This is a genomic window from Flavobacterium taihuense, from assembly GCF_019351435.1.
Classification (GTDB): Bacteria; Bacteroidota; Bacteroidia; order Flavobacteriales; family Flavobacteriaceae; genus Flavobacterium; species Flavobacterium taihuense.
Window position 1 is genome coordinate 173,015 of record NZ_JAHWYN010000002.1, and the last position, 230,686, is coordinate 403,700.

Annotated in this window: 196 protein-coding genes and 1 riboswitch (2 of these 197 cut by a window edge); of the genes, 113 read left to right on the forward strand and 83 right to left on the reverse strand. The window is 34.1% G+C overall.

Annotation, left to right across the window (positions count from 1 at the left end; genetic code table 11):
* The 6 genes from KZH69_RS02390 to KZH69_RS02415 all read right to left on the reverse strand — a co-directional run.
* Nucleotides 1-2,399 carry the 5' portion of a lantibiotic dehydratase gene (locus tag KZH69_RS02390; protein ID WP_219315862.1) on the reverse strand. The gene continues 481 nt to the left of window position 1, outside the view, so only the first 2,399 of its 2,880 coding nucleotides appear in the window; it begins with the start codon at nt 2,397-2,399; the stop codon falls past the left edge of the window.
* 49 nt (nt 2,400-2,448) lie between these two features.
* Nucleotides 2,449-3,606 (reverse strand): lanthionine synthetase LanC family protein, encoded by a 1,158-nt coding sequence (locus KZH69_RS02395; RefSeq protein ID WP_219315863.1) that lies wholly within the window; start codon nt 3,604-3,606, stop codon nt 2,449-2,451.
* Nucleotides 3,607-3,651: 45 nt separating this feature from the next.
* Nucleotides 3,652-5,307 carry a S41 family peptidase gene (locus KZH69_RS02400; RefSeq protein WP_219315864.1) on the reverse strand — a complete coding sequence of 552 codons (1,656 nt, stop codon included), beginning with the start codon at nt 5,305-5,307 and terminating at the stop codon, nt 3,652-3,654.
* 47 nt (nt 5,308-5,354) lie between these two features.
* Nucleotides 5,355-7,001 carry a S41 family peptidase gene (locus KZH69_RS02405; protein ID WP_219315865.1) on the reverse strand — a complete coding sequence of 549 codons (1,647 nt, stop codon included), beginning with the start codon at nt 6,999-7,001 and terminating at the stop codon, nt 5,355-5,357.
* A gap of 474 nt (nt 7,002-7,475) precedes the next feature.
* Nucleotides 7,476-7,625 carry a hypothetical protein gene (locus tag KZH69_RS02410; RefSeq protein WP_219315866.1) on the reverse strand — a complete coding sequence of 50 codons (150 nt, stop codon included), beginning with the start codon at nt 7,623-7,625 and terminating at the stop codon, nt 7,476-7,478.
* A 226-nt stretch (nt 7,626-7,851) separates the two neighbouring features.
* Entirely contained in the window at nt 7,852-8,508 is a 657-nt protein-coding gene (locus KZH69_RS02415; RefSeq protein ID WP_219315867.1) for a response regulator, read from the reverse strand.
* A 97-nt stretch (nt 8,509-8,605) separates the two neighbouring features.
* Between KZH69_RS02415 and KZH69_RS02420 the strand changes: the two genes are divergently transcribed.
* From KZH69_RS02420 to KZH69_RS02455, 8 genes are all read left to right on the forward strand, one after another.
* Nucleotides 8,606-9,319: a LytR/AlgR family response regulator transcription factor gene (locus KZH69_RS02420; protein WP_219315868.1), complete on the forward strand. Its 714-nt coding sequence runs from the start codon at nt 8,606-8,608 to the stop codon at nt 9,317-9,319.
* A gap of 338 nt (nt 9,320-9,657) precedes the next feature.
* Nucleotides 9,658-9,828, forward strand: coding sequence for a hypothetical protein (locus tag KZH69_RS02425; protein WP_219315869.1), 171 nt, complete (start codon nt 9,658-9,660; stop codon nt 9,826-9,828).
* Between the two features lie 85 nt (nt 9,829-9,913).
* Nucleotides 9,914-11,923: an ATP-binding protein gene (locus tag KZH69_RS02430; protein ID WP_219315870.1), complete on the forward strand. Its 2,010-nt coding sequence runs from the start codon at nt 9,914-9,916 to the stop codon at nt 11,921-11,923.
* 741 nt (nt 11,924-12,664) lie between these two features.
* Entirely contained in the window at nt 12,665-13,567 is a 903-nt protein-coding gene (locus tag KZH69_RS02435) for a BRCT domain-containing protein (RefSeq protein WP_219315871.1), read from the forward strand.
* Nucleotides 13,568-13,665: 98 nt separating this feature from the next.
* Entirely contained in the window at nt 13,666-18,078 is a 4,413-nt protein-coding gene (locus KZH69_RS02440; protein ID WP_219315872.1) for a PDDEXK-like endonuclease domain-containing protein, read from the forward strand.
* 431 nt (nt 18,079-18,509) lie between these two features.
* Nucleotides 18,510-19,505 carry a nucleoid-associated protein gene (locus KZH69_RS02445; RefSeq protein ID WP_219315873.1) on the forward strand — a complete coding sequence of 332 codons (996 nt, stop codon included), beginning with the start codon at nt 18,510-18,512 and terminating at the stop codon, nt 19,503-19,505.
* Complete coding sequence (locus tag KZH69_RS02450) at nt 19,505-20,677, forward strand: hypothetical protein (RefSeq protein WP_219315874.1); 1,173 nt, start codon at nt 19,505-19,507, stop codon at nt 20,675-20,677. Before KZH69_RS02445 ends, KZH69_RS02450 begins: the two co-directional genes overlap by 1 nt.
* A gap of 221 nt (nt 20,678-20,898) precedes the next feature.
* Entirely contained in the window at nt 20,899-21,669 is a 771-nt protein-coding gene (locus tag KZH69_RS02455; RefSeq protein WP_219315875.1) for a hypothetical protein, read from the forward strand.
* A gap of 351 nt (nt 21,670-22,020) precedes the next feature.
* On the opposite strand, the gene KZH69_RS02460 is transcribed toward KZH69_RS02455, so the two are convergent.
* On the reverse strand, nt 22,021-22,386 hold the full coding sequence (locus tag KZH69_RS02460) for a helix-turn-helix domain-containing protein (protein ID WP_219315876.1): 366 nt from the start codon (nt 22,384-22,386) through the stop codon (nt 22,021-22,023).
* 589 nt (nt 22,387-22,975) lie between these two features.
* Between KZH69_RS02460 and KZH69_RS02465 the strand changes: the two genes are divergently transcribed.
* The 3 genes from KZH69_RS02465 to KZH69_RS02475 are packed head-to-tail and all read left to right on the forward strand — an operon-like array spanning nt 22,976 to nt 30,021.
* Entirely contained in the window at nt 22,976-26,005 is a 3,030-nt protein-coding gene (locus KZH69_RS02465; protein WP_219315877.1) for a SusC/RagA family TonB-linked outer membrane protein, read from the forward strand.
* A gap of 16 nt (nt 26,006-26,021) precedes the next feature.
* Entirely contained in the window at nt 26,022-27,404 is a 1,383-nt protein-coding gene (locus tag KZH69_RS02470; RefSeq protein ID WP_219315878.1) for a RagB/SusD family nutrient uptake outer membrane protein, read from the forward strand.
* On the forward strand, nt 27,391-30,021 hold the full coding sequence (locus tag KZH69_RS02475) for an alpha/beta hydrolase family protein (protein WP_219315879.1): 2,631 nt from the start codon (nt 27,391-27,393) through the stop codon (nt 30,019-30,021). Before KZH69_RS02470 ends, KZH69_RS02475 begins: the two co-directional genes overlap by 14 nt.
* 78 nt (nt 30,022-30,099) lie before the next feature.
* Here KZH69_RS02475 and KZH69_RS02480 read toward each other — a convergent pair whose 3' ends face one another.
* The 4 genes from KZH69_RS02480 to KZH69_RS02495 all read right to left on the reverse strand — a co-directional run bounded on the left by KZH69_RS02480 (nt 30,100) and on the right by KZH69_RS02495 (nt 33,843).
* Nucleotides 30,100-30,369 carry a DUF6520 family protein gene (locus KZH69_RS02480; RefSeq protein ID WP_219315880.1) on the reverse strand — a complete coding sequence of 90 codons (270 nt, stop codon included), beginning with the start codon at nt 30,367-30,369 and terminating at the stop codon, nt 30,100-30,102.
* A gap of 216 nt (nt 30,370-30,585) precedes the next feature.
* The gene (locus tag KZH69_RS02485; protein ID WP_219315881.1) at nt 30,586-32,100 is read right to left on the reverse strand and encodes a MauE/DoxX family redox-associated membrane protein; all 1,515 of its coding nucleotides are present in this window, start codon (nt 32,098-32,100) and stop codon (nt 30,586-30,588) included.
* A 385-nt stretch (nt 32,101-32,485) separates the two neighbouring features.
* A complete protein-coding gene (locus KZH69_RS02490; RefSeq protein WP_219315882.1) occupies nt 32,486-33,406 on the reverse strand; it encodes a helix-turn-helix domain-containing protein in 921 nt (306 codons plus the stop codon).
* A gap of 53 nt (nt 33,407-33,459) precedes the next feature.
* Nucleotides 33,460-33,843 carry a DUF7793 family protein gene (locus KZH69_RS02495; RefSeq protein ID WP_219315883.1) on the reverse strand — a complete coding sequence of 128 codons (384 nt, stop codon included), beginning with the start codon at nt 33,841-33,843 and terminating at the stop codon, nt 33,460-33,462.
* A gap of 203 nt (nt 33,844-34,046) precedes the next feature.
* On the opposite strand from KZH69_RS02495, the gene KZH69_RS02500 reads away from it, so the two are divergent.
* The 23 genes from KZH69_RS02500 (at nt 34,047) to KZH69_RS02610 (ending at nt 62,066) form a co-directional block, all read left to right on the forward strand.
* A complete protein-coding gene (locus KZH69_RS02500; RefSeq protein ID WP_219315884.1) occupies nt 34,047-36,479 on the forward strand; it encodes an aminotransferase class I/II-fold pyridoxal phosphate-dependent enzyme in 2,433 nt (810 codons plus the stop codon).
* An 85-nt stretch (nt 36,480-36,564) separates the two neighbouring features.
* Nucleotides 36,565-37,398 (forward strand): RteC domain-containing protein, encoded by an 834-nt coding sequence (locus KZH69_RS02505; RefSeq protein ID WP_219315885.1) that lies wholly within the window; start codon nt 36,565-36,567, stop codon nt 37,396-37,398.
* A 615-nt stretch (nt 37,399-38,013) separates the two neighbouring features.
* Nucleotides 38,014-38,304: a helix-turn-helix domain-containing protein gene (locus tag KZH69_RS02510; protein ID WP_219315886.1), complete on the forward strand. Its 291-nt coding sequence runs from the start codon at nt 38,014-38,016 to the stop codon at nt 38,302-38,304.
* 74 nt (nt 38,305-38,378) lie between these two features.
* On the forward strand, nt 38,379-39,257 hold the full coding sequence (locus tag KZH69_RS02515) for a transcriptional regulator (RefSeq protein WP_219315887.1): 879 nt from the start codon (nt 38,379-38,381) through the stop codon (nt 39,255-39,257).
* Between the two features lie 167 nt (nt 39,258-39,424).
* Nucleotides 39,425-40,048 carry an AAA family ATPase gene (locus KZH69_RS02520; protein ID WP_219315888.1) on the forward strand — a complete coding sequence of 208 codons (624 nt, stop codon included), beginning with the start codon at nt 39,425-39,427 and terminating at the stop codon, nt 40,046-40,048.
* Nucleotides 40,049-40,349: 301 nt separating this feature from the next.
* On the forward strand, nt 40,350-40,490 hold the full coding sequence (locus tag KZH69_RS02525) for a hypothetical protein (RefSeq protein WP_219315889.1): 141 nt from the start codon (nt 40,350-40,352) through the stop codon (nt 40,488-40,490).
* Between the two features lie 101 nt (nt 40,491-40,591).
* Nucleotides 40,592-40,873, forward strand: a complete 282-nt coding sequence (locus tag KZH69_RS02530; RefSeq protein WP_219315890.1) for a hypothetical protein — start codon at nt 40,592-40,594, stop codon at nt 40,871-40,873.
* A 44-nt stretch (nt 40,874-40,917) separates the two neighbouring features.
* Nucleotides 40,918-41,472: a toll/interleukin-1 receptor domain-containing protein gene (locus KZH69_RS02535; RefSeq protein ID WP_219315891.1), complete on the forward strand. Its 555-nt coding sequence runs from the start codon at nt 40,918-40,920 to the stop codon at nt 41,470-41,472.
* 3 nt (nt 41,473-41,475) lie between these two features.
* Complete coding sequence (locus KZH69_RS02540) at nt 41,476-42,900, forward strand: SIR2 family protein (RefSeq protein ID WP_219315892.1); 1,425 nt, start codon at nt 41,476-41,478, stop codon at nt 42,898-42,900.
* 3 nt (nt 42,901-42,903) lie between these two features.
* Nucleotides 42,904-43,395, forward strand: a complete 492-nt coding sequence (locus KZH69_RS02545) for a TIR domain-containing protein (protein WP_219315893.1) — start codon at nt 42,904-42,906, stop codon at nt 43,393-43,395.
* Between the two features lie 859 nt (nt 43,396-44,254).
* Nucleotides 44,255-44,584, forward strand: a complete 330-nt coding sequence (locus KZH69_RS02550) for a DUF8810 domain-containing protein (RefSeq protein WP_219315894.1) — start codon at nt 44,255-44,257, stop codon at nt 44,582-44,584.
* 3 nt (nt 44,585-44,587) lie between these two features.
* Entirely contained in the window at nt 44,588-45,160 is a 573-nt protein-coding gene (locus tag KZH69_RS02555) for a hypothetical protein (RefSeq protein ID WP_219315895.1), read from the forward strand.
* A 5-nt stretch (nt 45,161-45,165) separates the two neighbouring features.
* Nucleotides 45,166-45,345, forward strand: a complete 180-nt coding sequence (locus tag KZH69_RS02560; RefSeq protein WP_219315896.1) for a hypothetical protein — start codon at nt 45,166-45,168, stop codon at nt 45,343-45,345.
* Nucleotides 45,346-45,414: 69 nt separating this feature from the next.
* Nucleotides 45,415-46,491 (forward strand): ComEC/Rec2 family competence protein, encoded by a 1,077-nt coding sequence (locus KZH69_RS02565; protein WP_219315897.1) that lies wholly within the window; start codon nt 45,415-45,417, stop codon nt 46,489-46,491.
* Entirely contained in the window at nt 46,473-47,864 is a 1,392-nt protein-coding gene (locus KZH69_RS02570) for an ABC-three component system protein (protein ID WP_219315898.1), read from the forward strand. Before KZH69_RS02565 ends, KZH69_RS02570 begins: the two co-directional genes overlap by 19 nt.
* Nucleotides 47,842-48,387 (forward strand): ABC-three component system middle component 1, encoded by a 546-nt coding sequence (locus KZH69_RS02575; protein ID WP_219315899.1) that lies wholly within the window; start codon nt 47,842-47,844, stop codon nt 48,385-48,387. The genes KZH69_RS02570 and KZH69_RS02575 overlap by 23 nt, the downstream gene beginning before the upstream one ends.
* Entirely contained in the window at nt 48,384-51,524 is a 3,141-nt protein-coding gene (locus tag KZH69_RS02580; RefSeq protein WP_219315900.1) for an AAA family ATPase, read from the forward strand. The genes KZH69_RS02575 and KZH69_RS02580 overlap by 4 nt, the downstream gene beginning before the upstream one ends.
* 96 nt (nt 51,525-51,620) lie before the next feature.
* Nucleotides 51,621-53,228, forward strand: a complete 1,608-nt coding sequence (locus tag KZH69_RS02585) for a hypothetical protein (RefSeq protein WP_219315901.1) — start codon at nt 51,621-51,623, stop codon at nt 53,226-53,228.
* 191 nt (nt 53,229-53,419) lie between these two features.
* The gene (locus KZH69_RS02590; RefSeq protein WP_219315902.1) at nt 53,420-55,285 is read left to right on the forward strand and encodes a DUF8451 domain-containing protein; all 1,866 of its coding nucleotides are present in this window, start codon (nt 53,420-53,422) and stop codon (nt 55,283-55,285) included.
* A gap of 244 nt (nt 55,286-55,529) precedes the next feature.
* The gene (locus KZH69_RS02595; RefSeq protein WP_219315903.1) at nt 55,530-59,204 is read left to right on the forward strand and encodes a YobI family P-loop NTPase; all 3,675 of its coding nucleotides are present in this window, start codon (nt 55,530-55,532) and stop codon (nt 59,202-59,204) included.
* Between the two features lie 225 nt (nt 59,205-59,429).
* Nucleotides 59,430-60,329 carry an Abi family protein gene (locus KZH69_RS02600; RefSeq protein WP_219315904.1) on the forward strand — a complete coding sequence of 300 codons (900 nt, stop codon included), beginning with the start codon at nt 59,430-59,432 and terminating at the stop codon, nt 60,327-60,329.
* A 1,109-nt stretch (nt 60,330-61,438) separates the two neighbouring features.
* Nucleotides 61,439-61,861, forward strand: coding sequence for a DUF6943 family protein (locus tag KZH69_RS02605; RefSeq protein ID WP_219315905.1), 423 nt, complete (start codon nt 61,439-61,441; stop codon nt 61,859-61,861).
* A 25-nt stretch (nt 61,862-61,886) separates the two neighbouring features.
* A complete protein-coding gene (locus tag KZH69_RS02610; RefSeq protein WP_219315906.1) occupies nt 61,887-62,066 on the forward strand; it encodes a hypothetical protein in 180 nt (59 codons plus the stop codon).
* 242 nt (nt 62,067-62,308) lie between these two features.
* Here the strand turns inward: KZH69_RS02610 and KZH69_RS02615 are convergent, their stop codons facing one another.
* The 3 genes from KZH69_RS02615 to KZH69_RS02625 are packed head-to-tail and all read right to left on the reverse strand — an operon-like array spanning nt 62,309 to nt 63,692.
* Nucleotides 62,309-62,527 (reverse strand): hypothetical protein, encoded by a 219-nt coding sequence (locus tag KZH69_RS02615; RefSeq protein ID WP_219315907.1) that lies wholly within the window; start codon nt 62,525-62,527, stop codon nt 62,309-62,311.
* 13 nt (nt 62,528-62,540) lie between these two features.
* Nucleotides 62,541-62,936 carry a DUF5675 family protein gene (locus tag KZH69_RS02620; protein WP_219315908.1) on the reverse strand — a complete coding sequence of 132 codons (396 nt, stop codon included), beginning with the start codon at nt 62,934-62,936 and terminating at the stop codon, nt 62,541-62,543.
* Nucleotides 62,937-63,692: a hypothetical protein gene (locus KZH69_RS02625; RefSeq protein WP_219315909.1), complete on the reverse strand. Its 756-nt coding sequence runs from the start codon at nt 63,690-63,692 to the stop codon at nt 62,937-62,939. It abuts the gene before it with no gap.
* Nucleotides 63,693-64,671: 979 nt separating this feature from the next.
* Here KZH69_RS02625 and KZH69_RS02630 point away from each other — a divergent pair.
* From KZH69_RS02630 to KZH69_RS02675, 10 genes are all read left to right on the forward strand, one after another.
* Nucleotides 64,672-65,916, forward strand: coding sequence for a site-specific integrase (locus KZH69_RS02630; RefSeq protein WP_219315910.1), 1,245 nt, complete (start codon nt 64,672-64,674; stop codon nt 65,914-65,916).
* Between the two features lie 118 nt (nt 65,917-66,034).
* Nucleotides 66,035-66,874 carry an RteC domain-containing protein gene (locus KZH69_RS02635; RefSeq protein ID WP_219315911.1) on the forward strand — a complete coding sequence of 280 codons (840 nt, stop codon included), beginning with the start codon at nt 66,035-66,037 and terminating at the stop codon, nt 66,872-66,874.
* Nucleotides 66,875-67,165: 291 nt separating this feature from the next.
* Nucleotides 67,166-67,468, forward strand: coding sequence for a helix-turn-helix domain-containing protein (locus tag KZH69_RS02640; protein ID WP_219315912.1), 303 nt, complete (start codon nt 67,166-67,168; stop codon nt 67,466-67,468).
* Nucleotides 67,469-67,532: 64 nt separating this feature from the next.
* On the forward strand, nt 67,533-68,444 hold the full coding sequence (locus KZH69_RS02645; RefSeq protein WP_219315913.1) for a transcriptional regulator: 912 nt from the start codon (nt 67,533-67,535) through the stop codon (nt 68,442-68,444).
* Nucleotides 68,428-69,084, forward strand: a complete 657-nt coding sequence (locus KZH69_RS02650) for a P-loop NTPase family protein (RefSeq protein ID WP_219315914.1) — start codon at nt 68,428-68,430, stop codon at nt 69,082-69,084. The genes KZH69_RS02645 and KZH69_RS02650 overlap by 17 nt, the downstream gene beginning before the upstream one ends.
* A 163-nt stretch (nt 69,085-69,247) precedes the next feature.
* Nucleotides 69,248-69,652 (forward strand): DUF3293 domain-containing protein, encoded by a 405-nt coding sequence (locus tag KZH69_RS02655; protein ID WP_219315915.1) that lies wholly within the window; start codon nt 69,248-69,250, stop codon nt 69,650-69,652.
* An 11-nt stretch (nt 69,653-69,663) separates the two neighbouring features.
* The gene (locus KZH69_RS02660) at nt 69,664-70,095 is read left to right on the forward strand and encodes a hypothetical protein (RefSeq protein ID WP_219315916.1); all 432 of its coding nucleotides are present in this window, start codon (nt 69,664-69,666) and stop codon (nt 70,093-70,095) included.
* 26 nt (nt 70,096-70,121) lie between these two features.
* Nucleotides 70,122-70,862, forward strand: a complete 741-nt coding sequence (locus KZH69_RS02665; RefSeq protein WP_219315917.1) for an N-formylglutamate amidohydrolase — start codon at nt 70,122-70,124, stop codon at nt 70,860-70,862.
* Nucleotides 70,863-70,946: 84 nt separating this feature from the next.
* Entirely contained in the window at nt 70,947-71,399 is a 453-nt protein-coding gene (locus tag KZH69_RS02670; RefSeq protein ID WP_219315918.1) for a hypothetical protein, read from the forward strand.
* A gap of 208 nt (nt 71,400-71,607) precedes the next feature.
* Nucleotides 71,608-73,173 (forward strand): phospholipase D-like domain-containing protein, encoded by a 1,566-nt coding sequence (locus tag KZH69_RS02675; RefSeq protein ID WP_219315919.1) that lies wholly within the window; start codon nt 71,608-71,610, stop codon nt 73,171-73,173.
* A 63-nt stretch (nt 73,174-73,236) separates the two neighbouring features.
* Here KZH69_RS02675 and KZH69_RS02680 read toward each other — a convergent pair whose 3' ends face one another.
* From KZH69_RS02680 to KZH69_RS02705, 6 genes are all read right to left on the reverse strand, one after another.
* Nucleotides 73,237-76,260, reverse strand: a complete 3,024-nt coding sequence (locus tag KZH69_RS02680) for a CHAT domain-containing protein (protein ID WP_219315920.1) — start codon at nt 76,258-76,260, stop codon at nt 73,237-73,239.
* Complete coding sequence (locus tag KZH69_RS02685) at nt 76,251-77,390, reverse strand: outer membrane protein assembly factor BamD (protein ID WP_219315921.1); 1,140 nt, start codon at nt 77,388-77,390, stop codon at nt 76,251-76,253. Before KZH69_RS02685 ends, KZH69_RS02680 begins: the two co-directional genes overlap by 10 nt.
* A gap of 2 nt (nt 77,391-77,392) precedes the next feature.
* Nucleotides 77,393-78,019 (reverse strand): sigma-70 family RNA polymerase sigma factor, encoded by a 627-nt coding sequence (locus KZH69_RS02690; protein WP_219315922.1) that lies wholly within the window; start codon nt 78,017-78,019, stop codon nt 77,393-77,395.
* Nucleotides 78,020-78,173: 154 nt separating this feature from the next.
* Nucleotides 78,174-78,581: a hypothetical protein gene (locus KZH69_RS02695; protein ID WP_219315923.1), complete on the reverse strand. Its 408-nt coding sequence runs from the start codon at nt 78,579-78,581 to the stop codon at nt 78,174-78,176.
* 93 nt (nt 78,582-78,674) lie between these two features.
* Nucleotides 78,675-79,097, reverse strand: coding sequence for a hypothetical protein (locus KZH69_RS02700; protein WP_219315924.1), 423 nt, complete (start codon nt 79,095-79,097; stop codon nt 78,675-78,677).
* A 146-nt stretch (nt 79,098-79,243) separates the two neighbouring features.
* The gene (locus KZH69_RS02705) at nt 79,244-79,753 is read right to left on the reverse strand and encodes a hypothetical protein (RefSeq protein ID WP_219315925.1); all 510 of its coding nucleotides are present in this window, start codon (nt 79,751-79,753) and stop codon (nt 79,244-79,246) included.
* A gap of 471 nt (nt 79,754-80,224) precedes the next feature.
* Between KZH69_RS02705 and KZH69_RS02710 the strand changes: the two genes are divergently transcribed.
* The 3 genes from KZH69_RS02710 to KZH69_RS02720 all read left to right on the forward strand — a co-directional run bounded on the left by KZH69_RS02710 (nt 80,225) and on the right by KZH69_RS02720 (nt 84,738).
* Nucleotides 80,225-81,685 carry an ATP-binding protein gene (locus KZH69_RS02710; RefSeq protein ID WP_219315926.1) on the forward strand — a complete coding sequence of 487 codons (1,461 nt, stop codon included), beginning with the start codon at nt 80,225-80,227 and terminating at the stop codon, nt 81,683-81,685.
* Between the two features lie 1,268 nt (nt 81,686-82,953).
* Complete coding sequence (locus KZH69_RS02715) at nt 82,954-83,373, forward strand: DUF6943 family protein (RefSeq protein WP_219315927.1); 420 nt, start codon at nt 82,954-82,956, stop codon at nt 83,371-83,373.
* Nucleotides 83,374-83,973: 600 nt separating this feature from the next.
* Entirely contained in the window at nt 83,974-84,738 is a 765-nt protein-coding gene (locus KZH69_RS02720) for a hypothetical protein (protein ID WP_219315928.1), read from the forward strand.
* A 119-nt stretch (nt 84,739-84,857) separates the two neighbouring features.
* On the opposite strand, the gene KZH69_RS02725 is transcribed toward KZH69_RS02720, so the two are convergent.
* Genes KZH69_RS02725 through KZH69_RS02740 form a run of 5 tightly spaced genes read right to left on the reverse strand, consistent with a single transcriptional unit; the run spans nt 84,858 to nt 86,487 of the window.
* On the reverse strand, nt 84,858-85,034 hold the full coding sequence (locus tag KZH69_RS02725) for a hypothetical protein (protein WP_219315929.1): 177 nt from the start codon (nt 85,032-85,034) through the stop codon (nt 84,858-84,860).
* On the reverse strand, nt 85,024-85,284 hold the full coding sequence (locus KZH69_RS02730; RefSeq protein ID WP_219315930.1) for a hypothetical protein: 261 nt from the start codon (nt 85,282-85,284) through the stop codon (nt 85,024-85,026). Before KZH69_RS02730 ends, KZH69_RS02725 begins: the two co-directional genes overlap by 11 nt.
* Before the next feature lie 7 nt (nt 85,285-85,291).
* A complete protein-coding gene (locus KZH69_RS02735) occupies nt 85,292-85,588 on the reverse strand; it encodes a DUF5675 family protein (RefSeq protein WP_439649415.1) in 297 nt (98 codons plus the stop codon).
* Nucleotides 85,491-85,730 carry a DUF5675 family protein gene (locus KZH69_RS20740; protein ID WP_439649416.1) on the reverse strand — a complete coding sequence of 80 codons (240 nt, stop codon included), beginning with the start codon at nt 85,728-85,730 and terminating at the stop codon, nt 85,491-85,493. Before KZH69_RS20740 ends, KZH69_RS02735 begins: the two co-directional genes overlap by 98 nt.
* Before the next feature lies 1 nt (nt 85,731).
* Nucleotides 85,732-86,487 (reverse strand): hypothetical protein, encoded by a 756-nt coding sequence (locus KZH69_RS02740; protein WP_219315931.1) that lies wholly within the window; start codon nt 86,485-86,487, stop codon nt 85,732-85,734.
* A 926-nt stretch (nt 86,488-87,413) separates the two neighbouring features.
* On the opposite strand from KZH69_RS02740, the gene KZH69_RS02745 reads away from it, so the two are divergent.
* A complete protein-coding gene (locus KZH69_RS02745) occupies nt 87,414-87,761 on the forward strand; it encodes a hypothetical protein (RefSeq protein ID WP_219315932.1) in 348 nt (115 codons plus the stop codon).
* Between the two features lie 201 nt (nt 87,762-87,962).
* A complete protein-coding gene (locus KZH69_RS02750; protein WP_255557626.1) occupies nt 87,963-88,670 on the forward strand; it encodes a porin family protein in 708 nt (235 codons plus the stop codon).
* Here KZH69_RS02750 and KZH69_RS02755 read toward each other — a convergent pair.
* From KZH69_RS02755 to asnS, 3 genes are all read right to left on the reverse strand, one after another.
* Nucleotides 88,665-89,270: a hypothetical protein gene (locus KZH69_RS02755; protein ID WP_219315933.1), complete on the reverse strand. Its 606-nt coding sequence runs from the start codon at nt 89,268-89,270 to the stop codon at nt 88,665-88,667. The genes KZH69_RS02750 and KZH69_RS02755 overlap by 6 nt on opposite strands.
* Nucleotides 89,271-89,328: 58 nt before the next feature.
* Nucleotides 89,329-90,795: an RNA polymerase factor sigma-54 gene (gene rpoN, locus KZH69_RS02760; RefSeq protein ID WP_219315934.1), complete on the reverse strand. Its 1,467-nt coding sequence runs from the start codon at nt 90,793-90,795 to the stop codon at nt 89,329-89,331.
* A 71-nt stretch (nt 90,796-90,866) separates the two neighbouring features.
* On the reverse strand, nt 90,867-92,300 hold the full coding sequence (gene asnS / locus KZH69_RS02765; protein ID WP_219315935.1) for an asparagine--tRNA ligase: 1,434 nt from the start codon (nt 92,298-92,300) through the stop codon (nt 90,867-90,869).
* A 503-nt stretch (nt 92,301-92,803) separates the two neighbouring features.
* Here asnS and KZH69_RS02770 point away from each other — a divergent pair.
* Complete coding sequence (locus KZH69_RS02770) at nt 92,804-93,256, forward strand: Hsp20/alpha crystallin family protein (RefSeq protein WP_219315936.1); 453 nt, start codon at nt 92,804-92,806, stop codon at nt 93,254-93,256.
* Between the two features lie 69 nt (nt 93,257-93,325).
* On the forward strand, nt 93,326-94,501 hold the full coding sequence (locus KZH69_RS02775; protein WP_219315937.1) for a cation:proton antiporter domain-containing protein: 1,176 nt from the start codon (nt 93,326-93,328) through the stop codon (nt 94,499-94,501).
* 108 nt (nt 94,502-94,609) lie between these two features.
* Here the strand turns inward: KZH69_RS02775 and KZH69_RS02780 are convergent, their stop codons facing one another.
* A complete protein-coding gene (locus KZH69_RS02780) occupies nt 94,610-96,973 on the reverse strand; it encodes an efflux RND transporter permease subunit (protein ID WP_219315938.1) in 2,364 nt (787 codons plus the stop codon).
* 197 nt (nt 96,974-97,170) lie between these two features.
* Here KZH69_RS02780 and KZH69_RS02785 point away from each other — a divergent pair, with 197 nt between their 5' ends.
* The 5 genes from KZH69_RS02785 to KZH69_RS02805 all read left to right on the forward strand — a co-directional run bounded on the left by KZH69_RS02785 (nt 97,171) and on the right by KZH69_RS02805 (nt 103,656).
* A complete protein-coding gene (locus KZH69_RS02785) occupies nt 97,171-99,441 on the forward strand; it encodes a cation:proton antiporter (protein ID WP_219315939.1) in 2,271 nt (756 codons plus the stop codon).
* 2 nt (nt 99,442-99,443) lie between these two features.
* Nucleotides 99,444-99,773, forward strand: coding sequence for a DMT family transporter (locus tag KZH69_RS02790; RefSeq protein ID WP_219315940.1), 330 nt, complete (start codon nt 99,444-99,446; stop codon nt 99,771-99,773).
* 39 nt (nt 99,774-99,812) lie between these two features.
* Nucleotides 99,813-100,577, forward strand: a complete 765-nt coding sequence (locus KZH69_RS02795) for a sensor histidine kinase (RefSeq protein ID WP_219315941.1) — start codon at nt 99,813-99,815, stop codon at nt 100,575-100,577.
* Nucleotides 100,546-101,265 (forward strand): LytR/AlgR family response regulator transcription factor, encoded by a 720-nt coding sequence (locus tag KZH69_RS02800; protein WP_219315942.1) that lies wholly within the window; start codon nt 100,546-100,548, stop codon nt 101,263-101,265. The genes KZH69_RS02795 and KZH69_RS02800 overlap by 32 nt, the downstream gene beginning before the upstream one ends.
* Nucleotides 101,266-101,385: 120 nt before the next feature.
* Nucleotides 101,386-103,656, forward strand: a complete 2,271-nt coding sequence (locus KZH69_RS02805; RefSeq protein WP_219315943.1) for a cation:proton antiporter — start codon at nt 101,386-101,388, stop codon at nt 103,654-103,656.
* Between the two features lie 59 nt (nt 103,657-103,715).
* Here the strand turns inward: KZH69_RS02805 and KZH69_RS02810 are convergent, their stop codons facing one another.
* The 4 genes from KZH69_RS02810 to KZH69_RS02825 all read right to left on the reverse strand — a co-directional run bounded on the left by KZH69_RS02810 (nt 103,716) and on the right by KZH69_RS02825 (nt 108,592).
* On the reverse strand, nt 103,716-106,214 hold the full coding sequence (locus tag KZH69_RS02810) for a DUF5686 family protein (protein ID WP_219315944.1): 2,499 nt from the start codon (nt 106,212-106,214) through the stop codon (nt 103,716-103,718).
* A 118-nt stretch (nt 106,215-106,332) separates the two neighbouring features.
* Nucleotides 106,333-106,896 carry a ribosome recycling factor gene (gene frr / locus KZH69_RS02815; RefSeq protein WP_219315945.1) on the reverse strand — a complete coding sequence of 188 codons (564 nt, stop codon included), beginning with the start codon at nt 106,894-106,896 and terminating at the stop codon, nt 106,333-106,335.
* A gap of 75 nt (nt 106,897-106,971) precedes the next feature.
* The gene (gene pyrH, locus KZH69_RS02820) at nt 106,972-107,679 is read right to left on the reverse strand and encodes a UMP kinase (protein ID WP_219315946.1); all 708 of its coding nucleotides are present in this window, start codon (nt 107,677-107,679) and stop codon (nt 106,972-106,974) included.
* 127 nt (nt 107,680-107,806) lie between these two features.
* Nucleotides 107,807-108,592, reverse strand: coding sequence for a patatin-like phospholipase family protein (locus tag KZH69_RS02825; protein WP_219315947.1), 786 nt, complete (start codon nt 108,590-108,592; stop codon nt 107,807-107,809).
* 174 nt (nt 108,593-108,766) lie between these two features.
* On the opposite strand from KZH69_RS02825, the gene KZH69_RS02830 reads away from it, so the two are divergent.
* Nucleotides 108,767-109,384, forward strand: coding sequence for a thioredoxin family protein (locus KZH69_RS02830; protein WP_219315948.1), 618 nt, complete (start codon nt 108,767-108,769; stop codon nt 109,382-109,384).
* Nucleotides 109,385-109,716: 332 nt separating this feature from the next.
* Here the strand turns inward: KZH69_RS02830 and truB are convergent, their stop codons facing one another.
* From truB to KZH69_RS02850, 4 genes are all read right to left on the reverse strand, one after another.
* A complete protein-coding gene (gene truB / locus KZH69_RS02835; protein WP_219315949.1) occupies nt 109,717-110,415 on the reverse strand; it encodes a tRNA pseudouridine(55) synthase TruB in 699 nt (232 codons plus the stop codon).
* Nucleotides 110,415-111,212, reverse strand: coding sequence for an undecaprenyl-diphosphate phosphatase (locus tag KZH69_RS02840; RefSeq protein ID WP_219315950.1), 798 nt, complete (start codon nt 111,210-111,212; stop codon nt 110,415-110,417). Before KZH69_RS02840 ends, truB begins: the two co-directional genes overlap by 1 nt.
* Before the next feature lie 75 nt (nt 111,213-111,287).
* Complete coding sequence (locus KZH69_RS02845; RefSeq protein ID WP_219315951.1) at nt 111,288-111,530, reverse strand: DUF3098 domain-containing protein; 243 nt, start codon at nt 111,528-111,530, stop codon at nt 111,288-111,290.
* A 107-nt stretch (nt 111,531-111,637) separates the two neighbouring features.
* Nucleotides 111,638-112,513, reverse strand: coding sequence for a cell division protein FtsX (locus KZH69_RS02850; protein WP_219315952.1), 876 nt, complete (start codon nt 112,511-112,513; stop codon nt 111,638-111,640).
* A gap of 226 nt (nt 112,514-112,739) precedes the next feature.
* Here KZH69_RS02850 and KZH69_RS02855 point away from each other — a divergent pair, with 226 nt between their 5' ends.
* Nucleotides 112,740-115,769, forward strand: a complete 3,030-nt coding sequence (locus KZH69_RS02855; RefSeq protein WP_219315953.1) for a leucine--tRNA ligase — start codon at nt 112,740-112,742, stop codon at nt 115,767-115,769.
* A gap of 208 nt (nt 115,770-115,977) precedes the next feature.
* On the forward strand, nt 115,978-116,664 hold the full coding sequence (locus KZH69_RS02860; protein ID WP_219315954.1) for a zinc metallopeptidase: 687 nt from the start codon (nt 115,978-115,980) through the stop codon (nt 116,662-116,664).
* A gap of 106 nt (nt 116,665-116,770) precedes the next feature.
* Here the strand turns inward: KZH69_RS02860 and KZH69_RS02865 are convergent, their stop codons facing one another.
* Nucleotides 116,771-117,520 carry a uroporphyrinogen-III synthase gene (locus KZH69_RS02865; protein ID WP_219315955.1) on the reverse strand — a complete coding sequence of 250 codons (750 nt, stop codon included), beginning with the start codon at nt 117,518-117,520 and terminating at the stop codon, nt 116,771-116,773.
* A 13-nt stretch (nt 117,521-117,533) separates the two neighbouring features.
* Nucleotides 117,534-118,205 carry a DUF4271 domain-containing protein gene (locus KZH69_RS02870; RefSeq protein ID WP_219315956.1) on the reverse strand — a complete coding sequence of 224 codons (672 nt, stop codon included), beginning with the start codon at nt 118,203-118,205 and terminating at the stop codon, nt 117,534-117,536.
* A gap of 101 nt (nt 118,206-118,306) precedes the next feature.
* Here KZH69_RS02870 and KZH69_RS02875 point away from each other — a divergent pair, with 101 nt between their 5' ends.
* The 3 genes from KZH69_RS02875 (at nt 118,307) to KZH69_RS02885 (ending at nt 120,999) form a co-directional block, all read left to right on the forward strand.
* On the forward strand, nt 118,307-119,032 hold the full coding sequence (locus tag KZH69_RS02875; RefSeq protein WP_219315957.1) for a polyprenol monophosphomannose synthase: 726 nt from the start codon (nt 118,307-118,309) through the stop codon (nt 119,030-119,032).
* Between the two features lie 108 nt (nt 119,033-119,140).
* Entirely contained in the window at nt 119,141-120,481 is a 1,341-nt protein-coding gene (locus KZH69_RS02880; RefSeq protein ID WP_219315958.1) for a dihydroorotase, read from the forward strand.
* A gap of 11 nt (nt 120,482-120,492) precedes the next feature.
* Nucleotides 120,493-120,999 carry a DUF4296 domain-containing protein gene (locus tag KZH69_RS02885; protein ID WP_219315959.1) on the forward strand — a complete coding sequence of 169 codons (507 nt, stop codon included), beginning with the start codon at nt 120,493-120,495 and terminating at the stop codon, nt 120,997-120,999.
* Here KZH69_RS02885 and KZH69_RS02890 read toward each other — a convergent pair whose 3' ends face one another.
* Complete coding sequence (locus KZH69_RS02890) at nt 121,000-121,989, reverse strand: NAD-dependent epimerase/dehydratase family protein (RefSeq protein WP_219315960.1); 990 nt, start codon at nt 121,987-121,989, stop codon at nt 121,000-121,002.
* Nucleotides 121,990-122,127: 138 nt separating this feature from the next.
* Between KZH69_RS02890 and tyrS the strand changes: the two genes are divergently transcribed.
* A complete protein-coding gene (tyrS, locus tag KZH69_RS02895; protein WP_219315961.1) occupies nt 122,128-123,426 on the forward strand; it encodes a tyrosine--tRNA ligase in 1,299 nt (432 codons plus the stop codon).
* A 55-nt stretch (nt 123,427-123,481) separates the two neighbouring features.
* Here the strand turns inward: tyrS and KZH69_RS02900 are convergent, their stop codons facing one another.
* The 4 genes from KZH69_RS02900 to KZH69_RS02915 form a co-directional block, all read right to left on the reverse strand.
* A complete protein-coding gene (locus tag KZH69_RS02900; RefSeq protein ID WP_219315962.1) occupies nt 123,482-124,462 on the reverse strand; it encodes a LuxE/PaaK family acyltransferase in 981 nt (326 codons plus the stop codon).
* A gap of 285 nt (nt 124,463-124,747) precedes the next feature.
* Nucleotides 124,748-125,086 (reverse strand): T9SS type A sorting domain-containing protein, encoded by a 339-nt coding sequence (locus KZH69_RS02905; RefSeq protein WP_219315963.1) that lies wholly within the window; start codon nt 125,084-125,086, stop codon nt 124,748-124,750.
* Nucleotides 125,087-125,194: 108 nt separating this feature from the next.
* Nucleotides 125,195-126,376, reverse strand: coding sequence for a beta-helix domain-containing protein (locus tag KZH69_RS02910; protein ID WP_219315964.1), 1,182 nt, complete (start codon nt 126,374-126,376; stop codon nt 125,195-125,197).
* A gap of 178 nt (nt 126,377-126,554) precedes the next feature.
* Nucleotides 126,555-129,305, reverse strand: a complete 2,751-nt coding sequence (locus KZH69_RS02915) for a TonB-dependent receptor (RefSeq protein WP_219315965.1) — start codon at nt 129,303-129,305, stop codon at nt 126,555-126,557.
* A gap of 239 nt (nt 129,306-129,544) precedes the next feature.
* On the opposite strand from KZH69_RS02915, the gene KZH69_RS02920 reads away from it, so the two are divergent.
* The 8 genes from KZH69_RS02920 to phoU all read left to right on the forward strand — a co-directional run bounded on the left by KZH69_RS02920 (nt 129,545) and on the right by phoU (nt 137,767).
* Nucleotides 129,545-130,228, forward strand: a complete 684-nt coding sequence (locus KZH69_RS02920; RefSeq protein ID WP_219315966.1) for a response regulator transcription factor — start codon at nt 129,545-129,547, stop codon at nt 130,226-130,228.
* 69 nt (nt 130,229-130,297) lie between these two features.
* Complete coding sequence (locus tag KZH69_RS02925) at nt 130,298-131,389, forward strand: sensor histidine kinase (RefSeq protein ID WP_219316066.1); 1,092 nt, start codon at nt 130,298-130,300, stop codon at nt 131,387-131,389.
* 199 nt (nt 131,390-131,588) lie between these two features.
* Nucleotides 131,589-132,962 (forward strand): porin, encoded by a 1,374-nt coding sequence (locus KZH69_RS02930; protein WP_219315967.1) that lies wholly within the window; start codon nt 131,589-131,591, stop codon nt 132,960-132,962.
* A gap of 30 nt (nt 132,963-132,992) precedes the next feature.
* On the forward strand, nt 132,993-133,826 hold the full coding sequence (locus tag KZH69_RS02935) for a PstS family phosphate ABC transporter substrate-binding protein (RefSeq protein ID WP_219315968.1): 834 nt from the start codon (nt 132,993-132,995) through the stop codon (nt 133,824-133,826).
* A gap of 76 nt (nt 133,827-133,902) precedes the next feature.
* On the forward strand, nt 133,903-135,141 hold the full coding sequence (gene pstC / locus KZH69_RS02940) for a phosphate ABC transporter permease subunit PstC (RefSeq protein ID WP_219315969.1): 1,239 nt from the start codon (nt 133,903-133,905) through the stop codon (nt 135,139-135,141).
* A gap of 2 nt (nt 135,142-135,143) precedes the next feature.
* Nucleotides 135,144-136,088 carry a phosphate ABC transporter permease PstA gene (pstA, locus tag KZH69_RS02945; RefSeq protein ID WP_219315970.1) on the forward strand — a complete coding sequence of 315 codons (945 nt, stop codon included), beginning with the start codon at nt 135,144-135,146 and terminating at the stop codon, nt 136,086-136,088.
* Nucleotides 136,089-136,229: 141 nt separating this feature from the next.
* A complete protein-coding gene (pstB, locus tag KZH69_RS02950) occupies nt 136,230-136,988 on the forward strand; it encodes a phosphate ABC transporter ATP-binding protein PstB (protein WP_219315971.1) in 759 nt (252 codons plus the stop codon).
* Between the two features lie 98 nt (nt 136,989-137,086).
* A complete protein-coding gene (gene phoU, locus KZH69_RS02955) occupies nt 137,087-137,767 on the forward strand; it encodes a phosphate signaling complex protein PhoU (protein ID WP_219315972.1) in 681 nt (226 codons plus the stop codon).
* A 73-nt stretch (nt 137,768-137,840) separates the two neighbouring features.
* On the opposite strand, the gene KZH69_RS02960 is transcribed toward phoU, so the two are convergent.
* From KZH69_RS02960 to KZH69_RS02980, 5 genes are all read right to left on the reverse strand, one after another.
* On the reverse strand, nt 137,841-138,902 hold the full coding sequence (locus KZH69_RS02960) for a glycosyltransferase family protein (protein WP_219315973.1): 1,062 nt from the start codon (nt 138,900-138,902) through the stop codon (nt 137,841-137,843).
* Nucleotides 138,903-139,097: 195 nt separating this feature from the next.
* Nucleotides 139,098-139,631, reverse strand: a complete 534-nt coding sequence (locus KZH69_RS02965) for a hypothetical protein (RefSeq protein WP_219315974.1) — start codon at nt 139,629-139,631, stop codon at nt 139,098-139,100.
* A gap of 66 nt (nt 139,632-139,697) precedes the next feature.
* Complete coding sequence (locus KZH69_RS02970; protein ID WP_219315975.1) at nt 139,698-143,129, reverse strand: DUF8818 domain-containing protein; 3,432 nt, start codon at nt 143,127-143,129, stop codon at nt 139,698-139,700.
* Between the two features lie 173 nt (nt 143,130-143,302).
* On the reverse strand, nt 143,303-144,559 hold the full coding sequence (locus KZH69_RS02975; RefSeq protein WP_219315976.1) for an aspartate kinase: 1,257 nt from the start codon (nt 144,557-144,559) through the stop codon (nt 143,303-143,305).
* A 58-nt stretch (nt 144,560-144,617) separates the two neighbouring features.
* Nucleotides 144,618-145,100, reverse strand: coding sequence for a GNAT family N-acetyltransferase (locus KZH69_RS02980; protein WP_219315977.1), 483 nt, complete (start codon nt 145,098-145,100; stop codon nt 144,618-144,620).
* 170 nt (nt 145,101-145,270) lie between these two features.
* Between KZH69_RS02980 and fbp the strand changes: the two genes are divergently transcribed.
* A complete protein-coding gene (gene fbp, locus KZH69_RS02985; protein WP_219315978.1) occupies nt 145,271-146,290 on the forward strand; it encodes a class 1 fructose-bisphosphatase in 1,020 nt (339 codons plus the stop codon).
* A 47-nt stretch (nt 146,291-146,337) separates the two neighbouring features.
* On the opposite strand, the gene KZH69_RS02990 is transcribed toward fbp, so the two are convergent.
* Nucleotides 146,338-146,769 (reverse strand): tellurite resistance TerB family protein, encoded by a 432-nt coding sequence (locus KZH69_RS02990; protein WP_219315979.1) that lies wholly within the window; start codon nt 146,767-146,769, stop codon nt 146,338-146,340.
* Between the two features lie 187 nt (nt 146,770-146,956).
* Here KZH69_RS02990 and KZH69_RS02995 point away from each other — a divergent pair, with 187 nt between their 5' ends.
* The 3 genes from KZH69_RS02995 (at nt 146,957) to KZH69_RS03005 (ending at nt 149,676) form a co-directional block, all read left to right on the forward strand.
* The gene (locus tag KZH69_RS02995) at nt 146,957-147,550 is read left to right on the forward strand and encodes a HupE/UreJ family protein (protein ID WP_219315980.1); all 594 of its coding nucleotides are present in this window, start codon (nt 146,957-146,959) and stop codon (nt 147,548-147,550) included.
* 8 nt (nt 147,551-147,558) lie between these two features.
* Nucleotides 147,559-147,993: a deoxycytidylate deaminase gene (locus KZH69_RS03000; protein WP_219315981.1), complete on the forward strand. Its 435-nt coding sequence runs from the start codon at nt 147,559-147,561 to the stop codon at nt 147,991-147,993.
* Between the two features lie 87 nt (nt 147,994-148,080).
* The gene (locus KZH69_RS03005) at nt 148,081-149,676 is read left to right on the forward strand and encodes a S41 family peptidase (RefSeq protein ID WP_219315982.1); all 1,596 of its coding nucleotides are present in this window, start codon (nt 148,081-148,083) and stop codon (nt 149,674-149,676) included.
* Between the two features lie 38 nt (nt 149,677-149,714).
* Here the strand turns inward: KZH69_RS03005 and KZH69_RS03010 are convergent, their stop codons facing one another.
* The 3 genes from KZH69_RS03010 to KZH69_RS03020 form a co-directional block, all read right to left on the reverse strand.
* Nucleotides 149,715-150,320: an FAD-dependent oxidoreductase gene (locus KZH69_RS03010; protein ID WP_219315983.1), complete on the reverse strand. Its 606-nt coding sequence runs from the start codon at nt 150,318-150,320 to the stop codon at nt 149,715-149,717.
* A gap of 2 nt (nt 150,321-150,322) precedes the next feature.
* Entirely contained in the window at nt 150,323-150,526 is a 204-nt protein-coding gene (locus KZH69_RS03015) for a hypothetical protein (RefSeq protein WP_077378243.1), read from the reverse strand.
* A 125-nt stretch (nt 150,527-150,651) separates the two neighbouring features.
* Nucleotides 150,652-151,227, reverse strand: a complete 576-nt coding sequence (locus tag KZH69_RS03020) for a MarC family protein (RefSeq protein ID WP_439649419.1) — start codon at nt 151,225-151,227, stop codon at nt 150,652-150,654.
* A 226-nt stretch (nt 151,228-151,453) separates the two neighbouring features.
* Between KZH69_RS03020 and KZH69_RS03025 the strand changes: the two genes are divergently transcribed.
* The 5 genes from KZH69_RS03025 to KZH69_RS03045 all read left to right on the forward strand — a co-directional run bounded on the left by KZH69_RS03025 (nt 151,454) and on the right by KZH69_RS03045 (nt 157,524).
* On the forward strand, nt 151,454-152,026 hold the full coding sequence (locus KZH69_RS03025; protein WP_219315985.1) for a DUF3109 family protein: 573 nt from the start codon (nt 151,454-151,456) through the stop codon (nt 152,024-152,026).
* Nucleotides 152,027-152,288: 262 nt separating this feature from the next.
* On the forward strand, nt 152,289-153,266 hold the full coding sequence (locus tag KZH69_RS03030; protein WP_219315986.1) for a ribonucleotide-diphosphate reductase subunit beta: 978 nt from the start codon (nt 152,289-152,291) through the stop codon (nt 153,264-153,266).
* A gap of 279 nt (nt 153,267-153,545) precedes the next feature.
* Nucleotides 153,546-155,969: a ribonucleoside-diphosphate reductase subunit alpha gene (locus KZH69_RS03035; RefSeq protein ID WP_219315987.1), complete on the forward strand. Its 2,424-nt coding sequence runs from the start codon at nt 153,546-153,548 to the stop codon at nt 155,967-155,969.
* 223 nt (nt 155,970-156,192) lie between these two features.
* Nucleotides 156,193-156,918, forward strand: a complete 726-nt coding sequence (locus tag KZH69_RS03040) for an AAA family ATPase (protein ID WP_219315988.1) — start codon at nt 156,193-156,195, stop codon at nt 156,916-156,918.
* A 126-nt stretch (nt 156,919-157,044) separates the two neighbouring features.
* Nucleotides 157,045-157,524: an RDD family protein gene (locus KZH69_RS03045; protein ID WP_219315989.1), complete on the forward strand. Its 480-nt coding sequence runs from the start codon at nt 157,045-157,047 to the stop codon at nt 157,522-157,524.
* An 88-nt stretch (nt 157,525-157,612) separates the two neighbouring features.
* Here the strand turns inward: KZH69_RS03045 and metE are convergent, their stop codons facing one another.
* Complete coding sequence (gene metE, locus KZH69_RS03050; RefSeq protein ID WP_219315990.1) at nt 157,613-159,937, reverse strand: 5-methyltetrahydropteroyltriglutamate--homocysteine S-methyltransferase; 2,325 nt, start codon at nt 159,935-159,937, stop codon at nt 157,613-157,615.
* A gap of 156 nt (nt 159,938-160,093) precedes the next feature.
* On the opposite strand from metE, the gene KZH69_RS03055 reads away from it, so the two are divergent.
* Together KZH69_RS03055 and dgt are read left to right on the forward strand one after the other, a co-directional pair.
* Nucleotides 160,094-160,555 carry an Lrp/AsnC family transcriptional regulator gene (locus KZH69_RS03055; RefSeq protein ID WP_219315991.1) on the forward strand — a complete coding sequence of 154 codons (462 nt, stop codon included), beginning with the start codon at nt 160,094-160,096 and terminating at the stop codon, nt 160,553-160,555.
* 254 nt (nt 160,556-160,809) lie between these two features.
* Complete coding sequence (gene dgt / locus KZH69_RS03060) at nt 160,810-162,147, forward strand: dGTP triphosphohydrolase (RefSeq protein WP_219315992.1); 1,338 nt, start codon at nt 160,810-160,812, stop codon at nt 162,145-162,147.
* Nucleotides 162,148-162,220: 73 nt separating this feature from the next.
* Here dgt and KZH69_RS03065 read toward each other — a convergent pair whose 3' ends face one another.
* Together KZH69_RS03065 and KZH69_RS03070 are read right to left on the reverse strand one after the other, a co-directional pair.
* A complete protein-coding gene (locus tag KZH69_RS03065; protein ID WP_219315993.1) occupies nt 162,221-163,228 on the reverse strand; it encodes a DUF3078 domain-containing protein in 1,008 nt (335 codons plus the stop codon).
* Nucleotides 163,229-163,268: 40 nt separating this feature from the next.
* Complete coding sequence (locus KZH69_RS03070; RefSeq protein ID WP_219315994.1) at nt 163,269-165,050, reverse strand: 1-deoxy-D-xylulose-5-phosphate synthase; 1,782 nt, start codon at nt 165,048-165,050, stop codon at nt 163,269-163,271.
* Between the two features lie 84 nt (nt 165,051-165,134).
* Between KZH69_RS03070 and KZH69_RS03075 the strand changes: the two genes are divergently transcribed.
* From KZH69_RS03075 to pbpC, 3 genes are all read left to right on the forward strand, one after another.
* Nucleotides 165,135-165,578, forward strand: coding sequence for a nucleoside deaminase (locus KZH69_RS03075; protein ID WP_219315995.1), 444 nt, complete (start codon nt 165,135-165,137; stop codon nt 165,576-165,578).
* A 266-nt stretch (nt 165,579-165,844) separates the two neighbouring features.
* Nucleotides 165,845-171,511 carry an alpha-2-macroglobulin family protein gene (locus KZH69_RS03080; RefSeq protein ID WP_219315996.1) on the forward strand — a complete coding sequence of 1,889 codons (5,667 nt, stop codon included), beginning with the start codon at nt 165,845-165,847 and terminating at the stop codon, nt 171,509-171,511.
* 236 nt (nt 171,512-171,747) lie between these two features.
* Nucleotides 171,748-174,078 carry a penicillin-binding protein 1C gene (gene pbpC, locus KZH69_RS03085; RefSeq protein WP_439649420.1) on the forward strand — a complete coding sequence of 777 codons (2,331 nt, stop codon included), beginning with the start codon at nt 171,748-171,750 and terminating at the stop codon, nt 174,076-174,078.
* A gap of 165 nt (nt 174,079-174,243) precedes the next feature.
* Here the strand turns inward: pbpC and KZH69_RS03090 are convergent, their stop codons facing one another.
* On the reverse strand, nt 174,244-175,788 hold the full coding sequence (locus tag KZH69_RS03090) for an Rne/Rng family ribonuclease (RefSeq protein ID WP_219315998.1): 1,545 nt from the start codon (nt 175,786-175,788) through the stop codon (nt 174,244-174,246).
* A 401-nt stretch (nt 175,789-176,189) separates the two neighbouring features.
* The gene (locus KZH69_RS03095) at nt 176,190-176,480 is read right to left on the reverse strand and encodes an HU family DNA-binding protein (RefSeq protein WP_035634379.1); all 291 of its coding nucleotides are present in this window, start codon (nt 176,478-176,480) and stop codon (nt 176,190-176,192) included.
* Between the two features lie 133 nt (nt 176,481-176,613).
* Here KZH69_RS03095 and mutY point away from each other — a divergent pair, with 133 nt between their 5' ends.
* The 6 genes from mutY to gldD all read left to right on the forward strand — a co-directional run bounded on the left by mutY (nt 176,614) and on the right by gldD (nt 182,366).
* Nucleotides 176,614-177,651 carry an A/G-specific adenine glycosylase gene (gene mutY, locus KZH69_RS03100; RefSeq protein ID WP_219315999.1) on the forward strand — a complete coding sequence of 346 codons (1,038 nt, stop codon included), beginning with the start codon at nt 176,614-176,616 and terminating at the stop codon, nt 177,649-177,651.
* 239 nt (nt 177,652-177,890) lie between these two features.
* Complete coding sequence (locus tag KZH69_RS03105; protein WP_219316000.1) at nt 177,891-178,712, forward strand: tetratricopeptide repeat protein; 822 nt, start codon at nt 177,891-177,893, stop codon at nt 178,710-178,712.
* 37 nt (nt 178,713-178,749) lie between these two features.
* On the forward strand, nt 178,750-179,925 hold the full coding sequence (locus KZH69_RS03110; protein ID WP_219316001.1) for a hypothetical protein: 1,176 nt from the start codon (nt 178,750-178,752) through the stop codon (nt 179,923-179,925).
* Nucleotides 179,926-180,034: 109 nt separating this feature from the next.
* Nucleotides 180,035-180,475: a single-stranded DNA-binding protein gene (locus KZH69_RS03115; protein WP_219316002.1), complete on the forward strand. Its 441-nt coding sequence runs from the start codon at nt 180,035-180,037 to the stop codon at nt 180,473-180,475.
* A 23-nt stretch (nt 180,476-180,498) separates the two neighbouring features.
* Nucleotides 180,499-181,794, forward strand: coding sequence for a gliding motility-associated protein GldE (locus KZH69_RS03120; protein WP_219316003.1), 1,296 nt, complete (start codon nt 180,499-180,501; stop codon nt 181,792-181,794).
* An 8-nt stretch (nt 181,795-181,802) separates the two neighbouring features.
* Entirely contained in the window at nt 181,803-182,366 is a 564-nt protein-coding gene (gene gldD, locus KZH69_RS03125) for a gliding motility lipoprotein GldD (RefSeq protein WP_219316004.1), read from the forward strand.
* 156 nt (nt 182,367-182,522) lie between these two features.
* Here the strand turns inward: gldD and KZH69_RS03130 are convergent, their stop codons facing one another.
* Nucleotides 182,523-182,900, reverse strand: a complete 378-nt coding sequence (locus KZH69_RS03130; protein WP_219316005.1) for a heavy-metal-associated domain-containing protein — start codon at nt 182,898-182,900, stop codon at nt 182,523-182,525.
* 108 nt (nt 182,901-183,008) lie between these two features.
* Between KZH69_RS03130 and KZH69_RS03135 the strand changes: the two genes are divergently transcribed.
* On the forward strand, nt 183,009-183,875 hold the full coding sequence (locus tag KZH69_RS03135) for a DMT family transporter (RefSeq protein ID WP_219316006.1): 867 nt from the start codon (nt 183,009-183,011) through the stop codon (nt 183,873-183,875).
* A 176-nt stretch (nt 183,876-184,051) separates the two neighbouring features.
* Here the strand turns inward: KZH69_RS03135 and KZH69_RS03140 are convergent, their stop codons facing one another.
* Together KZH69_RS03140 and KZH69_RS03145 are read right to left on the reverse strand one after the other, a co-directional pair.
* Nucleotides 184,052-185,422 carry a M16 family metallopeptidase gene (locus tag KZH69_RS03140; protein ID WP_219316007.1) on the reverse strand — a complete coding sequence of 457 codons (1,371 nt, stop codon included), beginning with the start codon at nt 185,420-185,422 and terminating at the stop codon, nt 184,052-184,054.
* A 61-nt stretch (nt 185,423-185,483) separates the two neighbouring features.
* Nucleotides 185,484-186,782 carry a M16 family metallopeptidase gene (locus KZH69_RS03145; RefSeq protein ID WP_439649421.1) on the reverse strand — a complete coding sequence of 433 codons (1,299 nt, stop codon included), beginning with the start codon at nt 186,780-186,782 and terminating at the stop codon, nt 185,484-185,486.
* A gap of 251 nt (nt 186,783-187,033) precedes the next feature.
* Here KZH69_RS03145 and rplU point away from each other — a divergent pair, with 251 nt between their 5' ends.
* Both rplU and rpmA read left to right on the forward strand, forming a co-directional pair.
* Complete coding sequence (rplU, locus tag KZH69_RS03150) at nt 187,034-187,468, forward strand: 50S ribosomal protein L21 (RefSeq protein WP_219316008.1); 435 nt, start codon at nt 187,034-187,036, stop codon at nt 187,466-187,468.
* Between the two features lie 22 nt (nt 187,469-187,490).
* Entirely contained in the window at nt 187,491-187,751 is a 261-nt protein-coding gene (gene rpmA / locus KZH69_RS03155) for a 50S ribosomal protein L27 (RefSeq protein ID WP_111409679.1), read from the forward strand.
* 81 nt (nt 187,752-187,832) lie between these two features.
* On the opposite strand, the gene KZH69_RS03160 is transcribed toward rpmA, so the two are convergent.
* The 4 genes from KZH69_RS03160 to ahcY all read right to left on the reverse strand — a co-directional run bounded on the left by KZH69_RS03160 (nt 187,833) and on the right by ahcY (nt 193,310).
* A complete protein-coding gene (locus KZH69_RS03160) occupies nt 187,833-188,765 on the reverse strand; it encodes an alpha/beta hydrolase (RefSeq protein ID WP_219316009.1) in 933 nt (310 codons plus the stop codon).
* Nucleotides 188,758-189,297 carry a hypothetical protein gene (locus tag KZH69_RS03165; RefSeq protein ID WP_219316010.1) on the reverse strand — a complete coding sequence of 180 codons (540 nt, stop codon included), beginning with the start codon at nt 189,295-189,297 and terminating at the stop codon, nt 188,758-188,760. The genes KZH69_RS03160 and KZH69_RS03165 overlap by 8 nt, the downstream gene beginning before the upstream one ends.
* A gap of 152 nt (nt 189,298-189,449) precedes the next feature.
* The gene (locus KZH69_RS03170; RefSeq protein ID WP_255557627.1) at nt 189,450-191,777 is read right to left on the reverse strand and encodes a patatin-like phospholipase family protein; all 2,328 of its coding nucleotides are present in this window, start codon (nt 191,775-191,777) and stop codon (nt 189,450-189,452) included.
* Nucleotides 191,778-191,993: 216 nt separating this feature from the next.
* Entirely contained in the window at nt 191,994-193,310 is a 1,317-nt protein-coding gene (gene ahcY / locus KZH69_RS03175; protein ID WP_116796265.1) for an adenosylhomocysteinase, read from the reverse strand.
* Nucleotides 193,311-193,538: 228 nt separating this feature from the next.
* Here ahcY and KZH69_RS03180 point away from each other — a divergent pair, with 228 nt between their 5' ends.
* The 6 genes from KZH69_RS03180 (at nt 193,539) to KZH69_RS03205 (ending at nt 200,741) form a co-directional block, all read left to right on the forward strand.
* Nucleotides 193,539-194,195 carry a 4'-phosphopantetheinyl transferase family protein gene (locus tag KZH69_RS03180; RefSeq protein WP_219316011.1) on the forward strand — a complete coding sequence of 219 codons (657 nt, stop codon included), beginning with the start codon at nt 193,539-193,541 and terminating at the stop codon, nt 194,193-194,195.
* Between the two features lie 65 nt (nt 194,196-194,260).
* A complete protein-coding gene (locus KZH69_RS03185; protein WP_219316012.1) occupies nt 194,261-195,004 on the forward strand; it encodes a phosphoglycerol geranylgeranyltransferase in 744 nt (247 codons plus the stop codon).
* 29 nt (nt 195,005-195,033) lie between these two features.
* A complete protein-coding gene (pnuC, locus tag KZH69_RS03190; RefSeq protein WP_219316013.1) occupies nt 195,034-195,669 on the forward strand; it encodes a nicotinamide riboside transporter PnuC in 636 nt (211 codons plus the stop codon).
* Nucleotides 195,618-197,744: a DUF4301 family protein gene (locus KZH69_RS03195; RefSeq protein WP_219316014.1), complete on the forward strand. Its 2,127-nt coding sequence runs from the start codon at nt 195,618-195,620 to the stop codon at nt 197,742-197,744. The genes pnuC and KZH69_RS03195 overlap by 52 nt, the downstream gene beginning before the upstream one ends.
* Before the next feature lies 1 nt (nt 197,745).
* On the forward strand, nt 197,746-198,147 hold the full coding sequence (gene arfB, locus KZH69_RS03200; RefSeq protein ID WP_219316015.1) for an alternative ribosome rescue aminoacyl-tRNA hydrolase ArfB: 402 nt from the start codon (nt 197,746-197,748) through the stop codon (nt 198,145-198,147).
* 377 nt (nt 198,148-198,524) lie between these two features.
* Complete coding sequence (locus KZH69_RS03205) at nt 198,525-200,741, forward strand: TonB-dependent receptor (protein WP_219316016.1); 2,217 nt, start codon at nt 198,525-198,527, stop codon at nt 200,739-200,741.
* Nucleotides 200,742-200,883: 142 nt separating this feature from the next.
* Here the strand turns inward: KZH69_RS03205 and KZH69_RS03210 are convergent, their stop codons facing one another.
* Complete coding sequence (locus KZH69_RS03210) at nt 200,884-201,300, reverse strand: Rieske (2Fe-2S) protein (protein ID WP_219316017.1); 417 nt, start codon at nt 201,298-201,300, stop codon at nt 200,884-200,886.
* A 167-nt stretch (nt 201,301-201,467) separates the two neighbouring features.
* On the opposite strand from KZH69_RS03210, the gene greA reads away from it, so the two are divergent.
* The 3 genes from greA to KZH69_RS03225 all read left to right on the forward strand — a co-directional run bounded on the left by greA (nt 201,468) and on the right by KZH69_RS03225 (nt 203,662).
* On the forward strand, nt 201,468-201,944 hold the full coding sequence (greA, locus tag KZH69_RS03215) for a transcription elongation factor GreA (protein WP_219316018.1): 477 nt from the start codon (nt 201,468-201,470) through the stop codon (nt 201,942-201,944).
* Between the two features lie 79 nt (nt 201,945-202,023).
* Nucleotides 202,024-202,413, forward strand: a complete 390-nt coding sequence (locus KZH69_RS03220) for an HIT family protein (protein ID WP_219316019.1) — start codon at nt 202,024-202,026, stop codon at nt 202,411-202,413.
* Nucleotides 202,414-202,495: 82 nt separating this feature from the next.
* On the forward strand, nt 202,496-203,662 hold the full coding sequence (locus KZH69_RS03225) for a transglutaminase domain-containing protein (protein WP_219316020.1): 1,167 nt from the start codon (nt 202,496-202,498) through the stop codon (nt 203,660-203,662).
* Between the two features lie 3 nt (nt 203,663-203,665).
* Here the strand turns inward: KZH69_RS03225 and KZH69_RS03230 are convergent, their stop codons facing one another.
* Nucleotides 203,666-204,811 carry a sensor histidine kinase gene (locus tag KZH69_RS03230; RefSeq protein ID WP_219316021.1) on the reverse strand — a complete coding sequence of 382 codons (1,146 nt, stop codon included), beginning with the start codon at nt 204,809-204,811 and terminating at the stop codon, nt 203,666-203,668.
* A 269-nt stretch (nt 204,812-205,080) separates the two neighbouring features.
* On the opposite strand from KZH69_RS03230, the gene KZH69_RS03235 reads away from it, so the two are divergent.
* The 3 genes from KZH69_RS03235 to aat all read left to right on the forward strand — a co-directional run bounded on the left by KZH69_RS03235 (nt 205,081) and on the right by aat (nt 207,110).
* Nucleotides 205,081-205,968: a flavin reductase family protein gene (locus tag KZH69_RS03235; RefSeq protein WP_219316022.1), complete on the forward strand. Its 888-nt coding sequence runs from the start codon at nt 205,081-205,083 to the stop codon at nt 205,966-205,968.
* 21 nt (nt 205,969-205,989) lie between these two features.
* On the forward strand, nt 205,990-206,364 hold the full coding sequence (locus KZH69_RS03240) for a DUF3127 domain-containing protein (protein ID WP_219316023.1): 375 nt from the start codon (nt 205,990-205,992) through the stop codon (nt 206,362-206,364).
* A gap of 104 nt (nt 206,365-206,468) precedes the next feature.
* Nucleotides 206,469-207,110: a leucyl/phenylalanyl-tRNA--protein transferase gene (gene aat, locus KZH69_RS03245; RefSeq protein ID WP_219316024.1), complete on the forward strand. Its 642-nt coding sequence runs from the start codon at nt 206,469-206,471 to the stop codon at nt 207,108-207,110.
* Nucleotides 207,111-207,134: 24 nt separating this feature from the next.
* On the opposite strand, the gene KZH69_RS03250 is transcribed toward aat, so the two are convergent.
* From KZH69_RS03250 to KZH69_RS03300, 11 genes are all read right to left on the reverse strand, one after another.
* A complete protein-coding gene (locus tag KZH69_RS03250; RefSeq protein ID WP_219316025.1) occupies nt 207,135-207,845 on the reverse strand; it encodes a HesA/MoeB/ThiF family protein in 711 nt (236 codons plus the stop codon).
* 50 nt (nt 207,846-207,895) lie between these two features.
* Nucleotides 207,896-209,044, reverse strand: a complete 1,149-nt coding sequence (thiH, locus tag KZH69_RS03255; protein WP_219316026.1) for a 2-iminoacetate synthase ThiH — start codon at nt 209,042-209,044, stop codon at nt 207,896-207,898.
* Between the two features lie 119 nt (nt 209,045-209,163).
* Nucleotides 209,164-209,940 (reverse strand): thiazole synthase, encoded by a 777-nt coding sequence (locus tag KZH69_RS03260; protein ID WP_305038890.1) that lies wholly within the window; start codon nt 209,938-209,940, stop codon nt 209,164-209,166.
* Nucleotides 209,921-210,559 (reverse strand): thiamine phosphate synthase, encoded by a 639-nt coding sequence (locus KZH69_RS03265; RefSeq protein WP_219316027.1) that lies wholly within the window; start codon nt 210,557-210,559, stop codon nt 209,921-209,923. Before KZH69_RS03265 ends, KZH69_RS03260 begins: the two co-directional genes overlap by 20 nt.
* A complete protein-coding gene (locus KZH69_RS03270) occupies nt 210,552-211,334 on the reverse strand; it encodes a hydroxymethylpyrimidine/phosphomethylpyrimidine kinase (RefSeq protein WP_219316028.1) in 783 nt (260 codons plus the stop codon). Before KZH69_RS03270 ends, KZH69_RS03265 begins: the two co-directional genes overlap by 8 nt.
* Entirely contained in the window at nt 211,307-211,918 is a 612-nt protein-coding gene (locus KZH69_RS03275; protein WP_219316029.1) for a thiamine phosphate synthase, read from the reverse strand. Before KZH69_RS03275 ends, KZH69_RS03270 begins: the two co-directional genes overlap by 28 nt.
* A gap of 32 nt (nt 211,919-211,950) precedes the next feature.
* Entirely contained in the window at nt 211,951-213,774 is a 1,824-nt protein-coding gene (gene thiC, locus KZH69_RS03280) for a phosphomethylpyrimidine synthase ThiC (RefSeq protein ID WP_219316030.1), read from the reverse strand.
* Between the two features lie 182 nt (nt 213,775-213,956).
* Nucleotides 213,957-214,163, reverse strand: coding sequence for a sulfur carrier protein ThiS (gene thiS, locus KZH69_RS03285; RefSeq protein ID WP_219316031.1), 207 nt, complete (start codon nt 214,161-214,163; stop codon nt 213,957-213,959).
* A gap of 62 nt (nt 214,164-214,225) precedes the next feature.
* A riboswitch (TPP riboswitch) is annotated at nt 214,226-214,322 on the reverse strand.
* An 888-nt stretch (nt 214,323-215,210) separates the two neighbouring features.
* Nucleotides 215,211-215,777, reverse strand: a complete 567-nt coding sequence (locus KZH69_RS03290; RefSeq protein WP_219316032.1) for a DNA-3-methyladenine glycosylase I — start codon at nt 215,775-215,777, stop codon at nt 215,211-215,213.
* Nucleotides 215,777-216,436: a hypothetical protein gene (locus KZH69_RS03295; protein WP_219316033.1), complete on the reverse strand. Its 660-nt coding sequence runs from the start codon at nt 216,434-216,436 to the stop codon at nt 215,777-215,779. Before KZH69_RS03295 ends, KZH69_RS03290 begins: the two co-directional genes overlap by 1 nt.
* A gap of 149 nt (nt 216,437-216,585) precedes the next feature.
* On the reverse strand, nt 216,586-217,644 hold the full coding sequence (locus KZH69_RS03300) for a Ppx/GppA phosphatase family protein (RefSeq protein WP_219316034.1): 1,059 nt from the start codon (nt 217,642-217,644) through the stop codon (nt 216,586-216,588).
* 210 nt (nt 217,645-217,854) lie between these two features.
* Between KZH69_RS03300 and KZH69_RS03305 the strand changes: the two genes are divergently transcribed.
* On the forward strand, nt 217,855-219,093 hold the full coding sequence (locus KZH69_RS03305) for an MFS transporter (protein WP_219316035.1): 1,239 nt from the start codon (nt 217,855-217,857) through the stop codon (nt 219,091-219,093).
* Between the two features lie 429 nt (nt 219,094-219,522).
* On the opposite strand, the gene tsf is transcribed toward KZH69_RS03305, so the two are convergent.
* From tsf to rplM, 4 genes are all read right to left on the reverse strand, one after another.
* Nucleotides 219,523-220,347 (reverse strand): translation elongation factor Ts, encoded by an 825-nt coding sequence (gene tsf, locus KZH69_RS03310; protein WP_219316036.1) that lies wholly within the window; start codon nt 220,345-220,347, stop codon nt 219,523-219,525.
* A gap of 136 nt (nt 220,348-220,483) precedes the next feature.
* On the reverse strand, nt 220,484-221,278 hold the full coding sequence (gene rpsB, locus KZH69_RS03315) for a 30S ribosomal protein S2 (protein ID WP_219316037.1): 795 nt from the start codon (nt 221,276-221,278) through the stop codon (nt 220,484-220,486).
* Nucleotides 221,279-221,451: 173 nt separating this feature from the next.
* Complete coding sequence (gene rpsI, locus KZH69_RS03320; protein WP_077371473.1) at nt 221,452-221,838, reverse strand: 30S ribosomal protein S9; 387 nt, start codon at nt 221,836-221,838, stop codon at nt 221,452-221,454.
* The gene (rplM, locus tag KZH69_RS03325) at nt 221,838-222,293 is read right to left on the reverse strand and encodes a 50S ribosomal protein L13 (RefSeq protein WP_077371476.1); all 456 of its coding nucleotides are present in this window, start codon (nt 222,291-222,293) and stop codon (nt 221,838-221,840) included. The genes rpsI and rplM overlap by 1 nt, the downstream gene beginning before the upstream one ends.
* A 351-nt stretch (nt 222,294-222,644) precedes the next feature.
* On the opposite strand from rplM, the gene KZH69_RS03330 reads away from it, so the two are divergent.
* The gene (locus tag KZH69_RS03330; RefSeq protein ID WP_219316038.1) at nt 222,645-223,670 is read left to right on the forward strand and encodes a LacI family DNA-binding transcriptional regulator; all 1,026 of its coding nucleotides are present in this window, start codon (nt 222,645-222,647) and stop codon (nt 223,668-223,670) included.
* A gap of 110 nt (nt 223,671-223,780) precedes the next feature.
* On the opposite strand, the gene polA is transcribed toward KZH69_RS03330, so the two are convergent.
* Nucleotides 223,781-226,642 carry a DNA polymerase I gene (gene polA, locus KZH69_RS03335; RefSeq protein ID WP_219316039.1) on the reverse strand — a complete coding sequence of 954 codons (2,862 nt, stop codon included), beginning with the start codon at nt 226,640-226,642 and terminating at the stop codon, nt 223,781-223,783.
* A gap of 231 nt (nt 226,643-226,873) precedes the next feature.
* Between polA and KZH69_RS03340 the strand changes: the two genes are divergently transcribed.
* The 5 genes from KZH69_RS03340 to KZH69_RS03360 form a co-directional block, all read left to right on the forward strand.
* Entirely contained in the window at nt 226,874-227,065 is a 192-nt protein-coding gene (locus KZH69_RS03340; protein WP_219316040.1) for a hypothetical protein, read from the forward strand.
* Between the two features lie 187 nt (nt 227,066-227,252).
* A complete protein-coding gene (locus KZH69_RS03345; RefSeq protein WP_219316041.1) occupies nt 227,253-227,927 on the forward strand; it encodes a response regulator transcription factor in 675 nt (224 codons plus the stop codon).
* A gap of 24 nt (nt 227,928-227,951) precedes the next feature.
* Complete coding sequence (locus KZH69_RS03350; RefSeq protein ID WP_255557628.1) at nt 227,952-229,286, forward strand: sensor histidine kinase; 1,335 nt, start codon at nt 227,952-227,954, stop codon at nt 229,284-229,286.
* Between the two features lie 109 nt (nt 229,287-229,395).
* The gene (locus KZH69_RS03355) at nt 229,396-229,635 is read left to right on the forward strand and encodes a hypothetical protein (protein ID WP_219316072.1); all 240 of its coding nucleotides are present in this window, start codon (nt 229,396-229,398) and stop codon (nt 229,633-229,635) included.
* A 176-nt stretch (nt 229,636-229,811) separates the two neighbouring features.
* Nucleotides 229,812-230,686: the 5' portion of a metallophosphoesterase gene (locus KZH69_RS03360; protein WP_219316042.1), read on the forward strand. The gene runs 361 nt beyond the window's last position; the window shows 875 of its 1,236 coding nt (coding positions 1-875); the start codon lies at nt 229,812-229,814; its stop codon lies off the right edge, out of view.

Sequence of the window (230,686 nt, forward strand, 5' to 3'; positions counted from 1 at the left end):
TCAAAAATAGTTTCAGACAATTCCATCATCTTAGCACCTCCATAGCGATGTATTTCTTGTTCATATGGAAGAATATGATAGTTACTTATAATACTTCTCAATTTCAGTTCCTGCACAACTGTTATAATATATTGCTTATTCTCAATCGAATCGGTTTTAAAACGCAATCGCAAATGCCTGTCAGGATTAGCATAATTAACAAAGAAAAACTGATAAGCTTTATTTTCTAAAATAATCTTATTATAAACTACATTAAATATTTCAGAGTCTGCATACGTGTTGCAAAATAATTCCAAGTAAAGCCAATCGGAAACAACGGCTGTATTTTGAGATTCGATAACCGATATATTCATTTTTGTATAATCCACACTTTGCCTAGTAAAATGTGAATTTTTAACACTCACAATTAATTCATGGGCAAAATTTTCAGTACCACTTGTAATTTCGGGATCGAAAAAATCGTATAAACATTCTGAAACATAAATGTGCTTACTACTTTTTACTTTGTCATAAAGTAAAGCTAAGCAATTAGCATTTTCGGTATCCAATAAGACTTCCCGATGACTTTCAGATATAATAATTTTTTTTGAAAACGAATGTTCCTTGATTTTCTCATTCAAATGATTAATGAATTCTTTGAGACTAAAATTATTATACACTAATAATATTTGAGCAGGAAAGAGAAGAACTCCTTTTTCAAGATAAATTCTTGGAACGTAGGGTAAGCGTAACCCATAAGCATTAAAATTAAAGTTTACTGCATAAATTTCTTGATTGTAATATTCATAATCACACAAAAAATTATATATATCTGATTCTAAAAGTCTGGAATTGATTGCAGATACTTTCTTAGGTAAGACTTCTTTTTGATGTTTTTTTGAAACCAATGAAAAGTTGTTATTATGTAGATGAACATAAATATCATCTAACAAAACAGGATTATTCTTCTCATTATAAGCAGTATTTATGGGCAAGCAATAATCATAAAGTTGTTGTGTAGGTGCTATGTTAATACTTCTATAATTACCTACACAATTAATATCTGCAATAATCTTATTCTTGTTTGCTTCTTTTTCGTAATTTACAATATCTTGACAAGCATCACTGGTAATATCACTAAATCGGGATATAATATTTAGAGCAGATGGATCTCCCAAACTATGTACATATATAATAGACTCTCCTGATATCTTGCAAATCAAAGTTTCTAAAACCACATTAAAAGTAGCAGGTAGTTTACTGGCTTTAATTTCTATATTTTCTTCAGTAGGCAGATCTAGAAAAAGGCTGTTTCCGGTTGATGCTAAGATTTTCATCTCAATATCTTTGTGCAGTTTTAATTCATTCTCAGTTTTAATAGAACTGTAACTTATACCACAATATGGATTAAATAAAGTATTTATTGGAACAAAACTTTCATTAAATTTAGCTTGCACTTTTTTGATAAACTTCCCTAGATTATCATTAATAGCGGTGGATTGAGCATTATAATGCACGGCAAAATCAATGTATTTTTTTACTTTATCTTGAATATTAATATTCAAGATACCCGCTTCTAAGTCGAAAGAATTAATGGCATAAAAATCTTTAGGACTTTTATTCTTTTCAAATAAAATATTTTGCTCTTTGATGTAAGCTTGACTAAAAGTAACAATATCTTTTTTTGTTTTTAACAAATGCTGCTTTTGTGCGATTAATCCTGAAAAATAAGGGCTGTATGGATTATATAACTTATTGGCGTACGAATTGAATAAAAAAATTTCTATAATTAGACCCGTGTCAATTGTTTGCAACAAAAAGGACTCTACTTCAACTCTCTCGAAACCTTGCAAAATCAAATCCTCTAAAACTACATCGATTCTCTTTCCATTCTTAAATTGGCTTATTAACCATAATAAATCTTCATCAACATCAATTTCAGTATAACTGATTTCAATTCTATTGTTGACTTGATTTTTGGAATTATAAAAACCAATTTTTTTATTATTCAAAAAATAAATAGAAGGGTTAGAACAATAGCTTAAATGACTCCAATTGTCATCAATAGATTCATTTATTCTGGAAGAAACAAACAAATTATCGTGTTTGACCATTAAACTTAGACTATCCGCTTTAGTAATTGCAGTCTCATTACCCCATTTCAAAACTCCCACACTATTAAAAACTCCAAAAGGTGTAGGATTAAAATGTGCCCTAACAAAATAATTATATAACGAGCCGTCTGTTTTCTCAGATTTATTTTTATTTACGTCATTATACAAACTACCTGAGGACGTTAAAATGCAAAGATTAAATAACTCGTTGTTTTCAAAAAAAATCGATAAATTATCTTTATGTTCTTCGTAGGATTGAACTGAAAAATTAGTAACTCGTTTAACAATAGTATTAAAAAAAATCATTTTTATATTGGGTTTATTTTATAAAATTTTTACAATTAAGCAACTTAAATCAATGTAAATTAAAAATCTCTAACCATGTCAGATCGATTTTATTTTCAATCGTTAATACTGTAAGTCCAAGTCCCACAGTACCTACTAGAAGGTTTGTTTCAGGAATGTACTTATTACTGCTATTTTCATACCAAAGGAATTCTTCAAAATTATTGGTTTGCTTTTTTAGTGTCTCAAACCAGCGGTCAATTTCACGGCTATAATCAATCTTGAATTTTTTAGATGCCAAATAAAATTGAATTAAAATACCCGCCGAACCATGGCAAACACCAAAATCATTAACAGCGGAATCTTCAAAACTTATAGTTGCGCAGTGATTCATTAATGCTATAGCTTCCTTTATTATTAGGGTATCATCAAGAAAAACACCCGTATTATATAATGCGTTCGATACCCCTAGATCACCTTGACACCATGAAAGCCTTGAAGGAATAAAATCATTTGTCTTTAATGAAAATAAATTAGGGTAATACTGTTTGGTTTGACTGTCATATTGCTTATATGAAACTAGAAAATCAGCACAAACTCTTAAAGCGTCACTAATGTCTGTATTTAGCGGTGCAAGATGTTTTTTCAAGTAAATTAAAAAATTCATATAACCTGCAACACCATGCGCCATTCCCAAGGAATAATACTCCCCTCTACTTTCATCTGATTTAACAAGTACCTGTTTAAAATCAATCTCAATTTTATGGATTAAATTTTCAGCAAATGCACACAAAACGTTAGATAGAGTTTCATTTTTATTTAACTTAAATCGTTCTATATAATACATGGCTATACCCATAGACTCGTGCATAAAATCAAAACAATTTGATTCATAGAATAATTTAAAATCATCTAATAAAAAGGCATCAATGTTATTAAAATAATCTTCACTTATATCAATACTACTACTTTTTATGCGTAACAAAGTAAGACCATATCCCGCTATCCCTGAACATAATGTAATTGAACTTTGTTTTTCTTCAATCAATTCATTTGTTTTTTCAATTACAGCCAACAACTTGTTTTCAAACTCCTCAACTGGGTATGCTTTGTACATACAATCGTAAAACAAGATAAATCCGGATAATCCATTATATAAACCTATTTCATTCTCTTTGCTAAAAGCGTCCCAAATATTTTTCTCGATTTTAATAATTTTTTCTTGCATATTCTAATGGTATTCTTTTTAATTAAGAATTATTCTACCTCAGTCTTATTTTTCCCCTTTAGCAAAAAGTACAGCTCTGTCCAGTACTTCATCTTTCCCTTGCTGAATACCACCAATCGTAGGTTTAATTTCAATGTCTGGAATGATTCCTATTCTTTGTGTTTCTTTTTTATTGGGATAAAAAATACCGCCAGAAGTAAAAGAGGAATCGTAACCTTTAATAATTGAAAAATAATAATTAGGTCCATCGGCGCCAGCTGTTTGGCTGCCAATTATGGTAGTATTAGGTGCCGTTTGAAAAGCCATTGCCGTATGTTCTCCATGACTAAATGTTCCTGCACCAACAAGAACAATAACTTTGCCTTTATAATAGTCGGAATTGATTTTACCACAGGTTTGCATATCTTTTCTCCAAATGTAGCGTCCGGGAAAGCTTAAATCTTGAAAAAGATTTCTTGCAATTTCTTTAGGTTCTGGATTCAAATAGTCATTGATCAAAAAATTAGTGTACATTGGTCTTCTTCTATCATCAAAAATAATGGCCTGGGTGTTTTTTAATTCCTCCATCATACTTTTTACATCTTCAGTTTCAACTTTACTCATATCAACATAACCTATATTGTTTTCTAAAAGTTTCCATTTTGGGGTGATTTTTGGTGGACTTCTTTTAATATCTTTATTCGAATAGCGATGTATCTTTTTAACAGCAATGGTATTGTCTCTAATAAATTCAATTTCTAAATCATCAGTATTTCCGTTAAACATGACCCAGCCACTGGCTGGCAAAGCTGCTGATTTATTAGAACCTTCCATATATTTTCCTAAATATTCTAATGTTTCAGCTACAGTTTTACCATTAATTTTGGTTACAATATCGCCAATTTTTATATCATCAATTTTAGCAAGAGAATCATTAGCTAAAGAAGTTATTATTGCTTTTTTGTCTATTATTTTAGCTCCAGCTGCGATATATTTTTCGCCTCCTAAATACTCGAGCATTTTCATATTAAAGGTAGCAGCATGGGTGTCATTCAGCTTTATGGACAATTCACGCATTGCCAAAAGAAAATCCTTTTCGGAATCCGGAGCATAAATAGGCGATAGTATTTCCACCAATGCTTCATCCCAATTTTGGTCCATAACATATTTATAAGGGAAAAAATATTCTACATAATTCCAGAAACGGAATAATGCCAAAATACGCAAATTTTTATCCGTCCATGGAAAATCTGGATATACTACTTCGTTAGTAAATTGAAGAGGTACTGAACCTCCATCAAGATTTACATAATAGTTTTTACCCTGAAACCTGTTTTCGGTTATGAATTCCAGTTTTTGTGAAAGATTTTTGGAGAACAGTTTATTCTTTTTAGTCCAATCCAAGTTCAGATTTTTGACAAAAAAATCGGTAGTTGGGTCTAATGCCAGAGGCTTGTTGACTGGCACTTCACCAAGACCATCAATCCACTTTTCTAATACCAATGAAAATTCTTCTTTGGTATTAGCTCGTTCAATTTTCGGTAAAACTTCAAAAAGTTGTTTATCCCAGTCCATTTTGCCACTGGCAACTTGAGGGTGATAATATTTAAGAAACCCCCAAACTTTGCAGGTGCTGGCCAATTTTTGGTTTTCGGTAAGTTTGACTTCGGCAAATAAGGTTTGAGAAAGTACTAGGAAAAGCAGTAATGTAATTTTTTTCATTTTGAAAGTTTTCTGTTTTATAGTTTTGGGTTGATTTTACAAATTATTTATTTTCCGGTTTCGATAAATTGTATAGCACGGTCTAAAACCTCGTCTTTACCTTGCTGAATACCAAGAATCGTAGGTTTAATTTCAATGTCTGGAATTATTCCGATTCTTTGTGTTTCTCGTTTATCAGGATAATAAACTCCAATTCCGGTAAATCTTGTAAAAACACCTTTTATTACTTCAAAATTACTTACATTCCCATCTGCACCAGCGGTTTGACTCCCGATAATGGTTGTGTTATCACCAGTTTGAAAACACATTGCCGTCTGTTCTGATTGGCTTAAAGATTCCTCGTTAAGCAATACAACAACCTTTCCTTTATAATTATTTTTATTTTCTGAACCGCAAAAACGTGGTTTACTCCATTTATATCTTCCGGGATAACTTAAATCAGGCTTGGTGTAGATGATATATTCTTTTTCTTTAGAATTCAAAAACTTTGATATTTCATCATAAGTTCCGTTTGGATAATTTCTCATATCAAAAATAATTGCATTAGTTGATTTTAGATTTTCAATCATTTCAGGAATATTTTTAACATAAAGAATCCCCATATCAACATAACCAATATTGTTCTCCAGAATTTTAATTTTTTCTTTTTTTATTCTTCCTTTTACATATTTATTTTTATGAGAATCATGATAATTATGCAAATTTATAGTTCTTGTTGTATTCTTACTATCTTTTAAAAACTCTATTTTAACAGTGTCTGAATCCCCGGATAGAATTGGTTCTACTATATTACGTAAATAGACAGACTCATTTGAACCCCCAATTAAATCCCTGTTTTCTAAAATAATTTCTTTAATTGTTTTGTTGTTTATCTTGGTAATTACATCTCCAATTTTTATGTCATCTGTTTCTGCCAGACTATCCGCTAAAATTTCTGTGACAACTAATTTTTCATCAATTATTTTACAGTTTGTGGGAAAGTAATATAGGTTCTCACTATTGTATTTATAAAAAACTGCATGGGTGTCGTTGAGTTTAACAGTTAGTTTTTGCATCGCTATATAAAAATCGCCTTCGTTTTTGGCTTGAATAAAAACTGGCAACATTTCTTCTAAAGTTGTGTCCCATTTCTGATCCATTAAATATTTATAAGGGAAAAAATATTCCATTACATTCCAGTACATAAATAATACTAAAATTCTTGAATTTTTGTCAATATAATTTAAGTTATCAAAATTTTCGTTCTTCAAAAAAATATTTTCAGCATAATCTGATTCTACATAATGTTGCTGACCCTGAAATCTATTGTTCTCTATAAATTTTAACTTTGCAAAGAGTTTTTTCGAAAACAATTCATTATTGCTAATCCAAGATAAATCAAAGTTTTTATCAAAATATTCAATCTCTTTTGATGGAATAATTGGAATAATTTCTTTCACTTCGCCAAGTGCATCTATCCATTTTTCGAGAACTAATGAAAACTCTTCTTTAGTTTGCGCTTTCTCTACTTGCGGTAACACTTCAAATAGCTTATTGTCCCAATTAAAATCACCGTTGGCTACTTTAGGGTGATAGTATTTTAAATAGCCCCAAACTTTGCAGGTGGCTGCAAGTTTTTGATTTTCAAAAAGCTTTACTTGTCCAGATATAGTTTGAGAAAATACTATGAGAAGATATAAAATGATTTTTTTCATTTAATAGCGAGGTTTTATAAAAAACAGAGTTTAGTATAATACAACAACAACTTTCGATTAAACAAAAGTTGCTGTTGTTTTTAATTTTTAATTGCCGAGTTTACATTTTTTACTTGTAAATTGAATTTGGTAATTAAAATGCAATCCCATTTTTTTTGAAATGAATGATGCTTAACTCAATTCAACAAACTAATTTGTACAACTATGACACCAAGACACATAAGGCGCTGACATACAGTCTTCTGACATAGCTCCAGACCCACCTGTAATTGTGGTTTTTTCCTTGTCAGAGATCTTAACTACTTTCAAATTTCTTAAACTTAATTTTTTCATCATTTTATTTTTTTGATGATTAATAAATATTTTAGATACCCAAAAAAACAGCATCTTAATCATGCCTCGAGAATCTAATTAACTAATATTTTCAATTAATGGTTGCCCTAAAACGTAAACTTATTGACAATTATAAATTAATTAACACTTATTACACCATGACACATATGGTCCTGACCAAGTATTGCATGGTCCTGAAGTTTCCCAAGTACCTGATCCGCCTGTAATTGTTGCTTTTTCTTGATCAGAAATTTTAACCACTTTCAAATTTTTTAAACTTAATTTTTTCATCTTTACTTTTTTTAGATGATTAATAAATATTTTAAATACTCTAATTAAAGTTTTCTCAAATCTTTGTAATCAATCCCACGTGCACTTGGTTTCTTTCACACTGCAGAATTTGAGATAACTTATCGCCAAACATATAAATAAGAAATGGAATGCGCGCACAGCGAAAACAACCTTTAACAAAGAAGGTTGTTTTTAAGTAAAATATGTTAAAATCTAGAAAGTGGTTCTAAATAAATCCTTGCTTAATGGCTTCTTTCACTAGACCCGAGTCGTCTGTAACCTCAAAGATTTTTTTCATTCGGATGATGCGCTTTTGGATAGCGCTTGTTGTCAGACAGATAACTCCTTCTAACTCTTTTATTTTAAATCCTTTGGATAAATAGAATAAAATTTGACGATTGTGATCTTCAACCATCAACTCTTTTTTCCATATTTCATTAATGCAGTTCTTTACCGTAATGCTTTGGTATGAGTTGCCATTCATGACCTCCATCACAGCTTGCTGTAATTTTTCTGGTGTAATATCATTTTTTATGATAAGTGCATCTGGTCTTACATTCTTGTAGATTTCATATACAATGATAATTTCAGTATGAGCAGTAATCATAATAATTTTGCAATTAGGCATCACTTCTCTAATAAAAAGAGCCAAATCACTCCCTGATAGAATAGACTTCTCTTCATAACCTGGTAAGCCTTTATCAATGAAAGCAATATCAAATGATTCTTTAGCTGCATAACTTTTCATTAGACTGCAGTAGGCCTCCTCACAATTATGGGCTTTTGAGAAAATAGGTGAATTTAATCCAAAAGGAGCCGTTGCAAGAGCACTAATATAACCTTCTACAGTCATCGGATGATCATCTACTACAAGTACATTCATTATTAGATATTTTAACTTTAACAAAATAGGCAGTTTTTCTACAACAATAGAAATTGAATCCTCTCTACATTGCAGCTCCTTATTTTAGTATAATTATATGCGGTTTTCTTTTCTTATTATTGACGACAATGCCAGCAATGTCAAGGAAACTTTAGAACTCTTTGAAAATTTTCCTAATTATTTTTGCGCTGGAGTCGTCAAAGATAGTCAAACGGCAATAAACCAAATTATAAAAGTAAAACCACAACTGATAATTGCCCAAATTCCTATCAAATCAAATGATAATGCCTCATTTTTCAAAACTATAACAGAGTCATTTCAATATTTGGAGTGCATCCCTTATTTTGTCGCCTTAGCTTCATCTCCCAATTATGCGCTTGAGGCAATACAGTCTGGATTTTCAGATTATATAGTAGAACCTTTGCATATTCATGAATTGGGAAAAATGCTCTTTAAGTTTGAAAAAAGAAATCCTCCAAACATTGCCACAACTATTTGCATTAAGTCCTATAGCGATTATCAATTCGTTACTTTACAAGATGTCGCCTATTTAAAAGCGGATAACAATACTACTGACATTCAGATGGACAATGGCAAAACGGTTAATGCTTATAAAACATTAAAACATTTTGAAAGCACATTGCCATTCTATTTTTTAAGGATTCACAAAAGTTATATTGTGAACATTAACCATGTTTCTCGTATACATTTCAGTAAATCAAAATGTTATCTCAATTACAATGAAATTCTACCATTTTCCCTTACGTACAGAGATAATATTGATGCCATAATCCGGAAATTAAACATTTAAGCTCGGCAAATAAAATCCATTTAATTGTTTTTACAATAATCTCATTATTGCAAACACACACTTTCGCCCCTTAGATTATACTAAAAACTACTATACTGGATCAGCTCACTATAAGCTGCCTAAATTTAAAAAAACACTCCTCTTTTGACCGTTAATTTGCTCTAGTAATAAACAACAGAAGCTTCTAAATAATTATTGAAAATGGGGAAACAACTGCTTTTAAGCTGTGTCATTTTCAATAATTCTGAACAGTCAATTCCCGGCTTTTCTTAAAAAAAGATACTCCATTCTGGACAGTATCGTGATAAACTATTTTTTAATTTTTTAAACATTTTTTAATGAAAAAGCTAATAATTGCTATCGGCTGCTTTACGGCTATTGTTTTAATGTCATCTTGTACTGCAGATCCTGTTGAGAGTTCTAATAATGAAACTCTAAAAACCAAAAACCAAGTTATTTTACCGGCAAATCAATCTGCTATAGATGGGGTAGACCCTCCGAGACCTTAATTCTGTTACTTTAAAACCGGATAATTCTTTAAGTTATCTGGTTTTAAATATATATTTTTGGTAGTAATTTAAAAAATATCAAAAGTTGAAAATAAAACTCATCATATTTTCGTTCACAACCTTCTTATCAGTTGTAACAGCTTGTCAAAAAAAAGAAGGTACTGGATATAAAAAAAGAGTTATTAGTATTCTAAATAACATAGACACAGTTAATTTAAAAAATTCTCAAAAGGTAAGTACATTAGATACTCTGAATCATTATTTATTAAATCACGAAAATGATTCTATCAACAGAAACTTGCTCTTCAAAGTTGTCAATCAGTATTATTATTTAGGTGAACTCGAAAAGTATAAAATAACAACAAAAGAAATTTTTGAGTTGGCAAGCTTAAAAAAAGACAAAGCACACATTGCAAAATCATTATATTACATCGGAAATTATCATTATGATAAATCACAATATGATAGCGCTTATAGCTATTATAATAAATCAGAAAAATTATATGCCGCTCTAAATGATTCATTAATGTTGGGCACAACATCGCTTTTGAAAGGGAGTGTACTTTTAGAAACAGGAAATTATGCCGAAAGCGAAAGCGAAACAGTAAGAGCATTGCGGTTACTATCCAAAGTCAAGAGAACTGATTTAATATATAATTGCTACAATCAAATTGCTATTTCCCTAAAAGGATTAAATAACTACAACAAATCATTAGATTATTTTAATTTGACTTTAAACCAATTGGATATTTTGGAAAAAGAAAAATATTCAACGCATAAAATATTAAAAAGTAGAATAAATTGCTATAACAATATAGGGAGGGTATATGAAAAAATGGGAAAATATACCGAAGCAATGCACTATTATGACAAAGGTTTACAAACAAACAAAATTAAAAAAGAATTCCCAAGATATTATGCAATGTTATTGGATAACCTAGGTTATTCAAAAATGAAAACGGGTAATTATAATGGTGTACATGAAATATTGATCGAATCATTACGATTAAGTGACAGTCTTGATATAAAACCGATTGTAATATCCAATAAAATTAATATAGGTCAATATTTTCTCTATAAAAAAGACACTATAAAAGCTTTGACTTATATAAAAGAGGGATTTTCTTTATCTCGAAAAATAAAATACAGCGAATTAACACTTCAATCGTTGAAATTATTAATGGAGAATGATACCAAAAATAAAACCTACTATACTAATGAATATCTAAGAATTGACGATAGCTTACAAGAAGTCGAAAGAATAACAAGAAATAAATTCGCTCGCATTGCATATGAAACGGATTTAGTTGAAGAAAAAAATCAAGTATTATTAAAACGAAATACGTATATTATTGGTATAACATCACTAGCAATACTGTTTTTCGCAGTTCTTTTTATAATATACCGTTTGAAATCACGAAATAAAGAACTATTTTTTATTAAGGAGCAGCAAGAAGCCAACGAAAAAATATATCAATTGATGCTAAAACATCAATCGGAGACAGAACAAGCCCGCAAGGAGGAAAGGAATCGTATAGCAATGGAATTACACGATGGCATAGTAAATAGTGTTTTCACAACTCGGTTTAATCTAATCCAATTGGATTCAACCCAAATAGATAAAAAAGAGCAATTGGTAAAAGAGCTCGAAAAAACGGAGAATGAAATCAGAAGAGTTTCACATGATTTAACACAAAATCTACTTTTTGAGGATAAAAGCTTCCCTGAAATAGTAGCAAATCTGGTAGAATCTCAACAAAACCAATACAATACAAAATTTGATGTATCAGTAGATAAATATATAGATTGGTCTTCCGTTTCAAGTGCTAGTAAAATACATATTTATCGTATAATCCAGGAAGCGCTACAAAATAGTAATAAATATTCCAAAGCAGAAAGATGCTATATAATGCTATTAAAAACTGCCGACAAAATAACCATTCGTATTTGGGACAACGGAATTGGATTCAATACAGAGAAGGTGAAACGAGGTATCGGATTGAAAAATATCAAGGACAGAACCAAAACATTAAACGGTCAATTGAAAATAACATCCGAAATAGGGAAAGGAACTACAATTGAAGTTGTCTTTTAATGGTGCTATTTTTAATTCTATATTGCTTTTTTTAAGTTTATTTTTAAAAATATAGTTATTGCAACTCATTTTCCATCTAAAATGGTAATATGACTGTATAGTGATTTGATATTGGCACAATCTGAATTTTAACATAGTTTACCCAAAAAACACATATTTTGTTAAACATTATTGATGAAGTTTCTTTATTGTTGTTCCAGTTCTTAATTTCGGATGATTAATCTCTAAAATTAATTATTGATGCAGAAAATACTTCTAATGGTAGCTATAATTATTGCGCTCCTTTTTAATGAATTTGTTAAAAAACACACCACACAAAATCCGATCCTTACTGAAACTCTTGAAAAAATTCATAAAGGAAAAATAGCTTGTCGAACTATGAATAGGTTCGTATTTCTTTCCCAACTATCATTATAATACCTATCCCTCAAATACTCAGAAGCCTCTTCTGTCAAGTAAAGACCCACAAACCACATAATGATTACTCCTATTTATTATACCATTCTATCTGTCAAATATAGAACGTCTAATTATATAAAGTATAAAGGAAATCAAATACAACCGATTTGGCAAGTTATAATCATTAAGTAGTTAACTTTTGTAACAATTTAATAAACTTTCTCATGTTTTTTCGTAAAAACCACCTTTTTTAACTTAAATTGGCTAAGAAAAACAAATGCCACTCCCAGTTTTTTAAAGTTAGCTGCCAAGCTTAAATCTATAATTACTAATAACATATTTATGAAGAATATCGATCAAGAGATATTGAAGATTTATACTGCAAAATCGCAAGCAGATAAAGCAATTAGTTCCCTAAAAGGAATATTACTAGGTATTAGTTTAGATAAAGTTATAAATGAAAAAGAACTAAATGAACTCATGAAATGGGTTATTGCTCATGATAGTTTAATAAACCGAAATCCTTTTAATGAATTTATGACAGTCATTAAAGAGACAATCTCAAATAAGATACCTCCATCAGAAACGATCGAAGATTTATATTGGTTGTGTCAAAAATATGAAAGTGATAATTATTATTATAATGCAGTAACTACTGACCTCCAAACCCTACAAGGGCTTTGTTATGGCATTTTAGCCGATGGAATTATTAGCAACAAAGAAATATTTGATTTAAACAGTTGGTTGGAAGAAAATGAACATTTAAACACCTATTATCCGTACGATGAAATAAGAAGTTTAATAGTCTCAATACTTTCAGACAATAGAATTGATGAAGATGAAAGAATCGTTTTGAAAGCATACTTCAATCAATTCGTAAAATTGCAAGATATAGAAATACAAAAGCAAATAGACTCAGAAACCTCAGATGTAAACATTTCAGGACTTTGTACAAGTGAACCAAATGTCATTTTCACTGGAAAGACATTTTGCATCACAGGAGTACTAAAAAGAGGAAACAGAGAGACATTACAAAATGATATTCGCAAACTCGGTGGTATACCAACAGAAAGTATTAGTAAAAAGACCGATTATTTGATAGTAGGCGATAATGGAAATCCAGCATGGGCTTTTTCTTGCTATGGGCGAAAAGTTGAAAAAGCTTTAAACTTGAGAAAAGATGGCCATACAATCACATTAATCCACGAATTTGATTTTGCGGATATTGTGGATGACTTAATTTAATAAATACAATTGAGACATAATTACCTTGACGATTCAGTGAATGAGTCTCAACAGATATCAAAGAAAACACTATTTTTAAGGATAAAAACATTCATGATATGGCCGATTTAATATTTCTCAAAGCACTAAGAGACAAACTAAAAGGAGGAAATACAAAATCAATTCACCTCAATGTACTACCTGGACGGTTTGCTACAAGACTTGATTTCGCAAATTTGAATTATATAAAACCAGATTATGCGGAGTCTTTTTTAGAAGCTTTGTTAAAAAAGTCCTGCTTTGAATTTAAAATCACTTTTGATGATGTAAACTTGAATAGTATTTCTAGTGAGGAACAAAAGAAGTTTAGTCTACTTTCCAAAAGGCTTAATTCCCTGAATGTTGAAAACGATGACAACTACAAAGAACACGGAATAAAGACTTTCGGATTTGGATATCCTATTTTGATTAAACCTTCTAAGCAAGATCCAAAAAAAATCATAAAAGCACCTCTTTTTATCTGGCAGTTAGAGATGGTAAAAGCGACCGATAAAATAAATACATGGTCAATCCTTCGTAATAAAGTAAAAACGGAGACTGGTAAGATTGTCGATGAAGAAATCCACTCTGTAGGATTAAATGAAGTTCTACTTTCTTTTTTGAAAAATGATGAAGGAATTATTATTCCCCAAATCAATGAAGATTTACTTGAAGATGCCATTATTGATAAAAATGAACTTCTTGACGAGTGTTACAAAATATTAAAATCACTAAACTCAAATTCGCCGTCTAACTTAATTGAAGATCTGAAGCAAAAATTCAAAGAACCATTAGCCAATATACCAGAAGCTTTAACTATTGATTCTCGATCTAATAATCTGCCTTGGATTCATTTTGGAGGTGTTTTCGGTTTGTTTAGAACGCAAAAAGAAAGCATCATAACGGATATTGACAAGCTTATTGAGAAAGCTGATAATTTTCAATTTGATAATTTAAAAGTTCAACCTTTTAATGGCACTGCATATAGCGCAGTAGATACTGATCCTAGTCAACAAGAAATATTAAGCACTTTAGGATTTGAACCAAAAAAAATCATTCAAGGACCACCAGGAACAGGAAAAAGTCAGTCGTTAACAGCATTAATCACAAATGCATTAGCCAATAATTTAAAGTGCCTTGTTGTATGCGAAAAGAAAACAGCTCACGATGTTATTAAAAATAATCTACATCGAGAAAATGATCAATTAGGTGCGTTAGCTGCTGTAATTGAAGATATAAATAAAGACAGAGATATTATCGTTAATTCGGTTAGAGACAGAATAAGTAATCCACCTATTTTTTATGGTAACAGTCAGATCAACTATAATACAGTTAAAAAGGATATCGATACTGCCGTTGGGGAGCTTAATAATAGCCATAAAAAATTAGGTCAGAGCATCTATAAAGGAAAATCATGGACAGAAATTGTTGGAGAATTTTTGAAAAGAGAAAATAAAACAAATTATGAAGCCTTAACAAAGAAATTAGACTATAAGCAATTTGAGTTTACGGATAATGAGCTTAGTTCATATTTAGCAAAAATTAAAACTGCCAAAAAATTATTTTTTGACATTAAGGTATTTTCTCATCCTCTAGATATTTTAAATGATGAGCTTTTCGCAGAAGAGAATCCTAGAGGTATAAAAGTCAGGTTAGAAGATTTTACAGAATCAACATCGTTGCAATTAATTGATATTGAGTCAAATTTAAAAAGTGACACGAAAGAATACCTTTTATGGCTTGATAAATATTATTCGGATATTGAAAATCAATCGTCAGCTAATTTAGAAGCTTTAGAAAATGATCTGAATAATTATTCGATTTGGTTAGATACGCACTATTCAGAATATTATAATGAGTTATTAAATCTTATATCAGATTTCAAAACATTCACTATTGTAAATCATCAGAAATTTGGGGAGTTTTTTTTTAAGAATGATGGTTTAACTAAATTTACAATTAATGCATTGAGTTTGTTTTCTGATAAATATAAAGAATTAAAAGTTCAAAGAGAATTAATTTTCCACGGTATCACAAAAATCAGAATACATCATGAAAAATATGATTATATAAATCATACTTATATTTCAGTTGATGAACCACACACTACATTAAGAGTTTTATTAGATAATGTAGAGGAATTGAACTTAGCATTTGAAAAATGGAAAAAAAAGTTAGAGAATATCAAAACCAAACTTATTCAGCAATTTAATTCGAAAAATACACATCCATTATATTCTAATATTTCTGTGATAGCGGAAATCGAAAGAATACATGAAAGATTTGTTTCAGATTTGGCTGATGATAAATATTTAGATATTTCTAAAGAAGATTTAAAAACTCATCATCTAAAAATTTCTACTTTAAAAAAACTTCAGAAGCGATTTTCTGAAATTGATAAATTTAAGGATAATCATATCGAGAACTTTTCTCTCGTATCAAAGCATCAAAGTTATAATCCGGAAATGTTAACTAAAAATGAAAATTCATTTACGGACATTATTAATAAGGTTAAAAATGAGAAAATCATTGTAGAAGAGTTTAACAATGCTAAAAATCATAGCAAGAAATTATCAGAGATAAAAAAGATTATTTCTACAATCAATAAAATATCAGAAAATCTAGATGCGTTCAGAGAATATTACGATTGGAAAAATTTCATTTTACCTTTAACTCCTGTAGAAAAAAGAACTATTGAGTTGCTTATTGAAATTGATTCCGACGATTGGGAAGTAACCTTTGAAGCATGGTACTATTTTTGGCTTTTATCAATCAATGAGCATAGGGATTTACCAAAGAATGACGATAAAATTTTAGAGTTATTTGAACTAAAGAAAGATTTAAAAAAAAATCAAATTCAAAATATAGTCGAAAGTTGGTCGACAAAACAATTAGCTTCTACAAAGAGACTACAACAATTTTCAGGAATAAATCCAATCAGTCTATTTAACAAAAGAGGAGCCGCAGGACATAAGAGAAATTCCTTGCGTAAAATAATCAATACTGATTTTGCCTTATTTACAGATTTTTTTCCAGTTGTAATGGTTTCGCCTACTGTTTGCAGTTCGATTATACCATTGAATGAAGCTTTATTTGACATTGTAATTTTCGATGAAGCCAGCCAGTTACGAATTGAAGATACCTATCCAGCTTTGATAAGAGGTAAGATTAAAATCATTTCTGGTGACAGTCAACAGATGCCACCAACGAATTTCTTTCAAGGAGGAAATGCACTTCTCAATCCAAATGAAGATGATTATGAAGAAGAATCTACTCCGCAAGACACTGATAACAATATTAGGAAGGTTAACAATTCATACGAACTGGCAGATAGCGAATCACTTTTAGTATATGCCGAAAACAGTAACTACAAGCAATCGTATTTGAAAATTCATTATAGATCGCAACACCCAAGCTTAATTGATTTTTCAAATCATGCTTTTTATGGCAAAAGATTGATTCCCATGCCTGCAAAAAAAGAGTATAAGCCAATAGAATTCATTGAAGTGAATGGAATTTATGAAGATTCTGTAAATCGAGAGGAAGCAAAAAGCGTTGTAGATATTCTTTTGCATAAAATTGAGAAATCAGAAAACGGCAAATATCCGTCAATAGGTGTAGCTACTTTTAATTTGTATCAAAGAAATTTAATATTAGAAGAAATTTCTATAGCAAGACAATCCAAACCTGAATATGATAGAAAAATTGCTGATTTAGGTTCAGATTTTTTTGTGAAAAATTTAGAAAACATTCAAGGGGATGAAAGAGATATAATTATAATATCAACTACTTTCGGAAAGAAAAGTGATGGAAATTTTAGACAAAATTTTGGACCTATAGTTCAAGGAAAAGGATATAAACTCTTAAATGTAATTGTTACTAGGGCTAAGCAAAAAGTATATGTATGCTGTTCTATACCATTAGATAATATAAACCAATATCCGTCTTTATTACAACAATTTAAAAATACAGGTCGTGGCGTTTTGTATTCTTATTTGGCTTATGCCAAAGCCGTAAGTGATGGAAATAATGAAATCAAAGATTCCATATTGAACCAGCTTTATGAGAATTGTGAATCGAAATCTTATGATGTCGAAGATACTTATGGTTCTGAATCACCTTTTGAAGAGGAGGTATATTATCGTTTAGCTCAAAGAATTGGTGAAGATAGAATTCAGCAACAATATCCGATTGGAGGTTTTAGAATAGATATGATCATAAAATCCAAGTTAACTGGAAAACCGGTCATTGCTCTGGAATGTGATGGCGCAAAATACCATAGCAGTAACGAAGCCTATGCGTGGGATATGTTTAGACAATCACAGCTGGAAAACCAAGGTTTTATCTTTTATCGAATCTGGTCTACAAACTGGTGGAATTCGATTGAGAGAGAGTTGGATAAAGTGGTTAGTTTTATTAGCCAGTTTGATATCATTGAAAACAAAATACCAGAAGATTTATTTGCTTCAAACTATATAGATGAAAAGGACTAAATAATAATAATAATAATAATAATAATAATAATAAAGCATTTTACTTCTCAGTGCTTGACATGGTTACGACTAATTTAGACATAAGATACCGAGAACTCTCATAGTTTAAATACATACTAAAACCACTATCTCGCTAAGCCAGCTTTTAAAAATAGTTTTATTTGTATTTCTCACTATTTTCTTCTCAATATTTGTTAAATTCTTTTAGTATTTCAAAATAATTAGAAATAGAATTTGTGAAATTTAAAACAGTATATTTTATTAATTTAAAACAGACTATGCTTTTTTTAAATCTTAGAAAATACAATTAAAATAAAACGTATAACTTGGAAAAAACACTCCATAAGTTTGAAATAGAAACTATACTTTCAGGGAAATAAACCATTATTAATAAAAAGATATTCCAAACAATAATTATAAGAGACCTTAAAATGGAAATAAAAAAAATTGTATTACATCATATCGATAAAGAATTAAAAGGGAAAGCTTCTCTAACTTGTTCTAAGAAACTAATTACTGTAAATGATACAGTAACAGAGTTTGTAGAGAAACTTATTAAAATCTACGGATCCAAAAACCCATCACAAGGAACTTTTGAAGATGATATTGCAAATTTCCCATTTCAGACCAAAGCTGAAAATTATTTAAAGGATCAAGATTTTTTAAAATTAACCATTGAATCAATGGATATTTTAAAATCGAAAATTGATATAAATACAACAACTGGTGGCTATGTAGTTTTTGTTCATTACGAGCATAATCAAGTTGATTTTTTAATTACTGCTATGATGGATAGATCCGTTCATTACACTAATACCGATGATCTTGGAATAAAGAAATTAATGGCTCTTGATATTGAAAAAATGGCTAGAGCAAATAGATTAAATTTTGATAAATGGAAAAAAAAGGAAGGAAGGTATTTGACTTTTATAAAAGGAACTAGAGATGTTTCGCAATATTTCATCAAGTTCATTGGTGCAAGTGATATTTCATCTGCAAAAGAGAATTTTGATAAACTAAAAGATGCGGTCAAGAAATACTCGGTTGCCAACAAATTGCCTTTAGCAAAACAAAGCAAAATAAGAGAAAGCATCTCTGAATATGTAGAAAAGTGCTTTACACAGAAAAGAGATGTGGAAATCGAATCAATTGCTGCAATCATTGACAGTGAAGAACCAACAGCCTTTCTAGGTTTTATAGAAGATAATGATATCGAAATTAGTGGAAAAATTGGTGTTCATGCTAAATCGGATTACTATTCTTTTACTAGAAGTAGTGTGAAAGAAGATGGTTATCATCTAGTTTTTGAAAAGGAACTTATCAAAAAAGGGAAGATAACTAGGGAAGGCACAAACATCATAATTCACAATGTTCCAACGGAAAAATTGAATACTATGTTTGATGGAACACTTGAAAACAAAATCTAATGAATATGCTATTAGATTGCACTATTATTTTAATACAAAAACTGCAAAACAAAACTTACGAAACTGGCTATATCTGTGGTAATTTTATTTTGAGTCTAGAAGAAATCCCACTAATTTTAGAACTAAATAATTATAATCTGATTGAAGTACTTACAACTTGCAATAATATCATTGATCTTGAAAATCTACATAACTATTCAGAAAAAGAACTAAAATTCGAAATTAAAACTGGGGACATTCCTAATTACTTTGAAACTGCAAATGATTTTGTTGATGGTAATAAATTTGAATGTGTTCTTGATGATTTTTATATTGCAGATATCAATTATAGAGAGAATGTTAGTCAGAATATCAGCATAGAGAATTACAAACAAAACCTTAAGTTAATAGCTTTTTTGAAAACTTTGTCTGATAATGAAAAGAAAAAAGATAATGCTTTAGAATTATTATTTTACAAATCAGGAAAAGGAACAGATTTAAAAATTGAATATAACTTCGACGAACTATTTGAATTTAATACTAGTAGTATTGAATCCCTTAAAAAACAATTACAGGAAGTAATAGCTGGAGAAGATAAAAAACAACTTTTTATAAATGAATTGATCAACTTCATTGGAACGAGTGGTAAATCTTATCTTGTTTTAGTAAAAAAATGGGATCTTCTAATCTTAAACTATGATAAAAGTTATTCACTTTTTATTGCGGGTTTCTCGTTTGAAAAAATAAAGACATCTTCAAACGAGCACTTTCAAAAACTAGTTGATAAAATTTCTGAATCAATTGGCAAAGCTTCTACTTATATTTTTGGAGTGCCCGTTGGTTACATTTTACTGCTTAATGGATTCGATTTCACTGGACTTCAAATAGGAAAAAATTTTACATTATTTATTCTTGGAACCATTTTCTTTATATTAATATGGAATGTTTTATTTAAAAACATAGATGAATCTATTGAAAATATTGAATTGGAAATAAACGATTTTTTTGAAAAAATTGACAATGTAACTGTATTAACTGATATTAAAAATAAATTACAATCTTTAAAGACAACTGACCTGTTAAAACAAAGAAATAAACTTAGACTTGTTAAAATTTTATCAGCTATTATTTATCTAATTCTCATAGTGATAACTTTTTTTACTTTTTTAAATATAAGTGTATTTTATATTTAATATCGTTCTAATTAAAACAACGCATATCGATCGAAACAATGAAGAGGCAAATAATGTAGAAATTATTATTTGTTAATTTCACACAGAACACAAATTAAATCAAATGAATGAACTTATAGAAATATATAAAAACTTTAAAAAATCACCTCTAAAGAGTTTAAAAAACAATCTGAATTTAATAATCATTCTACCTGCTTTATTGGGAGGTATGTGGCAATTAGTTGAACTTTCAAGAATTTCGTTTTTCATTTATAAGATTTTTTTCAGTAAGTCAAATTGTACCTGATGGATTACTAATATTATTATTTTTAATAATATTTACAATTTCTGTTTTTATTCTATTTTATTTTTGGAGGAAACTTGATTCCGATGAAGAAGTTGAAAATAATGTTGCTTTAAAAAAAGGGAATGCTTTTCTTGCCATTTTATTTTTTTTATTGTTTTTTGGCTGTATTTTTTTAGTTATTTATTCTAATAATTATTTCATAAAAAACATAGAAAGTATCGTAAGTTTATTTTTGTACTTGCCTTCAAACATAGTAATTACACTCTTTTCTTTTGCCTTTTTAGGTTATTCCTCATTATATTGTAAAGATATTGAAATACTATATCATTTAAAAAAGGTTGCTTCAACTATAAGTATTGTCTTTCTAATAGTTCAGGGTACAATGCTAATCTCATTTATGATTCAATTCCACAATGTTTTCTTATTACCAGCTGAATTAAAAAACGTAGATAATTTAATTTGCAAAGCTGAAAAAGTAGAACACTCAACAAATTTTGAAATACTTTATTCAAATGATAAATATATATTTGTTAAATGTCATAAATTCGTAAAGGACAGAAATGGTAAACCTAAACAAAGTGAAATAAGAATTTTTAGATTTGAAGATTTACTAGATAATACTGCATGTATCGGAAACAGAAGAATAAGAGAACAGTTTGTAAAGGATTCAATAAGAGACTCTAAAATTCCTATGATAGAAGATTAAAGAAATGGATTTGTGTCTAATTTTTTTGACAAAAAAAGTATAAGGCTAATAATCATACTGCACCTACTCAACATCTTTCATTATTTCTTGTGTCTACTCTTCCAACTATCATTATAATGATATTTTTTCCTAAATTTATAAATCTTCTCTCTTAGGTAAAGTCCAACAAACCACATAACAACGACTCCTATTATTTCATACCATTCCATATCTCAAATATAGAACGCATTAAGACTTACTTTTTTATCATAAAGTCAGTTGCTCCCGAATTGACAACTTTTAATCCCGAATTGACAAGTATTTCGTTATAAAACAAGAAAAAAGATGCCTAAGCATCTTTTTTCTTCTAAATTATTTAGCTAGTAAATTATATTTTGTTACAATGGTTTTCTTCAGAAAACTGTAGTAATCCTTCTTTTCTTGAGTCAGTTTGACTTCAAACTTAAAAGATTCTTCAACAATTGACAACAATTCGTCCTTATTCCTTAAAACAAATAGATTGCAAAAATCAATATTTAATTGTTTACTTATGGAAAACACTTTATCCCATGCACTTATATTTTCAAATCGTTCCACTCTTCCAATCATTGTTGAATTATAATCCAATAGTACAGCAAGATCAGTCTGAGATAGCCCCTCTTTTAATCTAGCCAATCTAAGTATACATCCTATTTGAATGTTTAATAATTCTATCTCTAATTCATTATCCTTTTCCATAAAGTAAAATTTGAGAAAAAAGCTTAATTTATTCGATACAAATTTGTATCGAATAAATTATTTACTATATTTGTCAAAATAATTATATCTAAAAATGTAATTTTGCGACTCTTCAAATAAAACATTGAAGCATTCGCTTTGAATCTCGTATCAGAAAACTGGTAATTTTATAGGAACGAGAAGATAAGTACGATGCTCACGTCCCATGGCGTGGGCTCACTTATTGTTCCCCGGTATACCAGTACCTCTGATATGATAAGCTGAGTTCCATGCCATTTTTTATGCCTATTATTTAGGTATAACTCAACTTCAATTCTTAGCACTGTTTCTTTTTTAAGTATCGCAATTCCATAATTTATAATGAATTAATTGGGAATAGCACTGCCACCGTCTGGCTGCAACAGGCAACGGCAGTATGCTTTCCTATTTAAAAACCTTTTAAATAATTGCCGATGAATTAAAAAAACACAAGAACGGTTGTGCCTTAGCGTTTTCGCAGCACTACAAAAAAGGCCCTCTAAACGCCGGCAAGCTATACTAGAGGACCAAAGCCAATAAAACTATTAATTAAATTAACTAACCCAATATTATGAAAATTATTTCATTATACAAAGGCTTGGGAGTACTTTGGTACACTCTTATTTTAAGTCTCTGTCTCAGCTGCACTGCATCCTTTGCCAATACTACCTTAAAGTACAAGCGATCCATATCCCATCAATTTCAAATAAGCGGCAAAGTCACCAATGGTACAATCCCACTTTCAGGGGTCAGCATCACCTCAAGAAAACAGCGTGGTACGGCTGTCACAGACTTCGATGGGAGATTTACCATCACTGCATCACCAGATGACATTCTTGTATTTACGTATATGGGGTATAAAACCGTTACCATTGATGTTGCGGGTCGTTCAACAATCAACATCAGTCTGCAGGAAAACGCAACCAAACTCCAAGAAGTCAAAATCAATGCGGGCTATTATTCCGTAAAAAATAGCGAACGCACGGGAAGTATTTCTAAAATTACTGCCAAAGACTTAGAGAAACAACCCGTTACCAATGTATTGGCTACTATGCAGGGCAGAATGGCGGGAGTCAATATTACCCAAACCACGGGTATGCCAGGAGGAGGTTTCAACATTGAAATCCGGGGACAAAACAGCCTGCGGCTCGATGGCAATAATCCCTTATACATCATAGACGGAGTTCCGTATTCTTCCCAGGATATCGGCAGCACCTATACTTCGGGCAACATACCCGGTCAAAACAGTCCATTAAACAGCATCAATCCCAATGATGTTGCCAGCATCGAGGTTTTAAAGGATGCAGATGCCACAGCAATCTACGGTTCCCGCGGTGCCAATGGCGTGGTACTGATCACCACCAAAAAAGGAAAAGAAGGCAAAACCGCATTTACCACCAACTACTCCAGCGGACTCGGACAGGTAGCCCACTTTATGAACGTGATGAAGACTCCTGAATATTTGACCATGCGTCGAGAAGCCTTTGCCAATGATGGAGTTACCGAGTATCCCGCCGATGCCTATGATGTAAACGGAACTTGGGATCAAAACCGCTCCACCAATTGGCAAAAAGAACTCATAGGGGGAACGGCAAGCTACACCAATATACAGTCCTCGCTTTCGGGGGGATCCCCACTCACACAATTTCTGTTAAGCGGAAATTACAGCAAAGAAACAACCGTATTCCCGGGTGATTTTGATTATATCAAAGGCAACGGTCACTTCAATCTAAATCACGAATCGGACAATAAGAAATTTAAGATCAATTTTACAGCTGGCTACACTATCCAACGCAACAACTTACCCTCGATAGACTTTACCCGTGACGCGATTACTCTTGTGCCCAATGCACCCACTCTTTATGATGAAATGGGTAACCTCAATTGGGAAAACAACACCTTTGATAATCCTCTTGCCCAATTGGAAGGAACAATTAAGGGACAGACACAGGATCTGATTGCCAACCTACTGCTTGCTTACGACTTGGGTGCGGGATTTACGGCTAAGACCAGCTTTGGCTATACCGACTTGCGTCAAAGCCAAAATAATGTACAGCCTTCCACAATCTATAACCCAGCCTATGGATTGGGCAGCGAAGTATCGGCACTATTCTCCAATACCATCCATCGGGATTCATGGATTGTAGAACCACAACTCAATTGGAACCATACTTATGGAAAAGGAAAAATAGAGGCTTTGGCAGGAACCACTTTTCAGCAACAAAACAGTGACCAACTGGTAAGCGCTGGCGAAGGCTTCGCCAGTAACAGTCTGATTGAAAATCCAGCTTCTGCCGCCCACTACCTTATTCTGAACAGTGATGAATCAGTGTACAAATACCAAGCCTTTTTTGGGCGGATCAATTACAACTGGGACTCAAAATATATAGTAAACATCACCGGACGTAGGGACGGATCGAGCCGATTCGGACCGGGCAGACAGTATGCCAACTTTGGAGCGGTTGGAGCTGCATGGTTATTTTCAAAGGAAACATTCATACAGGACAATCTTGGTTTCTTAAGCTTTGGAAAAATACGCGGCAGTTACGGCAGCAGTGGTAACGACCAGATAGGGGATTACCAATACTTGGATACCTACGGCACTTCGGGAAATACCTATCAAGGGATAGGCGGACTGCAGCCCACAAGGCTTTTTAATCCCAATTTTGGTTGGGAAACCAATAAAAAACTAGAAATCGCTTTGGAAACCGGATTTTGGAGCGACCGTATATTTACAACCGTGGCTTGGTACCGCAATCGCTCTTCGAGCCAACTGGTGGGGATACCATTGCCCGGAACAACCGGTTTTTCGGAACTGCAAGCCAATTTAGATGCCGAGGTGCAGAACAGCGGTTTCGAATTTAGCCTACGAACCACAAATTTCCAATCAAAAGACTTCAGCTGGACCACTAATTTCAATCTGACTTGTGCACAAAATGAGTTACTTTCCTTTCCCGGACTTGAAGGGTCAACCTATAAAAACCAATATGTAATTGGTCAACCCATCAATATCGTAAAGGTCTATCACTATACAGGACTCAATCCCACTACAGGAGTTTATCAATTTGAGGATTTTAACGGTGACGGTAAACTTTCGGCGGCAGACGACAAAAAAACAATAAAGAGCCTTAGTCCCAAATATTACGGCGGTTTTCAAAACCAACTCCGCTACGGTCAAGTCCAACTGGATTTCTTGTTTCAGTTTGTAAAACAGGAGAATTTCAATGAAAATTACAGGATGGGAATGCCTGGAACGATGATCAACCAACCGGAGGGAGTTATAGATCACTGGCAAAACGTTGGCGATTTGGGACCATACCAATCGTACAGCAATAGCAATTCCCAAAAAAGAGCCGGAAACATTCGCTATAGCCAAAGTGATGCCGCCATAGGCGATGCCTCCTATATCCGTTTAAAAAATGTTTCTCTTTCTTTTGACCTCCCGCAAAACTGGACGAAGAAATTCTTGTGCAAGCTTAGCCTGCAAGGCCAAAACCTGCTGACGATAAGCCACTATAAAGGAATGGATCCTGAGTTTATATCGACGGGATACCTGCCTCCGCTTCGGGTAGTCACCAGCAGTTTACAAGTTACTTTTTAACCTTAAAAATAACCTTATGAAAAATAGTAAATTGATATTTATAGCATGGAATATGCTGTTATTCTTAACAGTCGGATGCGATAGTTTTACCGAGGTGGACTTACCCTCCTCCCAATTAACAGCCAAAGACGTATTTGAAGACAAAACCACGGCCAATGCCGCTATGGTCGACATTTATACCAAAATCCGCGATCACGGACTACTTACCGGTTATCCTTCGGGGATTTCGAGTGAACTGGGGCTTTATGCCGATGAACTGATGTTTTATGGAATCTCTGGTAGCGGTCAATCCAATTTTTATACCAATTCACTATTGGCTTCCGACACCGAAATAGCCGAATTATGGAACAGCAGCTACAACCAGATTTACGCTGCCAATGCCGTTATTGAAGGGGTCGCTATATCGAAGGCATTGGCGACAGACGATAAAAACCAATTAACGGGAGAAGCATTGTTTACACGGGCACTAATCCATTTTTATCTCGTGAATGCTTTCGGCGACATTCCCTATATGTTAACGACCGATTATCAGCAAAACAAAGTGGCGCATCGTCTGCCCGAGAATGAAGTATACTCACAAATCAAGGCAGATCTGGAGCAGGCAAGCGCATTGTTGCCCGAAGAATATATAGGACAGGAACGAGTACGTCCAAACAAATGGGCTGCACAGGCGCTATTGGCAAGAGTGTATCTCTATAAACAGCAATGGGATGAAGCTTCGAATGCGGCCTCGAGGGTCTTGAACCAAACTGGGCTGTATGTTTGGCCTTCGGATATTGGAACCGTATTTGGTAAAGGAAGCCAGTCTACAATATGGCAATTGATGCCTGCTATAGAAGGAGCCAACACCTATGAAGCAGGAACATTTATTTTTGTCGAAGGCCCACCTCCCTCAGTGGCGATTAGCGATCAGCTCATTGCTGCCTTTAGTGATGTAGACCTTCGCAAAACGAACTGGATCAAAGCCGTGACCAACAACACCGATATATGGTATCATGCCTACAAATACAAAGAAGCATCCAATACGGGAACTTCGATGGAATACTCCATTGTCTTGAGAATGGCAGAGCAATATCTCATCAGAGCGGAAGCCCGTGCCCATCAGGGCGATCTTATTGGCGCAAAAGAAGATTTGAATAAAACCCGAAATCTGGCGGGTCTGCCTGATTCGGGAGCTGCTACCGCAGCTGATATTATTACCGAAGTATTGCAGGAACGCCGTCTGGAATTCTTCACGGAATTTGGAAACCGCTTTTTCGACTTGAAAAGAACGGGTGGACTCGATGCGGCATTATCGCCTATTAAACCACAATGGGAGTCAACAGACCGGCTGTTACCCCTTCCCGAATCGGAACTCTTACTTAACCCTAATCTCGCTCCACAAAATGCAAATTATTAAAAAAAATAGATATTGGAGGTCTCAACGGTTTGTTATCGGTTTTGCCGGTTTCATGTTTTGGTTAGTTACTTGCCCCTCCTGGGGGCAGGGTAACCAAAAACGACCGCTTACCAAAGACGACTATGCGCTCTGGGGCAAATTCGTGGCAAGAAAAATATCCAATGAGGGCAATTGGGCCAGTTATTTAGTGTGGTACGAATCCAAAAAGGACACTTTGTTTGTAAAAAACACCAAAAACAAAACGGCTTATCCTTTCCCTTATGCCAAAGACGGCATCTTTAATGGTGAATCACACTTTGGTTGTATCGCTAGAGATACATTACTATTGCAAAACTTAACGACAGGCACGTTTACAAAAACAGCTGGTGTTACTGATTTTGCCTTTTCAGGTAATGAAAAATACCTGTTACTGCTGAAAAAGCAGGCCAACCAAAAACAAAGTCTCGTTGTTCAGGATAGGGATGGAAAGGCAGTGGTAGAAATTCCAAACGTAAGCAAGTGGCGTTTGGAACCCAATCGCAACGGTCTGCTGTATTGTGTGGATTCAGCAGACCAAAATGCAATCGGCTTTTTAAAACTGGGATTAAAAATCAAAAAAAATACTATTATATCAGGAAGTAATGGGGCATTTCAAAATTTGAACTGGAAAGGCAATACCATTGTCTTTATCCAAAATTTATCTGATGATCCGCAGCTTTTCAGTTATAGTATTGACACCAAAAAGCTGAATCATTTTGATGCCAATACTCAGCCAAGCTTTCCCGCAGATATGAAAATCTCTGATGCAATCGGCAACACGTTGACGGTATCGGATGATGGTGACCGCATCTTTTTCTGGCTTAAGGAAAACCAGGATAGACTTCGCCCTATTGACCCCGCCACTGTACAGGTGTGGAATGCTGCCGACAAACTGGTCTTTGCCCATAAGAAGAATTTTGGGCAGTATACCCTGATGGATAAAATGGCCGTATGGTCTGTGAAAAGCAACCGTTTTATCCAGATTTCTGACAGGGAAATTCCAAAGGGGTTCCTGAGTGGGGATTACAAACATGCCTTTATTTATGATCCTATTGCCTATGAGCCCCAGAACAGTTTCGATGGTGAATATGATCTGTATCTAGTTGATTTGACAACCGTTATAAGAAAACGGATACTCGAAAAATATTCTGGTGACAACTCAACGGTTCCATCCTCCGACGGAAAATTCCTGCTCTACGCCAAAGAAGGAAACTGGTGGATGTATGACATCGAAAAAGACACACATACCAATATCACCAAAACAATACCGGTATCTTTTTTTCGACAGGATCAAGATATGCCCATACAACCGGCTCCCTACGGAGTGGCGGGATGGACAGAGAAAGACAAAAGTGTAATTCTGTACGACCAATATGATCTGTGGCAAATCACTGCCGATGCCACCATCAAAAAACGACTGACAAATGGCAGGGAAATACAAAGAACGTATCGCATTAAGGATCTGATCCCGGAATCTCTTTATCAAAGTGATGAAATTGATACTAAAAAGCCACCGTTACAGCTCAATAACGAATTTGTTTTGAGTGCTATAGACCAGAACTCACGGGCATCGGGATTCTGCAAATGGAATCTGAAAAATGGGGTAACTTCGATGGTTTGGGAACAAAAGAAAGTGAATCAGATTATCAAGGCATCCAACAATGACAGGTATCTGTACGTGGAGCAAAGTTATGAAGTAGCGCCAAGACTTATGCTTTACGACACAGCACCACAGGAAATCGTACAATCCAATCCCCAACAGTCTCATTTTTATTGGGGCAAGGCGGAGCCGATACGGTATAACGTGAACGGCAAGGAATTGTCGGGCATACTTTATTATCCGGCGGAATATCAAAGTGGAGTAAAATATCCTATGATAGTGCATGTCTATCAACGACAGTTCCAGCACTTAAATGATTACGAGAACCCCAGTTCTTATGTGGGTGATGGTTTTAATATCACCAATTTTACCACCCAGGGCTATTTCGTTTTATATCCGGACTTAGTCTTAGAGACGGCCAATGTGGGCAAGTCCGCAACTGTCTGTGTTTTGTCTGCCGTGGATGCTGTCATTGCTAAAGGTTTTGTCGATCCTCAAAAAGTGGGACTCATTGGACATTCCTTTGGCGGCTATGAAACGGATTTAATCATTACGCAGACCGACCGCTTTGCCACTGCTGTTGCAGGTGCCGCATGGACAGATCTTACAAGTGCTTATCTTTATGTGGGTACCACTTTTTACAGACCCGATTTTTACCGTGCGGAGCATGACCAGTTGCGCATCGGCAAATCACTTTTTGAAGATAGGGAAAGTTATTTGAAAAACTCTCCTGTTTTACAGGCACCAAATGTAAAGACCCCCTTGCTGGGATGGACAGGCGAAGAGGACCGCCACATCCATTATCTTCAAAGCATGGAATTTTATATGGCTTTGAGACGGCTTAACAAAACACATACCTTACTGGTGTATCCCGAAGAAGAACACACTCTGTGGAAGCGGAAAAATCAAAAAGACCTTACTTCGAAGGTAGAGCAATGGTTTAATTATTATCTTAAAAATGATCAACCTCAAAGTTGGATGAAATCCGAATTCTACTAAAAAATATCGTAGATTATTCTAAATAAAAGATGCCGCCCAATTACTTGTGGCGGCATCCCGATTTATGCGAAACTTTAATTACTGTTGATTCCTTTGTAGAGGAATTAAACAAGTTGAAATCGGTTTAGCATAAAGCTGGGCTCCGTCGGGAGCCGTACAGGAAAAATTTCCGGAATTGGAACATTCCTGTACCGCTTGACAAGGATTGGCACCAGAAACATGTTTCCAGCCCATGACAGGAGCCACATCCTTAGCACCTTCATTCATTGCATTGGTACTCATAGCACCAGCCAATCCCAGTGCAACCACTGCCATTGGCATTACGAAATTAAAAAATTTAGTTTTCATAATAATAAAATTAAAAGTTATGATCTACTCTTTTTTACAGGTTTTCGATCTGATCCCTGCTATTTGGCCAATAGATTGTTAATACTGTCATTATAATACAGTAGAATTTATATTCCCCTCCTCTGGAGGGGCACCCGTAGGGTGGGGTGGTTTTTTACTCAAAATCATAGCGAAGCAAAATCAGTAAAAACTTGGTGTGTTTTGCTGGCAGCCATATTATCTTTTATAATTGGAGGTAACCCTTTCATCCAAACTGTAACTGATGATATGATTCCCAATCAGTGCATATAACTTATTATTGTTTACTGTAAAACCCCTTACTTTTTTGCCATCAACATCGTAGATGCAAAAACTAAATAAATAACTGTTGCCGATAACATCATAAACATCGATGATACTCGACTTTTTCCACAGAGCATCCTGTTCATATTTCCCCGGAATTGCAGAATTCACAAACAACAAGTTGGAATAGATCGCACTACTCTTATTAACGAATAAAGGAGGTTTTGAAAACTTTCTCTCATGATGGTTTTTAACTTTTACGATGCTTAGTTTGGCACGGGTTATAGTATCGATTGTATTGCCCCTGTCATCAATTTTCAAATGCCTATCTACAACAGTGAATTGATTCCGATACGCATAGAGATAAATAATCCTTTTCAAACCCACGCTATAAAGTAGTTGGCCATCGGTGTCGAATACACCGTCAAATTGCTTTTGCAAAATTTCTGGGTTTAATTCTGTTTTTGCAGTATCCGTTAGATTAATAATCCCCATAATGCTCTCCCCATTTAGGGAACTATGGGTGCGCACCGCAATTGCAGCTGAATCTATTGCTTGGGCAGTTGAAAAATACTCTCCTCCTTTCTTTAGTAGTTGCGCTTTCCAGTCTTTAATATCACCTCTATAGACACATGGTATCCGACCATCCAACACGAAAAAATAAGGAGTTTGCACTATAACTTTTACTGCCTGAAAAGGAAGGTCTTTGCGGTCAAGGTGAATAAGCCGTTTTTCCATTTGGCGTAATTTAGTATCCAATACTGTAATCAATAAAGGAGCGGTAGCATTGCCAAGGTATATTTTATCATTGCCAACACCAGCTATGTAATATGAATTCAGTTTAAGATCAACGTCAGAGATTGTGTGAAGAGGCGTATGCGGAAAGCGTCTTGTTAATTTATTATGATAATGTACAATATTCTCAGACATTAGAAATAATCCAATCACTAGAGTAATACTGAAAAATGGGATACTGAAAAACAAAGTCAAAATTCTTTTTGATTGCGTCTTACCTGTTGTAAATACAGTATTGGAAAAATGGAACACTAAAGCTAGTATAGCCAGTACAACAAAAACAGCATTAAAAATTAGATGTTGCGTCCAGTTTAGTTTTTCAAGAACACCTCCACAGGAACACGGCACAAAGGAGGTATAATGAAGCACTGTAAAAATGTAAGCCGTAAACAGCACCATTAAACCATACGATGCGAATAAGCCAATAATCCGCAACCTTGGAATGATCAGGAACACACAAATTACAAGTTCAACAACTGGGACCAGAAAAGAAACCCAGCCTGCAAAAGCACTTAATAATGGTGATTGTCCAAGTTGTATACGGAAATTCTCAAAGTCAAGTAATTTACTGACCCCTGCATAAACAAAAAGTAAAAGATAGAGCAAACAAATAAACTCTAAAATCATGGTTTGTATTTTGATATTCAATCTCATAGCTTCATAGATTTTAATTCCACAAAGCAAAATTCCGAAACTCAAAACCAAAACACTTGTCATTTTGGGAGTAAAACTTGTCCAAAACGGATTATAATTAGAGTAGTCATTTCTCTCGCCCTTAAAGTTGCACACCAAAAAACCACGGTAAGGTGAACGCAGACCATAGGGAGCAATCCTAAACGAGTGCTCTTCATCCCTCTTCTATTCCCCCTTTAGGGGGTTAGGGGGCTCCGATGATTTTTGGTTTAAAATATGGTAGGCTTGATTTTTGTTTCTTTTGCATCAAGGCAAATCGAAGATTCAGCGAACACCACTTATAATAAAAATTAAGTGAGCTACAAGAAAAAGCCTCTTCAAATAAAATTACTAGCCATTCGAATATTTAATCTTCCGGTAGTGTAGTAAAATCAGCTTCATTGCTCTTCAGTTCATAGGGTGAGAGTCCAAAGCGCCTTTTAAAGGATTTTGAAAAATTGGGATAATTGTTAAAACCATTCATGACCAAAATATTTTTTAAAGGAATCCCAGTATGTTGAATCATGAAATAAGCTCTTTTCAAGCGTTCGTCATTGTAAAATTGATAAATACTACTCTTAAAAAAATGACGAAACCCATCTTTCAATTTATGTTCATTAGTCCCAAATTGCCGTGAAAGTAATTTTAGTGAAGGAAGTGGCTCTTCAAGATGGGCCAAGATATAATCATAGAGTTTCTGAATCAAAAACGCATCTTCTTTTCGATTTTTGACTTGTTTATTGCATTCGTTCTCATACGCCATAGGATTATAAGACTCCTGAGGAGCAGGGATGGCAAGGCTTACTATAATTTCCGTGCAATTAATTAATTTCCCAACACTACAGGAAACAGAAATAGGTAAATGCTCCTTAGTGGTAAAATCCAATCGAACGATTGCTGGCAAGCTAACACCGCCATGGAGCACCTCCTGCAGTTGCTCCACAGAAGCAGCAGTAAGAATATTGGCCATGGGCTGATCTATTAAATCTGATTCTGAATAACCTAAAAAGGAAACAATCTCAGGACTAAAACTATTGATGAAAAAATCGGCATCCAAAACAAAATTGGTTTGGGTGTTGAGTTGCTGCGTATTGTGGGTATTGATATAACCAACATGAAAAATCGATTCTTTTATCTCTTCGGCAACCATATTAATCAAAATTGCGAGTGTTTCCAATTCGTCATCATAAGGACTTAAAGGAATATGGCTGTTAAAATTTCCCCTTGCCATCTCAAACAGCATTTGATGTACGGTAACAATACGTTCTTGATTATTCGGTTTTTCCATGGCAACTCCAATGTTATCTTTTTTCTATATTCTATTTTCTTTATTTCTTTCTTCTAAATAAACTGTCTCAAATAAACCAACGCATCTTCTTCTTTGGTGAAAATTTGCGTTGGCACGGTGGGTTTATTAATCTCTAAATAAAAAGCGCTAATCGTTATGGATGCTTTCTCTTGAACGATAAGCCCCACGGCTTTGGTCAATATGGATCCGGATTGAGCCAAATAATCTCTTCCGGCTTTCTCAGTTGAAATAACACCTCGAATATCGCACAAAACAGGAAAAGCCACCTTGTTCTGAAAATGAATTCTATCGGTTACAACACACTGGGCGAGCTTCAGGTCAATAATAGTATTGGGTTTATATTTAAAAAAGAGAATACCGTCGGCAATCCAAAAATGGGCGTAGCTATTCTCATAAAAATCATGGGCTGCAATCATGTTTTATGTAATTAAAGGATTATAATTTAACAAAATTAGAAACATTTATAAATAAAGCAGTTGTCAATTTGGGATTATTTGTTGCAATTTGACGTATTTGTTGTCTATTCGGGAGTTTGACTTGTCAATTCGGGAATATTAGTAATTAGATGAAATAACTTTCATTTTTTATAATGACTTTTAAACCCTAAAACAACTAATAAATGGCAAAAATCAAGCACAATAATTTTATCGATACTGTGGATGAAGTTTTTTCGAATGCAAAGAAAGAAGGCATATTACACTTATATGCGGAAGATAAAATTTTAACGGGTAGGACAATCCAAATCAAGGGAAAAGAAATGTTTCATTTCGGAACAACTGGTTATCTGGGTCTCGAACAAGACATTCGGTTAAAAGAGGCAGCAATAGCGGCCATATATAATTATGGTACGCAATTCCCACTTTCAAAATCATACATTTCACATCCATTATACAGTGAACTGGAAATTAAAATCGAAAAAATGTACGGTATCCCACCCATTATAACCAAGAACAGTACGCTGGGACATTTAGCCATTATCCCAACATTAATCAGAGATGAAGATGCCGTAATAATGGATCATCAGGTACATTGGAGCGTTCAAAATGCTTGTCAACTTTTAAAACTGAGAGGAATTCCGGTAGAAATGATCAGACACAGTAATTTGGAAATGTTAGAAGATAAAATCAGACAGCTAACGACCAAATGCGACAAAATTTGGTATATGGCTGATGGGGTATATTCCATGTTTGGGGATTATGCACCCATCCCGGAATTATTGGCCTTAACTCAAAAATATACACAATTAAACCTTTATTTTGATGATGTTCATGGTATGAGTTGGAAAGGCAAAAACGGAACTGGTTTTGTTTTTGACGCTATCAAAGAACTACCCGAAAATTGCATTGTGTTGAGCACCCTAAGCAAAACCTTTGGAGCCAGTGGTGCAACAATATTTTGCAAGAATCAAAAATTGAGGGATAAAATTAAAACTTTTGGTGGTCCATTAACTTTTTCCGCTCAGTTAGAACCTGCATCTGTAGCGGCTGCGATTGCATCTGCAAACATCCATTTATCTCCTGAAATAGAGTTGAAACAAAAAGACTTGGCTGATAAAATTGCCTACTTCAACCATTTGCTGTCGCAAGGAAACCTTCCAATAATTTCAAAAAACGATTCGCCAGTTTTCTTTTTGGGAATGGGTACCCCTTTAACTGCTTATAACTTTATGAAACGTTTATTCAAGGAAGGTTTTTTTCTGAATTTGGGGATTTATCCTGCAGTACCAATCAAGAATACGGGCATTAGAATAACGCTATCCAGTCACAATCAACAACAGGACATTACAGCCTTGGCCGAAGCGATGGAATACCATTTTCCTAAAGCTTTGGAAGAAACAAATAATAGCGAAAACAAAATCAGACAAGCTTTTGGAATAGAAAGCGGAAAAGCAGAAAAGATTTCAGAATCAAAAGAGCAAGAACTTTATATCGAAGAAAAAAATACCATTCACGATATCGAAAAATCAGAATGGAATCGATATATGGGGAAACAAAATGTTTTCGATTGGGATGGACTGGTTTATTTAGAAAAAACATTCAGCCAGCATCCTGACCCGACAAACCATTGGGATTTTTACTATTACACTATAAAAGATAATGAAGGCAGCATAATACTAATGACCTTTTTTACCTATGGACTTTGGAAAGACGACATGCTGGCAACTGAGTCTGTCTCTATTCATTTGGAAGAAATAAGAAAAGCCAACCCTTTATACCTCACTTCAAAAGTATTGAGTATGGGTTCTCTATTTTCAGAAGGAAAACACTGCTTTATCAATCAAAAACATCCTTTGGCAGAAAAAGCAATGAAACTATTACTGGACAAACTAGAAGAAAAATACAATGCCTTAAATGCTGATATGCTAGTGTTAAGGGATTTTGAAAAAGACAATAGTTACAACAAAACAATACTGGATCAGGGGTATTTCAAAATAGATATGCCGGAATCCTGTGTAATTCAAAATCAAAGTTGGGACACCTACGAAGAGTTTACAAAAACATTGTCACTCCGTTCCGCTAAACATTTCAATAAAGAGATAGAACCTTATGAGAAATGCTATGATATTGCAATAAAAGATAAATTAAGCAAATCAGAAATAGCAAGAGCTTACCAACTCTACAACAATGTAAAAGAGAATAATTACGCTATTAATACCTTCCGATATTCCCACGAAGTTTTCGAAAATATGAATGAAAGTCCCAACTGGGAATTCATAGTATTAGCATTGAAAGCAGATGTCGAAAATCCATTTGTTGGCATTATGTTTTGTTACAAAAACAACAATCATACTTATGTTCCAGAATTAATAGGGATGGATTATAAATGGGCAAAAGAATACGAACTCTACAGGCAATTGTTGTTTCAAACCATAAAAAGAGCTAATGCGCTGCAGTTTCAAAAAATAGATTTTGGGATGTCTGCCTCCTTTGAAAAAAGAAAATTAGGAGCTCAAATAATTCCAAAAGTGGCCTACATCCAGGCAAGAGACAATTTTTCAATGGAATTAATGGGTACCCTTCAAAACGAACATAAAACACGGACTGGAAATTAATCCCAACCAAAATATTAATCAATCCACTCTTAACTCCCCTCTCCCTTTTGGAGAGGGGTTGGGGGTGAGATTAAACCAAAAAACTATGTTTAAAAAAACGATTGAATCATTTAATGTTGCCTGCGACGAAATTTTAGTAGCAAACGAAACGATGCAAAATAAGGCTAGTAATGGAATTATATTATGTAATAAAACATTAACAAACTTAAAAGAGATAGTGGATAAAAAAGATTTCAACACCGTTCCGGAAGAGATTGATTTTTTCAAAAATATCAAACCCGTCCCGATGAGTTTATTGATTTATTTTACGGAAGTACGTTCTTGTGAGCTAAGAATGCCCAAAGCAGGTAACTCCTACAAAGTCCAATTCTTTCAAAAAGAATTGCGAAAAATCAATAAGTTCTTTTACAAAAACACCGATTTTGTGCATTATATGGAGCAAGGAAACTGTTACCTAGATCATCAATTCTTTACCCGAAACCATCGCGATAATTTTCCATTTACACCCATGACCGATTACTATCAGTTTCCGGAATTTTCAACATCACAAGACATGCTTTGGGCAAAAGTAAAAGCGATGTACCGATTCATTCATTACATCCGACAAGCACTAAAAAGACTAAAAGTGGATGATTCCGAAATCTTTGAAGAAAAAAGACATAAAATATTGGTCTGGACGGGGCCAAAAACCGCCTTGGCAGAGTTAATCTATGCCTTATATTCAAATGGTGCAATCAATCATGGAGCAGCAGACATTAATATGATAACGGCATCCTTTGAAGATTTTTTCAACATCAAATTAGATAATATCTATAAAGCCTATACCGAACTCAAAGCCCGTAAAAGTAGCAAGACAAAATTTCTGGAAGAATTAACCCTAAATCTACAGCAAAAAATGTCCAGAGAAGACCAAAGTTAAAATCATAAATACGAAACGAGACAAGCAGTAAATCCTCATTAAAAATGGATATACTGCTTTTTTTTATATGATTTATCATTACCGTTCAGTTTATAAAATCAATAAACTCATGAAAACGTTCTCTCGTCGCCCTTATATTTTTAAGTCTAAAATCACGGTAAGGATTTGCGCGCTGGCCGATGGGAGTGACCTTCGAGCGAAGCGGCTGGGGTCAGGATAGGGAAATCCGTCCGATGATTTTAGACTTAAAAATATTGAGGCTTGATTTTTTGTTTCTTTTGTATCAAGACAAAAGAAAAAATACTTTTAAGATATAATTATCAATTTAGTTAATCGTAACTACGAAACCTCACCACCAGTAAATCCTGATTTAAAACAGAGTTACAATTTGTTTTTATTACAAAATCATCTAATGAATAGAGTTGAAAAAGTAAATGTTTTTGATAGGGGTAAAGAGTTATTTTTTTTAGAAAATAATTTCCCAGTAAAACCAAGGCTTTTAGGCTTCTAAATGTTAAATTTTTTCGTACTACGAAAGCCATTGGGATAAAATCCAACAAAAGCTACTGAATTTTGTAAAAACAAACTAAACAGTACTAATCTAAAACAGAAATCATGGCAGCATCCATTATTACAACCGAAGATCTTTATGAATTCAAAATTGAGCTATTGCAAGAAATCAAAAAAATGCTACAATCAACCGAGCCAAACAATAACAAGAAATGGCTCAAATCCAAAGAAGTCACAAAACTCCTAAACATTTCTCCAGGAACACTCCAAAATCTCCGCATCAATGGAACATTAACGTATACAAAAATAGGAGGTACCCTCTACTACGATAATGCCGACATCGAAAAATGTTTAAACACAAACAAAGTATCAGCACAACCAACACTATTCAAATAACCATCCCCTTCCTTTGGAGGGGTGCCCGTAGGGCGGGGTGGTAAACCCATAAACTAATAACTGAAAACTATCTCATGAACTACATAAAACATCTAACCGGCTTTTTCGATAAAGTGGCAAAAGACAAAATACTCAATCCAACACACGTTAGTTTATATATTGCATTATTCCAATTCTGGAATTGCAATCGCTTCAAAAATCCAATTAGTATTTCTCGCGATGAGGTAATGCGTATTAGTAAAATTAGTTCTAAAGCAACCTATCACAAATGTTTAAAAAACTTGCATGCTTTGGGGTATATAAATTACGAACCGTCTTATAATCCATTCAAAGGAAGCCAAGTATACTTATTTAACCTATCTGACGAACTTAAACCACTGTCCAAAAATGAAAAAAACACCAGTTCAAATACAGAACCTGTTTTTAAACTGGTTGATGAACAAGCTCTAAACAAGTCTTGTACTACTAGTGAAACAAGCACTGAACAAGCGCTGGTATCTTATACAAACAATACAAACATACCAAACTATTTAAAGAGTGTAAACTTGGGCGAGCAAGCAAAAAAAAATGAAATTGATGATGAATTTTTAAAAAATGTTGTTACTGAAATGCCTTTTGCATTCGCCGACACCGATAAAAATCAAACTGAAAGCGGTCGGCAAAAAAAAGAAAAAAGTTCCGCCAAAAAAGAAAAAGAGTTAACACCGACAATCGAAAATGTCAAAGCTTATTTTCTCAATCAGAACTTTCCGGAACTGGAAGCCATTAAATTTTTCAATTACTTCTCTAGCAACGGTTGGCTAGTCGGTGGCAAAACCCCGATGGTCGATTGGCAAGCCGCAGCACAAAACTGGATATTAAATGCCCCTAAATTCATTTCAAATGAACCACAATCCAACAGAGCAAAACACCTCAATACAGGAACAGACAAAGACTATTCAGAGCCGCTATAATTCCCCTCCTCCGGAGAGCCTGTCCCGTTCTCAAAACGGGAGGTGCCCGTAGGGTGGGGTGGAAAAATCTATGTTAATCCTTTTAATCGGTGGCTATAAAATATTTTTTTAATTCTTTGCGAACCTTGCGTTCAACCTTTGCGCTCTTTGCGGTAAAATCCTAAATTATGCAAACAGAAATAAAATCCCATTACAACTATCAAGAAATAATCCTTTGGCTAGAAAAAAAAGGCATTGAATTATACGGCAATCATTTCAAAATCCATGAAAGCGATTATCCAATAATCTACAAACTCATTGCCTACTTCCTCAAAGACGAAGCAACTTGTTTTCAATACAACATCGACCTCAACAAAGGGATTCTGCTTTCTGGCCCGGTAGGTTGTGGCAAAACATCACTAATGAATGTAATGAAACACCTAACACCAACAGAGCATAAATTTTCCGTAAAACCGTGCCGAGACATCAGTTATGAATTTATCCAAGACGGTTACCAAATCATTCACAAATATAGTAAGGGCAAACTATATGAATCAGAACCCAAAACAATCTGCTTCGACGATCTAGGAACAGAAAACAATCTAAAATATTACGGAAACGAATGCAATGTAATGGCAGAAATTCTATTAAGCCGATATGATTTATTCACAGCCAAAAAAATCCAAACTCACATCACCACAAACCTTTCGGCTTCCGAAATTGAAAATGTTTACGGAAACCGTGTTCGATCTCGTTTGCGGGAAATGATTAATTTGATTGCCTACGACAAAACCGTAAAAGACAAACGATAAAATCCCTCTCCAAAATCTTTGTGAACACATAACCCACATTCGGTAATCAAAATTTTAACATAGTTTGTAGTTTAACTGTATATTTTATTAAAGTTCATTTCCTTAAAGTGCCATTTGTATTTTATCAGCTTATTTTTATGACCTATGGCAGATTTCTAGAAACAAATAGGTTTTTCATTGGAAAGCTAAATAATTCCGGAAATCTGGTTAATAAAATTTTGATAGTCAATATCCTTGTATTGATAATAGCAATGTGTTAACAAACTAAAGCAAACCAAATTAAATTTAAAAATTAAACATTATGATAACAATTCAAGCAATTAAACCAGGTCCAAAACCAAAAAAAGAAGATGGGACAGACGATAGAAGAAGGCGAGTTGACCCACCAACAAAGCCAAAACATCCGACTTTAAAACCTCACATACATAAGCCTAAAGATTAGACTGGAATGTTGCAAAGTTAACGTTTAAAAGAGTGAGGACGATCAGCGAAATCGAAAACTCTAGCAAAGAGTACATAAAGGAATAAATAAATATAGAAACTATGGCACTATTCAACAAATCAGATATGCAGTACGACGATTATCAATGGACAGCTTATCCAAATGACAACCCAAGAGTAACGGGAAAACCCGATAGTACAAGATTTAATAGACATGAGGGATATGAAGTTTTATATTTAATAAATGCGTTGGCGGAAGAATGGGAATTTAAAAATGTAGCTAGTTGTTTGAAAATGGAAACAATGATAAGGGAAAAATTGCCTTCAGATACAATAATGCAAACTAAGGTAAAAGAATGGATAATAAAATATTGGAATAGTTAAGAAAACATAAACCTATAGAAAGTAGAAAAAAATATATAATATTTATGAGCTTTTTTACAGAACAAGAATTTAGAAATATTGCGAACCAAAAAGCTGGTTTTAGAGGATTAAGCGGGACCGTCAATGAAACAAGAATGTTTTCGGCATCTTCTTCGTCAACAAGTGTGTTTTTATCGCATGCACATCAGGATAAAGAAAAAATAGAACAGGCAAAATTGTTTTTTGAGAACTTAGGAATTCAAATCTATGTGGATTGGGCAGATCAAACAATGCCGGAAAGGACAAGTGGCGTAACTGCCCAAAACATAAAAAAACAAATCATAACTAAAAATGACAAGTTTATATTATTAGCTACCAATAATGCTGTAGTCTCTAAATGGTGTAATTGGGAAATCGGTATAGCTGACCCTTTTAAATTACCTAATAAAAAGATGGCTTTATTACCGCTTGCGGATAATAGAGGTAATTGGCAAGGCAATGAGTATTTACAAATTTATCCTCGAATTGAAAAGAATCCAACAAAATCAGGTGGAGAAGGTTATTTTGTTTGGTATCCTGATGGGAGTTATGATAACCTTGCAACATGGTTAAACAGATAGAAAATGAAAAGAAAAATAGAAAGTTTTATTAATAGCTATTTAAAAGAAATAGAAGAAAACAATGCCGGAATTTTTGCAGGAGCAGGCCTTTCGGTCGCTTCCGGCCATGTGGATTGGAAAGGTCTTTTAGAAGAGTTTGCGGATGATTTAGGTTTAAATATTGAGAAGGAACATGATTTGATTTCATTGGCACAATATCATCTTAATAAAAACGCCAATAACAGGCATTCTCTAAATCAAAAAATTGCAAATGAATTTCACCATGGTAAAAACCCTAATCAAAATCATGAAATACTGGTTAGACTTCCAATTTTCACATACTGGACAACTAATTATGATCGATTAATTGAAACGTCTCTAAAAAATATTGGAAAAATAGTCGACGTTAAATACGCAACTAAACATCTTGCAAACACAATACATGGAAGAAATGCTATTTTATATAAAATGCATGGCGATGTTGAAAATCCTGATGAAGCAATTATTTCTAAGGATCAATATGAAAAATACTATCAATCTCATGGTGCTTTCATCAATACCTTGAGCGGTGATTTAGTCTCAAAAACATTCCTATTCATTGGATTCAGTTTTACTGACCCAAATTTAGATTATATTCTGAGCAGAGTCAGGGTAACATATGAAACAAATCAGAGAAAACATTATTCCCTGATGAGAGAGGTCAAAAAAGAAGTTAACGATTCTGATGTAGAATTTGAATTAAAAAAATTAAAGCAAGAGTTAATTATTAATGACTTGTTACGATTTAATATTCATGTTCTTTTAGTTAAAGAGTATACTGAAATAACGGAAATTCTTCAAGAAATAGAAAATAGATTCAAACGTAAAACTATTTATATTTCAGGAAGTGCAAATGAATATGGCAAATGGAGCCCTGCTATAGCAGAGGAGTTTATCTCTTCACTAAGTCAGGAGTTAATTAAAAATAACTTTAAAATCGTTTCAGGCTTCGGATTAGGGGTCGGTAGTTCAGTAATTAGTGGTGTTTTAAAAGAGATTTATATCAATCGTAGAGAAAATATTAATAACCAATTATTATTGAGACCATTCCCTCAAGGAAATGCCGAAATACAAAAACAATGGAATGATTATAGAAAGGATATGATTTCTTACTCTGGAATTTCCATTTTCATCTTCGGTAATAAATTAGAAAAGGGCGAACTTGTAACAGCTAATGGTGTTGAAAGTGAGTTTGATATTTCAAAAGCTCATAATTCTATGGTAATTCCAATCGGTGCTACTGGCTATAAGTCCAGAGAACTTTGGGAAAAGGTTCTTAACGATTATGAATCTTATTTTGGAACAAATAATAATTTTGAATTGTTCTCAGAATTAGGAAATGATGAATTAGAACCAAAAAAGTTAATAGAACTTACAATTAATTTTATCTCAAAAATCATTAAAAATTAAATTATGACAAGAAAAATTTTTACAAGTTTTCATTATGTACCTGATAATTGGAGAGCATCCCAAATTAGAAGCATGGGAAAATTAGAGGGCAGTAGTGTTGCTACTGCTAATAAATGGGAAGAGGTTACCAATGGAGGGAATAAAGCTATTGAGAAGTGGATAGATGATAACATGAGTGGAAAATCCTGTATTATTGTATTTGTTGGAGAAAATACAGCAAATAGAAAGTGGATAAATTACGAAATCAAAAAGGCTTGGGATGCCGGTAGAGGGGTGTTCGGAATTTATGTTCATAATCTAAAAGACAGTAACGGAGAACAGTCAGAGAAAGGAGACAATCCATTTGAAGAGTTCACAGTAGATGATAAAAGTTTGTCATCAATAGTAAAATGTTATAATCCACCCTATTCTACAAGCACGTATGTTTATGATCATATTAAGGAAAATATTGAAGACTGGATAGAAAAAGCTATAGAAATACGAAATCAACATTAGTTAACATCCAATCGATGATTAAGTAAGTACACTGGATAAAGAAAAAAAATGGTTATAAAAAAGTAAAATTAAAAAATAAAAACGTCTGCGAAAACATCATGTCTTAAGTGTAGTCAATGTATTATACAATTAAAATATACCTTGTTCTTGGAAAGTATTTAGGATAATATTTTTACCAATCGAAATAATAGCATCTATTTTTCATGATGATAATGAGTTAGACATCGTTACTTTAGACGAAATTAAATCAAGTGCATCAAACGATTTTGAAAACATAAATGAGATGATAGAATGTAAACTCCAATGATATTATACCACAGTCATAATGATAGGCTAAAACCTGTATAATAAACCAACCAAATTTATTATACAGGTTTGAGTTTACTATACAAGGGTAAAAAATAACCCTTTATAGACAAACAAAGGTAAAATCGTTTAAATTTTACCCTCATTAAATTGATATCTCATTTTACGCTTAATAACACATTGTTTAGCAAATCGTAAAAAAAATAGAATGGAATTTTGGTCCTATTATTTACGAAATTTAAATCAAATAAGCAACCGAATCATACAGTAAACTTTCGGTATTAAAATTATTTCCCTGTCAAAGTTTAATAGCTTTGATAGGGAAACAAAAGACAAAAGATAGCCACACGAAACTTAGTCTCGATAATTATTGAGATACGAACTTAGAGACTTTAAACTTTAAACAATAATAAACCCTTAAACAACTCGCAATCGCAACCTCATAGTCCACGACTCATGCAGGATTTTTCAACTAAAGTTGTTAATAACAATATCCTTTATATCCTTATAAATTGCGTATTTTTAAAAATCCTATAAAAAAAAGTATTGCCAAATGTCATTATTTCAAAAACCCGTTGTTCTACAAGCCCTAAATAGAATCCACAGAACTCTGGAAAGAGACTATGAATTGTCATTTTTACCCAAAAAACTCCAAGATTGGTATTTGTTATCATATGCTGAATTTATCAAAGAACTAGTCAAAAAGAAAATAAAATTTTCCCTTTCCGAAGAAGCCGAATGGGAGGACTATTTCAATCAGGAAAGTAAAAAAGCACTTAACCTGAAAAATCAAATAGATAAGACAGATAAGGAAATTGATAAGATGGTGTATGAGTTGTATGGGTTGACGGAGGAGGAAATTGAAATTGTTGAAAATTCTTAAAATATGGGAAAAAAGAAAGAGCAAAAACAACAAGAAAGATTTAACCAAGATTGGTCGGAATATAGAAATTCTGTTTCAGAAAATAAAAATAAAAGTCAGGATGATTTTGAAAAGTATATAAATCTTTTAGCTTCTGGAGGAATAATTGTATCGTTAACTTTTCTAGAAAAAATAACGGCTGTTGTAAAAATTGAATATATAATTTTTTATCTGATAGGATTGTTTTTGTTAGTTGTAACACTAATTTCAAATCTTTACTCTCATCATAAATCAATTCAAGATTCTGATTCAATTATTAAAGAAATTGATGAAGAAAAATATGAAGACATTTTTAAAAATATAGACAAAAGAAATAAGCCAATCAATTTACTAAATATAACTTCCATTTGGAGTTTAATTATCGGAACAATATTAATACTAACATTTGTATCTATAAATCTTTTCGCAATGAATGATAATCAAAAACCACGGCCTAGTGACAGCCCTAGACAACACCCTAAACCGCAAACAGAAGAAAAAGGAAGAACTAATCCAGCACCTCCACGAACTAATCCAGCTTCAACGCCTAAAAAATAAAATTTATGAATAACGAAACTAACAAAAAAACTAAGGTTTTATTGGATGCAGTGGAAAAATTAAGTAACCTAGACACCAATCGTAATTTTGAACAAAATATAATCGCAGGTCGTGTTAATCCGACACCTTCATTTTCATTAAATCCAAAAATTACTGTAAAACCTAAAAAAGACGAAGAGAAATAGATCTAATAGTTTGTCATTTGTACGGGTTGATTGAGGGGGGCATTGTTGAGGGATAATTTAAAAAGACATATGAATATAAAATTTTTAAAAGCATTCAATGGTGATGCAATTTGGATTTCATTTTTAGAAAATGGGGCACCATGTAATATATTAATTGATGGAGGTGTGGGAAATACATACAGGAGTCGATCGAACGTTAAAGGTGATTTACATAAAGTAATTGAAAAAATCCGAGAAGATAAGCAGTTCATAGATCTTCTGATTCTAACTCATTTTGATGATGATCACATTGGAGGTATTTTGAGGTGGCTGAATAAAGACAAAGTGGCATCTACACTTATTAAAAAGGTTTGGTTTAACTCAGGAAAGGAAATTGCTAAGAAGTTTAATATTGATGAAAACAAAGATTTAGATGTTGAAATAATTGATGGAGCGGAAGATTTCTACTCAAGTCCCAAGCAAGGGATTAAATTTGAAAAATATCTCAGAGATAATAATATATGGGAAGGTAAAATAATTGAACAAGGTTCAGAATTTGATTTATTAGGTGTGAAATTTAAAATATTGTCTCCTAACAGCAAGACGTTGGATAAACTTTTAAAATTGTACGAAAAGCAGAAGAATTATTTTACTGCAGGTGGTGAAAATGACTTCGATACTTTGCTACAAGATTTTATAAATGATGAAAATCAATCTGATTTTAAATTTAAGGAAGATAATGATGTTGCCAATGGTAGTTCTATTGCTTTTATAATGGAGTATGACAGCAAAAGTTTTTTATTCTTAGGGGATGCACACCCATCTGTTGTGATAGAAGGTTTAAAAATGTTTGGCTTCGATAAAGATAATACTTTGAATACGGAATTAATGAAGGTTTCTCATCACGGAAGCATGTATAATACAAATAAAGAACTTTTAGAAATTGTAAAAACGGACAATTATTTAATAAGTACAGATGCATCAAAGCATGGACTACCAAATAAAAGAACAATAGCTAGAATTATCAATAATAATCCTAATGCTATAATCCGCTTTAATTATGATTTAAAAGATAGAATTTTTTTAAAAGAAGATTGGAATGGCTTTTCATTTTTTAAAGCTATGGAAACAAATGAATTTATTTATCAATGGAAGAAAACGATTTAAAAAGATATACTGTCATTCTAGGTTCTGGTAGTGGAATTTTGTTTCAACCTTTAGATGAATCAAAAACTTATGTGCTTTCTGCAAAACACGTATTTTATGATAAAGATAATACAGGACATGAAACAAAATATACTCTTAAACATAAGATTAATTTGTGCTTTTTTAATACACAAAATGAATTAAAAGAAATTGAAATTACAAACGGAGTAAATTATTTTGAACATTCTGATGCAGACAATGATTCAGCGATTCTAATTCTAAATGAGAATTTGGGTTATAATCAAATTTTCGTTGATGAAGATTGTATTGCATTTAATGAATGTTTATTATGTGGTTATCCTAGTAAAATAGATGATAATAAAAATGACAGATATAGTAATCATCAAATTAATCGTAAAATCGATACAACAAATAATGGGTATTTTAGATTAGAGACAAACTTCGGAAATCTAAATCACGAAGATATTATAGGCTTCTCTGGTGGTGGAATTTTGAGATTAAGCAATGGAATGATACACATTGTTGGCATTCAATCATCTACAACTACGGATTATGCAAATGGGCAAATAGATGTTGTTCCAATCAGCAAGTTTTTAGAAATAGTTGAGGAGAATAAAGATAAATTATCGGAAATGATTCCACCATATCTTTCGAGCTTTGAATTTTTAAAAAGTAAAATATTTGATTTCAGTGCTGGTTCTGATGAAGAAGACATTACACTAACTAAATCACTTTTAAAACGCAAAGCTATAGAAGTCATTAATAGTGATATTACTCCTAGTTTTATAAAAAATCATTTTAAAGACAAATTGTTAATAAATGAAAATGATTTGTCCAATCTCAAAGATGAACTAATATATATAACCTGGTTAGAATTTTTGACTTTTTTAAATATTGTAAAAACTAAAACTTGTACTACTGATGAATTAATAGAAGTGCAGTCAATTATTAGACTTCTTTGTAAAATGGATGAAACAGAATGGCTAGGAGATAATTTTATAAAAGATTGCTTGTCTTTTAATTATGACGATCTTGGTGATAATGGTACCGTTTTTATTAAGACAAAAAGTAAGCCTAGTAAAATTAAAGATTATAGTATTCCTAAAGGAGCTATGATATCTAGTATTGCTTCAATTAAAAATAGTTATTTAAAAGGTGTTCCTGTCTATGATGGAGCAGGAGCTGATATCTTTAATGCTGAATCAGAAACTAAAGAGTTCATTTTTGATAAATATAATTTTATTCATTTTGAGTATCTTAAATATGTAATGCTTGTAGAAAACAGTGGTGATTATCGGCACTTTACCAGATTAACTGAAAATGAATTATTAATAAAACTTAAAGAAGAATATGGAAAAGTATTTGGAATATAGTACTGCAGTTATAAATCAATTGAAGGAAAAATATAAGACTTGTGATTTTCATTTTCATTTAGATGATGTAAATGTTAAAATATCTGTCTTTTTTGTATTAACAAATAGTTCAAGTCTTCGAGAATCAGAATCTTGGAAAAAAATATCAGAAGAAATTGCTTTAAAATATCAGACTAAATTAGATACGGTATATGAAAAATGGAATCTGTACATCATATATATCACAAACGATATAGCTCCCAAAGAACTCAAAAACCAAATTGAAAATGACAAATTTTCAAGTAGAAAAATTGTTGAAGATTGTTATGGCAAAGAATTTAATGATGATGAGGCGAATCGTTTAATTATTAAGCACATTACAAATTCAGATTTAAAAGAAATTGTAGATGCAACACAAGAAGTTACTATTTTGGAATATATTCCTAAAAATGAAAAACTTTGGAAACTTCTTATTAGAGAAGAAAAAGTCATTGGTGACAGAAAAGCTCAGGAAGAATTCATAAAAAAAATAATTGCATTATGAAAATCAAAAGTGTAAAAATTACTGGTTTCAGAGCATTTGAAAAAGAGGAAGATTCAACTTTTGATTTTACGAAAGATGGCGAAATAATGAATTTTGCTTCAATATATGCTCCAAATGGATTCGGTAAAACCTCATTCTATGATGCTGTCGAATGGGGTGTGACCCATAAAATCCAACGATTCGATAGAATGGTGGATTTTGAAAAAGTAAGAAAAGATAATGATGCACCTTTATTGTTGAATAAGGCTTCAACAGAAGGAAAAGTTATAGTTGAAACAAATAATGAACTTTTTGAAAATATAATAAATATTCGAAAAAAATACGATTATAAAGCAAAGGCGAGTAATGAATATTTTAAAGACCAAATATTAACTCAAGATTTGATTGATGCTTTTCTTAAAGAAGAGAAAGCCGATAAGCGATATGAAAATTTTTTGGATATTGATGATAATTTAAAAAAATATGATTCGATATACAAAAAGATAAACCGCTTGTTGGAATATATCAAAGATGAAAAGAAAGGCCTAGTTAATAAAAAAGGGGAAGAAGAAAAAAAACTTCAAGGCGAAATTGATTTTGAACAAGAGTTTAAAAAATTTGATGAAATTAATCAAATAATCAGTTCACTTAACAATGAAAATGAAAACTTCAATTTGATTGATCAAAGTACATTCAATCAAACTTCTTATGATAATTTATCTAGGAATGTTGAGATTCGATTGTTTTCATTGGAAGAAGAATTAATAAAAGCTAAACAACGAATCGATACCATAATATTAGCAAGAGATGGAGAGGAATCTGAAGATAAAAAATTAAATAGGGGGATTTTATCTCATCTAGATAGTAGGAGTAAAATTCTGAAATTAGATGAACAACAAAATGAATTTAATCAGATAGTTAAATGGTTTGAAGCTCAAGAAAAGATTAATAATGAATCCAATGTTAACGATGAAAATTTACAAATTCAACAAAATAGATTGGAGCACGCTCTAAATATTGAGAAGCAGTTTGAAACATTTCTTGGTATACAAAAAGAGATTGATAGTTTACACAAGAATATTGCAGAGTTTAAAGACAAATTACTTAATACCGAACGTGACAAGTTTGATTTTGAACAGAAGAAAAACGATATAATTATAAGATTTAATGAATTAAAGAATTCTCTTGAAAACAATCGGTCTAAATTAAACAATTTACCTGGTCAGCAAAAACAGATGGAATTAATCAATCAGAGTATTGTTGATTCACAAAAGAATATTGATGATTTATCAAAATCAATTGGTACAGAAGAAAAGAAGCAGAATGACCTAAAAACAATTTTAGATGAATTTGGATATTATGAAGATAAGATCAGAAATGATATTGCACTTTTGCTAGAATTTAAATTATTTGACCAACATAAAGAATTGATTACTAATTACATATCTGAGGAAAAAAAATTAGAAAATTTTAAAAGAAACATTCAGGAAATCCAATTTAAAATAGATAATCAAAATCAGTTCAATAAAGAACTTAATGATTTTATCAATTTAGGATTGGAATTGGTAAATAATTCAAAAAGTTCCGATTGTCCCTTATGTAATTATAGCTATGATTCGTTTGAAAAACTTTCTGAAAACATTTTATCTAACAAATTGTTGGATAGTAAGTTGAAAATATATTTAGAAGAAAAGATTGAGATTGAATCAAATGCAAATAAACTAGTATTACAGCTATCTGTTAATAAAGAAAAAATTGAGAAAGCTTTTACTTTAATCAAACAGCCCTATTTGTCAAATTATAAGAATAGACAGAATGTATTAGATAAATTAGACTCCGAGAGAAAGGCCAACTTAGAAAAATTAAATAGTAATCAAGCGATCTTAAACAACATTAATTTATCATTAGGAGATTCGAAGACATTTGAAGAATTATCAACAAAAACACAAAAAGATTTATCAAAAATAGATAGCCAGATATTAGAGCTCTCTAATCAAATGAAAAAAAATGATGAAACATTATTAGAGAAAGAAACATTAATTAAATCAACTCAAGAAAAATTAGAAATTTCAGAACGTAACCTGTTAAAATATCAGTCTTCAAATGAGTATAAGGAAATCAGAGAGTATTTTATTAAAGAATTAAATGTTAATAATATTGAAAAATCTATACTATCAGAAGGCATATCTAATATTCAGATAAAGATAAATGATTTAACAAGTAAAAAAGAAAGCGCAATCAAATCTTTGCATGAGTTAAAGATAAAATTATCAAATTACACTTTATCTAAGAATGAATATATTAAGAGTATTGAAGAAGTAAATGATATTAAAAATATAATGTTGAGAATTTATGAAAGCTATGAAAATTATATTCAATCAGAATTTGGTATAATAATAAGCGATAAAGATAAATTTCAAATTGAAAATGCTTTTATAGATTTGATTGAAAGACAAAAGGAAATAGAAAGGCAAGCTGAATCTAAAATTGAAAAATTTAAGATTGTTAAAATTTTAAATGACGCTTGCATAAAAGCTACTGAATCAAAAAAAGTACAAGATCAAATTAAAATGATTACCAATAATCTTAAAGAGTTAGGTAATTCTGAGGAAGTGTTGAATATCGAAAAAGAGCACCTTCGATCGTACCTGAAAGATACGATCGAAGCATATTTCTATACGCCATTAATTAATGCCATTTATAGAAAAATTGATCCACATCCCGATTATACCTTGATTAAATTTGAGTGTGATTTTGCAGAGAATAAACCTCGTTTACAAATTTATACTGGAACTGAGGAAGAAGACTGGTCAGTACCTTCGTTATATTTTAGTACCGCTCAAGTAAATATTTTAAGTTTAAGCATATTCTTAGCACGTGCTCTAAAAACAAAAGATGATGATAAAAAACCGGTAGATTGCATCTTTATAGATGATCCAATTCAATCAATGGACAGTATTAATATTCTATCGTTTATAGATTTATTTAGAGGTATAACATTGTTTTTAGATAAACAATTAATTGTATCAACTCATGAAGAAAACTTTCATCTTTTATTAAAAAAGAAAATTCCTTCGGAGTTATTTAAATCAAAATTCTTAGAGTTTGAGACTTTTGGAAAGTTGAAAGCTGAAGATAATGAGCTACTGAAGACCTAAAGCCATAATTGGATTATTCAAAACTGCCAATCAAACAACTATAAATAACTGATATCAACTTTAGATTTCCAAAGAAGCTAAAAAATGAACTAATCGATGGATAATAGCTCGATTCAAAAAGAACAAAACGAATACGCCAAAAACGTAAAAGGAGAACCTATATACATCCTTGAAGCCGAAAGCGGTCGTAAAGGCTATTGGTGTATGGGCTGTGATACAGAAATGGAAGCTGTCAAGAGAATCAAGAATATTCACCATAAGTCCTATTTTAGGCATATTGCTAAAGATAAAGATATTGAGAGGAAGTGTACATTCAGTAATCAAGATTACAGACATAGACTTGCAATAGATATTTTGCAAAGAACGAAAAGAATTAAAGTGCCTAATCTCTATAAATATGCACCGGATGGTTCAGAAGCAATATTGCTCGAAGAAACAAAATTCGTGGAAGCCCACTCAGTTAGAGCGGAACTTACATTTTATGAAGATGATAATGGAAAGGTTCAGTGGGGTAAAAATCCGGAAATAGAAAATAAAAATTTATTGATCAGACCCGATGTGACATTTTTTGATATTCATGGAAAACCAATTCTCCTTATTGAAATTGTTGTCACACATAAGTTGGATGATGATAAAAAAGCAAAAATTAATCGACTGGGAATTAATACTATTCAAATAACCATACCAAAAGATTCTCCGGAAAATATTGCAAAGAACTTATTAATAACAAAAAACACTAAATGGGTTTTCAACAATGTCGAACAAAACACAAACTACTTTCAACTTCCCAATAGAGCTTCAGAGAGAATATTACCGATTGACACAATCGAAATGGGATTTTTCAGAGAATCTTTCGTCTGTCGAGAGAACCAAATTAGGAATCTTATACGAGGACTTAAAAAGTGTGTGGGATCGCAACACTACAGAAGTGTTGAACGAAAACTTGAATCTGAGATATCAAGAATTGAGGAAGCTACAAGAAAGCATCAATCAAGATTGGACGAAATACAAGCAGGAATTGAAAGAGAAATACATTCAGAACTTGAATCAAGAAGAGAAGAACTTGAATCAAGAAGAGGAAAGCTTGAAGAAAACGGTCTTGACCTGGAAAAACGATATTTTAAGCGCAGACAAGAAATTACAGATGAACAAGCTGATACTGACAGGGAGATTGAGCTTAGACACCGAATTGGAAAATCTGAAGAAGACATTAGAAGAGAATTTGAATCAGAAGAAGCAAGAATTGACAGTGAGCTCAGCAGAATTAAGCGAGAACAAGGGCATATTGTCGATGAAATCCAATCAGAATCAAGATTCGAAGAGAATTTTGATGGAGAAAAATTACGAATTGAAGATGAAGAAAGAGACCTTGAACAAGAATTTGCAGACCTTGAAAGACAAGAACGTGAAGGATTTGAAAGCCTTAGAAAAAAGTTTCAACCTGATGAAGGAACAAATGGAGAATTCACAAAATTCACAATTGAGGAGAGAATACGAAGCGAATTTGAAAGGAAACACGAACAAGTTGTTGAAAGAGTTAACAATAGAGATGTACAGCCAAATGACGAACTGTCCGAAAGAATTAAAACCATACTTGAATTACGGGGAGTACTTGATGATTATAACGATGTACAAGCAACTCTCGAAAGATGCCGAACAGGAAAAGAAATTGTTAAAATCGGATCTTATAAAGAATGGGATTAATGAGGAATGGTTTATGAATAATTTATCATAGCTCGTTCAATAAAAATTGAGGATTCTATCTGTACTATAGGCAAAATTGAGTTACTGAGAAATGCTCGAAAACTACCAACAATCATATAAAAGCAATGCAAAGTATAGTATTTTTGTTAACAGGAAATTTAAAATTAAGAAATAAGCATACAGCATAGAGAATGGAAAACTTAAAAGAATTAGTAGAACGATTAAACTTATCGGATGAATGCACCGATTTGGAAGCCAAACGCGCTTCCGAAATAGGTAAATCAATACTGGAAACCGTTTGTGCTTTTAGCAACGAACCAGGTCTTGGCGGTGGTTATTTACTATTAGGCGTTGAAAGAGAAGATGAGGTGACAAGTTTGTTTCCAAGCTATATTGTTTCCGGAATCCCTCAAGAAAACCTTGATAAAATACAGGCCGATTTGGCCAATCAGTGTGCCGAGAACTTTAATATTCCTATTCGACCTCAAATCACAGTTGAAAAAACGACTGCAGATAAATATGCGATCGTAGTTTTTGTTCCCGAACTAAGTCCTGAACAAAAACCACTGTTTCTTAAACACAAAGGCTTGCCACAAGGAGCCTATCGCCGTATTGGTTCTGCAGACCATAAATGCACAGAAGATGATTTGGTGATTTTTTACCAAGGAAATGAAACCTTGGACAAGTCCATCATTAAAGACGCCGATTTGGATGATTTGTCGGAGGAAGCGATTTCCCTTTACAGACGATTCAGAAAAAATGTCAATCCTTCTGCGGAGGAACTTACCTATGATGATAATGATTTGTTGAAAGCGTTAAACGCAATCCGAAAAAGCAACGGAATCTTTCAGGTTACTTACACCGGATTATTATGCTTTGGATCCAGAATGGCGCTCCGTAGATTGTTGCCTATGGTAAGAGTCGATTACATTCGTGTAAGCACCAACAAATGGATTGAAGACGCAGACAAACGTTTTGATGCAACACTCGATATGAGAGGTTCCCTTTTGGAATTAGTGCAACGTATTATTTCAACAATTTCAGATGATTTGCCCAAAGGATTTGTGTTAAACGACAATAATATTCAAGCCAAAAATATCGGGTTGCCAATGCGTGTTTTGCGTGAAGCTGTGGTGAATGCGTTAATCCATCGTTCGTACAGGGAAAACAGCCCCATACAGATTATTCGATACCCAAACAGAATTGAGATTATAAATCCGGGGTTTTCATTAAAAACCGAAGACCAATTGGGCGAACCGGGTTCTGTAAACAGAAACCCTTTTATATCCGCAATTTTCCACGAAACCAACTTGGCGGAAACCAAAGGGAGTGGTATTCGTACTATGAGAAGCTTGATGGAAAAAGTCGATATGATGCCTCCTACTTTTGAAAGCAGTAGAGAAAACAACACTTTTATGGTAAGGCTCTTATTGCACCACCTGCTAAATGAAGAAGATATTCATTGGTTAAATGGCTTCAGTAATTTCGATTTGAATGACAATCAAAAACGAATTTTGATTTTCGTTCGTGAAGTAAATGCAATTGATAATTCAACTGCCCGACAAATCAATGGTTCTGATATTCTTACTGCAAATGCCGATTTAAGAAAATTAAGGGAACTGGATTTATTGAATCAGAAAGGCAAAAGTAAATTCACATATTACACCACTTCGGAACTTTTGAAATCCTATATTTCCAACGAAGAAGAAATCCTTAGTGCACTACCTCCTGACCTTAGTGCACCACCTCTCGAGCTTAGTGCACTACCTGTTGAAGATGATATTCCTGATGAACTCAAACAGCTGATAGAGTCATTAGGCAAAAGAACTAATGATAAGGAAAGAATAGCAAATATTATTTTGCAATTATGTTCGCATAAACCTATGAAAGGCAAAGTAATTGCGCAGATATTGGGAAAAACGGAAAAGTATATTTTTAGGGAATTTTTAAAGCCGTTATTGGATGAAAAAAAATTAAATTATACCATTCCAGATATGATTAATCATCCCAATCAGGCTTATATAACAATTGTAAGAACGGACGAAAAAGCAGAATAAAATAGCTTAGTGCACTAGTTAAAAGTATTTATTGGACTGCAATACTTATTGAGAAAATAGTTAGAAGCGATTTAGGGAGTTGCTAGCTAAACTTTTCTTATGTCTTAAGTTATCATCTCCTGGATGAAAGATAGTTTTTAGAATGAAGAGTAAAGATGTCGTACATCCAACACTTTTTAGTAAATCTTTTAAACACATTCTTTGTGTAAGTATATAAACAAGTTTTCCAAAATTATAAAAGAATATGAAAAGAAAGTTACTGCAAAAAATAAGAGAATGGCTCTTCTGTATCATTCATTTATTAACCACATGCCTTAGAAAACTTAATGGGACCCATAAATTTGATAACAAGCAAGGTTTGCAAGACTTTGCCCCTAAAAGACTTCGAGGAAATCAAGATAAATACAGCGAAAGTTTAAAGTATTCTATTGACAATCCAAATATCAAAAACGTTGCTCTGTCAGGTGCTTATGGTTCCGGAAAAAGCTCTATTATAAAAACTTTTGAGTATAAATATCCTCAGTATAAATGTTTAAATATTTCATTAGCGACATTCGATGAGAATGTTCACAACGATAAAGAAATTGAATTTTGCATTCTAAAACAGTTGTTTTATAAGGTCGAACAAAACAAAATACCCGAATCAAGATTTAAACGTATTGAAAATCACAAATATATTGGTTGGAAAGCGTTTGCTTTTCTTTTATGGATAACTTCACTCGTACATTATTTAGAAATAAAATCTCTGAATAAGCTTATTGAGATTTTTAATGTGGATTTTTATAGTAAGCCAGCAACAATAGTTTATTTCCTCTATTTGATTGGCGGTGTTGCATTTTTGCTGTATAAAGTGATGGGATTTGTTTTGAACTTTAAATTGACAAAACTTAGTTTTCAGAGCGCAGAAATTGAAAATGGGGATACTAAAAAAAGTAAAGATTTTGAAAATGAAATAGATGAAATTCTGTATTTCTTTGAGAGAAATAATATTGATGTTGTGTTTTTAGAAGATTTGGATCGATTTGGAAATTCGAATATTTTTATCAAACTGCGTGAAATAAATTTTTTGATAAATAATTATGAGCCTATAAAAAAAGATAGAAAAGTAACTTTTGTTTATGCCGTTCAAGATGATACTTTTAAAAAAGATGAAAGAACCAAATTCTTTGATTTTATTATTCCGGTAATCCCCGTTATAAATTACAGTAATTCTGGGACGGAATTATTAAACAAAATTGACATTAAAGCAGACAAAATTGAAAAGTCATTTATAGACGAAGTGTCACTTTATTTAACGGACAAAAGAACATTGATTTCTATTGTCAATGAATATAAAATCTATAAAAAAATCATTGGCAAAGATTTAGACAATAGAAAACTTTTGGCAATGATGATTTACAAAAATATTGAGCCGACAGATTTTGACAGCTTAAACAAACAAAAAGGATATGTTTACTGTGCTTTTACTAAATCATATGATTTGATAAAAGATATAATTAACGCTTTTGACAAGCAAAGAGATGCTTTACAAATTGAACTGGAAAAAATTAATGCTGAAAATCTGGAAAATGTAAAAGAATTAAGAAATTTGTATATCCTAGAGTTTTACAAAAAAGTTTCCCCGACACAACAAATTCATAGTTTTTACATCAATAATTCATCTTGTTCTGCAGATAAAGTAACAACGGATTCTAATTTTGAGGAATTTTCTAAAAGTACTAATATTAAATTCTATTACAATTATGCAAATGTTACAAACCACGGAATTTCATTTAAACAATTAGAAGATGTTATTGGGGATTATGGGTCTAGATTAGAGGTTATTAAGAATAAAAAATCAAGCTATTTAAATGAAATAAAATTAAAAATTGAATATTTCAAAACTGAGAAACAATCTATTAAGTCTAAGAATTTATCCCAACTTATTAAAGAATATAATTCTATGGATTATTTTTCTGGAATAATAACAACGGATCCTCTACAGAATCAAAATCTGGTTAATTATCTATTAAGATATGGTCATCTTGATGAAAGTTATTTACATTATATTTCGCACTTCTATGCTGGAAGTATTAGTAAAAATGATTATGACTTTTTATTATGTTTTACCAATGGTAGTGTTTTGCCTTTTAGCCATAAATTAGAGGAGTTAGATGGTCTATTTTTAAAATTAAAAGACATTCCCGATTATTTTGACAGAGTGCAAATTCTAAATTTTTCGCTGTTAGATTATCTGATAAAAAACAGGCTCAAAAAGACTAATAGTGAATTGCAAAGAGTTTTAAAATTATTAATTATTAATGCTCCACATCAATTCATTGATGACTATATTAATTATACAGAAGAAAAAAACATAAGAGATTTTATAATAGAACTAAACTCTCAATGGAATACATACAGTGAATCAGGTTTTTGGTCTGAAATTTCACCTGTGTTTACTCTTGAAAAACTAAAATTTTATCTGAATTTAATGTTTTCTTGTGCAGACAATAAAAAAGTGGCTGAATTCATCAATCGATTTGATGTAGAGCAACTAACACCAATATTTCTATCGAAATTAGAAGATATAACTTATTTTGAGGGCAATAAAAGTAAATTGATGGAATTTATTTCTACTGTCAGTATCAAGTTTGAAAACCTAACCGAAATTTCTAATAAAGAACTATCTGACTTCATTTATAACAATAGTTATTATCAGATAAATGATAAAATGATCGAATTGTTTTTAAATCGATATGCGAAAAATGCAATTGATTTCGAATTATTAAAAACAGCCAATTATACAACAATAAAAAATTCGGGCGCCTCAAAATTAATTCAATATGTCAACTTAAATATTGAATTTTACATTAAAACGATTTTCTTGAAATTAGAAAACAATTGTAACGAATCTGAAGAAGTTATTATTGATTTACTGAATGATAATTATGAGGTTTTAGAACTAGAATTATTAATTGAAATCATTAATAAAAATCAGACTACAATACGAGATATTTCTAAAATTAATGAAATCAACTTATGGACTGAATTATTGCAAGACGATAAAATTGCTGTTACTTGGGAAAATTTGTTGTATTACTATAAAGAAAAAAAAGAATATGATGTCACTTTAAAGGATTATTTGAATAATGAAAAACATTATGATAAATTAAGCAAAACCAAAATAAATAAAAATTTTGATGAAGAAAACTCTCCTTTTGTTAAAGATTTCCTTATTGCATTATTTACGAGTGATTTGAAAACAGAAAGTTTTGCAAAATTAATTTCGTCATCGCCATATTTCTACGAGGGAATAGAAAAATTTAAGACGATCTCTAATGATAAAATGAAATTGTTGATCCAAAACAGAACAGTTCGTTTAAACAAAACAGTTTGCAAATCAATCAGCGAAAGCTTCCCCGAGCTACTTATTTCATTACTAGAAAAGAATAAGGATGAATTCATAAATAGTGTCGGAGATTATACTTTAGACTCTTCGATTATTATAAAATTAATCGATTCTGAAATATTTGATTCTAAACAAAAAATGGAGATAATAGATAACACTCCAGAGTCCATACTTATGGCAAATCAAAGCATTGCTAGAAAAGTTAGTCATTTATTGTCGCAAAACCCGAAAACACAAGTAAGCATAGAGTTGTTAAAAGTGTTACTTACACAAAGCCAATCGATCGAAGACAAAGTAAAGTTATTTAATTTATACTATATCGATTATGACGAATCTGAATTAGAAAATATCATTGAATTACTTGGTGAACCGTACTCAAAAATAACAAAAGGAAAGAGGCCTCAATTTAATAATAATAGTTATAATCTTGATTTTGTCACTAAAATGAGAGGTGTTTTCATTAGAAATTCTGAAATTGTAGATAATAATAGATTTATTCAAACAAGCTCAAAAAAAGTATCTAAAATATAATTGAACTATATTTCCGAAGTCTCACGACTTCGGATTTTTTTTTGTTTTAACAAAACCCTATTTTTTAAAGAGATATGAATGAGTTTTGCCACTATGGCATTGTTGATAAATACGATTAATTGTTAAAAAGTTTGCGTAATAATATGCTTCTGTATATATTTGTCCCAATCGTACCAGTAGCGCTTCCCGTAAGAACAGCCTTCTGGTCTTTTTTTTTATAACTACATGGCTAACAAAGATCCAAAAACTGTAACGGAACAAATTGAATTATTAAGACAAAGAGGTTTATTATTTCGTAATGAAGAATTAGTGCCTCATTTCCTTGAAAACATTAGTTATTATCGTTTAAAAGGATATTGGTGGGAAATGCAATCTAATAAAGTAGAACACAAATTTAACGATAAAAGCTACTTTGAAGAAGTTATAGATTTATATAATTTCGACAGACATTTACGTCTACTGATGTTTGATGCAATAGAAAGGATTGAAGTGGCTTTGAGAACAAAATTGATTTATCATTTATCACTTACTTATGGCCCATTATGGTATTTAGATTATTCCATTTTTACAGACGGAATAAATCAAATGTCAATAGTCGGTCATTTAAGTAATGAAATTATAAGAAGTAAAGAACAATTTATAATAGAGCATAAAAGTAAGCACAAAAATGAATTACCCGAAGCATGGAAAGCATTGGAGGTCGCATCAATGGGTTCATTATCTAAGATATATAAAAATCTAAACCATCAATTGCCAGAAAAATCCACAATTGCTTTACAATTTGGGTTTAATTCTCACAGCGATTTTTCAAGTTTTCTAGAAGCAACTACAGTAATAAGAAATGTAATAGCACATCATTCCAGGTTATGGAATAATAATATTACAATTAAATATTTGTGGCCAAAAAATTTAAAAAATAATCCTATCACTTATATTCCAGACGAAAATCAAAGAGCTAAATTATTTCCTTTATTTTCACTAGTACTTTACACATTAGAAAATGTTAGTCCAAATAGTTCTATCAAAGGTAAGTTCTATAGTTTATTAGATGAGTATCCAAACGTTCCAGTACACAAAATGGGCTTCCCGGAAAATTGGCGAACGCAACCAATATGGGTACAATAGAGAATACCTCAATCAGTACATAAAATAGTCGTTTATTCTTCAATTCCAAATTTAATGGAATGTAGAATGCCATAACACCATCACGTTAAACATCACGGGCAAACAATCGGTCTCTCTCCGGTCGTTCGCTTTGTTCCGTTCGGCTGTTCCAGTCGGTCGTCGGTAGAAAAAGCCTCCTCCCTCCATTCCACAGTCCGCTCGTCAGCATAGCGTCGGCCAGCCCTGATAAAGGGCAGGCCACCACTATGCTTCCTCGCCCTCATCTCCACACGCTCTCTTCCTGCGTTCGGCGGGGCTATCACATCCACAATACAGCTTCATTCCATTTCTCTCCGCAGGCTCCGCTCCATTATATTCAGCAGTATTATGTCTGTCGCCCCTAGTTTTTTCAGCGGTTGCTCCTTCGCACAGCCATCGGGGTTTGCTCCGCTTCCTTCTCCTGCGCTTTACGGCATTAATCAGATTATTGTTTATAAGATAGAAATCGGCTTTATACAACTGTTCCCTGAGCGCAGTCGAAGGGCACTTTGCATTTGAATAAGGAACGCTACCGCTGATTTATATTTTTTCCCCGCCGTTTCACGCTCCTATCCCTTCTCTCCACTTCGTCCCGCAGAAAAAGCGGGACTACGCTTCATTCCCGGTCTAGGGTGGCTGTTCGATTGCCGCAACCCCGCCACTGCGCTCCTCGACAAATAATAATTTCCGCTATCGCTTCAATCATTATTTTCTGCGGTGCTTGGGGGTGTTTGATTGCCATTTCCATAAGAACTCCCCCGAAAAGAGCTAAACAACAACATCAGTCTTCGAAAAAAAAATAAAAAAAAGAAAGTAAAGATAAGTTCCGGTTTTATAAAAAATACAAGTTCAAGCCCTCTGGGTTTTAGATAAAATCTCCACCCTCAAACTAAAATGTGCAATCCATAATAGTAATCGGTTCGGGTAGTATTTTTTCTAAAAAACTAGATTTTTTAAAAACCTCCACTTAAGCGACGACTTTCTTTTTTTCTTTTTCTTTTTTGAGAAAATTTTAGAAAGGCGGTTTCGACAGATTCGGCATTTCTAAAAGCGGAAAATAGAAGAAAAACTAACTTTTAAATTCCGAAACCATGCTGAATTTTATTATCAAAACCCACCAAAAAGACACTGTTTACAAAGGAAACCGAATCTTTATTCTCAATAAAGGAATAAATAGTGGTAAACCCCAAAAAGAACCATTCACAAACAGTTTTGTGATTCAATTTCCAAATGAAGAAGATGCAGAAACAGTGTACTGGTTGGCATATAGCTTATGGAAGTCTAAATTTTGGCACCAATCCCTTTGCGGATCCGTAATTCCGTTTTTGCGTATCCATGATTTCAAAAAAGACTTTTCGGCTAAAGCCGATGAACTGATGCAGGAACATGAGCTTCATAAAAAACAAGTTCTGGCGTTGAGGTTATTGGAACAAAAAGAAGATCAATTACACCAAAATATTATCCTTATTAACGAAATGAGAAAGGTTATTTTACATCGTTACTGCAAGAAATAATTTTAAACACTTAAAACTAATATCTATGACCTTATTTATTTTGTACCAAACCGACAATTGGAAATCCAAAGCATCAAGAGTATGTTTTGGAGTATTCGACAGCAGAAACAAGGCAATTGACAGTGTAAAATACAATGGTTTATATTGCAGTTGTGCTGTGGTAGTAATTGAAGAAATTACTTTGAACCTATTTGAAGAAAATTAATTTTAGAAAAAAAATGCCCAATCCATTGGGAAAGGGCATCTATTGGTTTAATTCTAAGGTTACCACAACTCGAATTAAACTATTTTTTGTGCTTCTTAATGAAAATTTTGAGTATCATAGATATTGTAAAACTGACAATTGCGCCAAGTGTGGCAAGAATTATAGTTTTCAGGAGATCTTCCGAATGTAAATTCGGTAAAACACTCAAAAATGTACCTCCAGCGGTACCTATTACAGTCGAATTACTGTGTTCCATTGGCTTTTTCAGTTGTCAATTGGCTAACTGCCGAAATAACACCTCCAGCAACTGCCAAATAGCCTGCTACTGATGTAACAATAACGGGCAAAGCAATTGGCGCAGCTAAAACAGTTCCACCAACGGCGGCCAATGCCAAACCAATATTTCGAAGCACCTTGAAAAATTTTGGAGTTGGAGCTTTCGCTCTTTTTATTGCATTCATAAAATTAATGAATTTAAGATTTAACAATCAATTCTACACTTTCTTCTTTATCCAAAGCTTTATAAACCAATTCTTTTAATTTGGCAAAAGCTTTTCGAGACATCAGACCCAAACCCGGTCCTGAAAGTTTGGTTACTGGAGCAATACAACCGTTCAATTCTTGTAAAGCATTATTGGCTGGGTGAAACAGAATTAAGCTTCTGTTTTTTACATTAATTATTTCCAAATGCCATTGAAATTTCTTGCTGTATCGCTTTTTTATAAAATATTTCCCTTCCGGAATGCAGGAAACTTTCGTTTCGTTGTTTTTCCAAGGTAATTCAATGGTGTTACAGATGAATTTGCCCTCGCATTCGAGTTTACCATTCGTTCCATCGGGGAAATAAGTTCTGGATAGTACTAAAACCATCTACAATCCGCTTACCTGAACCAATGACAATGGGTTGTACGCTCCGTTTTTCAACGGATACATTCTGCCGTTTACCTCTTGGTAAAACTCAACCCCTAAAGCCAAGAACAACGGACTTACACTGTTTGGTGTCACCGCATTCAACTGGTTAATGGCAACCGTTGGAGCCGAATCCCATGGAAGAATCCCAGTTTCAGAACTGGAAACAACAAAAGTTTCTGCCTCAAAATCAATTTCAGCACCCGCCGAGCTGATTTTAAAATGGGTTGTTCCGCCCGGAGCTGCAATCATATTGGCAGGAACAAACGATACCAAATCAACGGAAATTTCACCGGCAACTCTATCAATTGTTCCCACAAAAGGAGCAAATAACGTAGTTCCGAGTTTGCCTCTGATATTGAAATCAAAACCTGCAAGCAATTCCGCTTCACCATCAATCACGTTACGCAAACCACGCTCATTCGTCAAATCCGCTTGGATCACTTTGACCATGGTTTGGGTCAATCGGCTGACCATTCTACCATCGGCAGAATTCAAAAGCAACGTTCTCAATGCCGTTCTCAAAGTTTTCCCCGCCTTACCAGCTCTGCCAAATTCGGAGCCATTCTCACGCGTTCTTTGGAACGCTGGATCGCTCGCAATTCTGCTCGCATCGATGCCACCTTTTTCTCTGGCCAAATGGCCGTCTTTGGTTTTGTAAAAAGTAATATCCCCGATAGTACCTTTCAATTTAATTATACCTTTCTGTCTTGCCATAATTCCTAAAATTTAGATTAATGAATTGCCTAAATCATCTTTCTGTTGCAACGTCTTCCGATTTATTTCGAAACAAATTTTAACCAATTAAACAGAATAAAAAAGCAAGGATAGTTCCAGATGTCTCAAAGTGGCACAAATGGCTTAAATTGACATATATGCCTATATAAAAGCATTATAAATCGGGGTTAGTTATATTGTAAAAAATCTTACTTTTGCTTTGTCTTAAACTGTTAGGTTTAAGCTAATCAAAGGCTAGTCAAAGATATAGATAGTGTATGAAAATTAAACAACAGAGAGTTTGCATCTATCCGAAAGACATACAGTGTATAACCGGAAAGAGTTATCGCCAAAGTACCCGATTAATGCAAAAAGTTAAAACTGACCTCAACAAACTCGAAAATGAGTTCTTAACTATAGATGAGTTTTGTTTGTATGCAGGATTAAAATATGAACAAGTCGCTCACTTGATTTTTGGTTAAAATAAGAATACAACATTATTCTTATTTTAAACCATCGTGGTTAGGTATATTATAAAATAACTAGTTCATCTTTTAGTCTTGATGCTTTATTATTCAAGTAATTATCCTTATATTTGACTACTTTGAATTTAAAAATAATTGTATCCTAATAAAGAGGTGTCGGTTGAGGTGTCACTTAAAAAATATACTTTGTAAAGTATTGATTTTATTGGTGGCTTTTGTAGTTGACAAATCCCTTCCTCTCTGCCAGAGTAAATATCAAAATGAATCAAAACCCTTTAAACTCAATGTTTAAGGGGTTTTTTCTTTTCACCGGATAACCAAATTATTCATGATTTCTCAAAAAATAGGTGCACAATCGGTGCACTTTCAAAATGAGAAAAGCCGGTGCACCGAATTTTGGCTTAACCCCAGTAAAATAAGCTGTTCACATAATGAACATCTTGTCTTGTGTTGACGATTATTGTAAATTAATTATCAACTTAAAGGTTACCAAAATGAAAGCAAGAATCACAGTCCTTTTCTATCTAAGAAAATCCAAAGTCAATGCCCAGGGGCAAATGCCAATTTATCAACGTATAACCATCGATGGACAACGCTTTGATATCAGCACCGGACTTTATATTGAAGAAGTCAAATGGTCATCTGAAGCCTCCAAAATGAAAGGCAACACTGAGGAAGCCCGTTTAACAAATGGTCGGCTTGAAATAATGAGAGCAAAAGTTTATGAAACGGAAAAGAAACTCTTCATGAGTGAGGTTGAAATTACATTAGAAAGCTTCAAAAACGAATACCAAGGCAAAAAGGCACGTCAACGACTCCTTATGCCCATTTTCGAAGAACACAATCGTAAGATGAAAGAATTGGTCGGTCAAGAATATGCGCCGGGAACATTGGAACGATATGCAACCTCTCTCAAGCACACTAAAGATTTTCTTTCCTGGAAATACAATACAAGTGACATAGCCATCGAAAAAATAGACCACGCTTTTATAACGGAATATGAATTCTATTTGCGAAGTGAGCGCAAATGCGCCAATAATACCGCAGTAAAATACATAAAGAACTTCCATAAGATCATCAACCAATGTTTAGCCAATGGATGGCTCAATAGAGACCCATTTGCCAATTACAAATCCAAAGTCAAAGAAGTGATTCGTGAATTTCTTGATGAAAAGGAAATCGAAGAAATTATCAATAAGGATTTCGGTATAGAACGATTGGAAGTAGTTCGCGACATTTTTATTTTTAGTTGTTTTACAGGCTTGGCCTATGTCGATGTGCAACAGTTGTCCCAGGATAATATCGCAATCGGAATCGACGGCGACAAATGGATATTCAAGAACCGTCAAAAAACGGACACAACTTCCAAAATCCCGCTTTTGCCTATGGCAATGGAAATAGTCAAAAAGTATGAAAACCATCCTTTGTGTGTAAATCAAAAGAGACTGTTGCCAATTTTAAGCAATCAGCGTATGAACTCTTATCTGAAAGAAATTGCAACAATCTGCAAAATCAAAAAGGATTTAACTTTCCATATTGCCCGTCATACATTTGCGACAACTATCACGCTTTCTAATGGTGTGCCGTTAGAAACGGTAAGCAAGATGCTAGGACATACCAATCTAAAAACCACCCAACACTACGCTAAGATTTTAGACAAAAAAATAAGCGAAGACATGATGATTCTTAAAAATAAATTCAAAAGCACAAATCAGACGAAGCTTGGGAAGACCAATTAAATCAGTTGATTAAGAAATGTTTAGGATGTTGTTTTGAAAATTTTAACTATGATGTAAGATTTAACATAATGGTAATGTTATATTTTCGTTCAAAATTTTAGTAAACCAAAACTTATATATGCAAATATTTTGCGATGCATTCTTTTGTGAATTTGAATTGGAAATTGAAAAAATAAAAAGGGAAATTGTCGACCCTATTAGTCAGGCAAAAGAAGCACTTGAATATATCCAATTAAAACTTAAAGAGCTTTTTAAATGGCTGAAAAAGTATATCTTCAATTCTGAGGAAGAGGAAATTCACTTTTTTAAGGAATTAAAATTTAAGATTACCTCAAAGTTTATTTTCTACAAAAAGATTTTGGACATCGAATCAAATGCGCCTTCCAACAGCAAGAAGCTCAAAATAAGGCATTACGAAAAAGAACTTAACACCTGTTATCAGTTTTCAAAAAAAGACAAGGAGTTTTACAAATACTTCCGCTCCGGTAGCAGTTACAATGATCATTTGTATTTTGTGCGAAACCTGGATAAACAGATAATCAACTCGGATATAGTTTTTATTAATTGTGACAAAAGACTCTGTACTTCCCATGATTTGAAAGTGGCCAGTATCATAGCAAATGATATGTTAGAGATTTATCTCGAAGAAAAAATTGATGAAATAAATAATAATAGCAACATCAAACATCCCTCCATAAAATCAAAACTCACTTGGACGGGTACCAAAATCGAAATGGTGGAAGTGATTTATGCGTTTTATTATCTAAAAATATTTAACAATGGGGATGCCGAAATCATAGAAATTGCGGAAGAGTTTAGTAGAGCATGTAATATACAATTGGACAAAAGCATCTACCGATGTTTTACTGATATTAAAAACAGACCCGATTCAAAAGGCAAGTTCTTAAACAAGCTTTCCGAAAATTTAGATGAAAGAATCAATGACGAGTTTGATTAAGCCTAGTAATTGCTAGGTTTTTTTTTGACCAAACATTGATTTTGTAAGAATTCATTACCCAAGCTTGGGTCACATTGGGTTTTACCTCCAAAAACATCATTTTTGACCTAAAATCGTCCAATTTTTCAATTTTGCCAAAACGGAGTTTTTCATGTTTTGAAAAAAATACTCGTATAAACAAAGGGATTTGATGCAATTTACAGGGAAATAACACCCAACTTGGGTTCACCTTGGGTATAAATGTCTAGCAAATGAAATTAATTTGTCTCATAACAATTAACTCATTCAGACATGAACTTACACCCAAAAAAACTATTCCCTGGAGTGGACAATTTAGAACTGCTCAACCACCAACCCATCACGAAACGAGACCTGCTAAATTTCAGCAATGTCATCCTTTCAGAAATCAAAGAAATGGTGGGGCAACAAGAACAGCCTGCTCAATGGTTAAAATCCTCCGAAGTTCGAAAACTGCTAAAAATCTCCCCGGGAACTCTCCAAAATCTCCGCATCAACGGAACACTCAATTACAAACGCATCGGAGGAATTATTTTCTATAAATACGACGATATCAAAAAAATGCTTGAAAAATAACTCCATGTCAGTGTATCGAAAACCTTAGCCACATAGATTCTTAGTAACTCAGAAACTTAAAAAAATGAACTATATCAAACACCTCACGGGTTTTTTCGAAAAAGCATCTAATGATTTTGAATTAAACCCTACGCACATAAGCCTATATATGGCAATTTTCCAACATTGGAATCAAAATCGTTTTCAGAATCCTATTAGCATTTCCAGAGACGAATTGATGCGGATTAGCAAAATTTCTTCGACGGCCACCTATCATAAATGCATCAAGGAGTTGACTGAAAAAAATTATGTGAACTACATGCCTTCTTTTAACCCATTCAAAGGTTCAACTCTCGAAGTGATGAAACTGGATTTTTATACAAAACCAATTCCTAAAAAGGACATCAAAATACTCAAAAGCAAGAATGCAACCCCACCAAATAATAACCTACTCGATGATCAGGTTATTGATCAGGTTGATGAACAAGCTCTAAACAAGCATCAAACAAGTCCTAAACAAGCTCTAAACAAGTTACCTATTATATATAAACATAATAAAACATATACAAACATTTCAAACATTGTAAACGCACAAGCACAAAAAAATGAAAATGATTTTAATGATTTTTTAAAAAATAATGAAGAAAAAATAGTTTTAGAAAATCACATTCCAAAACCAAATAATAGCCCGGAAGAAATTGCAAAAAAAAAATTGCGCGAAAAAAAAGGTACGGAACAAATTCCGCCCGATTGGGAATCGGTATTGGAATTTTTCAGTGAAAAACAAAACACCGCCATTGAAGCTGAAAAATTTTATAATTATTACCAAAGTAACGGTTGGCTTGTGGGTGGAAAATCCAAAATGAAAGACTGGAAAGCCGGTGCCCGGAACTGGATGCTAAACGCTCAAAAATTCAGTTCGACAAATTCAAGCAACAGCCTTAGTCCAAAAAACCTCAACGTTTCAAATTCGAAAAATTATGCAGAACCCTTATAGCCTCAGCAATACCTTTGACATCATAAATAACAGAAAAATCTATGATCTTCAAAAATGCTTTGCTTACCTCGAATGGCAAGGCAAACAATTGTATGGTCAATCCTTTAAAATTCACCAGGACGATAGGAAGACAATCTACAGCTTATTGATTTATGCCATTAGGGACAAAGAGAATGCAAGTAAGCTCGGGATAGATTTGGATAAAGGCATTTTGTTGTCGGGACCAATTGGATGCGGGAAAACATCCATTATGCATTTAATCAAGCCATTCCTGTACGCCAAATACGACTACAAAATTAAAACCACGCGTTCTGTATCTTTTGAATTTGCTAAATATGGTTTTGAAACATTGCAACAATACACTGAAAAATCCAATCAGCAACTGCGGTTAACCGGTTATTGTTTTGATGACTTGGGAGCCGAACAACAAATCAAACACTTTGGTAACGACTGTAACGTGATGGCCGAAATTCTGATCAGTCGCTACGAACAGTTTATCGAAAATAATTCGGTAACGCACATTACCACAAATTTGTCGGCTTCCGAATTGGAAAATGCTTACGGAAATCGGGTGCGTTCCAGGTTAAGGCAGATGTTTAATTTGGTTGCATTTGATAGGGAAACGAAAGACAAGCGATAAATACAATTTACAATTTTATTAAGTAGTGTAATTAAATGGCATTAGCATGGGTTACCTTTTCTCCTATTTGCTATTAATGGCAAAAGAAGCATTATATTTAATCATATTTTGCGTCTAAATTGTCCTAAAATATTTAAGTATTTCATTAAAAACTAAACTATTTATGAATAAAGAAGATATACACAAAGCCTTTCTAAATACCACTTTTAGAATTCAGGGCACACCCATAATTGATGTTAGAATCGATAAAATAACACCAGAATTAAATTATTTGAATTCTTGGGTATTCCTCACAGCTTGGAATCCATTGCCGAAAATCCTTTCTGAGGTAGAAAATAAACGTAGAAATTTAGAACTAGAGGAAGATATAAGGGCTTTGGACTTAAAATATAACAAAGGCGTTGGTATATCAGAAGATGAAAAATGGCAAGAAGATAGTTTTTTTATAGAAAATTGTACAGAAGAAAAAGCCAATGAATTAGCAATGAAGTATGGACAATTAGCATTTGTATGTGGAGAAAGAAATAAACCTGCTTTACTAGTTTATACTCAAAAGTCTAATTTTTAAATAAAAGCGTTATGAAAACATCTTTTACTCAGTTCTCAGGAGATAAAAACAAAAATAATACGATTACGACCTCAACATTTTCTGCAAATGCAACCATTGGATTGATGAAGGGTTATTCGAATGAATTGATTACAATCAGTGATTTTAAGATGACACTATTGACCGCTCAGAAACAGGTAAATGATGAGTTTAATGTTGTTTTGAGTACTAAAATTACACTATGTGAAATAGTTTGTTTGGGGCAGGAAGAGTCCTCCGTTTCCTTGGACTTCATTCAATATCCAAAATTCCAAACCGAGGAAACAGTGCTAAAAAAAGCTATTATTCGATTGATTGAAATTTTGATGCATTTACTGCAACAAAACAGAGTTGTAATCGTATTTCCTGACAAAACCATAATGTTAGAACAATCCGAAAATATTGATCCAAATATTACTCTCTAAACTTAAACCAATATTTTTAAATGCTTATGAGGAATCTTATATTGCACATACCACATTCTTCAACCGAAATCCCTTCAAAAGAAGGGTACTGCATAACGGATGAAATTTTAAACCAGGAAATTCTAAAACTTACGGACTGGTACACTGATGACTTATTTGAAAATGAATACGATATTAGTATTAAAGCTCCCTTTTCTAGGATTTTCTGTGATACCGAACGATTTTCAGATAATAGTCAGGAAGTAATGGCTCAATTTGGAATGGGAGTTTTATATGAAAAAACAGATTCTGGAGAATCATTAAGAAACGTAACTCCCGAATTGCGTAAACATATTCTGGATAACTACTATTGGAAACATCATAACTGGCTTACCAAAAATGTACAACTACAATTGGAACAATATGGAAAAGCGACTATTGTTGATTGCCATTCTTTTCCGTCCAAACCTTTGAACCGTGTTTTGGACCAATCAGGTTATCGCCCTGATTTTAATATTGGGACGGATGCATTTCATACACCCAAAGGTTTAATTGATGCCTCTGTAGCTTTCTACGAAGAAAAAGGATATTCCTTGGGTATTGATAAGCCATACTGTGGATCCATAGTGCCTATAGCATATTATCAAAAAAACAAAAACGTACAATCGATTATGTTGGAAATTAATAGAGGGTTATATTTAAATGAACAACCTAATGTGAAATCCATTCGATATCAAGAAATAAAACAAATTATTCAGGAGTTCTTAAACGTAATTAGATGTTTATAATAAGCAATACTTCCGACCAATTTCAGTGAAATAACAAATAGTAGCATTAAATTTTCTCCATCTTTTATTTTAAATCTTAAAAATATGACACTAACAAATAATGCCAACATCAAAAAAGGTTTGACAAAAGAACTTAGCTCATCATTTGTAAAAGACTTTGAATTGGCAACCAAAACAATGAGATCTGTTGATTTTCTCAAGTTGTTTATAAAATACGACCTGAATTTTATTGACGATTTCGACAATATGTCGAAACAGATACTAGCCATTCTGGAAAACTGGCACAATCCGATTGAAGGCACCGAGATCATAGAAATGGAACAGTTTGACTCTAAATGTCATTTTTGTGAATATGGGAAAAACGTAAAAGTTTTTAAATGGACTTACCAACACAAAAAAGCACCAATTCCGATTAACCTTGTGGTCTATCAAAAGTATATTGCTTTCTTTTTGGATATAAAAAATGAACAATTAGTTGATTTTGGGCTATGCAATGGGTATTTGAAAAAAGAAGAAATCGATGAATTAAGTTCTTAGGAGTTTCCATTCTGTTGTAAAATCTATGAATTCTGATAAGTTTGTATACTCATATTAAAATGATTAGGTTTGGCAATAAATTAAGAACCTTTCGGATTATGTTTATGAAAAAGATAATGTTTTCATAATTTTTTTTTTTTGATATAAGGCCAAATAAAATGCACTTAATTTATAATTAGAAAAAGAGTTTTAAGATATAAAATATATTATGCATTCTAAAGTTTATTTTAAAAACATTAAAAATGAGATCATAGAAGAAATATGTAACTCAAAATTTTCTATTTCTGTTGCAGTTGCCTGGATAACAGATATAGAGATAATTGATAATTTGGTACGTTGTTTACACAGAGGAATTACCGTAAATGTTTTGTCTTTTGAGGATAAAATTAATGGCATGGAAAATTTTAAGAAACTCTACTTTAATGGTGCTAATGTTCGTTTAAGTCAAAAATTAATGCACAATAAGTTTTGTATTATTGACAATAAAACAATTATTTCGGGTTCTTATAACTGGACGAATAATGCAAAATATAATAGTGAAAATATTACCGTAACGACAAATAATATTGATTTTGCTTATCAATACCAGCTGGAGTTTGATTCATTATGGAAACAGTGCAGAAGTATCGACTCAAAGCTTTCCGTAAATAAAGAAAATTTCAAACAATTAGAGTATGATTTTGAATATTTTTTAAAAAGGATTAGGAATGAAGCAACAATTCCTTATTTATATTATGTACCAGAAAATGTTATTATAAACCGAAATAAATATTATAATAAAACCTTTGGTAATTTGTATTCTGGATATTATTTAATAAATACTGAAGATAAGGAAGTTACATCTTTAAAATATATTTTTTATATATCCAGACATTTAGATATTGCCGAACTTAATAAATTCTTTTCAAAAGAAATAAAGCTTACCAGTGAAAGAATTACTTCAGTTATTGCCAATCATCAAGACAAACTCATAAATATTAAATCTGAACTCTGGGGCGAAATACCTATTTATGTCACTAAATCAAATTCTGTCACTAAATCAGAACTTTTTAAAATCTCTCATAAAGGAGAAATTGATAAGGAAGGGTACAAAATAATTGGAAAAATCGACAAAAGTTACATAATTGATATTGATGGTCCAAAATTTTTAAATCTAAATGGTGTAATTTCTGATTTCCAAAAAAACCAAAGATGCAATAATATTACTAATTCATCATATTTTACACCTATTAACAATTCGTTATTTTTATTGAGCGTAGATTTACATTCAGAAAAACGTATTTCTAATTCAGCGTTATATGATAATTGGGGAATGCCTATTGGTAGAGCAATTTTTCAGCCTAATGATGGTTATTCTATAGAAAGTAAAATAAAAAATAATTTTCTTTTTTTACGTGAATATCCAGTAGCTTATTTAAATGAATATACAAACATAGTATCATATTGTAAAAGTGGAATAGATAGTTTTGTAAGGAAATATTGGAAAATTGATTTAGTAACGGGTAGCATGACATGTGATGACAAAATAGAGCACATTGCTACACATTCGAGAACTGGAAAAATGCCTTATTCGGATAAAACTAAATTGTTTTTTTTTAGTGATAACGCTTGGGGGCATTTTTTTATGGCAATGTTCTTAAATGAAGTCAACTTAAAAGTTCAAGATTTCAATATATTAATAAAGGAATATGAATCCAGTATTGGCGGATTAAAATATGACAATGAAAAAATTGAAGTTGCAACGAAACTTCTTTTTAGATTTATAAAGAAATAATTTTTATATGATCTAACTAAGTTGCTAGTTAATTGATTTGACATTGAAAATATTAGTCTTTAATTATTCAATAAGCAAAAAACCTGCCCAATAATAAGGCGATTGATATTTACTCTTGATAGCGTCCTGTGCTTTTTTAAGGGATTCTTTTTTAGAAAAACCTCTCAAATAAAACTCGTAAAAACACACCATTAATTCAGAGGTAGATTTATCAGGAACTTGCCATAAACTTACAATCATAGATTTTACTCCAGCCAATTTAAATGCTCTTTGAAGTCCAAAAATACCTTCGCTTCCCTTAATAGTACCCAAACCTGTTTCACAAGCTGACAAAACAATTAAATCAACATTAGACAAATCCATTTGTGAAATTTCAAAAGAGTTTAATATTCCATCATTTTTAGTATATGTAGAATTATTGTTTGCATTAGAAAAAATCAAACCACTTTTTAGGAGAACATTATCGATGTTATTATCATTTACCCCACTAAACACAGTGCCAAAAGCATTATAAAAACCGTGGGTAGCAATATGGATTATATCAAAATTACGTCCATTAAGTTTTCTGAAATTTTCTTCAGAAGCTACACTCTGGGAGAATACTGAAACTTTCTTTTCAGCCGTAGCTTCAAAAATTGACTTTATTCGATTAACTTCATTTTTAGAGTATGTTAAAATAGAATACTTTAATTTATTTGTCCCAATTCTGTTTTGAGACTTTAAATTCTCAATATTTTTATTCTCGCCATAATTTATGTTTCCGAACAATGCAATACTGCTCTTTTTTGAAGTTCCTTTTTTTATTTCTATAAGACCTTTTGTGCTTCCTAGATAAGTAACATCAATGTTTTTTTCATTCAATAATGCAGGAAATGATATGGTATGGAGCAACCCACTTACTGATAAATAAATTTTGTCATGGGGAGAGGTTTTATTCTCAATGTTTTTCCAAATCAAATTGCTTAATTTTTCCTTGTTTTGTAAATAAATAGAATTTATTCTTTCTTTAGTGCTACCTTTCTTATTTAGAATATTTGACAGTTCACTTTCCAAAAATAATGGGATAACTTCTGGTAAATTAGAATTGTTTTTTATTAATAATGCGAAATAACCTCTGTCATTCTTTCCTGTTTTGTTTACCGGAACATTTATTATTTCGATAGCAATTTCTTTTTCATCCAGTGAATTCTTAATGTCCTCCCATTTAATTGCAGTTGGATCTATAAAGTGATAATTTGAATCAGATGCTATTTGTTCTATTAAGCCTCTTTGTTTTCTATTTAAATTATATTCGATTTCTTTTGATTTCGACTTAGTATGAAGCAATTTTTCTTTTTCTCCTAAAAGACTTTGATAGTTCTTTTTTAAATTCGAATTAGCAACATTCAAATAAGATCGAGTATTTTGATTGGAATACAAGGCAATGTTCTTTAAAGCTAAAGTATTATTATACAAATGCATTCCTGATTTTTCATTCCCCACATTTATGTAAATACTGTTTATTATCTCAAATTTTCTTTCAGTATTTAATGAAAAACTCACTTTCTCATTTTCGGTAAGAAAAAGATAGTTATCCGTTAATTTTTGATAATAATATTTTTCAAGTTCTTCAAGAGTAGACTGATTTGCATTTTTATTCGATTCAACAGATATCAAATTCAATAAAGTACTATAATACAAATCTTTATTTGTGTCTTTATTCGGTTTTAAAATAAACAAAGCTTCCTTGTAATTTTTTTGTGCCAAATAAAAATTTCCTATGCTACTATAAAAACCAGCCAATTGATTCAAAGTCACCAGGTATTCAGAACTATTTTTTCCTGATTTTTCTTTTGTAACTTGTACTAATTCTTTAAAACAATTTTCGGCTTCCTTAAATAGTTCATCATTCAAATTTGGCTTATCTGAAAAGAATCCTTTTGCTTTTTGCCACCAGTTTTTATCTATAATTACTTTATTTCCACGATTATTTAATGCAGAAGAATAACAGTAGCTTGCTTTTGTGGATAAATACAGATTGTAAATTGCTTTCTTTTGTTTTTTTTCAGCAATAGGAATGGATTTCAATAATAAACCCGAAGCTTTTTCAAAATTTTGAAAATATAATTCGCTTGCCGTAGCAAGCAAAAGGAGGCCTAAATAATTAGATGAGGTTTTACTTAACTCCGTTTTTTCATAAAGTGTAAGATTTTCTAATTGAAGTCTCATAGCTTTAGATATATCTCCAACCCTTAAAGCTTGATCAGCAAAGAGCATGTTGCTGTTTATGATATAATAAACATCTTCTTGGTCGGAGTTTTTATTTAGCTCATTAAGTTTACTGAAATAATTTTCCGCCTTGAAATAGTTTCCTTTTTGCAAATTAATCTCGGCCAATGAAAGAGTTGGAAATATGGCTAAATTATTCTTTTCCTGTTTTAACAAATCAGAATTTACCAATTCCAATCCGGCATTAAATAATGATTCGGATTTTAAAATAAATTTTTGGTCTGACTTTAAACAATGAGCATAGCTGACTAATGCAGAATATTTGTTTATTAGTTTTTGTTTTCTGTCAAAATTCGATTTACTATATAGCTTAGTAAGAAAGAGATAGTTTGGTATTTCACTCCTATTTGTCTCTTTTTCGTAGGATGACTTTGCATATTCAAAAGCTGAAGTTTTATCGCCTTCTTGTAAATATTCTTCTGTTTTATTAAGGTTACTATATTTATCAGAAAGATTTTTCGAGATATATAATGAAAAACCCGAAGCATAAAAATAGTTAAAAATAGACATAACTACTCCAAATAATAAAACTCCAAATAGTTGTATGAATTCTTTTTTATCAGCTTGTTTTTTTAGAATTGAAATTAATGAGGAAATCAATAAACCAATAATGATGATTACAAAAACTAATATGAATAGTGCAAAAAGAGCTATTCGCAATAACTCCCAAAAATAGTTGAATCCCCAAAAACCTTCTGGATTAGCGATGTACCATATCAAGTATAAAAAGTTGATAACCAAATACAATACAAATAGAAATACTAATAGATTTAAAATAGTAGTAGCTTTCTTTTTAACATAATCAAAATTTAAAACCATCTCATATTGTCTAAAATTTCCTGTGCTGTATTTGAATATTTATTATTTGTATGAACTAGAGTAATTAATAAATCTTTTGCTTTCCTCTTTTCGTTTTGATTGATGTAGCCCAAAGCTAAATGAAACTTTACTTCATCTGCAAATTCATAATTGGTTATTGTATTAAGATATTCTAAATTAGAAACTGCTTGATTTACTTCATTTGTTTTTAATTGGGCTATGGCGAGAAACAATAAAAGCTGATTGTTTTTTTCTTTAGGGTTTAAAGTAATCAGCAATTGTTTTGACTTTTCAAAATTGTTGTTTTTAAACAACTCAATCGCTTCCATTGCTTCATCAGTTTCTGATTTTGTATAATTTTGGAATAAGATTTCTCCACCTCTTACGTCTCCTGATTCAGAAATTGTTGCCATTTTTTGATAATCTATGGATTGGATAATTGATTCGTCAGAATTATATTGAGAAAACAGGTTATCATTAGATAACTTATTAGGTTGCCAAACCATAAATCCAATAATAAAAATTGCAACTATACTAGCATATTTCATCCAAGACAAAGAAATGACTTTCGTTTTCTCTTTTTCATTTGTCAACATAGAAATCACAGGTACTGATTCCTGTTCTCCTAATTCGGTATCCCATTGTTTGAATTTTACTCTTAAATCTTCACGACCTTTTTTTTTAATGGCGTTCGCAAGGTCGGTCTCAGAAAGTTCAAAGGTTAGTTTTTCGTAGGATGTTGGCAAATCTGCTTTAATACGCTTACGTTCCACACTTTTGATGGCTTGTTGCATCGTTTCTAAAAAGTGGACTTCCTTTAAAAAAACTTCATTATTCGTTTTTAATAAATAGTCAGTTGCATAAGAAGTTTGTCCCAAAACAGAACTTTCTGCTTGTTCTTTTAGGAATTGAGCATAAATACTCGGTAGTTTGTCAATTACTTTTTCGGTATTAGCTAATTCTAAACTATATATACTTGCATATATAGATTGAGCATCTTTCTCGTAATGCAATAAATCAATGGTGAATTTTTCCCAAAAAGCATAATCAATTCTCTCTTTAGAAAACTTTGGGTCTTTTTCCAATTGAGGGAAAACGATATTTTTTACAATTTCAATAGCTGTTTTCATTTCTAAGTATTCAATACATTAAAAGCTATTTTCTCTAATCGTTTTTGGCATTTTGCCTTTTGGTTTTTAGTGTTGTCTGAATTACTGTAACCAAAATGCTGGGTCAATTCATTCATCGATTTTTTATGATACCAAAATAATGTGAGAAGTTCATAACAATGGCCTCCGGCTTCTTTCATCATTAATAAAGCACGTTCAATTGCCGTAAATTGAGATTCCTTTGGGTCTTCTATTTCATCCAAAGAATCGGTAATACTGGATTTATAACCCATTGGATTTTCATCGTCATCTTTTCCACCATCATCGTCATAATCAGAATACAATTTCTCCTTGCCCAATTTATTTAACAACTGAAAACGGCAAACGGAATTCAAATAAGTTTGTAAGGATGCGGTTAATTCAAAATCCTCTTTGATGATTTTTTCATACAAAACCAACATCGAATCATGAAAAACATCATCCAGTTCATAATCGCTTTTAGACCCGTTGGTCATTTTTCGCATAAACTGAATGCAATATTGCTTGCATCTTTTGTAAACCTCTCCTAGATAATCTGGGTTTTGTTGAATAAGAATTACGAGTTCTTGATCCGTCAAATGTCCAAACTTCGTTGTTGTAATCTTTGGCATTCTTTTATATTTTGTAAGTCGTATTAGAAACGTCACAAAATAAGAATTAATTTTTGATTAAGCCCAAATTCCAGAAAGAATCAACTTTATAACCTAGAATAAAACAAATAACAATCTCTCAAATTATTTCGAGAGATTGTTATTATTCAAAGACTTATTGCTTAATAAAAACAGAACCGCTAACAGCTGTCCATTCAATTTTATTATTGGCCAATTTTCTAAACGAATAAATCACCGATTGACCTGCATAATATTTTATTTCGACGGTATAAGTAGTCTCTGTATTAGTTTCTGTTACACTAACAGAATTGCCAGGTTGTCTCATTTGATTTACGTAATCCTGTTGGCATTGTTTGGCAATACCTGAATTAGTGAAACAAAAATCATTTGCAGAGAAGCTAAATGTTACACCGGCGACTCCCGGAAGACTGCTTTGTTGTTCCCATACGCCTTGAATCCAAGATGGAGGATGAAAATCTGAATTAGGAGAATTGGTATTGTCATCAGAATTGGAACAGGAAAATAATAAGAAGATGCCAAATAAGAAGAGGAATTTTTTCATGCTAAGTAATTTTTAAATTTTGATAAAACATCAATCTCTTGCTAACAATTGACAATAGATTGACAATGATTGATTTAGAGCTATTTTTTAATTTTAGTTAACGTATGACTTGTTTCCGTTGCTGTTGATATAATACGTTCCGCCTCTTGGGCCAGTATAGATGGTTGGGGATGTACTATAACTTGGAGTTGAATAAGTTGTTGTAGGTGCTGTATAGGTGGGAGTATAAGTAGGAGCCGAATAAGTACTAGTATTGCTATAAGTAGGAGCATTGTAATTACTAGAACTAGTTCTTGTCGTTGTGTAACCGTCTCTCGGTTTTGTTCCTGCTTCTCCAGTGTATGGATTCACATTTCCTATCGTACTGTAATTGTCATTTCGGGTGTAATTTGGCGCTGTTCTTTGATGAGGTTGAACATAAGTCCCGTTGCTTCTGTAATAACCGCTAACAGAAACTTGGGCAAAAGATAAAGCTGTAGTAAATAAAACTGCGATAAGGAATAAGAAATTTTTCATAAGAAGTAAATTTAAAATTGTTAATGTTTATTTGTTTATATCTATTAATACTGGAAAAGTAAAAAGGTAACCCTCGGTTTTAATTATTTTTTCAGAAGGTTAAAAAAATCCTTTATTTATAAGAGTTTGGTATGTGTGGTAATTATTTATTTATTATACACTGTTAAATCTAATGTACCCTCCATATATCCTTTATAGACTAATACATCTAAATTTTCAGGGATAATGGTCATTTTAAAATATATGCCTTGAGGTTTATATACTTTCAGTAATTGAACTTTGGCAGTTCCTTTTTTATTGTCATAAGTATTCGTGTAACTCCATTGAAAGAAAAACTGATCAGCTTCATAATTTTCAGAATCAGCTTTTATGTGTTTTTCTTCCATTGAATAGATGGATCCATAGCTTTGAGAATCATTCTTTCCCCAAAAATTTGCCATGCAAATTGTTTTGGTAGCCTGATCTTTATATATCACTAGATAAGCATTCTGTCCTAATAAATAAGGAGTTATATCTTCACCGTTTTTTGTACCATCTGAAATTTTAAATTTTGCGATTATTTCTTGCTTAATTTTTTCATCCTGTGAATAAAGTGGAGTGTAAATAGATGAAATTAGCAATGAAAATAATGCTGTTAGAAAAGATGATTTTTTCATAAAATATAAATTTAAGTGTATATGATTATTTGTTTACTCCGATTAATCCTGGAAAAGTAAAAAGGTAACCCTTGAAGAGAGATGTTTTCTTGCTTATTGAGATGACTTTTAATATTTGGATAATATATTTAGGCTTAATTTTATACTTTAGCGGTAAGAAAACTCATTTCACAAGGAGAGGGAAAGCATATTGAATTCAAAAGAGCCAAGTAGTAGTGCTTTAGTCAGGGACTGATTGTTGACCAAAATCAACTTTCAATTAGCAGTCCGAACAATCCTGATTTATGAGAACCAATTGATTTAAACAGTTTTAATCTTATCCTAAAAATTCAAACATCCAAAAGTTTTTCACGACTTTGAATGATAAGCAAGTTTTATATAGCGCTAAGCAAGGTAAGTGGACTAGTTGAAAACCCTGTAAAATAAAGGGGTTTCAAAGAATAAACAATAAAATAGATTAAATTAGCAAGAATGAATATAGTACCTATTTCGAGTAAAAACTCAATGATCACAGAAACGTATTTGCGAACCCAAAAAGAAAATCAGTATTTTGAACGTAAAGGATTAGGAGAAAAAGACATAAAGCCAACAAAGATTGCTGAAGAATTGATTGGCATGCTCAATGCAGATGGAGGCGTTCTAGTCTTTGGAGTTTCAGATAATGGGGAATTTCAAGATTTGCGGAATTTAGGAGAAAAGCTTGATGGGTACAGAACACTGATTTTTGATTTCATTCAGCCAGCTTGTAACATAGAGATTGAGGAAGTTGAGGTAAATGGAAATCTCATACTGCTATTTCACGTTGAACAAGAATTGGAGCGTATTTTTTGTAGAAAAGATAATGAGGATGTGTTTTTGAGGGTATTGGATACAAACAGAAAATTAAACAGAGATAGAATAAAGAAACTTGAATATGATAAAAGTATAAGACGCTTTGAGGAAGAGATTGTTAACGATTTAGATTTTGCCGATTTAGACCAAGACTTATTGAAAGAATACAGAGCAAAATTAAATTATAACGGTGAAGTTCTTGATCTTTTGACAAAACGCTACTTAGCAAAAAAGAATGAAAATGGTTATGCATTAAAAAATGCATCTGTATTATTATTTTCAAAAGATCCTGAGAAGTATATCCCCTCTGCGTCAGTTCGTTACATCCGCTATGATGGTGTAGTAGCATTAACCGGAGTAAACCATAATGTGGTAAAAGATGAGCGATTTGAAAATAATATTCCAAAACTTATAAATGAATTGAGAGTCTTTCTTAAAGCCTCGTTTAGAGATTATTATTTTTTGGATATGGAAGATGGAAAGTTTAGAAAAGTACCTGAATATCCAGAAGAGGCTTGGTTGGAAGGTGTTGTAAATGCTATGTGTCACCGTTCTTATAATGTACAGGGGAGTGCAATTTATATAAAACACTTTAACGATAGATTAGAAATCAGCAATAGTGGCCCCCTTCCTTCACAAGTTACGATTCAAAATATCAAAACAGAGCGTTTTGCTAGAAATCCACGAATAGCCAGAGTCCTTGAAGACATGGGATATGTAAGACAACTTAATGAAGGTGTTTCTCGAATCTATGAATCGATGGAAAAATCGATGCTATCTATTCCAGAATACAAAGAAGAAAACGGAAATGTTTATTTGATACTTCGAAATAAAATAAGCGAACATTCTAAAACAATTCATGACTCTGTGATAGAAAAAATTGAAAAAAATTGGGAATGGTATAATGTAACTCAAAGGAGTATTTTTAATTATTTGTTTTTAAATCACCAAGCCACAATTGATGAGTTGACAAAATTTACCGCAATCAATATAAATACAATTCGCACCTATGTCAATAAGTTTCAAGAGGAAGGATTGTTGGATCGCATAAGTGAAAAACAAAGAGATAAAAATGCAATTTATATGTTTAAAAAACATTAGACCTTAGTTAAGCAAGGAGAATAGAACGAATTTATTTCCTTTGTTTATCTAGGTTTACAAAGCTTAAGCAAGAAGTGTAATTAATTAAGCAACATCTTTGTCGTTACAAATTCATCATAATCTAGTTTCATTTAAATATTTCTGTAAAATTGTAAAAAAAAGCACGTTTTAAAGATATCGGAAGCAAAAGACTCAGGTATTTTATGAGTTTAATCCTCTGATGATTGCCTCAGTAAAGTAAAATCAATTTTCAAAACAACGTTCACGATAAAAATAACAGCAGGCAATCAAGCGGTCTCTCTCCGGTCGTTCGCTTTGTTCCGTTCGGCTGTTCCAGTCGGTCGTCGGCAGAAAAAGCCTCCTTCCTCCATTCCACAGTCCACTCGTCAGCATAGCGTCGGCCAGCCCTGAAAAAAGGGCAGGCCACCACTACGCTTCCTCGCCCTCATCTCCACACGTTCTCTTCCTCCGTTCGGCGGGGCTACTACATCCACAATACAACTTCATTCATTGCGCTTCACTCCGCGTGCCAGCTTCGTAAACTACGCAGTCACACTCCATTCAGCTCCATTCCTTCAGCAGTATTATGTCTGTCGCCCCTAGTTTTTTGGCGGTTGCTCCTTCGCACAGCCATCGGGGTTGGCACCACTCCCTACGACTGCGTTTTTAATATCTCAGGACATTATTGCAAAAATAAAACCGATTTGAATTCAATCATTTTTTCGTTCGCTGTCGTAGCTCGCTTTGCCCTGAATTAAGGAACGCCCCGCAGAAAAAGCGGGGCTGATTTTATAGTTGCCCCGCCGTTTCACGCTCATATCCGCTTCGTTTCGCTCCGTGCCTCCGCTGTACTCCCGCGTCTATGGTAGCAGTTCGATTACCGCAACCCCGCCACTGCGCTCCTCATCCGCAAGAAAAAGTTCCTTGCCCCAGAAAAAGGGGCACCACTTTTTCTTGCTCCTTGCGGTGCTTGGGGGTGTTAATTGCCGATTTCATAAGAACATTTGCAACCATTCTAAGAAGCATCCTGCTAAAAAAAAAATAAAAAAAAAGAAAGTAAAGGTAAGTTCCGGTTTCAAAAAGTAAAGTTCAAGCCCTGCGGGTTTTTGATAAAATCTCCACCCATTCGGGTTGTATTTTATCAAAAAAACTTGACTTCTTTTGAAACCTCCACTAGAGAGATGACTTTCTTTTTTTTCTTTTTTTCTTTTCAAATGTATAAGCGAAGCTTGAAAAGCGAGCAAGAGCATAATTTTAAATCCAGAATTATGACTTTTCACAACGTACTGACGCACCAGCCTCAAAGACCAATTACCCAACCACACTTTTTTATTTTAAGCAAAGGAAAAAATGCAGGTAAGCCTCTAAAAGAAAGCTGTCCGAATTGCTTTTTGATTACCGTTAAAACTGAAGAGGAAACCGAAAACCTATATTGGATTGCCTATTTCCTTTGGAAATCCAACTTTTGGCACCAATATCAAATAGGATCTGTAATTCCATTTGTCAGAATTACCACTTTTAAAAGCTGTTTCCGCGATGAGGTGCTCAAAGCCTATAAGCAACATCAAAAACATCTAGATTTTATCCAGCGCATCCAGCAACTGGAAGCGCTTCAAAATCACTATACAAAAACAGTGGAACAGATTGAAAAACTAAAATGGGCATTGCTCCAAAATCAGTTGAGGTAAAAACAAAAAAAAGCCCAGTCGTTTATTATGACTAGGCTTTTCTATTTAGGATATGTGGACAGTCAGGGATCGAACCTGAGAGTTAACTGCAATATATTCATATCTATGGTTTTGAAAGTTTTGTTTTTTTACTTTTGGACTGCCCGCGTTAACCCAAATCCACCTTTTCAAAAAAATTCCTATTTCATTCATTACTTCAAGATTTTTAATATAGTTATAAACTGTTATTCCACCAAGGGCAAATTGGAAAAATGTAACCTGAGGACATCTAAAAAGAACTACTGACAAAACACTAAGAACTACTAATACTCGTATTGGAATAACAAATATACATTTTAAATAACACCTAATAAACATTAATTTTTATAATGTAAAAAAGCCTAGTCTTCCGACTAAGCTTTTTAAAATAATCCGGAAAAGGTTACCAATCAAAACCAGATTATTTATTTTTAAATTCAGTTATCCACTTTAAAAGAAATGAAAACATATAATTTTGTAAATTAGCAAAAAAGGGTTGATATCCTGCCAATCTATATTTGGCTAATTTGTATGATTCGGTCACACATATATGCCAGTTTAAAAACATTGCTACAGAATCGGATGGGAAACATTATTGAATTCTACAAAACTAGTTTAGGAATTGACCTAAATAATTTAAAGCATCCCATTTCAATGATGGTCAGTCTTGCGATGTCAACTCACGAATTTGATCAACAAATATTACGACATAAACTTCGAGTACTTGGGTTAGCATTAATGGATATAAAAGAACATAGTGAAGAACTCTATACTTTTTATTTGAAAAAAATAGTAAAAAATGCTGATTTATCCGTTAATGGCTTCATATTTGAAACCATACAATGTGCAAACCTAATTTCAACTGCAGTCGAATATAACATGGAATTTAAATTTGGTGATCATAATAAAAAAGAACCTGATTTTTTTCTAAATAATTGCGGATTCGAGTTAACTACTGTAAGATTTTCGCCTGAATCAAATAAACTAAACGGTGACAAAAGATTGTTAAGTAGTTTTCGGGATAAAAATAAAAAAAAATATGCTAATGAAAATACCGCTTTATTAATCGAGGTAACCCAAATTGCTCATTATGCTAATCAACCTGAATTTCGACCGAAGTTAAGTTTTAATGATGTTCTCGAAATATTCAAAACGGATAGCAAATTTGGAGTGGTTTTGAGTTATGTTGAATTTACTGTGCCAACAGAGAATAATATAGAATTTAAAGGGACTGTATACCCGGTTTATAGAGAAAATTGTAATGCAGAATTATTGGAAACAATCCAAAAAATTACTAAAGGACAAATCAATAACTTTAGCAAATACCCTTTATTATCACCATACTAGCAATGTTTACTAACAGCAGTATCGTATAATCCAGCCACGTAACGTTAAACAAAAAAAAGCCTGATCAATTAGGATCAGGCTTTCTCATTCTCCGGAAAAGGTTACCAATCAAAACCGGATTATTTATTTTTAAATTTTGTCAACCATTTTAAAAGAAGCGAAACCGTAAAACTCACAGTCGCTCCCACTACCGCTAAGATAATAGTTTTTACAATATCTTCAGAAAGGATGTTGGGTATAATACTCAAAAACGTTCCTGATGCGGTTCCAATTCGGAGGGATATATTAGTCTCCATCTCGTGCCTTATTTTGGTTTTCTTTATTAGCCTGCGCAGAGCGTGACGAATTGTCAACGGTGATTTGGCTTACCGCGGAAATAACGCCACCAGCTACCGCCACATATCCTGCAACAGTAACAATCGCAACTGGCAAAGCCACTGGACTTGCAATAACACTTCCGCTAATGGCCAGCATAGCCAATCCAATACTTCTCAAAAGCCTAAAAAACTTCGGGGTGGGCGCGTTTACTCTGTGAATTATATTCATAATTTTTCTACTTGTTTTTGTGCCTTGTCGTCCTGAGCGGAGTCAAAGGATTTGATTGGACAATTAATTTTACTTCTTCATTGCGATCTAACGCTTCATAAACCAAAGCTTTCAGCTTTTCCATAGCTTTTCGGGAAAGACTTCCCTTGCCGATTCCAGTATGTTTTGTTATGGGAGCGATGCAACCCAATAATTCCCTTTTGGCGTCATTGGCGGGATGGATTAAAATTAAATCTCTTCCCGGAACATTTCTCAAATGCAAATGCCATTGAAACTTGCGGGCTAAACCGCTTCCGCAAAACATATTCTCCCTCGGGGATGCAGGAAACTCGTTGTTGGTTTTCCAACCAGGGCAACTCGATGGCATGACAAACTATTGTGCCGTTCCATTCTAAAGTACCCTGTGTCCCTTCGGGAAAATAAGTTCTGTTCAATATCAAAACCATACTACGCTCCGCTAACCTGAACCAATGACAATGGGTTGTAAGCTCCGTTTTTCAACGAATACATTTTCCCGTTAACCTCTTGGTAAAACTCCACTCCCAAAGCCAAAAACAACGGCTTTGTGCTGTTTGCGGTTACCGCATTCACTTGGTTGATATCCACTGTTGGATTTGCATCCCAAGGGAGAATAGCCGTTTCTGAATTGGCCACCACAAAAGTTTCCGCCTCAAAATCAATCTCGGCACCTGCAGAAATGATTTTAAAATGCGTGGTTCCCCTCGGAGCGGAAATCATGTTCAGCGGGACAAAAGGGGCAATATCCACCGTGATGTCACCCGAAACTCGGTCAATACCTCCAACAAATGGAGCAAACAAGGTAGTCCCTAATTTCCCCCCGATATTGAATTCAAAACCGACAAGCAATTCTGCTTCCCCGTCAATCACGTTACGCAATCCCCTGTCGTTGGTTGCATCCGCCTGGATCACCTTAACCATGGCCTGAGTCAATCGGCTGACCATTCTGCCATCCGCTGAATTGACAAGCAAGGTTCTCAATGCCGTTCTCAATATTTTTCCGGCCTTGCCGGCTCGGCCGAATTCGGAACCGTTCTCTCGGGTTCTCTGAAACGCAGGATCGCTCGCAATTCTGCTCGCATCGATACCGCCTTTCTCCCTGGCCAAATGACCGTCCTTTGTTTTGTAAAAGGTAATATCCCCGATGGTACCTTTCAATTTGATTATGCCTTTCTGTCTTGCCATAATTCCTAAAATTTAGATTAATTTTTCGTTTAAAACTCTCTCAATCATCATCCTGTTGCAACATCTTTCGATTGATTAGGAGACAAATTTTAGGAGATTAAAACAAATAAAAAAGGGTAGGGTATTCCATTTGACGCTATGCAACATAAATGGCAGAAATTGACATAAATAGCCGTTCTGGCTACCATGAATTGAAGTAAATCACCGCTTCCAAAACAAAGAAATTATTTCTTATTTTTAAAAAAGGAAAAACCTAAATCCTAATTAAGGTTTTAGGTTACTCAAAGCCTAATCAAAGCTATAGATAGAGTATGAAAACCGAAGTAAAGAGAGTGTGTATTTATCCAAAGGACATACAGCGTATAACTGGCAAAAGTTATCGCCAAAGCATAAGAATGATGCAAAAAATAAGAACCGACCTCAACAAGCTTGAAAACCAACTCCTGAGCATTGATGAATTCTGTCAATACACCAGTCTAAAATATGAACAAGTAGAGCCTCATATTATTGGGTAAATTGTTTAAAAAAGTCTTGTTCTTGATGTCATTTTGTATTTGATAATTTGAAAAAATCCATATAATTTGATTAAATTTGAGCTGTCAATACAAGTAATCAAATTGAGTCAAAAAAAAGGGTGCATAATTCGGTGCACTCATTTTGATAAGGCATGAAAGCCCAATAAATACGGTGCTTTCGAAAGAGAATAGAATCCCTTCCTCTCTGCCAGAACAAAAACTGTATTTCGCTCTTAGTAGCAGAATACGGTTTTTTTTAATTTTAAACTGTAGTATAAATAGCGCGTAAAAGTACCTATAGGTGTATTTTGTCGATATTTTTGTAGTTAGGCCTATGTTTATAGGGCTGTTCTTTAAATTTTATGTTATGTTTGTTATTCCAAAACAAATTTAACTTAACCGCTGACGAAGATGTTTAAAACTACTTTATTCGGGTTTGCTTGTGCAAATTCAATCATATTTGTATTGCTTATTCTTTTCTTTAATACCACAAAAGCGCAGTCTGTTGTTAAGACAGGTAAGATGGAAGAGAATTGCTCACAATTTTTATCATCACATAGTAGTTATGGTGATATTATTAATTGTGTTTTAATAAGGGAAAAACCTGTTTTGGTTGAAGAGACAAATAGTAGTGCTATTTGTATCAATGAACTTGCCAGTATTATTAAAGAAGAGGATGTTCTTGATATGAATTTAGAGGTTATTATGTTTGTAAGGTATTATAAGCAATTTGCAGTTTTATATAAGAACATTACATAAATAGAATGTATTTAAGCGCTTCCGAATCGAAGCGTTTTTTTTATGTTTAAAAAGCAGTATCTTACTTTCTGTGATTGTCTTTAATTTATTTTTAAAAAGCAGTATCAAACTATCAAAATCTTATATTTGTACGTGTATTTTAAAAGTTATAACTCTTAAAATACTTTATATAAACTGGATTTTAATTTAACTCACAGGATAATGATGCGATTATTTCTTGGTTGTTTACTTTTTTTATCATTTTTTAGAGTATCTTCTCAAGAGGCTGTGTTCTCAATAGATACTTTGCATATTAAGGTTGATAGTCTGTATAGAGAGGATCAGTTTTATATCGGGGTTAATTATAATTCGCTTATAAACAAGCCTGCTGGTGTGTCTCAAAATAAAATATCCTTTGGTTTTTCAGGAGGTTTTCTTAGGGATATGCCTTTAAATAAGAGAAGGACTTTTGCAATAGCTCCTGGTTTTGGCTTTTCTTTTAATAATTATATTCAGGATATGGCCATTGTGGGGAGCAATCAGGAGCCTATTTATGGGGTGATACCGTCCACTGTTTATTTTGATAAAAACAGATTTGAACAATTAAGGCTAGAAGTTCCAATTGAAGTTAGATGGCGTAACTCAACTCCTGCGACATATCAGTTTTTTAGGATATATGGAGGTTTTAAAGTTAGTTATTTATTGGCCGATAAGTCGGTTTATGATGATGGAATTGAAAAAATCGTTATAAAAAATAATAATGATTTTAATGAATTTCTCTATGGAGTTTATATCTCTATGGGTTATAGTGCTTTTAATCTACAAGTATATTATGGTTTGAATTCTTTTTTTAAATCGAGTGCCCAAATAAATTCAGAGCGTATTTATATGAATGCTTTGAGTCTTGGTCTTATATACTATATTTTATAGCCATAAAAAAAGGAAGGCTAGCTGAGGAATGCTGCCCAACAGTATTCCGATAATTAATTCATTTGGGCTATGTGCTTGCATTACCAAGCGAGAAGAAGCGACAAAACCATTCATTAATAGCAAAAAGGGCACTAAATAGATACTTCCCATTTGCAAGTGAATGTTCAATCCGAAAACAAAAACAGTTAATGCTGAAATAGCAAGCATGTGCAAACTCGCTTTGGTTTTGAGGTATAATAAACCAAGGGCTAATAAGGTGCTAAACAAAGCGCCTAAGAAGAAAAAATGCAATTCAGGGTAATATTGTAATGAGATTGTTTTTCGCAGTAATATAATGATTAAAAAACTTTGAAATACTAGTGGTATTTTACGTTGTTCCAAATTGGCTATCATTACAGAATCTACTTTGCCGGTGAATTTCAGTAAATAATACAGCGCCATCGGAATCATAATGGTTACAACTGCTATTTGTAAAAAAAAGGTGGTAATTAATTCTATTTTGAAATCGGCTATGTGGAATAGGAAATAGAAAAAACAAGCTTGTACCGGTGTGAATATCGGATGGAAAACATAGGAAAATAAGGGAAGTATCTTTTTCAATTTCAATGTGGGTTTGAAGGGTTTTTACGTTAAACGACAACGAAAAAACGAATTGTAATTATAGCTTTCTTCTCATTCTTGCAACAGGTATTTCCAGTTGTTCGCGGTATTTTGCAATCGTTCTTCGAGCAATTGGATACCCTTTTTCTTTGAGCATTTCGGCCAAAAGATCATCTGGTAGAGGATTTTTCTTGTCTTCTTCTTCAATGGTGTTCTGTAGAATTTTCTTAATTTCAAGTGTAGAAACATCTTCGCCCTGATCGTTTTTCATGGCTTCCGAAAAGAATTCTTTGATTAGTTTTGTGCCATAGGGGGTTTCTACATATTTACTGTTGGCGACTCTGGAAACCGTTGATATGTCAAGGCCTACCATGTCGGCAATGTCTTTTAGAATCATTGGTTTCAAGCGCGTTTCATCACCATCAAACAAATAGTCTTTTTGATAATGCATAATGGCATTCATTGTGACATATAAAGTGTCTTGACGTTGTTTTATAGCATCAATAAACCATTTGGCAGAATCCAGTTTTTGTTTGATAAATTGTACGGCATCTTTTTGTGAATGTGACTTGTCTTTCGATTCTTTATACGTTTGCATCATTTCCTGATAATCTTTGGAAATGTGTAATGAAGGTGCATTTCTGCCATTCAAGGTGAGTTCTAATTCTCCATCTACAATACGAATGGTAAAATCAGGAACCACGTTTTCTGTAATTTTGTTGTTTCCAGAAAATGAGCCTCCTGGTTTCGGATTGAGTCTTTCGATTTCGTGAATGGCATTTCTAAGCTGTTCATTAGAAATAGAAAATTTCTGAATCAATTTATCGTAATGCTTTCTCACAAAAGCATCAAACTGTTGTTCGATAATAGCAGTGGCTAAGTCAACTGATTCTGTTGGGGTTTTGTGTTTTAATTGGAGCAATAAACATTCCTGCAAATCTCGTGCTCCAACGCCTGTGGGTTCCAACTCATGAATGATATGCAATATGGCTTCAACTTGTTTTTCAGTTGTATAAAGTCCTTGAGTGAAGGCCATGTCATCGACTAAGTCAGAAACGCTTCTTCGGATATATCCCATATCGTCAATGCTTCCCACCAGAAATTCGGCAATGTCACGTTCTTCATCATTCAGAATGAACGTGTTTAACTGATTGATGAGGTCCTGATGAAAACTTACCGTTGCGGCAAATGGCGTTTCTTTAGTTTCATCGTCATCGCTGTAATTGTTGGCCTGCGTTTTGTAATCGGGAGTGTCGTCACTGTTTAGGTATTCGTCTATATTGATGTCTTCGGCTTCGACTCTATCTGCTTCCGAATCGTCATAGTCGTCATATTGTTCTGTGTCGTACTCGTCTTTTTCATAAATGTCCTCCTCTTTTCCAGATTCCAAAGCAGGATTTTCATTCATTTCTTCCAACAATCGCTGTTCAAATGCTTGCGTAGGCAACTGAATTAACTTCATCAGCTGAATTTGCTGTGGAGATAATTTCTGTGATATTTTTAAATTTAAAAACTGCTTTAGCATATTTATAGTTGTTGGTTATTGGTTAATGGTTGTTGGCTAAAAACCGTCAACCATCAACCATCAACTCTTTATTAAAATTCAGCATTCATTGGTGTTCTTGGGAAAGGAATTACGTCACGAATATTAGTCATTCCAGTTACAAACAGCACCAATCTTTCAAATCCAAGTCCGAAGCCAGAGTGAACTGCCGAACCAAATCGTCTAGTATCCAAGTACCACCATAAATCTTCTTCTTCGATTCCTAAGGCTTTCATTTTTTCAACCAAAACATCAAAACGTTCCTCTCTTTGGGAACCTCCTACGATTTCTCCAATTCCAGGGAAAAGAATATCCATCGCACGAACTGTTTTTCCGTCTTCGTTCAAACGCATGTAAAACGCTTTGATATTGGCTGGATAATCAAACAAGATTACCGGACATTTAAAATGCTTCTCTACCAAATAACGCTCGTGTTCCGATTGTAAATCAGCTCCCCATTCGTTAATAATATATTGAAATTTTTTCTTTTTGTTTGGAGTAGAATCTCTAAGGATATCTATCGCTTCGGTGTACGAAACACGTTTGAAATTGTTATCCATAACAAAACCTAATTTTTCCAACAAAGGCATTTCGCTTCTTTCAGCCTGTGGTTTTGATTTTTCTTCTTCCGTCAAACGACCTTCCAGGAATTTCAAATCGTCACCGCAGTGATCCACCGCATATTTTACTACATATTTAATGAAATCTTCGGCAAGATCCATATTGTCATTCAAATCATTGAAAGCCACTTCGGGTTCAATCATCCAGAACTCAGCCAAATGGCGAGAAGTATTCGAGTTTTCCGCTCTAAACGTTGGTCCAAAAGTATAAATCTGACCTAAAGCCATTGCAAAAGTTTCGCCTTCCAATTGACCGGAAACTGTAAGATTCGTTTCTTTACCAAAAAAATCTTCTTTGTAATTCACTTTTCCGTCTTCGGTTCTTGGTGTGTTGTCAAATGGCAAAGCGGTAACTTTAAACATTTCACCTGCACCTTCAGCATCCGATCCGGTGATGATTGGTGTATTTACATAAACAAAACCTTTCTGTTGAAAATAGCTGTGAACAGCAAATGATAAAACCGAACGCACACGCATAATCGCTCCAAAAGCATTCGTACGCACACGCAAATGCGCATTTTCACGCAAGAATTCCAAAGAGTGTTTCTTTGGTTGCATTGGGAATTTCTCTGCATCCGAGTCACCAAGGATTTCTAGTTTGTTTACCTGAATCTCATATTTTTGTCCCGCACCTTTGCTTTCCACTAAGCTTCCAGTTACCGAAATCGCTGCACCAGTTGTAATTCTTTTCAAAGTTTCATCTGGCGTATTCTCAAAATCGACAACACATTGTATGTTATTAATGGTAGAACCATCATTTAAAGCGATAAACTGATTGTTTCTAAAAGTTCTAACCCAACCTTTTGCATTGATTTCGGGTAACGTCGTTGTACTGTTTAGTAAGTCTTTAACTTTTGTGTGTCTCATTTTAATTTTAGATTTTAGTCCCAATAAGTATCGGGATGATTTTAGATTAAAACAAAAATCAGTGTTTTAATCTAAATGCAAATATAAAGGTTTTGTTTCAAATTGTCATTGTGAGCAATGGAGTAATCAGAGGTTATTTAACTTCGTTGAATCTTCGATTTCCTGCTACCAGCTATGTCTTTTACTTTTTAGAGCGAAAGTAAAAATATGACATTTCAAACTCAATTGAGAATGTATATAAAAAGAAAAATAAAAAATAATGGTTAGGGTTTATTTTTCGATTTTAGATATATTGATTGAAGTAAAAAAAGAATATTATTTTTTTGTTTTTTAACGCTAGATAATTGAGGTTATAGTAATGGTATATAACTATCTGACATTTTTTCAACTCAATTCTGAAAAAATGACATATTTTTCAAATGGCATATTTTTTGTTTTTCGGTATATAACTTGCGCAAGTTTAAAATAATTTTTTGTTTAACAATTTTAAAAGTAAAACAGTTATGAATCTTATTAAAAGAAATGGAGGTCAAGTCCCAGCTTTACATCGTTTGTTTTTTGATGATATTTTTGGCCGTGATTTTTTCAATTGGGAAAATAACAATTTTTCAACAACTAGTACAACGCTACCCTCTGTAAACATCAAAGAGACTGCGGACAACTATGAGGTGGAAGTCGCCGCTCCAGGTATGGATAAAAATGACTTCAAGATTACACTTGATGCAAACCAATTAACGATTTCTTCGGTGAAAGAAAATGAAAAAACAACTGGGAACGAAAATTACAGTCGTAGAGAATTTAGTTACCAATCATTTCAGAGAAGTTTTGAATTGCCTAAAAACGTAGTGGACGAGGATAAAATAATTGCTCGTTATGAAAATGGACTTTTATTATTGTCCATCCCAAAACGTGAAGAGGCAAAACCAAGACCTCCACGAATGATTGAAATCTCATAAATTCTCATTAATTAACTATTTTGAAAGCTGCTGTTTTAGGCAGCTTTCTTCATTATAAAACACACACAGATGTTGTCACAATTATTCTCCGGGATAGCTGTGCTGTCCTTTACGGTTTTATTATTGATATTGCTTTTGCGACGATTAAAGCAGCCTTATTTTATTGCTTACATTATAGCAGGTTTGCTATTGGGGCCTCAAGTATTTAACGTCATTTATGAACCCGAAGTGATTTCAGAATTGGGGCAAATTGGGATTGTGCTTCTAATGTTCTCCATCGGCAATGAAATCGATCTTCATTATCTATCGCATAATTTTTACAAGCCTCTTTTAATTGCATTGGTACAGATTGTACTTAGTTTTATTTGTATGTATATTGTTGGGTCATATTTAGAATGGAAGATGTCGACTATAATTTTGACGGCTTTCATAATAAGTTTGAGTAGTTCTGCGATTGTGTTTCAATATTTGGCAAAGACCGGTGAGATTAAAAGTCAGCTTGGAATTATTACCTGTGGCGTTTTATTGATGCAGGACATACTCGTGGTTCCCATGATATTGACGTTGAATTTTATGTCAGGAAATAATATTTCATCTGTAGAATTGATAAAAGTCTGCGTAGGAGGCGCATTGATCATTCTGTTTTTGAAAGCGGCGATCAGTAAAAAACTTTTCTCAATCCCTATGCGAAGAGAAATTATTGCCGATCATGAATTGCAGGTTTTCATTGGTTTCAGCATCTGTTTTGGTATGGCATGGATTAGTGAGTGGTTTGGACTGTCTCCTGCATTTGGAGCTTTTATCGCCGGTGTTCTAATTGGACACGACAAGGCGACACATTGGTTAGGTAAATCCCTAATTCCTTTCAGAGTGTTTTTTATGGCTTTCTTCTTTCTTGCAGTAGGTGTTCAGCTTGATATCAAGTTTTTTATTGAAAATATTGGGACTATAATATGGGTTTCAGTTGCTGTGCTTTTTATAAATAGCCTGATCAATGCTATACTTTTTAAACTTACAAAAAACTCATGGCGCGATAGTTTGTATGGAGGAGCACTTTTGTCACAAATTGGAGAATTTAGTTTTGTTTTGATGACCTTGGCATCTTCTTTGCAACTTGTGGGGATTTATACTTATCAAATAACATTGGCTGTTACAACTCTTACAATGTTTCTTAATACATTTTGGCTTATGATAATCCAGGAATTAATTTATAAACTGCCAGATTACAAAGAAAAATCTTTTTAGTATTGAATTAAACCAATAAAATCAAACTGATTTCAAAAGGCATATTTATAATAAAAACAACTAGTTATTTTATTATAAATATGCCTTTTGAAATAAAAATATTGCTGATTAATGTGTATGCTCCAATTCTTCTTTCTTTGTCCTCTTTTTTTCGAATGTCAATACCAATGCGGGTAAAACCAATAAATTGGCAAACATAGCAAACATCAAGGTGCATGAAATCAGTCCGCCAAGTGCTATCGTACCGCTAAAGCTTGACAATGTGAAAGTGGCAAATCCTATAATCAATACAATTGAAGTGTAAAAAGTACTGATTCCTGTTTCTCTCAAGGCACTAAATACTGATTTTTTTATTTTACCATTATAAAGATTCAAATCATGACGGTATTTGGCCATAAACTGAATGGCATTGTCTACAGAAATACCAAAAGCAATACTGAATACCAATATTGTAGAAGGTTTTAATGGAATGCCAAAATACCCCATCAATCCCGATGTAATGCAAAGCGGCAGAATGTTCGTAATGACAGATGCCATTACCATTTTGGCAGAACGGAACAAGTAAGCCATTAATCCCGCAATTAGGAAAATTGCAAAAATAAGCGATTCGATAAGGTTGTCAATAAGGTAAGAAGTTCCTTTTTGGAAAACTAATGCTTTTCCGGTTAGGGTAACTTCATAGCGCTCTTTTGGGAAAACTTTGTCTATTTTGGATCTTAATTTCCCTTCTACTTTTGCCATTTCCCCTGTTCCAATGTCTTTCATGAAAGTTGTGATTCGGGCATATCGTCCAGTGGAATCCACATAGCTTTTCATTAAATTGCCTTTAGTGTTTTTGGTAGCATTTTTGGCATATGATAATATAAATGCTTGTTCTTGTGAAGTTGGCAATTCGTAATATTCAGGGTTGCCATTGTAATAAGCCTGCTTAGAATATTTTACCAAATTAACAACAGAAACTGGTTTTGATAATTCTGGAATCTCGGCAATGGTTTTTTGCAATTCATCCATCTTTTTCATTGTTGATAATTTCATGACCCCTTTTTTGTGTTTGGTGTCAATCATTATTTCTAAAGGCATTACCCCATTAAACTCTTTTTCAAAAAAGATAATGTCTTTAAAAAAAGAGGCCGTTTTTGGCATTTCGCCTATTAAGCTTCCTGAAACTTTCATTTGGGAAACTCCAATTACACTAAAAATCAATAATAATCCGTAAATAATATAGATCATTTTACGATGGTTTTTTACGACACTTTCTACCCAATTTAATAATGCAGAGATATAGGTTTTACTTAAATGAAGCAAATGTTTTTCTTTTGGAACGTCCATGAAACTATACACTATTGGTACAATAACAAGAGTGAGTAAATAAACAATAATTACGTTTATGGAAGTTACAAGACCAAATTCAAATAACAAATCATTTCCGGTAATCATGAAAGTGGCGAATCCAGCAGCAGTAGTCAAGTTGGTCATTAAGGTAGAAACCCCAATTGTCGAAATTACACGTTGTAAAGCTTTGGCCTGATTTTGATGTGTTTTTATTTCCTGTTGGTACTTGTTGATCAGGAAAATACAGTTTGTAATTCCAATAACAATAATCAATGGCGGAATGATAGCGGTAAGAATTGTGATTTTATAATGAAACAAACCTAATGTCCCAAAAGACCACATTACACCAATAATCAAAATACACATCGAGATAAAAGTAGCTCGATACGAACGGAAGAATAAAAAGAAAATTAATGACGTTATAAATAAAGCGGCACCAATAAACAAACCAATTTCACCTTTCATGTTTTCGGCATTGATGGTTCGAATGTAAGGCATGCCCGAAACACGAAGGTCAATTCCTGTTGCTTTTTCGAACTTATCAATTTTCGGTACTAAATTTTCTAAAATGAATGTTTTTCTGGAAGCGGTGTTTACAATTTTTTTATTGAGGTAAATTGCGGAACGGATACTTCCGGATTCTTTGTTGAATAACAAACCTTCATAAAAAGGAAGATTATGAAATAATTCGAATTTTATTTTTTGAAGATATTCGGAATTCGTTGCTTGATTTTGATCAATAAGAGGAATCAATTTGAATTTTTGTGCAACCGTATCTTTTTCAAGTTTTTTTAGGTCATTCAAGGAAACAACCAATTCTACTTCTTTAGAATTTTTTAAACCCGTCATTAATTCGTTCCAGGCTGCAAATGCTTTGGGAGTAAAAAACGTCTTGTCTTTGAAGCCAATAACTATAAGATTTCCTTCTTCTCCAAATTTATTCAAGAAGTCTTGATACTGTTTATTTACGATATGTTTTTTAGGAAGTAAATTAGCTTCGGTATACGTCATGGCCAAATTTTTCCATTGAAAAGCCAGAAAAATGGTCAAAGCAAGGATAACCCCTAGTATAGTTATTCTGTTTTTAAGTACAATGCGGGCTATAGTTTCCCAAAACCCAACAGTTAATTTCTTTTTCATATATGTTTTAAAATGCATGCAAATGTACACAAAACAGTTAGAAATCACATGAAAGTGCTTTGATTTTCTGGTTGGTATTTAGGTATTTTTTTGACTTTATTTTTGTTTACAATAAGATAATTTGTGCATTATAAATTATATATTTGAAATTCTCATATTAGCACTTTTGTTTATGGGGTAAAGAAGTCAAGAAAAGTATGAAAAAGTACAGGAATACATTGTTTTATTTGGGGGTTACGGGTGGTTTTACTGCGTTAATGTATTGGATTATAAAGGCTGGAAAACATCTTGAGGGAAATAAAACAATCGTTCATCCTGTGGTAAGCGACAGTTCTTGGGACGATTTTCTGATTTCGATGATTCATAATGTTCAAGACCCTTTGGCTATTTTATTGGCCCAAATTATAATGATTATTCTTGTGGCTCGCCTTTTTGGTTGGTTTTTTAAAAAAATAGGTCAACCTTCGGTAATTGGCGAAATTATCGCAGGAATTGCATTAGGCCCTTCCTTATTGGGATTGTATTTTCCTGATTTTTTCCATGCTCTTTTTCCTGCCGATTCCTTAGAGAATTTAAAATTTTTGAGTCAGATAGGGCTGATACTTTTTATGTTTGTTATTGGTATGGAACTCGATATCAAAGTATTGAAAAACAGAGCTAAAGAAGCGGTTGTTATCAGTCATGCGAGTATTGTAATTCCGTTTGCATTAGGAATTGGATTGGCTTATTTTGTATACAATCGTTTTGCCCCAGAGGGCGTTAAGTTTCTTTCCTTTAGTTTGTTTATGGGGATTGCCATGAGCATTACTGCCTTTCCTGTTTTGGCACGAATTGTTCAGGAAAGAGGAATGCATAAAACCAAATTGGGAGCTATCGCAATTACTTGTGCTGCTGCCGATGATATTACAGCGTGGTGTTTATTGGCTGTAGTTATTGCTATTGTAAAAGCAGGAACTTTTGAAAGTTCAATGTATATCATTTCATTGGCTGCGATTTATGTGATTGTGATGATATTTTTAGTAAAACCTTTCTTGAAACGAATAGGGGATTTATATGGGGCCAAAGACAGTTTGAGCAAACCGGTCGTTGCGATCTTTTTTTTACTGTTGATTATTTCGTCGTACGCTACAGAATTAGTTGGGATTCATGCCTTGTTTGGTGCCTTTATGATGGGAGCCATTATGCCTGATATTCCTAAATTCAGGACTGTTTTTATTTCGAAAGTAGAAGATGTCTCCGTGATTTTGTTATTGCCTTTGTTCTTTGTATTTACGGGTTTACGTACCGAAATCGGATTGATAAACGAACCGTATTTATGGAAAGTAACGGGTTTTATTATTCTGGTTGCTGTAGTTGGTAAATTTTTCGGGAGTGCTTTGGCTGCTAAATTTGTTGGGCAAAGTTGGAGAAACAGCCTTATTATTGGCGCTTTGATGAATACCCGAGGCTTGATGGAATTGATTGTTTTGAATATCGGATTGGGTCTAGGAGTACTTACCACCGAGGTCTTTACTATGATGGTGATTATGGCTCTAGTCACTACTTTTATGACCGGACCAGCTCTGAACTTAATTAATTATATTTTTAAGACTAGTGATATTACTGACCATGATGAAGAAACAGGTCAAAATAAATATCGAATTTTGATTTCTTTTGGGAATAATGAAAAAGGGAAATCTTTATTGCGATTGGCTCATAGCTTGGTTAAAAAGCAAAATGAAACCTGCAGTATTACGGCATTGCATTTGTCTTTGAGCGATGAAGTACATACTTTCAACATGGAGGATAAAGAGAAAAGCAGTTTTAATCCGATTATGAAAGAAGCAGTTATTTTGAAACAGGAAATCACTACTATTTTCAAAGCTACCATTGATATTGAAACCGAAATAATTGATATTGCCAATCAAGGGGATTATGACTTGTTATTAGTTGGACTCGGAAAATCCATATTTGAAGGAACATTGCTGGGCAAAGTAATTGGGTTCACTTCCCGAATTATTAACCCCGAAAGATTGTTGGATAAATTCACGGGAAAAGAAGGGCTATTTGTGAATTCACCTTTTGATGAAAGAACCAGACAAATTGTTTTGAAAGTCAAAATGCCGTTAGGGGTTTTGATTGATAAAGATTTGAAAGAAGTTAATCAGGTTTTTATTCCGATATATGGTTCTGAGGATTCTTTTCTGATTGAATATGCTCAAAAAATTATATTCAATAATAATGCTACGGTTGCTTTTTTGGATATGAATGGTCATGTTGAATCGAATTTTGTTATTGCAAGTGCTATTGAGTCGTTACAACAAAAATTCCCGACGAATGTAATTTTGGATAACGAATCGATTCTGACGGAGGACTTTTTAATCAAACAAGATCTTATGATTGTGGGTCTGGAAAGTTGGAAGGACTTATTGGATTCCCGCAGTAAATGGTTGAGTGGTGTGCCTTCGGTGTTGATTATAAAGCCTTAATCATGAATTGGATTTTACTCATCATTGCCGGTTTTTTTGAAGTTGGTTTTGCCACTTGTCTGGGCAAAGCCAAAGAAACTTCCGGAATGACATCTACTTTGTGGATGGTTGGTTTTTTTGTAGCACTTTCTGTTAGCATGGCTTTATTATACAAGGCTTCCCAAACCTTGCCAATTGGTACCGCTTATGCTGTATGGACAGGAATTGGGGCAGTAGGAACTGTTTTGGTTGGTATTTTTGTTTTCAGAGAGCCCGCAACTTTCTGGAGACTTTTCTTCTTATTCACTTTGATATCATCTATAATTGGATTGAAATTTGTCTCTGTAAATTAAATATAAAAACTTTTTTAATTATTTTAAATCAAATATAAAATGGATAATGTACAAGAATACAATAGCATAGTATATGTGTTACTGGTAATTATTCTGGTATTTATTGTACTGCTTTGTTATCTTGTCTATCGATTGTTGGAATCTGGCAAAGCCAAAAAAAATATTGAAGAGCAATTTAGTTTACTCGAAATGAAAGTCAATAATCTGCAATTGGAAACATTGGAATCCAAGCTTAATCCGCATCTTTTCAAGAATATTCTCAATTCAATTCAGTCACATGCCTACCAAACTTATTTTGCCTTGGATAAATTGGCGAATGTCTTGGATTACATTTTGTACGAAAGTCAAAAAAAGTTTGTTTCGCCAAAAGAAGAAATTCAATTTGCTCTCAATTTGATTGAAATTAATAAAATCAAGGTAAGTCCGCTTTTTGAACTGAAAGTAAAAACGAGGATTAATGACGGGGAAAAACTGTATGAGCAAAATCTTCTGGCTCCGCTGATTTCGATTGATTTGATAGAAAATGCCTTTAAACATGCCGATTTGCAAAGTGCCGATGCCTTTATTTCGATACTATTTGAATTTAAGGATGATTGTTTCTATTTGACAGTTTCCAATAAAATTTCGGAGAAAAAAGCATTGAAAAAAGAACGTAGCGGAATTGGCGCAACAACATTAGAACAACGATTGAATATTATATACAAAAATCAGTTCAAATTGGATAAATTTGTCGAAAATGACATTTATATTGCGCATTTAAAAATCAATCTACTTGACTACAAAAATCAAATGTTTACTGCTTGACGATGAATTACCTGGATTGACTTACCTGAAAATGCTTTGTGAGCAAATTCCAGGGTTAGAAATTGTAAAAGCCTTTAATGATCCGCATAAATTACTCGACGAAGTTCCCAAACTCGATTTTGATTTGTGTATTTCGGATATCGAAATGCCGGGGATTGATGGGTTAACTTTAGCACATTTGCTTCAAAATAAATTGGTTATTTTTACCACTGCCTACAAGAATTACGCGGCCGAAGCTTTTGATATTGACGCCGTAGATTATATCACTAAGCCAGTTACAAAAGAACGCTTGGAAAAAGCCGTTGCTAAAGCTATAGAGCGAGTCCATATACAAGATACTTCAAAGAAGTTTATTCATCTGAATACTGATAAGGGAAAGGCATTGCTGCATTTTGACCAGATTCAATTCGTTAAAACAGCATTGGTCGATAGTAGAGACAAGGAAGTACATTTACTAGACGGTAGTCTTTTGATACTTAAAAACATCAATTTCGGTTCATTATTAAATCTACTTCCCAATACGGATTTTTGTAGGGTGAATAAAAAAGAAATCGTTGCAATAAAGGCAGTGCAGTTTTTCAATCATAATGAAATTACACTCTCTCTTGATGAAAATAAAGGAAAACCAATCGTCTTGGTTTTAAGCGAAACGTATCGTTCTGAATTTTTGACGAAAGTGAAAATCTAACTTATTACAAAGTTTTACGCTCTTGTTACATGTAGTCAAAATTAGATTCCAAATCGTTTTATACTTTAAAAATGGGTTCTCATATTTGCATTGAAATTAAATTAATTTAAAAAATGTCGTATGAAGAATGTCAAAAATTCTTTTTTTTATTTAACCATTATAGGCGGGTTCTCGGCTTTGATCTATTGGATTATTCTAAAAGGGAAAACGCTGGAAATTGGTCAAAATATAATTTCTAAGCAAACAGGTAGCGGTCATTGGGATGATTTTGTAACCTCGATGGGTCACAATTTGCAAAATCCTTTGGCAATTCTTTTGGTCCAAATCATAACCATTATTTTGGTGGCTCGTTTTTTTGGTTGGATATGCAGAAAAATTGGACAGCCATCCGTAATTGGTGAAATTATTGCCGGTATTGTTTTAGGACCATCACTGATAGGGATGTATTTTCCGGAATATTCGGCTTTGTTATTCCCTAAAGATTCTTTGGGCAATTTACAGTTTTTAAGTCAAATTGGTTTGATCTTTTTCATGTTTGTTATCGGAATGGAACTGGATTTGAAAGCGTTGAAAAACAAAGCACACGATGCCGTTGTGATTAGTCATGCTAGTATTATCATTCCATTTGCACTTGGTATTGGATTGGCATATTTCATGTATCATTCGTTTGCTCCTTCTGGGGTTGAATTTGCGTCCTTTGGATTATTTATGGGAATAGCCATGAGTATAACAGCCTTTCCCGTTTTGGCAAGAATTGTGCAGGAACGCGGGATTCATAAAACTAAATTAGGGTCTATTGTTATTACCTGCGCCGCCGCCGATGATGTTACAGCTTGGTGTATTTTAGCAGCTGTAATTGCTATTGTAAAAGCAGGTTCCTTTACTAGTTCACTCTATGTAATGGCGATGGCTGTGTTTTATGTTTTATTGATGTTGAAAGTGGTTCGTCCTTTTCTTAAAAAAGTAGGGGACTTGAATAGCACAAGAGAAAGTTTGAATAAACCCGTTGTGGCGATTTTCTTTTTGACTTTGTTGTTATCGTCTTATGTTACTGAGCTAATTGGGATTCATGCTTTGTTTGGTGCTTTTATGGCTGGAGCAATTATGCCTGAAAATAATAAGTTTAGAAATATTTTTATCGAAAAAGTAGAGGATGTCTCGGTGATTGTTTTGCTTCCTTTATTCTTTGTTTTTACGGGTTTAAGAACTCAAGTTGGACTGATTGATGATCCACATTTATGGGAAATTACTGGGCTAATTATTTTGGTTGCTGTTGTGGGTAAGTTTTTCGGAAGTGCATTGGCGGCAAAGGTAGTGGGACATAATTGGAAAGATAGTCTCTCTATAGGTGCTTTAATGAACACAAGGGGCTTAATGGAGTTGGTGGTGTTGAACATTGGTTATGATTTAGGCGTTTTGTCCACTCAGATTTTTACCATGATGGTGATTATGGCCTTGGTCACTACTTTTATGACAGGTCCAGCCTTGGATTTGATAAACTATGTTTTTAGAGACAAACCGACCATTGTCCCTGAAGAAATAAGCAATAGAAGTAAATTCAAAATCCTGATTTCTTTTGCCACAGCCGACAAAGGAAAAACATTGCTAAAAGTAGCCAACAGTTTGGTTAAAAAGCAAGGCGGAAATACCATAGTAACGGCAATGCATTTGTCATTAAGTTCTGAGCTGCATTCCTTTGATGTTAAAGACCATGAAAAGGAAATCTTTTTGCCTGTCCTTTCCGAATCAGAAAATCTAAATCAAAAAATTGTCACCCTTTTTAAAGTGTCCAATGACATAGATTCTGAAATAACAGAGACGGCAAATCATGGTGAATATGATTTGTTATTGGTAGGCTTGGGACAATCCATTTTTGAAGGAACATTGTTAGGGAAAGTGCTAGGTTTTACAACCCGAATCATCAATCCAGATCGTTTGATTGATAAAATTACGGGGAAAGAGGGCTTATTCGAAAATTCTCCTTTTGATGAAAGAACCAGACAAATTATAGCCAATAGCAAAATGCCCGTTGGAATTCTGGTTGATAAAGAGTTGGAGGAAATCAATCGGGTTTTTATGCCGATTTTCAGTAAAGAAGACAGTTTTTTGATAGAATTTGCCCAAAAATTGATACATAATAATGGTTCGCAAATTACTGTTTTGGATGCAGACGATCAAGTAAAAAACAGTAGAGAAATTCAGGAGTCTGTTCGCTCGATAGAACAAATAGCACCCAATCATATCATGATGATGCAGGAAAGAATCATTAAAAAAGAATTTTTGGAACAACAAGATTTGATGATTATTAGTCTGGAAAGCTGGAAAAAACTAATTGATTCACACAGTACGTGGCTCAATAATACACCTTCGGTATTGATTATTAAACCCTAAGTATTCAAACAAGGATAAATGGTTTTAAAGGTTTTATAGAAAACTTTTAAGACCATTTTTTATATTCCCAAATCAAGAACGAAAGTTAATTTTACAGCAATATTATCTTTAAAGTTGCTTAAATGATTTGGACCATATCTGTAATAACCGCCGAGTCCTAATCCGTTGAAGATTTTATTGAGCTCAATACCCGATTCAAAGAAACCTTTATTTAGGGTTTTAAAGGGAAGCCCCATATGTTTTTCTGGGTTTTTCATATTTCCCCAAGCCATTCGAGTAACAAAATCAAGAGAAGGTTTAAGTTTATTGAAAATATAAATTCGATTAAAACCGTGTTTAAACTGAAAGGACATGTGTTCACTGGAGAAAAACTCATTGAAGTACATGGTTTCAAAACTGTTTTTGCCGGCAAATGTAATTCGCTTAAAAATCGTTTCTTTGTTTAAATTATTCGGAGAGTTGCTGTACAATTGAGGAAGTGGGACATCGCCAAAGGCACGACCAGCTTCAAACAGCAAAAAAGTGCGCTGACCATTTAAATACTTGATCTGGTAGTCGGCTTTGAAGTCAATTTTGGTGTAAGTAAAATCATTATTCAAAACATCGGGAAGTGATTGTGTCATCTGAAGTGTAAATTTTGGAAACCTTTTTTCGGTTTCAATCCTTCCGGTTGGGGTTTGCATATAATCACTATACGGACTCCATTTTAAAGAGATTGTTGCCGTAGTCATAGTGTAAGTGGTATAGGACTTGCCATTCAGGTTGTAAGTGTACTCGAATTGTGGGGTTACAAAAGTATTGGCAAGTGCAAAAACACTTTCTACTTTTGGAATAATTTTGGATTCTAACGCAATTCTCCAATGTTCATATCTATAAAAAGTATTGAAATTGATTGCACGAGGATCATAGATTTTGAATGCCTTTTTTTCGACAACATAGTCTGTACTTGCAATGTCTCTAAGATCATCGGTATAGCTTATCCCAACCCAAGTGTTGGAAAATTTATCGACTCTGGCGCCAATTCCTAAGTTGTACTTGAACTTATAATCTCGAAGGCCATAAGCGGAATACCCTTCCAATCGGTATTTTTTGGAGAAAAAATCGTTGGTTATTCCGCCAATTCCCAGTCGTAGTCCTTCATAATTGTTATAACTTATTATTTTTCGCAAATCAAAGTCCCAAATCTTAAGAGGTAAGTAGCCAGTTAAGATTTTACGACCAAAATTCAGCCTGCTTTCAATTCTTTTTTTTATCGAAATGCTGTCTAGTGATAAATAGGTTTTCTCACTCCGGCTGTCCAAACTGTCTTTTCGGTATTCGACCCAAAAGCTTTCAGGTTTGTTTATGGCATTTTCTTTAATTTCTACTTGTACTACTGGTTTTTTGATTACCACTGGAGTGGTGTATTGGATGTCAAAATTGGTAGTTTGGGAGAGCAGATAGATGTAATCTGATTCGACTCTTTTCCTAGGGGTCAAATCTTCTTTAATGTCACCGTCAAATTGAATGGTTCCTCCAAGTATTTTTATATCGTCATCATTGGTGCCTTTTACAATTTTAAACTTTGTAGCGGTAGGAAACCACAAATATTTTTCCGGAATAAATTGAAATTCATGAATTCCAGTAATGTCCAGTATGCCTTTGATGCGCATAATCGCTTTTGCAACAGCATAATTAATTTCATCGATGTACAGGATTCCTTCCAAGCCAGCGGCTCTTCTTTCTTTTTTGTTTTTAAAGTAAACCATGTAGGTGTTTCGACCATTTATAGGTATAGTATCTAGTAGTTTGAAGTTGTAATCGTTTAAGGCGTCATTGGCAATTGGGCTTTTGTATTTGGTTTCAAAAAGCTCGTATTTAGAATCGTATATGGAGTAGGATTGAAGGTTAAAAGTAAGGATTTCGTATACTGGTTTTTTGAATCCGGCCATTCTCGTTCCTAAAATAGTCTCTTTTAATCTTTTGCCGTCGTATTGGTATTTTGATACTTTCTCGGTTTGAAACAAATGCTGTTTCTTGATGAGTTGTTTGAATTTGTAATCGGTTGAATCCAATTTTTTTAGATAAGTTTCATCTGAATAGGATACAAATACAGAGTCTATACTGCCATTAATGGAGTCTGGATTTGCAGTGACAATGAGTTTGTTATAGGATTTGAATTCGAAACTTTTGAGTTTTTCCTGTGGATTGTTCTGTACCTTGTTCTCAATGACTTTTTTTATAATAGCCAATGCTGGGTTTTCATTAGAAACCAGAACTTCATTGAGTTGATTTGTTTTTTGAACAAGAGTTATTTTATAAAATACTTTATTACTTTCTATGCTAATCGCTTTTGGTAGGTAACCAATATAAGAAACCGTTATGGATGTTATTTTGTTTTTGTACAGCAAACTGAATTTTCCATCAACATCAGAGATTGTGTTGGAACCATCATCCGAAACAATAGAGGCAAATGGAAGTGTTTTTTGAGTTGAAGCATCTTTCACAATTCCGTTTATTTGAAATTGCGCTTGAAGCGAGAGTGTAAAGAGGAAGAACAGTACAATAAAGTGCTTCATAAAAACAGTTTAAAACAAAACGTGTTTGTATTGGTTTTGTTGCAACAAAAATAGTAATAAAAAAATCCGCCTAGTTCCAAAAAAGCAAGACGGATTTAATAAACATTGAATTGAAAGATTAAACCTTCATTATTTCAGCTTCTTTAACGGCAAGAAGTTCATCAATTTTTTTAATATAGGAATTAGTCAAGTTTTGTACTTGTTCTTCGGCACTTTTACAAATGTCTTCAGAAGTTCCTTCTTTTTCTAGTTTTTTGATATCTGTATTGGCATCTTTTCGAGCGTTTCTAACGCCAATTTTTGCGTCTTCAGCTTCGGATTTGGCTTGTTTGGCTAAATCACGTCTTCTGTCTTCTGTAAGAGGTGGAACGCTAATTATGATCATGTCTCCATTGTTCATTGGGTTGAATCCAAGATTGGCAACCATAATTGCTTTTTCGATAGGGTGCAACATGTTTTTTTCAAAAGGTTGCAATGTAATCGTTCTGGCATCGGGTACACTAATTTTTGAAACTTGGGATAACGGAGATGCTGACCCATAATAATCAACAAAAACACTACCCAACATGGCTGGTGATGCTTTTCCAGCACGAATATTTAAAAATGCTTTTTCTAAATGTTCGATAGAACCTGACATGGATTCTTCGGTACTATCTAATATAAATTCAATTTCTTCTGTCATTTTTTTTAAGATTTCAGAGTTTAGACTTCAGATTTCAGATTGCTGTGCTACTATCTGAAAACTGCCTACTGCTTTTTATATGTTAACTACGGTTCCTATATTTTCTCCTTCACAAATTTTTAATAGATTCCCTATTTTATTCATGTCGAAAACCACTATTGGTAATTTATTTTCTTGACTTAAAGTAAATGCAGTGGTATCCATTACATTTAATCCTTTTTTCAGTACATCTTCAAAAGAGATAAAATCAAATTTTATTGCTGATTCATTTTTCTCGGGATCACAGTCATAAACACCATCTACACGAGTTCCTTTTAGAATCACGTCGGCATTGATTTCAATTCCACGTAAAACGGCTGCGGTATCTGTTGTGAAATATGGATTTCCAGTTCCCGCTCCAAAAATAACAATTCTTCCTTTCTCCAAATGACGATCCGCTCTTCTTTTGATATAAGGTTCTGCTATTGATTCCATTTTTAAGGCAGTTTGCAAACGGGTTTTCATGCCTTTGTCTTCAAGAGCACCTTGTAATGCCATTCCGTTAATTACGGTTGCTAGCATTCCCATATAATCTCCTTGCACTCTGTCCATCCCAGAACTAGCTCCTGCAACACCTCGAAAAATGTTTCCTCCACCAATTACTATAGCGATTTCTACTCCTTTTGCATGAATTTGCTTGATTTCGTCGGCATATTCGGCCAATCGTTTTGGGTCAATTCCGTATTGTAAATCGCCCATTAAAGCTTCACCACTTAATTTCAGAAGGATTCTTTTGTATTTCATTAGTCCGTTTTTGTTTTTTAAGGTCTCCTTTCGTTTATCGAAAGAAAATGGCATCAATAATTGGGTTTAATGCTGCCAAATTTGTGCAAATATAGACATATTCTGTTTTTTTTGAAAATAGTGTTCCTTAAATATTTGAATTAAGTTTTTTGTATGTTTTTTTTGCAGATTCGTATCCAATATCAAAGATAGCTTGCATTTTTATTTTGCTGGTTTCAAAGGTGCTATAGAGTGATAAAGCTTCAGGTTCAATCAACCAGTCGCAATGATTAAATTTGTGGATGCTAGAATTCGCGGAAAATAGATCAAAGGCTCTGGCCGTTACAGATTTAATCGAATTTAAATCTTTAGCTTCTATTTTTTGGATTGGACTTACATATACTCCAATTAAAGTATCGCATTTGTCTTGCAAAATTTCGGTTGGAAAATGATTGAGAATGCCACCATCACTATACAGTTTCCCTTTGATTTCATAAGGTGACATTACTCCAGGAAAAGAGGAAGAGGCCAAAATAGCGTCGATTGTTTTGGTTTCGGGACCAAATATTTTTGATTTTCCTTTGATCATATCGGTAGCAGTAATGTGAACGGGGATTTTAAGTTCAGATAAAGTAGTATCTTTAAAGATTTCATAGAAATACTCTTTAAAAGATTCTGAGTCAATCAATCCCGCCTTGGAGAAGGTGAAATGTTTCCAGTGAAAAAAATAAATGGACTTGAAGAATTCCAAAATAGCCTCTGGTGATTTCCCGCTTCCGTATAAAGCGGCAACAATCGAACCAGCACTTGAACCAGCAATCTGGTGAGGTATTATGTTTTTTTCTTCCAAAAACTGTAAAACACCAGCGTGAGCAATTCCTTTTGACCCACCTCCGGATAATATTAGACCTATTGATTTTGATTTACCGTCCATTTGATAAAAATATGCATTTTGTTTATGCTAACGTGATTTTTATCACATTTTAAATGTAAACATATCTCTAAATTTGTTTCAATAAATTTGTACAATGAAATACGCATATCGACATTGGGCGTATACACCAATGAAGATATGTGATTTCTATATATCAAAAAAAAAATAATAGGTATGAAAAGTTCAGTAGCGAAGGCGTTGTTTAATAGTTATACATACATAGAATATAAAAAAATTGTTTCCGATCTGTTGACCGACGGGAAATCGACCGGAAATGAGCAATCTGAAGATTTATTGCATTACAGTACCTTGAATGAAACTCGTTTGAAACGCTTGGATAAAACGATAACCGTTCCTGTGGAAGTTAGTGCTAAGTTAAAAGCTTTGGAGAAAGAATATATTTGGTTGGTTATCGCTGAAGGTTGGTGTGGCGATGCCGCACAAGTACTTCCTGTATTAAATAAAATGGCTTTAGAATCTGATAAAATAGATTTGAAAATTGTATTCCGTGATTCGAATGATGATTTAATGAATCAGTTTTTGACCAATGGAGCCAGAGCGATTCCAAAACTTCTTATTATTGATAAAGAATTGGGTAAGGTTTGTAAACATTGGGGGCCAAGACCAAAAGGAGCTTCGGATTTAATAAAAAATTACAAAGAACAATTTGGGATTGTGGATGAAGATGCTAAGTCACAGTTGCAGCTTTGGTATTTGCATGATAAAGGGGTGTCTGTGCAAAATGAAGTTGTAGAAATGATGTATTCCATAATAGAGTTTGCTTGTTTATAACTATAAGATTCTTTTTTTTATTTTTATTTTTTTTATATTAAAAAAAATGTAATTTAGTGACTGCTAACCAAGTCTACAATTTTGATTTACTTTTTTTTATTGGTGTGTTTAAAAATATTGTTTAACAATTAAAAAAACATCATTATGAAAAATCTATTTGAAAAGGTTTATGATTATGTATCTCATTTTCTATTTGGAAATGAAAGTGCCACTCATTATTGATCAATAGCGTAGACAAGTTAAAAAAAGCAAGTATGAATTAACATTACTTTGGTTTTAGTAAAAACACATCACAAATTCAATTCTGTATTTGTCATGTGTTTTTTTTTTGATTACAATCCAGGGTTTAGGGTTTGTTCGAATAAATTGACATCTATTGCATCTATGACATCGTAATTCCCAATTTTGGTGCGGCGCAAAACCGTTAGGTGCGAACCCGAGTTCATCGCTTTTCCAAAATCATAAGCTAATGAACGGATGTAAGTACCTTTGCTGCAAACGACTCTAAAATCGACTTCGGGAAGTGCGATTCTAGTGATTTCAAATTCGTGAATGGTAGTTTTTCTGGAGGCAATTTCTACAGTTTCTCCAGCGCGCGCATGTTCGTATAAGCGAATGCCGTCTTTTTTTATAGCCGAAAAAATAGGTGGTTTTTGGTCAATTTCGCCCAAAAACTGTTTTACGGTTTCGTGTATGAGGGATTCTGTGATATGTTCTGTTGGGAAATTTTGGTCAATTTCGGTTTCCAAATCATAGGATGGAGTAGTGGCTCCAATGTAAAAAGTTCCTATATATTCTTTGGCTTGACCTTGTAATTCGGAAATTTTTTTGGTAAATTTTCCTGTGCAAACTAATAATAATCCAGAAGCTAATGGGTCTAAAGTACCAGCGTGTCCAATCTTGAATTTTTTTGGCAATCCTGCTTTATTGATAAGCGCATATTTTAGCTTGTTTACCGCTTGGAAAGAAGTAAAATGCAAGGGTTTGTCTATCAATAGAATTTGCCCGTTTAAAAAATCTTCAGTTGTCATTAAATTACAGTCAAAGGATGAATGAAATAATGAATTGCCAACAAAACAATTCCTGCGATAATACGATAGTAACCAAAAATTTTAAACCCGTTTTTTGTCAAAAACCCGATAAAACTTTTAATAGCCAAAAGCGCCACTATGAAAGCAATCACATTTCCTATAATCAAAAAATTGATTTGGTCGTGAGACAATACAAAACCATCTTTGTAATAATCGTAACACTTTTTTGCTGTTGCTCCAAGCATTGTAGGTACTGCGAGAAAGAAAGAGAATTCAGCAGCTGTTGTGCGAGACAATTTTTGTGACATTCCTCCAACAATCGTAGCGCCACTTCTGGAAACACCGGGAATCATGGCAAGGCATTGAAACATCCCTATTTTGAAGGCTTGTAAATACGTGATTTCTTTCGTGGTTTCTGATGCGTTTGGTTTATTGAACCAATCATCGACTTTTAATAAAATAATTCCACCGATCAAGAGTGAAACCGCTACCGTGACCGGACTTTCCAATAAGGTATCTATTTTTTTGCTGAAAAGCAGTCCGAAAACAACGGCAGGAATAAAAGCAACCAATAATTTGAAGTAAAAATCAAATGATTGAAAAAAGCGTTTGAAATATAAAACAACCACAGATAAGATTGCTCCTAATTGAATTACGATGGTGAAAAGTTTGGTGAAAGGATCATGCTCAATTCCGAAAAATGTAGATCCAAGAATAAGATGTCCGGTTGATGAAACGGGCAAAAACTCTGTAATTCCTTCGATGATTGCAAGGAGGATAGCTTGTAATGTATTCATTTTTGAGAAAGTTTTCAGTTTTTAGCTTTCAGTTTTCAGTCTGTTGTTAACTGAAGACTGAAATCTGAACACTGTTTACTGTTTTTTAGTATTTTTAAGAATGGCATAAATGGTGATCCCAAAACCAATTAAAACGGTAGTTGGAGCCAGACGAATTCTTCGGAAATCAAAAACAGAGTCGTTGAAAACATTAGGGTCGTCACTACCTCCGCCAGACATTAGTATAAAACCCAATGCAATTACACCGATTCCGATTAATAGGATTGTATAGTTTATTTTTTCAAAAAGGAATTCGTGTTTGTGTTCTTCGTTTTTCATTTTGTCATTGCGAGGGGTTGCGAGGCACGAAGCAAAGCAATCTCATCCTCAGTTTTAAGTTTATGTTTTATAACTGAAATCTGCAGTTTAAAATCTGCGATCTAATATTAATATAGGTCGTCTGTTCTTAAATTTAAGAAACGTTGTGTGGCAAAATAAGTGCTTAACCAAGTAATTAAGACGCCAAGTCCAAATACGGCAACTAGTACAAGTCCAATTAGTAATTTATCATCTAAGATTCCAAGGTCAGGAAAATTGTTTTCCAGATAAATCAAAACACCAATTAAAGCAATAATAGCAAGACCTGCACCAATCATCCCTAGTTTGATGCTTCGCATTACAAATGGTTTTCGGATAAAAGCTTTTGTGGCGCCCACCATCTGCATTGTTTTGATAATAAATCGATTGGAATATATCGAAAGTCGCAACGAACTATTGATTAAAAGTACCGCTATAAATGTCAAGAATGCACTGATGATTAATATCCACATACTGACTTTTTTGATGTTGTCGTTTACCAAGTTTACCAATTGTTTATCGTAAACAATGTCAGAAATCATTGGATTTTTGCGCAAACGGGACTCGATTTTTGCGATACTGTCACGAACAACGTAATCGGCTTTTAAGTGGATGTCGTATGAGTTTTGCAACGGATTTTCACCCAAGAAGGTTACAAAATCTTCGCCAATAATATCAGTATGCTCTTTGGCGGCCTGTTCTTTGGAAACATAGACAAAAGATCTGGAAAACTTGGTCGTTTTCAATTCCTGACCAAAGGCTTTTAGAATAGTGTCATTGGCTTCGTTTTTGAAAAAAACAGTCATTGCTATTTTTTCTCTGAAGTCATCGGCTAGTTTTTTGGAATTGATAATAAAAAATCCCAATATGCCTAGTAGAAACAATACTAAGAATACACTTAGTACTACTGAAAAATAAGAGGAAATTAACCTGCGTTTTTGAAACTTTTCAAAGGATGAACTCATAGTATATCTAAATTACGGGGTAAAAATAATAAACATATTCTTTAATTTGAAGTTAATAACTCCCAAAGTTTTAACTTTCGTACAATAAACGTAAATTTGGCACCTAAAAATAGTCATCGTGAGAAAGTCTTTGCGGCTTTGTCTCTTTGTTCCTTTGCAATTTTTATAAAAATGACTTGAGTATGCGATAGCATGACTCCGTCAAAAAAAACATTAAGAAAGTAGAATGAAATACAATCCGAACGAAATAGAAGCCAAATGGCAAAAATACTGGGCTGACAATAAAACTTTTGCAGCCAAAAACGATTCAGACAAACCAAAACATTATGTGCTGGATATGTTTCCTTATCCGTCTGGAGCGGGACTGCACGTGGGGCATCCGCTAGGGTACATCGCATCGGACGTGTATTCTAGGTACAAAAGACATCAAGGTTTTAATGTTTTGCACCCAATGGGGTATGACAGTTTTGGGTTGCCGGCGGAGCAATATGCAATTCAGACTGGGCAACGTCCTGAGGACACGACTTCGGTAAATATTGATGGTGGTGTGGACAAAGAAGGAAAAGTGATTGCAGGTTACAGAAAACAGTTGGACAAAATAGGATTTTCATTTGATTGGGATCGTGAAGTGCGTACTTCGAATCCCGATTATTACAAGCACACGCAATGGATTTTTATCCAATTGTTTAATTCTTGGTACAATAAAAATACTGATAAGGCTGAGGATATTTCGACTTTGACTTCGATTTTTTCTGCAGAAGGAAATGCGAATGTAAATGCGGTCTGTGACGATAATATTGATGTGTTTTCGGCAAATGAATGGAATGCTTTCGCAAAAGAACAACAGGAGAAAATTTTGTTGCAATACCGATTGACGTATTTGGCAGAGACCGAAGTGAACTGGTGTCCGGGATTGGGAACGGTTTTGGCGAATGACGAAATCGTAAACGGTGTTTCGGAACGTGGCGGTTATCCTGTGATTCGTAAAAAAATGACGCAATGGAGTATGCGAATTTCGGCTTATGCAGAACGTTTGTTGCAAGGTTTAAATGATATTGACTGGAGTGAAAGTATTAAAGAAAGCCAAAGAAACTGGATTGGAAAATCGGTAGGGGCGATGGTAGATTTCAATGTGTTGCCATCAACCAACAACCAACAACCAACAACTATTTCGGTATTCACAACTCGTCCTGATACGATTTTCGGAGTTACATTCATGACTTTGGCACCGGAACATGAATTGGTAGCACAAATCACGACTCCAGAACAAAAAGCAGCAGTTGAAGCTTATATTGAAAAAACAGCCAAACGTTCCGAAAGAGAGCGTATGGCCGATGTAAAAACTATTTCGGGAGTTTTCACTGGAGCTTTTGCAGAGCATCCGTTTACCAAAGAACCGATTCCGGTTTGGATTGGGGATTATGTTTTGGCTGGATACGGAACAGGTGCCGTGATGGCGGTTCCTTGCGGTGACGAAAGAGATTATGCTTTTGCGAATTTTTTCAAAGGACAAAACGGAATGCAGGAAATCAAGAACATTTTTGCGAATGTGGATATTTCCAAAGAAGCTTTTGGTTCTAAAGACAATGTAGAAATTGCCAATTCGGATTTCCTAAACGGACTGAATTACAAGGAAGCAACCAAAAAGATAATTGAAGAACTTGAGAAAATAGGTCAAGGAAAAGGGAAAATCAATTACCGTTTGCGTGATGCGGTTTTCTCCCGTCAGCGTTATTGGGGAGAGCCTTTCCCTGTGTATTATGTGAATGGCTTGCCGCAAATGATCGATGCGCAACATTTGCCTATCATCTTGCCTGAAGTAGAGAAATATTTACCAACCGAAGACGGATTGCCTCCATTAGGAAATGCAACGATTTGGGCTTGGGATAGTAAAAAGTTGATGGTTGTTGGTTGTGAGTTGATAGATAATGTGACCGTTTTTCCATTGGAATTAAACACGATGCCGGGTTGGGCGGGAAGTTCTTGGTATTGGATGCGTTATATGGATGCACATAATGAAAATGAATTTGCCAGTGCAGAAGCCTTAAAATATTGGGAAAGCGTGGATTTATACATTGGTGGAAGTGAACATGCTACAGGTCACTTATTGTATTCCCGTTTTTGGAACAAATTCCTAAAGGATAAAGGTTTTGCACCAACCGAAGAACCATTCAAGAAGCTGATTAATCAGGGAATGATTTTGGGGATGAGTGCGTTTGTTTATAGAGTCCATGGTGTAATAATGTCTGATCCGAATGAAGGGTTTAGTGTGCTAAGTCCAGAAATGCCTACTTTATTTATTTCAAAATCAAAATATGATAAAATCAAAAAAGGAGATGAAGATGAAAGTGAGAAAACAAGAGCTATTTATTTGAAGCAGATTAATGATGCTTTTCCAAACATACACATTAATTTGGGCAGTATTGAAGTTTCTGAAATTCATGTAGATGTTTCAATGGTAAATTCTTCTGATGAGCTGGATATTGAAAAATTTAAAGATTGGAGAGAATATTACGCTAATGCTAAATTTATTACTGAAGACAACGGAAAATATATAGTTGGTCGTGAAGTCGAAAAAATGTCGAAATCCAAATACAATGTAGTAACTCCGGATGATATTTGTAATGAATATGGAGCAGATACGTTGCGTTTGTATGAAATGTTCTTAGGACCATTAGAACAAGCGAAACCTTGGAACACGGCTGGTATTTCGGGAGTTTTTGGTTTCTTGAAAAAACTATGTCGTTTGTATTTTGATGATAATGGTTTGATTGTTACCAATGACGAACCAACGAAAGACAACCTAAAATCATTGCACAAAACCATCAAGAAAGTGGCTGAGGATATCGAGAATTTCTCTTTCAATACTTCGGTTTCGCAGTTTATGATTTGCGTGAATGAATTGTCAGCGCAAAATTGTCATTCTCGTGCGATTTTGGAGCCATTAGCGATTGTGATTTCTCCTTATGCACCGCATATTGCCGAAGAATTATGGTCGTTGTTAGGGAATACGGATTCTATTGCAACGGTGCCTTTTCCAGCTTTGGAAGAAAAACATTTGGTAGAAAGCGATAAGGAATATCCTGTTTCTTTCAACGGAAAAATGCGTTTTACGATCAATTTGCCTTTGGATTTAACCAAAGAACAAATTGAGGAAATCGTAATGAAAGACGAAAGAACCATCAAACAACTGGACGGTAAAACGCCAAATAAGGTGATTATCGTTCCGGGGAAGATTATCAATTTGGTGGGATAGAAAGAAATCAAATTTCAATTTCAATAGCAATTGATGGAGAAATAAATCCAAAAAATAAATTCCAAATTCCAATTTTACGATTGGGTTTGGAATTTTTTTTGGATTTTTATGTTATAGTTTAACAATAATTTACAGATGACAAGATGACATTTATTTAAATTTGGTTTGTAATTTGATGTTTGTTTAGAAACAGAAAAAAAACAAAAATATGGGAATGAGTTATTTGATTCTTGCAGGTGCGATCATGCTGGCAAGTTGGTTAGTGAGTTCTACACTAAAAAGTAAATTTGAATTTTACTCCAAAATACATTTGCAAAACGGGATGTCGGGTGCCGAAATCGCAGAGAAAATGCTCGCCGATAACGGAATTCGGGACGTGCGGGTGATTTCAACACCAGGACAGCTGACAGATCATTACAATCCAGTGGATAAAACAGTTAATTTAAGTGAGGCAGTTTACAATCAACGCAATGCTGCGGCTGCGGCTGTTGCGGCGCATGAATGCGGGCATGCGGTACAGCATGCTGTGGGTTATCAATGGCTGACGATGCGTTCTCAATTGGTGCCAATTGTAAATGTGGCTTCGTCATATATGCAATGGATTTTATTGGCAGGAATCTTGATGCTTCGAACTTTTCCGCAATTGTTATTGGTGGGGATTGTTATTTTTGCAGCAACGACTTTGTTTTCTATCATCACCTTGCCGGTAGAATATGATGCTAGCAACAGAGCTCTGGCGTGGTTAGAGAACAAAAACATGCTGACACAGCAAGAGCAGGCTGGAGCGAAAGATTCCTTAAAATGGGCAGCCAGAACGTATGTGGTTGCAGCGTTGGGGTCGATAGCTACTTTGTTGTATTATGTCTCTATTTATATGGGAGGCAGAAGAAATTAAAAAAGAAATAGTTCAAATAAAAAATTCCAAATTCCAATTTTACAATCGGGATTTGGAATTTTTATTGTTATTGAAATTGCAATTGTTATTGCCATTTCATAGAAATCTATTTTCCTTTATTTGCTTCAGCAATATATTTTTCTAAAGCCATAGTCATCGATGGAGTTCCAGGTGTTGGAGCCATAATGTCTATTCGTAGTCCATGATCTAAGGCTTCTTTTTGGGTTGTGCTTCCAAAAACAGCAATTCGAGTATTGTTTTGTTCAAAATCAGGGAAGTTTTTGTATAATGATTTGATTCCGGTTGGACTAAAGAAAGCCAAAACATCGTAATAAACATCGGCTAAATCAGATAAGTCGCTCATAACCGTTTTATAAAAAGTAGCTGGAGTCCAATCTACTTTTAAAGCGTTTAATGTTACAGGGATATCTGCGTTTAATTGGTCTGATGCTGGTAATAGGAATTTTTCGTCTTTGTATTTTTTGATTAAAGGCGATAAATCAGCAAAATCTTTTGGGCCTACATAAATTTTTCGTTTTCTGTATACTACGTATTTTTGCAGGTAAAATGCGATTGCTTCAGATTGGCAGAAGTATTTTAGTCCTTCAGGAACTTTATAGCGCATTTCGTCTGCTACTCTAAAAAAATGATCGACACCATTTTTACTTGTTAATATAATAGCTGTGAAGTTGTTGAGATCGATTTTTTGCAGTCTAATCTCTTTTGCGCTTACTCCTTCTACGTGAATAAAAGGTCTGAAATCAATTTTCACTTTATGCTTTTGTTGCAGCTCAAAGTATGGAGAATTTTCCACTTTAGGTTCTGGTTGTGATACCAAAATTGTTTTCACTTTCATATTTAAATAATTTCTAAACGCTACCTTTTGTAAACCAATAATACATAAAATAATAGGGTGCTATTTCAAGAGTGCAAAGGTATAAAATAAAATAAAACAACTTACCGAAAATTTCTTTTCTGTAATTTTTTATCGCGTATATATATAGTAAAATGTTCAAAACTACTATACTATATAGAACTAGCATTGGAATATTTTTTAAAATAGATTCATAATAGAATAAAATGATGTCAATTGGCAGTAATAATAAGCCTACATAAGTGCGATAGGTAACTTTCTGTAGGTTAAACTGTTCTATGAATTCTTCTATTTTGAATGTTGTTGCTATGATTTTTTCGATTAAAAACTTGGATAAAATGAAGTAAATGACAAAAGTGAATATTTGGATGAATAAGATCCAGTCTGTTTTTGATCCATAGCCAAATTGGTTTAGTAAAATTTGTACAAAGAATGAAAAGGAAATAATCTGAACAAAAAATAAAGAGATAGAAAACATCCCCATCAAGTGGCTGCTGTCTCTGTATATTCGGGTGTATTTATCGGAGAATATTAATTTAGTAAAATCTTCAAAACGGTTTTCATAAACGGATTTTGTTAAAGCAATGATGCCAAAAGCCATAATAAAAACTAGGGTTACCCAGTCATTAGTGTCGGTTATTCTAGGATGAAGTACATGTTCTGTCATAATTACAGCAAAATTAGTGATTTTTATAACATTATTTATTATAATTTTATAATAATCAAATGGCATAAAAAGGTTACTTTTGCACCGAAATTATACGAAACATGAACAATTCCATTGTTATAATTCCTACCTATAACGAAATTGAAAACGTTGAAAGCATTGTTAGAGCAGTGCTCTCTCAACACAAACCTTTCCATGTCTTAATTATAGATGACAACTCTCCAGATCATACTGCAGATAAAGTGGTTTTGCTTCAGGCTGAGTTTAAGGATAGGTTGTTTTTGGAGAAAAGAGCTAAGAAATCTGGTCTTGGTACTGCTTATGTACATGGTTTTAAATGGGCATTGGAGAACAAATATGACTTTATTTTTGAAATGGATGCTGATTTTTCTCATAATCCTTATGATTTGGAGAAATTATATGATGCCTGTCATTTTGGTGATGCCGATTTGGCTATAGGCTCTCGTTATGTTACTGGGGTAAATGTTGTAAATTGGCCGTTGAGTCGCGTTTTAATGTCCTATTTTGCATCTGTTTATGTTCGAATGATTACGGGAATGAAAATACACGATGCGACTGCGGGATTTGTTTGTTATAAAAGAGCAGTGCTGGAGTCTATTAATCTGGATAAAATTAAATTTGTTGGGTATGCCTTTCAGATTGAAATGAAATACCGTACTTTTTGTAAGAAGTTCGCAATTACGGAAGTGCCCATTATCTTTACAGATAGAACCAAAGGGCAATCCAAAATGAGTAATTCGATAATAGTTGAAGCAGTATTTGGAGTGATATCACTGCGTTTAAAAAAGTTATTTAACAGTTTGTAAAAGAAAAGATACTATGAAATCGCTATGATTATAAACTTTGCATTAGCAAGAACAAATAAATTAAAGGCGATAACATATATGAAAACTAACAAATAAAATTCCACATATATGAATAGATATTTAATTAAAAATGCTAAAATAGTAAATGAAGGAGTTATTTTTGAAGGTGATGTACTGGTAGAGAATGAACTTATTGTAGAGGTTTCTGAAAACATTAGTCTAAAATCTTCGGATTGTATGATTATTGATGCTGAAGGGAATTATCTTTTGCCTGGCGTTATCGATGATCAAGTTCATTTTAGAGAGCCGGGACTTACCCATAAAGGGGATATTGAATCGGAATCTCGAGCTGCAGTTGCTGGAGGAATTACTTCTTATATAGAACAACCCAATACGGTTCCTAATGCGGTTACTCAAGAAATTCTGGAGGAAAAATATAAAATTGCTGCTGAAAAGTCTTTTGCCAATTATTCTTTTATGATGGGGGCTACCAATGACAATCTTGAGGAAGTGCTAAAAACAAATCCTAAGAATGTTGCTGGAATCAAAATATTTTTGGGGTCTTCTACAGGGAATATGTTGGTGGATAATGAAGCGGTTTTAGAAAAAATATTTTCTTGCACTTCAATGTTAATAGCGGTTCATTGTGAAGATGAGACGACGGTTAAAAACAATTTAGAAAAATATAAAGAAGAATATGGTGAAGATGTACCAGTGACTGCTCACCATCTTATTCGCAGTGAAGAAGCCTGTTATATTTCTTCTTCGAAAGCGGTTGCTTTGGCAAAAAAAACTGGAGCAAGATTGCATGTTTTTCATCTTTCGACTGCAAAAGAAATGGAATTGTTTACCAATAAAATTCCAATTGAGGATAAAAAAATTACTGCCGAAGTTTGTGTGCATCATTTATGGTTTACCAATGAGGATTATGCAACAAAAGGGAATTTGATTAAATGGAATCCTGCGGTAAAAACCGCTAACGATAGAAAGGTGCTATGGGAAGCGCTTAATGATGGTCGCATAGATGTAATCGCAACAGATCATGCTCCTCATACATTGGATGAAAAAAAGCAAAAATACCTGCAAGCTCCTTCTGGAGGGCCATTAGTACAACATGCTCTTGTGGCTATGTTTGAAGCGCATCATCAAGGAAAGATAAGCGTTGAGAAAATTGTTGAAAAGATGTGTCATAATCCAGCCAAGATTTTTAAAATCGAAAAAAGAGGTTTTATTAAAGAAGGCTATTATGCCGATTTGGTGATTATAAATTCAGGATTGCCTTGGAGTGTTAAGAAAGAAAATATATTATCAAAATGTGGTTGGTCTCCTTTTGAAGGCTTTACTTTTAAATCTAGAATTACGCATACTTTTGTAAATGGTAAGTTGGTTTATTCTGGTTTTAAAGTAAAAGACATTCGCGCTGGTCAAAGAATGTTGTTCGACAGATAAAATACATTTAGATGAAAAAATACATATCTCTTTTTGTTTTAGTTGCCTTATTTTTGAGCTGCAATAAGGATTTGGTTGAAAAACCAGACAATCTTATTGACAAAAAAGTGATGGAAGATATTTTTTATGACATGTCACTTTTGGAAGCTTTAAAATATCAAAATCCAAATTCATTATATACCAATGGTATTAATCCAAGGACATATATTTTTAAAAAATATAAAATAGACAGTCTCCAGTTTGCAAAAAGCAATGCCTATTATGCTGCCGATTATAGGGAATACAAAAAAATGTTTGATGATTTAAATGATAGATTGAAAAAAGAAAAAGCAGCAGTGGATTTGAAAATCAAAAAAGAAGCTAAAAAAGCCGCAGCACTGAAAAAAACAAAAGCCAAAAAAGTACAGGATTCTATAAAAGAGGCTAAAAAAGCCAAGGATTTAAAAATTAAAAAAGAGAAAGATTCTATACTTAATGCAAAAAATGAAAAGGATTTAAAAGCTAAAACGAAGAAATAATTACAAATTTGTAATTTCCTTTATATAATCATGAACGTCTTGGAATGTAATATTCAAGGCGTTTTTTGTTTTTTCGTTTGAATATAAATCTTTTGAATACGAAGATCTCGCTGAGGCTTTGCTTAGTTGTCTTTTTTGTCCAAAAAGGATAGAAGTAATCCAGTCTAACTTTGATAAAGTATTCATCATAAAAGGAGTGGCGTGGTAGTTAGGTCTTTTGACTTTTAAGGCATCAGCAATAGAAAATAACAGATCTTGAAAAATAATATTCTGACCAATTAACGTAAATCTTTCGCCACTAACGGGACTTTTCATCAATTGGTGCATTATTGACACGACATCGACGACGGTCACAAAGCCAGTTGAACCTTTAGTGTAAAAAGACAATCCATTTTTTACTTTCGTAAAAAGTTCACCACTTCCTTGGTTCCAAAACCCAGGTCCAATAATAACACCAGGATTTACGATCACTACATCAAGGCCTTCTTGTTGCGCGCGCCAAATTTCCATTTCAGCACCGTATTTTGAAATAGCATAATCGCTATGCGGTTTTTCAGGATTCCATTCGGTCTCTTCGGTAATTATGGATTCATGTTCGGCTAAGTCTCCAAGCGCCGCTATGGAGCTTACATGACAAAGTTTCTGAATAGTATAAGCCAAACAAAAATTGACAATGTTTGCTGTGCCTTCAATGTTGGTCTTCCGAACGAGTTCTTCATCTTTGGGATCAAATGAAATCGTAGCAGAACAATGGTATACTTGTCTTATTTCCTGAAATGCGTTTTCTAAAGCTGGAATATCTAGGATATCGGCTTGAATCCAGTGTATTGATTCATAGAGTGATTCCTTTTTGTATAATGAAAACAGTGATTTTGTTTTTTTTATACTATCTGAATTTCTGTAAATGGCGCGAACATTTTCTCCCTTTTCTAATAAGTGAATTAAAAGATGTGCGCCCACTAAACCTGTTCCTCCTGTTACTAATACCATATAGACAAATATATTATTTAATGTTGATTCGTTAAATCGTTTAAGTGTTTATTTGGTATTTTTTTTCGATTAAGCGATCAAAGAAATAAGCAAATCAACATTAAATTTTATCTTTGCTCAAAATTGATTATTTTATAGATGAAAAATATTATTTCCGAATTACAATGGCGCGGTTTAGTTCACGATATCATGCCAGGAACCGAAGAACAGCTTTTAAAAGAAATGACAACTACCTATATTGGATTTGATCCTACGTCAGATTCATTGCATATTGGTAGTCTGGTGCCAATAATTTTATTGGTTCATCTTAAGAATTTTGGTCACAAACCTATAGCTTTAGTGGGAGGTGCAACTGGAATGATTGGAGATCCTTCAGGTAAATCTGATGAACGAAATCTTTTGGACGAAGCTACTTTAAATCATAATGTTGAAGGAATAAAAGGTGTTTTGTCACGATTCTTAGATTTTAACGATACTGCCCTAAATGCTCCAGTTTTAGTCAATAATTACGATTGGATGAAAGGCCTGTCATTCATCAATTTTGCTCGTGACGTAGGTAAACGTATCACAGTAAATTATATGATGGCCAAAGATTCTGTGAAGAAAAGATTATCTGGAGAAGGCGAAGGAATGTCATTTACGGAGTTTACATACCAATTGATCCAAGGGTACGATTTTTATCACTTGCACAAAGAATATAATTGTTTGTTGCAAATGGGAGGTTCAGACCAATGGGGGAATATCACCACTGGAACTGAATTGGTTCGTAGAATGAATGTTGGTGAAGAGGCCAAAGCTTTTGCAATGACTTGTCCTTTAATTACCAAAGCTGATGGTTCTAAATTTGGAAAATCTGAAGGTGGAAACGTGTGGTTGACGGCTGATAAAACTTCAGTTTATAAATTTTACCAATTTTGGTTGAATACTACCGATGTTGATGCCGAGAAATATATTAAAATCTTTACTTTTCTGGATGAACCGACTATTAATGCTTTAATTGAAGAGCATAAAGTAGCGCCACATTTAAGAGTTTTGCAAAGAAAATTAGCCGAAGAGTTGACAGTATTTGTTCATTCTGCCGAAGAATTAGAAAAAGCGATCAAAGCTTCGAATATTCTTTTTGGTAATGCTACAGCCGATGATTTGAAACAACTGGATGAAGCTACTTTTCTAGAAGTTTTCGATGGAGTTCCTCAGGCAGAGATTACAAGGAGCGATGTTGAAGCAGGATTGGATATCGTTACTGTCTTGAATGTAAAAACAGGATTTTTTAAATCAAATGGAGAGGCTAGAAGAGCTTTGACTGCCAATTCTATTTCAGTGAACAAAGAAAAAGTGAACGAAACATTTGTGCTTTCAACAAAAGATTTGATTAACGATCAGTTTGTTTTGTTGCAAAGTGGAAAGAAAAATTATTTTGTGATTAGGGTTGTTTAACTGTTTTTATATGTTTAATCGATAAATCGTTTATTCGTTTGACCGATTCAACTTTTTAAATAACCATCAAATTACAACCTCGAATATCAGAATTATCAAAACGTCCCAATACTTCGAAAGTGGTATTGGGATATTTTTTGCCCAGATCCTGTGTGGCAATAAAGGAACAGGAATTGATGTTAGCAAGATCGATAACGTTAATTCCGCCTGTTTTTCCGTCTTTTATATAGGTTAAGGCATCTTCGGTGTCGCGAATGTGGATTTGCATCCAAGAAGGGCATTCAAACACGCCGTTTCCTAGCGAATAAGCTTGAGATAGTAATTCGGTCATTCCATATTCAGAATGGATGGCAGTAACGCCAAATCCGTTGCAAAGTTGTTCGTGCAATTCTTCCCGAATTATTTCTTTACGCTTTCCTTTCATGCCGCCAGTTTCCATGATAATGGTATGTTGTAGCTGGAAAGTCTGTTTTTCGATTAAATCCAATAAGGCATAAGTAACGCCAATCAAAATTACATTTTGTCCTGCTTGGTCCAAATGAATCAGTTTTTGGATTAATTCGTCATGATTATTTAGGTAGAACCCACTTTCGCTGTTGTTGGTCAATTGTATTAAATCTTCAACCATATAAATCAATGAGGATCCTTCTCTCTCAAGATAGGAGGGAAGTAGAGCCAAGACAACGTAATCTTCAATATTTCCGTAAAATTGGGAAAAGCCTTTGCGATAACTTTCTTCATAAATGGAAACATCCGTTACCAAATGTCTACTAGTGATGGTTCCCGTTGTGCCGCTACTGGTAAAAGTTGCCTGAATTGGATTGTTGTTTGAGACAACATTATGGCTTTTGAAAAATTGAATAGGTAAAAATGGTATTTGATGCAGTGATTTTACTTTTTGTGGATTTGTTTTTAGTAAATCACAAAATTTTTGGTACACCAAATTGTTTTCATATTGAAATCGGAATACTTTTAAAGCTATTTTTTCAAATTGCTTCTGACTGGAAATCGTAAATATGTCGCTGGCTGAAATCAAGTTCTTTTTTTTGCAAAGGTATTATTATTTTTAGAACTATTCAGTTCGTATTTACTATTGAAAGGCGATAGAATCTAGATGATGTTAAAAACAAAATGAATCTCAGGTAAAATAATTTGCGCTTTTTTAAGTCATTATAAAAGCGCAATTATTTGGTAAATAGAATAGTGTTTGTTGCTTACGAAGATTCGCAAATTATTGAATTTTGATGTTTGTGGATTTGAAAAGGCTGCAAAAAAAAAGTTCCAATTGAAATTAGAACTTTTATAGTTATGTTAAGAAGAATTATCGGATTATCAATTTTCGACTGCTAGTTGCGTTTTCTTCTGTGATTTTAATGATATAAACACCAGGTGACAGATTTGAGACGTTAAGCTCCTTGGTGGTAATCATAGTTTGTAATACTTTTTTTCCTAATACATCAAAAATGATAATTTCTTTTTCTAAATCATTTTTTGATGTAATGTATACTTTACCAGTGGTCACAGGGTTTGGATACAAATTTAAACCTTCAATTGAAGTGTTTTCTTGTATTTTTGGCGTTTGCTTACTGTCTTGTGCTACTGCACTAGAAGTAAAGAAAATAGCCAGTAAGAGAGTAATATAAAAGTAGTTTTTTGTCATTGGCTTTATATAATGATCAGTAAAGATAATAAAATATTCAAAATCCAAGCAAAAAAAGAGACTGTTTTTTTAGAACAGTCTCTTTTGTAAGTTTTTATATTGAAATGATTACAAGCCTACAGACCATCCTGAAGCCCAAGTTGGAGCAGAAACACCATTACCGGCACCAGTTGCAGTAGCTGACTCAGTCGCTACAGCAGTTACGTCAGCTGAAGTTGCGTCTGTTTTCTTTCCTTTAGTTTTTGTAGGAATAGTTGAAAAATTTACATTTGAAGCTTTTAACGATGTTCCAACACCTGCAATAGTTTCGTCGTGCTCTACGTCGATTCCTGTTTTGAAGTCACTCAATACTACGTTTGACAAAATTCCTCTCGTTCCTCTTCTCATTTTCATAGCTTGGTTTTCTGTGTAAATTGTTGCATCAGCAGCAATTCCAGCTCCAATTAATGTGATGTTTGTGATTGAAGGATTTGATAATGGAGTATTTGCAAAACCTAATTCAAAGTTGTCTGCTTCAATACCTCTGTTTCCTTTTCCGAAAGCTAATTTGCCATACCAATTAGTGTTTGTTCCCATCCAACCTTCTGTCCAGTCAAATTGATCGTCTTCATTACCGTATGAGATAAGATTTGAAGTGTTTACAGTTCCTCCAAAAAACTCAAAGCCGTCATCAGCACCGTGATACGCTTCTACATATTCGAAAACAGTTCCAGACCCTACTGCAAATAAGGAAACGCCATTAAATTCTTTTTCGCTGTTGAAAGCGGCTCCAGCATATTCAATCCTTAAATATCTGATTGATCCAGAATTATCATTTGCAATGGTACCACCGTAAGTTAAGTCGGCAACCTCAGATTGTGCAGTACTTGTTCCTCCAGTTACACGGTTGATTGGAGCTTTACCACAAATTACTAAGCCTCCCCAGTCACCAGCTTTTTTAGTAACCAAACCACTTGTCATGATTACAGGATTTGCGCTAGTTCCATTTACGTTTATTTTTCCACCTTGTGATACAGCAATGTAGGATGCAGTTCCACCAGTACCCTCAATTTTAGTTCCTGCAGGAATGGTTAATGTAGCGCCTGCATTTACTTGTAATTTTCCAGTTAATTTGTATGTTGTGCTAGCTGAAAGGATAACTTCTCCATCTTTTATAGTTCCTTGAAAGTTATTAGCATCTACAACAAATGTTGATGAAGGTGTTTCATTGTTGCTGTCGCTTGAACAGCTAGTTAAGAATGATGCAGTTACAGCAAGAATTCCGAATAATTGTAAGAAAGATTTTTTCATGATTTTAATAGTTTTGTACATGTTTTTGTTAGGGCAAAGATTGCATGATTTATTTTTTTATAGGTTAAGCCATTGTGAATGTTAGTTTAATTAAACTTTACATTATCATTACGATACTGTTTCCAATGTTAACAAAATTCACATATAAAAAGGGCAGTGATTAGCTGCCCTTAGGTTTTTAAAATTGATAGTTTAGGCTTAGGCTAAATGTAAGTCCCTTTTTGTATGATAAAACATTAATGTCTTCAGTTTTGTTTTCCTGAACTCTGTCAATTGTGGGGTCTAGAATATTCTTTGCTACAAAATCGAGACCAAGTTTTTTGTTTAATTTGGTTTTTGCAATAAAGTCTAATGAGCCAAAAGCTTTGTCAACTAAATCGCCCCTGTCATTTGTCCCAATTGCATATACTCTATCGGAAAAATAAGTATAGGCAATGGTTGTGTTCAAATTACTTTCTTTGTTGTTCCATTCATTAAATAAGGAAATGTCAGCATTTAATAATAAATCAGATGCGCCAGTAAACCTGCTTTCTTTATTTGTAAATACTACATTGTAATCTGTTTCAGCGATTACTTTTTCGGTGCTTAAATCTTGATTGCTATACAAATAAGAAGCGTTTATTCCTGCAGAAAGTTTCTTTGAGTTGGTTTCATCAATATTTAAAAGTAATTTGCGGTATTCTAATTCCGCTCCTCCAACATAACCAAAATCTCCTGTGTTAATAAAGGAAATATCATTTGTTGAAGAGGCAATGGTAACTTCATTCATTGGGTTTTGAATGTATTTTCCAAAAGCGGTTATGGATATCAATTCTTCACTTTTTGCGAACATTTCCCATTTTAAATCTAGGTTGTAATCATCAGAAGCATATAGGTTTGGGTTACCAACTTTTACTTCAGTAACATCTTCGTATACAAATAAGGCTCTTTCTTTGAATTGAGGTAATGTATACGTTTTGCTAAACCCAAAACGCAAGTTTTGTTTTTCGGTCAATTCATATTTCAAAGTCAAACTGGGCAAAATCGCAACTTTGTCTAATTCATTTTTCCCACCACTTGGGTCAAGTTGGGTGTTCCATTCTACATTTTGGAATACATATTCTCCTCTTAAACCAAGTACACCCGAAAGCCTCTCCCATTTGTATTCGGTGTTCAAGTAGCCGCCATTTATGTATTGTTCCCCATTGTATGTTTGAGGTTTCAATGCGTTTGAAACTTGAGAATTACCTCTAAACGTTGTGATTTCGAAGTAGCCATTGTCTAGATTTTGTTGGTTGTAAAACAAATCCAGATTGTTTGGGTCTACAATTGTGTTGGTAAAACCTTGGTTGGCTTTAAAGTTAAATTGTGTAGCTTCGAAGTCTCTTGTTTTAAATCTTCCGTTGTATCCTAAGGTAAATTTACCTTTGTATTCGCCTTCTCCAGTTTTATTGAATTTATAATCAAAAGCTAAATTAGCTGCAGTTTCATTTTCAGATAATTTCTGGAAGTATCTATGGTTGTCTGGTGCAGAAATGCTTGATAAAACATAGCCGTTTGGTTCTTTTCTTGTAATATTTTGTGTTCTATCTGGCATGTTTCCATCGATCATATTGGCAGAAAGCCCCCAATTGAACTTCGAACGGTCATTGAATTTGTGTTCCCCTAATAATTGATTGATCCACAAGCTGTTTTTTTCATATTTGTTTCTGCGAATAAATCCGTTTCCATCATTAGCGATATCAACAATGTATCCAGAATATTCTTCTTTGCTTAATGATGAGGTATTTATGAAAACAGTATTGAAGTTTACTTTATTGCTGTTGTTAATTTTATAGCTAAGATTTGTCATTGCTGTAAAATTGGTGTTATAGCTGTCAAGGGTATACGTTTTGAAATCCTTGTTAATAACTCCATTGCCATTCACGCTCCCTTTTGCGGAACCGTTATTTCTGGAAGTATAGTCATTGGTAAACGAAACAGTTGCGAAAAGATTTAATTTGCTATCGCCACCTGTATCAAATGATTTACCACCTGTAAGAGTTATAGAACTTCCTATTGGACTTTTGGAGTCAAGCTGTAAAGTGTTGTAATTATATTGGGTTAATGGATTGCTTGGGATCGCAGGAATACTAAAGCCAGAAGTACTAATGTTTTTGTGTAATGAAAAGGTATCATTACCGATAGCATTGCTGTTTACTTCAGACCCAATGTCAAGTCTTAAGTATCCATTTCCTTTGTAATCTTTGGATACAATATCGACGTTTCCTCCAGCGAAATCTCCAAACAATTTACTGTTGTACACTTTGTCTATGGAAACATATTCTAAAATGTCTGTTGAAAAGATGTCTAAATTAAGGTTTTTCTTTTCAGGATCATTCGAAGGGATTGGTAAGCCGTTCATAGTAGTAGAATTGTAACGGTCTCCTAAACCTCTTACAAAAATAGCGCCTGAACCTTCTTGTTTTGTGATCCCAGTTGTTTTCGTCACAGCAGTAGCAACATCACTTACCCCTTTTCTGGATAGTTCTTGTGCTCCAATAGTTTGTTTGATTTCGACTGCATTTTTTTGTTCCAATAACAAAACTGTTTCTTTTTGCCTGTTTACATTTGCTTTCACTACTACGTCTTTCAGTGTGTAACTTCCAGAACCCAATGATTTATTCAGTGTTACTGTTTCGTTGGTAACAACAGTTACAGGTACCTCTACAGATTCGTAGCCTAGAAAACTAAATTGTACAGTGTAATTTCCTGGGGCTATAGTAATTGTGTATTTTCCTTCTATGTCTGTGTTTGCGCCAATTTTTGTTCCTTTTATCAGCACATTGGCAAATGGTAAGGATTGATTTCCGGAATCTTTGTCTAGTAAAACACCTGTTATTGTTCCTTTATTTTGAGAGAAACCAATAGCGCAAATAAATAGTGTAAAGAATAGAAATTTTAATTTCATTTTGTGTAGTATTTAATTTTTTGCAAATAAATGGCAGGATTCTAGTTTTTGTGTTAACATCAAGTTATGAATCGATGTCAGAATTATTATAAAATTGTTAACATATTAAATTAAGGTTAAGTCCTTGTTTTTTGTATTGTTACTTCTGGTTTATTATTACTTTTACATTGCAATAAAAAGTCGTTGTATCCTGCTAAGGATCAAATACAATAGAAAAGCTTAATTTTTTGCTATTAAATATGAAGAAAAGAAACACCAAGATTCTTCTGGTTGATGATGAACCAGATATTTTAGAAATTGTAGGCTATAACTTAGCGCAGGAAGGTTACCAAATAGTTACTGCCGTAAATGGTAAAGATGCTATTGAAAAAGCTAAAAAAGAATTGCCGAGCCTTATTATTATGGATGTCATGATGCCAGAAATGGACGGAATGGAGGCATGCGAGCATATTAGAAGAATTCCAGAGTTGAATAATGTGATTATTACGTTTTTGACAGCCAGAAGCGAAGATTATTCCCAAGTTGCTGGATTTGATGCTGGTGCCGATGATTATATCACAAAACCGATTAAACCAAAATTATTGGTTAGTAAAGTCAAGGCTTTGTTACGAAGATTGAAAGAACAAGACCAAAACAGCGAAACGCTAAATGTTGGCGGAATAGAAATCAACCGTGAAGAATATAAAATTGTAAAAGACAATATCGAAATTGCTTTACCAAGAAAAGAGTTCGAATTGTTTTATTTATTGGCATCCAAGCCAGGGAAAGTGTTTAAAAGAGAAGAAATTTTAGACAAAGTTTGGGGGAATGATGTTGTTGTTGGTGGTAGAACAATCGATGTTCATATTAGAAAACTTCGTGAAAAAATTGGGGATGATCTTTTCAAAACCATAAAAGGAGTTGGTTATAAATTTGAAGTTTAAATAATTTGGTACTTTTGAAAGGTTTTTAAAATCTTTTCAATGTCTATACTATCGCGTGCAATATCACAAATGAAAGTCAATTTTAAAAAGAGTTACAAATTTGCTATAAAATCATCTCTATATATCAGTTTATTTGTTTCGGGATTTTGTATGATTCTTTCAGCAATACTGTTCAAATCTTCTTTTAGTGGCATACTGTCGTTTGGTTTTATTAGTCTGTTTTTTGTTTATGTGTTTTCGTTTTTTGTGTTACAATACCGCGTAGAACGATTTATATACCGAAGAGTTAAAAAAATATACGATGACGTTGCACTCTTAGAATCGAGTACGTTTATCAATAAGCCAATCACTACCGATATGGAAACTTTAACCCGGGAAGTAAAGAAGTTTGCTACCGATAAAAAGTTAGAAATCGAAATGCTTCAAATACGGGAAGAATACAGAAGAGAGTTTTTAGGAAATGTTTCGCATGAGCTTAAAACTCCATTATTTACCGTTCAGGGGTATTTGTCAACTCTTATAGATGGTGCGATGGATGATAAATCCATTAGAAAAAAATATCTGAAACGTGCCGAAAAAGGAGTAGAGCGACTTATTTATATTGTAGAAGATTTGGATATGATTACCAAATTAGAATCTGGAGATTTGAATCTGGAGTTTACAAAATTTGATATCGTAAAACTGATTCACAATGTTTTTGATTTGCTGGAAATGAAAGCCGATAAAAAGAATATCACTTTGGCATTCGAAAATGATAGCATTCAGCCCATTTTTGTTAATGGTGATAAGGATAAAATTCAGCAAGTGGTCGAAAATTTAATTGTCAATTCCATAAAGTACGGAAAAGAAGGCGGTTTGACCGAAGTTTCAATAGTTAATTTGACTAATAAAAAAGTCTTGGTTCGCGTTACCGATAATGGAGAAGGGATTGAAGCACATAATATCCCGCGTCTTTTTGAACGCTTTTATAGAGTTGATAAAAGTGGATCTCGATCGGAGGGAGGTTCAGGTTTAGGTCTTTCCATAGTGAAACATATTATTGAAGCACATAAAGAGAAAATTTATGTGGAAAGTGAGTTTGGAATTGGCTCTGAGTTTTCGTTTACTTTAGAAAAAACATTTATCACCGATCAATTTGGCTTAAAGAAGAAATTAAATTAAACATTTGTTAACTTTGATAAAAATTTATAAACAGCTGATTTTCAATTTAAAATTAATTTAAAAATAAGAAAATATACCTTATATTTATTTAAGAAAAAACCGATTAACATTAAATTATCATCTAAATAACATTGTGTTAACTTTAACTTAACATTGCAGTATCACCTTTGCGCCAAATTAACATTCATATTTAAAGAAAATGAAAAAAGTTATTGTTGCAATACTGGTATCGGTTTGCGGTGTGGTTAGTGCTCAAGAAGTTGAAAATGACTCAATTAAATCAATTAGTCTTGACTCATTACAACAAGCCATTAATGAACATCAATTGAAATTTGATGCTCTAAACGAACAATTGTCGCCTATGCAAGAGCAAGTAGACAGAATGTCGAAATTAAAGATATCAGGATATATGCAAGTTCAGTTCGAAATGTATAATTATCAAGATATACCTGTGGTAACACCTGCAAGTGGAACAACTCCCGCAAAAACCTCTTATTATCAGCTTAAGCCAGGTACTTCTGAGACCAATGTGCCGTTGGCTACCAATTCTGTCGATGTGAACAATTCTTTTAACATAAGAAGAGCTAGGATAAAGTTTACGTATCAACCATTAGAAGGAGTGATTTTTGTTTTACAACCTAACTTTTCATTTAGTGCAGTAACTCTTAAAGATGCTTATGTTCAATTAAATGATCCTTGGATTAATAGTTTTCAATTGTGGATAGGTCAATTCAATAGACCAGATTATGAAGTTGAATTTTCTTCAAGAGATAGGATAATAATGGAAAGAAGTAGAATGTCAGGAATTTTATATCCACAGGAAAGAGATTTAGGTGCAAAAATAAGTATGAATTTAGCAACTCAATATGAGATTCCTTTGAAAATTGACATCGCTGCATTTAATGGTAACTTTGGAGAGGGACCAATTGCTAATCAAGTTACAGATGTGGATAGTGAAAAAGATTTTGTAATAAGAACAACTTATTCTTTACAATTTCCAAAGCAAGGTTTAGGAATTGATTTTGGAGCCAATGGATATTTTGGTAAAAATACTGTTTTTGCTGCGGGTACTTACAGTGATGTTAACAGTAATCCTTTTACAGCAGCTGTTGGAGATAAATTAAAAAAACAATGGTTTGGAGCTGAAATGCAGGTTTTTAGTGATTTACTTGGAGGTTTAGCTTTGAAATCTGAATTTAATAAAGGGGTGATTTCAGGGACGGCAGGTTCTGCTATCGTAAATAATAACCCTTCATTTAATTTTAGCGGTGAGAGAGAATTTACAGGTTATTATGTCACATTAGAGAAAAATTTTGGAACTAAATTTCAAGCAGGTGCACGATATGATTCTTGGGATCCAAATAATAAATTGAAAGGAAATGAAGTAACTGTTGCTCAAGATTTGAAAGTTCATACTTGGGGGTTTGCTTTTCACTACTTCTTTACAACAAATACAAAAATAGGATTGGGTTATACAATGCCAATTAATGAAACAAGTACTACTGTGGGTGGTATTTATAACGACGATGTTAAAAATAATACAACAACACTAAGATTTCAAGCAAGCTTTTAAAAATAAATAAAATTAATAATTTATATCAAAATGAAAACAACAAAATTAAAAACAGTATTGATACTAATGGTTGTAATGGGAATTGGATTTTCATTCACCACTATAAATAAAGTGACCGTAAAAGGGTCTGATACAATGGTTATTTTATCTCAAAAATGGGCTGAGGTATATATGAAGAAAAACCCAGGAACTTCTATTCAAGTGACTGGTGGTGGATCTGGAGTAGGTTTGGCAGCATTAATCAATGGATCAACCGATATTGCCAATTCAAGCCGTCCTATTAAAGCTTCTGAAGTAGAGAAATTGAAAGCTAGATACGGTACATTAGGAGTTGAAATTCCTTGTGCAAAAGATGGTTTGTCTGTTTATTTGAATAAAGCCAATCCAGTTACTACTTTAACTTTGAAACAAATCGGACAAATTTTTGCTGGAAAAATTACCAATTGGAGCCAAGTAGGAGGACCGGATGCTACAATCAAATTATACGGAAGAGAAAGTAGTTCAGGTACATTTGGATTTTTCAAAGATAACGTAGTGAGAACAGATTTTTCGCCAACTTGTCAGACATTACCTGGAACTGCTGCTATAGTAAATGCAGTAAAAAAAGATAAATATTCAATTGGCTACGGTGGAGCTGCTTATGCAGAGGGAGTAAAAGATTGTGCCGTAAAGAAAGATGATAAAAGTCCAGCTATTTTGCCTACTGCAGCAACTATTAAAAATCATACTTATCCTATCGCAAGGTATTTATATATGTATTTGAAATCGAAACCAACTGGTGAGGCGAAAGCATTTATCGATTGGATTTTGAGCCCTGCAGGTCAGGCGATTATTGAAGAAGTGGGTTATTATCCGTTGAAATAATAGTAAGTTAAATATTCCTCATTTTTTAAGTGGGGGATATTTGTGTTTAAACTATATGAATTCTTAAATATATTAGATGAATTCCGAATCACCTATCAAAAAAACTTTTACGCAGGAAAGTTTGAAAAAACAATTCAGGCTTTCTGAATTTCTTGCTGAGAAATTTATTTCTATGATTGCTTTTTTATCAATAGCGATTATATTTTTAATTTTCATTTTTGTTTTCAAAGAGTCATTGCCACTATTTAGTTTTGGAAGTGATGCTAAAGCAAAAACTGAAGCTCAAGCAACAAGTGCTAATAAACCTGAAAGCTACGGTACTGAACCTGAGGGGGATTTAAAACCAGAATCCTATGGTACTGAGAACGCGGAAGATCTAAAACCAGAATCCTATGGTACAGAAACTACTAAGGATTTGAAACCTGAAACGTATGGTTCTGAACCTGCGGACGATTTAAAGCCGGAAGTATATGGCGATGCACCAAAAGAAGATTTATCAGTTCCAGCAGAGGACGAATCAGTGGGAGCTGTTTCTGAAAATCAAGAAGGCTCAGATAAAACCTGGAATACTTTTTTTACTTCAGAATGGGTTCCCGTTTCTGAAAATCCTAGATTTGGATTGTTGGGATTGTTAATTGGCACTTTAAAAGTGACTATTATTGCAATGCTTATCGCTGGACCTTTAGCTGTTCTAGCGGCATTGTTTACTTCTTGTTTCGCTTCAAAGAGAGTCAAGGAAATTATCAAACCTATTATCGAAATGCTGGCTGCGTTTCCATCTGTTGTTATTGGTTTTTTTGCCTTAATGGTTTTGGCTAGTTTTTTCCAGGACGTTTTCGGTTATGACTCCAGATTGAATGCTTTTGTAGGTGGAGTAGCGATGGCTTTGGCTGCTATTCCTATTATTTATACCATTTCAGAAGATGCATTGGCGGCGGTTCCAAAAACATACACCGAAGCAAGTTTAGCATTGGGCGCGAGCAAATGGCAAACTGCTTTTTTTGTGGTTTTACCGGCGGCAACACCTGGTATTTTTGCTGCGTTGTTATTGGGCGTGGGAAGGGTTTTTGGGGAAACCATGATTGCTTTGATGGCAACTGGAAATGCAGCTTTGGTGTCAGCCAATCCATTTGAAAGCGTGCGTACTTTTGCAGCCACTATTGGTGCTGAAATGTCTGAGACTGTCTTTGGGGATACTCACTATAGCGTCTTGTTTTTTATAGGGTCTTTACTTTTCATCTTCTCATTTGCTTTAAATGCTGTAGCTGAGTTTTATGTTAAAGGCAAATTATTGAAAAAATTCCAAGGGAAATAATTATGGATAAAGTATTAAATGAATCAGAAGGTCACTTTTTTTCGAGTAGAAAGAGCACTTCAGATATAAAAGGGAAAATTTTTGTTGGTTTAACGCAGTTAGCCGTGATACTTATCATTTCGATCCTTTTTATTATTTTGGCGGTTATTGTTTATCAAGGACGATCTAAATTTTCTTGGGAATTTATTTCTTCTTTTCCAACAAATGGAATGACCGAGGGTGGAATTTTCCCAGCCTTAATAGGGACTTTTATTCTTGTTATCGTTATGTCTATTGCGGCAGTGCCTTTTGGAACAATCACTGCTTTGTACTTAACAGAATATGCAAGTGAGAACTCTAAATTTGCAGCTGCGGTTCGATTCTCCGTTCGTACATTGGCAGTTGTGCCATCGATTATATTTGGTCTTTTCGGTCTTGGGTTTTTTATCCAATTTTTGGGTGCTGGTGCTGATACTGCTTTTAATGGAGGTGAATTGCGTTGGGGACAGCCTAATATTCTTTGGGCGAGCTTAACGATGGCTTTATTAACCTTACCAGTTATTATAGTGTCTGTTGAAGAGGCCTTGAAAACCATTCCTCGTGAATTGAGAGAAGCCAGTTTGGCACTTGGCGCAACCAAATGGCAAACAATAAAAAAAGTAGTGCTTCCCGGTTCTGTTTCGGGAATTATGACGGGTACTATTCTTGCTGTAAGTAGAGGTGCCGGTGAGGTTGCCCCAATATTATTTACAGGAGCAGCTTATTATTTGGCTACACTACCAGGGTCTTTGAGTGATCAATTTATGAATTTGGGGTATCATGTTTACATTATGTCCACTCAATCTTCAGATGTAGAGAAAACCATGCCAATACAATTTGCAACCACTTTGGTATTGTTGATTTTGACATTATCATTAAATGTTGTGGCGGTAATTATTAGGTCAAGAATCAGAAGAAAAGCAAAATAATATTCAATCGACTAAATAAATCATTATTTTAGACTCAACAAATAAACAATGAAATGAGCATCATTGTAAATAGGTTGCAAAAACTAATAATAGTAGTAATGCGAATTACATGTGACCAATAAAAACAAGAAATATCTACACATGAAAGACATAAAAATAAAGGTTAATGATTTATCATTATACTACGGAGATAAAAAGGCCTTGAACGAAATCACAATGGATATTCCGGCCAACAAGGTAACAGCTTTAATTGGACCCTCAGGCTGTGGAAAATCAACTTTTTTGAGATGTATTAACAGGATGAATGACCTTATTCCAAGTGTTTCGATTACTGGGAAAATGTTAGTGGAAGGAGTTGATATTTACGACAAAAATGTTGATGTTGTCAATATCCGAAAGAAAATTGGTATGGTTTTTCAAAAATCAAACCCTTTCCCAAAATCGATATATGAGAATATTGCCTATGGACCTCGAATTAATGGAATGAAAGATAAAACGGAATTGGATGAAATCGTTGAAACTTCTTTGCGCCAAGCGGCTATCTGGGATGAGTTAAAAGATCGTTTGGACGATTCGGCTTTAGGGCTTTCTGGAGGTCAACAGCAACGTTTGTGTATTGCCAGAACATTGGCGGTGAGCCCTGATATTATTTTGATGGATGAACCAGCAAGTGCTTTGGATCCTATTTCAACTTCTAAAATTGAAGAATTAGTGCATCAATTAAAGGAACAATATACTATTATTATTGTGACACATAATATGCAACAAGCAGCTCGAACGAGTGATCATACAGCTTTTTTTTATATGGGTAATTTAATAGAGATGGGAAAAACAAATTCTATATTTACCAAACCAGTACAAAAACAAACGGAAGATTATATTACAGGAAGATTTGGTTAATAGTTTTAAGTATATTAGTTTTGGTATAATAGTTGACTAAACTATTAAACTTATAGACTATTAAATTTATAAACTTCTTCAATTTTAAATAAAATACAATGGCAACACATTTCGAAATGGAACTAGATAACTTAAAAAGTATTATTAAAAAGATTGGGAAATTGGCTGAAGGTCAAGTGAGCGAAGCAGTCAAAATACTTTTACAGGAACCAGAAGCCGCTGAAGGAAAAATCATAAAAAAAACTGAAAACAAAATTGATAAATTAGATATCAAAATAGATGAGATTTGTCAAAGTATTTTTGCTTTGCAGCAACCTGTTGCTTCTGATTTACGTTTTATTATGTCGGCGATGCAAATCAGTAATGAGATTGAGCGAATAGGAGATTTGTCCATTAGCATTGTAAAAAAGGCAAAAAACATAAAGGAAAAACACGATTTGATTCTAAAATTTGATATTGCTGATATTGCCAGACAAGTTGAATTGATTACAGTTAAAACCAATAATTGTTTTGCCTCACAAGATGGTAATGCAACTGGAGTGATATTTGTTTTAAACAAGGACATTAGAAACAGCTGTGAAGATGCCATTCATGATATTATCAATGAAATGAAGGTGAATTCAAAAGCTGTGGTTTCAGGAACCAATCTGGTGATTGTTTTAAAACATTTGGAACGCATTTCGGAGCATTGTACCAATATCGCGGAGTATGTTTATTTTACGGTTAATGCAAAAATTATCAAACACGATAAATCGGATGATTTAAAGGCTGAGGAATAATCGGCATTCAAACTTGAATATTGTAAATAGAAAAGGGTCGGAACAGTTATTTTTGTTCCGACTTTTTGTTTTTTTAAAAAACTTTAAATAACTCTTCCCAGTTAACATTAGTGTCCAGTTGTGGAAGTCCTTTGAATTGTTCTATTTTCGAAAGGTTTTCAATTCTAAAGTTCTCTTGGGTTGCAAAAGGAACTAAACCTTCTTTTTGCAGTTTTTCAGCCAAATAGATTTGCTCGTATTGCCCCGGAGTTGGAATAAAAAATGCTTTTTTATTGAGTTTTACCAAATCCATAATCGTTGTGTAACCGGAACGGCAAAGCACTTTTTTACTTTCGTTGAAAGTTTGCTCGAGTTGGCGGGTTTTCATGAAATTATAGTAGGTTACATTTCCTATTTGTTCCTTTTTTTGTTCGGGTTGAATGATTCCTTTTATGAAAACTACTTTTCCTTCAAACCGTTTGACTTCTTCGGTAAGATGGGTTTCCAATAATCCGCGTTGGGGTTCAGGTCCGGATAAAATAATCATCAAGTCATACTGTATGGGAAGTGCCATTTTGTGCATGCGACTCAATGGTCCAAGGTATTGTAGTGTTAAAGAGTTGTTTTCTAAATGTCCCAATTTACCTGTGAGATTCAGTTTTGCATTGACATCGGGAACCCAACATGCTGAATATTTTTTGATAATTTGTTGATGTAATTTACTGGTAATCCAAGTTGTGTTTCCTGTCATGACATTCAATTGATGGGTTATGAATACTGATGGAATTTTATTGCTGAAAACCCCCAAACGATTATCGGATATGATTCCGTCTATTTCATATTTTTGAATCCATTTTTTTACGATTCTTTTTTCTTCCCAAATAGCTTCTAGCATTTTGGGGAGGCTTTTTATCAATTTCCATTTAAAATTTTTAGCATTTTTGGCATATTCAATTTGGTAGGAAGGTAACTCAAGGGTTTTTAAATAAGGGAATTCTTTTCGAAGTAACTCAAGAGCAATTCCATCAGAAGCAATTATTGGGGAAAAATTATTTTCTTGCAATGCTTTGATAATAGGGATGCAGCGGGTAGCGTGACCCAGTCCCCAATTCAAGGGTGCTATCAAAATGGTTTTATTTTCGGAGTTCAAATTCATGTGGCAGTCTTACTTAGTAGTTGTAAGTCTAAAGATAATGGATGCTTCTTTTTTAAATGTTTGCAATGTATTACTAAAAGATTATTTAATTAAATAAAATAGGATTTTCCGTGCCGTAGTAATACAGATAATTGAAAGTAAATAAAAAAAGGCTAACCAATTTAGGATAGCCTTAATAGTATTTCAAAAACAAATCTATTGTTTGATATAGGTTTTGTTTCCGTTTGAATTGATGTAATATTTACCGCCTTGAGGCCCAGTATATACCTTTTTGCCGTTGTATTCTCCTGTTACTTTGTCGGCTGATTTGGCAGCAGATTTTGATTTGTCTGTGGATTTAGCGACTTCTTTTTTAACATCTTTTGTTGTTTTGTCAACAGTTGACTTTGAATCTTTGGTTACTTTATCCGTAGTTTTTTTAACGTCTTTTGTTGTTTTGTCAACAGTTGCTTTCGAATCTTTGGTTACTTTATCGGTAGTTTTTTTAACATCTTTTGTTGTTTTGTCAACAGTTGACTTTGAATCTTTGGTTACTTTATCGGTAGTTTTTTTAACGTCTTTTGTTGTTTTGTCAGCAGTTGCTTTTGAATCCTTGGTAACTTTTTCTGTTGTTTTTTTGGTGTCTTTTGTTGCTTTTTCTGTAGCTGTTTTTGCTGTGGTCTTGCTTGTTTGTCCGTAAAAAGTATTCGATACAATAAAGAAGAAGCTGAATAACAATAATTTTTTCATATCTATATAATATTTAAATTGGAATTAAATTTACTACTTTTTTTTAAATGTAGGTTATCTAAGAGCTTAAAAATAAGCTCTTAATTCTACACTTCCTGTATGAATTGCATCACTTGTTTCACTTTTTCGGCCTTGGTACACAAAATTCAAATCCAAAAATTTAGTCAAATTCATTTGAAAAAGTGTTCTCCAGGTTACATTTTGTCCTCTTTGTAATCCTTCTAACATTTGATATCCAGCGGAGGAAAATTCATTTCCCACAAAATCATTTTCATACAAAGAAATCTCACTGTTTATGTTAAATTTTGAACTTCCAGTATAACTTAAAGTAGTACCAAATCGATTTTGTTTTAGAGTATCTAAACTACCAATTTTATTCTCTTTATTGATGTATTCATAAAAAAGATCCAAACTGACGTTCTTGGAGAATAGATAACTGATTTTTGGAGTCCATAAATAACCTTCAATTGTATAGTTTTTTTCGGCAAATGTTTTGGATTCAGTTGCAGTTTGAATGGTTTTGACAAGAGCATCAAATAGCCAGCTTTTTTGCAATAAGTGCTGGTATTGCAGCTGATGAAAGCTGTTTTTGTTTTGAATTGTGCCAATAGACACTAAATTTTGTGTTTCATTTTTTGTAAATGTATAAGTAACGGAATGGTCCCTTTTTCCTCTGTTGTAAGATAAGCTGTTGGTAAAAGTTTTTATTAGTCCCAAAATATCTTCTTCTGTCGATTCAAATGGATTTAAGTCTAAATGTTCTCCGTCATTTTTAATTTTTCGATCCATAATAAAGGCAGTCTGCATATAAAAATAAGACAGTGTTTTCTTGAAATTTTTATCGTTTTGCCAAATAATGGGGTTTATTATAAAAGACTGGGAGAATCTGTTTTGGTTGGTTTTAATATAAATTTGGTTCGGTAAAAAGATTTTGGTATAGGTCGCCAAGTCCGAAAAAGCTGCGATTTCAAATTCTTCCAAGTCCTTTATCCCATTGCCATTGTAATCATTCCAGGTGTATTTTCCTTGGCCAGCCGGAACTTCTACATAAGTATAATCTTGAAAGGGCATGGTTCCCGAATTGGTTTGGTAAAGTGTATTGCTCTGAATCAATTTGTCAAAAAACTGATCGTTGTACTGCATTTTTGCATTTAATGAAGGTGCAGTTTTTAAAGCAGGATCGGTATAATTCAACAGTCGGTAATTGATAAATAAGGATGCTTCCCGACTGTCTGTTTTGAATAGTTTGGATTGAAAATTATAACTCTTAGAGATGTTTACTCTTTGAAGGAGTCCGTTTTGAACACTGTCATTTATTCTTTTTATGTAACCCAATTGGACATAAACTTTGGTACTATCCCCATGACCCGCATAGATTCCGTACTCCGAAAAGCGTTGGCTTAGCAAAGAGAATTGTTGGGTTACTTTATTTTTGTCTTGATTGTCTTCAAAACGTAAAGTACTACCAATCCAATTTTTTTTAGAATTGTAGCGAACATGTGAAAAGTTTCTCAAAAATCTTGATGTATTTTCCACGTCGTCACTTTTTAAATAACTTCCATCACTCTTAATGTTCCAATTCTTAAATTCGAATCCTGCGTTTAGGTTGTTTTTTATACCTGAATAATTGTTGGCAAGAGCCAGTTTTTGAAAAGTATAGGTAATTGTAGCAGCGTTTGTAGAATCTTTATTTGGCATCAAACTAAAATTGAAGCCCGTTCCCAATAAGCTCTGATTACCCGTTATTGTAGTGTTGATATTCCAATCTCGATAGAATTCGATACTGTTAATGCGTTCTACGGGTTTAAATTCTGCTTGTACGCCTTGGAAATTGGCAAAAGCATCTATATTCCATTTTTTGGAATACAGTCGTTGTTTGGCGTTGATTTCGCCTGACAATCCTTGGTTGTTGTTGTCGTCTATTGATGAGAATAAATTTTTATCATTGTTGCTAATGGCCAATTCAAAATCGAGGTTAGTTTTGTCCGAAGGATTGTATTTTCCAAAGAAAGTGGCTACTTGAGCTTTTATGGGTGCTATTAATTGTATAATGGGTTCATAATTTCCTTGAGGAATCCCATTTGCAGGAGCGGCATATTCAAATATTCGATCTACGCTGGTTGGATTTGTTAGTATGTAATTTCCTTTGGCTTGACCTACCAAAGTAAATTGTACATTGTATAATTCGTCATCAGGATTTGTAGAATATTCATAATAAGAGGTTGTCCCAAGGATCGTTTTTTTATACTGTATTTTCTTTTGATCATAGACATCAAGTGTTGCAGATGGAGCAATCATCAAATTGGGATTGTCTCCGGCATCCGCCAAAATTTGAGCTTGATCTTTGGAAAGGTTTTGCTGGACCGGCTGATTTTTCAAATCATTTTCGGAATAGACAGCGGCTCCAAAATTCCACTTTTTGTCAGTAAAACTTCCGCCGTCATAAGTGATAAACCGGGTATAGTTGTTTTCAGAATATTGATATTCGACTACAATTCGCATTTCGGAGGTAATAGAAAATTGTGGGGTAAATATAATTTCACCCGAATTATAATCGATGACGTAGTCGTTGTTTTCGCCTCTTTTTAATAGAACACCATTGACATAAACACGTTCAGAGCCAATGATGACCAATACATATAATTCACCATTTTTTCCAACTAACTTATAGGGCCCTTGATTGCCTTCTTGTCCTTTGAAATTACTGCTGGCATAATTCCCGGTCACGAGTCCGCCCGAGACAAAAACATTAGTTTTTTTGTCATCATTCCCGAAATTGACAGTGGCTGATAATCCTTGTATTTTTTTGTTGAAAGTTAGGAATCGCGTAGTACTGTTGCCAATAAAGACATCTCCCGCTCGAACATTCCAATTATCCGTAAAAAGTTCCATAAAAATGTTGTCGTATTGATTCAATCGCTGCGAGTAACTGCCTTCCTGAACGGGAATATTCGTGTCTTGAATGGAAGCTCGAATATTCACTTTTTCGGATATTTTTCCAGTAATTTGAAAGTCTAGATTCGAATTGACGACCGCATTTTGATTGTTGCCAACAGTAACACTTCTGGAAAGGCTTCCGGATGCGACAAGACCATCAAATGGAATGTTTTTTGGTATCGAGAAGGGTTCTATTTTGTATAAATTTTGATTGATTGCATCATTGTCCAGGATTTTGCTACTGTCGTAAATCGTATATTCTTTGGTGAGAACATCGGGTAGTTTTAGATAATGAACAGTAAGGGAATCATTTGGAGACAGGTTTTGGTTTTTGAATAAAAGAAAGCCTTTGGGGAAATCAATTTGGTATAAAGTGCTGTCAACAACTTGGTTCTTGGCATCCAAGATTTTAAAAAAACTGGAGTTGATACTTACGGATTCCAAATGAATAGTATCTGTTGTAAAAGCTACTTTTTTGGAGCTGTAGCCCGAATCTATTTCTTGCGCCTGAAGCCCAGAAAAATAAAAAACGACAATCCAAAATAATACTTTTTTTAACATAAATAGTATAACTCCAAAGTGTCAAAAATAGTGTTTATTATTTTATATTGTGTTAATTAGTAGATGTCACAATTCAGGATGCAAAAATGATTTTAAGAATATGATTTTTAGAAAAACAAAAAATGGAAGCCGAATTAACGACTTCCATTTTTTATAATTAACCTAAGCAATATTTAATTCTCTTTGGTCACAATCTGCATCGTTTCTCTACTTACTTGTTTTAGCAGCACCGTTTTGTTTTCTTCAACCGTTTGAGCTGCGTTTTCGTTAAAATGTCTGATGGTGTATAAAGTCACATTTTCGGTAAAATCTACTTTGAATTTTTTAGAAAGGATCGCATTCAGCTCGTTGAAATTTCCAAATTTATCTTCTACACATACAGAGAAACTAATTGCCGAATTTTGGATTAAATTCACTTTAAGTTTGAATTGATGAAACAAACCAAAGATTTCGCTGATGTTTTCTTCCATGATGAAAGAGAAATCTATCGAAGATAAAGAAATCAACAATTGATTTCTTTTTACAATAAAGCAAGGTAAATAAGGCTCCAGATCAGCTCCTTTGGCTACACGGGTTCCGGGCAACAAAGGATTGATAAATGATTTTACATACAACGGAATTTCTTTTTTCTGTAAAGGCTGTAATGTTTTTGGGTGAATAACCGATGCTCCGTAAAATGCCAATTCGATAGCTTCACGATATGAAATTTGATTCAGCAAACTTGCATTTTCAAAATATCTTGGGTCGGCATTCATAACTCCTGGAACGTCTTTCCAGATGGTTACGCTTTCGGCATTCAGGCAATAAGCAAAAATAGCGGCACTATAATCCGATCCTTCACGACCTAAAGTGGTTGTGAAATTATTTTCGTCAGAACCTAAGAATCCTTGAGTGATATTTAGTATTTTGCGTTTTATGTTATTGGCAATGTTCTTTTGCGTCAAATCCCAGTCCACTTCAGCATCACGATAAGTAGAATCCGTTTTTACAAAGTTTCTAACGTCCAACCATTGGGTTTGGATTCCTTTGAAAGACATGAAATGACTCAAAATAGTTGTTGAGATCAATTCTCCGTAGCTTACGATTTGGTCGTAAACAAAATTATAATTTGGAGATTTATTATGAGCTAAGAAATATTCTAAATCAGCAAACTGAGCATTCACTGCTGCAAAAACTTCATTTTTATCGTTTTCGAACAAATCCAATAAGATTTGATTGTGGTATTTTTTAACTTCTTGTACCGATGAATTTAATTCAGGCGATTTGTCAAAATAGTTTTTAATAACCTCTTCAAGAGCATTAGTCGTTTTTCCCATTGCCGAAACAATCACTAATACATCTTCATAACCCACTTGTTGCAAAACGTCATAGACGTTTTTGATACCGGCTGCATCTTTTACGGAAGCACCACCAAATTTAAATACCCTCATTTTAATTCAGATTTTTGATTTCAAATTTCAGAGTTTTAGTCCTAAACGAAATCGTATTTTATTTTCTTAATTTGTTATCTACAAAATAGGTAATTCCAGCTTCATCCATTTGAGCTACTCTCCATTCGTCTAGAACTTTTGCCCCTGATTTTTCGTAAAAATCAATTGCCGAGGTGTTCCAGTCCAATACATTCCAATCAATTCTACGAACTTGATCTTTTTTGGCTTGTTTAATTATTTCAGAATACAAAGCATAACCTAATCCTGTACCACGCATGCTGTCTTTGACAACTAAATCTTCCAAATGGATTGTTTTTCCTTTCCAGGTTGAATAACGATAATAATATAAAGCAATGCCTACGATTTCATTTTTAACTTCGGCAACAAAAACATGAAATAAAGGATTTGTTCCAAAACCATCACGGACAAGATCTTCTTCGGTAATCAAAACGGCATCAGGCTCTTTTTCGAATACAGCTAGCTCCTTAATTAGTGTCAAAACACCATGCATGTCCTCTTTTTTTCCTTTACGTATTTTCATGATATCGTATTATTATTCTTGAATTATATTAAAAAACAGTCAATTAGGAACTTGTTTTTATGAAATATGTAGCAAATATACAATACTGATAAACTATCTAAGTATTATTCTTTTCATTTTCACAAAAAAAACGATATTTGTGACTTCAAACTAACTACATCGATTTCGTAATGGAAGAACAAAACAAAACACTAGGAGAATTTATAATTGAAAACCAAAAAGCCTTTCAGTATTCCTCGGGTGAATTATCCAGAATTATCAACTCAATTCGTTTGGCAGCTAAAGTGGTCAATTATAAAGTTAACAAAGCTGGATTAGTTGATATAATAGGAGCAGCCGGAGAACAAAATATTCAAGGTGAAGACCAACAAAAATTGGATGTATATGCCAATGAGATTTTTATTCAAACCTTAATTAATAGGGAAATTGTTTGTGGTATTGCTTCAGAAGAGAATGATGATTTTATTACGGTAGAAGGAAGTGATAGCAGCCATAATAATAAATATGTTGTTTTGATGGATCCTCTTGACGGATCCTCCAATATTGATGTGAATGTCACTGTTGGAACTATATTTTCGGTTTATAGAAGAATCACACCAATAGGGACTCCAGTAACTTTGGAAGATTTTTTGCAACCTGGAATTAATCAAGTGGCGGCAGGTTACGTAATTTATGGAACGTCAACTATGCTTGTGTATACTACAGGTCATGGAGTAAACGGATTTACATTGAACCCCGCTATTGGAACTTTTTATCTTTCACATCCCAACATGAAATTCTCCGAAGATGGCAATATTTATTCCATCAATGAGGGTAATTATGTTCATTTTCCGCAGGGAGTGAAAGATTATATCAAGTATTGTCAATTGGAGGAAGAAGATCGTCCTTATACTTCTCGATACATTGGAAGTTTAGTGGCAGATATTCATAGAAACATGATTAAAGGAGGTATTTATATTTACCCAACCAGTAAAAAAGCACCAAAAGGGAAATTGCGTTTGTTGTATGAATGCAATCCCATGGCTTTTATTGTAGAACAAGCAGGAGGGAAAGCTTCAGATGGTTTTGATCGAATAATGGAATTACAACCAACAGAGTTACATGAAAGAGTACCTTTCTTTTGCGGAAGCTTTAATATGGTTGAAAAAGCAGAAGAATTTATGCATAAAGCAAAACTGAGTAAATATTAAACCAAAGAATTTAAACCAAAAAAATAGCTCCCAATTGGGAGCTATTTTTATTTGTACATGTTTTTCATTTCATAAATAAAAGTATCGAGATCTACATGTTTATCGACTAATTTTAATGCTTTGTCCACAATATAATTCACGTTGGCAGGAGTAAATCCTAATGCTAATGCAAATTTAACCATTAGGTGTTCTTGTTGATCGCCCAGTTGATGATCTCGGCGAACTATTCTCGCTAGTTTGTGGAGGCTTTCCAGTCTTTCAATGTATAAATAAGGTGCGTTGATCGGGTACTTGTTCGGGTCTTTTAAAATCTCTTTGTATTCTTCATCAGAAATTTCAAGGTCCACTGCTAGTTTGTCCAAAAATTTTTGTTCTTGTTCTGTAATATTTCCGCCAGCATAGGCGACACGAACAATGGCTGAAAAATGACCTTTGTTTGCTTGGTTGAATTCGCTGCTAAATAAATCGGAGAATGGCATAATAGTGGTGTTTTAGGTTTGACATAAAGATAATTAATTTTTTAGGATTGGTTTTAATTTTGGTGATTTTTTTGTACGATTGACCTCTATTTTATTTTTCTTGAAGAATGATTTTTTATTCAAATATTCCATTTTCAAAATTAATCGTAAGTTTACAACCCCATATCAATTTTATTAAATTATGTCGATGTCAGAATTTTTAATTTACTTTCAAATAGGATTAAAACACGTATTAGATATACATTCCTACGATCATGTTTTGTTTTTAATTGCGTTGTCTGTTCCTTTCTCGTTCAATGATTGGAAAAGAATTTTACTTTTAGTGACAGTGTTTACTTTAGGTCATACAACCGCACTGTTCCTTTCGGTTTTTGGAATCATCGCTATCAAAGTAAATGTGGTAGAATTACTCATTCCGATTACGATTTTAATAACGGCTGTGTATAATTTATTCACTGCAGGGAAGAATAGTAAAAACGGAAGTGTCAATTTGGTTTTTATAATTACGCTTTTCTTTGGAATCATTCATGGTTTAGGTTTTTCTAATTATTTTAAAACCATTTTAGGAGGAAGTCCAAGCTCGAAGTTATTGCCAATGGCCGAATTTGCATTAGGAATCGAAGCCGCTCAAATTGTGGTGGTGATTGTTGTGTTGATTTTGTCGTATATTGTTCAAACAGTGTTTCGTTTTTCAAAACGTGATTGGACATTAGTGATGTCGGCATTTATAATTGGGGTGGTGTTGCCTATGATACTGGAAAGTGAAATCTGGAAAAGATAATTCAATATATGAACAAAGTAAAGTTAAATAAATACGACAAAGCCTATCTTAGGATTGCTACAGAATGGGGTTTGTTGTCTTATTGCCAAAGGAAAAAAGTAGGAGCAATCATTGTAAAAGACCGTATGATTATTTCAGATGGTTATAACGGAACGCCCTCTGGTTTTGAAAACTGTTGTGAAGATGAAGATGGATTGACGCGTTGGGATGTTCTCCATGCGGAAGCAAATGCTATACTAAAAGTGGCCAGATCGACGCAATCCTGTGAAGGAGCGACTTTGTACATCACGCTTTCGCCTTGCAAGGAATGCAGTAAATTAATACATCAATCGGGGATAAAAAGAGTAGTGTATCACAATGGATACCGAGATGATTCTGGAATACAATTTTTAATGAAGGCTGGTGTCGAAGTAGAACATATTCCAGTTTTGGAAGAAGAATAGAAATGAAATCGCCATTAAAAACAAATTTGTTGCAAGCAAATGCAAATAAATAACATATATGATCTCTAATAAATAACTTTTGCATATATGAAATTAGACAACAAATATCTACCCATACTTATTGGGGGCATTTTTGCACTTGGAATCCTTATAGGTAGTTTATCTGGAACTCCTTCGTCCAAATCTTTTGTAGCCAAAAAGAATACTAAGGAAAAACTCAATAAACTGATTGATTTTATAGACAATGAATATGTTGATGATGTCAATACAGATTCGATAGTAAGTCTAACCGTTAATAATATTTTGGCAAAATTAGATCCGCATTCAGTATATATTTCGCCGAGTGAACAAGCCGAAATTGCGGAGACTATGAAAGGTGATTTTGTGGGTATTGGAATTAATTTTTACATGTTTAAAGATTCTGTTGCCGTTATCAATCCGATTAAAAATGGGCCTTCGGCAAAAGCTGGAATCAAAGCGGGTGATCGTATTTTGTATGCGGATAAAACCAAGTTATTTGGTCGAAAATTGCCTAATGACAGTTTGTTTGCAACGCTAAAAGGAGAAGCAGGATCACAAATTGTTTTGACAGTTTATCGAAAAGCGGAACGCAAAAAAATGAAGATAACCATAAAACGTGATGTTATTCCTTTGAAAAGCGTTGATGTTGCCTTGCTTTTGGATAACACCACAGGTTATATCAAGATCAATCGTTTTGCCGAAACTACTTTTGATGAGTTTAAAACAGCTTTGACTTCTTTGAAAAAACAAGGAATTAAAACACTTGTGATTGATGTTCGGGATAATGGTGGCGGGTATATGGAGGAAGCGATTGCTATCGCCGACGAATTTTTGAAAGACAAAGAATTAATAGTTTTTACCAAAAGCACAAAAGAACCTACCGAAAAAACATATGCAACTGAGCAAGGCAGTTTTGAAGCCGGAAATGTATTTGTTTTAATTAATGAAAATAGTGCCTCAGCAAGTGAAATTCTGGCAGGAGCCATACAAGATAATGACCGCGGAACTATTGTGGGTCGTCGTTCTTTTGGAAAAGGATTAGTGCAACGTGAAATGGATTTTAATGATGGTTCGGCTGTGCGATTAACTATTGCGAGATATTATACGCCAACAGGAAGATCCATTCAAAAACCGTACTCCAAAGGGAATGAGGAGTACTTCAAAGAATCGGATAATCGTTTTTTACATGGGGAGTTGTATAAAAAAGACAGTATAAGAGTAGTCGATTCTCTAAAGTTTAAAACTAAAAAAGGTAAAATAGTATACGGTGGAGGCGGAATTGTACCTGATGTTTTTGTGCCTTTGGAAGCTGAACATGGGGCAGAAAATGTTTCCTATTTGCTGCAATCCGGAATTGTAGGTCACTTTGTTTTTGAACAATTGGACAAAAATAGAAATGTCTTTGCGAAATTGACTTTCGAAGAATTCCGAAGCAAAATCGATGCGACTGATTTGTATTTTAATTTTTTTCAAAAATACCTTTCGCAAAACGGTTTAGAGGTGAATTTAAGTAATTATAAAGTATTGGTCAAACGATATGTAAATGCCGAGTTTGCGAGACAATTGTATGGCGACAAATATTATTATGAAATGGTATTAAAAGAAGATGCTATGATAAAAGCCGTGTTGAAACAAAATTCAAAAGTTCAATCTTCAAAGTAAAGAATAATTGAAAACAGACTGTTTTTTTTGAGGTTTTATTATCGAATGCTATCGTGAGAATGCGTCTGAATTCCCTCGTTCCATAGAGTAAGTAAATCTGTAGCGACAGCGGCACCACTTCCAGCGGCAATAGCCAATTGGCTTCGCCAGCCCGCAAGAGTTCCTATTACATAAATACCATCGGCGACTTTATGGTCAATATTCTTAAGTTGAATCCTTTGTTTTTCGGGAAGGGCTTTTTTATGCGGTTCCACAAACTGCGTTAAGCCTTCGATAGCAAAAGTATTGGCTGATCCAATGCCAATTACGATAGTAGCAGTTTTATATGTGTTTTTGTTTGTAACAACTGTAAATTCGGGATAGAGACCTTCTATTTTCAATACTTTTTCCTCTGGGATTTGAATAATATGGGGATAAGTGTTGGATAAATGATCAATACTTTCTGTAAGTAATTCAGAACCTAGTTTGCCTGGAGCAATTCCATAGGCATTATTAAAAAGTGCTTCTTGAAGAGATGAAGTCTTTTGGTGGGTAAGGATTCCAATTTTTTTATCGGCAACAAATGTTTTGTTTTTGGCAGAACCCAATACCATTGCACATGATATACCTGAAACGCCACCACCTATAATTAATACGTCAAACACTGTTAGGCGTTGTCGTTCATTTTTTCAACTATTTTTTTAGACATTCTAAAAATCAGAAGAATTAAAACTGCACAAAATGATGCGACTACACCAACGAACGCCACTACGCTATCTCCTTTGAATGGATTTTGAAAATCGATTAAAGTAATGTTGAAGATAAGAAGCGCAACTGCCAAAAGCACTAAAATGTTAGTGAAAATTTTCATAGGTTTAATTTTTTTAAAAGGGTCAAAGATTTTTTCGAGTCAAATTTTAAAATAAAAAATACTAAAAAAAGGGATGTAATCTTCAACTAATAAAATATTAGGGAGTAAATTTATAATTTTTTTTTCTAGACAAACAAACCTTTAACATTAGCGGCGAATAATTTAACAGCTATTGCTAAAAGGACTACGCCAAAAGTCTTACGAATTACACCAAGTCCATTTTGTCCTAGCATTTTTTCAATTTTCCCCGATGATTTCAAAACGATATAAACCAATATAATGTTTAATACAATTGCAATGACAATATTTAGGGTGTGAAATTGGGATCGTAGAGAAAGCAAAGTAGTCATAGTTCCCGCTCCTGCAATTAATGGAAAGGCCAATGGTACAATGGAGGCGGAACTTGCTTCTTCGTCTCTATAAATCCGAATGCCCAGAATCATTTCTAAGGCTAAAAAGAATAATACAAATGAACCTGCCACGGCAAATGAATGCACGTCAATCCCAATTAGACTTAAAAATTCCTCCCCGATAAATAAAAACAAAATCATAATCAATCCTGCCACCAATGCTGCTTTTTCTGATTCGATATGACCGTGTTTGGCTCTCAGTCCTACTATAATTGGAATAGATCCTACGATATCAATCACAGCAAAAAGTACCATTCCTACAGTTATTATTTCCTTTAAATTGAAATCCATCATAATATTTTGTTTTAATAAATAGTTGGGCTAAAACATTTTTATACTTCAAAAATACGTTTATTTTTTTATTTTAAGAGTTGTATTATTAAATCTGCTATGCTGGTTTTTAACAGGATTATCAATTTATGTAGGTAAAATTGTTGCAATGTGTTAATTCGGATAGTTTAGCGACTTATGTTTAAGAGAGTTTTTTATTTCTTGAATCTTTGGTTACCTTTGCAAAATGTTTCAACTAGGAAAAACCATCGTCTCAGAGGATATACTCGAAAAAGAATTTGTTTGTAATTTGTCAGCTTGCAAAGGAGCTTGTTGCGTCGATGGCGATGCAGGAGCACCATTGAGTTTGGCTGAAACAAAAATATTGGAGGAAATCTATCCAAAAGTAAAACCATTTTTAAGAAAACAAGGAATTGAAGCTATAGAAGCACTAGGAACTTGGGTAAATGGTGCAGATGGTGATCTTGAAACGCCGCTAATTGATAACAAAGACTGTGCTTACGTAATTTTTGATGGGAAGACCGCTCTTTGCGGGATAGAACAAGCCTATAACCAAGGTATAATTGACTGGAAAAAACCAGTTTCCTGTCATTTATATCCAATACGAGTTAAAGATTTTACCGAGTTCGCAGCAGTCAATTATGATAAATGGGATATTTGTGATGCAGCCTGTTCTTTAGGGCAAGAACTCGAAGTTCCTGTATATAAATTTGTCAAAGAAGCTCTTATTCGTCGCTTTGGTGAAGATTGGTATTTGGAACTTGAAAAGGTAGCCGAGGACTTAAAAAAAGGTTTGTAAAAACAAACGGTTGAATTCTTTTTATTTCTTTTAAAATTCTGATGTTTTACAGGTGTTTGGTGCTTTGTGAAGCATTTAAATTATTGATAATCAATAAAATATATTTTGTATGAAAAGGATTCCCATTTTTATTTTTTGTTAAAAACTAAGAGGTATTGTGAATAAGTTTGACTTTTAATAACCGCATTATTTCACAATCTTTGTAATTCGCTTTTCGCATCTATTTTCAGTATAAAAAATCAAAATAAACAAACAAAATCTAATGTCTCAAATAGAACCAATTTTACAAGAAAACAAAAATCGTTTCGTGATTTTTCCAATTAAACATCATGATATTTGGGAAAGATATAAAATGATGGAGGCCAGTTTTTGGACTGCTGAAGAAATTGATTTGTCACAAGATTTGAATGACTGGAATAATAAGTTAAATGATGACGAGCGTTACTTTATAAAACACATTCTTGCTTTTTTTGCAGCTTCGGATGGAATCGTTAATGAAAACCTAGCGGAGAATTTTGTAAATGAAGTTCAATATGCCGAAGCTAAATTTTTCTATGGATTCCAAATCATGATGGAAAACATTCATAGCGAAACCTATTCGCTTTTGATTGATACTTATGTAAAAGACGAAAATGAAAAAGCAGATTTATTCAATGCTTTGGATGTTTTTCCTGCAATTAGAAAAAAAGCAGATTGGGCTTTGAAATGGATTGAATCTGATTCTTTTGCTGAAAGGCTAATAGCTTTTGCGGCGGTAGAAGGAATTTTCTTTTCAGGAGCATTTTGTTCTATTTATTGGTTAAAAAAACGTGGATTGATGCCAGGATTGACTTTTTCTAATGAGCTGATTTCTCGTGATGAAGGAGTTCACTGTGATTTTGCGGTGCATTTACACAATCACCATTTGATTAATAAAGTACCAAAAGAAAGAATAAGAAGCATTATTGTTGATGCTTTGAATATAGAAAGAGAATTTATTACAGAATCGCTTCCTGTAAGTTTGATTGGAATGAATGCAGGTTTAATGACTCAATATTTAGAATTTGTAGCCGATAGATTATTGGTGGAATTGGGTTGTGATAGAGAATACAATGTTGCCAATCCATTTGATTTTATGGATATGATCTCACTTCAAGGAAAAACTAATTTCTTTGAGAAAAAAGTTGCCGAATATCAAAAATCAGGGGTTAAAGTTACCGAAGGTGATTCCCAAAAAATTAGCTTCGATGCCGATTTTTAGAATACAGTTTTGATTTTAAATACTTCCTACGGTATTTAATCGCACTAAAAAAATAAAAGTAAAAATAATAATTAAGTAGTTTTTTAAGATCCCCAAATCTAAAAACTAAGTTAATTCAACCCAATTCATTTTGGGTCAAATGACGGCGTTTTGTTTCATCTCATTTATGCGATGAAACAAAATATCGAAATGGTTTATGGATTGACCGTGAGTAAAAAATGATTTATGAATTCCTGCTATTCGTAAATCACAATTCATTAATTAAAAATTGATAAAAGTATGTATGTAGTAAAAAGAGACGGCCACAAGGAGCCTGTAATGTTTGATAAAATTACAGAGAGAATCAAAAAATTATGTTATGGCTTGAACGAATTGGTGGATCCAGTTAAAGTGGCTATGCGTGTTATTGAAGGGTTGTATGATGGGGTTTCTACATCTGAACTAGACAATCTTGCTGCCGAAACTGCTGCGTCAATGACTATTGCTCATCCGGATTATGCACAATTGGCTGCTCGTATTGCGATTTCAAATCTACATTCAAATACAAAAAAATCGTTCTCAGAAACGATGAATGAAATGTTTCATTACATCAACCCAAGAACCAATCAAGAGTCACCTTTGTTAGCCGAAGAGGTTCATAAAGTGATTATGGAAAATGCAGAATTTTTAGATTCTCACATTATATATAATAGAGATTTTAATTACGATTATTTTGGTTTTAAAACACTGGAACGTTCGTATTTATTGAAAATAAACGGTAAAATAGTAGAACGCCCGCAGCATATGTTGATGCGTGTTGCTGTTGGAATCCACTTAGACGATTTGAAATCGGTTATGGAGACTTATGACTTAATGTCTAAGAAATACTTTACCCATGCAACGCCAACGTTATTCAACGCAGGTACGCCAAAACCTCAAATGTCTTCTTGTTTCCTTTTGGCCATGCAGGATGATAGTATTGATGGTATTTATGACACTTTGAAACAAACAGCAAAAATCTCGCAATCAGCGGGAGGTGTTGGACTTTCTATTCATAATGTTCGTGCAACAGGTTCTTACATTCGTGGTACAAACGGTACTTCAAACGGAATTGTACCAATGTTGAGAGTGTTTAATGATACTGCTCGCTATGTGGATCAAGGTGGAGGAAAAAGAAAAGGAAGTTTTGCTATCTATATCGAAACTTGGCATGCTGATATCTTTGATTTCTTGGATCTGAAAAAGAATACTGGAAAAGAAGAAATGCGTGCCAGAGATTTGTTCTTTGCCATGTGGACATCGGATTTATTTATGAAACGTGTACAGGAAGATGCGACTTGGACTTTGATGTGTCCTAATGAATGTCCAGGTTTGTATGATGTGTATGGAGAGGAATTTGAAGCTTTATATACCGATTATGAATTTAGAGGAAAAGGTAGAAAGACCATCAAAGCACGTGAATTATGGGAGAAAATTCTAGAATCTCAAATCGAGACCGGAACTCCTTATATGTTGTACAAAGATGCAGCCAACAGAAAATCAAATCAAAAAAATCTAGGTACGATTCGTTCGTCGAATTTGTGTACCGAGATTATGGAATTTACGTCAAGTGATGAGGTGGCTGTTTGTAATTTAGCTTCTATTTCTTTGCCAATGTTCGTTGAAAACGGAAAATTCAATCACCAATTATTATACGACGTTACTAAACGTGTGACTCGTAACTTGAACAGAGTAATCGACAGAAATTACTATCCTGTAAAAGAAGCAGAAAATTCCAATATGCGTCACAGACCAATCGGTCTTGGGGTACAAGGACTTGCTGATGCTTTTATCATGTTGCGTTTGCCTTTTACATCTGATGAAGCCAAAGTATTAAACCAAGAAATATTCGAAACCCTTTACTTCGCTGCCTGTACCGCATCTATGGAAATGGCAATAGAAGAAGGACCATATTCTACTTTCAAAGGTTCTCCAATGTCAAATGGAGAATTTCAACACAATTTGTGGGGAATGAAAGACGAAGAATTATCAGGAAGATGGGACTGGGCTGCTCTTAGAAAAGAAGTGGTAAAAAACGGTGTTCGTAACTCATTATTGGTTGCGCCTATGCCAACAGCTTCAACTTCTCAAATTTTGGGTAACAACGAAGCATTCGAACCATATACTTCGAATATTTACACAAGACGTGTGTTGTCTGGTGAATTTATTGTGGTAAACAAGCATTTATTGCATGATTTAGTAAAACTTGGATTGTGGAATGACAACTTGAAACAAGAAATCATGCGTCACAACGGATCGGTTCAAAACATTGATATAATTCCACAAGATTTGAAAGAATTATACAAAACTGTTTGGGAAATGTCCATGAAAGACATCATCGATATGTCTCGTCAAAGAGGGTATTTTGTAGATCAATCACAATCATTGAACTTGTTTATGCAAGACGCCAATTATTCAAAACTGACGTCAATGCACTTCTACGCTTGGCAATCTGGTTTGAAAACAGGAATGTATTATTTGAGAACAAAAGCGGCAGTCGATGCGATTAAGTTTACTTTGAACAACGATAAAAAAGAGGAAGTTATTCCAGATTCTAAACCACAAGCTAGAGTTCTTGAGGCGGTTGAAGTAGTAGAAACTCAAATGACTGCTGAAGAATACAGAGTAATGATTGAATTAGCTAAAAATGCTGGTCCAGACGATTGTGAAATGTGTGGATCGTAATCAGAAAATAGATTAAAGAATATAGAGAAACAGCTGTCGATTATGATAGCTGTTTTTTTTTGGGAGCTATTTCCCGCTTTTCGTTTCAATCTTTTTTTCGGCGAAAAGCCTCAAAAAAGGATTTTCACTTCAATCGGGGCTAGGTGTTCTCGTTTCCATAATTTAATTTATCTAAATTTGCGGAATTCATTTCTAAAAGAAAATTATTTAAAATCCAATCCTCTTGAGTTTATTATATTTTACAGACCGAAGTATTGTTTATCTCGAAGATGTAGTGTTCAACGAAGCCGTTTCTGAGCAGATCAATCAGTTCTTGAAGGAATATCAGTTTCGTCAGGTTTTGGAGCAATATGACTTGTCTGTGGTAAATAAAATACTGTTGCACGGTAAAACAGGCTGCGGCAAAACAATGACAGCCAAAGCGATTGCAAGAAAACTGGACAAAAAGCTAATCATTGTCAATCTTTCCCGAATTGTTTCTTCCAAATTGGGTGAAACCTCCAAGAATATAGAAGGATTGTTTAAAGAAGTGCAATACGAAAGTTCGGTTTTATTCTTCGATGAATTTGATTCTTTAGGTCAAATTCGGGATTATGATAACAAAGACAGTTCCGAGATGAAACGCGTAGTGAATTCGATTATCCAATTAATTGATAATTTTCCCAATCGTTCAGTCTTAATCGCCGCCACCAACCAAATAAATATGATTGATGAAGCTTTGGTGCGTCGTTTTGAAATGCAATTGGAATTTATGGCTCCTTCGAAGGAAGTTTTGGATAGTTATTACTCTAAATTACTATCGAAATATCCTGTAGAATTCCAAAAAGTAACCCGTATTTATGATATCACTTTTGCGGAAGCGAAAAATCATTTACTCAAAGAGGTAAAAAACAATATCATTGAAGCAGAGATTAAAAAACAAAAGGCTTTGGACTCAAACCAATCTTAGTTTTTCGATTACTAAATAACAGGAGAATTGGAGGTTTCTTAATTCATAATTGTAAAAATAATTCCTTATATTTGAGTGAGTTATAGTTTTAGTATGTTTTGTTTGTAGTGTTAAAAAACAGAAAATATGGAAAGTAAAAGATTTACAGTTACAGATGATTTACTGGCTTCAAGGGGACAGCGTTTGTCTAATTTTGTTATGGATTTGGCGATAGAATATGTGATTTGGATTAGTATTGGGACAACAATAGTCCTATTTTCCGATGTTGCCAATAGTTCTTTCCTGAAGACTTGGATTAGTTCTATGGGGATATTTGAAAAAGGGCTTTCTTTTGCCATCATTGCAGGGTTTTACTATTATTTGACCGAGCTGTATTTTTCACGATCTCTCGCGAAATTCTTAACCCAAACCTATGTGGTTATGAAAAACGGTTCAAAACCCAATTATAAAAGCATCTTGAAACGTACACTGTGTAGATTCATACCATTCGAAGCTTTTTCTTTTTTGGGTGGTGAGCCAGGAGGATGGCATGATTCTATGTCAGAAACCTATGTGGTTAAAAAACATGAATTTGAAAAACAAAAGAAAATTATTATTTTGCCTTAAAGGTATTGTAAATAAAAATTTGAGATGAAAAAGGAACCCTAGTAAATTATCAAATCTACTAGGGTTTTTTAGTTGTAAATTATAGGTGTTAAACAATTGCAATGTCACTAACGGCAATTCGCATTTGTTGAGCGGCAGCAACCATTTCGATTAAGGCCTTTTTGGTTTCTTCCCAATGTCTCGTTTTTAGTCCACAATCGGGATTTACCCAAAGTTGGTCAACCGGAATAACCGCCGAAGCTTTTTCTAATAATTTCACCATTTCGTTGCGTGAAGGTACACGCGGTGAGTGAATGTCATAAACTCCAGGGCCTATTTCGTTCGGGTATTTAAAATCGGCAAAAACATCCAGTAGTTCCATTTGCGAACGTGAACATTCTATAGTAATCACATCAGCATCCATATCGGCAATGTTTTGAATAATATCATTGAATTCGCTGTAGCACATGTGGGTGTGAATTTGGGTGTCGTCTCTTACGCCACTAGCCGAAATTCTAAAGGCTTTTATTGCCCAGTCCAGATAAGTATCCCATTCTTCTTTGCGTAATGGCAATCCTTCGCGAATCGCAGGTTCGTCAATTTGAATGATTTTGATTCCTGCTTTTTCCAAATCGACTACTTCATCACGAATAGCTAAAGCAATTTGTGTGCAGGTTTCAGAACGTGGCTGGTCGTTACGCACAAAGGACCATTGCAAAATAGTCACAGGACCGGTCAGCATTCCTTTTACCCATTTTGGCGTAAGTGATTGTGCGAATTCTGCCCATTTTACGGTCATAGGATTTGGACGCGAAACATCACCATAAATCACTGGTGGTTTCACGCAACGGCTACCGTAACTTTGTACCCAACCATTTTTGGTAAAAGTGAATCCTTCCAATTGTTCACCGAAATATTCAACCATATCGTTACGCTCAAATTCTCCGTGAACCAAAACATCAATACCTGTTTCCTCTTGAAAGCGAATGGTTTCTTCGGTTTCTTTTTGAAGCAAATCATTATACTCTTTTTGATTCAATTCTCCTTTTTTGAATTTAGCTCTCCAGCTTCTTACTTCGGTTGTTTGAGGAAACGAACCGATTGTTGTGGTTGGAAACAAAGGAAGATTCAATACGTCTATTTGTTTTTTTCTTCGAATGGCGAAGGTGTTTTCTCTTTTTGAATCCTTTGCAGTGATTGAAGATGCACGATTTTTTACGGAGGGGTTGTGTATTAGTTTGGATGTTTTGCGGTTTTCATTGGCAACAGTGTTTTCAATGAATCGCAATGAGCTTTCAGCTTCTTGTTCATTCGAAGCAAAAGATTTTAAAAGTGTCACCTCTTCGATTTTTTGTTTGGCGAAAGCCAGCCATTGCTTGATTTCGGGAGTCAATGTTTTGTCATTGGTTTCCAGATCCAAATCGCATGGACTGTGTATAAGCGAGCAAGACGGCGCAATCATAATTCGATTTTTGCCCACAGCATCGGTCGCTTTTTGGATTATGGCTAATGACTTTTTGAAATCATTTTTCCAAATATTTCTTCCGTCAACAACCCCAAGAGAAAGTGTAGTGTCTTTGGAGAAAAGTTTAGACTCTAAAATATCATCCAACTGAGACGAACAACGTACCAAATCCAAATGCAAAGTGTGTACCGGTAAGGCCAAAACAGTTTCTAGATTTTCTCCGTAACAGTCGAAATAATTGGTTAGAATTATTTTTAAGGAAGGAAATTTTTTGTTGATTTCATTGTAAACATGAGTGATGGCGTTACGTTCTTTATTGGTCAAATTCAATGCCAGAAATGGTTCGTCAAGCTGAATCCATTCTGCTCCTTCGGTTTGTAACGCACTAAGGATGTCAAAATATACTAGAAGCAATTTGTCGATAAGGTCAATTCTGTGAAAACCGTCTTCCTTTTCTTTTCCGAGCAATAAATAGGAAACGGGGCCAATAAGTACAGGCTTTGTTGTAATTCCTAGTTTTTTTGCCTCAATGAATTCGGCGATTATCTTGGTCGAAAACAATTCGAATTTTTGATTTTTTGTAAACTCAGGAACAATATAATGGTAGTTGGTGTCAAACCATTTGGTCATTTCCATAGCCACAACATCTTGCCCCGCTTTTTGGGCACCTCTCGCCATGGCAAAATACAAATCCAAAGAATTGTTTGTCTTGGCAAATTCTTGATAACGCTCCGGAATCGCGCCCAACATCAGAGTTAAATCCAATACTTGGTCATAAAGGGAAAAATCATTGGAAGGAATTAAGTCAATGCCTTTGTCTGCCTGCAATTGCCAATTTTGCTTTCGAATTGTTGCGGCAGTCGCCAATAAATCTTCTGCCGAAATTTTGTTGGCCCAATACAGTTCATTCGCTTTTTTTAATTCTCTGTTGCTGCCAATTCGTGGGTAACCTAAATTGTTTGTTTTCATTTTATCTCAGTATTTATTACTGAGCAAAATTATATTCTTTGGTAATTAATATTAAATTATCTGTTTGTTTCAGTAAAATGATGTTTGTTTTGTAATTTTTGCAGTAATTTGTTCGAAATAAAATTTTGTGATTGAATTCTAACAGTAAAAAATACTATGGAAAATATTGATAAGATCGATTTACAAATCTTAAAACAACTGCAGGAAAACTCCAATATCAACATAAAAGAGCTAGCCAGCAAACTATTCCTGACGGTAACTCCCGTTTATGAGCGTATAAAAAGACTCGAGCGTGATGGTTATATAATGAAGTATGTGGCTTTGTTGGACAAGAAAAAGATGAATCTCGGGATGACCGTTTTTTGTAATGTCCGGCTTAAGGAACATGCCAAAAACGTGGGGAGCAATTTTGTGAAAGACATAGTGGCGCTTCCGGAAATTATCGAGTGCTATAACATAGCTGGAGATTATGATTTTATGTTGAAAATCCTCGTTGAAGACATGTCGAGCTATCAGGATTTTGTGATGAACAAACTTTCTACTATCGAAAATATCGGGAATACCCAGAGCGTTTTTGTGATGGGCGAGATTAAGCACAGCACGGCATTGGCTATTTAAGTAATATAAATCATCTGGGCGTGACCGTATAGAGAAAGGGGCTCACTTTTAGCACCGCATATACAGCCCCTTTCCTCATTACGGTCGGGCTATCCGCGCTACTTCGGTAGCTTGCTTCTATCCCTCACGCAAACAACAGTGGTAATAAGAAGATACTTGTGATTTTATAAGCATATGCACTTATTACAAAACTACTTTTGTTTTTAAAATCTATCTATTTCTCTATCTTTGAAAACAAATCCGAAAAACACATCATGAACTGGGAACAATTATTATCACTAAAACGACAAGGAGACACAGGTAAAAGATTAAGAATCGAGCAGGACGAAACCCGTTTGGGCTTTGAAGTCGATTATGACCGAATCATATTCTCCTCTGCTTTTAGAAGTTTGCAGGACAAAACACAAGTGATTCCGCTTTCCAAAACTGATTTTGTGCATACCCGTTTAACGCATAGTTTGGAAGTTTCGGTTGTTGGCCGTTCTTTGGGACGATTGGTAGGAAAAAAAATATTAGAGAAATATCCGTATTTGCAAGAAGTGCACGGTTATCAAATGAATGATTTTGGCGCTATTGTGGCCGCAGCATCTTTGGCGCATGATATAGGAAATCCACCTTTTGGACATTCGGGCGAAAAGGCAATTGGGGAATATTTTTCTATTGGAAAAGGGTTGAAGTACAAAGAGAAACTAACCTCCAAAGAATGGCAAGACTTGATTGATTTTGAAGGGAATGCTAATGGCTTTTCGGTTTTGAACAGTTCTCGTCCCGGAGTTGAAGGCGGAATTAGACTTTCATATGCCACACTTGGTGCTTTCATGAAATACCCAAAAGAAAGTTTGCCCAAAAAGCCAACTCAAAATATAGCCGATAAAAAATATGGTTTTTTTCAAACCGATAAAGCTTTCTTTCAGGAAGTAGCTTCAGATATGGGAATGATTCCCAATAAAAAAGGAGATGATATTGGTTTTGAAAGACATCCATTAGCCTATTTGGTAGAGGCTGCCGATGATATTTGTTACACCATAATTGATTTTGAAGATGGAATCAATTTAGGTTTGGTCTCTGAGGATTTTGCTTTGGAATATTTAATCAAATTGGTAAAAGACAGCATTGATACTTCAAAATACAAAACTTTAGAAACTAAGGAAGATCGAATCAGTTATTTGCGTGCGCTGGCTATTGGAAGTTTAATTAATGATGCCGTAAAGGTTTTTATTGAAAATGAAGAAGCCATTATGCAAGGGAAATTTCCTTTTGCCTTAACCGATAAGAGCAAATACAAGGCCCAAATGGACGATATCATTAAAATAAGCGTCAAAAATATTTATCAAAGCCGCGAAGTAGTAGAAAAGGAGATTGTGGGATATCAAATTATTCAAACGCTCTTGGATAAATTTATTACGGCTTTCAATAATAAATACGAAGGTAAAGTTTCTAATTACGATGGATTAATACTGAAAATGTTACCCGAAAAACATCATTTGGAAAAAGAAAATCTATATGAAAGGTTACTTCATATCTGTCATTTTGTTTCAATGCTCACTGATGGGAATGCCTTATTGTTTTATAAAACAATAACCGCTGTGTAGATTTTGATAAATCTGAAAATGCCCTAAAAGCTAGATACTGTTTAGGGCATTTTATTTGAGTTTCCTTTAGGATTTAAAAAACATATTCTAGACCAATTCCCAATACTTGCTTTAATTGCACTTTTGGGCCTTCATTGATTTTTACCCCATTTTCTTCTTTAATGACGTCAATATCTTCATCGTAGACTAAATTGCATCCAACATTAGCTTTTACATATTGGTTTACTTTTAAATCGGCATAAAATTGCCAATCAACATCTATATTGCCAAAATTATGTAAATAATCGGTATACAAACTCAAACGGTTTTTTATCGTAATGTTCGTGAAAATCTCTTTTTCAATATAGGAAGTTACCAGAATACCAAGCTCAGTTTTCGATTGCTTTCCTTCTGAAATTAAATTTCCTTGTGCATCGTAAACTGCTTTTTTTACACCATATGCACCGGCATTAGCTAGAGTTTGATCAAGTACAGCTGTGTTTTTTAACGTTAAAGGAGATAAATAGACATTTAGTTTTTCGGGTTTGTAAATATATTCAGAACCAATACCTAGAAAAGTGTAGGCAGGTGCAAAGGGTTTTGAAATTGGATTTTCTATATCTGGATAATTATAACCATTTGTGAATTGGGTATTGAAATTTAATTTTGCCGAATGGTACCAATTGGATAAAGAATCTTTTCTAAAGCCATACGTAGAGTTGATTCTAAAAACATCATCTGTTTTTCTGAGTTGAATTCCTTCTTGTTTGTTCATACCATATCTAAAAAGTAGTTCGTTTGCCCAAACTTGATAATCATCTTTATAATCTCGTTTGAGATGTGCTCTCACAAGTCCTGTAATTGCGCTTGTTCCTCCAGCACTCCAATTGACAAAAGCGATCTCTGAAATATCTACACCAAGAATATTTTTATTTGTCCAATGCGAAATAGTGTCTGGTTTAGCAGTTATAATGGTGTTAAGTGGTTGGTCGTTTTTTTTTACAGTAGTGGTATCAGCTACACTTGTAATTATTTTGATTTGCGAATAACTACTGATTGATAATAATAATAATAATAAAATTGGTTTGGTAAAAAAAGTCATAGTAGGGCTGTGGTATTTTAAGGGCGCAAAATAATTTATTTCAACAACTTGAGAAAATTATTTCTAAACTATCAACGGAAATTTTGCAATATTGTTGTAGTTCAGCAATAGAACCTTGCTCAATGAAGATATCCGGAATTCCTAATAACTGTATTTTAGAAGTGTAATTATGGGTGGCCGAAAATTCTAGAATCGCACTTCCAAAACCACCTTTTATTGCTCCGTCTTCAATAGTGATAATGGTTTCGAATTGGCTAAAAATAGCATGTAGCTCGTTTTCATCAAGAGGTTTGATAAAAGCAAAATCATAATGGGCAAAGTTTTCAGGATGTTGTATTTTGGATAGAGCCAAAGTGACATTGTTTCCAATTGCCCCAGTCGATAAAACGGCAACTTTTGCTCCACTTTGGAGTAGTTTTGCTTTTCCAATTTCAATTTTTTCGTATGTTCCTAAATGTGCAATTTTCCAATCTTTAGTGACACCTCTTCCTCGAGGATATCGTATGGCAATAGGATGATTTAAACCCAATTGGGCAGTATATAAAATATTTTGTAAATCGATCTCATTCAAAGGGGCATAAACAATCATGTTCGGAATGCAACGCAAATAAGCCAAATCAAAGACTCCATGATGCGTAGCGCCATCTTCTCCAACTAAACCTGCTCGGTCCAGGCAAAAAATTACTGGTAAATTTTGCAAAGCCACGTCGTGAATCACTTGGTCGTATGCGCGCTGCAAAAAAGTAGAATAAATGTTGCAATACACTACCATTCCTTGTGTAGCCATACCTGCGGATAATGTAACCGCATGCTGTTCGGCAATTCCAACGTCGAAAGCGCGTTTTGGAAAGGCATCCATCATAAATTTCAACGAACTTCCAGATGGCATAGCAGGAGTAATTCCAACAATTTTGTCGTTTTTTTTGGCCAAATCCAAAATGGTCAAACCAAAAACATCTTGGTATTTTGGTGGTAAATTTTCTTCTTGTTTTGGAATAATTTCACCCGTTGATGCATCGAATTTACCTGGAGCATGATATTTTACCTGATTTTCTTCGGCTTGTTGAAGTCCTTTGCCTTTGGTGGTAATAATATGTAAAAATTTTGGTCCTTTTGTTTTTTGCAATCGCTTTAATTCTTTGATAACGGCATAAATATCATTACCATCAATGGGTCCCGAGTAATCAAAATTCAATGACCGAATCATATTATTCTGTCTCGGGTTTTTTCCCTCTTTTACGGAAGTGAGGTATTTTTTTAGTGCACCAACGCTTGGATCAATTCCAATGGCATTATCATTTAGAATAACCAATAAATTAGCGTCGGTAACTCCAGCGTGATTCAAGCCTTCAAACGCCATTCCAGAAGCTATCGAAGCATCACCAATAACTGCAATATGCTGTTTCTCGAAATCGCCTTTCAAATTGGACGCAATTGCCATTCCTAGCGCTGCCGAAATAGAAGTGGAGGAGTGGCCTACGCCAAAAGTATCGTAAATGCTTTCGCTTCTTTTTGGAAAGCCGGAAATACCGCCCAATTGTCGGTTGGTATAAAAAATAATTCTTCTTTCAGTCAGGATTTTATGCCCGTAGGCTTGATGACCCACGTCCCAAACCAATAAATCTTCAGGGGTGTTAAAAACATAATGCAAAGCAATCGTGAGTTCCACCACGCCAAGACTAGCGCCAAGATGACCTTCTTTGGTCGCGACAATATTGATGATAAAATCACGTAATTCTTGTGCCAATTGAGGAAGTTGTGCTTCTTCAAGCTGGCGCAAATCGATTGGGGAATGGATATGTTCGAGTAAGTTGCTTTTCATTATAGTTTAAAAAGCGAATTTACGGTTTTGTTTTCTATTTTTGTACGGCAACTTAATAATTCCCTTTGTGGGATTTGGGGACTTATGGAAAATATTTTTACGGACGAGTACTTTATGAAGAAAGCTTTGCAGGAAGCTGAAATGGCTTTTGACAAGGGCGAAATTCCTGTGGGAGCCGTTATTGTGGTCAATAATACCGTTATTGCCAGAAGTCATAATTTAACCGAGTTGCTCAATGATGTCACCGCTCACGCCGAAATGCAAGCCATAACTGCGGCTGCTAATTTTCTTGGCGGAAAATACCTTAAAGATTGCACGCTTTACGTTACATTGGAACCTTGCCAAATGTGCGCCGGAGCTTTGTACTGGAGCCAGATTACCAAAATTGTTTATGGAGCCAGCGATGATCATCGTGGGTTTGTGAAAATGGGAACTCAACTGCATCCAAAAACTGTTGTTGTTCGTGGAGTTATGGCTAATGAAGCTTCGGAACTGATGAAACGGTTTTTTGCTGAGAGAAGAAAATAGTCTTTTTAACCGAAATACCTAGCCCAGATAGCAATGGAAATCCTTTATTGTTTTTCTTTAAAACAATAAAGATTGCAACGAATAGCTGGAAAAAGCTCCTAAAAAAGACCTTCAAATAATAATTTACCTCCAAAGAATTTTCTTCTTAAAATATTAATCAAAATACTATACTTTTACTACAATATAATGTATGCTTTTGCAGTTATGGTTTTGACTGTGAAATATTGCTATATTTTTAATTTGTAACCCATTAACTCTAGATAAAAGTGAAAACAAAAGGATTAATTTACGTGTTTTGTGTGTTTTTTTTGTTTCAAGCGTGTGGTAAAAAATCAGCCGCCGATTTTAATTCCGATTTTTCATTATTCAAAGAGTATATAGTCAGTTTTACGGGGGGAATAGTTTCGGCGCAATCCGATATTCGTGTGGTTTTGGCTTTCGATAACAATAATTGGAAAGTCAATCAGGTTTTGGACGATGATTTATTCGATATTTCTCCAAATGTCAACGGAAAAGTGATTGCACTTTCCAGTAATACTATTGCTTTTATTCCCGAAAAAAAACTGGAATCGGGTACCGAATATCAGGTGACTTTGCATTTGGATAAATTAAATTCAAAGGTTGCCGAAAAGGATAAAACACTTTCCAATTTCAATTTTACGGTAAAGACCATCAAACAGGACTTTATTGTCAATACGCTTGATTTGCAATCGTACAGCGCAGCATACCAATATTTGAATTGTGTATTGAAAACCGCAGACAATATGGATTTTGAAACTGCTAAAAAATTGGTGGAAGCCAATCATGGTGGAAACGATTTGAAAATTGTGTTTGAAAAATCGAATGCAGTTGGCAAAGAATTTAAATTTAGAATTGATAGTATTCAGCGATTGGATTCCAAAAGCAATCTCGAAATTAAATACAACGGAACGGATTATGATATTGATCAAAAAGGGGCTGTCGATTTCCCGATTACGGCGCTAAATGAGTTTAAAGTTATAAAAACTGAAATAAGTGAAGGAAACAATCAATCCTTGACCATCAATTTTTCGGAGCCATTGGAAAAAGGACAGGATTTTAAAGGTTTGGTGGCGATTCAAAATACTAGTAATTTAAAATTTTCTACACAAGGCAATGTGTTGAAGGTTTATTTTAATAATGAGAAAGCCGTTGAAAAGCCTGTTGAGGTTGCTCCAGAAACAGTTGTAGAAGTTTTAGCTACTGATTCTACTGCTGTGGCTGTCGATACTGCTTCAGTTGAAGAACCGGAGGAAGTTGCCGTTGTCGAGCCTGAGCCAGTTGTGGGTTCACAAAAACTCACAGGAGAATTGCTGTTGGAGGTTTTTCAAGGGATTGAAAGTGAATACGGTAAAAAACTGAATGAGAATTACTCAGAGAAAATTTCGTTTGATGAAATAAAACCCAATGTTCGTTTCATCAAAAACGGAACGATTCTGCCAAGTTCGAGTAATCTGAAACTCAATTTTGAGGCTGTAAATTTAAGTGCTGTTGATGTAAAAGTGTATAAAATTTATAAAAACAACATTCTTCAATTTCTGCAGGATAACGAGTTAAACGGAACTCGAAATCTGAAAAGAGTTGGACAGCCCGTTGCCAAATCTACGCTTTATCTCAATGAAAACAACTTGGTAAATCCAAGTAAATGGAACACTTTTGCTTTGGATTTGTCCAAGATTATAACGCCAGAACCCGGTGCGATTTACAGAGTGGAGTTCTCGTATAAAAAAGCCTATTCTTTATACAAATGCGAATCTTCAACTGCTGATGACAGTGAAAATGATGAGGAAGAAGATGTGGATGAAAATGATGTGAATTATAGTCAAAATGCATACGATGAGTATTATTATGACGATTATGAATGGAGAGAAAGCCAAGATCCTTGCTCGAGTTCGTATTATTACAATGCCAAGATTGGAACAAATATTTTAGCCTCGGATGTTGGGGTAATTGCCAAAAGAGGAGAGAATAAATCGTATTTATTTGCCGTAAACAATATTATTACTACTGAACCCATTTCGAACGCAAGAGTGGACTTGTATAGTTTTCAACAGCAAAAATTGGCTACAGGCACAACAAGCAGTGAAGGAATTGCCAGTTTTCAGTTAGATACTTTTGCCTATTTTGCCATTGTTACTTACGGGACACAATCGACTTATGTCCGACTTGATGACGGAAATTCGTTGTCGGTCAGTAATTTTAATGTGTCGGGTGAAACCTTGCAAAAAGGACTCAAAGGTTTTATATATGGAGAACGCGGGGTTTGGAGACCAGGAGATAATTTGTATTTGTCTTTTATTTTGAATGATGCTTCGAATAAAATTCCATCCGGACATCCAATAAAATTTAGATTGAGCGACCCCAATGGTAAAGTAACGTATCAAACTGTTCAAAAATCGAATGAGTGGAATCACTATGCTTTTACCGTGCCTACAGAAATGGATGCGCCTACCGGAAATTGGGAAGCGATGGTAAGCGTTGGCGGAGCGAAGTTTTATAAAAGCATTAAAATTGAAACCATCAAACCCAATCGTTTAAAAATCAAAAACACTTTCAAACGATCAATACTTTCATCGTCTTATCCAAATACCAGCAATCTCGAAGTGACTTGGCTTCACGGGGCTGTGGCCAAAAATTTGAATGTCGAAATGCAGGCTAAATTTTCGCAACAAGCTACGACTTTTAAGAATTATGAAAAATATGTTTTTGATGATTTGGTACGAAAATTTAATACTGAAGAAGTTACGGTTTTCTCAGGGAAATTAGATGCCAATGGAAAAGCGAATACGTCTATAGATCCTAAAATTCAAGGAGTCGCACCCGGTATGCTGAAAGCTTCGTTCATTACCAAAGTATATGAAGAAGGAGGCGACTTTAGCACTGATGTTATAGCAACTACATATTCTCCGTATAACACTTATGTTGGTATAAAATCACCAGAGCCCAACAAATACGGTATGCTCGAAACTCGCAAAGTGAATCAATTTGATGTAGTCACAGTTGATGAAAACGGCATGCCAAAGTCAGTTAAAAATCTGGAAGTAAAAGTCTATAAAGTAGAATGGCGCTGGTGGTGGGATGCTTCAAGTGATAATTTGTCTAATTATAATTCTGATGATGCGACGACTTCTTATAAAACCTTCCGAATAAATACCGATGCCAACGGAAAAGGGAATGTGCGATTTGCATTGACCGATGAAGAGTGGGGACGTTATTTAGTTCGGGTTTCAGATGAAGTTGGCGGACACGCAACGGCTTTAACAGTAAATATTGATTGGCCAATGTGGTCTGGAAAAACCAAAAATACCGATGCTTCAACGGCCAATATGTTGGTTTTTTCTACCGATAAGGAAAAGTATGCCGTGGGTGAAAACGCTCAGATTTCTTTCCCGTCAAGCGAAGGAGGCCGAGCTTTTATTTCTATCGAAAATGGTTCGAAAGTAGTTCAAACGCTTTGGGCGAAGACCCAAAAAGGAGAAACTAAAGTGACTATCCCGATTACGGCTTCTATGGCACCAAACGTGTATTTTAATATTACATTGTTGCAACCGCACGCATCAACTAAGAACGATTTGCCAATCCGAATGTATGGAATTGTGCCGATTGAAGTGGTTGATAAAAATACAATTCTAGCTCCCAAATTGGTGATGCCAGACGTGTTGCGACCGGAACAGTCATTTGCGATAAAAGTGAGTGAGCAATCTGGAAAGGAAATGACTTATACGATAGCTATTGTTGATGAAGGATTGTTGGATTTAACACGTTTTAAAGCGCCAAATGCGTGGGACAGTTTTTATGTTCGCGAAGCTTTGGGCGTGAAAACTTGGGATATTTATGATGATGTGATTGGGGCGTATGGTGGAAAAGTGAATCAGATTTTTAGTATTGGAGGTGACCAGGATTTAGGTGGAGGTAAAGCCAAAAAAGCCAACCGATTCAAACCAGTTGTGATTTATATGGGACCTTTTAAATTGGAGAAAGGACAAACTAAAACGCATCAGGTAAAATTACCGAAATATATTGGTTCGGTAAAAACTATGATTGTGGCTGGTGATGCGACTACGAGTGCTTATGGAAGTGTCGAAAAAGCAACTCCTGTTCGCAGTCCTTTGATGGTCTTGGCTTCGTTGTCTAGAAAAATATCTCCATCTGAGAAAGTGACGATTCCGGTTACTGTTTTTACAATGGAAAAAAACATCAAAAATGTTACGGTTCAAATTAAAACCAATAACGGATTAAAAGTTATTGGCAGTGCCGCTCAAAAAGTGTCATTTGCACAGCCTGATGAAAAAATGGTTTATTTCAATTTGGCCGTTGGTTCTGTAACCGGAATTGGAAAAGTGCAGATTGTGGCTACTTCTGGCAAAGAAAAATCGGTTTATGATGTAGAGATAGACATGACCAATCCTAATCCGGTTACCAATACGTTTACTGATGTGATTTTGGAACCGAGCAGTTCTAAAACTATTTCGTGGAAAACATTTGGTGTTTCGGGAAGCAATAAGGCAAAATTGGAAATTTCATCAATGCCAACCATTAATTTAAATGGGCGATTACAGTATTTGATTCAATATCCGCACGGTTGTGTTGAGCAAACGACTTCGTCTGTTTTTCCTCAATTGTATCTGAATGATATTGCCGATTTGGATGCCAATCGTAAAGATTTGATTCAGAAAAATGTTACGGCAGGAATTACCCGACTCAGAGGTTTTCAATTGTCGAACGGAGGAATAACATATTGGCAAGGTGGAACCATTGCTGACGATTGGGGTACTTCTTATGCCGGGCATTTTATGATTGAAGCAGAGAAAAAAGGATACTTTTTGCCTATCAACTTTAAAACAAAATGGATTTCGTACCAACAAAAAGAAGCTAAACAATGGCGATTTATGCCGAGTTACGGAAATGATTTTGCACAATCTTATCGCTTGTATACTTTGGCTTTGGCAGGGGCGCCCGATTTGTCTTCGATGAACAGATTGCGTGAAACCAAAGGAATTTCGAACGAAAGCAAATTACGTTTGGCTTCGGCTTATGTATTGGCGGGACAAAAATCAGCAGGTTTGACGTTGTTGCTGAATACTTCTATAGATGATAATTCGAATTATAATTATTACTATTACGGATCTGGTGATAGGAATCGAGCAATGGCTCTAGAAACATTGTTATTGCTTGGGCAAAAGCAAAAAGCATTTGCAATGGCAGCAAAATTGGCTAAACATATGTCAAGTGACCAATGGATGAGTACGCAAACTACCGCTTATTGTTTGTATGCAATGGCTAAATTTTCCGTGAGTAATGGTCCGAAAGGAATAGATGTCCAGTTCAGTAAAGATGGAAAAGGACAATCTATTAAAACGATGAAAACCATTGCAGACCGAAGTTTGGTTGTCAAAACGGGTTCGAATAGTATGACTCTAAAAAACAACAGAAAGAACAGATTGTTTGTTCGTGTACTGAACACAGGAATTCTTCCTATCGGACAAGAGAAAGCGATTCAAAGTAATGTTTCGGCTTCGATTGTTTTCAAAAACAGAAAAGGCGGAGTTATCAATGTTTCTAAAATCAATCAAGGAACTGAATTCATTGCTGAGGTAACCGTTAGAAACCAAAAAAATGAACATGTAGAAAATGTGGCGTTATCACAGATTTTGCCTTCTGGATTCGAAATTGTAAATACTCGTTTCACAGATTATGGAGATGCAACCAATAATATTGCAGATTATATTGACATTCGCGATGACAGAACCAATTTCTATTTTGGATTGAAAGCAGGAGAAGTAAAAACGTTTAGAATATTGCTGAATGCTTCTTATTTGGGTACGTATTATTTGCCGGGACTGCAATGCGAAGCGATGTATGACAATACGTTTTTGGCCAGAACCAAAGGGTTTTGGGTTCAAGTTGTGAAATAGAAGATGGTAAAATAGCCACGGATGACACAGATAGAACGGATTTCACACAGATTGAAATTATAATTAATTGTGAAGTAAAAAATCTGTCTTAATCTGTTTAATCCGTGCAATCCGTGGCCAATATTAAGTATTAATATTCTTCGCGAACTTTGCGTATAACTTTGCGACCCTTGCGGTTAAATAAATCAGCTTTGAAAAATAAACTAATATTGTTCCTGCAACGCATCATCAATTGGATGAAACTGAATAAAATTAAATCATCAATAGCTTTTTTGCTGTTGGTGGTTTATTATTTTTCGTTGCCAAGAACTTTGTTTCAAGAACCCTATTCTACGGTGATTGAAAGTAAAGAAGGAGAATTGCTTGGAGCCAAAATTGCACTTGACGGGCAATGGCGATTCCCAGTACAGGACAGCGTTCCTGACAAATTCAAAAAGTGTATTGTCTATTTTGAAGACGAATATTTCTATAAACACCCCGGATTCAATCCTGTGGCGATGGTCAATGCTTTTCAGCAAAATAGGAAAGCGGGCAAAGTCGTTCGTGGCGGAAGCACGTTGACACAGCAAGTTATTCGATTATCCAGAAATGGCAAAGGGCGAACTTATTTTGAAAAAATAATCGAACTCATTCTCGCCACGAGATTAGAGTTGGGATATTCGAAAAACGAAATTTTAGAATTATATGCCTCTCACGCTCCTTTTGGTGGAAATGTGGTGGGTTTGGAAATGGCTTCTTGGCGGTATTTTGGAGTGCAATCCCATCAATTGTCTTGGGCGGAGAGTGCAACTTTGGCCGTATTGCCCAATGCGCCCAGCCTGATTTATCCCGGGAAAAACCAAATTAAATTATTGAACAAGCGTAATCGACTTTTATTAAAGCTAAGCCAAGAAGGAATTATCGATAATCAAACTTATGAACTTTCAATAGACGAACCGTTACCGCAAAAGCCGTATGATTTGCCTCAAATAGCGCCTCATTTATTAGAGCGTGTCGCAAAAAACCAACAAGGAACCCGAATTAAAACGACAATAGAAATTGGGTTGCAAAACAGAGTCAATCAAATTGCAAAGTATTATTACAATCAGTACAAGCAAAACGAGGTTCATAATTTGGCTATTTTGGTTATCGATGTGTCTAATAGAAAAGTGATGAGCTATGTGGGCAATTCGCCTACGGATGGTAATCATCAAAAAGATGTTGATATTATTGATGCGCCAAGAAGTACAGGAAGTATTTTGAAACCGCTCTTATACGCTGGTATGCTCGACGATGGAGAGTTATTACCCAATACGCTAGTGGCAGATATCCCGACGCAAATTTCGGGCTATACACCTCAAAATTTTAACCTGACATTTGACGGAGCCGTTCCGGCACATCGCGCATTGTCGCGTTCCTTGAATATTCCGGCCGTATTGATGTTGCAGGATTTTGGGGTGAATAAATTTTATGAAGAATTGCAACGCTTCAAATTGCGGGATATTTCAAAACCGCCTGACCATTACGGTTTGTCGCTTATTTTGGGTGGTGCCGAAAGCAATTTGTGGGATCTGTGTAGAACTTACGCCGGTTTGTCCTCAACTTTGAATCATTTTACTAAAAATCAAGGGCAATACAGAACCAATGAGTTTGCTGAATTGAATTACGAAGATGATTTTCAAGTTGATTTTGGAGACGAAACCAAACAAAAAAATATTTTGGGAGCAGGTTCGATTTGGCTTACGTATAATGCAATGGAACAAGTCAATCGCCCCGAAGGAGACGAAGCTTGGAAATTCTATGACAGTTCGCTCAAAATTGCTTGGAAAACAGGGACAAGTTTTGGTAATCGTGATGCCTGGGCGATAGGAACTAATGCAAGATACGTTGTAGGCGTTTGGGTTGGAAACGCAACAGGTGAGGGTAGACCTACGTTGACAGGAGTCACCAGCGCCGCACCGATTTTATTTGATGTTTTTAATTTGTTGCCAAGACAGCGATGGTTTGATACGCCTTATAAAGATTTGGAAGAAGTTGAAGTGTGCAGTTTGAGTGGTTATTTGGCCAAAGACGGCTGTCCAAAAATTAAGCAACTTGTTTCGAAAAAAGGAAAAAACACTTCTATTTGTCCGTATCACAAAACGGTGCATTTGGATAAATCACTACAATTTCAAGTTAATAGTAGTTGTGAAAACATAGAAAATATAGTGACCAAAAACTGGTTTGTTTTGCCCCCTGTGATGGCTTGGTATTACAAAAGTCAGCATATTGAGTACTTGTCGTTGCCACCATTTCGAAATGATTGTATGGTAACACAAACCGCAACAATGGATTTTATTTATCCCAAAACGAATAGCAAAATCTATCTTACCAAAAATTTCAATAGTGAAATACAGCCTGTGATTCTAAAAGTCGCTCATTCACAACGCGAAAGCAAACTGTTTTGGTATGTAGATAATGTGTTTATAGGTACGACGAAAACCTTTCACGAATTGCCAATATCTGCCACGAGTGGATTTCATTATATCACTGTGGTCGATGAATTTGGAAACGAAATTCGGAGAAAAATAGAGATTGTAAAAGAGTAATTGATGTTTTTGGAAACGAAATGTCCTAGCCCAGATAGAAGCGGCATCCTTTTTCTGGCTTCTTTAGCCAGGAAAAGATATAGCGGATAGCTGGAAATAGCTCCTAAAATCTATCAATGGCGCATAAAAAAACCGTCTCATTAAAAAAATGAGACGGTTTTTATTTTATTCTTTGATAACATTTCCTTTTTTGTCGTAGAAATGATACTCTAAATACGTGTAAGCGTCACGCGGTATGATTTTTACCCATTTTTTGTGTTCAAAAAACCATCTTGAACGCAATGATGGAAAACCTTTGCTGAGGTATGCAGCCACAAACGGATGTACATTAAGCACTACTTTATTGTGGGTTTTTAAAATTCTTTCCAGATCGGAAGCGATTCTGTCAATGATTAATATTGGCGCTTCAATTTCGCCATGTTCATTGTTTGGATCTTCTTCTCTAGTTTTAATGTTAACTTCAGGTCTTACGCGTTGTCTGGTAATTTGGACCAACCCAAATTTACTCGGTGGTAAGATTTTATGTTTCGCTTTATCGTCGCTCATTTCTTCTCTCAAGAAGTCGAACAAGACTTTGCGATTTTCAGGATTCGACATATCGATAAAATCAACTACTATGATTCCGCCCATATCACGAAGACGCAATTGTCTGGCTATTTCGGCGGCTGCAATCATATTGACTTCCATGGCTGTGTCCTCTTGGTTGGTAGCTTTATTAGAACGGTTTCCGCTGTTTACGTCTATAACGTGTAGAGCTTCAGTGTGTTCGATAATAAGGTAAGCCCCTTTACTCATGGAAACGGTTTTTCCAAAGGAAGTTTTGATTTGTCTCTCAATATTGTATTTCTCAAAAATCGGAGTGTCTTTTGACTGATAGAACTTGACAATTGATTGTTTGGATGGTGCAATCTCTTGCAGATAATCCTTTGTTTGGTTGTACAACTCTTCATCATCAATCTGAATACCACTGAAGGTATCATTAAATACATCTCTTAATATTGAAGAAGCTCTGTTGAGTTCTCCTAATACTTTGGAAGGATGATGAGCAGTTGGTAATTTTTTACACATTGCATTCCATCTGCTGAGCAGGTTCTGCAAATCTTTTTCTAATTCTACTGTACTTTTGCCTTCGGCTACTGTGCGAACAATAACACCAAATCCTTTTGGTTTGACTGATTGTACAAGGCGTTTCAAACGTTCCTTCTCTTTTTTGTCTTCTATTTTTTGTGAAATAGAAACACGGTCAGAAAACGGAACCAAAACAATAAATCTTCCGGCTAGAGAAAGCTCTGCGCTTATCCTTGGCCCTTTGGTCGATATTGGTTCTTTGACAACTTGTACCAAAACAGACTGATTAGCACTGATTACATCTGTAATCGTACCATTCTTATCTATTTCTTTTTCAAACTGAAAGTTTTTTAGGGAGAAATCTTTTATTTTACCTGCGCTTACAAGTTTTATGAATTTCAGTTGGGAAGCTAAGTTAGGTCCTAAATCGTGATAATGTAAAAAGGCATCTTTTTCGAAGCCTACGTTTACAAAAGCAGCGTTAAGTCCGGCAACGGGTTTTCTTATTTTGGCAATAAAAATATCACCTACTTGAAAGTTGCTTTTCTCTTCTTCCTTGTGTAATTCAATTAGTTTTCCATCTTTTAATAAGGCAAAATCTACGAAATCAGAACTAGATCGAATGATTAATTCTTTATTCATTTGTAAATTTTTATCCGTACTTATTGGTTGTGGGTTGTGGGCTGTGGGTTGTTGGAAAATCCGTCAACTATCAACTATCAACCATCAACTTTTCAGCAAGGATGGATTAAACAATAATTTAACAGGTATTGTACCCGGTAGGAATTTCAGACTGCAGATTTAAGTCCCGATAGCTATCGGGATAGACCGCAGTTTTAAACTGCAATCTGAAAACTGAATTCTGCTTACTGATTTTCCAAATTTCAATGAACTTAAAAAAGAAAAAAGTAGTTTAAAACTACTTTTTCTTTTTGTGACGGTTAGCTCTCGCTCTTTTTTTACGTTTGTGCGTCGCTACCTTATGTCTCTTTCTTTTTTTACCACTTGGCATATCTAATAGATTTTATGATTAATTAATAGTGTTATTTTGCTTCGTTGTTCACTTTAACTCCTTCAACAAAAACTTTTGCAGGTTTAAAAGCAGGGATGTTATGTGCTGGAATCTTGATAGTGGTGTTTTTGGAAATATTTCTTCCAGTTTTTTCAGCTCTTGTTTTAACGATAAAACTCCCGAAACCTCTTAAGTAAACATTGTCACCAGTTTCAAGTGAGTTTTTTACTTCGTTCATAAAAGTCTCTACAGTTGCTTGCACATCTCCTTTTTCAAGGCCTAATTTTTCTGAAATCTTCGCTACGATATCTGCTTTCGTCATTTTCTTTCCTTTTTATTATGTTGTAATAATTTTTTTGAGTTTGCAAATATATGAATTTAAAAAACAATAAATCAACCTAATTCGTTAAAATTTAATTACATAAACAATTACTTTTGTTTTCAAATTTTTTACGATGAAATTTTCTAATATTCTAATTAAGTGGTACTTGCAAAATCAACGTGATTTGCCTTGGCGAAAAACAGTCGATCCTTACCCGATTTGGCTCTCCGAAATCATGTTGCAACAGACGAGAGTGGCGCAAGGAATGCCTTATTTTTTGTCTTTTACTGCGGCTTTTCCGACTGTTTTTGATTTGGCAAAAGCCAATGAAGAACAAGTCCTGAAACTTTGGCAAGGATTAGGATATTATTCCCGTGCTCGCAATTTACACAAAACTGCTCAAACAGTCGCTCAAGAAATGAATGGCATTTTTCCCGATAATTATGCCGACTTGCTAAAGTTAAAAGGAATTGGCGAATACACTGCCGCTGCAATTGCTTCTTTTTCCTATAATGAATGTGTTCCTGTGGTTGATGGAAATGTGTTTCGAGTGCTTTCTCGCTATTTTGACCTAGAAACTGATATCGCTCAGGCCTCTGCCAAAAAAGAATTCGCCGCTTTGGCTTTCGAACTTATGCCAAAAGACAACCCAGCACAATTCAATCAAGCCATTATGGAATTTGGTGCACTGCAATGTGTTCCCAAAAGTCCCAATTGTTCTATTTGTGTATTCAACAGCAGTTGCGCAGCTTTGCAAAAAAAGAAAGTAGATCAGCTACCAGTAAAGTCCAAGAAAACCAAAGTCCGAAACCGCTACTTTAATTATATAATAGCCATCGATGATTTGGAGAACACCATTATCCAGAAACGCACAGCCAAAGGGATTTGGCATAATCTATACGAGTTCCCTTTGATCGAAACCGACAAAGTCGAAGATTTCGAAACCGTGGCTCAACAAATCAATCAGCAATTTTTCCAGGAAAACAAAATAGTGAGTTTGTTGGAATTCAACGAAGAAAGCATCATTCACAAACTCTCGCACCAACATTTGCATATCAAGTTTTGGAAAGCAAATTTAAAAGGAACCATCGAAAACGGAATCGACCTGGAAACAGCCAAAACATTTCCGTTCCCAATAGTGATTCATAATTTTATAGAGGAGAAACTATAAAATCATTTATTTCGTCAGTTCGCTAAGGCTCGTGTGGGGGTAACCCTATAAAACAACGGGGCCTACTTTTAGGAACGTGTATTCGGCCCCATTGTTTTATAGCGTCGGGCTATACGCGCTACTTCGGTAGCTAGCTGCTATCCCTTACCCAAGCCGTAAAACGAGATGTTTAGTCGAATAATGTTAAATATACATTAAACCGTTTTGACTGTTAAGTAGGATATTTCTATATTTCAAACATGAAAAAAATCTTCACTTTGAAAAAAATTATTCTTTTACTAAGTCTGCATTGCGGATTACTAACATTTGCACAAACAAATTCCGAAACAATTAAGAAAAATCAAGAAGCCATAATAGAGGAATTCGTTACCAATTGTGCCGAAAAATACAGTTATAATTCTCAAATGTCCGAGTGGCAACAATGTCTTGACGCGGGAATAAAAAAAGACAGTACAATCTCCTATTTATGGCAACAAAAAGCAATGCCGTATTTTAAAGCTAGAAAATACGAAATTGGAATGGTTTATTTGGACAAAGCGGTACAATTAAATCCGGAAAAACATCAGTCATATAGGGCTTTTATCAAATGTATTTTTGCTAAAACGTATAAGGAGTCCATTTCAGATTTTGAGGATTGCATCAAGAAATTCGGGAATAGCTATGTGATGGATCATACCTACAATTTTTATATTGGCTTGTGTTATTTGCAACTCAATGAATATGCTAAAGCAGAGAAACTTTTTGGAGAATACAATGATGATATTTTTAAAAACCGACAAGGATTAGAACATCCTACCGCTTTGTTTTATTATGGAGTTTCAAAATATGAACTAAAAAAATGGGAAGAAGCAATTGTTGTTTTTGATAAAGCGCTAAAATTGTATCCCAATTTATCGGATGCTAAATACTATAAAGCGATTTGCTTAGCTCGATTGAATAAAAAAGAAGAAGCCAAAAAGATATTAGAAGAAGCAAAACAAGACGGAAAATCGGGTTATACTATTAATGAGGATAATGTAATTTATGAAACCTATCCTTATCAAGTACGATGGAAGTCGTAAAACAATGTTAAGTTCAATATCAATATCAAACAATAATATGAAATCAAAACAATTCTTACTAATCGGATTACTCTTTATTACTGCTCTATCTTTTGCACAAATCAATCCCTTAATTGTTCCTGCAAATGTCATTTTGCCAAAAGATACTTTGGTTGCCAAACAACTGGTAAAATCATTAAATGGCTTTTTGAGTCAAAAAGAAAGCCCTAATAAAGAGAACGTTTTTGTTTTAAAAGAAGACCTGCTAGAAACGTCAATCCTTCTTGACGAAATGAAAGGAATCGAGAAAAGCCCAAAGGTTAAAGACGATAATTTCTATAAAGGCTATTTAACCAACATCGTGCAAATCGACAAAAGTAATTTCATAATTCAGATTTCATATATAGGTATAAACGAAAACACGCCGATTTTGAACGCCAGTTTTGAAATTCTAGCCAAATATATAGACGACAAATTCTATTTCTTATCGCCTTTGCAACGCAATACTTTTTCTTGGCAAACCAAAAAAATAGGAAATACTACCTTTCATTTCAAAAAAGAATTGAACACCAAAGTCGCCAGTGAGTATGTAAAAGATGTCTCATTGTTTGACAAAAAACTAAATGCCCCGCAGGACAATATTGTATGGTACGGTTGTAATGATATGCCAGAACTGTTGAAAAACATTGGAGTTTTGTGCAAATTAGAATACAATGGACGCTCCGTTAGTACTTTCGATGCTAATGAAAACAAAACCACTTTGTTAGTCAATGGAACTTACAATACGAGTTTCAATAGTTTTGACCCGCACGATTTATGGCACGAAAGAGCCAGAAATGTTATTCCAAAATACACAATCAACAAACCGGTTGATGAAGGATGTGCTTATCTTTATGGTGGAAGTTGGGGTATCAGTTGGTCTCAAATCCTAAAAACATTCAAAGAAAAAGTAGCCAACAATCCAAAATCAGATTGGCTGAGTTTGTATGACGGTTTTTATAATTTTGGCGAAAGCAAAGAAAAACACCTTATCGTGAGCTATTTGATTAACGCTTTAATCGTTGAAAAAATCGAAAAAGAAAAAGGTTTTCCTGCCGTTATCGAATTGCTTAGTTGCGGTAAATATGAAAAAAGCAATGATAATTATTTTAAGGTTCTTGAAAAACTGACAGGAATCAACAGAGGTAATTTTAATGAAAACGTTTGGGCATTAATCAAAAAAAGCGGGAAGTAACAAATGTAATTTTGGCTTTGCAGTGCTAAGTTGACAGAATTATTTATTAGGAATTCAACAAAAATAGTTTTCAAAAATAATGTACCTTTGGTAGAAATACCACCAAATCATGAATGGAACATTAAATAAAGTGATGCTAATAGGCCACCTTGGCGACGATGTCAAAATGCATTATTTTGACGGGGGAAACTGTATCGGAAGATTTCAATTGGCTACCAATGAAGTGTACGTCAATAAAACGACCAACGAGAAAATCACTTCAACCGAATGGCATAATTTGGTTGTGCGCAATAAAGCCGCCGAAATATGTGAAAAATACCTTTCTAAAGGAGATAAAATATATGTTGAAGGGCGTATCAAATCCAGACAATGGCAAGCCGAAGACGGTTCTACCAAACATACGATGGAAATTCAGGTAACTGAGTTTACTTTTTTGACCACAAAAAAAGATACTGAAAGCAATAAAGCATTAAATTCCCAAGAATCCACAAAAAACACTAACTTTGACCCTCAAAATAACGGTTTGCCTATCAACGACTTGCCGTTTTAATTGTTTAACTAATTTATAAGAATTTGGACCCAGAGCCCAGTTTACAGATTGCTTCTCAAGTTGACCTTACTTTAGTATTTGGTTTTATCGGAATTATTATTTTGCTGTTTTGCTCAGCAATAGTTTCGGGTGCCGAAGTCGCTTTGTTCTCTTTATCGCAAAAAGATTTGGAGGATACTATTCTAGAAAACAATTCAAAAGGGAAAATTATAGCCCAGCTTCTTGAAAAACCAAAAAAACTTTTAGCCACATTACTAGTTGCCAATAATTTTATAAACATAGGGGTTGTTATTTTGTTTTCTTTTGTTGGAAAAGAAATTTTTGAAGCTATAGGTTCGCCGCTATTAAAATTCATTACCGAAGTAATTTTGGTAACTTTCCTGTTGTTGCTTTTTGGTGAAGTTTTGCCCAAAGTATATGCTAGTCGAAACAATATAAAATTTGCTCAATTGATTGCTTACCCTATTTCTGGATTGGATAAATTATTGTCGCCAGTAAGTATTCCGATGCGTTCTGTGACCTTGTATTTGCAAAATAAATTGGGAAAACAAAAAACAAATTTCTCGGTAGATCAACTTTCACAGGCTTTAGAGCTGACTGATACTGGCGAAACTTCAACCGAAGAGCAAAAGATATTGGAAGGAATTGTCTCTTTTGGGAATACCGATACCAAGCAGGTAATGAGTCCGAGAATTGATGTTTTTGCTCTGGAAATCACTGAAACATTTGCGGAAATCTATACCAAAATAATAGAAAAAGGATTCTCTAGGATTCCTGTATATAGAGATAATATTGACCAAATAGAAGGCGTTTTGTTTGTCAAAGATTTACTTCCATATATCAACGACACCGAGTTTGATTGGACAGCTTTATTACGAGAACCTTTTTTTGTACCTGAAAATAAAAAACTGGACAATTTGCTCAAAGACTTTCAAAGTATGAAAAGCCACTTGGCTATTGTTGTTGATGAATACGGCGGAACCTCAGGATTAGTTTCGCTAGAAGATGTTATCGAAGAGATAGTAGGTGAAATCAGTGATGAATTTGATGATGCACCCGTTAATTTCTCCAAAATTGATGATAAAAATTATATTTTTGAGGGCAAAATAAACCTGAAAGATTTCTATAGGATTATTGATGTGGATGAAGATTTATTTGAAGAACGAAAAGGGGAAGCAGAGACTTTGGCTGGATTTATTCTTGAAATTTTGGGTAACTTCCCCAAAAAAGGTCAGAAGATAGTTTTTGAAAACTGTACGTTTGTCATTGAATCGGTTGATCAAAAACGTGTCAAACAAATTAAAGTAACGATTGAATAAATTACAATATGCTTAAAAAATTTACTGTCATAGCACTACTCTTTACATTCTTCTTTTCTGTAGTGGGATGTAAAAATGATGTTTTGCCAAAACCGTCGAGTTATTTACGACTGGATTATCCCGAAGCGGAGTACATTACGCATAAAGGACATTGCCCATTTGAATTTGATGTCAATTCGAAAGCAATTGTCAAAGAAGATAAGGGATGTGGCTACTCGATTACGTATCCAAAGATGAAGGCTACTATTTATTTGACTTATAAACCAGTAAGTAATAATATGAATAAATTGCTTAGAGACGCTCAAAAACTTACGTACGAGCACGTTATAAAAGCCGATGATATATTGGAACAGCCTTATATAAACCCGGATAAAAAAGTGTACGGTATGTTTTATCAGGTAGATGGAAATGCGGCTACAAATTCCCAGTTTTATGCCACCGATAGTATTAAACATTTTGTTACGGGTTCGGTTTATTTTTATGCCAAACCCAATTTTGACTCCATCATGCCAGCGGCCAGTTATATCAAAAATGATATGCAGCGGTTGATGGAAACCTTGAAGTGGAAGTAAGATAAAAATGCTTGACTGAAATAGTGCATAGCTGCCGAAATGGTACACTGATTATACGCATTAAACTGAATGGGGCAGTTTTTATTATTGCGCATTGAAACATAAAAAAAAGCATTCGCCAGCGACGAATGCTTTTTTTTTAGAAATAAGTCAGTTTTACGACTTCATATCTGAAACTTTATATGTTTTTCCGTCACCGGTTGCTTGAACTACTTTGGTTAAGCTTTTTGGAGTTTGAACCGTTTTGTCAAAAGTTACCGTTGCTAGTTTTTTGTCAAAATCGACTTTGGCAGTTTGAACACCATCTAATGCCGTTAATTCCTCCTGAATTGTTGCGGCACAACCTATGGCGCAAGTCATTCCTTCTATTTTGAAGCTTGCTGTTTGTAAATTGGCAGCAGCAATTTCCTTTTTAACTTTAGGTGCTGCGGTTTCTGAAGTAGTTTCGGCTTTCACTTCGGCTTTATTGTCTTTGCAGCTTGCAAAAAGTAAACCTGAAAGTACTGCCATTGCGATTGATTTTTTGAAATTCATTATGATATGATTTTAAATGATTTAGTTTCTAATAATTGGTTGCAAAATTAATAAAAAAAGAAGCTGTAGTTTCTAAAATTATTACAATTTTGCATCAAAAAAGTGTTTATGATGACAAAGCAGTTGAAATGGGTTTATTTGTTGGTTCTTTCCCTAATTTGGGGGAGTTCGTTTATATTGATCAAAAAAGGATTAGTCGGATTGACCGCTTTTCAGTTGGGTTCTCTGCGTATTATTTTTGCTGCACTTTTTTTATTTCTTATTGGATTTAAGAGTTTGTTGAAAATTCCAAGTCATCAATGGAAATATGTTGCATTAACTTCCCTGTTTGGAACATTTGTTCCTGCTTACCTTTTTGCGATTGCCGAAACCCAGATCGATAGTTCGATTACGGCCATTTTAAATTCTTTGACTCCTCTGAATACCTTGATTCTGGGCGCTGCTTTTTTTGGTATTACTTTCAGGAGAAGTCAGATTTGGGGAGTGATCATCGGACTTTTGGGAAGTATGCTTTTGGTTTTTAACGGAGCGGTGAACCATCCTGAACAAAACTATTATTATGCTATTCTGGTTTTGATTGCATCGATTTGTTATGCTGTGAATGTCAATTTGATTAAAAAATATTTATCAGATTTGACGCCTTTAAGTATCACTACTGGGAATTTTTTCATCTTACTTTTTCCAGCTTTGGGAATTTTGTTTTTTACCGATTTTTTTAATGTGGTTCATGTCGAAAAAGTGCAGCATTCCCTTTGGTTTATATTGGTTTTAGGAGTACTCGGGACAGGAATTGCTAATGTGATTTTCTTTAAACTGATACAAGTGTCATCGCCTGTTTTTGCTACATCGGTTACGTATTTAATTCCAATTGTTGCTTTCTTTTGGGGATTGCTGGACAATGAGATGTTGACGTTTGTGCAATGTATTGGTGCTTTTGTGATTTTGATTGGGGTTTATTTGTCGGCTAAAAAATAGTTTTTGATTTTGAAATGCAGTAATATACTTCTATTTCGTGAAGCTGCGTGAGGGATAGAAATAAGCTACCAAAGTAGCATGAATAGCCCGACCCTGTTGCGTAAAGTGGCTTTGTAAGCGGTACTATAAGTAAGCCACTTTGCTCAACTGGGGCACGCCCAAAAAATAGGAATGAATTATTTTTTATATTCGGGTTTTGATGCGGGATTTCCATAAGTGTCAAAATAGAACATCGGAATTTTTAGTTTTTCCAATTCTGGGGCAATCTCAGATCCTTTTCCGGCAATTACGATTCGGATGTTGTCGATTAGGAAATAGGTGTTGGCCACACGCAATACATCGTCGGCATTTACATCATTTATGGTTTGGATGTATTTTTCGTAAAAGTCGGCAGGCAGTTTTTCGGTTTCGATGTTTAGTGCATATCGAGCAACTGCTTGTGGTTTTTCTACCTGCATGACAAATCTCCCGATATAACCCGCTTTTACAGTTTGCAGTACTTCGTTGGTTACTTTTTCGGTTCTGATTCTTTTTATTTCTTTGATGAATTCTGCCACGGCTCTATGCGTAACTGCATTTCTAACGGCAGATTTGGCAAAGAATTTGGTTGTGTATTTTCCGGCTCCTATGCTTGATCTAGCGCCATACGTCCAACCATGTTTTTCGCGTAAATTCATGTTCAAGTAACTGTTGAAATCTCCTCCTAGGATTTGATTGGCAATTACAACAGGGAAAAAATCAGGATCTCCCATTTTTAAATTCACGGTATTGATCAACGTGATTTCTGACTGAACGGCATTGGGGACATCAACTAAGTTGATTTGCAGATTTGAAGCATTTATCGGAGTGTCATAAGATGTCTTAAATGTGTTTCTTTTTTCCCAAGTGCCAAATAATTTTTCTACAGCAACTTTTACATTGTTGAATTTTACGTCGCCCACAACTACTAGATAAGCGTTTTCCGGGACAAAATGATTATGGTAATTAGCTTCTACATCACCAATTGTTATGTTGTTTAAGGTTGTCTCAGTCATGAATTCGCCCGAGGGATGGTTCTTGCCAAAAGCTAAAACATCTGCAACGCGGCTGGCAATTGCGGGAACACTTTTTTCTTCGGCTTTCAAGCCTTCTATTAATTTGGCTTTTTCTTTGTCGAAATCTTCTTGAGTGAAATTTGGGTGTAAGGCACCTTCGGCCATTAATTCCAAAACTCTTCCACTGTATTTGGAAAGCGAATTTGCGGTAGCGCCATGGGAACTAAAATTGATGTCAACGCCCCAAAAGTCAATTTCTTCATTGAAAGATTTCTTGGTTGTTTTCTTGCTGCCATTTCCAATTAAGTTACTGGTTAGCTCATCGACTCCTTTTTTGTTACCTTCCACAAAGGGAGCATTGTCTAGGGTTAGGTTGAAAGATACTCTTGGTAATTTATGGTTTTCCACGACCAGTACTTTCATGCCATTTGCTAAGACAAAGGTTTGTGGTTTTTTGATATTTATTATAGGTGATTTTCCGGGTTTGGGTTGCGTGCGATTTTGTGCTTGCATAATTCCTGTTAATAATGAAAGGATGAATACTGTGCTCTTTTTGTGATATCGGTTTCTTTAATTAAGAGGTTTTTGCCGGTATGTAATCTAAAAGTAAACGTTGATTTGGATTTAGGTATTTTTTAGCTACCGCTCTAATTTCTTCCCGTGTGATAGAATGGTACAGTTCAATTTCGGTATTGATCAGGTTGATGTCTTTGTAAAGCAGGTAATACGTTGCCAGATTACTGGCAATTCCTTCAATTGTAGCATTAGTGTTTACGAAGTTGTTGTCAAATTTGTTTTGTAATTTTTGATAGTCACTTTCGCAAATCAAATCGGTTTGGATTTTTACGATTTCTTCGTCGATTTCTTTCAGTAGGTCATTGATGGTGAAGTTGCCCATCGGCAAGCCGTATACGATGTACATGCCGTAATCTTCCTGACTAAAACCTACCGCTCCAATTTGCAAAGCCATTTTTTTATCATCTACCACTTTCTTGTATAGTTTGGAGCTTTTTCCATCGCTCAGATAAGAAGAAATTAAATCCAATACTCTAGCATCCCTGCTTTTCATGGATGGAGTGCGGTAACTGGCGACCAACATCGGGATTTGAATATTGGGATCTTCATAGGAGGCTTTGATAGTTTGTGTGATGGGTTCTTCCAGATATGTTTTTTTAGGAACTATTTCACCTTTAGGAATTGGCCCAAAGTATTTTTGAATCCATTCTTTGGTTTGTTTTTTTTCAAAATCGCCTGCAACTACCAAAACAGCATTGTTGGGTAAATAGAATTTTTTATTGAATGCCTGAAATTCTTCCAGTGTTGCAGCATCTATATGTTCCATTGAGCCTATGGTTGTCCAGCGGTATGGATGGTTTTTGAACATGTTTTCCTTTACAGCGGCCAATATGTTTCCATAAGGGCGATTGTCATAGCTTGTTCTTTTTTCTTCTTTTACGACTTCGTTTTGGGTATCCACTCCAATTTTATTTATGATAGGATGCATTAATCTTTCGGATTCCATCCAAAGTCCTAATTCTAGATTGTTTGATGGGAATATTTCATAATAATAGGTTCTGTCATCTGTAGTGTTGGCATTATTGGTTCCTCCGTTTGAAGTTACAATTTTAAACCATTCGCCTCTTTTGATATTTTTGGTTCCTTCAAATAATAAATGTTCAAAAAAGTGAGCAAAGCCAGTTCGGTCAGGACTCTCGTCTTTCGCTCCTACGTGGTACATAGCTGAGGTGATAACAACTGGAGCAGAAGCGTCATGGTGTAAAATTACATGTAGCCCGTTGTCTAAATCGTATTCCTCGAAAACTACTTTTTGGGCCGAAGCCACTCCTCCTAACATTAATGCAGCACTTGACATCATTATTTGTTTTTTATTGGTAACTGTTTTTTGATTTTGTAGCACAAAAGTACTTTTTTTTATCCTGAGGAAAGTAAGTAAATTCAGCATTAGGAATATATTAACGTTATTTTGTTTTACATCGGTAACTATTTCAAAAATAGGATGAAATAGACTTTTAAAAAGGTGTAAAATATTTTTTCGGTAAAGAATTGCAGGGTAAATATTTAATTGTATATTTGCAACCTTAAAAATTATTAAAACAATTCAGTATGTATGCAATCGTAGAGATAGCAGGGCAACAGTTTAAAGTAAGCAAAGACCTAAAGGTTTACGTTAATCGTTTGGTAAATGAAGAAGGATCAAAAGTTTCTTTTGATAAAGTTTATTTAGTAGATGACAACGGTTCAATCACAATAGGCGCCCCAGCTATAGAAGGTGCTTCAGTAGAAGCTAAAGTGTTACAACACTTAAAAGGAGATAAAGTTATCGTTTTCAAAAAGAAAAGAAGAAAAGGATACAAGAAAAGAAACGGTCACAGACAATATCTTACTCAAATTGTAATTGAAGGTATTACTACTGGCGGAACTGTAAAGAAAGCAGCTGCTAAAAAAGCGGTTGTTGCTGAAGCTACTACAGAAGAAGTAGAAGCAGCTCCAAAAGTAAAGAAAGCTCCAAAGGCTAAAAAAGAAGATACACAAGAATAATAACAAAATAAACTAATACGTCATGGCTCACAAGAAAGGTGTCGGTAGTTCCAAGAATGGTAGAGAATCAGAATCAAAACGTTTAGGCGTTAAGATTTTTGGTGGACAAGCTGCTATCGCAGGGAACATCATCGTAAGACAAAGAGGTTCAAAACACAATCCAGGTGAAAACGTTTACATCAGTAAAGATCACACCCTACACGCAAGAGTAGATGGAGTTGTTCAGTTCCAAAAGAAAAGAGATAATAAATCTTATGTTTCTATACTTCCATTCGAAGCATAATCATAAGAATTAAATATTATTGCAAAACCCGTTTCGAAAGAAACGGGTTTTTTGTTTTAGGATTGTTTTTAATTGTATCGATTAATTTAGTCTATTCGCTATTTGATTAAATGCGTCAATTTGATTGGCATGCTGTAAAGGAGTAATATTTGATCGCAAACTTAATCTTGTGAATACATGGATATCAGAATCCATTAATTGTGCGTCAATGTGAGCTCCTGTGCTTGTTTTTAATCCTTTGTAGATTAATACAGTACTTGTTGTGCTTGCTACTGGATCATGTAATGAATGAAATACTTTTAAATAGGTTTCAGTTGGGAGTGTCATCCCGTCTTCCAATCCTTTGCGCACCGTTTTCATTACGGCGTTAAGCTCATTGATTGTTTGATAGGGTCTAAATCGATACCAGTATTTATTTTCTTCTGAAGTCTGGTCCGATTCAACATAAACCAACATTGGACCAATAATACCGCTAATAGATTGAAGTTTGTTGGAAGGGACAACAATTGGGTCAATTAAAAATAAATTTTTTGGAGGTAGATGAGAATTGAAATACCCTGATTTTACTAATTCCAGAATTAGGGTTCCTCCTGTTGACGAACCTACAATGCTGATTTTGGTATAGCCAAGTGCTATTAATTTCTCATATTCGTCCGTAATGGCAGAGCGCCAGTCTTCCCATCTGGAAGCTTTAAATGATGCGTAATCTCTGCCGTGTCCATCAAGTAATACTTGTGATATTCTGTAGGTAGAAGAGCTGTTTGACCAATCTTTAAATTCCTGCCATTCAAAAGTGGTTGCGGAATACCCGTGAATGGCAAGTATAATATGCTTGCTTAAATCTGTGGGTGTTGGGGTAGGGTATTTTGCCGAAACTAAAAATTCTTCAGGATTATATAATGAAGGATCAAAGATGACATTGCCATCTAGCAAATCATCTGTGATGTTGGGGTTGCTACACGAGTAGAATAAGGCTGCAATCGCAAACAGGAGAAATAGTTTTGATTTATTCATTGCATTGCTTTTTAAACAGTGTGTAATAAATGTCGAGATGAAAGTATAGGGGTTGTAAGGTTCCTGGCGAATAGCCTTCTTTTTCGGTAATAATATAATATCCGGCCCCTAAATTCAATGAAAGTGGCACTTGTGGTATATCGAAAGTGAAACCAATTTCAGGTGAAAAGAGAAATGCTGTATTTGGGATTTCATCAAAAATGTCCTCTTCTAAATCCGAGTAAAAATAACCAGCGTTTAATCGAGTTACAAAACGAAAGGTTTTGTTTCGGTTAAATAGCCAACTGCCGGAAAAGATATAATTGTCTTGCTTAATAGCATTCGAATTATACGCAGATCCCAATCTTGAAGTTACGTAATCAAAGCCGACAAAAAATTGGTCAGGCTTAAATTTCGCGAATGAATATTGTGCCGAAATTCCATTTTCCCAATACATTTCTTGCGTCTTTTGAAAACGTCCACCTAATTTGAGAGTTTGCGCCTGTGCAATGAAACTGTAAAATATCAACGAAAAAAGTATTGTCTTTTTCAATAGAAATGGTTTGTATTAATATTTGGTTTTTTTGGGTAATTTCATATGTAAGTTGTTTTAAAACAATGGTTTGTGATTCTGTTATTTCAAAACTGAAACAGGAATGTAAATCCAGTAACAGCTGTTAAACTTCCATTTTGATTATGATTTAACTATAAGTTTGATGGATTGAATGAAAATCCAACACTAAAAAACAATCTCATTTTGTCGATGTTGTTTATCCATGAGGTGTCAAAATGAATAGGTCCCAAGATAGATTGGTAAGACAGGGCGGCTCCTCCTGATAACAGTAGACTAGTTTGAGTGGACTTATCCCAATTTCCTTTTGGAGAAAAAGCATCGTCAATGTATTCGTTGAAATTTTTAAAACCAACGGACGCCATATTGAAATGCGGAGTTATGTAGATCTTGCCTAGTGGGTTTATTTGGGCTCCTAATCTTACTCCCATAAATTGCGAAACGTTGACTTCGTCTTCGTGTAAACCTGGAAAAGAAAAACGGTTGTTTCCTGAACTAGGTAGGATACCTCCAAGAAAGTATTTAGCGGCATAGCCGTATTCAGAAAACGACACGTCATTGTTTTGGAGTTTGTCTTCGAATATAAAGTTGGCGTCAAAACCTATCATGCAAGTGATTTTCTTTTGTAATAGCATTCTTTTTTCAATCCCGAACCCTAATTTGGTAAATCCGTTTGTTTGCCCCGAATAGTTGGTTAAATTAGGATCTGTAAAGGATGCATTGGCATTGCTAAATAAGGAACGGTTTACATTGGCCCTTATAATTGTTCCAGTTGTTGCAAAGAAAACTTTATCCATATCATTGTACGAATAATGTGCATTTACTTCTGCGTCTTGAAAGTTGTAGTTCTTAAGCAATAATACATTCGGATTCAAATAAGGGTCGTTTTTTGGTTTTACTTCGGTGTAATGGTAATCTAATCCAATGCCAATAAAACTTTTTAAGGAATTCAAGTTTCTGTTTGCCTGATTGTTGAACTCAAAGGCATTATAAAGCATGTTGTCTGCCGATTTTCCGTCGATGAAGAGTTCCTGTTTTAAAAAGGCACCATAAAGCTCAGAACTCCACCACCAGTCTTTGTTTTTTCCAAAACTTTTTTGGAAATTAACTCTTCCTTTTGGCTGTTCGGCTATATCGGCGGTAATGATAAGGCGGGAAGATGGCGCGAGGATATTTCGTCCCGTATAATTAAGAATCAATCCAACTCCACGGTAAGTGTCATAGTGAAGTGATGCATTGACTAAGTTTTTGGAGTATTCGAAGCCATTTAAGGTTAGTCCTATTTTGTTTTCATTGGTTATGAAATAGTTGTAAGTTATTTGGTGGAAAAGGTTGGTTCCCATGGCTCGATTAATGCCTTTAATCAAATCTTTGGTTGTGTATTGTGCTTTTGGTTTAATGTTTGTTCTTGCTAGTACAAGAGGGATGTTTTCCTTGCTTATGCCTTTATAAACAATGGTGTCTACAAAAAAATCATTCGCCATTTTAGGGAGCTCATGAGTTCGCTGTTGAAAGCCTTGCAGTTTTTTTGCCAACTCGGCTAATGCTGGGAGGTTTTGGACAGTTGCAATTTTACCGTCTTTGTAAATTTCGTTGCTTTTATTAAAATCGCCTGTAGAGAATCTCAAGTTGGGTAAGTGATCAACAAGGATTGTGCAATTTTTTCGATTTTCCGGATTTTTGATGTTGCTTGGAAACATACTGGTCTGCATCAATATGGTCACAAAACTGTCTAGTTTTTCAACAGGTTCCATTCCTCCACCCACATCACTACCAATTATGATGTCGGCACCCAATTGTTTGGCAACATCGGTTGGAAAATTGTTCATTACGCCTCCATCCACGAGAAGAGTTCCCTCGTAGGGCATTGGTTTGAAAACTGCCGGCAACGACATGCTTGCTCTCATGGCAAATGCCAAACTTCCTTTGTCGAGAATCACTTCTTTTCCGTTTACAACATCGGTGGCCATCGCTTTAAATGGAATTGAAAGCTTGTCAAAATCTTTGACATTATAAACCGGAAAAGTCAGTTCAGAAAGGTATTCCCTTAAATTTTGATCGTTTAATATCGAAGTCATGTTGGTGGGTTTTCCGTCTTTGATACCTATGCCTGCCAAATATCTTTGAAATTCGCTTTTTTCCTCAACACCAACATCTTTTAGAGACATGCTACCACCCAGCAATTTGTCCCAGTCAATGTTTTTTGTGAGTTTTGCTATACTGTCGCCCGAATATCCCATGGAATATAAGCCTCCCATGATGCTTCCCATACTGTTTCCAATAACGACATCTGGAACGATATGTAAAGAGTCTAGTGCTTGTAAGAGTGGGATGTGTGCTACTCCTTTGGCACCACCACCACTTAATACTAATATGACTTTTGGTTTTTTTTCTTGGGCAAAATTGATTTGACTAGTGATAAAAAAAATAAATAAAAGGTAAAGGGGGAAATGTTTTTTCAAAGCTTTTTGTTTAGAGTTGGTGATTAAGGGTAAATAGGTTGGTTTTATTTAATGATAATACTAAGATATTGAAAATTATATTTTTAAAGCAATAAAAAGAATATTAAAAATAAGGTTCTTTTTGGCTGTCGTCATTTTTAGGCAAACAAAAAACCCTCACATTTCTGCAAGGGTTCTAAATCTGAAATCATAAATCGCTAATCAGCAATCTAAAATCTAGTATCTGTAGTATTCTGGTTTGAATGGACCTTGAACTTCAACTCCAATATAAGCAGCTTGATCGTCACGTAAAGTTTCCAATTCAACTCCTAATTTTGCTAAGTGTAACATTGCCACTTTTTCATCTAAATGTTTTGGTAACATATAAACTTCATTGTTGTAAGCAGCGCTGTTTTTCCACAATTCGATTTGTGCCAAAGTTTGGTTGGTGAATGAGTTACTCATTACAAAACTTGGGTGACCTGTAGCACAACCAAGGTTTACCAAACGACCTTCAGCCAAAATGATGATATCTTTTCCTGCGATAGTATATTTGTCAACTTGCGGTTTGATTTCGATTTTTGAAGCACCGTGGTTTTTGTTCAACCAAGCCATGTCAATTTCGTTGTCAAAGTGTCCAATGTTACAAACGATAGTCTTGTCTTTCATTTTTTCGAAATGAGAACCCAAAACGATATCTTTATTTCCGGTTGTGGTGATGATGATATCAGCATTAGCTACAACAGTATCTAATTTTTTAACTTCAAAACCGTCCATTGCAGCTTGTAAAGCACAAATTGGGTCAATTTCAGTAACAGTTACAATAGAACCAGCACCTCTAAAAGAAGCAGCAGTTCCTTTTCCAACATCACCGTATCCACAAACGATTACTCTTTTTCCAGCCAACATAATGTCTGTAGCACGACGAACCGCATCAACAGCAGATTCTTTACATCCGTATTTGTTGTCAAATTTAGATTTAGTAACCGAGTCATTTACGTTGATAGCAGGCATTGGCAATGTTCCAGCTTTTACTCTTTCGTATAATCTGTGTACACCAGTTGTAGTTTCTTCAGACAATCCTTTGATTCCGGCAACCAATTCCGGGTAACGGTCAATAACCATGTTAGTCAAATCTCCACCGTCATCAAGAATCATGTTCAATGGTTTTCTGTCTTCACCAAAGAATAATGTTTGCTCGATACACCAGTCAAAATCCACTTCGTTCAAACCTTTCCAAGCATAAACTTGAATTCCGGCAGCAGCAATAGCAGCAGCAGCTTGATCTTGAGTAGAGAAAATGTTACAAGAACTCCAAGTCACTTCAGCACCAAGAGCAATCAATGTTTCTATCAAAACGGCAGTTTGAATCGTCATGTGCAAACATCCTGCAATACGAGCACCTTTAAGAGGTTGTTCGTCTTTGTATTCTGCACGAAGCGCCATTAATCCTGGCATTTCAGCTTCAGCTAGTTCAATTTCTTTTCTTCCCCAGGCTGCTAGAGAAATGTCTTTTACTTTGAAAGCCACAAAAGGCATAGTCGTTGTACTCATTTATAGTATATTTGTATTGTAAAATTTTTTGCAAATTTAGGCAATAAGTTTAGAAATAAACTAATTTATGCGAGATTTGTGATTTGTTTAATGTCTTAATCTTTTGAACATTAGATAAATAATTTTTTTTGGAGCTAATCCCGCTATCCGCTATATCTTTTTCCGTGCAAAAAAGCACGAAAAAAGGATGCCGCTACTATCGGGGCTAAAAATCACCACAACAACATCATGCCATTATACAAAGCCATAGTCTTAAATCCATCTACCCAAATCCTCGTTTGGGAAATAACCGAATCTTATCAGGAGCTTTTTGAGGCAGTCGTTCTCAATGATAGTAATATGAATCGATTGAACGGCATGAAGTCCGAAATACATCAACGTGCTTTCTTAAGTGTTCGCAAACTGTTTCAGATAGCAGGTTACACGGATTTTGATTTGTATTATGACGAATTCGGAAAACCGCATTTGCATGATGGTAAACATATTTCAATTACCCATTCCCATCAATTTTCGGCCATTATTTTAAGTGATGAAGTGGTTGGAATCGATATCGAACTACAACGCGAAAAAATCATCCGCATTGCCGATAAATTCGCCGATACAGAGTTTTCTTTTTTAAATCCAGACGAAAAAACAGAATACATTAGAAAGCTAACCGTGATTTGGGGTGTCAAAGAAGCGATATTTAAAATTAGAAACGAAAAAGGAATTAGTTTCAGAGATCATATTAAAGTCGAAGCTTTTGAAATGAACGATCTGAAAACCAAAAGCGAACTTCACTTTGACAGTATAATCAAAGAGTTTAATGTATGTTTTGAAGAATTTGAATCAAAAGACAATAATGGTTTAGAACAAAATTTCACTCTGGTTTATGCTTTTGAATAATCAGGAATAATTTTAAATCTTTGATTAGCTTTGTCACTTCTTAGTTAATCTTTGTGTAACTGTGTATGACAAATATTTATAATGCTATAATTCAGGCCAAAACGGAAAAACGAAAATTACTTGCCATTCTTCTCGATCCCGATAAAATTGTTTGGGAAAATTTGGGATATTTAATCGAAAAAATTAATCAATCACCTGCAACACATATTTTCATTGGCGGAAGTCATGTTCAAAATAATATTTTGGATGAATTGATCATTCGTCTAAAACAATTCCCCCCTTTAGTAGATCGAGGGGTTTTGCCTATTGTCCTTTTTCCTGGAAATCCATCTCAGATTTCTGCCCACGCAGATGCAATTCTATTTCTTTCCTTAATATCAGGCCGGAACCCCGATTATCTGATAGAGCATCAAGTAGATGCAGTGCCAATTTTGAAAAAAACTGAACTCGAAATTATTTCGACAGGTTATATGTTAATCGAAAGTGGCAGTGAAACAGCTGTGGCCAGAGTGAGTAACACTAAACCATTGGACAGAAATAATAGCGATTATGCGATGCACACCGCCCAAGCAGGGGAAATGTTGGGACATAAACTCATTTATCTCGAAGCGGGAAGTGGTGCAAAAAAAGCAGTTCCTTTTGAAATGATAAAAAAAGTATCAAATAATATTGAAATTCCTCTAATTGTTGGTGGCGGAATTATAGATTTGCAAGGCATTCAAAAAGCCTACGAAGCTGGAGCCGATTTGGTAGTTATTGGTACCGCTTTTGAAAATGATCATAATTTTTTTGAATCAAGCCCAATCTAAAATCGTTAATCATAAATCTAAAATTTTAAATGTTAGACTATTTTTTTTCCCAATACAAAGGTTACCCGATTCACGAAGTTTACTTAGAATTGATTGGCGTTTTTTTTGGCCTTTGGAGTGTTTGGTGTGCCAAGAAAGACAATATTTGGGTTTTTCCAACGGGTTTAATTAGTACGTCTATATATGCTTATTTGCTTTGGCAATGGAGTTTATTGGGAGATTCCATGATTAATGTGTATTATTTTATAATGAGTATTTATGGGTGGTATCACTGGACGCGAAAAAAAGGGGATGTCGATGAATTTCCAGTATCTGTGATGACTAATAAGGAAAAAGTGATGGCGGTTGTTATTTTTGTATTGACCCTCATTTTTGTAATTATAGTCTATCTTTATTTTAATAAATTTGCAAGCTGGTATTCGTACGTTGATACCTTTTTGACTGCAATATTTTTTGTGGGTATGTGGTTGATGGCCAAAAGAAAAATTGAAAATTGGATTTTTTGGATTGTAGGAGATTTACTTTCCATACCGCTTTATTTTACAAAAGGTTATACTTTTACCTGTTTTCAATATATAATATTTACAATTATTGCCGTTTATGGCTATTTAGAATGGAAGAAAATCTTGAACAGCTCGCAAAATCTGGAGCTTCGCCAATTATAAAAATTGCCATTTTTGGACCAGAATCTACTGGAAAAACTACTTTGGCAACACAACTAGCCGAATATTATAAAACGGTTTGGGTTCCCGAATTCGCACGTGATTATCTACAGGAAAAATTAGATAGCGGTCGCGGTATTTGTGATATTGATGATATGTTGCCTATTGCATATGGACAAACCAAATTGGAAAACGAAAGTGCCTTAATTGCGAATAAGTATCTTTTTTGTGATACAAATTTGTTGGTAACCAAAGTGTTTTCTGAATTGTATTATAATTTTTGTGATTCATTATTGGATAAAGCGGCGCGTGCCCATCAATATGATTTGTTTTTCTTGACAGATATAGATGTGCCATGGGAAGATGATGGTTTGAGAGACAGTCCAGAGGGAAGAGAAAGTGTTTTTGAGGTATTCAAACAATCGTTGATTGATAATAAAAAACCTTTTATTACCATTTCAGGTGATAAAGAAACCCGTTTAAAGAAAGCAGTTGCAATCATTGAGGATTTGACGATGGCTTTTCAGATGGGGTTTACTTCTCTTGATTTTTTACAAATTTATGAACATGGTGTTCCTTTAGAAAATATAAAAACACAGTTTGATATTTTTAAAAAAGGAATTCAAAAAAGTGTTCTGGTCAATCCAGCGACTTTAAATAATGGAATCCTAAAATTATCAGATGCCGATTTTGAACAAAAAGCTAATTATTTTGATGCTAATATATCAAAACTAAAACTAAAGAAATTTGTTCCGGCTTCTGGTGCGGCAACAAGAATGTTTAAGTTTTTGAGTGCTTTTTTGAATGAGTTTGATTTTGAAAATGAAAGTATCAATGCCTACATCAATAGAAAAAAAGATACTGAACTGGCTCTTTTTATTATTGGAATGGATAAATTCCCATTTTTTGAAGCTGTAGATAAAAAACTGAAGGAAATATATCCCGATTTTAATACTTTGGGGCGTGATTATAAAAATTATTATTTTATTAAGACTCTCTTGTCTCCAGAATATTTCGACTTTGCCAATAAGCCAAAAGGTATCCTTCCATTTCATAAATATGCAACTCATATAGCACCTCCTATTCAGGAACACTTGTATGAATGTGCGTTTTATGCCACTTCAAATAATCAGTCCAATTTGCATTTGACGGTTTCCGAAAATCATCAAGCGCAATTTGAGGAAATTATTGAAAATGTAAAAGGAGAAATTGAGTCTAAATCAAATTCAACAATAGCAGTCAGTTATTCGTATCAAAAGAAAGAAACCGACACCGTTGCTGTTGACAATGAAAATAAGCCTTTTCGAAATGAAAAAGGGATGCTGGTCTTTAGGCCTGGAGGTCATGGCGCTTTGATAGAGAATTTAAATGCAATTGACGCCGATGTTGTTTTTATAAAAAATATTGATAATGTAAGTCAAAATAACATTAAACAGATTTCTTTTTATAAGAAAGCATTAGCAGGTGTCCTGATAGAGTTACAACATCAGATTTTTGAATATTTGAAAGCATTGGAGAATCATGAAATCAGTTCAGAAAAAATAAGTGAAATTTTAGTTTTTCTGAAAAAGCAATTAAATATCGAGTTAAATGATGATTTTCATAAATTCAAATTGAAAAACCAAATCAGAAAATTAAAGGAAATGCTAGACAAGCCTATCAGAGTTTGTGGAATGGTAAAAAATGAAGGAGAACCGGGTGGTGGCCCATTTTGGGTAAGGGGAATGGATGGAGAATTGACGTTGCAAATTGTTGAGACTTCACAGATTGATTTGAATAATGCTGCACAATTGAAAATTCTGGGTAATGCTACTCATTTTAATCCAGTGGATTTAGTTTGCGGATTGAAGAATTATCAAAACCAAAAATTCGATTTAAAGGAGTTTGTAGATCCTAATAGTGGCTTTATAGTGCATAAAAATAGTGGAGGAATGGATTTAAAAGCCTATGAATTACCTGGTTTATGGAATGGAGCGATGGCCAATTGGCTGACTGTTTTTGTAGAGGTTCCTTTGTTTACTTTTAGTCCTGTAAAAACTGTAAATGATTTATTAAAACCAGCACATCAACCGATATAAAGTGGAAATCCAAACTATCCTCTCAGAGGTGAAATATAAGGCAGTAAGAAGCAGTGGTGCCGGTGGACAAAACGTGAATAAAGTTTCGTCCAAAGTAGTGCTGACTTTTGATTTGCATAATTCACAGGCATTTTCAGATGAGGAGAAATTGTTGCTGGAAACCAATTTACAGAACCGTCTAACAACAGATTTGATTTTGGTTTTAAACTGCGATGAAGATAGAAGTCAACTAAAAAACAAGGAAATCATCACTAAACGGTTTTTGGAAATTCTAAAAAAAGGATTGTATGTTCCCAAAGAGCGTAAGGCTACCAAAATTCCAAAATCTGTTATTCGAAAAAGAATCAAGGATAAAAAAAATGTATCTGAGATAAAGAAAACAAGAAGGAAACCAGAGTTTTAGAATTATGGTTAAAGTATTAAGATGGAAGAATTAAGTATTAAGACAAATGTATTGGGTATTTTAGAGGTACAGTCTAAAAATACCCAATGTTTTTTTCTATAATATCAAATTTTATCAGCTACAGACTTATTTCTTTGCATTGAAAAATCTTAATACTTAATTCTTCCATCTTAATACTTTTTTTCTACCTTTGCACTGTCTCAAAGGGGTGCTCCAAATAACGAGCTGAGATCATACCCAAAGAACCTGGGCGGGTAATGCTGCCAAGGGAAAAAACGACAAAAAATAGCGTGCACACTATCTATTTGTTGTAGAACAATCATTTATTAATTTAAACAAAAGAATAATTCCCCCTTTTATTCGTAAACTATTTACGGATGAAAATTTCAATTCAATTTATTGGCTTTAAAAAAGTCAGAACGAAAACGGCTCAATTCTCAAAACGTTTTCTATTTTCTATTTTCTTTACTTTAACATCTTTTCTCTCTTTTTCTCAAGTAAAAGACACTACAAAGATTAATCAACTCGATGAAGTATTGGTTTCGGCCATACGTGTAACCACAAAAACGCCAGTTACGTTCAGTAATTTGGATAAAAAAGACATCAAGACACGAAATTTAGGTCAAGACATTCCTATTTTAATGAATTATTTGCCTTCAGTAGTAACAACTTCGGATGCTGGGAATGGTGTTGGTTATACCGGTATTCGTGTGCGTGGTAGTGATGCTACCCGCGTGAATGTAACTATCAATGGAATTCCGTACAATGATGCTGAAAGTCAAGGGACATATTGGGTAAACATGCCTGATTTTGCCTCTTCGGTTCAGAGTTTGCAATTGCAACGTGGAGTAGGGACTTCTACAAATGGGGCTGCAGCTTTTGGGGCTAGTTTGAATATGTTGACCGATTCCTATTCAGATAAGGCTCAGGGTGAAATTTCCAGTTCCTATGGAAGTTTTAATACATTTAAAAATACCGTAAAATTCAGCACCGGTTTGATGAATGATCATTTTGAAATTGCAGGTCGTTTGTCTGTTTTGAAATCGGATGGATATATTGACCGTGCGAGTTCTGATTTGAAATCGTATTTCTTGCAAGGAACTTATGTTGGGAAAACAACCTTAATCAAAGCTCTTGCTTTTGGTGGAACCGAAAAAACATATCAATCTTGGTTTGGTGTTGATGCGGTAACTTTGGAAAGCGACAGAACTTTTAATGCAGCCGGAATGTTTACAGATGAGTTTGGCAACATTCGTTTTTATGACAATCAAACCGATAATTACCAACAAGACCATTATCAATTGCATTGGAGTGAAAAGATTTCAGAAAACTGGAGCACAAACTTAGCATTTCATTATACCAAAGGGAATGGATATTATGAAGAATATCAAGAAGACCAAGATTTTGCTGAATATGGTTTAACACCAATTATAGCAGCGCCTACTGTAAACACGACTGATCTTGTGCGTCAAAAATGGTTGGATAATGATTTTTACGGAACTACTTTCTCAGCCAATTATAAAAAAGAAAATTGGGATGTTATTCTCGGTGGTGGATGGAATAAATATGAAGGAGACCATTTTGGAAAAGTTATTTGGGCAAGATATGCTTCGACAAGCGAGTTGGGAGACCATTATTATGATGATTTCTCGACGAAAACAGATGGTAATGTTTTTGCAAAAGCAAATTATAAAGTAGCTGATAAATGGAGTTTGTTCGGGGATCTGCAATTGCGAAATGTGACTTATAAAGCGAATTCAACAGAAACAGGTTTGGTTGATGATAATTTTAATTTCTTTAATCCGAAAGCGGGAGTGACTTATCAATGGAATGAAATCAATAGTTTGTATTTTTCATATGCGAGAGCCAATAGAGAACCTAATAGAACAGATTATGAAAATGGAAGTCCAAAACCTGAAAAGCTAAATGATTTTGAATTGGGCTGGCGTTATCTTTCGGATAAAATAAAGTTGAATGCCAATGCGTATTATATGAAATACCAAGACCAATTGGTTTTGACTGGAGAGTTGAATGATGTGGGTGCGCCAATAAGAGCCAATAGCGGTGATAGTTACAGACTTGGTTTGGAATTGGATGCAACTTTTCAGCTTTCGGAAAAATGGGTGTTACAACCGAATGTGACTTTGAGCCAAAACAAAAACAAAGATTTTTATTTTACAAGAGACGGCGTTTTGCAAAATTTGGGAAACACCAATATTGCTTATTCACCTGATGTTGTGGCTGGAAATCGTTTAGGATTTACACCTATTAAAGATTTTCAAATATCCTTGTATTCCAAGTTTGTTGGGGAACAGTATATGGCAAACATCGATTCGGAAGGGTCAAAACTGGATAGTTATTTTGTAAATGACTTGAATGTGTCTTATGAGTTTAAGCCAAAAAGTATATTTAAGTCTATTCTGGTTTCGGCTTTGATTAACAATATTTTTGATTTGAAGTATGTGAGTAATGGTTATTTCTATACTTATGATGATGATTACAGCAATCCGCCAGCAATTACAACAATTGAAGGAGCTGGATATTATCCTCAAGCGGGGGTTAATTTCTTGATTGGACTGAGCTTGAAGTTTTAGGGAATAATGTCTTGGTCACGCGTGAAGGATGGGAGCAAGTTACCGAAGTAACGCGGACAGCCTGACAGCATAAAGAAAAGGGAGCGACTCACCAGTACGATGAGTAGCTCCCTTTTCTTTATGGTGACACGCCCAAAAAAATTTAATTATAAATGCGAATAAGGTTTTCGTTTATTACCTGTACGCGGTATTGTTTTAAAGGGTAAGGCATTCCCCCTTGACCAGTAAATAAACTATATTCTTTTTTGTCGCAAGAACAAAGTGCATTCACTCCCTTGATGGTCATGGCATCACAACTGCTAACTTCCTGGTTGGGACAAGCGGCATCAAAAGCATTGTAACCGCTGCCTGTATTGAAAACGATGATTCCACTAACTCCGACACCAGAATAATAGATTGCGTTGCTAGGATATTTTAGTGTGGAATACGTTGGTAAATTCAGGTTGAGATCAACAGAAAAGCTATAATTGGGCAAATAAGGATTTTTGTTTGAGTTTTCGTTATCGCTGCATCCCAAGAAAAAAAGGGATGTAATAATTAAAAGAAAGTATTTTTTCATTATCAAAAATTAAATATAAAGTATTAGCGAAACAAATTTAATTTATTTAACTTTGAAATTGTTATGATTAACATATAATTGTAAACTAAAAACAAAAATATAGTATCTTTGTGGAAAGAAATCCCGTCCTGATGGGATTTTTTCTATTTTATATAAATGACGAAATTATGAGCGCAATATCTTATTACACAGCGGAAGGATTAAAAAAATTAAGAGAAGAATTAGATTATTTAAAAAGCGTGATGCGTCCAAAGGCATCTCAAGATATTGCAGAAGCAAGGGATAAAGGAGATTTGTCTGAAAATGCAGAATATGATGCGGCCAAAGAAGCCCAAGGAATGCTGGAAATGAGAATTGCTAAGCTGGAGGAGGTTCATGCTAATGCAAGATTGATTGACGAGTCTAATTTAGATTTGTCCAAAGTGTTGGTTTTGTCAAATGTAAAAATCAAAAACCAAACCAATGGAATGGAAATGAAATACACATTGGTAGCCGAAAGTGAAGCCGATTTGAAGACTGGGAAAATATCGGTTACTTCTCCTATAGGAAAAGGGTTATTGGGTAAAAAAGTTGGTGAGGTTGCCGAAATTACAGTACCTAACGGTGTTTTGAAATTTGAAATTCTTGAAATTTCAAGAGAGTAGTTTAAGTATTCAGTGGTCAGTCTTAAGTGATCGGAAAGTCCTATTTTCTTTTTTCTAACTTCTAATATCTAACTTCAAAATGAGTACTATTTTCAAAAAAATAATCGACGGAGAAATTCCTTGTTACAAAGTAGCAGAGGATGAAAATTTTTTGGCTTTTCTAGATGTAAATCCAAATGCAAAAGGGCATACACTTTGTATTCCTAAGAAAGAAATAGACAAGTTTTTTGATATCGAAGATGGCTTGTACCTTGGCTTAATGGCTTTCTCTAAAAAAGTGGCTGTTGCTCTTGAAAAAACCATTCCTTGCAAAAGAATCGGAATGGCGGTGATAGGTCTTGAAGTGCCTCACGCACACGTTCACCTGATTCCTTTGAATGAAATGGGAGAAATGACTTTCAGACATAAAGTAAGTTTGACAAAAGAGGAATTTGAATCTTTGGCGAAAAGCATTCAAGCAAATTTGTAAAAATATCTCAGTGACGAACACGAATTTTTTAAATTGTAATTTAAAAGGTTCGTGTTTTTTTATGTCAATAAATTAAATGGTTATGAAAAGTGTTTTTTTATTTTTGTTGTTTGCAGTTGTCAGTTTTGGTCAAACCAAAGGAATATATGCTTCGATAGATGCTAAAATGGACAAAATCCCTAATGATTTGAGCAAAGCAACCGTTGGAATCTCAGAATATATCAATGCTAATTTCAAATCTGAAAATGATAAAGTAAGAGCCGCATTTTATTGGACAGCCTCAAATATTAGGTATGATATTGAGAATATAGAATCCATTGATTATAAAGAAATTTCACAGGATAAAATAAAAAATGCTGTGCTTACCAAAAAAGGAGTTTGTATTCATTATGCTGAGGTTTTTAATGATATTGCAAAAAAAGTGGGTATCAAATCCTATCTTGTTTACGGATATACCAAGCAAAACGGAAAAATTGATATACTAGCACATGCTTGGTGCGCTGCCAGAATTGATAATGTTTGGTGGCTTTTTGACCCTACTTGGAGTGCTGGTTATGTTGATAGGAAGAAGTTTTTGAAAAAAATGAATAATCTCCATTATAAGATTGCTCCCAGTCAATTTATTACGAACCACATGCCTTTTGATTATTTATGGCAATTTTTAAATTATCCTGTTACGAATCAGGAGTTTATTGATGGCCAAACACAATTGAATAAAGCAAAACCTAAATTTGATTATGTAACAGAAATAGAAGGACATGATACTATGTCAGATCTGGATAAAGCTGCGGCTTCTTTGTTTCGAATGGAGAAAAACGGCATCAAAAATAAATTGATACAAGAGATGGTTCTTTCTAAAAAGAGCGAAGTTGAAGCGATTCAGAATAACGAAGCAATGGATAAGTTTCAAGCAATTAACGATGATTATAATCAGGCAGTAACGTTATTGAATGATTTTATTTATTATCGCAATAATAGGTTCAAGCCAATTTTACCAGACTATGCTATCAAAGCAATGATTGAAACACCAAGGCAAAAAATTATTGATTGTCAAAACCGAATTTATTCCATTGGGAAATATAATGACAATAATATTGCAAGTGTAAAATCATTAAAAAATGCAATAATCGATGTTTTGAAACAAATAGAACTACACGAAAAATTCGTGAACGACTATTTAAGCAAAAGCAAATCAGCTAGAAAAGCAATGTTTACCAAAGTGACTTTTTTCGGAGTTCCGGTTAGATAAAATTTACGTTTTCTTTAAACTAATCTGCATCGTAGTTCCTTTTCCAATCTCAGATTGCAGTACTTTAATAGAACCTTTGTGGTATTCCTCAACGATTCTTTTGGTTAGAGAAAGTCCGAGGCCCCATCCTCTTTTTTTTGTTGTAAAACCCGTTTCAAAAACGCGGTGAAATTCTTTTTTAGGGATACCACTACCTGTATCGGCGACCTTTATTTTTACAAATTGATAGTCGTCCTCAATCTCCAAGGATAACTTTCCTCTTCCTTTCATTGCGTCAATGGCATTTTTAACTAGATTTTCTATCGTCCAACTGTGTAATGTAGGATTCATTAAAATCATAATAGATTTTGAAGGAGCTTTAAAACTAAAATCGATTTGGTTAGAAAAACGGGAGATTAAATAATTGTAGGATTGCTTAGTTTCTTCGACTACATCTTTTAGTTCTAATTTAGGTTCGGAGCCAATTTTAGAAAAGCGTTCGGTAATAGTCTGTAAACGTTCAATGTCTTTTTCAATTTCAATAGTGATAGATTCGTCGATATTATCCAGTTTTAGAATCTCAAGCCAGCCAATTAACGAAGAAAGCGGCGTTCCTATTTGGTGAGCTGTTTCTTTAGCCATTCCCGCCCATAATTTGTTTTGGGTTGCCATCTTATGACTCAAATAAAAATTGTAAATTAGAATACCACACAAAACGATAATCAGTGATAAAGCAATTGGATAATACTTGAGTTTATCGATTAAGGAAGAATCACCATAATATAATTCTTGAAATTTTCCAGGAGCATAAACAATCTTGATAGGTTCGTTTTCGCTTTTTAGTTCTTTCAAGAATTCTTTAGCTTTAGCCTTGTCTTTTATGATTTCATCGTCAATATTTACCGAGTTAATAATGGTGTCATTTTCTGTTAGAATCAAAGGAATTGTAGTGTTGTTGTTGAAAATTTGTAAGGGTAAATCCACTTCGGTGTTTTCTTGGGCATTGATTAAGGTTTTTTGAGCAGTAGCCCAAAGATTCATTTTTATCCTTTCCTCATTTTTGAATATCTGAAAAAAAGTATAGGTGTTCCAAAGAATAATGGCAATTATCAAAAAAGAAATAAAAATAATAATCCAACGAATCGGGTTGCTGTTTTCGGAAAAATTCATAAAAGTACATTTGTGGTATAAATATAACGAAATAATAGGTTTTGGATTGTGTTATGTCGAAAATCATCTTAGTTTACGAGCTATTTAACTTCGTTGCATCTTAGATTTCCCGATAGCTGTTATGTTTTTTAAAAAAAGAGACCAAAAAAGGTAATTACGGGAGTAATTCTACCATCAAGGCTGGGTAGGGAATTTGGTTGTATAATATAATTTCGGAATGAGACATAATCTTACGGCTATTTTGTTATTTTTGTCCAAATAAAAATTGTATGATTAGTATTGATCCAAAAAGCATTGAAACCGCAAAACTACAAGGATATTTACAAAGTTCCGTTGGGCCTAGACCTATCGCTTTTGCTAGTACTATCGGAGCAAATGGTATTCCCAATTTGTCGCCTTTTAGTTTTTTTAATGTATTCAGCGCCAATCCGCCCGTACTTGTTTTTTCACCAGCAAGACGCGTAAGAGACAATACGATTAAACACACATTAATCAATGCTGAAGCCACTGGGGAAGTTGTTATCAATGTGGTAAATTACGACATGGTGCAGCAAACGTCTTTGGCCAGTACAGAATATGCCGAAGGTGTTGATGAGTTTTTAAAATCTGGGCTGACACCAGTTCCTTCAGATATCGTAAAACCTTATAGAGTAAAAGAATCACCTGTGCAGTTTGAATGCAAAGTGACCCAGATAATTCCTTTGGGAACAGAGGGTGGTGCCGGAAATTTGATCCTTTGCGAAGTGGTTCGGATTCATATCAATGAAGCGATTCTAAATGAAAATGGTGCTATCGATCAACATAAAATTGACTTGGTTTCCAGATTGGGGGCCAATTGGTATTCCAGATCCAATCAAGGATTGTTTGAAGTGCCAAAACCGCTTACAACTCTGGGAGTTGGAGTAGATGCTATTCCCGATTTTATTAAAAACAGCTCCGTTTTTGACGGGAACGATTTAGGGATGCTTGGTAACATTGAAGCCTTGCCTACTACTAAAGAAGTTAGTATATTTGTAAACCAAAATTTTGCAGTAAAGGCAGTTTTGAGTTCCGATGATCTTGAAAAACAGCATATCGAAGCCAAAAGGTATCTTTTAGATAACGATGTGCTTTCTGCTTGGAAAGTACTTTTAGCCAAAAAAATAAATTCAAAGTAACAATAATAAAACAAAAAGAAGATGGAAGTATTAGGGAAAATTAAAGTTGTTAATCCAGAACAACAAGTTAGCGCAGCATTCAAAAAGAGAGAACTGGTTGTTACTACAGATGAGCAATATCCACAGCACATTCTGATTGAATTTACTCAAGACAAATGTGATTTGCTAAACAATTATAATATTGGTGAAGCTGTAAAAGTTTCAATCAATTTGAGAGGAAGAGAATGGATTAATCCACAAGGTGAAACAAGATATTTTAACAGTATTCAAGGTTGGAGAATTGAAAGATTGACTGCAGAAGCACCAACTCAACAAGCACCTCAAATGCCGGCTGCTGCAACTTTCGCACCAGCAACAAACTTAAATGAAGAAGAAGCAGACGACTTACCATTTTAAGAGATAAAGAAGTCAAAAATTAGAAGTCAGGAGTTTGAGTTTACTTGAATTTCTGACTTTTTTATTTTTGAAATTGCTACTGCTATTGATTTTTGAAATTGAAAATGTATTATTTATCAACCGATTTGTTTTTTCCTCCTCTATCTCATGCCAATCGCGATGGGATTCTCGCCATTGGCGGTGATTTGTCACCAGAGCGTTTGCGGTTGGCTTATAAAAGCGGAATCTTTCCTTGGTTTAATGAAGGAGAACCCATTATTTGGTGGTCACCGAATCCTAGAATGGTATTGTTCCTGGATGAATTGATTGTTTCAAAAAGCATGCGAAATATTCTCAACAGAAACATTTTCACCGTTACTTTCAATCAAAATTTTAGGGACGTTATTTCCAATTGCCAGCAAATAAAACGCGATGGACAAACGGGAACCTGGATTACCAATGAAATGATTGAAGCTTACTGCAAACTCAATGAACTGAGTATAGCAAAATCGGTTGAAGTTTGGCAAAATGGTCAATTGGTTGGCGGATTGTATGGCATCGATTTAGGACATGTTTTCTGTGGTGAAAGTATGTTTTCATTGGTTTCAAATGCTTCCAAAGTCGCTTTTATCACTTTGGTTAATCAGCTCAAAAAAGAAAACTATTCTTTGCTTGATTGTCAAGTTTATAATGAACATCTCGAAAGCTTAGGTTGTAGGGAGATCGAGAGAAATGTTTTTATGACAATTTTAAAAACGGGAAATTAAAAGACCGAAAATTGCAGCTTATTTTTAAAACTTCAATTTCGTAAAACTCCAATTCAAAGTGCTGAATAATACCAGTTCATTTTTTAATGTTGGTAAATCCATTATCAGTTTCAAGGTTTCGTGAGCCATTATTGTACCGATTATTCCGGGTAAAGTTCCCAACACACCATTCATGTTGCAATTGGGTACATCTTTCGGATTCGGTGGTTCCGGAAACAAATCCCGGAGATTTTTACTTCCTTTATGGTTAAAAACAGCAAATTGGCCTTCAAATTTTAAAATACTGCCGTAAACCAATGTTTTTCCCAAGGCAACACAAGTATCGTTTACCAAATAGCGAGTGGCAAAATTATCCGATCCATCGACAATAAAATCAAAGTCTTGCATTATTCTAATGGCATTTTCGGAAGTCAATTTTTCTTCGAAAGCCATAACGGTAATTAAAGGATTCAATGTTTTTAATGTTTTTTTTGCTATTAACGCCTTACTTTGTCCTATCTGACTTTCAGTATATAAAATTTGACGATGTAAATTATGAATCTCGATTTTGTCAAAATCAACAATTCCGATGGTACCAACACCTGCGGTTGTAATATATTGCAAAATAGGGCAGCCCAATCCGCCGGCACCGATGACCAAGACTTTGGTTTTCTTTAGTTTTTCTTGGCCTTCATCACCTATTTCGGGTAGCATCATCTGGCGGTTGTATCGTAAGTAATCTTGAATTACGCTCATTTAATTGCAGATTTTAGATTATTGATTTTAGATTCCTTTCCTTTGCTTTATCAATGTGATATCAATTGTGTGGAGAGGGCAGGGGTTGAGGTAACTAGATACGGATTATCTTTCCAAACTGGTTCGTAGCCTTTATCGCTAATAATTTTGGCAATTTCCTGTGCCGAACGTTCATCACTAATTTCAAATTGTTCTAGAGATTGTGGGTCAACAACATAGCCTCCTGGATTGGTTTTGGAACCCGCACTCATACTAGTTACTCCAATCGGGATGATGTTGTTTCTGAAATTTTCGTTTTCTCTTGTTGAAATTGAAATCTCCAAATCTTCATTCCACAAACGATACGCACAGATTAATTGCGTCAAATCTTTATCGTCCATAATAAAGTTGGGTTCAATAATTCCCTCGGCTGGACGCAATCTTGGAAATGAAACAGAGTATTTCGTCTGCCAATACGTTTTCTGTAAATAATCCAAATGCAAAGCATTGAAAAAACTGTCTGTTCGCCAATCTTCCAGACCTAATAAGACGCCCAATCCAATCTTGTGTATTTCAGCTTTCCCAATTCTGTCCGGTGTTTCCAAACGAAAATCGAAATTGGATTTTTTGCCTTTGGGGTGATATTTTTTATACACTTCCTGATGATAGGTTTCCTGATACACCAAAACTGAATACACTCCAGCTTCGTGCAGCTTTTGGTATTCTTCGGTCGAAAGTGGCTGAACTTCTACTGAAATTGTTGAGAAGTGCTCTTTTATTTGCTCAATCGCATTTATAAAGTAATTGATATTTACGGTATAATTGGCTTCGCCGGTAACCAATAAAACATGATCAAAACCTGTAGTTTTCAAAGCTTCAGCTTCCAGTTTTATTTCTGCATCTGATAATGTTTTGCGTTTGATTTTGTTATCCAAACTGAACCCGCAATAAGTACAAATATTCTGACATTCATTGCTTAAATACAATGGAGCATACATCTGAATAGTTCTTCCAAAGCGTTTTTTGGTTAATTCATGGCATTCTTGTGCCATTTGCTCCAAATAGGTCGTGGCTGCTGGTGAAATCAAAGCCATAAAATCATCCAGATTTCTTTTGCTTTTTGCCAATGCCTGTTCTACTTGCTTGGTGGTTGTTTGATAGACTTTGGTTTGAATGGTATCCCAATCATAACCTTCAAAAATCGATTTGAATGTTCTCATAATGTTTGTTTTTTACCGCAAGGAATGCAAAGTTTTATATTTTGAATCTTAAGTTAAGTCCGCAAAGCTTTGTGGACTTCGCGTAAATCTTTGCGTTCTTTGCGGTTAATTTTTGAGAATTATACATTTAAAAAAGCTGTCAAAGGACTTGAAGCGACGGCTTGGTTGTATTGTCGGCCCAATTTTGCTTCAAAGGCTTTTCGTCCTGCGATTACAGCTTCCCTAAAAGCTTCTGCCATTAGTTTTGGATTTCCGGCTACTGCAATTGCGGTGTTTACGAGTACAGCATCGGCACCCATTTCCATTGCTTTGGCAGCATCGGATGGTGCTCCAATTCCAGCGTCAATAATAACCGGAACCAAACTTTGTTCGATGATTATTTCTAGAAAATCAATGGTTTTTAATCCTTTGTTGCTACCAATAGGAGATCCCAATGGCATTACTGCAGCTGTCCCCGCATTTTCCAAATGTTTACACAAAACTGGATCAGCATGGATGTACGGCAAAACAATGAATCCCAGTTTTGCCAATTCTTCAGTCGCTTTCAAGGTCTCTATTGCGTCTGGCATTAAGTATTTTGGGTCGGGATGAATTTCGAGTTTTAACCAATTGGTTTCTAAAGCTTCTCTCGCCAATTGTGCTGCAAAAATGGCTTCTTTGGCGTTTCTCGCTCCAGATGTGTTGGGTAATAAATTTATTCTGGGATGCTTTAAATGATTTAAAATGGCATCGGTATCAGTTTCCAAATCAATTCTTTTTAGGGCTACAGTTACCAATTCGCTGTCAGAAGCCAGAATAGCTTCTTCCATTTCGACATGGGAACCAAATTTTCCGGTTCCTAAAAAGAGACGGGACTCTAGTATTTTATCTCCTAGTTTAAACAATGACGCTGCCATATAATTTTTCGTTAAGTTGAGTAATGAGGTTTTGTTTTTCGTCACTTTTGGTAATGATACTTGAAACTGCAATGCCGTGAATCCCCGTTTTTATTAGAATATTAACATCTTCTAATGTAATTCCACCAATGGCATAAATGGGTATTTCAATTTGTAACTGCTTCATTTTGGCTATTATAGAACGATAACCTTCAAATCCTAGTATTGGACTCAGATTACTCTTGGTTTTGGTGTATTGGAAAGGGCCTAAGCCAATATAATCACAACCATTATTTACCTGATGGACAATGTGTTCAAAAGTGTTTGCTGTTGCTCCAATGATTTTGGTTTTGCCGAGAATGGTTCGTGCTTCAGTAACCTCCATATCCGATAGACCGAGATGAACACCATCTGCATTAATTTTTTCGGCTAAATGAACATCGTCGTTAACGATGAAATTGGCCAAGTATTCTTCACACAGAAATTTTACGGCTTCCGCCAAAGCCAATGCCTTTTTGGGTCTTTGATGTTTGAATCGCATTTGTATCCAATCGCAACCATTGTCTAAGGCTTGATGGATATTGTACAGTTGCTCTTCGACGCTTTCTCCTTGGGAGATGTATTGTAGTTTATTATACATGATGGAATCCTAGTTTAGTTGGATTAGATTGCAAATAGTTTTCAGTATATATTTTTGCCTGTTCACAAGCTGTTTTTAGGTTTTGTTCCAATGCAAGATTGGCTGTAATTGCTGCAGATAATACGCAGCCGGAACCATGTTTTTCATAACATTCTCCTGTTTTTGGCAAAATCTGATACACTTCATTTTCGGTATAGAGATAATCAACTCCCATTTCATTAGGGTTATGTCCTCCTTTTAGCAAAACAGAACATTTAACTTCTTCGCATGCTCCTCTCCGCAGAAATGTCAATGAATTAGTAAAGCATGAAAGTGGAGTAAAGTTTGGAAACAGGATTTTAATTTCGTTATAATTTGGAGTAATTAAATCAATTTGATTCAGAATTTCTGTTAGGTCATTACGGCTCTCAATAGTTAAAAAATTAAATTCTGTAGTTGATTTTAAAATAGTGTCCCAGACAATCTTTGTTTTGGGTGAATGTCTTTTTATGGTAAAAACAATTTGTTTCAAATATTCTAAAGAAGGAACAATTCCTATTTTAATTGCTTTGATAGTGTGATTATTGAATAGTTTTTCCAATGATTTCAAAATAAAAGTCAAGTCTGTCCATTGTATACCAGAAAACTCATTTTCGGTTTGAATGGTATTGGCAGTATTTATGGCAAAACCATACACCCGATGCTGTTCGAATGTTTTTACATCTGCCAAAACTCCAGCACCACCGGAAGGATCAAAACCCGCTATTGTTAAAACGATTGGACGATTTTCTGACATGATTTAAAATTTTCGATTGGATTGTTTTTATTCCAAATGGTTCCTAGTAATGCTACAGCATCAAATCCGTTTTTTAATGTTTGCTCTGTGTTTTTGGATTCTATTCCGCCTAAAGCAATGAGTTTTGTGGTATAATTAGTTCTGTTTTTAATGACTTCAAACCAGTCTGTTTTTGAAGAATAATTTTCTTTGGAAATACTCGGGAAAATAGGACTCAAAAAAGCATATTCGAAAGTATTCTCCAGAGTATTGAAATCATCCATATTATGAACCGAAGTCGATAAATGAAAACCTTTTGTTTTGTATGTTGAAAACGCTAATTTTCCTAATAACGCTGCTGTTTTTTTTCTTTCGCTTTCGCTAAAGTGAATTCGATTAGTACCAAATAACGAAGCTAAATGATGATGGCTGTGCAAAACCAATTGTTCTTTTACATCTGGTTTTATTTTCGATAAAAAAGATCTCATTTCTGCTCCAGAAAAATCAGGTTTCCGTATATGAAGCAACTCCAATCCACTCTCAAAAAGGGAATGGATGGTGTCGATTTCATTGACTATCGGGAGTGGATTTGTGATTACGATCATAATCTTTTCTCTTTCTTCTTTGGTTTATCTCGTTAGATATAAATTTCTTTTCCTTGGTCAATAAACTCTTCTGACTTTTCTTTCATACCTTTTTCTGCTTCGGCAACGTCACGGATTTCCTGAGAGATTTTCATCGAACAGAATTTTGGTCCGCACATCGAACAGAAATGCGCTACTTTTGCACCGTCTGCTGGCAAGGTTTCGTCATGAAATTCTCTAGCCGTATCTGGATCTAATGATAAATTGAATTGATCTTCCCAACGAAATTCAAAACGTGCTTTGCTCAAGGCATTGTCGCGGTATTGCGAACCAGGATGTCCTTTGGCCAAGTCGGCGGCGTGTGCGGCAATTTTATAAGTGATCACTCCGTCTTTTACGTCTTTTTTGTTGGGTAAACCAAGATGCTCTTTTGGTGTAACATAACACAACATTGCACATCCATACCAGCCAATCATTGCAGCTCCAATAGCAGAAGTGATATGGTCGTAACCTGGGGCAATATCAGTAGTTAACGGTCCTAAAGTATAAAACGGAGCTTCGTCACAATGCTCCAATTGTTTGTCCATGTTTTCTTTAATCATGTGCATTGGGACATGACCAGGACCTTCTATGAATACTTGAACGTCGTGTTTCCAAGCCACTTTTGTTAGTTCTCCCAAAGTTTCCAATTCGGCGAATTGCGCGGCATCGTTAGCGTCGGCAATAGAACCAGGGCGTAATCCATCGCCTAATGAAAAAGCAACATCGTATTGTTTCATGATTTGACAAATGTCTTCGAAATGCGTGTACAAGAAGTTTTCTTTGTGGTGAAACAAACACCATTTTGCCATAATCGAACCACCACGAGACACGATTCCAGTAACACGATTAGCAGTTAAATGTATGTAACGCAATAGCACTCCAGCGTGAATGGTGAAATAGGAAACACCTTGTTCTGCTTGTTCGATTAAGGTATCGCGGAAGACTTCCCAAGTCAGGTCCTCCGCGATTCCATTTACTTTTTCTAAAGCCTGATAAATGGGTACAGTTCCAATTGGTACAGGAGAATTTCGGATAATCCATTCTCTGGTTTCGTGAATGTTTTTTCCAGTAGATAAATCCATAATGGTGTCAGCTCCCCAACGGCAAGCCCAAACCGCTTTTTCTACTTCTTCTTCGATACTTGAAGTTACGGTACTGTTACCAATATTAGCGTTGATTTTTACCAAAAAGTTACGTCCCACAATCATGGGTTCGCTTTCTGGATGGTTGATGTTGTTGGGAATTATAGCGCGTCCTCTGGCTACTTCACTTCTTACGAATTCTGGAGTGATTTTGCTTATTGGGGTTTGGGCACCAAAACTGTTTCCTTGATGTTGGCATTGCATCGCTTTGGTTTGCTCGTTCAATTGTTCGATGCGTTGGTTTTCACGAATGGCGATGTATTCCATTTCGGGAGTAATGACGCCTTGTTTGGCGTAATATAATTGGGAAACGTTGGCTCCTTTTTTGGCACGCATTGGTTTGTGCAAATATTCAAAACGCAAGTCATTTAATTTTTCGTCATTTAAGCGTGATTTACCGTATTCAGAAGATATTTCAGTTAGTTCTTCTACATCATTTCGGTCTAAGATCCATTGTTCGCGAATGCGTGGTAATCCTTTGCGGATATCAATTTCGATGTTTGGATCGGTGAATGGTCCCGAAGTATCGTAAACAGTTACTGGGGGATTTTTTTCAATTCTTCCATTGGACATTTTAGTGTCGGTAAGGGAGATTTCTCGCATGGCTACTTTTATCGCATGAATTTCTCCCTCGATATATATTTTTTTGGAGTTTGGAAAGGGGGTTCTTGATATTTTTTCTTCGTTGTTCATTGTTCAGTAGTTTATGTGTTTATGTGTGATTGTCTTCTGCTAGGGATAGTAATGGAAAGCCCGTAAAGGCAAAACCGTAAACAGCAAGGAATAGAAAAGCGAGCGAAGGAAGCTCTTTCTATGACTATGGTTTTTAGGTTTTGAATGCGGACTTGAATGGATAGCCCGCTCGAGCAGTATAATTAACCTCCTTGAGTTGCTGAAATGATTAAAATATCGTCGGTTTCTTTGATAGGATGGGAATTCCAATCGAGTTTTGGAATTACCGTATTGTTGATGGCGATGGCAATTCCGTTTTGTTTTTCGGGAATTTCCAAGTCAAGAAGTGCCTGTACAGTTAAGCTGTCAGTGGCAAATTGTTTTGTTTGATTATTGATTTTTAGCTCCATTCCTTTTGGGTTTAGTATGTAAATATACTTTAGGAATGGCTGCAATGGCATATAAATATGCACGGAAGTCATTTACTTTTTCCTACGCTAGTATGAACTAGATCAGGTTCGAGGGTAAAGTCTCAGCCTACAATTTTGTAGACACCCCTAAAGTTGGATGTAAATGTATATAATTTATTGTAAAGAAAAACCGATAGTATTGTTTTTTAACCAAAAAGCATGCTAAAGTTATTTTTAGCATGCTTTTTTATTTTGTGTAATTTAAAACGAAACTTTTATTTAGCTTCTTTTACGTTTTATTCTATTCGTAAAAATACTGTGCTGTGAATGTAGTTGCGGCAGTGTTACTGTTAGTGTCATCGTATTCCCTTTCTTTCAAAAAACTGTTGGCAACATAATATGAAATATAGTTTGTTGTTTTGTCAGTTTGGGCTGTAAAATGAATACGATCTGTTGTACTTTCAGATGAAGTTCTTGTTTTAGTGATATTGTTTAATGATGATGTGTTGCTGAATTCAATTTTATTAAGTCCTAAAATGTTTGATGAAGAATTTGTTTTATTATCATATTCATAAACATTTTTAATGCTAATGTTTGTTGTTCCATCAAAAATGGAGTTAGTATTAATTTGTTTTATTAAATTACCACTTGCAAAAGTATATATAGTATTGTTAGTTTTTGTTTCTATTTCAGTTTTTGGATCTGTACTAAAACCTTCTTCTAAGATTGTTCAGTCAGTATTGTGCCTGTGATTGTAGTTCCTTCGTAGTTTGTTACTTTGGTAATTTAGTTGCCTGTGTAAGTATAAACATATTTAGGGTTATCAGAATAAGCTATTTCTGAAGTTTTATTGCCATCATAAGTTATTATACCTGTTTGGGAATTTGAGCCGTCTGCTATAATGATTTTGTGAAGTATCATCGTCTTTTGTACACGATACAATAGTCAATAAAAAAGGATTTAAGAGTGTAATTGTTTTTTTTTAAAGTGATTTATGGCAGAAGTAGTCTTTTTTGTGAAATTAACACTATGGTGAAATACGGATTATTATTTATTTTTTTTCCAACAATCTTCTACATGATCGTTAACCATTCCGGTGGCCTGCATGTGTGCATAAACTACCGTAGATCCTACGAACTTGAATCCGCGTTTTTTTAAGTCTTTGCTGATAGCATCGGAGAGGGGGGTTGTGGCTTGAACTTCTTTTAGAGATTTTCGTTGGTTATCGATTGGCTTTCCGTTTACAAATCCCCAGATATACTTGGAAAAACTACCAAATTCTTCCTGAACGTTAATGAAAGCCTGTGCATTGGAAACTGCGGAATAAACCTTTAGTTTGTTTCGAATGATGCCAGCATCTAAGAGTAATTCCTGAATTTTTTCTTCGGAATAGCTAGCTATTTTTTTATAGTTGAAATCATCGAAAGCTTTTCGGAAATTTTCTCTTTTGTTGAGTATGGTTATCCAGCTTAATCCAGCTTGGAAAGTTTCCAACAATAAGAATTCAAATAGTTTTATATCCTCATATACAGGAACGCCCCATTCTTCGTCGTGGTATTTTTTGTATAATTCGCTGGAATTGCACCATGCGCATCGTTTAAGTTCTTGTTTCATTATTTGTTGATTTCCCAATGATAACCTTTTACCGAAGGTATGTAGGCAGATCCGTTATTAAGTACCAGATCTGTATATATTTTTTTATTGTATTTGATTCCGATGGCACCTCCAGATACATGCGTTTTGTTTTGTTTGAATGTAAAAATCAGGGTGTCGTTTTCGAATTCAGCATCCGATACTTTCTCGACCAGCCAAGTTGAACCCCATTTGAAATACAGTTTATTTGGCCCTACGTAGGTGACCTGTTTTATAAGATCAACAGCTTCTTTTGGGAATTTATAGTTTTCTATAAGTTCTTTCTTGGTGTATGATTTCCCCAATTGACCATTATTTAATAAGTTCCGTAAGGGAGAATTGATAACTTTTTGGACTTCTTTAGTATTCGGAACAGTTATAATCGGTTCATTTTTTTGGTCTGCTATGTTGTTTTTTCTAGAGGGATTGGAAGTTGAAATTTGGTTCTCGATTGCTGCAGCTAAACCAGAATCGCTAGCAGTGTCAGTATCTGTTTTTCCAGTTTCAACTTTTTTTGTAAAACTTTTTGTAGTTTCAGATAATATGATTTCTTTTTCTTTTTTTTCTTCGGGTTCGTTTCTGCCACAACTGATCAAAGTGGTCAAAAATAAGAAGGATAATATTATTTTAAAATTCTTCATGGTTATTTGGGTGTAATGCTATAATAGTTTAATCAAATTTAATATATTTTTCTAATTTAATGAAATATGGTTGTTATAAATAAAAAAGTCCCTATCTGTGAAGAAAGGGACTAGATTATTCTCTGAAAAAATAAGCTTTTTTAACTTGCTTAAAAGATTTGTTTTACTCCTTTTGCATTGTCAAAAACGTAGCTTACTAACCAAGCAATTTGACCTTGTTTTGCAAAGTATATTTTTTTACTCTGAATGTTAGGAATGACTTCAAGTGAAGTTTCCAAAAGATTAAAAGCTGCTATCAGGTATTTTTGTTGGTAAGTTTTTAATACTTTTTGCATTTCGACGTTAGTTTCTGCACTAGTTACGAATCTCTGATAATTGTTTTCTGCAATTGTTCTGATAGCTAGAATATCGTCATACTGTACTTGTGTAAAGTTTTCTTCTGCTTTAGCTCCATTTAAAAGAGTGTAAAAAGCCCATGCAGCACCACCAGAGATGTAAACATTGTTTTTGTCTTGCGATTCAGCTCTACTTGTGTACATTTTTTTGAAACTCTCTCTCATTGTTGGCAAATAATCGAATAAATTTTCATTGAATTCGAATACTGTTTTTTGTTTGCATTTTTTGTTGATAATTTCAGTCAAGGTAACTGTCCCTAAATCACATGAAATAGGAAAAAAGACAGAAGAGTCATTAATATCCTTAGCGTAACCACCTTTTGTGTTTCCACCTCCAATATCTATGATCACAGAATTTAAATAATTTTTAGGAGGAATACATCCTCTCAACAGCAATTTAGCTTCTAGTGAAGAGGAGATGATTTCTATTTTTTTATTTGTCAGCTCTTTTATTTTAACGACCAAATCATTAGTATTCGTCGCTAAACCAACACCTGAAGAGGCAACAATAAAGATATTTTTGTCTTCAATTTTGTATTCTGAAAGCATTTTTTTGTAGTTGGTATATACTACACCACCTGCTTTGTCGATGTCTTCTTTTAATAGGGTGCCATCTATTCCAATCCCCGCTGCTATTCCGACGTTTTCGGTCCAAAATTCTTTTACGTCATAAGTATTTCTTTTAATACTTTCGACTTGAAGAACCGTCATCTTGATACCTTTACTTCCTATTTCTATTCCTCCATAAAGTTGTGCTTGGAGAGAATAGGAAAAAATAAGGCAAACTATTAAATAGTAAATTTTTTCTTTCATGTTGTTTTATTTTTGGGGTTTTGCTAATTGCAAATCTATATTAAAAATCTATAATTTCCTTTTTTTTAATGTTTTTTTTGAATAAGTTTTTTTAAATTTTAAAATGTTATCAAATTGTTATGTTTTTTAACTAATTGATTGTTGGTTGATTGAAAAAATAATCTATTTTTGCCAGAATGAAAAAATTTTTTGCCCCAAAAAAAATTAATTATGATAAAAAAATACTTCGACAATTTTAAAGGCTTTCCAAAAGAAATTTGGATTCTTACTTTAATTACATTCATCAACAGAGCAGGAACAATGGTTGTTCCCTTTCTCTCAAAGTACATGAAAGAAAACCTGCAATTCACATATAGCCAAATTGGTTGGGTAATGGTTTTCTTTGGTGTTGGATCTATAATCGGAACTTGGCTTAGCGGCAAATTATCTGATAAAATTGGCTTTTATAAGGTCATGGTTTTTAGTTTATTCGGCAGTGGTATTGTGTTTATTTTGCTGCAATACGCAGCCACTTTTCAGGAACTTTGTATAGGAATACTTGTATTGACCAGTATTGCTGATATGTTTCGGCCTGCCATGTTGGTATGTTTAAAGACATACACTGTAAAAGAAAACAGGGCTAGAGCTTTTGCTTTAACGCGTGCAGCTGTTAATTTAGGTTTCCTTTTTGGGCCAGTTTTAGGTGGTTTGATTATTATGCAAATGGGATATCAGTATATCTTTTATGTTGATGGTGCAACCTGTATATTGGCAATAATTGTGTTTATGTTTTTTGTAAAAGAGAAGGTAGTGCCAATCAAATTGAAAAAATACCACGAAGGTTTTAAAAAGATTTCGATAAGAAAAGATCATCCATTCATGCTGCATTTGTTAATTTGTATGATTACTGGGATTTTGTTTTTTCAAATTTTCACCACTTTGCCATTGTATCATAAAGAGCGATTTAATATGTCTGAATTTGACAGTGGATTGCTTTTAAGTTTGAATGGATTACTTATTCTTCTATTTGAGCTTCCTATTGTGAATTTTGTAATCAAGAATAAAATTGACAATCATAAAGTTATTTCTATTGGATTGTTGCTTATGTCTTCAAGTTTCTTGTTGCTTTTATTGCCTTGGGAAGGGATTTTAATTCCTATGATGTTGTTTATGACATTCGGGGTAATGTTAACTTTTCCGTTTGCGAATTCATTCGCAATGGGTAGGTCATATGAATCCCACGAAGGGAAATATATGGCTGCTTTTACCATGAGTTATAGTTTTGCACATATTTTAAGTGCTAAAACAGGTATGGAAATTATTCAGAGATCAGGTTATGAGGCTAATTGGGTATTTATGACAACTCTGGGTCTAGTTGGTTCATTACTTGTTTTTAAACTTTTCAGAATGGTTGAAAAGGAAGAGTTGAGTAATGATAGAAAAGTAGATGCCATTTTTCTTGATGAGTAAAACTTTGTACTTATTAAAAAGGATTTAAGCAGAATTAAAATTTAGACAGTAGTAAGCGAAAGTTTACTGCTGTTTTTTTTTTTTAATATGCTCAGTTTTTGTTGTTTGTGATTGTAAATTAATTTTAAAAAATTCTGGTATAATGCTGTTGTAGTATTGAAATTTTTTATGGATTATATTAGTTCTACAATAGGTGTTAATTTGACTTTTAAGTTAATTCTTGGTTGAATTTGGTGCGTTTTATTTATTGCATGGGTTGATGTTTAGATTTTGATTCAGTTGTTACTCATGGGGTTTGGATTATTATTAATGAATCATAAAAGAAATAATTGTCAAAAAAAATCCCATTCCGTAATGAAACGAAATGGGATCTTTATATATTACGAAGTCAAAATAAAAGTGAAATCGTTAATCTAATTTAAAGGCAGACTATCCTAAAGCAGCTCTTCTGAAGCCTGTTACGGTAAGATCTTTGTCTAAAGACTTAGCATAAGCAGCAACGCTTAATTTGTTGTCTTTAATGTAATCTTGGTTTACCAGTGTGTTGTCTTTAAAGAAACGAGCCAATTTACCTTTAGCGATATTGTCTAACATTGCTTCTGGTTTACCTTCTTGACGTAAAACATCTTTAGCAATTTCGATTTCTTTAGCTATGGTGTCAGCGTCAACACCGTTTTCGTCTAATGCGATTGGTGACATAGCCGCAGCTTGCATAGCAATATTTCTTGCTACTTCATCAGCACCAGCGATGTTTGCAGATAAAGCAACCAAAGTAGCGATTTTGTTTCCAGAGTGAATGTAAGAACCGATAAAAGCACCTTCTAATTTCTCGAAAGTTCTGATTTCAAGTTTTTCACCAATAACTCCAGTTTGTTCGATTAATTTTTCAGCAACAGTGATTCCGTTGAAATCAGCAGCCAAGAATTCTTCTTTTGTGTTGTAGTTCAATGCTAAATTAGCCATTTCAGTAGCCATTTTTACAAAGTTCTCGTTCATTCCCACGAAGTCAGTCTCACAGTTTAATGTGATAACAACTCCAGCAGTTTTGTCTGCATTAACAACAGCAATTGCAGCACCTTCTGTAGATTCTCTATCAGAACGGTTAGCAGCTACTTTTTGTCCTTTCTTACGTAAGTTTTCGATAGCTAAATCAAAATCTCCGTCTGCTTCAACCAAAGCTTTTTTGCAGTCCATCATACCTGCACCAGTGATTGTTCTTAATTTATTTACGTCTGCAGCAGTAATTGTTGCCATAATATAATGTGTTTAATGTTATAAAAGTAAAAATTCCAATTTTTAAATCCCAAATTCCAATTTTATTAAATTATCAACATAGTGTTTCTAATTTTTTATGGAATTTGGAATTTAAAATTGGAATTTAAAATTTGATTTATTCTTCAGTTGCTGGAGCTACAGGAGCTTCAACTGCTGGAGTTTCAGCTACAGGAGCTTCTACTTCAGCAACAACCTCAGTAGCATCAGTTTCTTTATCAGAAGTTCTATTTGCAAGACCGTCGATAATTGAAGCAGTTACTAAAGATAAAATTTTATCAATTGATTTAGAAGCATCATCATTTGCAGGGATAACATAATCTACTTCACGTGGATCAGAATTGGTATCAACCATTGCGAAAACTGGAATGTTTAATTTTTGAGCTTCTTTTATTGCGATGTGTTCAGCTTTGATATCTACTACGAACAATGCTGCAGGAAGTCTTGACATATCTGCGATTGAACCTAAGTTTTTCTCAAGTTTAGCACGAAGACGATCAACTTGTAAACGCTCTTTTTTAGAAAGGGTCATGAAAGTACCGTCTTTCTTCATTTTATCAATAGTAGCCATTTTTTTAACAGCTTTACGGATAGTTACGAAGTTAGTTAGCATTCCACCAGGCCATCTTTCGGTGATGTAAGGCATGTTTGCAGCTTTTGCTTTATCAGCAACGATGTCTTTTGCTTGTTTTTTGGTAGCAACAAATAATATTTTTCTACCTGATGCAGCGATTTTTTTCAAAGCTTCATTAGCTTCTTCGATTTTTGCTGCAGTTTTATATAGATTGATAATGTGTATACCATTACGCTCCATATAAATGTAAGGAGCCATATTTGGATCCCATTTTCTAGTCATGTGTCCAAAATGAACACCTGCTTCTAGTAATTCTTTTACTTCTACTTTGTTTGACATTTTTTGTACTAGTTTACGTTCTGTTGATTAGCAATGCATGAATGGCGATAGGTCGGCTACATACATTTAGATGCTAAACTAATTTCAAGCCTCGGCTTGACAACAACAACATTGTTTTAAATTTTTTAATACATTCTAGGATGTCTTGTCCAAATTGAACAAGACAGGCAATATTAACGTTTAGAGAATTGGAATCTCTTACGAGCTTTCTTCTGACCGAATTTTTTACGTTCAACCATTCTTGGGTCTCTAGTCAATAAACCTTCTGGTTTCAAGATAGCTCTGTTCTCAGCATTTACTTCGCACATTACGCGCGCCAATGCCATTCTTACAGCTTCTGCTTGTCCAGTTGAACCACCTCCATAAACGTTTACTTTTACGTCGAAGTTAGATGCATTTTCTGTCATAGACATTGGTTGCAAAACTTTGTACTGTAAAGTAGCAGTTGGGAAATAAGTTGCGAATGGTTTTTTGTTTACAACGATAACTCCTGTTCCTTCAGAAACATAAACACGTGCAACAGCGGTCTTTCTTCTACCGATTTTGTGAATAACTCCCATTACTTAAGATCGTTTAGGTTAACAGTTCTAGGTTTTTGAGCTCCTTGTTTGTGCTCAGATCCTACAACAACATTTAAATTTCTAAAAAGTTCAGCTCCTAATTTGTTTTTAGGTAACATTCCTTTTACTGCTTTTTCTACTAATAATGCAGGGTTTTTTGCTTGCAATACTTTAGCAGTTAAAGTTCTTTGTCCTCCAGGATAACCAGTGTGACGGATGTATGTTTTTTCATCCAGTTTGTTACCTGTAAGGTTAATTTTTTCTGAGTTGATAACAATTACGTTATCTCCACAGTCCACGTGTGGCGTATAACTTGGTTTATACTTACCTCTTAAAATCATAGCGACTTTTGAAGCAAGACGACCTAAGTTATGACCGTCAGCATCTACAACAATCCATTCTTTTGTAGAATTGGCTTTTGTTGTTGAAATTGTCTTGTAGCTTAATGCGTTCACAATAATATATTTTAATTAAACATTCCATCCCCAATAAAGGGGTTGCAAAAGTACAATTAATTATTTTAAATACAAATAGCTTATTTGAATATTTTTTTGTTGGATTTACACTGATTATCAAATATATATTTAGTTTGATTCAATTTGCATTTAGTTTGAGATTCGATTTTTTAAAATAATTTACTAAAATATTTTTTTTGATGTTGCATTTTTTTTGTAATTTTCGCTTTTATCCTTTCAAATGCTTGTTAAATTTTATACATTTAGTAAAATTTTAGCATGTTTTGTTTAATCCTTTGCTATTTTTAATTTTTCCAAGAACCTTAATATAGTACTAAATACCATTCTCCAATGAAAGCAAAAGCAACATTAAAACAAATTGCAAAAGAACTTAATGTTTCGGTATCGACTGTTTCTAAGGCACTTAATGACAGTCCTGAAATAAGCGAACAAACGAAAGTCAGAATAAAAGAATATGCTAAATTAAAAAATTACAAACCGAATGTTATCGGTCTGAACCTTAAAAATCGAAAAACCAAAACGATTGGTGTTATTATTCCTAATATATTGAACTCTTTTTTTGCTAAGGTTTTTAGTGGTATTGAGAAAGTGGCTGACGAAAGAGGTTATAATGTTTTAATGTGTATTTCTAATGAATCTTTAGAAAAAGAAGCGCATACTCTTGAGATGTTGAGTAATGGAACTATTGATGGTTTTGTTTTGTCTATTTCTGAAGAAGCTCAAAAACTACATGATTATAGTCATTTTAAAGACATTATTAATGATGGTACTCCAATTGTAATGTTTGACAGAACAACTGATGAAGTGGAATGTGATAAAGTAATTGTGGATGATTTTGATTCTGGGCATAATGCTACTCAGCATTTAATTGATTTGGGTTGCAAAAATATTGCCTTAATTTCATCCGTTGATAATTTAAGTGTTGGTAAATTAAGAGCCGAAGGGTATCTAAAAGCCTTAAAGGATAATAATATTGAAGTTAATGAAAATATTATTATTCGTACAGAATCGGAATCCGAACATGATCTTTCCGAAAAGGTTAATGAATTGTATTCCAATAATCTTGTCGATGGTGTTTTTGCATTAGATGAAAATGATTCGGTTGTGGCCTTGAAAGTTGGGGTTAAAAAAGGGTATAAAATCCCTAAGGATCTTAAAATTATTGGATTTGCTGATGGTATTTTGGCTTCTAGAAGATTGTCTCCAAGTTTAACTACTGTTAGTCAACACGGAATTGAGATTGGTGAAGTAGCTGTAAAGCTGTTAATAGACAGACTGGAATCCAAAGAGGAGCATAGACCATATGAAACTCTAATTATTAAAACAAAATTAAAAGAAAGAGAATCTACTAAATAAGGGAGTCTACTAAATGATAGTATAAAAGCCATTCAAATCAACTGAATGGCTTTTTTATGTTGTTAGAATAATGTTTGAGTGAAATCTGTAACTCAATATTAGGAATTTTTTTAATGCGCTTCCAACCAATTTTTTCCCAAGCCAATTTCAACAACCAATGGAACCGCCATTGTAAAAGCATTTTCCATCTCATATTTAATCATGGGCTGAATTTTTTCTAATTCAGAATTGTGCACATCAAAGACGAGTTCATCATGCACCTGCAATAGCATTTTACTTTTCCAGTTTTCCGTAGTTAGTTTTTTGTGAATATTAATCATGGCAATTTTGATAATATCAGCTGCACTTCCTTGTATTGGAGCATTTACAGCATTTCGTTCGGCACCACTTTTAACCATCATATTGGCCGAATTAATATCTTTCAAGTAACGTCTTCTTCCCAAAACGGTTTGTACATAGCCGTGTTCTCTGGCAAATTCAACTTGATCTGACATATAAGATTTTAGTTTAGGATAGGTTGCATAATAGGCATCAATCAACTCTGCACTTTCTTTTCGCGAAAGCGAAGTCTGATTGCTCAATCCAAAAGCCGAAACCCCATAAATAATTCCAAAATTCACGGTTTTGGCATTGCTACGTTGTTCTTTGGTTACTTCTTCCAATGGAACATTGAAAACTTTTGCAGCGGTGCTTTTGTGAATGTCTTCGTTGTTTTGAAAAGCTTTAATCATATTCTCTTCACCAGACAGGGCTGCGATAATTCGTAACTCTATTTGCGAATAATCGGCAGAAACTAAAGTGTAATTTTTGTCACGGGCAATAAATGCTTTTCGAATCAATCGTCCTCTTTCGGTACGAATCGGGATGTTTTGTAAGTTGGGGTTGTTGGAACTCAAACGGCCAGTTGCAGCAACGGTTTGCATATAATCGGTGTGGACACGTCCTGTTTTTTTATCGACTTGGTTGGGCAATGCATCTATATAGGTACTTTGTAATTTTACCATTTGTCGCCATTCGAGGATATCTCGAACAATTTCGTTGTCACTTGCCAGATAAGACAAAACTTCTTCACCAGTGGCATATTGCCCCGTTTTGGTTTTCTTTTGTTTGGCTCCGCCAATTTTTAATTTATCAAATAAAATATCACCTAATTGTTTTGGTGAAGCTAAATTGAATTTTTCCCCAGCAGTTTCATAGATTTTTTGTTCCAAAGCATTGCTTTCAATAGCCATTTCAACTGACATCGACTTTAAAAAAGGAACATCGAGATTAATTCCTTCCAATTCCATTGCTGCCAAAACGGGGATTAAAGGAATTTCGATTTCATCAAATAATTTTTTCGTTTCGGCTTTATCGAGAATTGGACTGAAATTTTGCTTCAATTGATAGGTAATATCAGCATCTTCGGCAGCATATTCTTTGATTTCTTCCAAAGCGACATCACGCATCGATTTTTGATTTTTCCCTTTTTTCCCTATAAGATCTTCAATTGATTTTGGCGAATATTTTAAATAGGTTTCTGATAAAACGTCCATATTATGGCGCATATCAGGATTGATTAAATAATGCGCAATCATCGTGTCGAATAATTTTCCTTTGATTTGAACACCGTAATGAGAAAGAATTTTCAAATCGTATTTGATATTTTGACCAATTTTTTCGATGGTTTCACTTTCAAAAAAAGGTTTGAATTTATCAACCAAAACTTGTGCCTCTTCTTGGTTTTCCGGAAATGGAACATAAAACGCTTTTCCTTTTTCAAAGGAAAATGACATTCCAACCAATTCGGCATTTAAGGCATCAATTCCTGTTGTTTCGGTATCAAAACAAACCGAAGTTTGATTCATTAAGTTTTGCATTAGTAATTTCACGGCAAAATCACCTTGAATGCTTTGGTAAAAATGTTCGGTATTTTCTAAAGTTGCATAATGTGAATTGGAGTGCACTTCGCTGCTTTCTTCGTCCGAAAAGCCAAATAAGTCAAATTGATCTTCATTGGCTTTTTTTAATGGAACTTTTTGGACTATTTTCTCAACTTCAACAGTGTTTCCATTGCCATTCGTGTCAATTTCGTCGTATTCTTTTCCTGTTCCAAAATATTTATCAAACTGTGCTTTCATTTGACGAAATTCCAACTCTTGAAACAACGCATCGGTTTTTTCAACATCAGGTTTTGATAATTCGTAATCAGTTTCGTTAAATGTTACCGGGCAATCGAGTAGGATAGTAGCTAATTTTTTAGACAAAATTCCCAATTCGGCATTGGCTTCGATTTTGTCTTTTATGGCGCCTTTTAATTGATGTGTGTTGGCCAATAGATTTTCCATTGAACCGTATTCGGCCAAGAATTTCTTTGCTGTTTTTTCTCCAACACCAGGTAATCCAGGAATGTTATCAGCTGCATCTCCCATCATTCCCAGATAATCAATAACTTGTAAAGGATTGGTGATTTCAAATTTTTCCAATACTTCTGGAATTCCCCATATTTCGATGCCATTTCCCATTCTTGCGGGTTTGTACATGAATATATTTTCGGAAACTAATTGGGCAAAATCCTTATCGGGTGTTACCATAAAAACTTGATAGTTTTGTTTTTCAGCTTGTTTCGCAATGGTGCCAATTAAATCATCGGCTTCAAAACCTGGAACCTCAATAATAGGAATGTGCATTGCCTTCAATAATTCTTGAATGTATGGAACGGCAATTTTTATCGCTTCGGGAGTTTCGTCACGATGAGCTTTATATTCTTTATACATTTCATAGCGGTAGGTGCTTCCTCCTTTGTCAAAAGCCACAGCCAAATGGTCTGGCTTGTCTCGTTTTATAACATCCATCAAGGCATTCATAAATCCCATAATTGCCGAAGTATCCATTCCTTTAGAATTGATTCTTGGGTTTTTTATAAAGGCAAAATAACCACGAAAGATTAATGCATAAGCATCAAGAAGGTAAAGTCGTTTTTGAGCTGACATATGAAAAATTTAGTCTGTAAAAATAGACAATTGAGTTTTAAAAATGAATTTGTTACTGAAATTTCTAAATTCAATTGAAAAAGTAATGATTAACTCTTTTTTATCTTTGAAAATGAATTCGTTAAGACAAAGTTAAACTTTTGTAGAGGGATAAATCTTCATTTTGTCTTCATTTTTCGGTTATACTTTTGACCTATAAAAATAAATTATTAATTCAAAATTTTAGAAATCATGAAAAAGTTATTAATGTTAATCGCATTATTATTTGGAACAACAGTGATGGTAAATGCTAAAACAGTACCTGTGAAATCAGCTACAGTGAAAGAAGTGAAAATGACTAAACATCCAAAACACAAAAAAGCGAAAAAAGAACAAAAAGAAGCAGCACCAACTGGAGCCTCAACTTCTAAAACAAAAAAATAATTAATGTTTTTGTTTTGTTTGCACATGAGGATGGACGCAAGACAAAAGGGTTGATTGTTTATGAAAGTCAGTAGAAAAATTTACTGGCTTTTTTTGTATTTTTAGATACGTTAAAATTTTAATAACGTTTTGCGTTTTAATTTTTCATTAGTTGTTACTTTGAGTGTTTTAAAAATCCTTATTTGTTATGAAAATCCTTATTGTTGAAGATAATCCAGAATTGGCTCTTGAAGTAAAAGAGTATCTTACGGGTAGTGGTTACATCTGTAAAATTTCAAAAAATTGCGAAGAGGCTTTGGAGGAAATTAACAGTAATGATTATGATATTATGCTTCTGGATTTAGGTTTGCCCGATGGGAGCGGATTTGATATTCTGAAAGAAATTCGTAAAACAGAGTCTAAAACAGCAGTAATCATTATTACAGCCCAAGGAGAATTGGAGGACAGAATAAACGGTTTGCAACTTGGAGCCGATGATTATTTGACAAAACCTTTTGCTTTAACAGAATTGGGAGCTCGATTATTTGCTATTATTAGGAGAATGCACGGATTCACGGTAAACCAGTTGGATGTTCATGATTTTAGTTTAAGATTGCAGGATTATAAAGTAAGTTTTAATGAGATTCCAATTAATCTTACCAAAAAAGAGTTTGATATTTTTCAATATTTAGTCTTAAATAAAAATCGTGTCATAACGCGTTTGCAATTGACGGAGCATATTTGGGGAGATATTCTTGAAGTGAATTCCGATTCGAATTTTATAGATGTTCATGTTCGAAATCTTAGAAAAAAATTGGATAAACATGCCAAAATTGAATGGTTTGAGACGGTTAGGAATGTAGGATACAGAATAAATGTTTAGTTTATAAAACAATAAATATCTAATATGAAAATTAAGCATCAGCTAGCTATTTTCAATGCATTATCGCGTTTGTTGTTGATTCTGGTTTTATGGTTAATGCTTCCTGTTTTGGTTGAAAAAGTGGTGTATAATCATATCAATAAAAGCTTGTTTGAAAAAAAGCAAAAATTTATTGAACATTTAGACAAGGAAGAAATCAATGATTTTATTGTTCGAAATGATGCTTCCGAAACCTATGCCAGTTTTTCAACATTGCATAGTGAATTCCTTTTACTTTCCAGAGTTCCTTTGAGAAGCAAAGTAAATCAAACTTTTTTCATTACAGAGCCCAGGATAATTGAAGAAGAACGCAATGATTATAGGATTCTTCAATATTATTTTAGGTATGAAAACACCAATTACCTTTTGGAAATTGGAAATAGCTTAAGTGAAATTAATGACCTTACCTTCATAATTCGATTTTTTATCATAATTGTTTTAATCATAATTGTGGTCATTACTTTTCTGGCGGATACTTTTTATATTGAATATTTATTAAAACCTTTTTATAAAATCATCGACACCAAAATTCGTCATGTAAACGAACCCGAAGCTTTTGATCATACTCCTATAAAAACACATTCTAGGGATTTTCAGGAATTGGATACGGTTCTGAATCAAATGATGGATAGAATAAGTGAATTGTTTAAAAAAGAAAAACAGTTTATTGCCAATGTTTCCCATGAACTTTTGACTCCGATAGCATTGTTGAAAAACAAATTTGAAAATTTGCTTCAAAATGAATCTTTGAATGATGTTGCTGTTGATAAAATAGTGAGTTCGCTTGGTACATTAGATTTGCTTAAAAAGGTAATTGCTAATTTACTATTGATTTCAAAAATTGAAAACAATCAATACGAAGCAAAAGAATCAATTGATTTGGATGCTATAATTACCAATTTGGTAACAGATTTACAAGATAGAATTGAAGACAAGGAATTGTCTTTCCAAAAAAACTTGGAACATCATTTTAGTTTTACAGGGAATAAGACATTGATGCATATTTTGTTTTACAATTTAATTGTCAATGCAATCAAATACAATAAGCCGTGTGGTACAATTGAAATTAAAGACGGTTTTTTGAATGGAAATTATTTTTTGACTGTTTCAGATTCGGGTATTGGATTGAATGTAAAACAGCAACAAAATATTTTTAAGCGATTTACCAGAGTAAGTTCGGATCTAGAAGGGCAGGGGTTGGGGCTTGCAATTGTTGAAAGTATAGCTCAATTTCATCAAATAACTATTGAGATAAGATCAGAAATAAACGTAGGGACTACTTTTCTTTTGGTGTTTCCAAATGAGCAAAAACTTAATTAAAAGTTAATTTTTTCCGGAGGAGTAAAACTTCATTTAATCTTCATTTGGCATGCATAGCTTTGACCTATTAATAAATGAATTATTAATTTAAAATCTAAAATCTAAAATCATGAAATCGAAGATTCACGAAATCCAGAAAAACAAACTACAAAGCTTGAGCAAAAAATTATTGATGGTATTGGCAGTAGCTTTAGGAACAACAGCAATGGTAAGTGCACAAACTACACCTGCTCAAACAGCTCCGGCTAAAGAAGTAAAAGCTACTAAAAAAGCAACAAAAAAAGCTGCTAAAAAAGCAGAACCTAGCAAAAGTGCTACTACTGCCGAGGCAGCAGTTCCAAAAAAATAAAAAATCTTTTTTAGCACATAATATATAGATTATTTCAAAAAGATATTAAAAGTTGGTTTTAATAGGTGAAAAGGGGAGATAAAGAAGTTTACTCCCTTTTTTTGCGTTAAAATTATGATAATATAAATCTTTAGCGTTTTCATTAGTTGTTACTTTGTGTAAAATTTTATATAATAATGATTTTACGTTTATTTCTTATAGGGGTTGTTCTTTTTATTATTGAACTCTATGCATTTCAAGCTGTTAAAACTTTAATCAAGTTAAGATGGATGTTGATTTCATATCAAATATTGAGCCTTTTACTTTTTGTATTTATTCTTTATTCTTTTACGCAATTTGATCGCTCGGTTGGGCAAACCCAACAAACGATGTTTACAATGGGGCTGTTGCTTGTGATTTATATTCCGAAAATTGTTATGACGGTTGTTCTTCTTGGAGAAGATGTTTTTCGTTTGGCTGCCGGGTCAATCAATTATTTTATTGATAATAATAGCGATGCCAATTTTTTGCCTTCAAGACGTAAATTCGTTAGTCAACTTGGTTTAGGACTAGCTGCAGTTCCTTTTTTATCTTTGATCTATGGGATATTTGAAGGAAAGTATAATTATAAAGTTATAAAACAGGCAATACATTTTCCTGATTTACCAGATGCTTTTAACGGTTTTACGATTACTCAAATCTCAGATGTGCACAGTGGAAGTTTTGATAATCCTGAAAAAATTAGTTATGCCATTGATTTGGTAAATGCTCAAAATTCAGATATGATTTTATTTACTGGTGATATCGTTAATACACATGCCAAGGAAATGCATCCTTGGATTGAGACTTTTAACCGAATCAAAGAACATGAATATGGAAAGTATTCGGTTCTTGGGAATCATGATTATGGTGAATATGTGACTTGGCTCACACAAATAGATAAAGAAGAAAACTTTGATGCTATTAAGAATTTATATGGTCAAATTGGTTTTACATTATTATTGAATGAACATACTTTCATTGAAAAGGGGAATGATAAAATCGCTTTAGTTGGAGTTGAAAATTGGGGTAA

Bases quoted from the DNA above. Each gene is read 5' to 3' on its own strand.
- KZH69_RS02395 (WP_219315863.1), bottom strand. From the start codon at position 3,606: ATGCAAGAAAAAATTATTAAAATCGAGAAAAATATTTGGGACGCTTTT.
- KZH69_RS02400 (WP_219315864.1), bottom strand. From the start codon at position 5,307: ATGAAAAAAATTACATTACTGCTTTTCCTAGTACTTTCTCAAACCTTA.
- KZH69_RS02405 (WP_219315865.1), bottom strand. From the start codon at position 7,001: ATGAAAAAAATCATTTTATATCTTCTCATAGTATTTTCTCAAACTATA.
- KZH69_RS02410 (WP_219315866.1), bottom strand. From the start codon at position 7,625: ATGAAAAAATTAAGTTTAAAAAATTTGAAAGTGGTTAAAATTTCTGAT.
- KZH69_RS02415 (WP_219315867.1), bottom strand. From the start codon at position 8,508: ATGAATGTACTTGTAGTAGATGATCATCCGATGACTGTAGAAGGTTAT.
- KZH69_RS02420 (WP_219315868.1), top strand. From the start codon at position 8,606: ATGCGGTTTTCTTTTCTTATTATTGACGACAATGCCAGCAATGTCAAG.
- KZH69_RS02425 (WP_219315869.1), top strand. From the start codon at position 9,658: ATGAAAAAGCTAATAATTGCTATCGGCTGCTTTACGGCTATTGTTTTA.
- KZH69_RS02435 (WP_219315871.1), top strand. From the start codon at position 12,665: ATGAAGAATATCGATCAAGAGATATTGAAGATTTATACTGCAAAATCG.
- KZH69_RS02440 (WP_219315872.1), top strand. From the start codon at position 13,666: ATGGCCGATTTAATATTTCTCAAAGCACTAAGAGACAAACTAAAAGGA.
- KZH69_RS02445 (WP_219315873.1), top strand. From the start codon at position 18,510: ATGGAAATAAAAAAAATTGTATTACATCATATCGATAAAGAATTAAAA.
- KZH69_RS02450 (WP_219315874.1), top strand. From the start codon at position 19,505: ATGAATATGCTATTAGATTGCACTATTATTTTAATACAAAAACTGCAA.
- KZH69_RS02460 (WP_219315876.1), bottom strand. From the start codon at position 22,386: ATGGAAAAGGATAATGAATTAGAGATAGAATTATTAAACATTCAAATA.
- KZH69_RS02465 (WP_219315877.1), top strand. From the start codon at position 22,976: ATGAAAATTATTTCATTATACAAAGGCTTGGGAGTACTTTGGTACACT.
- KZH69_RS02470 (WP_219315878.1), top strand. From the start codon at position 26,022: ATGAAAAATAGTAAATTGATATTTATAGCATGGAATATGCTGTTATTC.
- KZH69_RS02475 (WP_219315879.1), top strand. From the start codon at position 27,391: ATGCAAATTATTAAAAAAAATAGATATTGGAGGTCTCAACGGTTTGTT.
- KZH69_RS02480 (WP_219315880.1), bottom strand. From the start codon at position 30,369: ATGAAAACTAAATTTTTTAATTTCGTAATGCCAATGGCAGTGGTTGCA.
- KZH69_RS02485 (WP_219315881.1), bottom strand. From the start codon at position 32,100: ATGAGATTGAATATCAAAATACAAACCATGATTTTAGAGTTTATTTGT.
- KZH69_RS02490 (WP_219315882.1), bottom strand. From the start codon at position 33,406: ATGGAAAAACCGAATAATCAAGAACGTATTGTTACCGTACATCAAATG.
- KZH69_RS02495 (WP_219315883.1), bottom strand. From the start codon at position 33,843: ATGATTGCAGCCCATGATTTTTATGAGAATAGCTACGCCCATTTTTGG.
- KZH69_RS02500 (WP_219315884.1), top strand. From the start codon at position 34,047: ATGGCAAAAATCAAGCACAATAATTTTATCGATACTGTGGATGAAGTT.
- KZH69_RS02505 (WP_219315885.1), top strand. From the start codon at position 36,565: ATGTTTAAAAAAACGATTGAATCATTTAATGTTGCCTGCGACGAAATT.
- KZH69_RS02510 (WP_219315886.1), top strand. From the start codon at position 38,014: ATGGCAGCATCCATTATTACAACCGAAGATCTTTATGAATTCAAAATT.
- KZH69_RS02515 (WP_219315887.1), top strand. From the start codon at position 38,379: ATGAACTACATAAAACATCTAACCGGCTTTTTCGATAAAGTGGCAAAA.
- KZH69_RS02520 (WP_219315888.1), top strand. From the start codon at position 39,425: ATGCAAACAGAAATAAAATCCCATTACAACTATCAAGAAATAATCCTT.
- KZH69_RS02525 (WP_219315889.1), top strand. From the start codon at position 40,350: ATGATAACAATTCAAGCAATTAAACCAGGTCCAAAACCAAAAAAAGAA.
- KZH69_RS02530 (WP_219315890.1), top strand. From the start codon at position 40,592: ATGGCACTATTCAACAAATCAGATATGCAGTACGACGATTATCAATGG.
- KZH69_RS02535 (WP_219315891.1), top strand. From the start codon at position 40,918: ATGAGCTTTTTTACAGAACAAGAATTTAGAAATATTGCGAACCAAAAA.
- KZH69_RS02540 (WP_219315892.1), top strand. From the start codon at position 41,476: ATGAAAAGAAAAATAGAAAGTTTTATTAATAGCTATTTAAAAGAAATA.
- KZH69_RS02545 (WP_219315893.1), top strand. From the start codon at position 42,904: ATGACAAGAAAAATTTTTACAAGTTTTCATTATGTACCTGATAATTGG.
- KZH69_RS02550 (WP_219315894.1), top strand. From the start codon at position 44,255: ATGTCATTATTTCAAAAACCCGTTGTTCTACAAGCCCTAAATAGAATC.
- KZH69_RS02555 (WP_219315895.1), top strand. From the start codon at position 44,588: ATGGGAAAAAAGAAAGAGCAAAAACAACAAGAAAGATTTAACCAAGAT.
- KZH69_RS02560 (WP_219315896.1), top strand. From the start codon at position 45,166: ATGAATAACGAAACTAACAAAAAAACTAAGGTTTTATTGGATGCAGTG.
- KZH69_RS02565 (WP_219315897.1), top strand. From the start codon at position 45,415: ATGAATATAAAATTTTTAAAAGCATTCAATGGTGATGCAATTTGGATT.
- KZH69_RS02570 (WP_219315898.1), top strand. From the start codon at position 46,473: ATGGAAGAAAACGATTTAAAAAGATATACTGTCATTCTAGGTTCTGGT.
- KZH69_RS02575 (WP_219315899.1), top strand. From the start codon at position 47,842: ATGGAAAAGTATTTGGAATATAGTACTGCAGTTATAAATCAATTGAAG.
- KZH69_RS02580 (WP_219315900.1), top strand. From the start codon at position 48,384: ATGAAAATCAAAAGTGTAAAAATTACTGGTTTCAGAGCATTTGAAAAA.
- KZH69_RS02585 (WP_219315901.1), top strand. From the start codon at position 51,621: ATGGATAATAGCTCGATTCAAAAAGAACAAAACGAATACGCCAAAAAC.
- KZH69_RS02590 (WP_219315902.1), top strand. From the start codon at position 53,420: ATGGAAAACTTAAAAGAATTAGTAGAACGATTAAACTTATCGGATGAA.
- KZH69_RS02595 (WP_219315903.1), top strand. From the start codon at position 55,530: ATGAAAAGAAAGTTACTGCAAAAAATAAGAGAATGGCTCTTCTGTATC.
- KZH69_RS02600 (WP_219315904.1), top strand. From the start codon at position 59,430: ATGGCTAACAAAGATCCAAAAACTGTAACGGAACAAATTGAATTATTA.
- KZH69_RS02605 (WP_219315905.1), top strand. From the start codon at position 61,439: ATGCTGAATTTTATTATCAAAACCCACCAAAAAGACACTGTTTACAAA.
- KZH69_RS02610 (WP_219315906.1), top strand. From the start codon at position 61,887: ATGACCTTATTTATTTTGTACCAAACCGACAATTGGAAATCCAAAGCA.
- KZH69_RS02615 (WP_219315907.1), bottom strand. From the start codon at position 62,527: ATGAATGCAATAAAAAGAGCGAAAGCTCCAACTCCAAAATTTTTCAAG.
- KZH69_RS02620 (WP_219315908.1), bottom strand. From the start codon at position 62,936: ATGGTTTTAGTACTATCCAGAACTTATTTCCCCGATGGAACGAATGGT.
- KZH69_RS02625 (WP_219315909.1), bottom strand. From the start codon at position 63,692: ATGGCAAGACAGAAAGGTATAATTAAATTGAAAGGTACTATCGGGGAT.
- KZH69_RS02630 (WP_219315910.1), top strand. From the start codon at position 64,672: ATGAAAGCAAGAATCACAGTCCTTTTCTATCTAAGAAAATCCAAAGTC.
- KZH69_RS02635 (WP_219315911.1), top strand. From the start codon at position 66,035: ATGCAAATATTTTGCGATGCATTCTTTTGTGAATTTGAATTGGAAATT.
- KZH69_RS02640 (WP_219315912.1), top strand. From the start codon at position 67,166: ATGAACTTACACCCAAAAAAACTATTCCCTGGAGTGGACAATTTAGAA.
- KZH69_RS02645 (WP_219315913.1), top strand. From the start codon at position 67,533: ATGAACTATATCAAACACCTCACGGGTTTTTTCGAAAAAGCATCTAAT.
- KZH69_RS02650 (WP_219315914.1), top strand. From the start codon at position 68,428: ATGCAGAACCCTTATAGCCTCAGCAATACCTTTGACATCATAAATAAC.
- KZH69_RS02655 (WP_219315915.1), top strand. From the start codon at position 69,248: ATGAATAAAGAAGATATACACAAAGCCTTTCTAAATACCACTTTTAGA.
- KZH69_RS02660 (WP_219315916.1), top strand. From the start codon at position 69,664: ATGAAAACATCTTTTACTCAGTTCTCAGGAGATAAAAACAAAAATAAT.
- KZH69_RS02665 (WP_219315917.1), top strand. From the start codon at position 70,122: ATGAGGAATCTTATATTGCACATACCACATTCTTCAACCGAAATCCCT.
- KZH69_RS02670 (WP_219315918.1), top strand. From the start codon at position 70,947: ATGACACTAACAAATAATGCCAACATCAAAAAAGGTTTGACAAAAGAA.
- KZH69_RS02675 (WP_219315919.1), top strand. From the start codon at position 71,608: ATGCATTCTAAAGTTTATTTTAAAAACATTAAAAATGAGATCATAGAA.
- KZH69_RS02680 (WP_219315920.1), bottom strand. From the start codon at position 76,260: ATGGTTTTAAATTTTGATTATGTTAAAAAGAAAGCTACTACTATTTTA.
- KZH69_RS02685 (WP_219315921.1), bottom strand. From the start codon at position 77,390: ATGAAAACAGCTATTGAAATTGTAAAAAATATCGTTTTCCCTCAATTG.
- KZH69_RS02690 (WP_219315922.1), bottom strand. From the start codon at position 78,019: ATGCCAAAGATTACAACAACGAAGTTTGGACATTTGACGGATCAAGAA.
- KZH69_RS02695 (WP_219315923.1), bottom strand. From the start codon at position 78,581: ATGAAAAAATTCCTCTTCTTATTTGGCATCTTCTTATTATTTTCCTGT.
- KZH69_RS02700 (WP_219315924.1), bottom strand. From the start codon at position 79,097: ATGAAAAATTTCTTATTCCTTATCGCAGTTTTATTTACTACAGCTTTA.
- KZH69_RS02705 (WP_219315925.1), bottom strand. From the start codon at position 79,753: ATGAAAAAATCATCTTTTCTAACAGCATTATTTTCATTGCTAATTTCA.
- KZH69_RS02710 (WP_219315926.1), top strand. From the start codon at position 80,225: ATGAATATAGTACCTATTTCGAGTAAAAACTCAATGATCACAGAAACG.
- KZH69_RS02715 (WP_219315927.1), top strand. From the start codon at position 82,954: ATGACTTTTCACAACGTACTGACGCACCAGCCTCAAAGACCAATTACC.
- KZH69_RS02720 (WP_219315928.1), top strand. From the start codon at position 83,974: ATGGGAAACATTATTGAATTCTACAAAACTAGTTTAGGAATTGACCTA.
- KZH69_RS02725 (WP_219315929.1), bottom strand. From the start codon at position 85,034: ATGGAGACTAATATATCCCTCCGAATTGGAACCGCATCAGGAACGTTT.
- KZH69_RS02730 (WP_219315930.1), bottom strand. From the start codon at position 85,284: ATGAATATAATTCACAGAGTAAACGCGCCCACCCCGAAGTTTTTTAGG.
- KZH69_RS02735 (WP_439649415.1), bottom strand. From the start codon at position 85,588: ATGTTTTGCGGAAGCGGTTTAGCCCGCAAGTTTCAATGGCATTTGCAT.
- KZH69_RS20740 (WP_439649416.1), bottom strand. From the start codon at position 85,730: ATGGTTTTGATATTGAACAGAACTTATTTTCCCGAAGGGACACAGGGT.
- KZH69_RS02740 (WP_219315931.1), bottom strand. From the start codon at position 86,487: ATGGCAAGACAGAAAGGCATAATCAAATTGAAAGGTACCATCGGGGAT.
- KZH69_RS02745 (WP_219315932.1), top strand. From the start codon at position 87,414: ATGTTTAAAACTACTTTATTCGGGTTTGCTTGTGCAAATTCAATCATA.
- KZH69_RS02750 (WP_255557626.1), top strand. From the start codon at position 87,963: ATGATGCGATTATTTCTTGGTTGTTTACTTTTTTTATCATTTTTTAGA.
- rpoN (WP_219315934.1), bottom strand. From the start codon at position 90,795: ATGCTAAAGCAGTTTTTAAATTTAAAAATATCACAGAAATTATCTCCA.
- asnS (WP_219315935.1), bottom strand. From the start codon at position 92,300: ATGAGACACACAAAAGTTAAAGACTTACTAAACAGTACAACGACGTTA.
- KZH69_RS02770 (WP_219315936.1), top strand. From the start codon at position 92,804: ATGAATCTTATTAAAAGAAATGGAGGTCAAGTCCCAGCTTTACATCGT.
- KZH69_RS02775 (WP_219315937.1), top strand. From the start codon at position 93,326: ATGTTGTCACAATTATTCTCCGGGATAGCTGTGCTGTCCTTTACGGTT.
- KZH69_RS02780 (WP_219315938.1), bottom strand. From the start codon at position 96,973: ATGAAAAAGAAATTAACTGTTGGGTTTTGGGAAACTATAGCCCGCATT.
- KZH69_RS02785 (WP_219315939.1), top strand. From the start codon at position 97,171: ATGAAAAAGTACAGGAATACATTGTTTTATTTGGGGGTTACGGGTGGT.
- KZH69_RS02790 (WP_219315940.1), top strand. From the start codon at position 99,444: ATGAATTGGATTTTACTCATCATTGCCGGTTTTTTTGAAGTTGGTTTT.
- KZH69_RS02795 (WP_219315941.1), top strand. From the start codon at position 99,813: ATGGATAATGTACAAGAATACAATAGCATAGTATATGTGTTACTGGTA.
- KZH69_RS02805 (WP_219315943.1), top strand. From the start codon at position 101,386: ATGAAGAATGTCAAAAATTCTTTTTTTTATTTAACCATTATAGGCGGG.
- KZH69_RS02810 (WP_219315944.1), bottom strand. From the start codon at position 106,214: ATGAAGCACTTTATTGTACTGTTCTTCCTCTTTACACTCTCGCTTCAA.
- frr (WP_219315945.1), bottom strand. From the start codon at position 106,896: ATGACAGAAGAAATTGAATTTATATTAGATAGTACCGAAGAATCCATG.
- pyrH (WP_219315946.1), bottom strand. From the start codon at position 107,679: ATGAAATACAAAAGAATCCTTCTGAAATTAAGTGGTGAAGCTTTAATG.
- KZH69_RS02825 (WP_219315947.1), bottom strand. From the start codon at position 108,592: ATGGACGGTAAATCAAAATCAATAGGTCTAATATTATCCGGAGGTGGG.
- KZH69_RS02830 (WP_219315948.1), top strand. From the start codon at position 108,767: ATGAAAAGTTCAGTAGCGAAGGCGTTGTTTAATAGTTATACATACATA.
- truB (WP_219315949.1), bottom strand. From the start codon at position 110,415: ATGACAACTGAAGATTTTTTAAACGGGCAAATTCTATTGATAGACAAA.
- KZH69_RS02840 (WP_219315950.1), bottom strand. From the start codon at position 111,212: ATGAATACATTACAAGCTATCCTCCTTGCAATCATCGAAGGAATTACA.
- KZH69_RS02845 (WP_219315951.1), bottom strand. From the start codon at position 111,530: ATGAAAAACGAAGAACACAAACACGAATTCCTTTTTGAAAAAATAAAC.
- KZH69_RS02850 (WP_219315952.1), bottom strand. From the start codon at position 112,513: ATGAGTTCATCCTTTGAAAAGTTTCAAAAACGCAGGTTAATTTCCTCT.
- KZH69_RS02855 (WP_219315953.1), top strand. From the start codon at position 112,740: ATGAAATACAATCCGAACGAAATAGAAGCCAAATGGCAAAAATACTGG.
- KZH69_RS02860 (WP_219315954.1), top strand. From the start codon at position 115,978: ATGGGAATGAGTTATTTGATTCTTGCAGGTGCGATCATGCTGGCAAGT.
- KZH69_RS02865 (WP_219315955.1), bottom strand. From the start codon at position 117,520: ATGAAAGTGAAAACAATTTTGGTATCACAACCAGAACCTAAAGTGGAA.
- KZH69_RS02870 (WP_219315956.1), bottom strand. From the start codon at position 118,205: ATGACAGAACATGTACTTCATCCTAGAATAACCGACACTAATGACTGG.
- KZH69_RS02875 (WP_219315957.1), top strand. From the start codon at position 118,307: ATGAACAATTCCATTGTTATAATTCCTACCTATAACGAAATTGAAAAC.
- KZH69_RS02880 (WP_219315958.1), top strand. From the start codon at position 119,141: ATGAATAGATATTTAATTAAAAATGCTAAAATAGTAAATGAAGGAGTT.
- KZH69_RS02885 (WP_219315959.1), top strand. From the start codon at position 120,493: ATGAAAAAATACATATCTCTTTTTGTTTTAGTTGCCTTATTTTTGAGC.
- KZH69_RS02890 (WP_219315960.1), bottom strand. From the start codon at position 121,989: ATGGTATTAGTAACAGGAGGAACAGGTTTAGTGGGCGCACATCTTTTA.
- tyrS (WP_219315961.1), top strand. From the start codon at position 122,128: ATGAAAAATATTATTTCCGAATTACAATGGCGCGGTTTAGTTCACGAT.
- KZH69_RS02905 (WP_219315963.1), bottom strand. From the start codon at position 125,086: ATGACAAAAAACTACTTTTATATTACTCTCTTACTGGCTATTTTCTTT.
- KZH69_RS02910 (WP_219315964.1), bottom strand. From the start codon at position 126,376: ATGAAAAAATCTTTCTTACAATTATTCGGAATTCTTGCTGTAACTGCA.
- KZH69_RS02915 (WP_219315965.1), bottom strand. From the start codon at position 129,305: ATGAAATTAAAATTTCTATTCTTTACACTATTTATTTGCGCTATTGGT.
- KZH69_RS02920 (WP_219315966.1), top strand. From the start codon at position 129,545: ATGAAGAAAAGAAACACCAAGATTCTTCTGGTTGATGATGAACCAGAT.
- KZH69_RS02925 (WP_219316066.1), top strand. From the start codon at position 130,298: ATGAAAGTCAATTTTAAAAAGAGTTACAAATTTGCTATAAAATCATCT.
- KZH69_RS02930 (WP_219315967.1), top strand. From the start codon at position 131,589: ATGAAAAAAGTTATTGTTGCAATACTGGTATCGGTTTGCGGTGTGGTT.
- KZH69_RS02935 (WP_219315968.1), top strand. From the start codon at position 132,993: ATGAAAACAACAAAATTAAAAACAGTATTGATACTAATGGTTGTAATG.
- pstC (WP_219315969.1), top strand. From the start codon at position 133,903: ATGAATTCCGAATCACCTATCAAAAAAACTTTTACGCAGGAAAGTTTG.
- pstA (WP_219315970.1), top strand. From the start codon at position 135,144: ATGGATAAAGTATTAAATGAATCAGAAGGTCACTTTTTTTCGAGTAGA.
- pstB (WP_219315971.1), top strand. From the start codon at position 136,230: ATGAAAGACATAAAAATAAAGGTTAATGATTTATCATTATACTACGGA.
- phoU (WP_219315972.1), top strand. From the start codon at position 137,087: ATGGCAACACATTTCGAAATGGAACTAGATAACTTAAAAAGTATTATT.
- KZH69_RS02960 (WP_219315973.1), bottom strand. From the start codon at position 138,902: ATGAATTTGAACTCCGAAAATAAAACCATTTTGATAGCACCCTTGAAT.
- KZH69_RS02965 (WP_219315974.1), bottom strand. From the start codon at position 139,631: ATGAAAAAATTATTGTTATTCAGCTTCTTCTTTATTGTATCGAATACT.
- KZH69_RS02970 (WP_219315975.1), bottom strand. From the start codon at position 143,129: ATGTTAAAAAAAGTATTATTTTGGATTGTCGTTTTTTATTTTTCTGGG.
- KZH69_RS02975 (WP_219315976.1), bottom strand. From the start codon at position 144,559: ATGAGGGTATTTAAATTTGGTGGTGCTTCCGTAAAAGATGCAGCCGGT.
- KZH69_RS02980 (WP_219315977.1), bottom strand. From the start codon at position 145,100: ATGAAAATACGTAAAGGAAAAAAAGAGGACATGCATGGTGTTTTGACA.
- fbp (WP_219315978.1), top strand. From the start codon at position 145,271: ATGGAAGAACAAAACAAAACACTAGGAGAATTTATAATTGAAAACCAA.
- KZH69_RS02990 (WP_219315979.1), bottom strand. From the start codon at position 146,769: ATGCCATTCTCCGATTTATTTAGCAGCGAATTCAACCAAGCAAACAAA.
- KZH69_RS02995 (WP_219315980.1), top strand. From the start codon at position 146,957: ATGTCAGAATTTTTAATTTACTTTCAAATAGGATTAAAACACGTATTA.
- KZH69_RS03000 (WP_219315981.1), top strand. From the start codon at position 147,559: ATGAACAAAGTAAAGTTAAATAAATACGACAAAGCCTATCTTAGGATT.
- KZH69_RS03005 (WP_219315982.1), top strand. From the start codon at position 148,081: ATGAAATTAGACAACAAATATCTACCCATACTTATTGGGGGCATTTTT.
- KZH69_RS03015 (WP_077378243.1), bottom strand. From the start codon at position 150,526: ATGAAAATTTTCACTAACATTTTAGTGCTTTTGGCAGTTGCGCTTCTT.
- KZH69_RS03020 (WP_439649419.1), bottom strand. From the start codon at position 151,227: ATGGATTTCAATTTAAAGGAAATAATAACTGTAGGAATGGTACTTTTT.
- KZH69_RS03025 (WP_219315985.1), top strand. From the start codon at position 151,454: ATGTTTCAACTAGGAAAAACCATCGTCTCAGAGGATATACTCGAAAAA.
- KZH69_RS03030 (WP_219315986.1), top strand. From the start codon at position 152,289: ATGTCTCAAATAGAACCAATTTTACAAGAAAACAAAAATCGTTTCGTG.
- KZH69_RS03035 (WP_219315987.1), top strand. From the start codon at position 153,546: ATGTATGTAGTAAAAAGAGACGGCCACAAGGAGCCTGTAATGTTTGAT.
- KZH69_RS03045 (WP_219315989.1), top strand. From the start codon at position 157,045: ATGGAAAGTAAAAGATTTACAGTTACAGATGATTTACTGGCTTCAAGG.
- metE (WP_219315990.1), bottom strand. From the start codon at position 159,937: ATGAAAACAAACAATTTAGGTTACCCACGAATTGGCAGCAACAGAGAA.
- KZH69_RS03055 (WP_219315991.1), top strand. From the start codon at position 160,094: ATGGAAAATATTGATAAGATCGATTTACAAATCTTAAAACAACTGCAG.
- dgt (WP_219315992.1), top strand. From the start codon at position 160,810: ATGAACTGGGAACAATTATTATCACTAAAACGACAAGGAGACACAGGT.
- KZH69_RS03065 (WP_219315993.1), bottom strand. From the start codon at position 163,228: ATGACTTTTTTTACCAAACCAATTTTATTATTATTATTATTATCAATC.
- KZH69_RS03070 (WP_219315994.1), bottom strand. From the start codon at position 165,050: ATGAAAAGCAACTTACTCGAACATATCCATTCCCCAATCGATTTGCGC.
- KZH69_RS03075 (WP_219315995.1), top strand. From the start codon at position 165,135: ATGGAAAATATTTTTACGGACGAGTACTTTATGAAGAAAGCTTTGCAG.
- pbpC (WP_439649420.1), top strand. From the start codon at position 171,748: ATGAAACTGAATAAAATTAAATCATCAATAGCTTTTTTGCTGTTGGTG.
- KZH69_RS03090 (WP_219315998.1), bottom strand. From the start codon at position 175,788: ATGAATAAAGAATTAATCATTCGATCTAGTTCTGATTTCGTAGATTTT.
- KZH69_RS03095 (WP_035634379.1), bottom strand. From the start codon at position 176,480: ATGACGAAAGCAGATATCGTAGCGAAGATTTCAGAAAAATTAGGCCTT.
- mutY (WP_219315999.1), top strand. From the start codon at position 176,614: ATGAAATTTTCTAATATTCTAATTAAGTGGTACTTGCAAAATCAACGT.
- KZH69_RS03105 (WP_219316000.1), top strand. From the start codon at position 177,891: ATGAAAAAAATCTTCACTTTGAAAAAAATTATTCTTTTACTAAGTCTG.
- KZH69_RS03110 (WP_219316001.1), top strand. From the start codon at position 178,750: ATGAAATCAAAACAATTCTTACTAATCGGATTACTCTTTATTACTGCT.
- KZH69_RS03115 (WP_219316002.1), top strand. From the start codon at position 180,035: ATGAATGGAACATTAAATAAAGTGATGCTAATAGGCCACCTTGGCGAC.
- gldD (WP_219316004.1), top strand. From the start codon at position 181,803: ATGCTTAAAAAATTTACTGTCATAGCACTACTCTTTACATTCTTCTTT.
- KZH69_RS03130 (WP_219316005.1), bottom strand. From the start codon at position 182,900: ATGAATTTCAAAAAATCAATCGCAATGGCAGTACTTTCAGGTTTACTT.
- KZH69_RS03135 (WP_219316006.1), top strand. From the start codon at position 183,009: ATGATGACAAAGCAGTTGAAATGGGTTTATTTGTTGGTTCTTTCCCTA.
- KZH69_RS03140 (WP_219316007.1), bottom strand. From the start codon at position 185,422: ATGCAAGCACAAAATCGCACGCAACCCAAACCCGGAAAATCACCTATA.
- KZH69_RS03145 (WP_439649421.1), bottom strand. From the start codon at position 186,782: ATGTCAAGTGCTGCATTAATGTTAGGAGGAGTGGCTTCGGCCCAAAAA.
- rplU (WP_219316008.1), top strand. From the start codon at position 187,034: ATGTATGCAATCGTAGAGATAGCAGGGCAACAGTTTAAAGTAAGCAAA.
- rpmA (WP_111409679.1), top strand. From the start codon at position 187,491: ATGGCTCACAAGAAAGGTGTCGGTAGTTCCAAGAATGGTAGAGAATCA.
- KZH69_RS03160 (WP_219316009.1), bottom strand. From the start codon at position 188,765: ATGAATAAATCAAAACTATTTCTCCTGTTTGCGATTGCAGCCTTATTC.
- ahcY (WP_116796265.1), bottom strand. From the start codon at position 193,310: ATGAGTACAACGACTATGCCTTTTGTGGCTTTCAAAGTAAAAGACATT.
- KZH69_RS03180 (WP_219316011.1), top strand. From the start codon at position 193,539: ATGCCATTATACAAAGCCATAGTCTTAAATCCATCTACCCAAATCCTC.
- KZH69_RS03185 (WP_219316012.1), top strand. From the start codon at position 194,261: ATGACAAATATTTATAATGCTATAATTCAGGCCAAAACGGAAAAACGA.
- pnuC (WP_219316013.1), top strand. From the start codon at position 195,034: ATGTTAGACTATTTTTTTTCCCAATACAAAGGTTACCCGATTCACGAA.
- KZH69_RS03195 (WP_219316014.1), top strand. From the start codon at position 195,618: ATGGAAGAAAATCTTGAACAGCTCGCAAAATCTGGAGCTTCGCCAATT.
- KZH69_RS03205 (WP_219316016.1), top strand. From the start codon at position 198,525: ATGAAAATTTCAATTCAATTTATTGGCTTTAAAAAAGTCAGAACGAAA.
- KZH69_RS03210 (WP_219316017.1), bottom strand. From the start codon at position 201,300: ATGAAAAAATACTTTCTTTTAATTATTACATCCCTTTTTTTCTTGGGA.
- greA (WP_219316018.1), top strand. From the start codon at position 201,468: ATGAGCGCAATATCTTATTACACAGCGGAAGGATTAAAAAAATTAAGA.
- KZH69_RS03220 (WP_219316019.1), top strand. From the start codon at position 202,024: ATGAGTACTATTTTCAAAAAAATAATCGACGGAGAAATTCCTTGTTAC.
- KZH69_RS03225 (WP_219316020.1), top strand. From the start codon at position 202,496: ATGAAAAGTGTTTTTTTATTTTTGTTGTTTGCAGTTGTCAGTTTTGGT.
- KZH69_RS03230 (WP_219316021.1), bottom strand. From the start codon at position 204,811: ATGAATTTTTCCGAAAACAGCAACCCGATTCGTTGGATTATTATTTTT.
- KZH69_RS03235 (WP_219316022.1), top strand. From the start codon at position 205,081: ATGATTAGTATTGATCCAAAAAGCATTGAAACCGCAAAACTACAAGGA.
- KZH69_RS03240 (WP_219316023.1), top strand. From the start codon at position 205,990: ATGGAAGTATTAGGGAAAATTAAAGTTGTTAATCCAGAACAACAAGTT.
- aat (WP_219316024.1), top strand. From the start codon at position 206,469: ATGTATTATTTATCAACCGATTTGTTTTTTCCTCCTCTATCTCATGCC.
- KZH69_RS03250 (WP_219316025.1), bottom strand. From the start codon at position 207,845: ATGAGCGTAATTCAAGATTACTTACGATACAACCGCCAGATGATGCTA.
- thiH (WP_219316026.1), bottom strand. From the start codon at position 209,044: ATGAGAACATTCAAATCGATTTTTGAAGGTTATGATTGGGATACCATT.
- KZH69_RS03260 (WP_305038890.1), bottom strand. From the start codon at position 209,940: ATGGCAGCGTCATTGTTTAAACTAGGAGATAAAATACTAGAGTCCCGT.
- KZH69_RS03265 (WP_219316027.1), bottom strand. From the start codon at position 210,559: ATGTATAATAAACTACAATACATCTCCCAAGGAGAAAGCGTCGAAGAG.
- KZH69_RS03270 (WP_219316028.1), bottom strand. From the start codon at position 211,334: ATGTCAGAAAATCGTCCAATCGTTTTAACAATAGCGGGTTTTGATCCT.
- KZH69_RS03275 (WP_219316029.1), bottom strand. From the start codon at position 211,918: ATGATCGTAATCACAAATCCACTCCCGATAGTCAATGAAATCGACACC.
- thiC (WP_219316030.1), bottom strand. From the start codon at position 213,774: ATGAACAACGAAGAAAAAATATCAAGAACCCCCTTTCCAAACTCCAAA.
- thiS (WP_219316031.1), bottom strand. From the start codon at position 214,163: ATGGAGCTAAAAATCAATAATCAAACAAAACAATTTGCCACTGACAGC.
- KZH69_RS03290 (WP_219316032.1), bottom strand. From the start codon at position 215,777: ATGAAACAAGAACTTAAACGATGCGCATGGTGCAATTCCAGCGAATTA.
- KZH69_RS03295 (WP_219316033.1), bottom strand. From the start codon at position 216,436: ATGAAGAATTTTAAAATAATATTATCCTTCTTATTTTTGACCACTTTG.
- KZH69_RS03300 (WP_219316034.1), bottom strand. From the start codon at position 217,644: ATGAAAGAAAAAATTTACTATTTAATAGTTTGCCTTATTTTTTCCTAT.
- KZH69_RS03305 (WP_219316035.1), top strand. From the start codon at position 217,855: ATGATAAAAAAATACTTCGACAATTTTAAAGGCTTTCCAAAAGAAATT.
- tsf (WP_219316036.1), bottom strand. From the start codon at position 220,347: ATGGCAACAATTACTGCTGCAGACGTAAATAAATTAAGAACAATCACT.
- rpsB (WP_219316037.1), bottom strand. From the start codon at position 221,278: ATGTCAAACAAAGTAGAAGTAAAAGAATTACTAGAAGCAGGTGTTCAT.
- rpsI (WP_077371473.1), bottom strand. From the start codon at position 221,838: ATGGGAGTTATTCACAAAATCGGTAGAAGAAAGACCGCTGTTGCACGT.
- KZH69_RS03330 (WP_219316038.1), top strand. From the start codon at position 222,645: ATGAAAGCAAAAGCAACATTAAAACAAATTGCAAAAGAACTTAATGTT.
- polA (WP_219316039.1), bottom strand. From the start codon at position 226,642: ATGTCAGCTCAAAAACGACTTTACCTTCTTGATGCTTATGCATTAATC.
- KZH69_RS03340 (WP_219316040.1), top strand. From the start codon at position 226,874: ATGAAAAAGTTATTAATGTTAATCGCATTATTATTTGGAACAACAGTG.
- KZH69_RS03345 (WP_219316041.1), top strand. From the start codon at position 227,253: ATGAAAATCCTTATTGTTGAAGATAATCCAGAATTGGCTCTTGAAGTA.
- KZH69_RS03350 (WP_255557628.1), top strand. From the start codon at position 227,952: ATGAAAATTAAGCATCAGCTAGCTATTTTCAATGCATTATCGCGTTTG.
- KZH69_RS03355 (WP_219316072.1), top strand. From the start codon at position 229,396: ATGAAATCGAAGATTCACGAAATCCAGAAAAACAAACTACAAAGCTTG.